200 protein-coding genes, 2 tRNA genes, 2 pseudogenes and 1 riboswitch (1 of these 205 running past the window's edge) are annotated in these 230,138 nt (G+C 64.6%); of the genes and pseudogenes, 103 read left to right on the top strand and 101 right to left on the bottom strand.

From position 1 onward, the window contains the following. Positions 1-363, top strand: partial view of a peptidoglycan DD-metalloendopeptidase family protein gene (locus tag MJ606_RS16140; protein ID WP_243050567.1) — the 3' end only. 837 nt of this gene lie to the left of the window's left edge; only the last 363 of its 1,200 coding nucleotides appear in the window; its start codon lies off the left edge, out of view; its stop codon occupies positions 361-363. 130 nt (positions 364-493) lie between these two features. Further along, positions 494-1,831: a S41 family peptidase gene (locus tag MJ606_RS16135; RefSeq protein ID WP_243050566.1), complete on the top strand. Its 1,338-nt coding sequence runs from the start codon at positions 494-496 to the stop codon at positions 1,829-1,831. Between the two features lie 35 nt (positions 1,832-1,866). Here the strand turns inward: MJ606_RS16135 and MJ606_RS16130 are convergent, their stop codons facing one another. The 5 genes from MJ606_RS16130 to MJ606_RS16110 all read right to left on the bottom strand — a co-directional run bounded on the left by MJ606_RS16130 (position 1,867) and on the right by MJ606_RS16110 (position 4,459). After that, positions 1,867-2,346, bottom strand: a complete 480-nt coding sequence (locus MJ606_RS16130) for a cupin domain-containing protein (protein WP_243050565.1) — start codon at positions 2,344-2,346, stop codon at positions 1,867-1,869. After that, entirely contained in the window at positions 2,343-3,110 is a 768-nt protein-coding gene (gene tatC / locus MJ606_RS16125) for a twin-arginine translocase subunit TatC (protein WP_243050564.1), read from the bottom strand. Before tatC ends, MJ606_RS16130 begins: the two co-directional genes overlap by 4 nt. Further along, positions 3,097-3,450 (bottom strand): Sec-independent protein translocase protein TatB, encoded by a 354-nt coding sequence (gene tatB, locus MJ606_RS16120; RefSeq protein WP_243050563.1) that lies wholly within the window; start codon positions 3,448-3,450, stop codon positions 3,097-3,099. Before tatB ends, tatC begins: the two co-directional genes overlap by 14 nt. A gap of 15 nt (positions 3,451-3,465) precedes the next feature. Beyond that, positions 3,466-3,702, bottom strand: coding sequence for a twin-arginine translocase TatA/TatE family subunit (tatA, locus tag MJ606_RS16115; RefSeq protein ID WP_243050562.1), 237 nt, complete (start codon positions 3,700-3,702; stop codon positions 3,466-3,468). Between the two features lie 67 nt (positions 3,703-3,769). Then, complete coding sequence (locus MJ606_RS16110; RefSeq protein ID WP_243050561.1) at positions 3,770-4,459, bottom strand: lipid-binding SYLF domain-containing protein; 690 nt, start codon at positions 4,457-4,459, stop codon at positions 3,770-3,772. Positions 4,460-4,568: 109 nt separating this feature from the next. On the opposite strand from MJ606_RS16110, the gene hemH reads away from it, so the two are divergent. Both hemH and MJ606_RS16100 read left to right on the top strand, forming a co-directional pair. Then, positions 4,569-5,624: a ferrochelatase gene (gene hemH / locus MJ606_RS16105; protein ID WP_243050589.1), complete on the top strand. Its 1,056-nt coding sequence runs from the start codon at positions 4,569-4,571 to the stop codon at positions 5,622-5,624. A gap of 18 nt (positions 5,625-5,642) precedes the next feature. Continuing rightward, positions 5,643-6,530, top strand: a complete 888-nt coding sequence (locus MJ606_RS16100; RefSeq protein ID WP_279236924.1) for an alpha/beta hydrolase — start codon at positions 5,643-5,645, stop codon at positions 6,528-6,530. A 43-nt stretch (positions 6,531-6,573) separates the two neighbouring features. On the opposite strand, the gene MJ606_RS16095 is transcribed toward MJ606_RS16100, so the two are convergent. From MJ606_RS16095 to MJ606_RS16070, 6 genes are all read right to left on the bottom strand, one after another. Continuing rightward, on the bottom strand, positions 6,574-8,280 hold the full coding sequence (locus MJ606_RS16095; RefSeq protein ID WP_243050559.1) for a lipoprotein: 1,707 nt from the start codon (positions 8,278-8,280) through the stop codon (positions 6,574-6,576). A gap of 195 nt (positions 8,281-8,475) precedes the next feature. Beyond that, entirely contained in the window at positions 8,476-9,681 is a 1,206-nt protein-coding gene (locus MJ606_RS16090) for an ABC transporter permease (RefSeq protein ID WP_243050558.1), read from the bottom strand. Next, positions 9,678-10,412 carry an ATP-binding cassette domain-containing protein gene (locus MJ606_RS16085; protein WP_243050557.1) on the bottom strand — a complete coding sequence of 245 codons (735 nt, stop codon included), beginning with the start codon at positions 10,410-10,412 and terminating at the stop codon, positions 9,678-9,680. The genes MJ606_RS16090 and MJ606_RS16085 overlap by 4 nt, the downstream gene beginning before the upstream one ends. Then, positions 10,409-11,995 (bottom strand): alpha/beta hydrolase, encoded by a 1,587-nt coding sequence (locus MJ606_RS16080; protein ID WP_243050556.1) that lies wholly within the window; start codon positions 11,993-11,995, stop codon positions 10,409-10,411. The genes MJ606_RS16085 and MJ606_RS16080 overlap by 4 nt, the downstream gene beginning before the upstream one ends. A gap of 55 nt (positions 11,996-12,050) precedes the next feature. Further along, positions 12,051-12,245 carry a helix-turn-helix transcriptional regulator gene (locus MJ606_RS16075; protein WP_243050555.1) on the bottom strand — a complete coding sequence of 65 codons (195 nt, stop codon included), beginning with the start codon at positions 12,243-12,245 and terminating at the stop codon, positions 12,051-12,053. Positions 12,246-12,275: 30 nt separating this feature from the next. Beyond that, a complete protein-coding gene (locus MJ606_RS16070; RefSeq protein WP_243050554.1) occupies positions 12,276-12,881 on the bottom strand; it encodes a hypothetical protein in 606 nt (201 codons plus the stop codon). Positions 12,882-13,318: 437 nt separating this feature from the next. Here MJ606_RS16070 and MJ606_RS16065 point away from each other — a divergent pair, with 437 nt between their 5' ends. From MJ606_RS16065 to MJ606_RS18425, 4 genes are all read left to right on the top strand, one after another. Beyond that, positions 13,319-13,882, top strand: a complete 564-nt coding sequence (locus MJ606_RS16065; RefSeq protein WP_243050553.1) for a fimbrial protein — start codon at positions 13,319-13,321, stop codon at positions 13,880-13,882. Between the two features lie 78 nt (positions 13,883-13,960). Continuing rightward, positions 13,961-14,710, top strand: coding sequence for a fimbria/pilus periplasmic chaperone (locus tag MJ606_RS16060; RefSeq protein WP_243050552.1), 750 nt, complete (start codon positions 13,961-13,963; stop codon positions 14,708-14,710). Continuing rightward, positions 14,707-17,481, top strand: a complete 2,775-nt coding sequence (locus MJ606_RS16055; protein ID WP_243050551.1) for a fimbria/pilus outer membrane usher protein — start codon at positions 14,707-14,709, stop codon at positions 17,479-17,481. The genes MJ606_RS16060 and MJ606_RS16055 overlap by 4 nt, the downstream gene beginning before the upstream one ends. After that, positions 17,478-18,521: a fimbrial protein gene (locus MJ606_RS18425; protein ID WP_243050550.1), complete on the top strand. Its 1,044-nt coding sequence runs from the start codon at positions 17,478-17,480 to the stop codon at positions 18,519-18,521. Before MJ606_RS16055 ends, MJ606_RS18425 begins: the two co-directional genes overlap by 4 nt. Positions 18,522-19,126: 605 nt before the next feature. Here MJ606_RS18425 and MJ606_RS16045 read toward each other — a convergent pair. Next, entirely contained in the window at positions 19,127-19,870 is a 744-nt protein-coding gene (locus tag MJ606_RS16045; RefSeq protein WP_243050549.1) for an FAD-binding oxidoreductase, read from the bottom strand. A gap of 95 nt (positions 19,871-19,965) precedes the next feature. On the opposite strand from MJ606_RS16045, the gene MJ606_RS16040 reads away from it, so the two are divergent. From MJ606_RS16040 to MJ606_RS16010, 7 genes are all read left to right on the top strand, one after another. After that, positions 19,966-20,925: an ABC transporter ATP-binding protein gene (locus tag MJ606_RS16040; protein ID WP_243050548.1), complete on the top strand. Its 960-nt coding sequence runs from the start codon at positions 19,966-19,968 to the stop codon at positions 20,923-20,925. Further along, positions 20,922-21,698 (top strand): ABC transporter permease, encoded by a 777-nt coding sequence (locus MJ606_RS16035; protein WP_243050547.1) that lies wholly within the window; start codon positions 20,922-20,924, stop codon positions 21,696-21,698. Before MJ606_RS16040 ends, MJ606_RS16035 begins: the two co-directional genes overlap by 4 nt. Positions 21,699-21,759: 61 nt before the next feature. Beyond that, positions 21,760-22,479 (top strand): 23S rRNA pseudouridine(2604) synthase RluF, encoded by a 720-nt coding sequence (rluF, locus tag MJ606_RS16030; protein WP_243050588.1) that lies wholly within the window; start codon positions 21,760-21,762, stop codon positions 22,477-22,479. 229 nt (positions 22,480-22,708) lie between these two features. Further along, positions 22,709-24,148, top strand: a complete 1,440-nt coding sequence (locus MJ606_RS16025) for a sugar porter family MFS transporter (RefSeq protein ID WP_243050546.1) — start codon at positions 22,709-22,711, stop codon at positions 24,146-24,148. Between the two features lie 75 nt (positions 24,149-24,223). Beyond that, positions 24,224-25,600 carry an ATP-dependent RNA helicase DbpA gene (gene dbpA / locus MJ606_RS16020; protein ID WP_243050545.1) on the top strand — a complete coding sequence of 459 codons (1,377 nt, stop codon included), beginning with the start codon at positions 24,224-24,226 and terminating at the stop codon, positions 25,598-25,600. A gap of 43 nt (positions 25,601-25,643) precedes the next feature. Beyond that, positions 25,644-26,420: a glutaminyl-peptide cyclotransferase gene (locus MJ606_RS16015; protein ID WP_243050544.1), complete on the top strand. Its 777-nt coding sequence runs from the start codon at positions 25,644-25,646 to the stop codon at positions 26,418-26,420. 81 nt (positions 26,421-26,501) lie between these two features. After that, on the top strand, positions 26,502-27,887 hold the full coding sequence (locus MJ606_RS16010; RefSeq protein ID WP_243050543.1) for a M28 family metallopeptidase: 1,386 nt from the start codon (positions 26,502-26,504) through the stop codon (positions 27,885-27,887). A 96-nt stretch (positions 27,888-27,983) separates the two neighbouring features. On the opposite strand, the gene MJ606_RS16005 is transcribed toward MJ606_RS16010, so the two are convergent. Further along, complete coding sequence (locus tag MJ606_RS16005) at positions 27,984-28,247, bottom strand: hypothetical protein (protein WP_243050542.1); 264 nt, start codon at positions 28,245-28,247, stop codon at positions 27,984-27,986. Between the two features lie 23 nt (positions 28,248-28,270). Here MJ606_RS16005 and MJ606_RS16000 point away from each other — a divergent pair, with 23 nt between their 5' ends. After that, entirely contained in the window at positions 28,271-29,899 is a 1,629-nt protein-coding gene (locus MJ606_RS16000; RefSeq protein ID WP_243050541.1) for a hypothetical protein, read from the top strand. 65 nt (positions 29,900-29,964) lie between these two features. Here the strand turns inward: MJ606_RS16000 and MJ606_RS15995 are convergent, their stop codons facing one another. Both MJ606_RS15995 and MJ606_RS15990 read right to left on the bottom strand, forming a co-directional pair. Further along, positions 29,965-31,335, bottom strand: coding sequence for an FAD/NAD(P)-binding protein (locus MJ606_RS15995; RefSeq protein WP_243050540.1), 1,371 nt, complete (start codon positions 31,333-31,335; stop codon positions 29,965-29,967). A gap of 50 nt (positions 31,336-31,385) precedes the next feature. Continuing rightward, positions 31,386-31,931 (bottom strand): cysteine dioxygenase family protein, encoded by a 546-nt coding sequence (locus MJ606_RS15990; RefSeq protein ID WP_243050539.1) that lies wholly within the window; start codon positions 31,929-31,931, stop codon positions 31,386-31,388. 259 nt (positions 31,932-32,190) lie between these two features. On the opposite strand from MJ606_RS15990, the gene MJ606_RS15985 reads away from it, so the two are divergent. The 4 genes from MJ606_RS15985 (at position 32,191) to MJ606_RS15970 (ending at position 39,372) form a co-directional block, all read left to right on the top strand. Next, positions 32,191-34,257: a M13 family metallopeptidase gene (locus tag MJ606_RS15985; protein ID WP_243050538.1), complete on the top strand. Its 2,067-nt coding sequence runs from the start codon at positions 32,191-32,193 to the stop codon at positions 34,255-34,257. Between the two features lie 111 nt (positions 34,258-34,368). Then, entirely contained in the window at positions 34,369-35,238 is an 870-nt protein-coding gene (locus tag MJ606_RS15980; protein ID WP_243050537.1) for a type 1 glutamine amidotransferase domain-containing protein, read from the top strand. Positions 35,239-35,354: 116 nt separating this feature from the next. Beyond that, positions 35,355-35,569: riboswitch (cobalamin riboswitch) on the top strand. Positions 35,570-35,814: 245 nt separating this feature from the next. Beyond that, on the top strand, positions 35,815-38,211 hold the full coding sequence (locus MJ606_RS15975) for a ribonucleoside-diphosphate reductase subunit alpha (RefSeq protein ID WP_243050587.1): 2,397 nt from the start codon (positions 35,815-35,817) through the stop codon (positions 38,209-38,211). Positions 38,212-38,352: 141 nt separating this feature from the next. Continuing rightward, the gene (locus MJ606_RS15970) at positions 38,353-39,372 is read left to right on the top strand and encodes a ribonucleotide-diphosphate reductase subunit beta (RefSeq protein WP_243050536.1); all 1,020 of its coding nucleotides are present in this window, start codon (positions 38,353-38,355) and stop codon (positions 39,370-39,372) included. Positions 39,373-39,405: 33 nt separating this feature from the next. On the opposite strand, the gene MJ606_RS15965 is transcribed toward MJ606_RS15970, so the two are convergent. From MJ606_RS15965 to MJ606_RS15955, 3 genes are all read right to left on the bottom strand, one after another. Further along, positions 39,406-39,876 carry a bacteriohemerythrin gene (locus MJ606_RS15965; RefSeq protein ID WP_243050535.1) on the bottom strand — a complete coding sequence of 157 codons (471 nt, stop codon included), beginning with the start codon at positions 39,874-39,876 and terminating at the stop codon, positions 39,406-39,408. Between the two features lie 171 nt (positions 39,877-40,047). Further along, on the bottom strand, positions 40,048-40,917 hold the full coding sequence (locus tag MJ606_RS15960; RefSeq protein ID WP_243050534.1) for a prohibitin family protein: 870 nt from the start codon (positions 40,915-40,917) through the stop codon (positions 40,048-40,050). 6 nt (positions 40,918-40,923) lie between these two features. Beyond that, entirely contained in the window at positions 40,924-41,121 is a 198-nt protein-coding gene (locus MJ606_RS15955) for a hypothetical protein (protein WP_243050533.1), read from the bottom strand. 366 nt (positions 41,122-41,487) lie between these two features. Between MJ606_RS15955 and MJ606_RS15950 the strand changes: the two genes are divergently transcribed. From MJ606_RS15950 to MJ606_RS15935, 4 genes are all read left to right on the top strand, one after another. Beyond that, entirely contained in the window at positions 41,488-41,874 is a 387-nt protein-coding gene (locus MJ606_RS15950; RefSeq protein WP_243050532.1) for a BlaI/MecI/CopY family transcriptional regulator, read from the top strand. Between the two features lies 1 nt (position 41,875). Then, a complete protein-coding gene (locus MJ606_RS15945) occupies positions 41,876-43,903 on the top strand; it encodes a M56 family metallopeptidase (RefSeq protein ID WP_243050531.1) in 2,028 nt (675 codons plus the stop codon). A gap of 118 nt (positions 43,904-44,021) precedes the next feature. Beyond that, positions 44,022-45,332: an ABC transporter permease gene (locus MJ606_RS15940; protein ID WP_243050530.1), complete on the top strand. Its 1,311-nt coding sequence runs from the start codon at positions 44,022-44,024 to the stop codon at positions 45,330-45,332. 8 nt (positions 45,333-45,340) lie between these two features. Then, positions 45,341-46,552: an FtsX-like permease family protein gene (locus MJ606_RS15935; protein ID WP_243050529.1), complete on the top strand. Its 1,212-nt coding sequence runs from the start codon at positions 45,341-45,343 to the stop codon at positions 46,550-46,552. Positions 46,553-46,705: 153 nt separating this feature from the next. Here the strand turns inward: MJ606_RS15935 and MJ606_RS15930 are convergent, their stop codons facing one another. The 3 genes from MJ606_RS15930 to MJ606_RS15920 form a co-directional block, all read right to left on the bottom strand. Next, on the bottom strand, positions 46,706-49,042 hold the full coding sequence (locus MJ606_RS15930) for a S9 family peptidase (RefSeq protein ID WP_243050528.1): 2,337 nt from the start codon (positions 49,040-49,042) through the stop codon (positions 46,706-46,708). Positions 49,043-49,149: 107 nt separating this feature from the next. Continuing rightward, positions 49,150-49,482: a multidrug/spermidine efflux SMR transporter subunit MdtI gene (gene mdtI, locus MJ606_RS15925; protein WP_243050527.1), complete on the bottom strand. Its 333-nt coding sequence runs from the start codon at positions 49,480-49,482 to the stop codon at positions 49,150-49,152. After that, positions 49,472-49,825: an SMR family transporter gene (locus MJ606_RS15920; protein WP_243050526.1), complete on the bottom strand. Its 354-nt coding sequence runs from the start codon at positions 49,823-49,825 to the stop codon at positions 49,472-49,474. The genes mdtI and MJ606_RS15920 overlap by 11 nt, the downstream gene beginning before the upstream one ends. A gap of 51 nt (positions 49,826-49,876) precedes the next feature. Here MJ606_RS15920 and MJ606_RS15915 point away from each other — a divergent pair, with 51 nt between their 5' ends. Then, positions 49,877-50,284, top strand: coding sequence for an acyl-CoA thioesterase (locus MJ606_RS15915; RefSeq protein WP_243050525.1), 408 nt, complete (start codon positions 49,877-49,879; stop codon positions 50,282-50,284). A 175-nt stretch (positions 50,285-50,459) separates the two neighbouring features. On the opposite strand, the gene MJ606_RS15910 is transcribed toward MJ606_RS15915, so the two are convergent. The 3 genes from MJ606_RS15910 to MJ606_RS15900 form a co-directional block, all read right to left on the bottom strand. Continuing rightward, positions 50,460-50,828 (bottom strand): hypothetical protein, encoded by a 369-nt coding sequence (locus MJ606_RS15910; RefSeq protein ID WP_243050524.1) that lies wholly within the window; start codon positions 50,826-50,828, stop codon positions 50,460-50,462. A gap of 97 nt (positions 50,829-50,925) precedes the next feature. Beyond that, positions 50,926-52,053, bottom strand: a complete 1,128-nt coding sequence (locus MJ606_RS15905) for an FAD-dependent monooxygenase (RefSeq protein WP_243050523.1) — start codon at positions 52,051-52,053, stop codon at positions 50,926-50,928. 100 nt (positions 52,054-52,153) lie between these two features. Further along, positions 52,154-53,053, bottom strand: coding sequence for a LysR family transcriptional regulator (locus tag MJ606_RS15900; protein WP_243050522.1), 900 nt, complete (start codon positions 53,051-53,053; stop codon positions 52,154-52,156). Positions 53,054-53,160: 107 nt separating this feature from the next. Here MJ606_RS15900 and MJ606_RS15895 point away from each other — a divergent pair, with 107 nt between their 5' ends. From MJ606_RS15895 to MJ606_RS15885, 3 genes are all read left to right on the top strand, one after another. Continuing rightward, complete coding sequence (locus tag MJ606_RS15895; protein ID WP_243050521.1) at positions 53,161-54,153, top strand: aldo/keto reductase; 993 nt, start codon at positions 53,161-53,163, stop codon at positions 54,151-54,153. Between the two features lie 315 nt (positions 54,154-54,468). Next, positions 54,469-55,005, top strand: coding sequence for a DUF2059 domain-containing protein (locus tag MJ606_RS15890; RefSeq protein ID WP_243050520.1), 537 nt, complete (start codon positions 54,469-54,471; stop codon positions 55,003-55,005). A gap of 87 nt (positions 55,006-55,092) precedes the next feature. After that, on the top strand, positions 55,093-55,512 hold the full coding sequence (locus MJ606_RS15885; RefSeq protein ID WP_243050519.1) for a cupin domain-containing protein: 420 nt from the start codon (positions 55,093-55,095) through the stop codon (positions 55,510-55,512). 18 nt (positions 55,513-55,530) lie between these two features. Here the strand turns inward: MJ606_RS15885 and MJ606_RS15880 are convergent, their stop codons facing one another. Further along, positions 55,531-57,717 carry a penicillin acylase family protein gene (locus MJ606_RS15880; protein ID WP_243050518.1) on the bottom strand — a complete coding sequence of 729 codons (2,187 nt, stop codon included), beginning with the start codon at positions 57,715-57,717 and terminating at the stop codon, positions 55,531-55,533. An 89-nt stretch (positions 57,718-57,806) separates the two neighbouring features. Then, positions 57,807-59,774, bottom strand: coding sequence for a M1 family metallopeptidase (locus MJ606_RS15875; protein ID WP_243050517.1), 1,968 nt, complete (start codon positions 59,772-59,774; stop codon positions 57,807-57,809). A gap of 147 nt (positions 59,775-59,921) precedes the next feature. Between MJ606_RS15875 and queF the strand changes: the two genes are divergently transcribed. Further along, a complete protein-coding gene (queF, locus tag MJ606_RS15870) occupies positions 59,922-60,746 on the top strand; it encodes an NADPH-dependent 7-cyano-7-deazaguanine reductase QueF (protein ID WP_243050516.1) in 825 nt (274 codons plus the stop codon). A 161-nt stretch (positions 60,747-60,907) separates the two neighbouring features. Beyond that, complete coding sequence (locus tag MJ606_RS15865; RefSeq protein WP_243050515.1) at positions 60,908-61,507, top strand: hypothetical protein; 600 nt, start codon at positions 60,908-60,910, stop codon at positions 61,505-61,507. 81 nt (positions 61,508-61,588) lie between these two features. Here MJ606_RS15865 and MJ606_RS15860 read toward each other — a convergent pair whose 3' ends face one another. Then, positions 61,589-62,140 carry an HdeD family acid-resistance protein gene (locus MJ606_RS15860; RefSeq protein ID WP_243050514.1) on the bottom strand — a complete coding sequence of 184 codons (552 nt, stop codon included), beginning with the start codon at positions 62,138-62,140 and terminating at the stop codon, positions 61,589-61,591. Between the two features lie 287 nt (positions 62,141-62,427). Here MJ606_RS15860 and MJ606_RS15855 point away from each other — a divergent pair, with 287 nt between their 5' ends. Next, positions 62,428-62,634, top strand: a complete 207-nt coding sequence (locus MJ606_RS15855) for a CsbD family protein (protein ID WP_243050513.1) — start codon at positions 62,428-62,430, stop codon at positions 62,632-62,634. 114 nt (positions 62,635-62,748) lie between these two features. On the opposite strand, the gene MJ606_RS15850 is transcribed toward MJ606_RS15855, so the two are convergent. The 3 genes from MJ606_RS15850 to MJ606_RS15840 all read right to left on the bottom strand — a co-directional run bounded on the left by MJ606_RS15850 (position 62,749) and on the right by MJ606_RS15840 (position 66,068). Continuing rightward, the gene (locus MJ606_RS15850) at positions 62,749-63,615 is read right to left on the bottom strand and encodes an MBL fold metallo-hydrolase (protein ID WP_243050512.1); all 867 of its coding nucleotides are present in this window, start codon (positions 63,613-63,615) and stop codon (positions 62,749-62,751) included. Positions 63,616-63,931: 316 nt separating this feature from the next. Continuing rightward, the gene (locus MJ606_RS15845) at positions 63,932-64,306 is read right to left on the bottom strand and encodes a hypothetical protein (protein WP_243050511.1); all 375 of its coding nucleotides are present in this window, start codon (positions 64,304-64,306) and stop codon (positions 63,932-63,934) included. A gap of 331 nt (positions 64,307-64,637) precedes the next feature. After that, a complete protein-coding gene (locus tag MJ606_RS15840; protein ID WP_243050510.1) occupies positions 64,638-66,068 on the bottom strand; it encodes a helix-turn-helix transcriptional regulator in 1,431 nt (476 codons plus the stop codon). A 229-nt stretch (positions 66,069-66,297) separates the two neighbouring features. Between MJ606_RS15840 and MJ606_RS15835 the strand changes: the two genes are divergently transcribed. From MJ606_RS15835 to MJ606_RS15815, 5 genes are all read left to right on the top strand, one after another. Then, entirely contained in the window at positions 66,298-66,459 is a 162-nt protein-coding gene (locus MJ606_RS15835) for a hypothetical protein (RefSeq protein WP_243050509.1), read from the top strand. A 47-nt stretch (positions 66,460-66,506) separates the two neighbouring features. Continuing rightward, positions 66,507-66,866 (top strand): BON domain-containing protein, encoded by a 360-nt coding sequence (locus MJ606_RS15830; protein WP_243050508.1) that lies wholly within the window; start codon positions 66,507-66,509, stop codon positions 66,864-66,866. 52 nt (positions 66,867-66,918) lie between these two features. After that, entirely contained in the window at positions 66,919-67,116 is a 198-nt protein-coding gene (locus tag MJ606_RS15825) for a CsbD family protein (protein ID WP_243050507.1), read from the top strand. A 218-nt stretch (positions 67,117-67,334) separates the two neighbouring features. Then, positions 67,335-67,700, top strand: a complete 366-nt coding sequence (locus MJ606_RS15820) for an HIT domain-containing protein (RefSeq protein WP_243050506.1) — start codon at positions 67,335-67,337, stop codon at positions 67,698-67,700. Then, a complete protein-coding gene (locus MJ606_RS15815) occupies positions 67,667-67,963 on the top strand; it encodes a hypothetical protein (RefSeq protein WP_243050505.1) in 297 nt (98 codons plus the stop codon). Before MJ606_RS15820 ends, MJ606_RS15815 begins: the two co-directional genes overlap by 34 nt. 229 nt (positions 67,964-68,192) lie before the next feature. Here MJ606_RS15815 and MJ606_RS15810 read toward each other — a convergent pair. Then, positions 68,193-68,269: transfer RNA gene (locus MJ606_RS15810), tRNA-Arg, on the bottom strand. Positions 68,270-68,463: 194 nt separating this feature from the next. Then, positions 68,464-70,335, bottom strand: coding sequence for a M61 family peptidase (locus tag MJ606_RS15805; RefSeq protein WP_243050586.1), 1,872 nt, complete (start codon positions 70,333-70,335; stop codon positions 68,464-68,466). Positions 70,336-70,619: 284 nt separating this feature from the next. On the opposite strand from MJ606_RS15805, the gene MJ606_RS15800 reads away from it, so the two are divergent. After that, entirely contained in the window at positions 70,620-71,204 is a 585-nt protein-coding gene (locus tag MJ606_RS15800; protein ID WP_243050504.1) for an outer membrane beta-barrel protein, read from the top strand. Between the two features lie 69 nt (positions 71,205-71,273). On the opposite strand, the gene MJ606_RS15795 is transcribed toward MJ606_RS15800, so the two are convergent. The 7 genes and pseudogenes from MJ606_RS15795 to MJ606_RS15765 all read right to left on the bottom strand — a co-directional run. Then, the gene (locus MJ606_RS15795; protein WP_243050503.1) at positions 71,274-72,713 is read right to left on the bottom strand and encodes an amino acid permease; all 1,440 of its coding nucleotides are present in this window, start codon (positions 72,711-72,713) and stop codon (positions 71,274-71,276) included. Between the two features lie 74 nt (positions 72,714-72,787). Then, positions 72,788-74,056 carry a sterol desaturase family protein gene (locus MJ606_RS15790; RefSeq protein ID WP_243050502.1) on the bottom strand — a complete coding sequence of 423 codons (1,269 nt, stop codon included), beginning with the start codon at positions 74,054-74,056 and terminating at the stop codon, positions 72,788-72,790. After that, entirely contained in the window at positions 74,053-74,772 is a 720-nt protein-coding gene (locus MJ606_RS15785; RefSeq protein WP_243050501.1) for a lysoplasmalogenase, read from the bottom strand. The genes MJ606_RS15790 and MJ606_RS15785 overlap by 4 nt, the downstream gene beginning before the upstream one ends. A 191-nt stretch (positions 74,773-74,963) precedes the next feature. Next, positions 74,964-77,267 carry a TonB-dependent receptor gene (locus MJ606_RS15780; protein WP_243050500.1) on the bottom strand — a complete coding sequence of 768 codons (2,304 nt, stop codon included), beginning with the start codon at positions 77,265-77,267 and terminating at the stop codon, positions 74,964-74,966. A 239-nt stretch (positions 77,268-77,506) separates the two neighbouring features. Further along, positions 77,507-78,835: an ectonucleotide pyrophosphatase/phosphodiesterase gene (locus tag MJ606_RS15775; protein WP_243050499.1), complete on the bottom strand. Its 1,329-nt coding sequence runs from the start codon at positions 78,833-78,835 to the stop codon at positions 77,507-77,509. A gap of 95 nt (positions 78,836-78,930) precedes the next feature. Then, on the bottom strand, positions 78,931-79,989 hold the full coding sequence (locus MJ606_RS15770) for a glycerophosphodiester phosphodiesterase (protein WP_243050585.1): 1,059 nt from the start codon (positions 79,987-79,989) through the stop codon (positions 78,931-78,933). Between the two features lie 190 nt (positions 79,990-80,179). Further along, a pseudogene (locus MJ606_RS15765) lies at positions 80,180-80,683 on the bottom strand (TonB-dependent receptor); the annotation flags it as partial. Positions 80,684-80,811: 128 nt separating this feature from the next. On the opposite strand from MJ606_RS15765, the gene MJ606_RS18420 reads away from it, so the two are divergent. Together MJ606_RS18420 and MJ606_RS15755 are read left to right on the top strand one after the other, a co-directional pair. After that, positions 80,812-81,501: a 3D domain-containing protein gene (locus tag MJ606_RS18420; protein ID WP_243050498.1), complete on the top strand. Its 690-nt coding sequence runs from the start codon at positions 80,812-80,814 to the stop codon at positions 81,499-81,501. A 3-nt stretch (positions 81,502-81,504) separates the two neighbouring features. Further along, positions 81,505-81,942 (top strand): hypothetical protein, encoded by a 438-nt coding sequence (locus MJ606_RS15755; RefSeq protein WP_243050497.1) that lies wholly within the window; start codon positions 81,505-81,507, stop codon positions 81,940-81,942. A 79-nt stretch (positions 81,943-82,021) separates the two neighbouring features. Here the strand turns inward: MJ606_RS15755 and MJ606_RS15750 are convergent. Then, a pseudogene (locus MJ606_RS15750) lies at positions 82,022-83,854 on the bottom strand (TonB-dependent receptor); the annotation flags it as partial. A gap of 312 nt (positions 83,855-84,166) precedes the next feature. On the opposite strand from MJ606_RS15750, the gene MJ606_RS15745 reads away from it, so the two are divergent. Continuing rightward, a complete protein-coding gene (locus MJ606_RS15745) occupies positions 84,167-85,483 on the top strand; it encodes a hypothetical protein (protein WP_243050496.1) in 1,317 nt (438 codons plus the stop codon). An 85-nt stretch (positions 85,484-85,568) separates the two neighbouring features. Here the strand turns inward: MJ606_RS15745 and MJ606_RS15740 are convergent, their stop codons facing one another. After that, positions 85,569-86,021, bottom strand: coding sequence for a MarR family transcriptional regulator (locus tag MJ606_RS15740; RefSeq protein ID WP_243050495.1), 453 nt, complete (start codon positions 86,019-86,021; stop codon positions 85,569-85,571). An 81-nt stretch (positions 86,022-86,102) separates the two neighbouring features. On the opposite strand from MJ606_RS15740, the gene MJ606_RS15735 reads away from it, so the two are divergent. Continuing rightward, positions 86,103-86,675 carry an NADPH-dependent FMN reductase gene (locus MJ606_RS15735; RefSeq protein WP_243050494.1) on the top strand — a complete coding sequence of 191 codons (573 nt, stop codon included), beginning with the start codon at positions 86,103-86,105 and terminating at the stop codon, positions 86,673-86,675. Between the two features lie 77 nt (positions 86,676-86,752). Here MJ606_RS15735 and MJ606_RS15730 read toward each other — a convergent pair whose 3' ends face one another. Next, positions 86,753-87,241: a hypothetical protein gene (locus tag MJ606_RS15730; protein WP_243050493.1), complete on the bottom strand. Its 489-nt coding sequence runs from the start codon at positions 87,239-87,241 to the stop codon at positions 86,753-86,755. Positions 87,242-87,608: 367 nt separating this feature from the next. Here MJ606_RS15730 and MJ606_RS15725 point away from each other — a divergent pair, with 367 nt between their 5' ends. The 7 genes from MJ606_RS15725 (at position 87,609) to MJ606_RS15700 (ending at position 93,483) form a co-directional block, all read left to right on the top strand. Next, on the top strand, positions 87,609-87,767 hold the full coding sequence (locus MJ606_RS15725; protein WP_243050492.1) for a hypothetical protein: 159 nt from the start codon (positions 87,609-87,611) through the stop codon (positions 87,765-87,767). Beyond that, positions 87,764-87,886, top strand: a complete 123-nt coding sequence (locus MJ606_RS18340) for a hypothetical protein (protein ID WP_279236922.1) — start codon at positions 87,764-87,766, stop codon at positions 87,884-87,886. The genes MJ606_RS15725 and MJ606_RS18340 overlap by 4 nt, the downstream gene beginning before the upstream one ends. A 57-nt stretch (positions 87,887-87,943) precedes the next feature. Next, the gene (locus tag MJ606_RS15720) at positions 87,944-89,164 is read left to right on the top strand and encodes a TonB-dependent receptor (RefSeq protein ID WP_243050491.1); all 1,221 of its coding nucleotides are present in this window, start codon (positions 87,944-87,946) and stop codon (positions 89,162-89,164) included. Further along, positions 89,062-90,132, top strand: a complete 1,071-nt coding sequence (locus MJ606_RS15715) for an LLM class flavin-dependent oxidoreductase (protein WP_243050490.1) — start codon at positions 89,062-89,064, stop codon at positions 90,130-90,132. The genes MJ606_RS15720 and MJ606_RS15715 overlap by 103 nt, the downstream gene beginning before the upstream one ends. Before the next feature lie 136 nt (positions 90,133-90,268). After that, positions 90,269-91,522 (top strand): TlpA disulfide reductase family protein, encoded by a 1,254-nt coding sequence (locus MJ606_RS15710; RefSeq protein ID WP_243050489.1) that lies wholly within the window; start codon positions 90,269-90,271, stop codon positions 91,520-91,522. 81 nt (positions 91,523-91,603) lie between these two features. Next, the gene (locus MJ606_RS15705; protein WP_243050488.1) at positions 91,604-93,046 is read left to right on the top strand and encodes an MFS transporter; all 1,443 of its coding nucleotides are present in this window, start codon (positions 91,604-91,606) and stop codon (positions 93,044-93,046) included. Then, positions 93,043-93,483 (top strand): MarR family transcriptional regulator, encoded by a 441-nt coding sequence (locus MJ606_RS15700; RefSeq protein ID WP_243050487.1) that lies wholly within the window; start codon positions 93,043-93,045, stop codon positions 93,481-93,483. Before MJ606_RS15705 ends, MJ606_RS15700 begins: the two co-directional genes overlap by 4 nt. Before the next feature lie 123 nt (positions 93,484-93,606). Here the strand turns inward: MJ606_RS15700 and MJ606_RS15695 are convergent, their stop codons facing one another. Beyond that, entirely contained in the window at positions 93,607-94,215 is a 609-nt protein-coding gene (locus MJ606_RS15695) for an FMN-dependent NADH-azoreductase (RefSeq protein ID WP_243050486.1), read from the bottom strand. Between the two features lie 25 nt (positions 94,216-94,240). After that, positions 94,241-94,675 carry a nuclear transport factor 2 family protein gene (locus tag MJ606_RS15690; protein ID WP_243050485.1) on the bottom strand — a complete coding sequence of 145 codons (435 nt, stop codon included), beginning with the start codon at positions 94,673-94,675 and terminating at the stop codon, positions 94,241-94,243. A gap of 117 nt (positions 94,676-94,792) precedes the next feature. Between MJ606_RS15690 and MJ606_RS15685 the strand changes: the two genes are divergently transcribed. Next, positions 94,793-95,188, top strand: coding sequence for a helix-turn-helix domain-containing protein (locus MJ606_RS15685; RefSeq protein WP_243050484.1), 396 nt, complete (start codon positions 94,793-94,795; stop codon positions 95,186-95,188). 221 nt (positions 95,189-95,409) lie between these two features. Next, positions 95,410-96,636 carry an MFS transporter gene (locus MJ606_RS15680; protein ID WP_243050483.1) on the top strand — a complete coding sequence of 409 codons (1,227 nt, stop codon included), beginning with the start codon at positions 95,410-95,412 and terminating at the stop codon, positions 96,634-96,636. Between the two features lie 47 nt (positions 96,637-96,683). Here MJ606_RS15680 and MJ606_RS15675 read toward each other — a convergent pair whose 3' ends face one another. From MJ606_RS15675 to MJ606_RS15660, 4 genes are all read right to left on the bottom strand, one after another. After that, positions 96,684-97,352 (bottom strand): TetR/AcrR family transcriptional regulator, encoded by a 669-nt coding sequence (locus MJ606_RS15675; protein ID WP_243050482.1) that lies wholly within the window; start codon positions 97,350-97,352, stop codon positions 96,684-96,686. Between the two features lie 138 nt (positions 97,353-97,490). Continuing rightward, positions 97,491-99,854, bottom strand: coding sequence for a TonB-dependent receptor (locus tag MJ606_RS15670; RefSeq protein WP_243050481.1), 2,364 nt, complete (start codon positions 99,852-99,854; stop codon positions 97,491-97,493). 174 nt (positions 99,855-100,028) lie between these two features. After that, complete coding sequence (locus MJ606_RS15665) at positions 100,029-101,501, bottom strand: M20 family peptidase (RefSeq protein WP_243050480.1); 1,473 nt, start codon at positions 101,499-101,501, stop codon at positions 100,029-100,031. Positions 101,502-103,568: 2,067 nt separating this feature from the next. After that, entirely contained in the window at positions 103,569-104,441 is an 873-nt protein-coding gene (locus MJ606_RS15660) for a hypothetical protein (RefSeq protein ID WP_243050479.1), read from the bottom strand. 381 nt (positions 104,442-104,822) lie between these two features. Between MJ606_RS15660 and MJ606_RS15655 the strand changes: the two genes are divergently transcribed. Continuing rightward, positions 104,823-105,446 (top strand): hypothetical protein, encoded by a 624-nt coding sequence (locus MJ606_RS15655; protein ID WP_243050478.1) that lies wholly within the window; start codon positions 104,823-104,825, stop codon positions 105,444-105,446. 740 nt (positions 105,447-106,186) lie between these two features. Here MJ606_RS15655 and MJ606_RS15650 read toward each other — a convergent pair. From MJ606_RS15650 to MJ606_RS15595, 12 genes are all read right to left on the bottom strand, one after another. Next, positions 106,187-108,001 (bottom strand): S41 family peptidase, encoded by a 1,815-nt coding sequence (locus MJ606_RS15650; protein ID WP_243050477.1) that lies wholly within the window; start codon positions 107,999-108,001, stop codon positions 106,187-106,189. Between the two features lie 189 nt (positions 108,002-108,190). Further along, on the bottom strand, positions 108,191-109,615 hold the full coding sequence (locus MJ606_RS15645) for a hypothetical protein (RefSeq protein ID WP_243050476.1): 1,425 nt from the start codon (positions 109,613-109,615) through the stop codon (positions 108,191-108,193). A 135-nt stretch (positions 109,616-109,750) separates the two neighbouring features. Then, positions 109,751-111,514: an aspartyl protease family protein gene (locus MJ606_RS15640; RefSeq protein ID WP_243050475.1), complete on the bottom strand. Its 1,764-nt coding sequence runs from the start codon at positions 111,512-111,514 to the stop codon at positions 109,751-109,753. Positions 111,515-111,668: 154 nt separating this feature from the next. Next, positions 111,669-112,298, bottom strand: coding sequence for an HAD-IA family hydrolase (locus MJ606_RS15635; RefSeq protein WP_243050474.1), 630 nt, complete (start codon positions 112,296-112,298; stop codon positions 111,669-111,671). Positions 112,299-112,370: 72 nt separating this feature from the next. Then, positions 112,371-112,634 carry a hypothetical protein gene (locus MJ606_RS15630; protein ID WP_243050473.1) on the bottom strand — a complete coding sequence of 88 codons (264 nt, stop codon included), beginning with the start codon at positions 112,632-112,634 and terminating at the stop codon, positions 112,371-112,373. Positions 112,635-112,944: 310 nt separating this feature from the next. Then, on the bottom strand, positions 112,945-114,081 hold the full coding sequence (locus MJ606_RS15625) for a hypothetical protein (RefSeq protein WP_243050472.1): 1,137 nt from the start codon (positions 114,079-114,081) through the stop codon (positions 112,945-112,947). A 350-nt stretch (positions 114,082-114,431) separates the two neighbouring features. Then, positions 114,432-115,514 (bottom strand): GGDEF domain-containing protein, encoded by a 1,083-nt coding sequence (locus MJ606_RS15620; protein WP_243050471.1) that lies wholly within the window; start codon positions 115,512-115,514, stop codon positions 114,432-114,434. 90 nt (positions 115,515-115,604) lie between these two features. Next, entirely contained in the window at positions 115,605-115,982 is a 378-nt protein-coding gene (locus MJ606_RS15615) for a hypothetical protein (RefSeq protein ID WP_243050470.1), read from the bottom strand. A 161-nt stretch (positions 115,983-116,143) separates the two neighbouring features. Beyond that, a complete protein-coding gene (locus MJ606_RS15610) occupies positions 116,144-116,755 on the bottom strand; it encodes a hypothetical protein (RefSeq protein WP_243050469.1) in 612 nt (203 codons plus the stop codon). Between the two features lie 300 nt (positions 116,756-117,055). Beyond that, on the bottom strand, positions 117,056-117,796 hold the full coding sequence (locus MJ606_RS15605; RefSeq protein WP_243050468.1) for a sulfite exporter TauE/SafE family protein: 741 nt from the start codon (positions 117,794-117,796) through the stop codon (positions 117,056-117,058). Positions 117,797-117,945: 149 nt separating this feature from the next. Next, entirely contained in the window at positions 117,946-118,614 is a 669-nt protein-coding gene (locus tag MJ606_RS15600) for a dihydrofolate reductase family protein (RefSeq protein WP_243050467.1), read from the bottom strand. Between the two features lie 453 nt (positions 118,615-119,067). Further along, positions 119,068-119,547: a helix-turn-helix domain-containing protein gene (locus MJ606_RS15595; RefSeq protein WP_243050466.1), complete on the bottom strand. Its 480-nt coding sequence runs from the start codon at positions 119,545-119,547 to the stop codon at positions 119,068-119,070. A 144-nt stretch (positions 119,548-119,691) separates the two neighbouring features. Between MJ606_RS15595 and MJ606_RS15590 the strand changes: the two genes are divergently transcribed. After that, positions 119,692-120,684, top strand: coding sequence for a zinc-binding dehydrogenase (locus MJ606_RS15590; RefSeq protein ID WP_243050465.1), 993 nt, complete (start codon positions 119,692-119,694; stop codon positions 120,682-120,684). 88 nt (positions 120,685-120,772) lie between these two features. Here the strand turns inward: MJ606_RS15590 and MJ606_RS15585 are convergent, their stop codons facing one another. From MJ606_RS15585 to MJ606_RS15575, 3 genes are all read right to left on the bottom strand, one after another. Then, positions 120,773-121,069 carry a hypothetical protein gene (locus tag MJ606_RS15585; RefSeq protein WP_243050464.1) on the bottom strand — a complete coding sequence of 99 codons (297 nt, stop codon included), beginning with the start codon at positions 121,067-121,069 and terminating at the stop codon, positions 120,773-120,775. A 2-nt stretch (positions 121,070-121,071) separates the two neighbouring features. Beyond that, on the bottom strand, positions 121,072-121,524 hold the full coding sequence (locus MJ606_RS15580; protein ID WP_243050463.1) for a VOC family protein: 453 nt from the start codon (positions 121,522-121,524) through the stop codon (positions 121,072-121,074). Positions 121,525-121,788: 264 nt separating this feature from the next. Then, positions 121,789-123,018, bottom strand: coding sequence for an MFS transporter (locus MJ606_RS15575; RefSeq protein ID WP_243050462.1), 1,230 nt, complete (start codon positions 123,016-123,018; stop codon positions 121,789-121,791). Between the two features lie 82 nt (positions 123,019-123,100). Here MJ606_RS15575 and MJ606_RS15570 point away from each other — a divergent pair, with 82 nt between their 5' ends. Together MJ606_RS15570 and MJ606_RS15565 are read left to right on the top strand one after the other, a co-directional pair. Continuing rightward, the gene (locus MJ606_RS15570; RefSeq protein WP_243050461.1) at positions 123,101-123,751 is read left to right on the top strand and encodes a TetR/AcrR family transcriptional regulator; all 651 of its coding nucleotides are present in this window, start codon (positions 123,101-123,103) and stop codon (positions 123,749-123,751) included. A 168-nt stretch (positions 123,752-123,919) separates the two neighbouring features. Beyond that, positions 123,920-124,600: a hypothetical protein gene (locus MJ606_RS15565; RefSeq protein WP_243050460.1), complete on the top strand. Its 681-nt coding sequence runs from the start codon at positions 123,920-123,922 to the stop codon at positions 124,598-124,600. On the opposite strand, the gene MJ606_RS15560 is transcribed toward MJ606_RS15565, so the two are convergent. Next, positions 124,584-125,072, bottom strand: a complete 489-nt coding sequence (locus MJ606_RS15560; RefSeq protein ID WP_243050459.1) for a hypothetical protein — start codon at positions 125,070-125,072, stop codon at positions 124,584-124,586. The two genes, MJ606_RS15565 and MJ606_RS15560, sit on opposite strands and share 17 nt — an antisense overlap. Before the next feature lie 98 nt (positions 125,073-125,170). Between MJ606_RS15560 and MJ606_RS15555 the strand changes: the two genes are divergently transcribed. Further along, on the top strand, positions 125,171-126,331 hold the full coding sequence (locus tag MJ606_RS15555; protein ID WP_243050458.1) for an IS30 family transposase: 1,161 nt from the start codon (positions 125,171-125,173) through the stop codon (positions 126,329-126,331). 96 nt (positions 126,332-126,427) lie between these two features. On the opposite strand, the gene MJ606_RS15550 is transcribed toward MJ606_RS15555, so the two are convergent. The 3 genes from MJ606_RS15550 to MJ606_RS15540 form a co-directional block, all read right to left on the bottom strand. After that, a complete protein-coding gene (locus tag MJ606_RS15550) occupies positions 126,428-126,799 on the bottom strand; it encodes a hypothetical protein (RefSeq protein ID WP_243050457.1) in 372 nt (123 codons plus the stop codon). Between the two features lie 31 nt (positions 126,800-126,830). Continuing rightward, on the bottom strand, positions 126,831-127,229 hold the full coding sequence (locus MJ606_RS15545) for a hypothetical protein (RefSeq protein ID WP_243050456.1): 399 nt from the start codon (positions 127,227-127,229) through the stop codon (positions 126,831-126,833). 542 nt (positions 127,230-127,771) lie between these two features. Continuing rightward, on the bottom strand, positions 127,772-129,472 hold the full coding sequence (locus tag MJ606_RS15540) for a M28 family metallopeptidase (protein ID WP_243050455.1): 1,701 nt from the start codon (positions 129,470-129,472) through the stop codon (positions 127,772-127,774). 223 nt (positions 129,473-129,695) lie between these two features. On the opposite strand from MJ606_RS15540, the gene selD reads away from it, so the two are divergent. Beyond that, on the top strand, positions 129,696-130,736 hold the full coding sequence (gene selD, locus MJ606_RS15535; protein ID WP_243050454.1) for a selenide, water dikinase SelD: 1,041 nt from the start codon (positions 129,696-129,698) through the stop codon (positions 130,734-130,736). A 17-nt stretch (positions 130,737-130,753) separates the two neighbouring features. Here the strand turns inward: selD and MJ606_RS15530 are convergent. The 3 genes from MJ606_RS15530 to selA all read right to left on the bottom strand — a co-directional run bounded on the left by MJ606_RS15530 (position 130,754) and on the right by selA (position 134,226). Further along, a tRNA-Sec gene (locus MJ606_RS15530) sits at positions 130,754-130,850 on the bottom strand. A gap of 11 nt (positions 130,851-130,861) precedes the next feature. Continuing rightward, positions 130,862-132,796, bottom strand: a complete 1,935-nt coding sequence (gene selB, locus MJ606_RS15525; protein WP_243050453.1) for a selenocysteine-specific translation elongation factor — start codon at positions 132,794-132,796, stop codon at positions 130,862-130,864. After that, positions 132,793-134,226, bottom strand: coding sequence for an L-seryl-tRNA(Sec) selenium transferase (selA, locus tag MJ606_RS15520; protein ID WP_243050452.1), 1,434 nt, complete (start codon positions 134,224-134,226; stop codon positions 132,793-132,795). The genes selB and selA overlap by 4 nt, the downstream gene beginning before the upstream one ends. Positions 134,227-134,527: 301 nt before the next feature. Here selA and MJ606_RS15515 point away from each other — a divergent pair, with 301 nt between their 5' ends. After that, entirely contained in the window at positions 134,528-135,580 is a 1,053-nt protein-coding gene (locus tag MJ606_RS15515; protein ID WP_243050451.1) for a permease, read from the top strand. Between the two features lie 82 nt (positions 135,581-135,662). Here the strand turns inward: MJ606_RS15515 and fdhE are convergent, their stop codons facing one another. The 5 genes from fdhE to MJ606_RS15485 form a co-directional block, all read right to left on the bottom strand. Further along, positions 135,663-136,613: a formate dehydrogenase accessory protein FdhE gene (gene fdhE, locus MJ606_RS15510; protein WP_243050450.1), complete on the bottom strand. Its 951-nt coding sequence runs from the start codon at positions 136,611-136,613 to the stop codon at positions 135,663-135,665. After that, the gene (locus MJ606_RS15505) at positions 136,610-137,269 is read right to left on the bottom strand and encodes a formate dehydrogenase subunit gamma (RefSeq protein WP_243050449.1); all 660 of its coding nucleotides are present in this window, start codon (positions 137,267-137,269) and stop codon (positions 136,610-136,612) included. The genes fdhE and MJ606_RS15505 overlap by 4 nt, the downstream gene beginning before the upstream one ends. Next, the gene (gene fdxH / locus MJ606_RS15500) at positions 137,266-138,183 is read right to left on the bottom strand and encodes a formate dehydrogenase subunit beta (RefSeq protein WP_243050448.1); all 918 of its coding nucleotides are present in this window, start codon (positions 138,181-138,183) and stop codon (positions 137,266-137,268) included. Before fdxH ends, MJ606_RS15505 begins: the two co-directional genes overlap by 4 nt. A 10-nt stretch (positions 138,184-138,193) precedes the next feature. Next, entirely contained in the window at positions 138,194-141,268 is a 3,075-nt protein-coding gene (gene fdnG, locus MJ606_RS15495) for a formate dehydrogenase-N subunit alpha (protein ID WP_279236920.1), read from the bottom strand. Positions 141,269-141,425: 157 nt separating this feature from the next. Further along, entirely contained in the window at positions 141,426-143,150 is a 1,725-nt protein-coding gene (locus MJ606_RS15485; protein ID WP_243050445.1) for a GGDEF domain-containing protein, read from the bottom strand. A 354-nt stretch (positions 143,151-143,504) separates the two neighbouring features. On the opposite strand from MJ606_RS15485, the gene MJ606_RS15480 reads away from it, so the two are divergent. Beyond that, complete coding sequence (locus MJ606_RS15480; RefSeq protein ID WP_243050444.1) at positions 143,505-144,044, top strand: DUF2058 domain-containing protein; 540 nt, start codon at positions 143,505-143,507, stop codon at positions 144,042-144,044. Between the two features lie 201 nt (positions 144,045-144,245). Continuing rightward, positions 144,246-145,640: a GGDEF domain-containing protein gene (locus MJ606_RS15475; protein WP_243050443.1), complete on the top strand. Its 1,395-nt coding sequence runs from the start codon at positions 144,246-144,248 to the stop codon at positions 145,638-145,640. An 8-nt stretch (positions 145,641-145,648) separates the two neighbouring features. On the opposite strand, the gene MJ606_RS15470 is transcribed toward MJ606_RS15475, so the two are convergent. The 5 genes from MJ606_RS15470 to glk all read right to left on the bottom strand — a co-directional run bounded on the left by MJ606_RS15470 (position 145,649) and on the right by glk (position 154,390). Next, complete coding sequence (locus tag MJ606_RS15470; RefSeq protein WP_243050584.1) at positions 145,649-146,710, bottom strand: heparan-alpha-glucosaminide N-acetyltransferase domain-containing protein; 1,062 nt, start codon at positions 146,708-146,710, stop codon at positions 145,649-145,651. Between the two features lie 8 nt (positions 146,711-146,718). Next, positions 146,719-149,004: a family 20 glycosylhydrolase gene (locus MJ606_RS15465; protein ID WP_243050442.1), complete on the bottom strand. Its 2,286-nt coding sequence runs from the start codon at positions 149,002-149,004 to the stop codon at positions 146,719-146,721. A gap of 76 nt (positions 149,005-149,080) precedes the next feature. Continuing rightward, on the bottom strand, positions 149,081-150,115 hold the full coding sequence (locus tag MJ606_RS15460) for a cupin-like domain-containing protein (RefSeq protein ID WP_243050441.1): 1,035 nt from the start codon (positions 150,113-150,115) through the stop codon (positions 149,081-149,083). 199 nt (positions 150,116-150,314) lie between these two features. After that, positions 150,315-153,272 carry a TonB-dependent receptor gene (locus MJ606_RS15455; RefSeq protein WP_243050440.1) on the bottom strand — a complete coding sequence of 986 codons (2,958 nt, stop codon included), beginning with the start codon at positions 153,270-153,272 and terminating at the stop codon, positions 150,315-150,317. Positions 153,273-153,355: 83 nt separating this feature from the next. Beyond that, positions 153,356-154,390, bottom strand: coding sequence for a glucokinase (gene glk, locus MJ606_RS15450; protein ID WP_243050439.1), 1,035 nt, complete (start codon positions 154,388-154,390; stop codon positions 153,356-153,358). A gap of 693 nt (positions 154,391-155,083) precedes the next feature. Here glk and MJ606_RS15445 point away from each other — a divergent pair. Beyond that, entirely contained in the window at positions 155,084-155,566 is a 483-nt protein-coding gene (locus MJ606_RS15445; protein ID WP_243050438.1) for a hypothetical protein, read from the top strand. Between the two features lie 60 nt (positions 155,567-155,626). Here MJ606_RS15445 and MJ606_RS15440 read toward each other — a convergent pair whose 3' ends face one another. Further along, positions 155,627-156,271 (bottom strand): hypothetical protein, encoded by a 645-nt coding sequence (locus tag MJ606_RS15440; protein WP_243050437.1) that lies wholly within the window; start codon positions 156,269-156,271, stop codon positions 155,627-155,629. A 119-nt stretch (positions 156,272-156,390) separates the two neighbouring features. On the opposite strand from MJ606_RS15440, the gene MJ606_RS15435 reads away from it, so the two are divergent. Then, positions 156,391-156,720: a hypothetical protein gene (locus tag MJ606_RS15435; protein WP_243050436.1), complete on the top strand. Its 330-nt coding sequence runs from the start codon at positions 156,391-156,393 to the stop codon at positions 156,718-156,720. A 23-nt stretch (positions 156,721-156,743) separates the two neighbouring features. On the opposite strand, the gene MJ606_RS15430 is transcribed toward MJ606_RS15435, so the two are convergent. Continuing rightward, the gene (locus MJ606_RS15430) at positions 156,744-157,331 is read right to left on the bottom strand and encodes an ester cyclase (protein ID WP_243050435.1); all 588 of its coding nucleotides are present in this window, start codon (positions 157,329-157,331) and stop codon (positions 156,744-156,746) included. A gap of 433 nt (positions 157,332-157,764) precedes the next feature. Here MJ606_RS15430 and MJ606_RS15425 point away from each other — a divergent pair, with 433 nt between their 5' ends. The 5 genes from MJ606_RS15425 (at position 157,765) to MJ606_RS15405 (ending at position 164,626) form a co-directional block, all read left to right on the top strand. Next, positions 157,765-159,051, top strand: a complete 1,287-nt coding sequence (locus MJ606_RS15425) for a sugar MFS transporter (RefSeq protein ID WP_243050434.1) — start codon at positions 157,765-157,767, stop codon at positions 159,049-159,051. Between the two features lie 79 nt (positions 159,052-159,130). After that, the gene (locus MJ606_RS15420; protein ID WP_243050433.1) at positions 159,131-160,183 is read left to right on the top strand and encodes a LacI family DNA-binding transcriptional regulator; all 1,053 of its coding nucleotides are present in this window, start codon (positions 159,131-159,133) and stop codon (positions 160,181-160,183) included. Between the two features lie 46 nt (positions 160,184-160,229). After that, entirely contained in the window at positions 160,230-161,270 is a 1,041-nt protein-coding gene (locus MJ606_RS15415; RefSeq protein ID WP_243050583.1) for an SIS domain-containing protein, read from the top strand. Then, positions 161,270-162,430, top strand: a complete 1,161-nt coding sequence (gene nagA, locus MJ606_RS15410) for an N-acetylglucosamine-6-phosphate deacetylase (RefSeq protein WP_243050432.1) — start codon at positions 161,270-161,272, stop codon at positions 162,428-162,430. Before MJ606_RS15415 ends, nagA begins: the two co-directional genes overlap by 1 nt. 213 nt (positions 162,431-162,643) lie before the next feature. Then, the gene (locus MJ606_RS15405; protein ID WP_243050431.1) at positions 162,644-164,626 is read left to right on the top strand and encodes an alkaline phosphatase family protein; all 1,983 of its coding nucleotides are present in this window, start codon (positions 162,644-162,646) and stop codon (positions 164,624-164,626) included. A gap of 58 nt (positions 164,627-164,684) precedes the next feature. Here the strand turns inward: MJ606_RS15405 and MJ606_RS15400 are convergent, their stop codons facing one another. Further along, positions 164,685-166,328 (bottom strand): alkaline phosphatase family protein, encoded by a 1,644-nt coding sequence (locus MJ606_RS15400; protein ID WP_243050430.1) that lies wholly within the window; start codon positions 166,326-166,328, stop codon positions 164,685-164,687. A 271-nt stretch (positions 166,329-166,599) separates the two neighbouring features. On the opposite strand from MJ606_RS15400, the gene MJ606_RS15395 reads away from it, so the two are divergent. The 4 genes from MJ606_RS15395 to thrC all read left to right on the top strand — a co-directional run bounded on the left by MJ606_RS15395 (position 166,600) and on the right by thrC (position 172,425). Then, the gene (locus MJ606_RS15395; RefSeq protein WP_243050429.1) at positions 166,600-168,585 is read left to right on the top strand and encodes a bifunctional 2',3'-cyclic-nucleotide 2'-phosphodiesterase/3'-nucleotidase; all 1,986 of its coding nucleotides are present in this window, start codon (positions 166,600-166,602) and stop codon (positions 168,583-168,585) included. A 464-nt stretch (positions 168,586-169,049) separates the two neighbouring features. Continuing rightward, on the top strand, positions 169,050-170,144 hold the full coding sequence (locus MJ606_RS15390; RefSeq protein WP_243050582.1) for a homoserine dehydrogenase: 1,095 nt from the start codon (positions 169,050-169,052) through the stop codon (positions 170,142-170,144). Then, positions 170,144-171,118, top strand: a complete 975-nt coding sequence (locus tag MJ606_RS15385) for a homoserine kinase (RefSeq protein WP_243050428.1) — start codon at positions 170,144-170,146, stop codon at positions 171,116-171,118. Before MJ606_RS15390 ends, MJ606_RS15385 begins: the two co-directional genes overlap by 1 nt. After that, positions 171,115-172,425: a threonine synthase gene (thrC, locus tag MJ606_RS15380; protein ID WP_243050427.1), complete on the top strand. Its 1,311-nt coding sequence runs from the start codon at positions 171,115-171,117 to the stop codon at positions 172,423-172,425. Before MJ606_RS15385 ends, thrC begins: the two co-directional genes overlap by 4 nt. A gap of 28 nt (positions 172,426-172,453) precedes the next feature. Here thrC and MJ606_RS15375 read toward each other — a convergent pair whose 3' ends face one another. After that, positions 172,454-173,026, bottom strand: a complete 573-nt coding sequence (locus tag MJ606_RS15375) for a hydrolase (RefSeq protein WP_243050426.1) — start codon at positions 173,024-173,026, stop codon at positions 172,454-172,456. 114 nt (positions 173,027-173,140) lie between these two features. On the opposite strand from MJ606_RS15375, the gene MJ606_RS15370 reads away from it, so the two are divergent. The 11 genes from MJ606_RS15370 (at position 173,141) to ilvA (ending at position 186,758) form a co-directional block, all read left to right on the top strand. Continuing rightward, positions 173,141-173,818: a TetR/AcrR family transcriptional regulator gene (locus MJ606_RS15370; protein ID WP_243050425.1), complete on the top strand. Its 678-nt coding sequence runs from the start codon at positions 173,141-173,143 to the stop codon at positions 173,816-173,818. 388 nt (positions 173,819-174,206) lie between these two features. Beyond that, positions 174,207-175,865 carry a 2-isopropylmalate synthase gene (locus MJ606_RS15365; RefSeq protein ID WP_243050424.1) on the top strand — a complete coding sequence of 553 codons (1,659 nt, stop codon included), beginning with the start codon at positions 174,207-174,209 and terminating at the stop codon, positions 175,863-175,865. Continuing rightward, the gene (locus tag MJ606_RS15360; protein ID WP_243050423.1) at positions 175,862-176,866 is read left to right on the top strand and encodes a branched-chain amino acid transaminase; all 1,005 of its coding nucleotides are present in this window, start codon (positions 175,862-175,864) and stop codon (positions 176,864-176,866) included. Before MJ606_RS15365 ends, MJ606_RS15360 begins: the two co-directional genes overlap by 4 nt. Beyond that, positions 176,863-178,275, top strand: coding sequence for a 3-isopropylmalate dehydratase large subunit (gene leuC / locus MJ606_RS15355; RefSeq protein WP_243050422.1), 1,413 nt, complete (start codon positions 176,863-176,865; stop codon positions 178,273-178,275). The genes MJ606_RS15360 and leuC overlap by 4 nt, the downstream gene beginning before the upstream one ends. Further along, a complete protein-coding gene (gene leuD / locus MJ606_RS15350) occupies positions 178,272-178,856 on the top strand; it encodes a 3-isopropylmalate dehydratase small subunit (RefSeq protein WP_243050421.1) in 585 nt (194 codons plus the stop codon). Before leuC ends, leuD begins: the two co-directional genes overlap by 4 nt. Beyond that, the gene (gene leuB, locus MJ606_RS15345; RefSeq protein WP_243050420.1) at positions 178,853-179,950 is read left to right on the top strand and encodes a 3-isopropylmalate dehydrogenase; all 1,098 of its coding nucleotides are present in this window, start codon (positions 178,853-178,855) and stop codon (positions 179,948-179,950) included. Before leuD ends, leuB begins: the two co-directional genes overlap by 4 nt. A gap of 90 nt (positions 179,951-180,040) precedes the next feature. Further along, the gene (gene ilvD / locus MJ606_RS15340; RefSeq protein WP_243050419.1) at positions 180,041-181,750 is read left to right on the top strand and encodes a dihydroxy-acid dehydratase; all 1,710 of its coding nucleotides are present in this window, start codon (positions 180,041-180,043) and stop codon (positions 181,748-181,750) included. Continuing rightward, positions 181,747-182,766, top strand: coding sequence for a ketol-acid reductoisomerase (ilvC, locus tag MJ606_RS15335; RefSeq protein ID WP_243050418.1), 1,020 nt, complete (start codon positions 181,747-181,749; stop codon positions 182,764-182,766). Before ilvD ends, ilvC begins: the two co-directional genes overlap by 4 nt. 320 nt (positions 182,767-183,086) lie before the next feature. Beyond that, positions 183,087-184,892 carry a biosynthetic-type acetolactate synthase large subunit gene (gene ilvB, locus MJ606_RS15330; protein ID WP_243050581.1) on the top strand — a complete coding sequence of 602 codons (1,806 nt, stop codon included), beginning with the start codon at positions 183,087-183,089 and terminating at the stop codon, positions 184,890-184,892. 58 nt (positions 184,893-184,950) lie between these two features. Further along, complete coding sequence (gene ilvN / locus MJ606_RS15325) at positions 184,951-185,196, top strand: acetolactate synthase small subunit (RefSeq protein WP_243050417.1); 246 nt, start codon at positions 184,951-184,953, stop codon at positions 185,194-185,196. Beyond that, positions 185,193-186,758, top strand: coding sequence for a threonine ammonia-lyase, biosynthetic (ilvA, locus tag MJ606_RS15320; RefSeq protein ID WP_243050416.1), 1,566 nt, complete (start codon positions 185,193-185,195; stop codon positions 186,756-186,758). Before ilvN ends, ilvA begins: the two co-directional genes overlap by 4 nt. A 71-nt stretch (positions 186,759-186,829) precedes the next feature. On the opposite strand, the gene MJ606_RS15315 is transcribed toward ilvA, so the two are convergent. After that, positions 186,830-187,207: a hypothetical protein gene (locus MJ606_RS15315; protein WP_243050415.1), complete on the bottom strand. Its 378-nt coding sequence runs from the start codon at positions 187,205-187,207 to the stop codon at positions 186,830-186,832. A gap of 132 nt (positions 187,208-187,339) precedes the next feature. Here MJ606_RS15315 and ubiA point away from each other — a divergent pair, with 132 nt between their 5' ends. From ubiA to MJ606_RS15295, 4 genes are all read left to right on the top strand, one after another. Then, the gene (gene ubiA / locus MJ606_RS15310; protein WP_243050414.1) at positions 187,340-188,365 is read left to right on the top strand and encodes a 4-hydroxybenzoate octaprenyltransferase; all 1,026 of its coding nucleotides are present in this window, start codon (positions 187,340-187,342) and stop codon (positions 188,363-188,365) included. 62 nt (positions 188,366-188,427) lie between these two features. Then, positions 188,428-189,270 (top strand): MnmC family methyltransferase, encoded by an 843-nt coding sequence (locus tag MJ606_RS15305; protein WP_243050413.1) that lies wholly within the window; start codon positions 188,428-188,430, stop codon positions 189,268-189,270. Positions 189,271-189,897: 627 nt separating this feature from the next. Then, a complete protein-coding gene (locus MJ606_RS15300) occupies positions 189,898-190,446 on the top strand; it encodes an SUKH-4 family immunity protein (protein WP_243050412.1) in 549 nt (182 codons plus the stop codon). 627 nt (positions 190,447-191,073) lie between these two features. Beyond that, positions 191,074-191,415, top strand: a complete 342-nt coding sequence (locus tag MJ606_RS15295; RefSeq protein WP_243050411.1) for an antibiotic biosynthesis monooxygenase — start codon at positions 191,074-191,076, stop codon at positions 191,413-191,415. A 485-nt stretch (positions 191,416-191,900) separates the two neighbouring features. Here the strand turns inward: MJ606_RS15295 and MJ606_RS15290 are convergent, their stop codons facing one another. Then, complete coding sequence (locus tag MJ606_RS15290) at positions 191,901-192,431, bottom strand: dihydrofolate reductase family protein (RefSeq protein WP_243050410.1); 531 nt, start codon at positions 192,429-192,431, stop codon at positions 191,901-191,903. Between the two features lie 305 nt (positions 192,432-192,736). Between MJ606_RS15290 and MJ606_RS15285 the strand changes: the two genes are divergently transcribed. Beyond that, on the top strand, positions 192,737-194,167 hold the full coding sequence (locus MJ606_RS15285) for a serine hydrolase (protein WP_243050409.1): 1,431 nt from the start codon (positions 192,737-192,739) through the stop codon (positions 194,165-194,167). Between the two features lie 42 nt (positions 194,168-194,209). Here the strand turns inward: MJ606_RS15285 and MJ606_RS15280 are convergent, their stop codons facing one another. Beyond that, complete coding sequence (locus tag MJ606_RS15280; protein ID WP_243050408.1) at positions 194,210-194,515, bottom strand: barstar family protein; 306 nt, start codon at positions 194,513-194,515, stop codon at positions 194,210-194,212. A gap of 302 nt (positions 194,516-194,817) precedes the next feature. Here MJ606_RS15280 and MJ606_RS15275 point away from each other — a divergent pair, with 302 nt between their 5' ends. After that, the gene (locus tag MJ606_RS15275; protein ID WP_243050407.1) at positions 194,818-194,973 is read left to right on the top strand and encodes a hypothetical protein; all 156 of its coding nucleotides are present in this window, start codon (positions 194,818-194,820) and stop codon (positions 194,971-194,973) included. Between the two features lie 267 nt (positions 194,974-195,240). Here the strand turns inward: MJ606_RS15275 and MJ606_RS15270 are convergent, their stop codons facing one another. The 3 genes from MJ606_RS15270 to MJ606_RS15260 all read right to left on the bottom strand — a co-directional run bounded on the left by MJ606_RS15270 (position 195,241) and on the right by MJ606_RS15260 (position 198,328). Next, positions 195,241-196,419, bottom strand: coding sequence for an alpha/beta hydrolase (locus MJ606_RS15270; protein WP_243050406.1), 1,179 nt, complete (start codon positions 196,417-196,419; stop codon positions 195,241-195,243). Between the two features lie 207 nt (positions 196,420-196,626). After that, positions 196,627-198,015: a DUF2252 family protein gene (locus tag MJ606_RS15265; RefSeq protein WP_279236917.1), complete on the bottom strand. Its 1,389-nt coding sequence runs from the start codon at positions 198,013-198,015 to the stop codon at positions 196,627-196,629. Next, entirely contained in the window at positions 197,978-198,328 is a 351-nt protein-coding gene (locus tag MJ606_RS15260; RefSeq protein ID WP_243050404.1) for a carboxymuconolactone decarboxylase family protein, read from the bottom strand. The genes MJ606_RS15265 and MJ606_RS15260 overlap by 38 nt, the downstream gene beginning before the upstream one ends. Before the next feature lie 250 nt (positions 198,329-198,578). On the opposite strand from MJ606_RS15260, the gene MJ606_RS15255 reads away from it, so the two are divergent. Beyond that, on the top strand, positions 198,579-199,130 hold the full coding sequence (locus MJ606_RS15255; RefSeq protein ID WP_243050403.1) for a DUF5615 family PIN-like protein: 552 nt from the start codon (positions 198,579-198,581) through the stop codon (positions 199,128-199,130). A gap of 4 nt (positions 199,131-199,134) precedes the next feature. Here MJ606_RS15255 and MJ606_RS15250 read toward each other — a convergent pair whose 3' ends face one another. Both MJ606_RS15250 and MJ606_RS15245 read right to left on the bottom strand, forming a co-directional pair. Beyond that, a complete protein-coding gene (locus MJ606_RS15250) occupies positions 199,135-199,854 on the bottom strand; it encodes a ComF family protein (RefSeq protein ID WP_243050402.1) in 720 nt (239 codons plus the stop codon). A gap of 16 nt (positions 199,855-199,870) precedes the next feature. Then, on the bottom strand, positions 199,871-200,077 hold the full coding sequence (locus MJ606_RS15245; RefSeq protein WP_243050401.1) for a hypothetical protein: 207 nt from the start codon (positions 200,075-200,077) through the stop codon (positions 199,871-199,873). A 144-nt stretch (positions 200,078-200,221) separates the two neighbouring features. Between MJ606_RS15245 and bioB the strand changes: the two genes are divergently transcribed. The 5 genes from bioB (at position 200,222) to bioC (ending at position 204,955) form a co-directional block, all read left to right on the top strand. Then, positions 200,222-201,262 (top strand): biotin synthase BioB, encoded by a 1,041-nt coding sequence (gene bioB / locus MJ606_RS15240; protein WP_243050400.1) that lies wholly within the window; start codon positions 200,222-200,224, stop codon positions 201,260-201,262. Between the two features lie 80 nt (positions 201,263-201,342). Beyond that, entirely contained in the window at positions 201,343-202,524 is a 1,182-nt protein-coding gene (gene bioF / locus MJ606_RS15235) for an 8-amino-7-oxononanoate synthase (RefSeq protein ID WP_243050399.1), read from the top strand. A 27-nt stretch (positions 202,525-202,551) separates the two neighbouring features. After that, positions 202,552-203,310 carry a sulfurtransferase gene (locus MJ606_RS15230; protein WP_243050398.1) on the top strand — a complete coding sequence of 253 codons (759 nt, stop codon included), beginning with the start codon at positions 202,552-202,554 and terminating at the stop codon, positions 203,308-203,310. Beyond that, positions 203,307-204,077: a pimeloyl-ACP methyl ester esterase BioH gene (gene bioH / locus MJ606_RS15225; protein ID WP_243050397.1), complete on the top strand. Its 771-nt coding sequence runs from the start codon at positions 203,307-203,309 to the stop codon at positions 204,075-204,077. The genes MJ606_RS15230 and bioH overlap by 4 nt, the downstream gene beginning before the upstream one ends. After that, positions 204,074-204,955: a malonyl-ACP O-methyltransferase BioC gene (gene bioC / locus MJ606_RS15220; protein WP_243050396.1), complete on the top strand. Its 882-nt coding sequence runs from the start codon at positions 204,074-204,076 to the stop codon at positions 204,953-204,955. Before bioH ends, bioC begins: the two co-directional genes overlap by 4 nt. Positions 204,956-205,032: 77 nt before the next feature. On the opposite strand, the gene MJ606_RS15215 is transcribed toward bioC, so the two are convergent. From MJ606_RS15215 to MJ606_RS15205, 3 genes are all read right to left on the bottom strand, one after another. Continuing rightward, positions 205,033-205,605, bottom strand: a complete 573-nt coding sequence (locus tag MJ606_RS15215) for a DNA-3-methyladenine glycosylase I (RefSeq protein WP_243050395.1) — start codon at positions 205,603-205,605, stop codon at positions 205,033-205,035. 98 nt (positions 205,606-205,703) lie between these two features. Continuing rightward, positions 205,704-206,669, bottom strand: coding sequence for a pyridoxal-phosphate dependent enzyme (locus tag MJ606_RS15210; protein ID WP_243050394.1), 966 nt, complete (start codon positions 206,667-206,669; stop codon positions 205,704-205,706). Continuing rightward, positions 206,666-207,670, bottom strand: coding sequence for an aldose epimerase (locus MJ606_RS15205; protein ID WP_243050393.1), 1,005 nt, complete (start codon positions 207,668-207,670; stop codon positions 206,666-206,668). The genes MJ606_RS15210 and MJ606_RS15205 overlap by 4 nt, the downstream gene beginning before the upstream one ends. A gap of 66 nt (positions 207,671-207,736) precedes the next feature. On the opposite strand from MJ606_RS15205, the gene pepN reads away from it, so the two are divergent. Further along, on the top strand, positions 207,737-210,394 hold the full coding sequence (pepN, locus tag MJ606_RS15200) for an aminopeptidase N (RefSeq protein ID WP_243050392.1): 2,658 nt from the start codon (positions 207,737-207,739) through the stop codon (positions 210,392-210,394). 218 nt (positions 210,395-210,612) lie between these two features. Here the strand turns inward: pepN and MJ606_RS15195 are convergent, their stop codons facing one another. Then, complete coding sequence (locus MJ606_RS15195; protein WP_243050391.1) at positions 210,613-210,876, bottom strand: hypothetical protein; 264 nt, start codon at positions 210,874-210,876, stop codon at positions 210,613-210,615. A 487-nt stretch (positions 210,877-211,363) separates the two neighbouring features. Here MJ606_RS15195 and mnmG point away from each other — a divergent pair, with 487 nt between their 5' ends. From mnmG to MJ606_RS15170, 5 genes are all read left to right on the top strand, one after another. Further along, the gene (gene mnmG, locus MJ606_RS15190; RefSeq protein ID WP_243050390.1) at positions 211,364-213,241 is read left to right on the top strand and encodes a tRNA uridine-5-carboxymethylaminomethyl(34) synthesis enzyme MnmG; all 1,878 of its coding nucleotides are present in this window, start codon (positions 211,364-211,366) and stop codon (positions 213,239-213,241) included. A gap of 69 nt (positions 213,242-213,310) precedes the next feature. Next, positions 213,311-214,069 carry an RDD family protein gene (locus MJ606_RS15185; protein WP_243050389.1) on the top strand — a complete coding sequence of 253 codons (759 nt, stop codon included), beginning with the start codon at positions 213,311-213,313 and terminating at the stop codon, positions 214,067-214,069. A 390-nt stretch (positions 214,070-214,459) separates the two neighbouring features. Further along, complete coding sequence (locus MJ606_RS15180; protein ID WP_243050388.1) at positions 214,460-215,188, top strand: transcriptional regulator; 729 nt, start codon at positions 214,460-214,462, stop codon at positions 215,186-215,188. A gap of 90 nt (positions 215,189-215,278) precedes the next feature. Further along, complete coding sequence (locus tag MJ606_RS15175; RefSeq protein ID WP_243050387.1) at positions 215,279-217,609, top strand: Tex family protein; 2,331 nt, start codon at positions 215,279-215,281, stop codon at positions 217,607-217,609. 181 nt (positions 217,610-217,790) lie between these two features. After that, complete coding sequence (locus MJ606_RS15170; RefSeq protein ID WP_243050386.1) at positions 217,791-219,653, top strand: autotransporter domain-containing protein; 1,863 nt, start codon at positions 217,791-217,793, stop codon at positions 219,651-219,653. Positions 219,654-219,735: 82 nt separating this feature from the next. Here the strand turns inward: MJ606_RS15170 and MJ606_RS15165 are convergent, their stop codons facing one another. After that, a complete protein-coding gene (locus MJ606_RS15165; RefSeq protein WP_243050385.1) occupies positions 219,736-220,602 on the bottom strand; it encodes a YbaY family lipoprotein in 867 nt (288 codons plus the stop codon). 773 nt (positions 220,603-221,375) lie between these two features. Between MJ606_RS15165 and MJ606_RS15160 the strand changes: the two genes are divergently transcribed. Further along, positions 221,376-221,942, top strand: a complete 567-nt coding sequence (locus MJ606_RS15160) for a helix-turn-helix transcriptional regulator (protein ID WP_243050384.1) — start codon at positions 221,376-221,378, stop codon at positions 221,940-221,942. A 71-nt stretch (positions 221,943-222,013) separates the two neighbouring features. Here the strand turns inward: MJ606_RS15160 and glyS are convergent, their stop codons facing one another. Together glyS and glyQ are read right to left on the bottom strand one after the other, a co-directional pair. Then, a complete protein-coding gene (glyS, locus tag MJ606_RS15155; protein WP_243050383.1) occupies positions 222,014-224,164 on the bottom strand; it encodes a glycine--tRNA ligase subunit beta in 2,151 nt (716 codons plus the stop codon). Next, a complete protein-coding gene (gene glyQ, locus MJ606_RS15150) occupies positions 224,161-225,072 on the bottom strand; it encodes a glycine--tRNA ligase subunit alpha (RefSeq protein ID WP_243050382.1) in 912 nt (303 codons plus the stop codon). The genes glyS and glyQ overlap by 4 nt, the downstream gene beginning before the upstream one ends. Positions 225,073-225,170: 98 nt before the next feature. On the opposite strand from glyQ, the gene MJ606_RS15145 reads away from it, so the two are divergent. The 3 genes from MJ606_RS15145 (at position 225,171) to MJ606_RS15135 (ending at position 228,964) form a co-directional block, all read left to right on the top strand. Further along, positions 225,171-226,982 (top strand): GspE/PulE family protein, encoded by a 1,812-nt coding sequence (locus MJ606_RS15145; RefSeq protein WP_243050381.1) that lies wholly within the window; start codon positions 225,171-225,173, stop codon positions 226,980-226,982. Between the two features lie 45 nt (positions 226,983-227,027). Continuing rightward, positions 227,028-227,750: a glutamine amidotransferase gene (locus MJ606_RS15140; protein ID WP_243050380.1), complete on the top strand. Its 723-nt coding sequence runs from the start codon at positions 227,028-227,030 to the stop codon at positions 227,748-227,750. 89 nt (positions 227,751-227,839) lie between these two features. Further along, complete coding sequence (locus MJ606_RS15135; RefSeq protein WP_243050379.1) at positions 227,840-228,964, top strand: hypothetical protein; 1,125 nt, start codon at positions 227,840-227,842, stop codon at positions 228,962-228,964. A gap of 14 nt (positions 228,965-228,978) precedes the next feature. Here MJ606_RS15135 and MJ606_RS15130 read toward each other — a convergent pair whose 3' ends face one another. Together MJ606_RS15130 and MJ606_RS15125 are read right to left on the bottom strand one after the other, a co-directional pair. Next, positions 228,979-229,305 (bottom strand): DUF1820 family protein, encoded by a 327-nt coding sequence (locus tag MJ606_RS15130; RefSeq protein ID WP_243050378.1) that lies wholly within the window; start codon positions 229,303-229,305, stop codon positions 228,979-228,981. Positions 229,306-229,314: 9 nt separating this feature from the next. Next, positions 229,315-229,998, bottom strand: coding sequence for a rhomboid family intramembrane serine protease (locus MJ606_RS15125; protein WP_243050377.1), 684 nt, complete (start codon positions 229,996-229,998; stop codon positions 229,315-229,317). Positions 229,999-230,138: the final 140 nt, after the last annotated feature.

The raw sequence follows: 230,138 nt of genomic DNA, 5'->3' as shown, positions 1-230,138 counted from the left end.
CTGGTCAACATCCGTGGCAACCTGCCCTGGCCCGCCAACGGCGTGGTCAACACCTATGGCAACGGTGTGCTGATCAAGGCTGCCGGCGGCAGCGAAGTGCGTGCGGTGGCGGCCGGACGGGTGGTGTATGCCGCCTTCCTGCGCGGCTACGGCATGCTGGTCATCGTCAGCCATGGCAACGGCTGGATGAGCATGTACGGCAATAATGAAACCCTGATGCACGGGGTCGGCGACCAAGTGGCCACCGGCGAGGTGGTCGGCACCGCCAGCGCGCCCACCGGGATCAATACCGGCGTGTACTTCGAACTGCGCCAGAACAACTCGCCGGTCGATCCACGTACCTGGCTGGGCAAACAACATTGACGCCAGCCATGCGTCGTCGCAGGCTAATCTGCGTCCCATGACATTGAATTTCGGCGATATCCGGCGGTCCAAGCAGCAGTATTGGCACCGCCGGCCCGCACCCCCACTGGTTCCCCGGAGTCTCCCACCCATGCGGTTTTCCACCTTGAGCCTGGCCGTCCTGCTACTGGCGGCACCGCTGGCGCAGGCCCAGACCACGTCAGCGCAGGCCAAACAGCCGGCCGCCCCCGCCGCAGCCGCTTCGGTGCCGGACCGCTTGGACCTGGACGACATCCGCAACTTCAGCCGCGTCTACGAGATCGTGCGCCAGGCCTATGTGGAGCCGGTGGACAACAAGACGCTGATGAAGGCCGCCATCAGCGGCATGCTCAGCGGGCTGGACCCGCACAGCGAGTACCTGGACAAGGACGGCCTGAACGAACTCAACGAGGACACCACCGGCCAGTACGGCGGCCTGGGCATCGAGGTGCTGCAGGTGGACGGCACCCTGCGCATCATCGCCCCCATCGACGACACCCCCGCCGCCCGTGCCGGCATCAAGCCGGGCGACACCATCGTGAAGGTCAACGGCAAGGTGGTGGAACCGGAGAACATCGACGAGATGTTCAAGGAGCTGCGCGGCGACCCGGGCAGCAAGGTCACCCTTACCATCCTGCACGAGAAAAGCGACAAGCCGATCGACATGCCGCTGGTGCGCGAGAAGATCTCGGTCACCAGCGTGAAGGTGCGCGAGATCGAACCGGGCTTCGCCTATATCCGCATCAGCCAGTTCCAGGACGACACCGCCCCGGACCTGGAAAAGAAACTGGGTGACCTGATCAAGAAGAACGGGCCGCAAAAGGGCGCGATCCTCGACCTGCGCTCCAACCCCGGCGGCCTGCTCACGGCGGCGGTGGGCGTCAGCGACGACTTCCTCGACAGCGGCACCATCGTCACCACGCGCGGTCGCCTGCAGGATTCCAACCTGAGTTTCGAGGCGCATCCGGGCGACCTGCTCAACGGCGCCCCGATGGTGGTGCTGGTGGACAACGGCACCGCCTCCGCCGCCGAGATCGTGTCCGGCGCCCTCAAGGACAACCATCGCGCGCTGATCATCGGCCGCCGCACCTTCGGCAAGGGCGTGGTGCAGACCGTGCTGCCGCTGGACGCGGACCATGCCGTGAAGATCACCACGGCCCGCTACTACACGCCCAGCGGCACCTCGATCCAGGCCGAAGGCATCAAGCCCGACATCGCCCTGGCCGACCTGGCGGTGAACAAGGCCGACAGCGCGCCGGTGCTGGTCAGTTCCGAAGCGGACCTGCCCAACCACCTCGCCAACGAGGATTCCAAGACCGGCCAGGACATCGACAACGACGGCAGCGCCGAGAACGCCAAGCTGGCGACGCAGGATTACGCCCTGTCGCAGGCGCTGAACGTGTTGAAGGGCCTGGCGCTCAATCGCACGCTGCCGGCAGCATCGCGCTAAGCCGCTTTGGTTCCCTCTCCTTTGGGGAGAGAACGTTAGAGAGCGATCTCCGGTGCCAGCCCGGCGAGGTGTCCCGCCAGCGGCGCGTCCTCCGCCAGCATCTCGAAGCCCTCGTATTCGAAAGCCGGCGCCACCAGGCAGGTCACCAGGGCGTAGCGGCCGAGCGGCCGCGCCGCCTGCCAGGCACCGGCAGGCACTACCACCATCGGCGCCACGCCCGGCGCCAGCGGCCCCAGGCAGCAACGCTCCAGGCTCTTGCTCGCCGCATGGTAGATCAGCAGCTCCAGTGGCTCGCCTTCGACGAAGTGCCAGGCTTCCTCCGCATCCACCCGATGCCAAAAGCCGACTTCGCCGGCCTCAAGCAGATAGTGGATGGCGCTCAGTGCATGCCGTGCGCCGGTACCGTCGCATGTTCCTTTGGGCGGATAGATGCGGCGATAGTGGCCGCCCTCGACGTGCGGCTGCAGCTGCAGCGTCTCTTTCAGTTCACGGGCGCGAGCAACGGCATCGCTCATGTGGCTTGCGCCTTGGCCGGCTTGAGCAGCCAGCGCACGGCCAGCATGCCCAGCTCATAGAGCAGGCACATCGGAATGGCCAGCATGATCATCGAGGTGATGTCGGGCGGCGTGATGAACGCAGCGATGGCAAATGCGCCCACGATCGCGTAGCGGCGGCCGTTGCGCAGCTGTTCGAGATTGACGATGCCGATGGCCGCAAGAATCACCACCGCCACCGGCACCTCGAAGCACAGGCCGAAGGCGAAGAACATCAGCATCACGAAGTCGAGGTAATGCGTGATGTCGGTCATCATCTCCACCCCCTGCGGCGTCACCGCCGTCAGGAAGCGGAACGCCGCCGGCAGCACCAGGAAGTAGGCGAACGCACAGCCCATGTAGAACAGCGCCAGCGACGCCACCAGCAGCGGGCGCGCCAGGCGCTTCTCGTTGCGGTACAGGCCCGGGCTGACGAACGCCCACAACTGGTAGACGATCATCGGCATGCTGATGAACAGCGCCACGTAGAACGCCAGCTTGAGCGGCGTCACGAACGGGCTGGCCACTTCGGTGGCGATCAGGTGTGCGCCTTGCGGCAGGCGCGACACCAGCGGCGCGGCCAGCTCCGTATACAGCCGGTTGGCGAACGGGATCAGCGCGATCAGCACCACCCCCACGGTGAGCAGCGCGCGCAACAGGCGGGTACGCAATTCGATCAGGTGCGAGAACAGGCCCTCTTCCTTCAGGCTCTCGCCTTCGGGGCTTTCGTGCTCAGGCGCCGCCATGCGGGATTTCCTTGGGTGACGTCTCGTCCGTGACGGCGGCGACGGTTTCCGTCGCCGGGGCGGGCGCAGGCGCGCCGCCGGTGGGTTGCATCTTGCGCAGGGTGGCGTCCAGCTCGGCCTGGGCCGCTTGCGCACGCTCGGCAGCCTCGCGGGCCTGGCGGCGGATCTCCTCGACCTGCAGCTCGCGCTCCACCTCGGCCCGCACGCTGTCCCAGCCGGTACGCACGCGACGCATCAGCGCGCCCGCCGTACGCGCCGCGCCCGGCAGCTTCTCCGGGCCCAGCACGATCAGCGCGATGAGCGCGAGCAATACCAGCTTGCCGAAGCTGATCTCGATCATGAGATGTAACCGAAGTTACTTCTGTTCGGTGGTGTCGTGCGGGCTCTGGGCCTGGGTGGTGCTGGCCGGGGGCGGGTCGGCGCGCAGGCGATCTTCCGACGAGCCGGTCGGCTTGGTGGCTTCGTCGCCATCCAGACCCTTTTTGAAGTCACGCACGGCGCCGCCCAGATCGCCGCCGATATTGCGCAGCTTCTTGGTGCCAAACAGCAGGACGACGATGACGAGAAGAATGAGTAGATGGGTAATGCTCATGAATCAGGCCTCAAGGACGTCAAAGTGACGGAACGAAGCTGTCACGCTCCCGCGCCGCCGCTCCACATCAACGCTGAGTGTACTCCTCCAGACGATCCCTGAAGTCGACCACCGGGCCCGGCACGTTGCTGACGCCGCCCTCGAAGATGCGCCGCGGGGTCACCCCGGCGCCGTAGATGGCCTCGTTGGCGTCGTAGTCGATGCGCAGCACCGAACCGTCCAGCGCCACGCCGGCAAACAGGCCGCGCGAACGCGAGTAGGAGTAGATCTCGGCCTTGAACTGGCTGTCGGTCGAGGCGGTGGCGGTGCGTCCCACCGGACCGGCGGCAGCGGCGGCATCGGCACCCAGGGTGAATTTGCCATTGACGATGCTGTCCACGCCGCGCTGGGTGCGGAACACCAGGATCACGTCGGTGGACGAGGCACCGGCCTGGAAGCCCACGCTGCCGCCGGTCATGGTGATGAAGCTGGGGTTGGACCAGGTGCCGTCCGGAGCCTTCACCGAGATCAGCCCTTCGCCGCGGCGACCGCCGAAGATGAAGCCCACCTTGAGCAGGTCGGGAATCACCGCGATGGCCTTGGCCTCCTTGAGCAGATCCTGCGGGATCGACTTGTCCGGCGCCTCCATGATCTCCCGCAGCACGCGCACGGAGTTCTGCGCACGCACCAGCGGCGGATCCTCGGCATGCGCGGCCATGGCCGGCAGCAGCAGGACCAACATAGCGAGCATCAGATGGCGTAGCGGTGCTTTGATCATGGAGGACTCCTGGACTGGATACGGTTCGGGCGGCCTGCGGCAACCCTGCACGCGGCGCCACGAGTGGCTTGTGGCAGACTCTGCGGCGGTCTTCCCCGCCAGCGCCACCATGCCACGCAGCCATGACTATACCGGCCCCGCCGGCGAATCCGATGACCCAGCCGTTCAGGCTGCAGTGCTGTTGGTGAACCTCGGCACCCCCGAAGCCCCCACGGCCAAGGCGGTGCGTCCGTATCTGGCCGAATTCCTCGGCGACCAGCGCGTGATCGACTACCCGCGCTGGCTGTGGTGGCTGATCCTGCATGGCGTCATCCTGCGCGTGCGGCCGGCACGCTCGGCTCATGCGTATCAGCGCATCTGGACGCCGCAGGGTTCGCCGCTGCGCGTGGGCAGCGAGGCGCTGGCAGCAGGACTGCAGAGTGAGCTATCGCGCCTGCAGCCCACTCGCCCGATCCGCGTGGCGCTGGCCATGCGCTACGGCAAGCCTTCGGTCCGGCACCAGATCGAACAGCTGCAACGTGAAGGCGTGCGTCGCCTGCTGGTGCTGCCGCTGTATCCGCAGTACTCGGCCACCTCCACCGGCTCGGTCATCGATGCCGTGGCCGATACGCTCAAGGCGCTGCGCTGGCCGCCGGAGCTGCGCATCGTCAACGACTATCACGACGATCCTGGTCATATCGAGGCACTGGCCGCCAGCATCGAGCGCTGGTGGGCCGCCCATGGCCGGGGCGAGCGATTGCTGCTGTCGTTCCACGGCATTCCCGAGCGCTACGTGCGCGCAGGCGATCCTTATCTGGACCAGTGCCAGGCCACGGCCCGCGCACTGCGCCAACGGCTGGGGTTGGACGAGACGCAGCTGATGGTGAGCTTCCAGTCGCGCGTGGGACGCGAACAATGGCTGCGGCCGTATACCGACGCCACCGTGCGCGAACTGGCCGCGGCCGGGGTGAAGCAGCTGGACGTGGCCTGCCCCGGCTTCGCGGTCGACTGCCTGGAAACGCTGGAGGAAATCGCCATGCAGAACAGCGACTTCTTCCGCGCGGCCGGCGGCAGCGAGCTGCGCTATATCCCCGCCTTGAACGACACGCCCGGCCAAGTGCGAAGCCTGGCCCAACTGGTGCTGCGCCACACCGGGGGCTGGGAGGCATGCGCCGCCGTGCCCTGAGCCGCCCGTGATCACAGGATGAGCACCGTGCCCAAGCCCATCGAACGCGTTATCGCCCTGCCGCATCTGCGCCTGAGCGTGCAGCTATGGGGGGCACCCGATGCACCGCCGCTGCTGGCCCTGCACGGCTGGCTGGACAACGCCGGCAGCTTTGCGAAATTGGCGCCGTTGCTGGCCGACCGCTGGCAGGTGATGGCGCTCGACCTGCCCGGCCACGGTCATTCGGATCATCTGCCGCCGGGCGCGCACTATCACTTCATCGAATACGTGCGCAGCGTGCTCGGCGTGACCGATGCGCTGGGGCTGTCGCGCTATCAGCTGCTGGGCCACTCGCTGGGTGCGGGCATCGCGGCGCTGGTGGCCGCCGCCGTGCCCGATCGGGTCGAGCGATTGCTGCTGATCGAAGGCATCGGCCCCATCGGCGATGACGGTCGACAAACCCTGCACCGTTTTCGCGAAGCCTTGGCCGCGCCCGCCACGCCAAGCCGCCCGCTGCGTGTGTTCACCTCGATCGAGCAGGCCGTCAGCGCGCGCACGCTGGCCAGCGGACTGCCCGCCGTGCAGGCCCGCCCCATCGTTGAACGCGGCCTGCGCGACACCGGCGACGGCTGGCAATGGCGCAGCGATCCGCGCCTCAACCAGCCGACCGCGCTGCGCCTGGCGGAAGCACAGATCCACGCCCTGCTGCGCGGCATCGAGGCCCCCACGGCCCTGCTGCTGGCGCAACCGGAAACGCCTTACCTCCCGGCCGCGAAAATGCAGGCACGGGCGGCTTGCGTGGACGAGATCACGGTGAGCCAGATGAGCGGCGGCCATCACCTGCACCTGGAACATCCCGAAGCGGTCGCCGCCTGGGCGCGCGCGCATTTGGAAAGGGAGTTCGATACGCGACCGCTGCCCCAATGACTTCATGGTCGGGGCGCACGCCATGCGCCCCGACCAGCGACGATCAGGGTTTGGAGAGACCCAGCACGTCGAGGCCCTGGTCGAAGGTGATGTCGACCGGGATCCCGGCCTGGTCCAGTCGCTTGAGGTCACCCGCCAGCGTGGCGTCGACCTTGCCCATGCTGTCGGTGAGCTGCCTGGCGGCGGCGTAGTCGCCATTGCCCTGGATGGTGAGCAGCTTGGCCGACAGGGCGTTCATGGCGGCGGTCATCTTGTCGAAGTCGACGCGGTAACGGCCACTGGCGGCATCGCGCGAGAACGCGCCCTGCTGCTGGAAGAAGTTGAAGCGCACCATGTTGGCCTTGGCGTGCGCATCGCTGGCGCCGAAACGCACCGAGCGCAGGATGCCGGCGAGGAAGGTGACGTAGTTGTCCATCAGCCTGGCCTTGTCCAGCTCGCCCTTGTCGGCCAGCTTGGTGACCATGTACAGGCCCAGGATATCGGCCTTGCCCTCCTCGAAGCTGGAGGCCTGGTCCTTCAGCGCGGTGCGCACCATGCCCTTGCCGGTCAGCGTCTGCTTGATCCCCAGGCCGTGCGCCACTTCGTGGAACATGGTGTTCTCGAAGAAGGCGTCGAAGGTGAGGTGCGACTGCTGGTCGTCGGCGATCAGCGCCTTGGCGATCGGCAGCATGATCGTGTCGAACTTCGCCTGCATCACGTTCTCCAGCTGCAGGCGTCGCGTGCCCTTCTTCAGCTGAACTTCCTCGTCGTTGGGCAGGTTGATGGCGATGGTCTTGGCGCCCACGTTGGCGTCGCCCGCGTAGTACACGGCGAAGTAGGCGTTGAGGTCGGCATCGGAGCCGGGTTTCTCGGCCTTGTACTTGTCGTCCACCGGCAGCTCGCGCTGCAGTTCCGGCAGGTACTTGGCGAAGCGCGCCAGCTTGGCGCTCCAGGCCTGGTCCTTCACCAGCACGTAGCTTTCGTAGCTGGCCTTGTAGCCGAAGAGCTGGTCTTCGTAGGTTTCGATGGGACCGATCACGATGTCGACCGGGTTGTTCTTCATCGACATCCAGGCGAAATCGCTGGGCCGGTAGTCATCGCTGAGCAGCGCGTCGGCACGCTGCTTGAGATAGCCGGCGAAGTCCTTGTCCGCCGACAACGCAGCGGCCTGGCGCAGCAACCCGGCGGCGCGCTCCAGCTCGGCCTGGTAGGCCTGGTGATAGGGCACAGTCACCAGCTTGCCCTGCGCATCGCGGCGCAGCAGGGTGTAGAGGCCGGCCTTGTCCTTGAGGTCGGCCTGGTCGAACTCGTCCTTGGTCATGTCGGCCGGGTAGAACTGCGCACCAGGCGGGCGCGGGCCGACGCCGGCGACGAAGGGCTGGTCGTTGTCCAGCCGATCCCACGGGCCGTAGTTGATCTCGGCGAAGCGGCGGGTGACCTCGTCGGGAATGCGCGCCATCAGCGCGGCCTTGTCACCCCAGGACTGCTGCCAGTAGATGTCGTTGGTGACATCGGCCGCCTCGACCAGCAGCGCGATCATCTGCTTCTGCTTGTCGTCGAAGCCGGAGAGATCGGCGGTGAGCTTGACCGTGGCGTAGTTGGCCAGGCGCTGCTGGGCATTTTCCGCATCGGTCGACGGCGGCGGCGGTGTCGCCGGCGCGGTGCTGGCGGGCGCCGGCGTCGGAGCTTGCGCCGCCGGCGCGTTGTCATGGGACGAGCTGCAACCGGCCAGGGCGGCAACGAGACTCAGGGCAAGCAGATGGCGACGCATGGGCTTTCTCGGTGAAGGGAAAGCGTCATGGTAGCGCGAGCGCTTCGCTACTCTGAGGGGCCTGATGAGCGTTGAATCTCCATCACGAACCCCTTGAGCCCGCCGTCATTCCCGCGAAAGCGGGAATGACGGGCAAAAAACGGCCTGGTTGAGATTCGACGCTCATCAGGCCCGCGGCGAGAGGAAGCTAAAAGCTCAGCCCGAAATGGCCAGCCGCTCGGACTGATACAGGTGCGCCGTCACCAGCACGCCAAGCGCGGCGGCCACCAGGCTGCCGGCCAGGCACAAGCCCAGCTGCTGCGTGCCGATGCCATCACCGCGCAGCAGCTGCATGATGCCCAGGTGCTGGCCCAGCAGCGGCACCGCGTACATCCAGTCCTGCGACTTGATCGGCATGGTGGAGAGCAGGATGCTCGGAATCACCGGCACGAACATCAGCAGCGACAGATAGGTCTGCGCCTCGCGGTAGCTCTTGGCGAAGGCGGCCACCATCGACTGCAGCGCGGCCAGCAATACGATCAGCGGCACCATCAGCAAGAGCACATGGCTGCTGAAGTGCAGGCCCAGGTCCAGTTCCATGCCCAGCTTTTCGGTGGGAATGAAGCGCCCCACCACGCCGAACGCGGCAAGGCTGATCAGCAGGCTCGCCGCCGAAAACGTGCAGATGGCCGCGAGCTTGCCGGCCAGGATCTTCCAGCGCGGCACCGGGTTGGCGAACAGCGGCTCCAGCGATTGGCGCTCGCGTTCGCCCGCGGTGAGGTCGATTGCCAGGTACATGCCGCCCATGAAGATGGTGAGCACGAAGAAGTACGGCAGGATGGAGAACATCAGCGCGCCACGTGCCTGCGCCGTGGCCTGGTCACGCCGCGCCGCCGCCACCGGCCATGCCGTGCCGGGCGACAGGCCGCGCGCCACCAGCCGCATCGCGCCTTGCTGCCTGGCGTAGCTTTCCACCAGCTGGGAGACGCGCTCCACCGCGGTGTTCGCATCGCGCTGCGAGGAGTCGTAGATCAGCTCCACCTGCACCGGCTCGCCCTTGCGCCAGGCGCTGGCATAGTCCGGCGCGATGCGCAGCACCACGTCGGCGTCCTGCTTGCGCACGGCGACTTCGGGATTGGCGATGGGCGCCGTGGGCACGATGCCGTTGGCCTTCAGCGCGCCGATGAGATTGGGCGCGTAGTCGGCGCCGATCACCGGCACTGGCAGCGGTTTCTCGGCCTTGTCGAACTCGCGGTTGAGCGTGATGTTGAGCAGCATCACCAACATGATCGGCCCCAGCAGCGGGCCGGTGAGGAACGCGCTGGTGAGCGTGCGACGATCGCGCAGGTTCTCTTTCACTTCCTTGAGAAACACCGTGAGGAACGCACGCGTACGCATGATGGGAGTCGTCACGGCGCTCATGCGGCGAGCCCTTCTTCACTGCCAATGATCTTCACGAAGGCGTCCTCAAGGTTGCTTTCCCCGGTCTGCTCGCGCAGTGCGGCGGGCGATTCGTCGGCCACCACGCGGCCGTTGGCGATCACCACGATGCGGTCACACAGCGCGGCCACCTCCTGCATGATGTGGCTGGAAAACAGCACGCAACGCCCCTCCGCCTTGAGCTTCTGCATGAATTGCCGCAGCGCGCGGGTGGCCATCACGTCGAGGCCGTTGGTAGGCTCGTCGAGGATCACGTTGCGGGGATCGTGGATCAGCGCCCGGGCAATGGCGGTCTTCACGCGCTGGCCCTGGGAAAACCCTTCGGTGCGGCGATCGGCGATGTCTTCCATCTCCAGCGCATGCACCAGAGCCTCGCGACGACGGGCCAGTACGTCCTCCGGCAAGCCGTGCAGGCGGGCGAAGTAGTCGATGTTCTCGCGCGCGGTCAGGCGCTTGTACAAGCCGCGCGCGTCCGGCAGCACGCCGAGTTGGCGACGCACGGCCAGCGCGTCCTCGGCGGCATCGACGCCATCGACCACCACCTGGCCACGGTCGGGCTTCATCAGCGTGTAGAGCATGCGCAGCGTGGTGGTCTTGCCGGCGCCATTGGGACCGAGCAGGCCGGTGATCTCGCCGTCGCGCGCGGTGAAGCTGACGCCATCGACGGCCTTCACCTTGCCGAACGCCTTGTGCAGGTCTCTTACCTCGATCATGGCGCGGCTCCGTTGAAGTCGATGAACATCGGCGTGGCCTGCAGGCGATCCAGGCATTTCACATCCAGCGCCTTGGGATTCAGGTCTTCGATGAAGTGCTTGACGATCTGCGGGGCGCAGCCGGCGTTGATCACGTTATGCCCCTGCCCCGTCAGCACGAGGTGGCGCGACTGTGGCAGGTTCTTCGCCACCTGCTCGCCATAGCGCGGCGGCGTCACCGGATCGTATTGGCCCGACAGCAGCAGCACCGGCTTGTCGGTTTTCAGCGGCTGGTGGAAATCGGCCGGGCGCGTACCCCTGGGCCACACCGCACACACCGCCTGCAGGGTATCGATCATCCGCGTGCCGAGGATGGTGTGCGCGTCCTCGGGACGCGGCGTGAGCAGGTCGGCATCCTCGCTGCAGATCACCGAGGACTGCATGCCGCCATTCATGGTGTCGGACAGGTCGCCCGAGAGCAGCTTGGCCTGCCCCAGCAACGGCCCGACATCGCCGTGCGCGGCAGCATCGATGGACAGCGGCAGCAGGGCCGCGGTGAGCGGCGAGTAGGCGAACATGCGCACCACGCTGGCCAGCGAATTCTCGCTCAGCACGCGCTGCACGCTCTGGTAGGTCTGCGGATCGCGGAAGCTCACCTTGTGCGGGTTCGCACGCAGCGCATCGCGCAGCTGGTACAGCGTCTGGTACGGGTCATTGAAGCGCTGGCGGCAGGCGGTGTCGGCGCTGCAACGGGCGAACTGCGCCTTCAGCGCGTCATCGAGGTTGCGCGCGAAATCCTCGCCCAGCGCCAGCTCGTTCGGCACCACGCCATCGAGCACCATGCTGCGCACGCCTGCCGGGTAGCGCATGGCGTACTGCTGCGCCATGCGCGTGCCGTAGGACACGCCCACCAGGTCGAAGGTCGGCGAGCCGAGCGCCTGGCGCACGTCTTCCAGATCCTGCGCGGCGATGGTGGTGGTGTAGTAGCGCGGGTCGGCCCTGCCTTCGAGCTGCTTGAGGCATTGCGCCACTTCCGCGCGCTGCTGGTCCGGGCTGGCGTCGTTGTCGTCGACCACGCCTTCTTCGCCCTCGTTCTCCTCCTTGCAGGTGAGCGGATGGGAGCCACCGGTGCCGCGCTGGTCCAGCAGCAGCACATGGCGATGCGCGGTCAGCGGCTGCAATGCCGTCGCCACGCCGGGCCATGACTCGGTAGCCGCCTGGCCGGGGCCGCCCGCCAGCATCACCAGCATGTCCTTGCTGGCCACCTGCGCGCTGCTGCGGATCACCGCGAGCTTGAGGCTGATCTTGCGGCTATGGGGATCGTCGCGATTCTCGGGCACCTCGAACGGCGCGCACCACGCGGCCGTGGAGAGCCCGCTATTGGGCTGGCCCAGTTCGCAAGGCGTCAGCGTGAGCGAGCCCAATCGCCAGGTCTGCGGCTTGGCCGGTGCAGCGGGCCTGGTGGCCTGCATGGCCACGGTGGCCGTCGCGGCATCGTCGTCCGGCGGGGTTGCCGCGCGCCGATGAAACTGGTTCCAGGCCAGCGCGCCGAGGCCGATGGCCACGATGCCCACGCGCAAAACCGTCCGTCCATTGATTGCCATGTGCTCTTATCCCTCACTCCGTTTGGGTTGCATTCGCCCGCACCCGCGCCAGCACTTACGGGTCCGGCTCGAAAATCGTTTCGATGGAAAGACCGAACAGGCGTGCGATGCGGAAAGCCAGCGGCAGGCTCGGATCGTACTTGCCCGTTTCAATCGCATTGACCGTCTGGCGCGACACCTCCAGCCGCTCGGCCAGGTCGGCCTGCGACCAGCCGTGGTCGTTGCGAAGCTCGCGGACGCGGTTTTTCATGGCGCCAAAACCGACCTGCGATGCGCCGAATCATTCATCGGCTTGCTGCCAAGAGCGCTTGCGCAACACGCCCTTCACCACGCCGCCCAGCAGGAGGCCGCAGGCCACGCCAGCGAGCAGGCCCACCCTGAAATCGTCCCAGTGGTGCCGCCAGCCGTACACGGCGGCCACCGCCATGATGACGCCCAGCCAGACGAAATGCAGTGCGCTCGTCGTCCGGTCGCCGTCATCGCAGCTTGTGTCGAGGCCATAGGCGCGCCCCACGTACCAGCGCGTGGTGCCGTAGCAGATCATCATCAGCGGAAACACCCAGATCAGCACCGAACCGTCCAGCGGTACCAGGTGTGCGATGCACAGGAAGCCCCCCAGCAGGCTGAGCGCCGCAGTGACTCCGGTGGAGACGCCCAGGGCGATCAGATGCGTGCGCTGTTCCAGTTCGTCGCTGTCGCGGATGCGTCGGGCCAGCAGTGCCAGCACGTAGAACATGGGCGCCAGCGGCGCCAACGCCAGCAATACCTTGAGCGGCAGGTTGGCGATCGTCGGCACGGCGGGCCAGACCAGCAGCATGAAACCCGTATACAACGCCATCGCCACCAGCAGGCGCCGCTGGTACTGCCCGTAGTTGAGACGCGCCATCCGGAACCCCCCATGCCATGTCAAGCAACCTTGACATCAGATTGGGGTACACCTGAGCAAATGTCAAGCTTACTTTACATTCCTAATGGGTATCGGCCGTAGTTCTTGCAACTTGATCCATGAGCAATAGGAAATTTCCCAAAATGTGACACAATTTGCACATTGAGCCGTTCCTCGGGCCCGATGTGACCCGGCACGACTCACAAAAATCGTCACACCGCCCACCAAATACCTCCAGAGAAAGCCCGCTGCATGGCCACGGGAGAGGGGCCTTGCACGTTGGCATGGGGATTGCTTTTGGCCCGGTGAGCGATCTGGAAACCGGCCGAAGGGGGCGCGGAACCAGGGGCCGTACAGCGCAACGGGGGCACCCGCCTGTTTGTCCGGAAGCGCATCAAACATCTGCACCATCCAACAAAACGTTAAAGGACATCCGTATGAACAAGCTTCTTCTTTCTGCTGCTCTGGCTACCATCTTCGGCGTGGCAGCGCTGGCTCCACAGGCAGCCGCGGCCACCGACGGCACCATCACCTTCAATGGCAAGATCAGCTCGGCCACCTGCTCCATCGGCTCGACGGGCACGCCCAGCACCGGCGGCTCGTTCACCGTCACCCTGCCGACCGTTGCCACGAGCGCCCTGGGCTCCTCGGGGACGGTTGCCGGTATCACGCCGTTCTCGATCAAGCTGACCTCGTGCAGCAACCTGACCGCCGGCAACATCAAGACCTACTTTGAGCCGGGCTCGACCATCAACACCAATGGCCGCCTAAGCATCGCCACTGGCACCGGCCAGGCTACTGGCGTCGACCTGGCCCTGCTGAACTTCGACCAGAGCGCGATCAACCTGAACAACGCCAGCACCAATACCACCACGGCCGCCGTGACCGCCTCGTCCACCTCCGCCACGCTGAACTACTTCGTGGAGTACTACAACAACGGTGGCACGCTGGCCGCCGGTGCGGTGAGCAGCACGGTGAACTATTCGATCGTTTACCCGTAATACCGCTGCGTCCCATGGCCGGCATAGCCGGCCATGGGCATCGCCCGCCCTTTCTTTCCGCCGAACGGGACTCCAACGATGAAACGCTTCTTCCGCGCCCTTGGCACGGGGCTGGTGATGTATTGCCTCGCATCCGCCGGCGCCAGCGCTAACGTCATTATCGCCGGCACCCGCGTGGTCTTCCCTGCGAAGGATGGCGAAGTCACCGTCCGGTTGACCAACGACAACACGACGCCCGCCCTGGTCGAATCGTGGATCGACAATGGCGATGAGCACTCCACCCCCGACAAGGTGGACACGCCGTTCCTGATCACGCCGCCGCTGTTCCGCATGGATCCGCACAAGGAACAGAGCCTGCGCATCCTGTTCACCCAGGGCAAACAGCCGCTGCCGACCGACCGCGAGACGCTGTTCTGGCTGAACGTGCTGGAAGTGCCGCCGAAGCCGACCGGCCAGGAATTCCAGGACAAGAATTACCTGCAGCTGGCCATCCGCTCGCGGCTCAAGCTGTTCTATCGGCCCAGCGGCCTCGCGGGCGACCCCATCAAGGCGCCGGGCGAGATGACCTTCAAGGCTGTCGCCGAAGGCAACGGCACCACGCTGGTCGTGCACAACCCGACCCCCTACTTCGTCACCTTCGTCAAGATGACCGTCACCACAGGAGGGCAGGCACATGCCACCGATACCGGCGGCATGGTGGCGCCGATGTCCGATCTGCGCGTGACCGTGAGCGGACTCCAGCAGGCTCCGGCTGGCAGCGTGATCGCCTATGACTGCATCAACGACTACGGCGCCGCCCAGTCGTTCAAGGCCACGTTGTCGCCGTGAATGCCGTGCGCGCCAGCCAGCGCCACCCATCGCTGCCGGCCGTACGCCGCCGCGCACTGTTGTGCGCGATGCTGGCGGCCCTGGCCGGCTGGGCAGGCGCGGCCAGCGCGGACCCCGCGGCGGCAGCCGCCACGCCGACGACCGGAGCCGATCCGGCTTCGGGCGGCTATGCCGAATTCGACCGCAGCATGCTGTCTGGCGCCGGCCAGAACACCACTGATCTGTCACGCTTTGAGCACGGCAACCCGGTCATGCCGGGCAACTACTATGTCGACGTCTACCTCAACAACAGTTGGGTCGCCCGTCGCGATGTGCGTTTTGCTGCACGTACGCCAGAGGCCAGCGCCACGGCCTGCGTGGATGAGAAGCTGCTCAGCCAGTTGGATGTGCACCCCGCCAAGCGCGACGAGGTGCAGACCCAACTGGCCGACCCGGCCGGCTGCGTAGACATTGGCAGTCTGATCCCCGACGCCACCATGACGTTCGACATGAGCGAGCTGCGACTGGACGTGAGCGTGCCCCAGGCCTATATGAGCCAGGCTGCTCGCGGCTACGTGGATCCACAGTACTGGGACGCCGGCGTGCTGTCGGGCATGATGAACTACAACTTCACCGCCTACCGCTCCACCAATGGCGGCCTCAGCCAGACCAATGCCTACCTGGGCCTCAACACTGGCGTGAATCTGGGAGCCTGGCAGCTGCGCCAGAACTCCACCGTGACTTGGCAGTCGTCCAACGCCGCGCAACCTTCCCGCACGCACTGGCAGAACATCGCCACCTACGTGCAGCGCGCCCTGCCCGGCCTGCGCGCCGAATTGACGGTGGGCGACAGCTTTACCGATGGCCAGGTATTCGATAGCTACGCCGTCCGCGGCGTGCAGCTGAGCACCGATGACCGCATGCTGCCGGACTCATTGCGTGGATATGCCCCGGTCGTGCGTGGCGTGGCGGAAACCAATGCCCTGGTGACCATTCGCCAGAACGGCATGCAGATTTACCAGACCACGGTGTCGCCGGGTCCGTTCTCAATCAACGACCTGTACCCCACCGGTTACGGCGGCAGCCTCGACGTGACGGTCACCGAGGCCGACGGTCGCATCCGCACGTTCAGCGTGCCCTACGCCTCGGTGGCTCAATTGCTACGCCCCGGCACCACGCGCTTCAGCATCGTGGCCGGCGAACTGCGCGATGCCTCGCTGGTGCACAAGCCTGATGTCGTGCAGGCCACGCTGCAGCACGGCATCAACAACACGCTCACTGGTTATGCCGGCATCGTCGCCTCGCAAGGCTATGCCGCCGCGCTGATCGGCGGTGCCGTGAACACGCGCTTTGGCGCCATCGCAGCCGACCTGACCGACGCGCATACGGAAATCCCCGGCGAGGCATCGCGTACGGGCCAGAGCCTGCGCGTGAGCTACAGCAAGCTGCTACCGGAAACGCAGACCTCATTCACCGTGGCTGCCTACCGCTATTCCACCAGCGGCTACCTGAGCCTGACCGATGCCGCCCAGGCGCGTGATTTCGCGCGGCGCGGCCTGGATATCTTCGACACCACCATTCCCGTCCAGCAGCAGCTGATCGACGGCGTACCGGTGAGCAGCGCGCTGACCGCCGCGCAGGCTACCGCATTGGCTGCGCCGGGAGCCTTGAGCAACTCCTCGCTGATCGGCACCACCCTCGAGCGCCAGCGCAACCGCTTTGACCTGACGATGAACCAAGCGCTGGGTACACGCGGCGGCACCATTTATGTCACCGGTTCGGCGTATGACTACTGGGGCCACAACGGCACCGACACCCAATTCCAGCTTGGCTACAACAACCACATCGGGCGCGTTAGCTTTGGCATCAGCGCTACGCGCACGCGCGATGTTACGGGTCGCTACGACAACACTTACTACGTGAATATGATGGTGCCGCTCGGCACCAGCAGTCACTCGCCGACCTTGCTGTTCAACATGAATCACGATCCGGTGAACGGCAACCAGGAACAGGCGACGGTCAACGGTACGCTGGGCGCGGATAACCAGTTCAATTACGGCGTGAGCGCCTCGCACAACAGCGACGCCAGCAGTGCTGGCGCGGTGAATGTCGGCTATCGCAGTCCCTTTGCCATTCTCAATGCCAGCTACGGCAGCGGCTCGGGTTACTCCCAGGCTTCGGTGGGTGCCAGCGGCTCGATCGTGCTGCATCCGGGTGGCATCACGTTTGGCCAATCCGCCGGCGATACCGTCGGCATCGTCTACGCACCCGGCGCCACCGGCGCCAGCGTGACGAACTCCGCCGGCGTCAAGATCGATGGCTCCGGCTACGCGCTGGTGCCGTACCTGTCGCCGTATATGCTCAACACCGTGCAGATCGACCCGAAAGGCCTGCCGCTGGACGTGCAGATGGAATCCACCAGCGCGCAGGTGGCTCCGTATGCCGGTGCGGTGGTCATGCTCAAGTTCAAGACCGTCACTGGCCGCTCGGTGATCGTGCAGGCGCGCCTACCCAACGGCGACGCGATACCGTTCGGTGCCGAGGTGTTCAATGCCAACGGCATGACGCTGGGTGTGGTCGGGCAGGCCGGCAAGATCCTGGCGCGCGGCGTGGATCGGGAGGGCCAGATGATCGCCCGCTGGACCAATAGCGACGGGGAAACCCACTCCTGCTCGATCGCCTACCAGCTGCCGCCGACTGGAAAGGGCAAGAACAAGCAGGCTTATGAACACGTCGAGGCAACTTGTACGCCGACGGCCAATCCGACAATCGCCGAGAGGACCGCGCCGTGAGTCATTTCCGCCCATTGCTTGCACGTAGCCACCGACTGCTGACGTCGGCTGCAGTGCTACTGGCCGCCTGCCTGGGACTGGGCCACAGTCCTACGGCTCAAGCTGGCGCCCCCCTTGCCTGCACGTCGCCGACCAATGGCACGGTCTCCACCATCACGTTACCCAGCAGCGTCACGGCGGCATCCAACCTGGCGGTCGGCTCCACCCTCGGTAGCGCCGGCTCGGTCACGGTGACGTTCAATTGCTCCAACGTTATCAATCAATACGGCATCGTCACGCCGCAGGCCGCGGTAGTGGCGACACTGGATACCACTAACAAGGTAGGCGCGGGGTACGTGGTGCTGGCCACCAACCTGCCCGGCGTTGCCATCAAGCTCACCGGCAGCCCCACCACGGCCGACAGTGGCGCAAATGGTCCGGCTGGCGTGCCCGGCTGGGAACTGGCCTCCAAGAGCAATACGAACTCGTCGATCAGCGAGAAATTTACCGCGCAATTGATCAAGACCGGTCCGATCGGGCCCGGCACCGTGAACGCGCTTACCCTGGTGCAGCTGACCGATTACAGCTATGGCGTCTCCAATAGCTCGCCATACTACGCGTCGGTGGCGACTACGTCGGTCGCAGTGAATACGCCTTCGTGCACGCTCACCATGGCTAACGCGAATTTTGCGGTGTCGCTGCCCACGGTGGGCGCCAATGCGCTCAAGGCCGCGGGCGCCACGGCGGGCGCCACGCCGTTCAACATCACCTACAACTGCGGTACGGCGCTGACCGTGTCGATGTACATGACCACGCCGAAACCGGGCTCGAGTTCCGGCCTGATGCTTCCGGACGGCGTCACCTGCACCGGCGCCGCCACGAATGTGGCGCTGCAACTCTTGATGAACTCGCAGGCGGTCACGTTCAACACGTCGCAGAAGGTCGGTACGGCCAATGGCCCCCTGACCATTCCCTTCGTCGTGCAGTACTACGCGACGGCGACGCCGGTAAGCTCCGGATCCGTCTGCACCACTGCGACCTACACGCTGACCTACCAATAGCACCACGCGGCCACCCGGCCACGCGTTACTCGTATGTCCGCGTCAGTAGGCGAGCATCGGTGCCGCCCGTGTAGCCGGCGAAGTAACTGAGCAATCGATCATCGACCACACTTCCCTCAAGTGCGACCAACTCCTGTCGATATACAGAGGTATGGGCGGCAGCCTGGCCGGCGGTTTCTCCGCAGCCACTTCGGGACATCCCCGGAGTCGATGCCCCAACATCCGCAGTCGTGCACGTGGGCGCAACGATCGCCCCGGCGAACGTAATCGTTCCGCCCTCCGCATGCGCCAACGGCCCGCCCAGCGCCAAGGCGACTACGCAACCCACACAGGTCCTGCGAATCCAACCCTTCATAAACGCCCCTTCCGTACCCCACTACGAAAGAGGGGGTACTTGTCGGGTCTATCGGCGTGGTTGGCCGGGGCTTGATATCGGAAACCCGGGCACGTGTCAGCAACGTGAAGCGCGTCACGTTTTTGACGCTCACGGCGGCGGGCTGCATCAATGAAAGGGGCTGGCGGGTCTGCCGGGCACCCGCCTTAGCGGCCGATGTCGACGCAACTTGAATAAGAAGTTGGGGTGGCGTTAAGCCTGGGGCGCCGCCTCAGCGCGAGGAGACATACTTCTCGCGGCGGATATGGGCGACGGGCAGCCCGCCTTCCTTCAGGGCCGCAAAGGCGGCATCGACCATGTTGGGGTTGCCGCACAGGTAGGCGATGTCGCGCCCGTCGCTGGGCGCCAGCTCGGCCAGCACGTTCTGCACGTGGCCGGCGCGATCGTTCGGACGCGGCGTGGCGCGTGGCTGGCGGCTGAGGCAACCGTGGAAGCTGAAGCCGGGGTGGGCCTGGGCGAAGGCTTCGAATTCCTCGCCGTAGAGCAATTCCACTTCATTGCGGGCGCCATACAGCAGCACCACTTCGCGGCCCTGCTTCACCAGCTCGGCGATCTGCGGCAGCATGGCGCGATACGGCGTGACGCCGGTGCCGGTGGCCAGCAACAGGTAGCGGCCGTTGGTGTCGCCCGCCTGCAAGGTGAAGCGACCATAGGGGCCGCTGGCGTCGATCACCCCACCAAGCGGCAGCTCGCTGAGCAGCCTGGTGGCGGCGCCGCCTTCGACGTAGCTCACCGCGATCTCGATGCGCTGCACCGGCGAGGAACCATCGCCCACGGTGCCCACCGAGTAGCTGCGCTTGGTGGCCGTGCCATCTTCGTAGTGGAAGTGGATCTGCAGGAACTGCCCCGGCACGAACGCCAAAGGCTGGCCATCGACGCGCTCGAACGCCAGGTGGCGCACGGTGGGCGCCAGCATGGTGCTGTCGACGAGACGGAGCTGGAAATGGTCTGCCATGGGGTTTTCCGGGGGAAACAGTGCGTGTGCCCAGCGTGGCCGGGCAAAAAGGGCAAGCCACGTATAATAAGGGGCTAATCCCCTCGGTGCAGCCCATGACCACCTCTTCCGTCCCCGCGCTGGTCGTTGACAACCTGCGCAAGACCTACAGCAACGGCGTTGAAGCCCTCAAGGGCATCAGCCTGACGGTGCAGCCGGGCGACTTTTTCGCCCTGCTCGGCCCCAACGGCGCCGGCAAGTCCACCCTCATCGGCATCCTGTCCTCGCTGGTGAACGCCAGCGGCGGCGATGCGCAGGTGTTTGGCGTTTCGGTCAACAAGCAGCGCGGCAAGGCCATGCAGCTGATCGGCCTGGTGCCGCAGGAAATCAACTTCAACCAGTTCGAGAAGCCGTTCGACATCTGCGTGAACGAGGCCGGCTTCTACGGCATCCCGCGCAAGATCGCCATCGAGCGCGCCGAGAAGTACCTCAAGGAGCTGCGCCTGTGGGACAAGGCCCACCACCAGGCACGCATGCTCTCCGGCGGCATGAAGCGTCGCCTGATGATCGCCCGCGCGATGATGAACGAGCCCAGGCTGCTGATCCTCGATGAGCCCACCGCCGGCGTGGACATCGAGATCCGCCGCTCGATGTGGCAATTCGTCAGCGGCATCAATGCCGCCGGCACCACGGTGATCCTCACCACGCACTACCTGGAGGAAGCCGAGCAGCTGTGCCGCAACATCGCCATCATCGACCACGGCACCATCGTGGAAAACACCTCGATGAAGCGCCTGCTGGCCTCGCTCGACGTGGAAACCTTCGTGCTGGACGTCAACCAGGTGCCCACCGACCTGCCCGCCATTGACGGCGTCACGCTGCGCCGCATGGACGAGCACACGCTGGAAGCGGAAATGTCACGCTCGCACGACCTCAACTCGCTGTTCGCCGCGCTGTCCGCGCGCGGCATGACGGTAACCTCGATGCGCAACAAGACCAACCGGCTGGAAGAACTCTTCGTGCGACTGGTGGAGAACGGCAGGGCAAACAAAGAAGGCCAGGAGAAAGCAGCATGAACGGCGCCGGCAACCTGGTTGCGCTCAACACCATCGTCCGGCGCGAGATCGCGCGCATCCTGCGCATCTGGACGCAGACGCTGATTCCGCCCGCCATCACCATGACGCTGTACTTCGTGATCTTCGGCAAGCTGATCGGCAGCCGCATCGGCACCATCGAGGGCGGCTTCACCTATATGCAGTACATCGTGCCCGGCCTGGTGATGATGAGCATCATCACCAACAGCTACGGCAATATCTCCAGCTCGTTCTTCGGCGCCAAGTTCAGCCGCGCGGTGGAAGAAATGCTGGTGTCGCCCATGCCCAACTGGGTGATCCTGCTGGGCTACGTCACCGGCGCGGTGGCGCGTGGCGTCATCGTGGGTGCGCTGGTGCTGGTCATCGCGTTGTTCTTCACGCATTTGCACGTGGTGCATCCGCTGGTCACGCTCGCCTCGGTGATCCTGGGCGCCACGATCTTTTCGCTGGCCGGTTTCGTCAACGCGGTATACGCCAAGAAGTTCGACGACATCGCGCTGGTGCCGACCTTCGTGCTTACCCCGCTCACCTACCTGGGCGGCGTGTTCTATTCGGTGAACATGCTGGGCGAACCGTGGCGCAGCATCTCGATGGTCAACCCCATCCTGTACATGGTCAATGCGTTCCGCTTCGGCGTGCTGGGCGCCAGCGACGTGCAGATCGGCGTGGCGTTCGCGGTGATGCTGGCGTTCGTGATCGGCCTGTCCATCGTGGCGCTGCAGCTGCTCAAGCGCGGCGTGGGCCTGCGTTCGTAATGTTTTGATCGTCATCCCGGCGGAAGCCGGAATGACGCCTTGGGAAGGCCTGTTTGCATTCATGCGCGTCAACAAATACATCAGCGAAGCCGGCCTGTGCTCGCGCCGCGAGGCGGACGAGCTGCTGCTGGCCGGGCGCGTCACCATCAACGGTGAAGTGGTCACCACCGGCGCCAAGGCGCTGGAGGGCGACGAGGTGCGCGTGGACGGCGAGATCGTCAAGGCACGCATCCTCGCCCCGTCGCCGGCGGCCAAGCGCGGCGTCTATATCGCACTGAACAAGCCGGTGGGCATCACCTGCACCACCGACCAGACGGTGAAGGACAACATCGTCGATTTCGTCGACCACAAGGAACGCATCTTTCCGATCGGCCGGCTGGACAAGGATTCGGAAGGGCTGATCCTGCTGACCAGCAACGGCGACATCGTCAACGAGATCCTGCGTACGGAAAACAATCACGAGAAGGAATATCTGGTGGCGGTGAACAAGCCGGTCACCGATGAGTTCCTCAAGGGCATGGCGCGCGGCGTGCGCATCCACGGCCAGATGACCAAGCCGTGCAAGGTGCGCAAGATCGCCAAGTTCGGCTTTGGCATCATCCTCACCCAGGGCCTGAACCGGCAGATCCGCCTGATGGCGGCCGAGTTCGGTTACCGCGTCACCCAGCTGCGCCGCGTGCGCATCATCAATGTGAAGCTGGGCCGCTTGAAGGTGGGACAATGGCGCAACCTTACCGAGGCGGAGCTGAAGGGGCTGTTGCCCCATCGCACGCAGTGGTGAGTGGTTCCATAGCCCGGATATTGGTGCGACGCAGCATCCTCGAGCGTCCGAAATCGCTGGATCCCCGAGTTCGCGGGGATGACGGGTCGGGAAGCCCATAACGCAGTTGCACCATCGATGATCGAGACCGAAACACTCGACATCGCCTGCGCTCTAGTGCATACGTATTCACTTCAAAGAACCGGGACTGCCAGCGCAGAATCCCCGGACTCTGACTCGGGGAGAGGCAATGAATTTGAATACACCATCGACGTCGACCAACGCCGTCGACGATCTTGGACAGCGCGCCACCGCACGCGTGGTGTTGATCGCGGCAGCGGCGGCACTCGGCGGTTTCCTGTTCGGCTTCGATACGGCGGTGATCAACGGCGCGGTCGATGCCGTGCGCGGCAACTTCGGCCTGGGCGCGGGGCAGATCGGCTTTGCGGTGTCGTGCGCGCTGCTCGGTTCGGCCCTGGGTGCGTGGTACGCCGGCCCGCTGGCCGATCGCTTCGGTCGCGTGCGCAGCATGCAGGTGGCGGCGCTGTTGCTGGCGCTGAGCGCCCTGGGCGCCGGCCTGGTGACCGGCGTGGCCAGCCTGGTGTTCTGGCGCGTGATCGGCGGCATCGGCGTCGGCATGGCTTCGGTGATCGCACCGACCTATATCGCCGAGGTATCGCCCGCCCAGGTGCGCGGGCGCCTGGGTTCGTTGCAGCAGCTGGCCATCGTGCTGGGCATCTTCGCTGCGCTGCTCAGCGACGCCTGGCTCGCGGGTACCGCCGGTGGCGCATCGCAGCCGCTGTGGTTCGGCCTGGCGGCATGGCGCTGGATGTTCCTCGTCGCGGTGGTGCCGGCGCTGATCTATGGCTCGCTGGTGCTGGGCGTGCCGGAGTCGCCGCGCTATCTGGTGGCCAAGGGCCGCTTGTCCGAAGCGCGCGAGGTGCTGCGCAAGGTGCTCGACATGCATAACGAGCAGGCGCTGGACACCAAGCTGCACGACATCGAGCACAGCCTGCGATCCGAGTACCGCCCGCGCCTGCGCGACCTGCGTGGCCCGCGCTTGGGCCTGCTGCCGGTAGTGTGGATCGGCATCCTGCTGTCGGTGTTCCAGCAGTTCGTCGGCATCAACGTGATCTTCTATTACTCGTCCACGCTGTGGCATTCGGTGGGCTTCAGCGAGGCCGATTCGTTCTCCATCACCGTAGCCACCTCGGTAGTGAACGTGCTGGTGACGCTGATCGCCATCGCCCTGGTCGACCGCATCGGCCGCAAGCCGCTGCTGGTGATCGGTTCGACCGGCATGGCCCTCACCCTGGGCATGATGGCCTGGTGCTTCTCCGAGGCCACCGGCAGCGGCGCCAGCCTGAGCCTGCCGGCGCCGTGGAACATCGTGGCGCTGGTCGCCGCCAATGCCTACGTGGTGTTCTTCGGCATGAGCTGGGGCCCGATGGTGTGGGTGCTGCTGGGCGAGATGTTCCCCAACCGCATTCGCGCCATCGCGCTGGCGGTGGCGGCCTCGGCCCAGTGGCTGGCCAATTTCGCCATCACCAGCAGCTTCCCGGCGCTGGCCGAGGTGGGCCTGAGCTTCGCCTACGGCCTGTATGCGCTGTTCGCCCTGCTGTCGCTGGTGTTCGTGCTGGTGTCCGTGCGCGAGACCAAGGGCATCGAGCTGGAAGACATGCAGGGATAATGCCCCCGGGAGACGAGGGCGCCGAAACCGGCCACCCTCGTCTCTGGCTTCAGCCAGGTCATGCGATCATGGCGCATGACCGATTTCCGTACGCTCCCGCTCAAACCCGCGCTGCTGGCCAGCGTGGAAACCCTCGGCTATACCGAGATGACCCCGGTGCAGGCGCTCAGCCTGCCACCGATGCTGGAGGGCCGCGACGTGATCGCGCAGGCCCGCACCGGCAGCGGCAAGACCGCCGCCTTCGGCCTGAGCCTGCTGCAGAGCCTCGACGTGGACACCATCCGCCTGCAGGCACTGGTGCTGTGCCCCACGCGGGAACTGGCCGACCAGGTCAGCAAGGCCATCCGCAAGCTGGCTGCCACTATCCCCAACGTGAAGCTGCTGACGCTGTGCGGCGGCATGCCATTGGGGCCGCAGCTGGCCTCGCTGACGCATGATCCGCATATCGTGGTGGGTACACCCGGCCGCGTGCAGGAGCATTTGAAGCGCGGCAGCCTGCACGGTGGCGGCATCAAGGTGCTGGTGCTGGACGAAGCCGATCGCATGCTGGACATGGGCTTCTCCGAAGCCATCGACGATATCGTCGGGCGCATCGCCAAGCATCACCAGACGCTGCTGTTCTCGGCCACCTATGCCGAGGAAATCCGCCAGGTGAGCAAGCGCGTGCAGCGCGATCCGGTGGAAGTGACGGTGGAGACGCCGCATCACGAAACCACCATCGAGCAGCGCTTCCATGAAGTGGAGCCGGCGCAGAAGATCGACGCCCTCGCGCAACTGCTCGGCCAGGACAAATCCCAGCATGCGCTGGTGTTCTGCAACATGCGCAAGGACGTGGACGCCGTGGCGATCGAGCTGGACCGCCGCGGCTTCTCCGCGCTGGCCCTGCACGGCGACATGGAGCAGCGCGACCGCGACGAAGTGCTGGTGCAGTTCGCCAACCGCAGCTGCTCCATCCTGGTCGCCACCGACGTGGCCGCACGTGGCCTGGATATCGCCGCGCTGCCATTGGTGGTGAGCTACGACATCGCGCACGACCCCGACACCCACACGCACCGCATCGGCCGCACCGGTCGCGCGGGCGAGGCGGGCGTGGCCATCACGCTGGTCACGCCGCGCGAGCGGCCCAAGGCGCTCAACATCGAGGAACAACTGGGCCAGCCGCTGCCGTGGCAGCCGCTCAGGCTCGCCCCGCCCAAGGGCAAGCAGCTCAACCTGGCGCCGATGAAAACCATCGTGATCGACGCCGGCCGGCAGGACAAGCTGCGCCCCGGCGACATCCTCGGCGCGCTGACCGGCGATGCCGGGCTCGATGCCAAGGACATCGGCAAGATCGACGTGTTCGCCACCCGCGCCTACGTGGCCATTCGCCGGGATCTTGCGAACAAGGCGCTGGAGCGCCTGCGCGCGGGCAAGATCAAGGGCTGCAATTTCCGCGTGCGCTCGCTGCACTGACGACTCGCCACCCATCCACCGTCCGCAAGGGTTTCACGCCTCCATGATTCGTCGCCTCGCTTCCGCGCTCGCCCTGGCTGTGCTCGTCTGCGCCACGCCCGCCCGAGCCGCGACACCCGTCTACGGCTACCGGGTCGTGCATGTCTATCCGCACGATACCTCCGCCTACACCGAGGGCCTGTTCTACAAGGACGGCTATCTGTACGAGAGCACCGGCGAGGCGGGCGAGTCGACCGTGCGCAAGGTGGACCTGCCGACCGGCAAGGTACTGCAGCGCCACGACGTGCCGGCCGCCTATTTCGGCGAAGGCATCGTCGACTGGAACGGGCAGCTGGTGCAGCTCACCTGGAAGGACCAGCTGGGTTTCGTCTACGACCTGGCCAGCTTCCGCCAGCTGCGCACCTTCAACTATCCCGGCGAGGGCTGGGCGCTGACCCGCGACGACAAGCGCATTTACATGAGCGACGGCTCGGCCGTGCTGCGTATCCTCGATCCGGCCACGCTCGCCGCCACCGGCAGCATCCTGGTCACCGACGATGGCCAGCCGGTGGTCAACCTCAACGAGCTGGAATGGGTGAAGGGCGAGATCTACGCCAACGTGTGGATGAGCAACCGCATCGCCCGCATCGATCCTGCCACCGGCCACGTCACCGGCTGGATCGACCTCGGCGGCCTGCTCGACGTGAGCCGCCTGCCCGATCCGACCAACGACGTGCTCAACGGCATCGCCTACGACGCGCAGCACGATCGCCTGTTCGTCACCGGCAAGCGCTGGCCGAAGCTGTTCGAGATCGTGCTGCTGCCACCGCGCCCGCACTGAGTCGGGCGGCATGGCGATCGGCACGGTTCCAAGGAGCTGGCCTGCCGCTAAAGTGGGGCGTTGATCACCGGGAGACTCCTGATGCGCCTTGCCCCTACGCTGCTGTCCGCCTCGCTGTGCCTTGCCGTCGCTGCAGCGCATGCCGACAACGCGCCGGCCCAACCGCTGGCGCAACCCGCCCTGCAAGCGCTGGCCACCGCGCCCAGCGAGGCGGAGCTGCATGCCACCATCGAAAAGCTGGTCGGCTTCGGCACGCGCCATACCTTGTCGGACACCAAGTCCGACACGCGCGGCATCGGCGCGGCGCGGCGCTGGGTGAAGTCGCGCTTCGAACAGGTCGCCAAGGATTGCGGCGGCTGCATCGAGGTGGTGACGCCGTCGCAGAGCTTCACCGGCAAGCGCGTACCGCAGCCGACCGAGGTGATGGACATCGTGGCGATCAAACGCGGCAAGGGTGATCCCCAGCGCGTGATCGTGATGACCGGCCACCTCGACTCGCGCGTCACCGACGTGATGAACGCCAGCAGCGATGCACCGGGCGCCAACGACGATGCTTCCGGCGTGGCCGCGCTGATGGAGGCGGCGCGGCTGCTGTCGAAGCAGGACAACGACGCCACCCTGGTGTTCGCCGCGCTGTCCGGCGAGGAGCAGGGCCTGTACGGCGGCAAGGTGCTGGCCGACTATGCGGTGGCGCAGGGCTGGCAGGTGCAGGCCGAGCTCAACAACGACATCGTCGGCAACAGCCACGGGCAGAACGGCGTGGTCGACAACACCACCGTGCGCATCTTTTCCGAAGGCACCAAGACCAACGAAACGCCCGAGCAGGCCAAGTACCGCGCCTACCATGGCGGCGAGGTGGATTCGCCCTCGCGCAACCTCGCGCGCTACATGGAACAGATCGCCAGCCAGTACCTGCCCGACCTGCGCGTGCACATGGTGTATCGCACCGACCGCTACAGCCGTGGCGGCGACCAGGTGCCATTCCTCGAAGCGGGCTATCCGGCGGTGCGCGTCACCGAGGGCCACGAGGACTACACCCGCCAGCACCAGGACCTGCGCACCGAGGGCGGCATCCACTACGGCGACACCATCGACGGGGTGGACTTCCGCTACCTCGCCCACGTCACCGCGCTCAACACGGTCACCATGGCCGCGCTCAGCCGCGCGCCCGCACCGCCGACCGGCGTGAGCATCGAGGGCGCGCTGGCCACCGACACCACCGTACATTGGAAGAAGGTCCCCGGCGCTGCCGGCTACGTGGTGCATTGGCGCGACACCACCGCGCCGCAGTGGCAGTACCGCCGGGCCGTGGGCAATGTCGAGCAGGCCGTGATCAAGGACGTGGTGATCGATGACTGGTTCTTCGGCGTCTCGGCGGTATCCGCCGATGGCTACGAAAGCCCGGTGGTGTTTCCGGGCGATGCCGGCAGCTTCGAACGCTCGCCGGCGGCGCCCAAGTCGCCCTGACCTGCCGGCAGGCGAGGCAAAGCGCCGCTGCAGGCGATAAGATCGACCTGCCGCTGCGCCAGGAAGGCGCAGCGGTCGCATTCGGGGGAATGCGTATCAACGGATGATGCCCAAGGGGAAACCTATGCTTCGCAAGTCGCCGGTGCCGGTATTTGGACTGCTGGCCGCCTTGGCCTTGACCACGCCCGCACGGGCCATGCCCGGCGAGGCAGCCGGTCGCCGCATGGCGGCGGAAGCGTTCGTCAGTTCCATGCCGCCAGTGGTGGCGTTGGCCGGGGGCGTGGCCGCCAGGCGGTCATGATCTCCAAGCTGTTCAATCGACGCCGCATCCGTCGCCCGCGCCAGCACCTGACGCCCCACCCAGCTCGCCGGCGAACTGTCCCATGACCGATCCCGTGCCGCCCTTTCGTCGCAACGAACGCATCCCCCCGACCTGGGACGGCACGCTGCCGTTCGAGCTGCCTCCACGCTTGCCACCGTCTCCACCGCCGCCATCCTCGGGCTATATCGCCGCGCACTGGAAGGGTGAATTGCCGTTGGGGCAGGCCTATTGGTTCAACGGCGTGCTGCTCGGCTTCGCCTTGGTATTTATCGAGTCGGTGCTGCTGGAATGGCTCAAAACCAGCCACCCCTCGCTGACACGCGTGCTGCTGGTAGCCGCCAGCTATGCCGTGCTGCGGCTGGTCATCTCGGTGTGGCAGGTGGTGGGCATCCTGCGCTCGGCGGCATTGAGCGGCAGCCGCTGGGCCATCGTGGTGAATATCCTCATGGTGCTGGCCATCGTCGGCACGCTCGGCCGCCTGCCCACCGAGATAAACCAACTGCGGCTATTGGCCCAGGGCGCGGCCGAACAGCGACGCTTCGACCACTTCGCCATCGCGCCGGATGCCGCCGGCCAGGCCATCGTGGCCAGCGGCACCGTGGGTACCGGCTACGCCGACGCCATCGCCGATGCGTTTTCCACGCACCCGTCCATCCATCGCCTGGTGCTCGACAGCGTGGGCGGCGATGTCGACAACGGCATGCAGCTGCACGACTTCCTGGTGGCCCGTCCGGACATTGCCGTCGAGGTCGATCACGTCTGCGTGAGCGCATGCACGCTCGCCTTCATCGGAGGCAACCAGCGCATCGTCTCGGCCAAGGCCACGCTGGGCTTTCATCAGATGCGCTCGATGATCGACTCGCGCGCGTCGGTGGATTACGCCGGCAGCGCGCAAGAGAAGTTCATGAGCTTGCTGTCTGCCCGTGGCGCCTCCCTGGACTTCATTCGCCTGGCTTTCGCCAAGCAGGGCAACGACTTCTACGCCCCCAATGCCGACGAGTTGTTCGCCAATCACGTCATCACGGGCCTGCGCATCGATGATCGCGTGCTTACCGCCGAGCAATGGCGCACGGAGCAGTTCCTCTACAGCTTCCGGCTCCATGCAGACTCCAGACGCATGGGCGATGCGCTGGCGCTGATCCGCCAGCAATGGCCGGCGATCTATGACGCCTGGATCGCGCACGACCTTCGCATCCATCAGGAACCCTCCCATCAACAGCGGCTGGTCGATTACAACAACGCGCTATGGCAAGCCCTGCATGCGGCGCGGCGTGCCGCCATGCGCACGGTGACCGCCGAGCACGTACGCCACTTTGCGACGGCGCAACGCGACATGCTCCAGAGCATCAGCACGCACCTCTCCGCCGACGCCTGCGGACGCTATGTGAGCGCGAACAACTTCAACCCGCGCGACCAGGCGGAAGCCATCTACATGGCCAACGGCGACAGCTACGCCAACCTGCTGACGGATAACGATCCGCGCCGCGCCATCACTGTCGACGAAGCGCTCGGCAACCGCTTGCTCGCGGAGGCTCGCAACCGCGTGGCGCAGTCGATACCGCTAAGTCCCGGCAACGAATTCCACGCGCAGCTATGCCGCCAGCAGATCGCCCTGCTCGATCAGCTGCTCGCCTTGCCCGGTGCCGGTGGCGACATGGCGCTGCGCAACCTGTTCGCATCGGGCCAGTGAACTGCTTCAAGGGCCCGCACCGGTTCGCGCGCCAGGCAACGCGGATACCTCCCCGCCGGCTGGCGTCAGGACGCCCGGCTTCCGGACAGCGTGGCCGCCAGCGTGTGAGCGGCCACGCGTATCTCCGGCATCGCGATGCACTCCCACAGGCTGCCGCACAGCATGGGGCCGATGGCATAAAGTCCGGGCTGCGCATCCCCTCGCGCATTGATCAGGCGACCATCGGGCCGGACAGACAGGCCCAGCTGCAACGGATCGGCCGTCGCCAGGCCATCCCTGAGAAGCTGCGCCAACAGGGGCTGGTCGGAGAGGGCGACTGCCAGGTTCAATCCAGTCGCCTGCACCACCATGTCCGCTTGCATGGCGATCCGTTCGCCGCCTGGACGCGTCCGCAGCGTGATATCCAATGGGCCATCGCCATCGACGCCGACGACCCGCGCCGCCATCAGCCTTAATCGCCCGCTATCCCGCAATTGCTGGATGGCTTCGGCCGACGGCGGCGGCGCGCGATGGCGCGAGGCATCCCATAGCCAGCGCAGGTGACGCAGGAATTGACGACGCCCTGCTTCCGTAAGCCCCTGCCAGAGCAGGGAGTTGATGGGGCGCATGCCATCGATGAGGCTGCGCCAGTCGAGATCGGGGTGGTCACGCAAGGTTTGCCGGATGATTCGAAACATCGCCAGACTGCCGCGACATGCCAATAGTGCCGCATTCACCTGCGCTTGCTGCGCGAAGGCGGGCAACGGCAAGAGCGGCTGCACGGATGACAGCAAACCGTGTCGCGACACGGCCGTGAATTCCGTGTCCGGCCAGCGGGCCGAAGCCGACAGCAGCGTATCGATCGCCGTGAGGCCGGTGCCGATGACGACCATGCGACGCGGCGCAGGCGACACGTATTGCGGCAGGCGCCACGGGTCCGGCACATAGGCTCCGCTGGCAAGCGCACGCGCGGAGACAGCGGAAAATGGGCGCGGCGGCAAAATGCCCAGGGCCAGCACGACGGCACGCACATGCAATGCAGTACCGTTCGCCAGCTGCACTTCATAGCCCTCGCCGCGCGGCGTCACGCTCACCGCCTCACTGGCATGCAAGGTGCGTGGCCTGCGCTTTGCCGACGCCTCCGCCATGCGTGAGCGAACCTGGGTCATGATGAAGTCGCCGAACAACCATCGCGGCGCGAAATCCGTCTCGCGCAATCCGGCACGGCGAGCGCTGTATTGGGCAAAGCTCTCGTCTTCATCCAGGTACAAGCCCATATGGCTTGCGCGGACATTCAACAGATGACGAAGGTCTTGCGTACCGTACGCCACCCCGCGACCTATCGACGGCGGAACGCCGGTAACCCAATGCACCGTACCGACGGAGTCATGCCGAAGCCATGCACCGAAAACGGCTGCTCCCGCAGCGCCACCGCCAATGATCGCGATATCCGACATACCCATCTCTCAAGCCAAGTGAACCATGCGTGCGGCGATGGGCCCTGCCATCAGCCGAACGATGGATCGCGCATCGAATGCTGCATCGTCGCGGCCCAATGCCCGTCCTCCTCATGGAAGCTGCGGTAGCTGTCGAGCCGCCCGCCATAGACGTGCAAGGACAAGGCAGTGCGTTCCAAGGAAGGATTACGACAGCGGTGCGCCTGATCCGCATCGGTGATCAGCAGGCAGCCGCCGGCGTTCGCGGTGATTTTCTGGCGGGCAGCGAGATGCAGCCGAGCATCTTTCGACAGGATGAAGGCCTCCTCTTCCAGACTGCCGTCCAGGACCAGCACCAGGCCCGCCAGTCCGGCATGATCATGGATGGGCGTGACATGGCCTGGAGGCCAGGCGATCAACAACGCCTCGTATCCCAGCGCCTGGTTGCACGCCAGGGGCATGCGGCGATAGGCGGCCTGCCCGCCGCTGAAAATGTCACCCGAAGCCGGGCACCCATCCCATGCAGATACCGGCGCCAGTGCCTGGGCCAGACGCGCCGCATCGAATGCCTGCGAGGCGCTGAGGGCATCATCCAGGCATGAGAGAACGCGCTGCATCCACGCAACGCGAGGTGTCATGGGCCTATCGTGCATGGATGAACCTTCATGGCGGCGCGCACGGCGATGGAGGAAGCATGGCCGAGATGGCGCGGCCTGCTCCTTGCGTTGACCGGCCATGGTTGTGGCGTTATGCCGCAAATGCCGCGTACCGCTGGCCGACCCGGCCAGCCCGGTCGCCCCGCCAGCACTTCCAGCACTGGCGGCGGGTGATGGGCATGCGACCATGCGCCAACCTCAAACATGGGCGGGAGGGCTTATGGTCAGCAGGATTCTTGCGGTGGCTGGTGCGGGTGCCTTGATGTTCGGGTTGGCGCATGCCGCCGACGCCGGCAAGCCGCAATACGGCAGCTGGGGTTTCGACCAGGCCGGCGCCGACATGGCGACCAAGCCGGGCGACAACTTCTTCCGTTACGCCAACGGCACCTGGCTGGACCACACGCCGATACCTGCCGACAAGCCCGCCGTGAGCCTGCGCCTGGCCATGACCGACCTCACCGAGCAACGCCTGCACGACATCATGGAGGCAGCCGCGCACAGCACGCAGCCCACCACCACGCTGGACGGCAAGGTGGGTGCGTTCTACCAGTCGTACATGGACGAGGCGCGCATCGATGCGCTGGGCGCCAAGCCCATCGCGCCGCAGCTCGATGCCGTGCGCAAGGCCACCACGCGCGATGCGCAGGCCGCGCTGATGGGGCGCACCAACGTCGACTTCGAGGGCGCGCTGTTTGATCTGTCCATCGACATCGACCTGAAGGACACCAAGCGCTACGCGGTATATGTCGGCCAGGCCGGGCTTGGCCTGCCCGACCGCGATTACTACCTCAAGCCGGCATTCGCCAAGCAGAAGACCGCTTATCAGGCCTATGTCACCCAATTGCTGACCTTGTCCGGATGGCCGCACCCCGAGGCCGCCGCCAGGGACGTGGTGGCCTTCGAAACCGCCATCGCCCAGGCGAGCTGGAGCAAGGTGCAACAGCGCGACCCCGTGGCAACCTACAACCCGATGAGCGTGGCCGAGCTGCAGCAGCTGGCACCGGGGTTTGCCTGGGCCGAGTACCTGACGTCGTCGCAGCTGGGCGAACTCAAGCGCATTGTGGTGGCAGAGAAAACCGCCTTTCCCAAGCTCGCCGCGCTCTACGCCCATACGCCCGTCGCCACCATCCAGGCGTGGCAGGCCACGCGCATTGCCGACAACGCGGCGTTCTATCTCTCGCAGCCGTTCCAGGATGCGTACTTCGACATGCATGGCAAGACGCTCACCGGCCAGCAGCAACAGACGGTGCGTTGGAAGCGCGGCGTGCAGGCGGTTTCCGGCGGTGATTGCGGCGTCGGCGACCGGCTGAACTGCTTCGGCAACCTGGGTTGGGGCGTGGGCCAGCTGTATACGGCGAAGTATTTCCCGGCCAGCTCGAAAACCCAGATCGAGGCCCTGGTGGCCAACCTGAAGGCGGCCTACCGGGAGCGCATCCAGAAGCTCGACTGGATGGGGCCGCAGACGCGACAGGAAGCGTTGCGCAAGCTCGATACCTACACCATCAAGGTCGGCTACCCCGATCATCCGCGCGACTACGCCAGCGTGGCCATCAGCCGCGATGATCTGGTGGGCAACGTGCTGCATGCCGCGGCGGCCGACTGGTCGTTCTACGTCAATCGCCTCGATGGCCCGGTGGATCGCAGCGACTGGTCGATGACGCCGCAGACCAACGACGCCTACAACGGCTCGCTGCGCGACATCGTGTTCCCGGCCGCCATCCTGCAGCCGCCGATCTTCGATCCCAACGCCGACCCGGCCATCAACTACGGCGCCATCGGCGGCGTGATCGGTCACGAGCTGACCCACGGCTTCGACGACGAGGGCCGCAAGATCGACGCCGACGGCGCCCTGCGCGACTGGTGGACCGCCGCCGACGCCAAGGCCTTCGACGAGCGTGCCAAAAAGCTGGGCGCGCAATACGACGCCTTCGAACCGCTGCCCGGCGTGCATATCAACGGCAACCTCACCATGGGCGAGAACATTGCCGATCTCGGTGGCCTCACGCTTGCCCTCGATGCGTACCACGCCTCGCTGCATGGCAAGCCCGCGCCGGTGGTCGACGGCTTCACCGGCGACCAGCGCGTCTTCCTGGGTTGGGCCCAGGCCTGGCGCGGCAAGCTTACCGACGATGCGATCCGCCGCCAGGTCGCCAGCGACCCGCATTCGCCGCGCGCGTTCCGCGTCAACGGGCCGGTGCGCAATATCGATGCGTGGTACCAGGTGTTTGGAGTACAGCCGGGTGACGCGCTTTATCTGCAACCTGCCGATCGCGTGCGTATCTGGTAACCGGCCACGCCAGCCTTCCACGGCTGCAAGCGGAAGGCTGGCAACTATCGTGGCGGGAAACCGCTCGCTAGACTGGGCCTTGAACGGGCTGCCCACAGGCAATGTCGGCGCATGGCCAAGGTACTGATCCCCCTGCCCCACCAGGACTTCGACCCCAGCGAAGTCGCGGTGCCGTGGCGCGTGCTGGTCGCGGCAGGCCATCGGGTGAGCTTCGCCACGCCGGGCGGACGACCCGCCAGCGCCGATCCCATCATGCTCAGCGGCGAAGGGCTCGATCCGTGGGGTTGGATACCGGGCCTGCGCAAGCTGACGCTGGTGGGTCGCCTGTTGCGGGCCAACGCCGTGGCACGGCGTGACTATGCGGCGTTGCTGAAAGACCCCGCCTTCAACGCGCCGATCCGTTGGGATGCGATCAACCCGGCCTCGTTCGACGGCCTGCTGCTGCCCGGCGGGCACTGCGCACGCGGCATGCGGGAATATCTGGAAAGCCCGTTGCTGCAAGCCACCGTCGCTGCCTTCTTCGCCGCCGACAAGCCGGTGGCCGCGATCTGCCATGGCGTGGTGCTGGCCGCGCGCAGCAAGGCGGCCGACGGCCGCTCGGTACTGCATGGCCGGCGCACCACGGCGCTGACCTGGGCGCTGGAGAAATCCGCCTGGTCGCTGACGCGTATCACCCGCTTCTGGGACCCGGACTACTACCGCACCTATCCGGACGCTCCCGGCCAGCCGGCGGGCTATATGTCGGTGCAGCAGGAAGTGACCCGCGCGCTGGCCCGGCCGGAGGACTTCCTCGACGTGCCCACCGACGCCCCTGACTACCGCCGCAAGACCTCCGGCCTGGTGCGCGACAGCGACACCGACGCCAGCCCGGCTTTCGTGGTGCGCGACGGCCACTACCTGTCCGCCCGCTGGCCCGGCGATGTGCACCGCTTCGCCAGGGAGTTCGCCGAACTGCTTACTTCTTCGACAGCACCGGCCTGAGCGGGCCCGCCTGCGAAATTTTCCTAGCTTGCCGGCAAGCCGCGTCGTGGCTGGGTTCGTCCGGGTTATCCACCGACCTATCCACAATCTATTGGGTTGACCGCCCCCGGCCAGCCCGATATGTTGTGCCGGTCGGTGCCACTCTCAGACTTAAGGTCGGACTGGCTCAATAGGGAATCCGGTGAAAATCCGGGACTGCCCCGCAGCGGTAAGCGGAAACGAAAGCCATCAACGCACTGGCCCTCAGCGGCTGGGAAGCGGGAGCGAGTAGGCCGGGTCTTCGGACCCACGTCCGCGAGTCCGAAGACCTGCCGACACATTGCGGCGCGAACGCTGCAATGAAGGGTGACGGCTTCCGCGGGGAGGCGCGTCGACGCGCGGGGCGACTGCCCTGCCGCTCGACCGTCCGTGGCATCCGCACCGTTTCAGCCCTGCGCGCGGGAGCAGGCGGTTGATGACCACGCTTGGAGCGAAGCCGCCATGCAACCTATCGATACCACCTCGCGCGAACGTGATGACGATCGCGCGGACGCTACCGCTTTCCCCGCCGAGACTGCCGTGACCGAAGCACCCCGTATGGATACGCCATTCGCGCTCACCCCGCCGCACAACCCCGGCCAGATGCGCGTGACCAAGCGCAACGGCCGCCAGGAAGTGGTGGACGTCAACAAGATCGTTCGCGCGGTGACCCGCAGCAGCGAAGGCCTGCACGGCGTGGACCCGCTGCGCGTGGCGCTGAAGACCATCGGCGGCCTGTACGACGGCGCCACCACGCAGGAGCTGGACGAACTGTCCATCCGTACTGCCGCCGCGCTCACCGCGGAAGAGCCCGAGTACGGCCAGCTCGCCGCGCGCCTGCTCAGCGCCTATATCGACAAGGAAGTGAGCGGCCAGGAAATCCAGAGCTTCTCGCAGTCGATCGCACGTGGCGCGGAGCTGGGCATCCTCAACGATCGCCTGCGCGACTTCGTGGCCACCAACGCGCGCAAGCTCAACGACGCGATCGATCCGCACGCCTCGCGCCGCTTCGAATACTTCGGCCTGCGCACGGTGTACGACCGCTACCTGCTGCGCCATCCGCAGCTGCGCAAGGTGATCGAGACGCCGCAGCACTTCTTCATGCGCATCGCCTGCGCGCTGGGCGGCAACGAGATCGGCGAGACGCTGGAGCTGTACCGCCTGTTGTCCTCGCTGGAATACATCGCCAGCTCGCCCACGCTGTTCAACGCCGGCACCGCGCACGAACAGCTCAGCTCGTGCTTCCTGCTCGACTCGCCGTCCGATTCGCTGGAGTCGATCTACGAGAAGTACGGCGACGTGGCCAAGCTCAGCAAGTTCGCCGGCGGCATCGGCCTGGCCTACTCGCGCGTGCGTTCGCGCGGTTCGCTGATCAAGGGCACCAACGGCCATTCCAACGGCCTGGTGCCGTGGCTGAAGACGCTGGACGCCTCGGTCGCCGCGGTGAACCAGGGCGGCAAGCGCAAGGGCGCCGCCTGCGTGTACCTGGAGCCGTGGCACGCCGACATCGAGGAATTCCTCGAACTGCGCGACAACACCGGCGACGACGCCCGCCGCACGCACAACCTCAACCTGGCCAACTGGATTCCCGACGAATTCATGCGCCGGGTGGAGAGCGACGGCGACTGGTCGCTGTTCGATCCCAAGATCGTGCCGCACTTCGTCGACAGCTGGGGCGAGACGTTCGAGCGCGCCTATCGCGAGGCGGAAGCCAACGGCCTGGCGGTGAAGAAGGTGAAGGCGCGCGAGCTGTATGCGCGCATGCTGCGCACGCTGGCGCAGACCGGCAACGGCTGGATGACCTTCAAGGACCGCAGCAACGCCACCAGCAACCAGACCGCCCGGGCCGAGAACGTCATCCACCTGTCCAACCTGTGCACCGAGATCCTCGAGGTGACCAATGCGGACGAGACGGCGGTGTGCAACCTCGGCTCGGTGAACCTGTCGCGCCACGTGGTGGACGGCGTGTTCGATTTCGACAAGCTCGCCTCCACCGTGCGTACCGCGGTGCGCCAGCTCGACCGCGTGATCGATCTCAACTTCTACCCGATCGACACCGCCAAGACCGCCAACAGCAAGTGGCGTCCGGTGGGCCTGGGCGTGATGGGCCTGCAGGACGTGTTCTTCAAGCTGCGCCTGCCGTTCGACTCGGCCGAGGCGCTGGCGCTGTCCACGCGCATCGCCGAGGAGATATATTTCAACGCGCTGTCGCAGTCGAACGAACTGGCCGCGCAGTTCGGCGCCCATCCGGGCTTCGGCGAAAGCCGCGCCGCCAACGGCGAGCTGCAGTTCGACTACTGGCCGAACGCACAGCCGCACGACATTGCGCGCTGGAACGCCCTGCGCGAGTCGATCAAGGCCAAGGGCCTGCGCAACTCGCTGCTGATCGCCATCGCCCCGACCGCCACTATCGCCTCGATCGCCGGTTGCTATGAATGCATCGAGCCGCAGGTGAGCAACCTGTTCAAGCGCGAGACGCTGTCCGGCGACTTCCTGGTGGTGAACCGCTACCTGGTCGACGAGCTGAAGACGCTGGGCCTGTGGACGTCCGAAGTACGCGACGCGATCAAGCTGGCGGAAGGCTCGATCCAGGGCATCACGGCAATTCCGGAGCGGCTGCGCAGCATCTACCGCACCGTGTGGGAGCTGCCGCAGAAGGCGCTGATCGACCTGGGCGCGGCGCGTGGCGCGTATATCGACCAGAGCCAGTCGCTCAACCTGTTCATGGAAAACCCGAACATCGGCCAGCTGAGTTCCATGTACATGTACGCGTGGAAGGCGGGCATCAAGACCACCTACTACCTGCGCTCGCGTCCCGCCACCAAGATCACCAAGACCACGGTGTCGGCGGCACCAGCGGCGAAGGCAGCCCCGGTGGCGGCGGACCAGGAGCAGGCGACGGCCGCGGTGTTCTGCTCACTGGAGAATCCGGAGTATTGCGAGGCTTGCCAGTAACACCACAAACCCCTTCCCCCTGCGTCGCAGGGGAGGCTGGAAGGGGGGCTCTCAGGCAGGGCTTCACCCCTCCCCAGCCCTCCCCTGCTGCCCGCAGGGGGAGAGCGATGCAGCACTGCTATTTTCCTTCTGAGAAATCCCATGTCCACTGAGCGCAACCAGCACATCCTCGATCCCGGCTTCGAACTCACCCTGCGCCCGATGCGCTATCCCGAGTTCTACGAGATGTATCGCAACGCGATCAAGAACACCTGGACGGTCGAGGAGGTGGATTTCTCGCTGGATGTCACCGACCTCAAGTCCAAGATGTCCGATGCGGATCGTCACCTGATCCATCGCCTGGTCGCGTTCTTCGCCACCGGCGACACCATCGTGTCGAACAACCTGGTGCTCAACCTGTACCAGCACATCAACGCGCCCGAGGCGCGCATGTACCTGTCGCGCCAGTTGTATGAGGAAGCGCTGCACGTGCAGTTCTATCTCACCCTGCTCGACACCTATATCCCGGACCCGACGGAGCGCAACAAGGCGTTCGCGGCGATCGAGAACATCCCCTCGATCCGCCAGAAGGGCGAGTTCTGCTTCAAGTGGATCGACTCCATCCAGGGCCTGCAGCGATTGGAGACGCGCGAGCACCGCCGCCAATTCCTGCTCAACCTGATCTGCTTCGCGGCGTGCATCGAGGGGCTGTTCTTCTACGCGGCCTTCGCCTATGTGTACTTCCTGCGCTCGCGCGGCCTGCTGCATGGTCTGGCCTCGGGCACCAACTGGGTGTTCCGCGACGAGTCGGGCCATATGGCGTTCGCGTTCGAGGTGGTGCGCACGGTACGCTCCGAAGAGCCGGATCTGTTCGACGATGAAATGCGCGCGCAGGTCGAGGCGATGCTGGAAGACGCCATTGCCTGCGAGACGCAGTTCGCCGAGGACGTGCTTTCCGGTGGCGTGGCCGGGCTTTCGGCCAAGGAGATGCGCCAGTACCTCGAATACTGCGCCGACCAGCGCCTGGTGCAGCTGGACATGCCCAAGAAGTACGGCGCCAAGAATCCGTTCGACTTCATGGACCTGCAGGACGTGCAGGAAGTGACCAACTTCTTCGAGCGTCGCGTATCGGCCTACCAGGTGGGCGTGCAGGGCGACGTGTCGTTCGACATGGCGTTCTGAGTTGCCTGGCGCGGCCGGCGCATTGCAGGCCCGCTAGTGATGACTGCCGAAGAAGCGCTTCAGCGAGCGTGACAGCCAGCCACCCTCGGCGGCCTCGCCGCCGACATCGCGCATGTGACGCCGTACCGAGTCGACGATGGCCTTGTCGTCGTTGCGGATATGGTTGAACAGCCAGTGCGACAGCGTGTGCAGCAGTTCACCGCCAATGTCCTCGCCGGCACGGAAGCGCAGGCGGTATTCGGAGACGCGCTTGACGAACACTTCGTGCACGCGCTTGTGGGCGCGAGTGAACTCGTAGCCCGCATCCTCCATCAGCGACTCTTCGAAGGTGAAGTGCGACAGCGTGTAGTCGACCAGCTCATCGAGAATATCGCTCAGCTCGTGACGGTCCTGATGATCCATCGCATCGTGGAGATGGTTGATCATCTCCACGATGCGACGGTGCTGATTGTCGATCACCTTGATGCCGGTGTTGAGATCGTCTTGCCAAACCATGTAGGGCACGTCGCATTCCTTATGCGTGAGTCCGTCGCATTGGCGGGCATATGGACGTGCACCAGGCTGATCTGAGTCAAAGCCGGCGGACCAACGATGCGCATCGCGACACTAAGCCGCATACTTCGCGCGGGCGACGCGTGGGCGGTACCGCAGTCCACCCACGCGCGCAACGGCTTACTACTTGGCCGACATCGGCCCGCCCAGGTTGACGAACGGTAAGGCGCCACCGCCGGTGTAGGTAGGCAAATGGCCATCCCATTTCTCGATCGCCGACATCTGCACCACGTTGGGGTTCTGCCGCAGCGCTTCGCCCTTGAGCGAAATGGCCTTGGCTTCGGCTTCCGCAATGGTGAGCTGCGCCTGTGCGCGGCCCTGCGCTTCCGCTTCCACTTTCTGTGCCTCGGCCTGGGCCTGCGCCACTTCGTTCTGGCGCTGTTCGGCCATCTGCGTGGCCTGGATCTTGGCGTTGATCGACTGCACCACGTTCTCCGGCAGGCGCAGTTCGCCGATCCAGTAGATTTTCTCCACGTCGATGCCCACCGCGCCGACTTCCTCGCTGACGTCGCGCTGCACCGCTTCGATCAGGTTGGCCTTGCCCTTGCCGTAGACCGATTCGATATCCAGGCTGGAGGCTTCCTTCACCAGCGCGTCGCGAATCATGTTGCGCAGGTACACATCGGTGATTTCGTCGATGCCCTTGCGGTATTTCTGGAAGATCAGCGTCACCTTGGCCGGATCGATGTGATAAGTGATGCCGACATCGGCATTCACGGTCAGCCCCTGCGCGGTCTGGAAGCTGATCGACTCGTCCAGCGGACGGCCTTCCGCGGCCGAGCGCGTGAAGGTGTAGGTCTGGGTGAAAGTGGGGAAGGTGTACATCTCATAACCCCAGCCCACCCAGTAGCGGCCCGGGGGCAATTCCTGCAGCGCGCCTTTGTCATCGCCATACATCTGGAACTTCACGCCGACATTGCCAGCCGGCACCTTGGAGCACGCAGCAAGCAACATCACGGAAAGCGACAGCGACATCGTCATTACGCGTTTCATGGCTGATCATTCCTTGTGGATGAAACCGCGGCGCAGCAGCACGACGCCCCACGCCACCAGCAGCGCCAGAAGTGCCAGGCCAGCGAGCACGGCAAGCGTGCTGGCGGCCGAGATCAGTTCCGGGCCGATAAAACCGACGTACAGCAGCAGGCAGACGATGAACGGCCATAGCCGATGCGCCAGCCAGCCAACAAGCGTTCGCATGATGTTTCCCCTTGGACCCGACTCAATGACTCATTCGCTTTGGACGTCCATTTGGCAAAGCCGCATCCGCGGCGCGAAGTACGCACCGGACGATGTCATTGCATGGATGGACGGTTTGGAAACGCTAACCCGCGAACAGGCGCGGCAGCCGTGGATGGCTGGGCAGGTCAGCGACTCGAACGGAGACGGCCTTCATATAAGCGCACTCCAATGCGCGCTGCAGGATGAGGACGGCGCGCAGTCTACTCCGCTTTTTGTGCGACGCAACATCCACGCCATGGACCACCGCCCTGCCCGCCGACCTATTGACTACACCTGTAGTCAGGGGTAGCGTGCCTACACGTGTAGTCACAGCGGATTGCAGACATGGCCAAGCCTTCCATCGGCGACCAGGAGCTGGCGCTCCTGCAATACATCGCCGAACACAACCACGCCTCGGTCGGCGAGGTAGCTGCCGGTTTCGGCGAGCCTCGCGGACTGGCGCGCTCCACCGTGCTCACCATGATGGAGCGCCTGCGCAGCAAGTCGTATCTGCGTCGCCGCCAGGTGGACGGCATGTACCGCTACAGCCCCGCGGCGCGGCCTGGCGAAGTGATGCGCACGGCGGTCGGCCAGTTCGTGGAGAAAACCCTCAGCGGCTCGGTGTCGCCCTTCGTGGCCTGGATGTCCGAGCGTGCCAACGTCAGCGAATCGGAGCTTGCCGAACTGGAAGCCCTGGTCGCGCAGCTGCAGTCGCGGCGCAAGGAGACCTGAGATGAATTCCGTCGCATCCATCGCCCAGGAAATGATCAGCCGACTCGCATGGACCTCGGTGCAGGCCGCGCTGTTGATTGGCGCCCTGTGGCTTATCACCCGGCAACTGCCGCGCCTGCCCGCGGCCACCCGTTCGCTGCTGTGGTGGCTGCTCGGCGTGCAGTTGCTGCTGGGGCTGGCCTTGCCCACCCCCGTAGCATTGCCCTTGTTGTCACCTGCGCCCGCCGCAGTCCCGGCCGCCACCGCGGCGGCCAGCTTCGTGGCGCCAAGCGAGCACCGCATCACCGCCCTCAACTCGTCCGCCAACGCGGCGCCTAGCAGCATGGCCGATGCATCGCCCGCGCCGACAATCGCTACGGCAACGCCGGTGACTCATGATGCAGCGACCGGCCTGCGCTGGCAGCTCATGGTGCTGTCCCTGTGGCTGGCGGGCGTGCTGGTGCAACTGGTGATCGCCACGCGGCAGTGGCGCCAGGCGCGGGCCGTGGTGCGCGCATCGCAGCCGCTGGACGATCCGGCGCTGCAGACGGCATGTGCCGACCAGGCGCAAATCATGGGGCTACGCCGCTGCCCTTCGCTGCGCGTGTCCGATGCCATCCATTCGCCGCAGGTCAGTGGACTGTTGCGCCCCACGGTGCTGTTGCCCGCGCGGCAAAACCTCACCGCGGAAGAGTCCGCACTCGCGCTGGCCCACGAGCTGACGCACCTGCGTCGTGGCGACCTGTGGATGGGCTGGATTCCTGCCGTCGCGCAGCGCCTGTTCTTCTTCCACCCGCTGGTGTCCTGGGCCATGCGCGAATACGCGCTGCAGCGCGAAGCGGCCTGCGATGCGCAGGTGGTGCACCAGCATGATGCACCACCCCAGGCCTATGGCCGGCTGCTGCTGCGGCTTGGCGTTGCCCATCCGCTGCATGCCGGGCTGGCCGGCGCCTCGCCGACATTCCGCAATCTCAAGCGGCGGCTGGCCATGCTGCAGCACGAGGCCCAGGCATCGAGTTCGCGTGCGCCCGGCTGGTTGCTGGTGGCCCTGGTCGCAATGGCAGGCGTGCTGCCGTACCGGGTGACCGAGGCTGCCGCCGACACTGGCGCCTTGGCCTCGACACCGGCCCCCGCAGCGGCCACGTCGGCGCCCTCCGCGGTGTTCGCGCCGGTCGCCGCCACGCCGGCCACACCCGTGACGCCAGTGACACCCTCCACGCCATCGACGCCGGCCACGCCAGTGACTCGCCCCGCCTCGAAGCAAGGTGGACTGACGCCGCCCCCGGTTCCCGCTGTGCCGCCGGTACCTGCGGTGCCAACGCCGCCGGCGCCACCGGCAGTCGGCGAAACGCATGCTCACCACGTCGATATCGATACCGAGAACGGTGCCAGGAACGGCTTTGCGCTGTTCGCCGACAACGGCGACACCATCATCATGAATGGCACCGACCGGGACATCCAGGCCGCCAGTCGCCAGCGCAAGGGCAACGAATCGCTGTTGTGGTTGCGTCGCGGTGAGCAGGCCTATGTGATCCGCGACAACGCTACCATCGCGCGGGCACGTGCCGTGTACGCGCCGATGACGGAACTGTCCCGCCAGCAGGGCCAGTTGTCCGGCGAACAGGGTCGCCTTGCCGGCGAGCAAGGCGGCATCGCCGCCCGCCAGGGCGCCGCTGCCTCGCGCATGGGCGACATGGCGTCGCGCCAGGCTCAGCTGGAATCCCAGCGAGCGGAGCTGGAATCCCAACGGGCCGTACTGCAAAGCGCACCGGGAACAACGGACGCGCAGCTGCGCCAGCTCGACAACCAGATGCGTTCGCTCGATGGCCAGATTCGCTCGCTCGCCGAGCGTCAGAAAACGGTCGACGACGATCGCGAGTTCGCGCGCCAGCAAGCCGAACTGGAACGCCAGCAGGCCGAACTCGAGCGCCGGCAGCACGCCTTGGAAGAACGCCAGCGCGCAGTCGGCGCGCAGACCGATCAGCAGATGGAAAGCCTGCTCAACGAGGCCATCGCCAAGGGCGTGGCGCAGCGCATCGGCCAGCGCTGAGCCAGCGTCGCGCCTTCACCGGGTTACGCCGCCCATCATGGCGTAACCCGGAAGCCCGCCACGACGGGCCACGCAGCAACACGTGATTCCCCTTCCTGCGGCTTCGGGAGATACCGCCGTGCTCGACTACTACGTGTCACTGGCGCTGCGCAGCTTCACCCGCAGCCGTGCGCTCAGCACGCTGATGGTGCTGGTGATCGGGCTGGGCATCGGCGCCAGCATGACCATGATCACCGTGTTCCACGTGATGTCCGGCGACCCGCTGCCCGGACGCAGCGCGCAACTGTACGTGCCGGTGATCGACCCGCGACCGCTCGCCCGCGACCGTTCGGAGGCGCCCCTCCAGGACGGCAACTTCAGCTGGCCCGACGCCATGAACCTGCTGCATGCCGCCCGCGCCGACCGGCAGGCCGCGATGTCGGGCGGCGCCGTGCCGGTGCAGCCCACGCAGGCGCATGTCCTGCCGTTCTACGAAGCCGGGCATTACGTCACCACCGATTTCTTCGCCATGTTCGGCGTGCCGTTCCGCGCCGGCCGTGGCTGGACCGCGCAGGATGACGATGACCGCGCACGCGTGGTGGTGCTCAGCAGCGCGCTCAGCCGCAAGCTGTTCGGCGATGCCTCGGGCGTGGGCCAAACGGTGCGCCTGAAGAACACCGACTTCCGCGTAATTGGCGTGGTCGACGACTGGCATCCGCAGCCCTTGTTCTATGCGCAGATCGACAAGCGCGTGTTCGGCCGCAGCGATGAATTCTTCCTGCCATTGCAAACCGCGCTGGAGCTGCAGCTGGATTTCACCGGACGCTTCTCCTGCTGGGGCAACGATGACGATGCCGGCGACGGCCGCACCAGCGACCACTGCAGCTGGCTGCAGTTCTGGGTGCAGCTCGACAGCGCGACCAAGGCTCACGCGTACCGCGACTTCCTCGCCAGCTACTGGCGTGAGCAGCAGGCACACGGCCGGCTGCCGCGACCGGAGCACGCGCGCCTGTACGGCCTGCTGGACTGGCTGACGTACCAGCACGCGATACCCGACGACCTGCGCCTGCAGCTGTCGCTGTCGCTGGGTTTCCTCGCCGTATGCGTGCTCAACGTGGTGGGTTTGCTGCTGGCGACGTTTCTGCGCCGTGGCGGCGAGATCAGCGTGCGCCGCGCACTGGGTGCACGGCGACGCGACATCTTCCTGCAACTGGGCATCGAATCCTCGGTGATCGGGTTGGCCGGCGGCGTGCTGGGGCTGGCCGTGGCCGGCCTGGGCCTGTGGAGCGTGCGGCTGCGGCCGGACGGCTATGCACAGCTGGCCCGGATGGACGCCACCATGTTGATCGGCACCTTCGTGCTGGCGGTGGTGGCCAGCGTACTCGCGGGCCTGCTGCCAGCCTGGCGTGCCTGCCATATCGCCCCCGCCCTGCAGCTCAAGACCCAGTGAGGTTGGCCATGTCGCGTTCACCCATGCTCGCCAGCCTGACCCGCCACAAGCTCACCGTGCTGTTGCTGGTGCTGCAGGTGGGGCTGACCTGCGCGATTGTCTGCAATGTCGCCGCGATGATCGGCCATCGCACCACCCAGATGCGCCTGCCCAGCGGCGTCGCCGAAAACGAACTGGTGTTGCTGGAGAGCATCAGTGTGGCCGCGGGCGAGGACCCGCTGGTTCGCCACGACGCCGACCTCGCTGCATTGCGCGCGATGCCCGGCGTACGTTCGGTCGCCGCGGTGGATGCCCTGCCCTTCAACGGCACCAACTGGAGCAATGGCATCGCCACCACGCCCAATGGCAGCACGCCACTCGCCGCCACTGCCTTCAACGGCACGCCGGGCGAACTGGCCACGCTGGGCCTGCGCCTGGTCGCCGGCCGCGACTTTCTGGCGGACGAGTACCTGCCCGTCGACAGCGCGCACGACTGGGCCGGCATCAACCGGGTGCCGTCCACCATCGTGACGCACGCGCTGGCCGAACAGCTGTTTCCGGGCCAGGACCCGCTGGGCAAGCTCATCTATCCCGGCAACGGGCCGATCCGCATCGTCGGCGTGGTCGAGCACCTGTTGCGCCCGGGGCTGGATGAAACCGCCGGCAACGAATACGCCACGCTGTTCCCCATGCTGCCCGACAGCGCCAACGTCACCTATGTGCTGCGCACCGCACCGCAGGATCGCGAACGCGTGCTGAAACGGGCCGCCGACGTGCTTACCGCGCTCAGCAGCCAGCGCGTGCTGCGACATGCCCAGACGTTCGCCGAACTGCGCGATGACTATTTCCGCCGCGACCGCACCATGATCGTGTTGCTGCTGGCGGCGGCTACCGGCCTGCTGCTGGTCACCGCGGCGGGCATCGCGGGACTGGCCAGCTTCTGGGTACAGCAGCGGGGACGCTCGATCGGCATACGCCGCGCGGTGGGCGCCACGCGCCAGGACATCCTGCGCTATTTCCAGATCGAGAATTTCCTGATCGTCAGCGCCGGCATCGCGCTGGGCGTAGTGCTGGCCTATGCCATGAACCTGTTGCTGATGGAGCGCTACGCACTGCAGCGGTTGCCGTGGTTCTACCTGCCGCTGGGCGCGGTGTCGCTGTGGCTGCTGGGACAACTCGCGGTGCTGGGGCCGGCGTTGCGCGCGGCCGCCGTGCCGCCGGTGGCGGCGACACGAGGTTGAGCACCTTGCTCCCTCTCCCCTTTGGGGAGAGGGTTGGGGTGAGGGGCCAATCTTGCGGGGCCGCTCGTTCGAAGCAGGCTCTGTTGAGGCCTTACCGCAAGCACCCACCCCTCACCTCGGTCCTCTCCCCGGAGGAGAGAGGACGAAGCGCGTTCAATCCTTCGGCGGCTTCATCGCGTATTCCTTCGGCGGCGTGTCGCCGGCGAGGTTGCGCACGAAGTAGTCCCAGCGCTTGCGCATCATGTAGTTGGCGGCGCTGGCGTAACCATGGTGGGCATTGGGGATCATCAGCAGGTCGAAGTCCTTGTTGGCCTTGATCAGCGCATCGACCACCAGCAGCGTCTCGTACGGCGGCACGTTGTCGTCCATGGTGCCGTGGGCCAGCAGCAGGTGGCCCTTGAGGCCGTCGGCGTGGCTCTGGTTGGCCTGGTCGTCGTAGTTGCTCTTGCCGTCCTTGCCGGTCACCAGCAGGCCTTGCCACTTCTCGGCCCAGTCGTCCTCGTAGTTGCGGTTGTCGTGGTTGCCGCTTTCGGCAATGCCAACCTTGAACAGGTCCGCATGGCGGAACATCGCCGTTACCGTGGCATTGCCGCCGCCGGAGTGGCCCCAGATGCCCACGCGATCCATATCGATCCACGGGTAGCGCCTGCCCAGCTCCTTCAGGCCGGCCACCTGATCGGGCAGGGTGTTGTCGCCGATGTTGCCGTAGTACGCATCGTGGAATGCCTTGGAGCGCCACGGCGTGCCCATGCCGTCGATGGCCACCACGATGAAGCCCAGCTCGGCCAGCGCCTGATGGTCGACGCGGGCGGGATTGAAGCTGCGCGAGCCCACCGAGCCGGTCTGCGGGCCCGGATAGACGTAGTCGATGATCGGGTACTTCCTGTTCGGATCGACATGCGTGGGCTTGAACATCAGGCCGTACAGATCAGTCTTGCCGTCGCGCGCCTTCACGGTGAACGGCTCCGGCGCCTTCCAGCCGGTGGCCAGCAGGCGCGAGATATCCGCCTTGGCGATGGTGCCCACCACGTGCCCGTCATCGGCGCTGCGCAGCACCGTCACCGGGGGCGTGGTCGGCGTGGAGTAGGCATCGGCAAACAGACGTCCATCCGGCGGCAGCGTGATGGTGTGGTCGGCCGGTTCCGGCGCCAGCAAGGTCGGCGTGCCGCCATCCAGGCTCACCTTGTAGAACTGCTGGTAGTAGGGGTTCACGCCCTTCTCGCGCCCCACGCCGCGAAACCACAGCGTGCGCGACTTGGCGTCGACCTTCAGCACTTCGGTGACATTGCCTTCGCCGGTGGTGACGGCGCGCTTGAGCTTGCCGCTGTCGAGGTCGTAGAGGTACAGGTTGCCCCAGTTGTTGCGCTCGCTGAACCACACGACTTCATGGCTCTCGGGCAGGTATTGCCAGTTGACCTTGCCGCTGCCGCTCTCGTAGTAGGTCGGCACGCTTTCGTCGAACACAGTGCGCACCTCGCCGGTGTGCACGTCGGCCACGCGGAACCAGGCCTGCTTGTGGTCGCGCGAGGAGGACACGAAGGCCAGCGAGCTGGCATCCGGCGCCCACTGCACATCGTCCCAGCCGCCATCGCGGCCGCAGCTGACGTCGTCGCACAGGGTGGAGCGATGCTGGTCGGGCGCCATCTTCAGGCGCAGCACCTGGTGGCTGCCTACGTCGACGATGACGCGCTCGATCATCGTCACATCCTGGTCGCCGGCCAGCGGGTACTTCCACTTCTCCACCTTGGGATGACCGACGTTGGTGCCGACGATCACCATGTCGCCGGTCTTGCGCTGGTCCTGCTGGAAGGTGGCGAGCTGCTTCGAATCGGGCGACCACACCAGGATGGCGTGATTGGAGTGCTTCCAGCCGGCGTTGTCGGTGGCGTAGCCGTAGTTCTCCACGCCATCGCGGGTGAGCTGGGTTTCCTTGCCGGTGGCGACGTCGCGCAGCCACAGGTTCCAGTCGCGCACGAAGGCTTCGCTGTGCTTGTCCGGCGAAAGCACGCCCGGCTCGTTGCCGATGCCCTCGGCGTTGTCGTCCTTGCCCACGCTGCAGACGTTGTTGCCGCTCTGCGTGCACAGGTAATGCTTGCCGTGCAGGTTGACGTCGAGGCGACCGTCGGCGGCCACGCTAAAGCTGGTGAGGCCAAGCTTGCCGGCCGTCAGCGGCTTGCCGAGCAGCTTGCCCAGCGCGACGGCGAGACGCGCCTGGTCGAACGCCGGCGCGGTCTTGCCGGTGGCGACATCGAAACGCAGGTAGTGGTCGCCGCTGGCGTCGTGGTCGCGATACCAGAAGTGATCGTTATCCAGCCAGGTCACGCCCTGCACCGCGTGGTCGACCAGCGGCGTGGTGTTGTAGCCCATGAAACGCTCGGCCCTGGCATAGTCGTCGTTGGTGAGGGTCTTGCCCTGGGCGGCGACGCCTGTCGAAAGTGCGCCCATCATCAGCGCGCCCAGCAGGCGCGCGTTGCGTATCGTCGAAACCATGCGTTCTCCCCGGATCAACTGCCCATAGCGGGCGCCGGCAGTGGGCGCCGCTGTCCAACCCTTCATCCTAATATCGCCGCAGGGACATCCACCCCTGCCATTGGTCCCTAGGCGAACTTCATCAGGCCCACGCCCAATGTGATCAGCGCCAGCCCCAGCCAGCCGGTGCGCCGCAGGCGTTCGCCGAACATGGTGATGCCCAGCGCCGCAGTCGCGATCAGGCCCACGCCACCCCATACACCATAGGCTACCGATAGCTGGATGCCCTCGATCGCGTAGCTCAACGCGGTGAACGCGGCCAGCGCGCAGGCGATGGCTGCCACGGCGGGGCGCTTGTAGGTGAAGCCATGCGAGCGCTTCATCAGCACGTTGGCGGCGATTTCCAGCACGATGGCGATGGCCAGGTAGAGCCCGTGGATGGGCGCGAAGTCAGGCAGCATGGTCGCCTCCCGCCGGTGCTTCCTCGGTACCGCGTTCGAGCAGCACGATGCCCGCGATGATCAGCGCGATGGCGGCCAGCTTGGCTGGCTTGAGGTCCTCGGCGAACAGCCAGGCGCTGCACAGCGTGATCAGCACCAGGCCCAGGCTTTCCCACGCCCCGTAGGCCACCGCCAGCGGAATACGCTTAACCGCCAGCGCCAGACTGGTATAGGAAAGCACCAGCATCACGTACATCACCGCCAGGCCAGTGGCGTGGGACGCGTGATGGGTGCCGTACTTCATCGCCAAAGTACCGATGACTTCGGTGACAATAGCGGCCGCCATGAACAGCCAGTAGCGCATGTTGATCTCCTTGCATCGTGCCTCCCACCATCGTAACCGCGTGCCACGACCATGAACCCATCCGCCGACACGTCCGCCACCCAGCCGCTGCCCGAAGCACGCCTGCTGGAAATGGTATTTCCCGACCACACCAACCACATGGGCACCTTGTTCGGAGGCCAGGCCTTGGCCTGGATGGACAAGGCCGCGTTTATCGTGGCCTCCCGCCATGCGCGCCGCACCGTGGTGACCGCGCGTTCCGAAGAGGTCAATTTCCGCGTGCCGGTGCGCAAGGGCCAGCTGGCCGAGCTGGTGGCGCGCATCGTGCGCGTGGGTCGCAGCTCGATGACGGTGGAAGTGGAAATGACTGCCGAAGATCCGCTCACCGGCGACCGCCGGATCTGCACCACCGGGCGTTTCGTGATGGTGGCGCTCGATTCCAATGGCGTGCCGGCCTCGATACCGGCATTGCCAGCCTGAGATGTTCTTCCCATGGGAGCGGCTGCCGCCGCTTCCACGGTGAGCCCCTTATTGCCACCGGCGCACCCTTGACCACCTGGACGATGGCAGCGCCGATGCCGCGCAAGGGCGTGGCGCGGATGGAATGAGGTTGATTGCCCTCTTCCTCCCGGAAGGGAGCGGGGCAAAAAGTGCGTCAGCGCAGATGCAGCCAGTGCAGATGCACGCCGTTGGCGCGGTCCTCTGCGCGAAAACCTTCACGGCCCTCGGCCACGATGCCCCACACGCTGCGCAGGCTTTCGCCCTGTGCCTCATCCACCCGCACCTGCTCCCCCAGCGGAATGGGGAAGCGTGTCTCCAGCATCATCACCTGATCGCGCTCCCACACCAGGATCGCCGGCCGCCCGGTCGAGGCGCCCCAGCCGAGGTGGACCTGCACGTTCTTGGGCACATAGGTGCCGCGATTATCGAGCTTCCAGTTCTCCGTGCGACGCAGCAGCGACTGCAGACGGGGATCGCTCCAGTCCACGCTATTTCCCTTGGAGTGAGGCTTGTTACCGGTCATGCAGATGGTGGTATTCCATAGGACGGATGAAGTGCTTTCCCGCTTATCGGCCCGATGCGGGCAGACTTAAGGGGCACGCAACGGCAATTTCATGCGCCTACGGACGGGTCTTCAACGGATGGTCAAGACCGCCGACGGTACGCAGCATCAGCTGCCGCGCGAACGCCAGATGGCCGGCCAGGGGCACGACCTCGTCGCGCATCCAGCGCAACCAGGGCGGACGTCCATGCACCAACTGGGTGATGGCGCCGATGCGTCGCACCACCGCCTTGTGCACCTGATGGCGCAATACCGCGTAGTCATGCAGCCGCGCCGGGTCGCCCGCCAGCGCGTCCGCCGCGCAATCGGCATAGACGTAGGCGTCCTCGATACCCAGGTTCATGCCGCGGGCGCCAAGGGGAGAGTGGATATGCGCGGCATCGCCACCCAGTGCGACGCGCCCCACGCCGGCCTGCGCGGCCACCCGGTGTCCGATATGAAACTGCGACTGCCAGGACACCACGCCCAGCGAGCCGATGCGGCGCAACGCGGCAAGTGGATCATTGCCGTTGCCGATCACGCGCCACTGATCGTCCTGCAGGCGCAACACGAACACGAAGCCATCCGGCTCGAACAGGATATGCGCCCGCCAGGGATCGAGCGACGTGTGCAACTGCAGATCCCACAGCGACCAGGGCTCCGCCAGGTTGCTGCCGGCGAAGTCGAGGCCCAGCGCTTCGCGAACGGCACTGTGTGCACCATCGGCGCCAAACAGCAACGCACTTTGCGCCTGCTCCTCGCGGCCATCCAGATGCTGCAGCGTGGCGGTCACCTGTGCATCGTCCTGGGTCAGCGTCTTGAGCGTGACGCCACGCTCCACGCTGACGCCCTGCGCCTGTAGCGCCTCGGCCAGCATGGCCTCGGTGCGCGCCTGCGGCAGCACCGTCATGGCATGGCGCACACCCAGCGTGGTCGGCAGGTCGAACTGCAGCACCACGCGATCGTGCTGGTGCAGGCTGGCCCCTTGCACGGCCCAGCCTGCGGCCACGATGCAATCGGATACGCCAGTGTCCTGCAACACCTCGAGCGTGCGGCTGTTGACCGCCAGCGCCTTGGAATACATCGATGGTTGCAGCGCCGTATCGATGATGCGCACGGACACGCCGCGACGTGCAAGCAACAGCGCCGCTGCCAAGCCGGTGGGGCCGGCGCCGGCGATCAAGACGGCAGGACGGGTCGACACCATGGTCATCCACTCCAAAGCTTGGAAGACCCACAGTCTGCCGTCGGTAGGCGTTGCCCCGGCGTCAACGCTGCGCATGGCCGTCTCCCGGTCCGGCAGCCCCCTAGGGCAGATCGCGCAACAACTCCGCCACCCAATCGATAAACACGCGCAGTCGCAGCGGCAATTGCCGTTGCGACTGGTACAGCACGGTCACCGGCAGCGCGGGCGGCGGCAGGTTCGGCAACAACTCCACCAGGCGACCGCTGGCCAGCTCGTCGACAATGCGATAGCGCGGAAACTGGGCGATGCCCAGGCCCGCTTCGCAGCAACTGAGATAGGCCTCGGTACCGCTCACCGTTACCTGGGCCGGTAACATCAGTTCGCGCATGCGGCGCCCCAGCATGAATTCCAGCGCCGTCGTGCGGCGCGTCGTGGGTGACGCCCAGTTCACCGCCATGTGGCCGTTTTGCAGGTCGGCCAAGCTCTGCGGTACGCCGTGCCGGCGCACATAGTCCGCACTGGCCACGGTGGCCTGCGACATGCTGGCGACGCGACGCCCGACCATGGTGGAGTCCGACAACTCGCCGGCACGCAGCACGCAGTCGACGCCTTCCTGCACCAGGTCGATAAAGCGGTCGCTGGTGCCGATGTCCAGTTCGATCTGCGGATACCGCGCGAAGAAACCCGGCAGCGCCGGAATCAACACATTGCGCGCCAGCGACGAAGCGAGATCGATGCGCAGCTTGCCCTTGGGCACCACGGCGGCCTCGCGGAAATCCGCCTCCACCGCATCGAGGTCGGCCAGCAGTCGCACGCAATGGTTGTAGTAGACCTCGCCATCCCGGGTGGGCCGCACGCGGCGCGTGGTCCGTTGCAGCAGGTGCGCGCCCACATGTTCCTCCAGCCGCTTGATGGTATGGGTCAGCGTGGCGCGCGGCAGGCTGAGGTCGTCGGCGGCGCGGGTGAAACTGCCCAGCTCGACGATGCGCGTGAACACCCGCATGGCGTGCAGACGGTCCATGGCAATTGTTGGCCAAATTGATAACGGATATGGCGATTATTGAGCATTTATCACCAGGTCGTCATGCCGGACAATGCACTACTACCTTCGCCACCCGGGACATCCCCATGCAAATGCGTCAGCTCGGCAAGAATGGCCCTTCCGTTTCCGCCCTCGGCCTTGGCTGCATGGGCATGAGCGACTTCTACGGCGCCCGTGACGATGCCGAATCCATCGCCACCATCCACCATGCGCTGGAACGCGGCGTCAACCTGCTCGACACGGCCGACATGTACGGCCCCCACATCAACGAGGAACTGGTCGGCAAGGCCCTTCGCGGCCGTCGCGAGCAGGCCTTCATCGCCACCAAGTTCGGCATCGTGCGCGACCCCAACGACCCGTCCAAGCGCGGCGTGAACGGCAGCCCCGAGTACGTGCGCGCCTCATGCGAGGGCAGCCTCAAGCGCCTTGGCGTCGATCATCTGGACCTGTACTACCAGCACCGGGTGGACACGAGCGTGCCAATCGAGGAAACCGTGGGCGCCATGGCCGAGCTGGTGAAGGCCGGCAAGGTGCGTTACCTGGGCCTGTCCGAAGCCTCCGGCGCCACCCTGGAGCGCGCCAGCAAGGTGCACCCCATCGCCGCGTTGCAGGTGGAGTTTTCCCTCTGGACGCGCGACCCGCAGGAAAACGGCATGCTCGATGCGTGCCGCCGCCTGGGCACCAGCCTGGTGGCGTACTCGCCGCTGGGCCGCGGGTTCCTCACCGGCGCCTTCACCAGCCCGGATGATTTCGACACCGATGACTATCGCCGCCAGTCACCGCGTTTCCAGGGCGAAAACTTCTACCGCAACCTGCAGCTGGTCGACCAGGTGAAGGCCATGGCGGCCGACAAGGGTTGCACGCCGGCGCAGCTGGCCCTGGCCTGGGTGCTGGCGCAGGGCCAGGACGTGGTGGCCATTCCCGGCACCAAGCGTCGCGACCGCCTGGACGAAAACCTCGCCGCGCTCGACATCCGCTTGAGCGCGGACGAGCTGAAGGCCATCGACGCGGTGTTCCCACCCGACGTCGCCGCGGGCACCCGCTACGCCGGCGCCATGATGCATATGGTCAATATCTAACCGGCCCGGATGGCGCCTCAGGTGACCCTGCGGCTGACAAACAGCACTCCGCCGACCTACCCAAATGTAGGAAGACGCCGACATCAAGCATGTGGAGCCTAAGGCAATCTAGCGGAGTCGGTCGTTCCCACGGATGTCCGACGCCCCCGGGCTGGTACCCCCCTTAATTCCGGCCCACTGGCCCCCGCAAGGGGGCCTTTTTATTTCCAGTACCGGCGCGCTTGAGATCGACATGGGCCATGCCTTAGTGTCCGGCGAACCCGCCTTCACCATCACCCTTGATGGCGGCCACCGCTCAACCAAAGGAATTGGAACATGCGCTCACGCTTGGCCGGCATCCTGCTCTTCACGTGTTTGATTAGCCCGGCGTTTGCCGCCGACACCCCTCCCAGCGATGCATCACTGCATGAACTCATGGAGGTGATGCACATGCATAGCACGCTCGACAGCACCCTGAAGCAGGTGGAGGGCATGATGCGGTCGTCGGTGGAGTCTGGCCTGGCAGGCAAATCGCTGGATGACGGGCAGCGCAAGATCGTCGAATCCGGTGAGGTCAAAATGCGCGACCTGATCGTGAGCGCGATGACATGGGACAAGATGGAACCGATGTACCTGGACATCTATCGCCGCTCGTTCTCCCAGAAGGAGATCGATGACACGCTGACCTTCTACAAATCCCCTTCGGGCCAGGCGGTAGTCGCCAAGCTACCGGTGGTCATGCAGGAGACCATGAAGTCCGTGCAGGCCGAGATGAACACACTGACCCCGGAAATCCAGCGGATCGCGCGCGAGACGACCAGCGAGCTGCAGGCCTACGACGCGAGCAAAACCAAGCCCGCCTCGTCTCCCTGAGCGGCCGGCAGGCCCGGCTTCGCGCCGGGGTCACGCCCGGCCGGGCACTATTCCTCCGCTGCCGCAAGGTGAGCGGAGGAAAGTGCCATGCCCTATCGACTTCGTGTGGTCCTGGTCGCGGCGGTCCTTGTCGTGATTGCCCCGGTCTTTGTGGCGCATGGGCAGGATGCGCCGCCAACCGCGCAACCCAAGCGGACCATCCTCGACCAGCACGACCAGAGCGGCGTGCCCGGCAAGCAAATCGTGATCGGCACCGCCGAACTACCGGCTGGCACGGCGATCGGCTGGCATACGCATCCGGGTGACGAATCGGGCTACGTGCTCTCCGGCCATTTGGTGCTCAAGACGCGCGGCCAGCCCGACCAGGTGCTCAAGGCGGGCGACCACTTTTTCAATCCGCGCGGCGCCGTGCACAGCCTGGCCGCCGCGCCGGGCAGCGACGGCGGAGTGGCCGTGTCGACCTGGGTGGTCGACAAGGGCAAGCCGTTGGCCGAAATGGTGAAGTAACCCCCCAGCAGTCAAGCATCAGCTATCCGGGTGATAGCTGCGCTCGATATGGCCCTGCAGGTCCTGCGGCCAGAAATACACCGCGCGCAGATGACCGGTGGTGTAGCGTTCGGCCTGGTCATGGAAGTGCGGGCTATCCGCATGACCGCTCTCGCCGCCGGCGCTGATGGCGCGGGCACTCACCTTGTCACCGAATTCCACCACGGCCACGAAGCTGTTGCCGCTGGTGCCGTAGTAGCGCTTGGTGCCGGGCCAGCAATGCGCGCCGAACGAGGCCAGCGAACCCCAGCGTGACGACGTGAACGGCACCGGGATGCTGGGCTTGCCGTCGTCGAACGGCTGCACGATGTCGCCATCGAGGCGCTGGTAGCGATTCACCTCGCCCCACGGCACGCCCCAGCTGCCGAAGTCTTGCTCCAGACGATCGGAGGCTTCGACCAGCGCATCCAGGCGCGCCTTGGAACCCGCCTTCTGCGCCATGATGTCGTACACCGAAAGACCTTCGGCGACATCGGACTTGTCGACCTTGTCCCACAGGATGTCACCCCAGAACACCGCCAACGTCGTGGGCATCGAGGCGATGCCCCAGCGGTAGTCCCAGCCGCGCAGCAGGGCGACCTGGCCCGCGAGTTTCTTCTTCAGCGGATCGTTGGCGGGCAAGGCGTCGTAGTCGGCGAGCAGGATCGGAATCTGCCGCGCGAACGCCGGCAGGTACGAGTCGAATGCCGCCGTGATCAGCGATGCCTTGGTGAAATCCTTCTTGTCGCTCAGCACCATCGTTGCGTGTATGCCGCGCGGGTTCTCGCCCACGCTGTCCATGTAGCGCGGATAGTCCTCGCGCCTGGGGCTGTACGCACCGGCAGCCGAATAGGGCCAGTCGTTGGTGTTCATGATCCAGCCGTTGGGCGGATTGAGCAGGTGCGGCGCCGCATCGAGCGGCAACAGGCCCTGCCAGTCAGTGGCTGGGTCGCTGCCGTCCACCGGCTTGGTGTAGTCGAAGCGATCGTCGCGCCTGGGAATGAATTGCGGATGCAGATACGCGATCTCGCCCTTGTCATCGGCGAAGAGGGTGTTGTTGGACGAATTGGCCTTCAGCTCCGCCACCTTCATGAAGCTGGCGAAGTCGCTGGCCTTGGTGCGCAGCCAGCTCTGCTCCAGCGCCTCCAGCGGCTTGTTCATCAGCGCCGTGGCGATCCACCGGCCGTCTTTCTCGCGCACCACCGGACCGTGATGAGTGGCGTAGACGGTGAAGCTGCGCTCGGCCATCGCTCCATCCTTGCCACGGTAAGGAATGCTGACTTGCCGCGTGCTCACCCGGCGCAACGCCTTGCCGTAGCGGTAGAACAAACCGCCGTCCTTGCGCTCGATGGTCTCGGCAAACTCGTCGACGACATCGGCAGTGGTCGAGGTATGCATCCAGCCGATGTGGTGATTGAAGCCCTGGTAGATGAAGAACTGGCCCCAGGTCACCGCGCCGTAGGCATCGAGACCGGCATCGCTGGTCATCTGCAGTTCGGAGCGGAAGAAGAACGACGTATGCGGATTGATCAGCAACAAGGCATGACCCGCCGCCGTGAGTTTCGGCGCGATGGCGATGCCGTTGGAACCGGTGGGCTCCGCCCAGCTCGACGGCGTGTCGACGAACGCCACCGGCTCGCCGGCTCGCCCGTAGAATGCCTGCAGATCCTTGAGCGAGACACGCTCGATATCGCCGCCGATGCTGCCCTCGCTGAAGCTCAGCGCCATCCACGGCTCGAAGTGCGTGATCACGCGCGGATGCACCTGCGGATGCGTGGCGAGGTAATTGTTGAGGCCATCGGCCCAGGCGTTCATCAGCGCTTGCAGCCAGCCGGGGCTGTTGGCATAGAGCCGCTTCAACTCGACCGTGTCGACAAACAGCCGCTGCCGCAGGTCGGACCATAGCGCCGACTCGCCTTCCGCCTGCGCCCGCCACCCCAACGCATTGAGATAGTTGGTCTCGACGCGATTGAAATCGTCCTCGGCCTGCGCATAGGCCATGCCGAACACCGCATCGGCATCGCTCCTGCCGTGCACATGGGCGATGCCCCAATCGTCACGAGTGATGGTGACGGCCTTGGCTTCGGCCTGCCAGCGCATCTCGTCGGAGGTGCCCGCCTGCGCGGCGGCAACGAAGCCCAGTGCGAGCAGGGCGGCGAGTGACAGCGTACGAGGGCGTGGGTGCATCTTGATCATCGCGTCGTTAGGTTTCGGGCAGGCATCCCCTGCAGGGCGAGGCCTTCTTGCTCCCCCTGCAAGCAAGGGGAGCAGCCAAATCACGGCATCTTGAAGCTGTTGTTGCCGCGATCCGCATCCGGCAGCTTGTGATCCGGATCGAGCGTGAGCCTGACGACGCGCTGGATGGTCGGCACCACCAGCTTGGGCGTCGCGCTCAGGCTCCAGCTTTCCACCGGTACGCGCAGATCCTGGTGGCTGCCGTCGGCAAAGTCGATGCGCAACGTCGCCGGCATCACCAGCTTCTGCTTGCTGATGAGCGTCACCGCCATGCCTTTGGCAGGGTCGTTGTCCACGTACGATGCCGCGCTTATGCCCATGTCCAGTTGCCAGTTGTTGAGGTACCAGCCGCGCCACCACCAGGAAAGGTCCTCGCCCGCTTCGCTGCTCATGAAGCGGAAGAAATCCGACGGCGTGGGATGGTGGTAGGCCCAGGTGGCAATGTACTTGCGGAAAGCCGGGTCGAAGCGCTCGGGACCGAGGATCTGCTCGCGCAGCAGCACCAGGCCCAACGCGCCCTTGAAGTAGCTCACCGAATGACGGTATGTCTCGGATACCGAATCAGCCGGCGCCATCAACGTGGGTGCCTGCGCATCGGCCAGCACCGGCAGGATTTCGTCCACCGGGTTGCCGCCCTTGGGCGCGTATTCGCTGTCGCGCTTGGGCGCGAACTCACCGTGGTTGAACGCATCGGAGGCGTACACGTCGATGAAGGTGTTGAAGCCTTCGTCCATGAACGCGTTGCGCCGCTCGTTGGAGCCCACCACCATCGGGAACCAGGTGTGGCCGATTTCATGCGCGCTGATCCAGAACAGCATCGGCCCCTGGTCGTCATAGCCATCGAACACGATGCCGGGATACTCCATGCCCGCGCCATAGCCGCCCAGGTTCACCGCCACCGGCCAGGGATACGGATACCACGTCGAGGAGAAGTGCTCGATCGCGCCCTTGACGTATTCGGTGGAGCGGTTCCACTTGTCCTTGCCCACGCCCTCGACCGGATACACCGACATGGCCAGCGCATGCTTGCCTTCCGGCAGGTTGATGCGCGCGGCGTCCCATACGAACGCGGGCGAGGCGGCGAACGCCACGTCGCGGGTGTGTTCCATGTGGAAGCGCCAGGTCTGCGTGCCGCTCTGCCGTGGGTGACTGGTCGGATCGTTCACTTCCTGCGGCGAGCGGATCGTCACCGTGGCGTCGCTCTGCGCAGCCTGCGCCAATCGCTTCTGCTGAGTAGCGGTGAGCACCTCGCCGGGATTGGTCAGCTCGCCCGAACCGGCCACGATGTAGTTCCACGGCACGGTGACGGCATAGTCGATGTCGCCGTACTCCAGATAGAACTCCTGGCCCAGGTACGGCAGCGTGTCCCAGCCGCGCAGGTCGTCGTACACGGCCATGCGCGGAAACCATTGTGCGATCTCGTAGATGTCGCCGTTCCTGGTCGGCGTCACCGCGGTGCGACCACCCCAGGTGCCGGGCACCGTGTAGTGATAGCGGATGCGCAGCTTCAGCTGCTTGCCGCCGCCAGCCAGCGCTTGCGGCAGGTCCACGCGCATGCGGGTGTCGTCGACAAGGAAATGCACGGGCTTGCCGTCCACTTCCACCGCGTCCAGCTGGTAGCCGTCGGTGAATTCCGTGCGCGCATGCCGCTCGGATAGCGCACCGCGCGAATCGTGGCGGTAGATGTTCTGGTCCAGCTGCACCCACAACACGTCGAGCGCGTCGGGGCTATGGTTGGTATAGGTGATGGTTTCGTCGCCTCGCAGCGTATGCGTGGCGGGGTCGATGTTGGCCTGGATGGCGTAGTCCACGCGGTTCTGCCAGAACTGCGGGCCGGGCTTGCCGGCACCATCGCGGAAGGCATTGGCGGCGTCGGGCAGCGAAAGCGGCGCAAACAGCGCCTGCGGATCGAAACCGGCCTCCGTGCCGTTGGCGAAAGCCGGCGCACACAAGGTGCCGGCCACTAGCAGGCCCGCTGCAACACGGCGGGCCACGACGTGGTTCTTCATCAATCGACTTCCTTCAGGTCCCCAGGATCTCAACAGACACTATAGGGAGTGCGCGGCCGGGACAAACCGGGCCAGTCGTCATGGTCGCGTCACGGGCCCGCGCAAGTTCGTTCGAAGCCGGCAAGGCGCGGGCGCTACAATGCCGGCATGAGCACTCCCGAACATTCCCCTCTCGGCAAGACCACGGCCTACGCCGACCGCTACGACCCTGGCCTGCTGTTTCCCATTCCCCGTGCGGCCAAGCGCGGGGAAATCGGTGTATCCGAGCCCCTGCCCTTCCATGGCGTGGACGTCTGGAATGCTTACGAGCTGTCCTGGCTGGACAGCCGCGGCAAGCCGGTGGTGGCACTGGCCGAGTTCCGCGTGCCGGCCGCATCGCCCAACATCATCGAGTCCAAGTCGTTCAAGCTTTACCTCAACGGCTTTTCGCAGGAGCGCATGGCGGATGCGTCAGCCCTGACCGCCACGCTGGCGCGTGACCTGTCCGCCGCCGCAGGCGCCCCCGTCGAAGTCGCATTGAGCGATGCACAGGCGCGCGGCCACGCCGTAACCGACCTGGAAGGCCAACTGATCGACCTGCAGGTGCTGGATATCGATGACTACGGCCCGCCGCGGGCGGACTATCTGCGGGCAGATGCCGACGTGCCGGTGATCGAGGAAGCGCTGGTCTCGAACCTGCTGCGCTCCAACTGCCCGGTCACCGGCCAGCCGGACTGGGGCAGCGTGCAGATCCGTTATCGCGGCGCGCCCATCGATCAGGCGGGCCTGCTGCGTTACCTGGTGTCGTTCCGCAACCACAACGAATTCCACGAGCAGTGCGTGGAGCGCATCTTCGTGGATGTCATGCAGCGCTGCCGGCCCGAGCAGTTGAGCGTCTACGCCCGCTACACCCGCCGCGGCGGCCTGGACATCAATCCCTATCGCAGCACGACGATGGAGACTCCGCCCAATCCGCGCGGCGCACGGCAGTAGGCGCTATGCCGTGGGCCAGGGCGCGAAGAGGGTGTACCGCCAGAAAGACCCGGTAATCGAGGCTTCAGTCCCGGGGGACTAGTGTCCCCGTTATCCGGGCACCCGGCGTTTCGGCTCAGCCGGTCGGGTGTGTGTGTATGCCACCAGCCACGGAGTCAGTCATGAAAGTCCAGCTACGCCATACCGCCTTGGCCTGCGCGACCCTTGCCGGCATGCTGATGCTCAGCGCATGCGGCAAGAACGAGCAGGAATCCAACACCACGCCCACCGCACCCGCCACCAGCGCGCCAGGGCAGCCAATGGCGCCCGCGCCAGCGGCCACCACCGCGCCGATGTCGCCTGCCAGCACGCCAGCACCGGCAACCACGCCGCCGGCGCCAGCCGCCTCGTCCGGCAAATCGGCCAGTGTCCCGCCGCCGGCGGACATCACCGTCGCCGCCGTCACCATCGGCAACGAGCTGGACGGTTCGCACGCCATCAGCAAGGAACAGCGGCACTTCGCACCGGACGACAAGGCCATCTACGCCAGTGTCGCCACCACCGGCCGCACCGACAACGCCACGCTCAACGCGAAGTGGAGCTATGAGGACGGCAAGGACCAGCCATTCAGCAGCACCACCGAATCCATCGCCACGGATGGACCTGCCGTGACCACGTTCAAGGTGTCCAACCCGAATGCCTGGCCGATTGGCAGGTACAAGGTGGTGATCTCGCTCAACGGCAAGACCGTCGCCAGTGAGAACTTCGAAGTGCGTGGCTGAGTCACCGCGCTATGTCACGTGGTCAAGGAAAAGACGCCTATGGGCGCCTTTTCCTTGTGCCACATCCGCTGGGACGTGCTGTCAGAGCGACGCCTTCCAGCGATGCATCCTTATGCCGGCGACAAGCTGCAGCACGCCGTAGACGAGGGCCGCCGCGCCGATCCAGATGGCCAGGGTAAGCAGGCCAGCAACGGGATAGGCCACCAGCAATACCCCGAGCACGATGGCCAGCACGCCACTGAGCGCGATCATCCACTCGCCCTGGATCTCCTTGCGCACGCGAATGGCGAACACGACGCGGTAGATGCCCGCCACGATCAGCCATGCGGCGAGGAACAGCAGCAACACATCGGCTACCGCCAGCGGATGCGCGATCGCCACCAGGCCAAAGACGATCGACGCCAGCGCGTACAACACCAGCCAGCCGCGCGAGATCGCCACGTGACGCTGGAGCAGGGCGAACACGCTGGCGATGCCCTCCGCCAGCGCCATGATGCCGAAGGCCCAGGCCAGCGCCACCACCGTGCTGCCTGGCCATATCAGCGCACTGAGTCCGAACAACACCGAGATCACACCGTAGATCACCAGCAGCCAGCCTGTGCGGCCAACCCCCTGCTGCAGAATGGAACTCATATTGCGACCCTCCGTGATGTTGAGCGTCCGGCCATGTGCCGGACGTTGCCAGTAGACACCATTGGTGCGAGGGCCGCCACGCGACCCTGTGACGCGCAGCCCCGCCGTCCTTCATCCACGCATCATCCATGTCGACGCAACGCGAACGCCGTATCAGGCCTCCCTCATACGCCGATGAACCGAACCGACGACCCGCAACGCGCAGGGCACGGACTCTTAACTCCATCATTGCTCGAATCGACCCCGCAATGCGCATTGCGTCCATCCAACCCCAACGAGGTATCGCCATGAATCAAGACACCATCCAGGGCCAGTGGAAGCAGCTCAGCGGCCAGATCAAACAGCATTGGGGCAAGCTCACCGATGACGACCTGAAAGTGGCCGAGGGCAACTCGGAATACCTTTCGGGCAAGCTGCAGGAACGCTATGGCATGGCCCGCGACGAAGCCGACAAGCAGGTCAAGGCCTTCGAAAAACAGATTCGTCATCACTGATTCCCTTCGAAGCCCGCTCCCTGCGGGGGGCGGGTCCGGAAGGCTCATGCCATGCAGGAGCGCGCGACACTTGTGTTGCCACACACGTAACGGCTCAAACCACGGGCAATGGGATCACAAGGCGTTGAGTGGAATCTTGAGATAGCTCACGCCGTTGTCCTCCGCCGGTGGCAGCTGTCCCGCACGCATGTTCACCTGCACCGAGGGCAGCAACAGGCGTGGCATGGCCAGCGTGGCATCGCGTGCCCGCCGCAGGGTGACAAAGGCTTCCTCACTGACACCCTCGTGCACATGGATATTGGCGCGCCGCTGCTCGCCCACCGTGGTTTCGTGCGCGTACACCTCGCGTCCCGGCGCCTTGTAGTCATGGCACAGGAACATGCGCGTAGCATCGGGCAAGGCGAAGATACGGCGGATGGAATGGTAGAGCTGGTGAGCGTCGCCGCCGGGAAAATCGCAGCGCGCGGTGCCATAGTCCGGCATGAACAAGGTGTCACCGACAAACGCCGCATCACCGATCACATGCGTCATGCAGGCTGGTGTGTGCCCCGGCGTATGCCAGGCCACGGCATCGATCTCACCCAGGCGATAGCTCTCGCCATCCTTGAACAGGTGATCGAACTGACTGCCATCGTGCGCAAAACCGTCCTCGGCGTTGAACAGCTTGCCGAAGGTCTGCTGCACGCTGCGGATATGCTCGCCAATGCCCAGCCGGCCACCGAGGCGCGACCGCACGTACGGCGAAGCGGACAGGTGATCGGCATGCACATGGGTGTCGATCACCCATGCCACTTCCAGCGCTTGCGCCACGACAAAGGCGATGATGGCATCGGCAGCATCATGGCGGGTGCGCCCGGACGCCGCGTCGTAATCCAGCACGCTGTCGATCACGGCCGCCTGTCGCGATGCGGGGTCCCACACCACATAGCTGAAAGTGTTGGTCGACTCGTCGAAAAAGGCCTTCACATCAGGTCGTTTCATCAGCTCACTTCGTATCGTTTGTGTCCATGCACACCGCTAGCCGTTACGAGGACCACGATCAGGTCGCCGTCGAAAATGGAACGCATCCAGGGGGCATGGAGCGCGTCACATCGCGCTCGCATGTTCAGCCGTTTCTAATATAGGTGGGCCATGCCAGCGCGTGCAACGACAGGCGCCTGGGTCGGGCCGCGCGCGGCGGCGGGAGGAGCGATCGGCAAGGATCACCGCGCCGCGAAAACAACTCGCTCGCGGACCAGTCCGTCCCTTGGAATCGATCAAAAAAGCTTGGCGTAAGCTGTCTATGGCCGACGCGCTTTCAGTTACCGCCGCATACCAGCTGCAGGGTCGTTCGACGTACCGTTGCATGAGACGGCGTATCAACGGTGCCACGCGCTTCGACTCTATACGTCGGGCAATCCAGATCCTCTTCCGCGGGGTTGCGAACATCACAATCCGCGGTGAAGGAAAACCACATGGGACTGCCTTTCCGCGATCGCGAAATCTTGGCATTCGAACATGCACTGACCACCCGCGATAGCACCACGTCATCATGCGTCAAATAATCAATCAGACGCTCATCCGAGCTAAACAGATTGGCATCGCTTTTAGCGTCCATGGATAACGTCAGCCCAGGAGCCGACATTAAGGCCATAGCTGCCACAAGCCAGCATAATTTTGATGGATTCTTCATATGCCCTCCGTTGCCCGTTGAAGAAGAGGTGCGGTACCGGTCCCTTTGGCCGGCACTACGCGCAAAACCGGCCAAGTGACGCCCCTCACTAGTAACCCTGCTGCCAAGCGTCAACCTTTTGCCTGGCGTCCTCAAGGGTTTCGAACTCACGAAGGTTCAAGTACGCATCACGCGGTGAGCCGTTGAACATCCCCAAGAGCGTGTTTTCCGACGGCCTGCAGGCAAGATTGCAGTCACACCCGAATCAGGTCTCTATCGAAAACCCGCGGCATGCAACGAAGTGGATCGGAAATTCGACCGCTTCAAGGCGGTAGTTTGGGCGGCTCTACCCTCAGTAGCTGATCACGCCGCGCTCGCGCCCCCAGACAACCGCCGCACTGCGTCGATTGACGCCGATCTTGCCGTACAAGGTGGAAACGTGATTGCGCACGGTGTTGCGCGAAAGCTTGAGTATGGCCGCGATGTCGGCATCGCTATGGCCCTTGCATATCAGGCCCAGCACTTCCTTTTCGCGCGGCGTCAGGCTGCCGAGTTCGCCCTGGGACTTGCCTCCGTCGTGGGGATGCCGGATCTGTGCAAGTTTTTCCATCACGGTGCGGCCGAACCAGGAGGTGTCCTGCATGACCGCCTCGATGGCGGCGATCAGATCCAGTTCCGAGCGCTTGCGTTCGGTGATGTCCTGAATGACGCACAGGGCGCAGGTTTCGTCCTGGATCTTGACGGCCTCGGTCGAGAGCAGGCAGTCGATGATGGCTCCCTCACGGGTACGCAGGGGAATGTCGAAGTTGCGTATATCCTGCTGCGTATCCAACCTGCTCCGAAATTCGCGATAGGCCTTCGCGTCCTTCCACAAGCCGATGTCCGAGGTGGTTTTTCCGAGGATGTCCTCGGCCGCGTAGCCCGTCGCCGCCACAAACGCCGCGTTGACCTCGATCAGGCGCAGCTCGGGCAGCGCGCATACCATCATCGGCATCGGAGCCAATCGGAATGCCTTGGAAAAGCGCTCCTCGCTCTGCCCCAGCGAGACCTCGGCTTTCTTGCGGGCCTCCAGGTCGATGAAGGTAAACAGCATGCAATCCTCTTCGCTGACCTCGATAGGCTGGCCAGCCACGATGACAAACTTGCCGTCACCGCTGGGCAAGCGGAGTACGGCTTCCCTCTGCCCGATGGTGCGCCCCTCCTTGAGATTCTGTATTGCCTCGTCGCGATTCTCCGCCTTCTCCAGCACGTCCACCTCGTAGGTCGAACGCTCGATGATCGCATCGCGCTCATAGCCGGTCATCTCCAGGAAGCCCTGGTTGACCTTGATGTAGCGCAGGTCCGACAGTCGACAGATCAAGGCCGGTGCGGGATTCGCGCTGAAGGCCTTCTCGAAGCGCTCTTCGGCGCTGAACCGCTTGGTGACATCCTGGATGACCAGCACCAGGGATTCGACGGCGCCCGCCGCGTCGGTCAGGATCAGGCTGCGGACCTGGTGCACTCGGTGGAAATCCTCATCGTCCACCCGGCGCACTTCAACGACTACATCGCGAAGCTGCTCGCCAGCAAGAACCCGCTCGATCGGATATTGCTTCGCCGCCAGCCGGTGGTTGTTGCGGTATGTCAGCACGAACTTCTTCCGGTATTGCGCGGCATTGGCGCCCAGCTCGTCCAACTGCGCACATCCGTGTATGGCCAGCGCGGTGTCGTTCGCCCAGGCGATCGAGCGGTCCGGATCGATGAGCAGGATGCCTTCGGTGAGGCCCGCGATGATCTGCTGCAATTGCCGGCGATCCACGGGAGGCTTGGCAGTTGTTGCGTTCATATCCCCTCCGGGTAGATGCACCGCCCTATTTGCCACCTTCGACAAAGGCCTCGTCAAGCCATTCCTGACGGCCACCTAAAAATACCAGTTCGACTAGTACAACGTTCTCTGTGCGGCCTTCACCCTGCTTCGTAGCCTGCATCCACCACCGCGATGCGGTGGGATTACCCCCTATTGGAGATCGCAGATGAACACGACGCAGAAACCCACTCCGCAGCGTTCGCCTGAGCGTCAGCCGAACGATCCGCAACATGGCGACAACAAGCACGCGCCCGACAAGCACTCGCCGGCCCAGCCGGGGCGTGAAGGCCAGCGCGACACGGAAAAGCATTCTCCACACAAAGGCTGAGGCCGTGGCACGCGGCCCATTCCCAGGCCAAACATAAGGAGATTGACGTGAAATCACCGATCACCCTGCCCACACTTGCCCTTGCCGCATTCCTCTCGCTGGGAAGCACGGTCGCAAGTTCGGGAGTAGCGCAAGCAGCAACCGCTCAGGACACACCTGTCGACAGCCATGCCACTGATTCCAGCAAGCCCGTCGCCGACACATGGATCACTGCCAAGGTAAAGAGCGAACTGGCCGCCACCAAAGGGATCAGCAGCACCGATGTTTCGGTCACCACGGTCAACGGCGTAGTCACGTTGACTGGCGTGCTCGACGATGACATCGCAGTCAGGAAGGCAGTCGCCGCGGCGCAGAGCGTAAAGGGCGTGAAGAGGGTCGATTCGTCCGGCCTCAAAGCGAAGGGCTAGCGGCGGACCATTCACCAGACGTTTTTTCGATCAACCAAAGCGGAGGCCAACCATGAACGATGACAAGATCAAGGGCCAGTGGAAGCAGATCACCGGCAAGCTCAAGGAAAAGTGGGGCAAGTTGACCGACGACGACCTCAAGGTGGCCGACGGCAACCGCGAGTACCTCGCCGGCAAGCTACAGGAGCACTACGGCATCGCCAAGGACGAAGCGGAAAAGCAGATCAAGGAATTCGACCGCAGCCTGTAATCGACACGGCGGAAGGCGGCCGCCGTGCCGCCTTCCCCGACTCCAAGGAGACACCAATGCGCAAGTATTTCCTCGCGTGGTTGCTGGGCGTACCCGCCGGACTGTTGATCCTGATTTATCTGTTCGGCCATGTGTTCTGAAAGCCTTCGGCATGCCCTGCCCATGCGGACTCGAAAGCATGCGTGGCATGGTCCCTTAGCCAGGAAAACGGGCTGGCCATGAATCGCACATGCACGTTCTGCATGATCGGAGCGGATGCATCGAACCGGAATGTCGTGGCGATGGACGATCGGACGATGACGCTCATCGACCCGGGGTCGCCGCATCATGGCCATTTCCTGGTCATGCCGCGAAACCACTTTCGTCGGATTCGTGACATGGACGAGGCCACTATCGATGCTCTGGTATTCACCGTCGGGCGAGTCGTGCGATCCATCGAGATGGCGTTTCCCGACGAAGAGATCAGCGTGTGGAAAAGCGCGGATCATGCGCAACATCACATGCATTTCCACGTGCATCTGGGCCATCGCATGCACGACAAGGAGACATCATGCTGCAACTCAATCCACCACTGCCGATGCTGACGCCAAAAGGGGAAGGCTTTGCCCAGTTCCTGATCGACTATGGCCCCGAATCCGACCTGTACTGGACGGTGTTCATCACGTCGACCGGCGAGATATGGACGTTTTCCAACCGGGAGGTCCGCGCCAGCAAGAACATTACGCTGGGACGCACCCACGTCGAACAGGTGTCACGGCGCCTTGCTGATGATGGGCGCAACGAAAGTCGCGGGCATGGCGCCAACGGGCGTGCCATTGAGCCTTCGCTGCTGAAGGATCGTCGATAGACGCGCCAATCCATGTCCTGGCCATCGCGCGCCGTGGCGCGTCGCAGGAAGCCATCGCAGCCCGGAGCGGAAGCCGCTCCGCCGCCAATGCCAAACTCCGCGCCGTCCGAAGCCCCCGAAGAGGCTGGATTTCAATAGACCATCGCGAACGGTCCTGGATAAAAGGCCACAAAAAACCCCGGAAAAGCCGGGGTTTCTGGATGCACCAAGATTACGATGGGCTATCAATTGGCGCGCCCGGAGGGATTCGAACCCCCGACCAATGGCTTCGGAAGCCACTACTCTATCCGGCTGAGCTACGGGCGCATGAGCGTCGGCACGCGGGTCAGGGACAAAGCCCGTGACACACGGCGGAGGCGCAGTATAGCGGAGTTGGGGGCGGGAGAGGGATGGGGCTTGCGGGAAGCCGTCCATAGAACCATGCATGATCTGGTCTTGCCGCAAGCCGGCCACTCTCACCCCGCCCGCTCCCCCAAGGGGAGCGGGAAACCCGATGAAGATCAACGCGCCTTGAGCAGCTCCGACAAGCGGTCCGGCTTGCCTTCGATGCGCTCCAGGTGCGGGTATTTCAAGCCATCGTGGTAATCGATGCGCAGCGTCTTGTACTCGTCGAAGTTCTTCACCAGCAGCTCGATCGGCTGGTTCTTGTCCTTCGCCGAGGCGGTCACGGCGTCCTTGATGGTATCGCTGGAGTATTCGATGCCGTTCACCGCGATGATCTTCATGCCCGGCGACAACCCGGCCTTGAACGCGGGACCGTCCCACAGCACGTCGGCGATATCGCCGCCCTTGCCCAGCGACACACCCAGCGAATAGGTGAGGTTGGCGCCGCCCAGGCGGGCTTCCACGGCCTTGGCCGCTGCCGAGGGCTTGTCGTCGTACACCAGCTTCCAGCCATTGGCCTCGAAGCCGCCGATCAGCGGACCATGGCCATCCAGGCGCTCGCGCAGGTAGCTGGCCCAGTCAAACGGCGCGACGTCGTTGAGCGTCTTGACCACATCCTCGAAGGTATAGGTGTTGACGTCCCACTTGCCGTTCTCCACGCCGAAGAAGGCCTTGGCGAAATCGTCGATGGAGCGCTTGTTGCCGGTGAGGTCGCGCAGCTTGCCGTCGACATCCAGCCAGATCATCTGGCCGCCGGAATAATAGTCCTCGCTCATCTGGTAGTTGCGATACGGCAACGGGCGACGCATGGCGATGATCGGGTCGTTGGTGGTGTCCTGGATGTTGCGCCACTGCTGCAGGCCCGGCCGGCCCTTGTCGTAGGTGGCGGCCACCAGCGCCAGCATGTCGCGTGCCTCGTCCGGCTTCCACAGGCCCGAGCGGGCGGCCATCACGTAGCCCCAGAACTGCGTCTGGCCTTCGTACACCCACAGCAGGCTGTCCTGCATCGGCACATTGAAGTTGGGCGTGGACAGGTCCGCGCCGCGACGATACTTGCCGTCCCACGAATGGTTGAATTCGTGCGGCAACAGGTCGCGCATGACCAGGCTCTTGTCCCACTCGGTGAAGTAGCCGGGGCTCACGCCGTTTTCGCTGGAACGATGATGCTCCAGGCCATTGCCCGACATCTTGTCGCTGAGCGAGAACAGGAAATCGTAGTGGTCGTAGTGATGCGCGCCGTACAGCTTGTACATCTGCTGCACCAGGTTCTGATGCAGCTTCAGCTGCTCGGGCTTGATCTCCAGGTACTTCGGATCATCGGCGACGATGTTGAGGAATACCGGCGTCTTCGCCCCCGGATCAAGGTCCACGCGCTTGAAGTACTTGCCCGCATAGATCGGCGAATCGACCAGGTCGTCATAGTCGATCGGCTTGAAATGCACGGTGTCGCCGTCGCGCGAGGCCAGCTCCAGCGCGCTGCCGAACTGCCAGCCGGCGGGGAACGTCACCGTGGTTTCGGCCTTGATGCGGCTGGCGAAGTAGCCCGCCGGGTACAGCGACACCGAGTTCCACTGCAGGTTGAGCATCTCCGGCGTCATCACCACGCGACCCTGGCGCGTGTCCTGCGCGGAAAGGAACTGGAACTCCACCTCCACGCTGCTGGCGCCCTCGGGCACGTCGACATGGAAGGCATATACGTTGAGCGGATCGCGCTTCCACGCCAGCGTCTTGCCGTTCGCCTTCACCACCAGGCCCGCCAGCTTGTCGATCGAGCCGGTCGGCGAATGATTGCCCGGCAACCACTGCGGATACAGCAGCGTCAGCGGACCCGGCTGCGCCGGCACCGACTCGTGCACGCGAAACACGCGATGGGCCAGATCGGTGGCGTCGACGTTGATCTTCAGCGTGCCGTTGAACGGAACGTCCTGCGGCGTAGCCACATCGGCGAGCACGGCGAAGCTGCCAAACCCAAGGGCGGAAGCGAGGATGGCGGAGGCGAGACGCGTAGCTTTCAAGAGGTTCTCCTATGAAAAATCCGCGCCGGAACAGCATGCCTGCACGGAAACTGAACCTCCGATCCTAGTCTGCGTCGACGCACCGCACCCCCTGCCAGAGGTCATGGCGATGGCTGAACCTCGCCCATCCGCAGAACCCCGAAGGGGGTGTCATCTAGCAAAAAAACATTATCCTTTTGTTACCGCGATCCCCACGCGGGCCGCCACGCCACTCCCCAAATGCCGTGGCGGTACCACAAAAAAAGATGGAGCATTCCATGAACAAGACTCTGATTGCGGCCGCTTTGGCCGTCGCTGCTGTTTCGCCGTTCGCCGCCAAGGCCGACGAGAGCAACCAGCTCGACAACTTCTTCGTCGCCGGCAATCTCGGCCAGAGCAACTACCGCGTCGGTGGCATCTCGGACAAGTCCGACGTGTTCCAGAACGTGCGCTTCGGCTGGCGCTGGAACGGCATCGTCGGTGCCGAAATCGGCTACGCCTACCTGGGCAAGGCCAAGGACGACTATGACTTCGCCAGCGCCTATGCCAAGCCGCGCGTCGGCCAGATCGGCGTCACCGCCAAGTACAACTTCTACAACAACTGGTACGTCACCGGTCACGGCGGCTACCTGCGTTCGCGCACCAAGGCCGGCCTGACCGTGGGCGACGTGAGCGTGTCGCAGAACAGCTGGAACAACGGCTGGTACGCCGGTGCCGGCGTGGGCTACGACGTGACCAAGAACGTCAGCCTGGCGCTGAACTACGACAACTACCACGTGAAGTACGGCCGCGCCGGCTCCAGCGAGTCGCAGGCCAACACCAACATCGCCGCCTACTCGGCCTCGGTGGAAGTGCGCTTCTAAGCAACGCTTGGACGGCAGACAGAAAAACGGCCGCGAAAGCGGCCGTTTTTTGTGCGCCGTCGCCAGGCATCAGCCCGGCAACTTCTCCAGCTTGCTGTGGTGCATGCCATAGCTGAAGTAGATCAGCAGGCCCAGGCTCACCCAGATCAGGAACACTTCCCAGGTGATCGCCGGCAGCTCGGAGAGCAGCCACAGCGAGAACGCGATGCCGACCAGCGGGATCAGCGGCACCAGCGGCGTGCGGAAGTTGCGATGCAGGTCGGGCTTGCGCTTGCGCAGGATGATCACCGACGTGCAGATCACGATGAAGGCCGACAGCACGCCGATATTCACCAGCTTGGCCACTTCCTCGATGGGCAGCAGGCCCGCCACCAGCGCGGTGAATGCGCCCAGCGCGATGGTGGGCCGGTGCGGCGTACCGTAGCGCGGATGCACCTTGGCGAACCAGCCCGGCAGCAGGCCATCACGCGAGAGCGCGAACCAGATGCGGGTGGCGCCCAGCATGAACGCAAACAGCACGCTGATCAGGCCAAACACCGCCGAGACCGAAACCGTCAGCGCCACCCAGTGCAGCCCCAACCCCTTGAAGGCATCGGCCACCGGCGCATCGGTCTTGAGCGTGGTGTAGTGGGCAATGCCGGTGAGCACCAGCGACACGGCCAGATACATCGCCATGGAAATGCCCAGCGACAGCAGCACGGCGCGCGGCAGATCGCGCTGCGGATTCTTCGACTCCTCCGCGGCCGTGGTCAGCGTGTCGTAGCCGAACACCGCGAAGAACACCACGGCAGCCGCGGAAGCCACGCCCTGGAAACCGAAATGGCCCACGCCGTCGGGGCCGATCACGCGCGCGGGAATAAACGGCACCCAGTTGGCCGGATTGACGTAGAACACGCCGACGCCGATCACCAGCGCCACCGCCGCCACCTTGATCGCCACCACCAGCGTGTTGAAGCGCGCGCCCCATTCGGTGCGGAAGATCAGCAGCGCCGACACGCCCAGCGTCACCAGCGCAGCGACCACGTTGAACACATGGCCTTCGCCGGTGCCAATGGCCCCTCGCGCCCACACCGGCAGCTCCAGGCCCATGCTGGCCAGGGCCGATTGCACATAGCCGGACCAGCCAATCGCCACCACCGCCACGATCAGCGCGTATTCGAGCAGCAAATCCCAGCCGATCAGCCACGCGGCCAGTTCGCCAAGCACGGCATAGCCGTAGGTGTAGGCGCTGCCGGTGACCGGAATGAGGCCGGCGAACTCGGCGTAGCAAAGCGCCGCCGCCGCGCTGGCGATACCTGCAATCAGAAACGACAAGGCCACGGCCGGGCCGGCATTGAGCGCCGCCTGCTGGCCCGCCAGCACAAACACACCCACGCCGATAATGCCGCCGATGCCGATCGCGGTGAGCTGCCACAACCCCAGCACACGCCGGAAATCCCCACGCTTGCCGGCTTCCGCCTGCAACAGCTCCACCGGCTTGTGGCGCACCAACTTGTTCAAGAAACCCATCGGCTCATTCCCGAGAAACGAGCCGCGATCATAGCGAATGCATCCGCCGCTGCCATGCTGCAGCTGCGCGGCCCCTAGCCGGGGATGGCTTTGCCGTTGCCCGCCTCACTGTGCGCGGAGAGGGCCAGCCAGCCCAGCACTAGCGCGCTCACCACCGCTATCGCCAGGAACAGGCCGATCACGACGATGTCCAGGTGCGCCACGCCGAACCAGCCGCCGCTCAGCAACGGGATGGCGGCGGTCACCAGCAGTCGCGCCAGTTCGAGGGCGAAGCCGCTACGGCGGCCTTCGGTTAGCGCACCGAGTACGGTGAGGCTAAGCACCAGGAATACGGCGTAGCCGACCAGCGAAAGGGCCGGCAGGTGCTTGGCCAGATCCAGGAAATGCACACCCATCGCCAGCAACAGGGCGAACTGCACCAGGCTGTAGGCGGTGAGTCCACGCGAAAGCGTGGGCAGGAAACGTTCGCGGCGGATGTCGAACTCGGGCTTGGGGAAGCGTGCCGCCACATCGGCCGGCCGCCAGCCGGGCGGCTTCACCCAGATCAGCAGCTTGTCGCGCCAGCGCCGCGCATGCCAGGCGTCCTTGAGCGTGGCCCAGTACACCTCGGCATTGGCCCATAGCGGATTCCAGCTGCGCAACGGCGAGCGCGTGCCGAACACCGGCGGATCGCTGTCGTCCTCCTCGATGAAGGTGCCGAACAGGCGATCCCACAGGATGAGGATGCCGCCGTAGTTGCGGTCCAGGTACTTGTCGTTCACCGCGTGATGCGCGCGATGGTTGGACGGCGAGCAGAACACACGGTCGAACCAGCCCAGCCGGCCGACCAGTTCGGTGTGCACCCAGAACTGGTACAGCAGGTCGATCAACGCCACCACCACGAACACTTCCAGCGGATAGCCCAGGATGGCCATCGGCAGGTAGAACAGCCAGCCCAGCAGCACGCCGCTGCCGGTCTGGCGCAGCGCGGTGGTGAGGTTGTAGTCCTCGCTCTGGTGATGCACCACGTGCGCGGCCCACAGCACATTTACTTCATGCCCGCAGCGATGCAGCCAGTAGTAGCAGAAGTCGTAGACCAGCAGCGCACTGACCCACACCCACACGCTGCTGGTCGGCAGCGAGAACAGGGCGAAATGCTGCACGCACCAGGCGTAGATGCCCAGGGTAAGCAGCTTGCTGAATACCGCCACGATCTGCGAGATCACGCCCAGCGCGAGGCTGTTGATGGCATCGCTGCTGTGATACACGGCGCGCCCGCGCAGCTTGGCCACCAGCAGTTCCAGTGCGATCAGCACGAAGAACACCGGCGTCGCCCAGGTAATGATGATTTCCTGCATGTTCACGTGTGTTTTTCCGCCCGTTGGACCGAACGCGCCAGGCACCACAGCGCCGCATAGTAGGTTGCCAGTATCCACAGCGCCGACAGCGGAATGGCAACGTGGAACCGGTTCCAGGCCAACAGTGTATCGCTGAGCATGAACAACAGCGCACCTGCCGCCGCCCATTGCGCAGGGCCGGCCAGCTCGTCGCGTGCATGCCACCAGGCGCGGGCCGTCGCCTGCCCGCCCATGGTCGCCAGCACCGCCACATAGACCACCACCGGCACATGCAGCGCCACCGGCAGCGAGGGCCATAGCGCCCACAGGTTCAAGCCGCCATAGGCCAGGCAAGCCAGCAGCGCCAGCGGACGCGCCGCGAAGCGGGTGTCGTCCAGCAGCGCCCGTATGAAACAGGCGTGCCCGAACAGGAACGCCACCAGGCCAGGCACAAACGCGTCCATGGGCAGCATCAGGAAGATGTCGCCGGCCAGCGAGAAAAGCATGCCGATGGCGATCCAGCGCCGGTAGCGTGTGGATATCGCCGGCTCGCTGCGCCAGGCCACGCACAGGATCAGCACCGTGGCCAGCGGCTTGCAGACCCAGTGCAGCCCATGCCAGCCATCGATGGCCTGTGGGGCTCCCAACGCGGAGCCAAGGATGGCGCCGAGCGCCGCCAGGGCGATGGCGAGATCCCCAAGGCGAAGCGATCGTCGTTCGACGATGGTGTTTGAAACAGGCATGGCTGGACGTCCCCTGTCGTGCGAAGCGGAGTCCATCTTAGAGCCAGTTCCGGGCGGGCTGTTCGGGAGTGAATGCATGCGACGCACAAAAAAACCCTCCCCATGACGGGGAGGGCCAAAAAGGGTGAGGCGCATTGGCGGGGTAGCACCCCTCCCAGCCTCCCCCGTGAACCGGGAGAGGCGCGGAGCGATCAGAGCTTCACGTTGATGTTGAAGAACACCTGGCGCGGCGCACCGGCCATCAGCGTCTGGTTGTAACCGTTCGGATCGGACACGACGTAGCCATTGGTGCCGGTGGTGGAGAAGTAGCGCTTGTTGAACAGGTTGGTGACATTGAGGCCCAGGCTCACGTCCTTCAGCAACGAGACCTTGCCCAGGTCGTAGTTCACGCCGGCATTGAACAGCCAGTAGCTGGGCACCTGCGAGTCGTTGAGATAGGTGATGTAGCGGCGGCCGGTGTACTTGCCGTCCAGCGTGGCGCTCCACGGACCGAAGGTGTAGTTCAGGTCGCTGCTGAACATCCAGGTGGGAATACCCACCACGTACTTGCCCGCGGTGTCGACGATGCCGCCGTCCACATAGTTGTCCGCGTACTTGGAGTTGTCGTAGGACAGCGAGTTGAGCCAGCGCAGGTGATCGATCGGGCGCCAGATGAAGGCCAGGTCCACGCCCTTGCTCTTGACCGAGCCGACGTTGTTGAGGATCGAGGCGCAGGTCAGCACCGCCGCGCACGGCGTCACCTGCAACAGGCGATTGGTGAAGTGCGTGTAATAGGCATCGGCCGACGCTTCGAAGGTTTCGCCATGCACGCGATAACCCAGCTCCAAGGTCTGCGACTCTTCCGGCTTCAGCGAGCTCTTGCTGTCGTCGAACGACTGCTGCGCCTGCGCGAACGGCAGGAACCCATAGGCGTTGAGGTTCTTGCTGTAGTTGGCATAGACCTCCTGGTAGGCGTCGATCTTGTAGTTGGCGCCGACCTGCGGCAGGAAGCCGTCGCTGGCACGCACGCGGCCCTGGGCGAAGGCCGTGGTGGGCACCAGCGAAGCGGACGTATCGGTGACGCCCAGCGCCTTGGCGCCGAAGTTCAGCGTGAAGCGGTCATCCAGCAGATGGATGGTGTCCTGCGCATACGCCATGCTCGTCTTGGTGACGTAATGCTGGAAGAAGCCGCGCAGGAACGGCTCTTCATTCTCGTAGAAGTTGCTCAGGTAGTCGTACGCGCCATTCAGATAGAAATAGTTGCGCTCGATGTTGGTCTTGGCGTTTTCGGCCCAGAAGCCCACGTCGATATCGTTGTTGCCCACGGTGACATTGAACGAGCCGGTTCCGCCGTAGCGATCCAGGCCGTAGTCGGTGGTGCGCATCGACAGCGGCACGTCCGGCGACGACGCCTGGTACGGCGTGGTCCACTGACCTTCGCCGCGGTCGTCGTGGTAATAGGTGCCCAGATTGAGCGTGGCGTTGTTGGTGATGTTGAACTGGCCGTTCAGGCCGACCAGGTTGTCCTTGCGGATACCGCCGCCCGCATAGTAAGACGCGTCGCCCAGGTCATAGCCCTTCGGCAGCGCGGACAGCGAGGCCGGATAGCTGCCCTTGCCGTAGATGGCGTTGGCGATCTGCACCGCCTCGCCCCAGTTCGGCTGCAGGTAGTCCCAGTTCCAGCCCAGCGCCTTCTGGCTGGCCAGGGACAGGTCCATGTAGTCGTATTCCTTGCGACGCGAACCATCGTAGAACAGGCTGATGCGGCCGCCATCCCACTGGAATACCGACTTCAGGTTGATCTGGTCGGACCTCTGGTCGCCATAACCCTTCCACTTGTCGGTGTCGGCATGGTCGTAGGACAGGTAGCTGGACCAGCCGTGGTAATCACCCGAGTCCAGGCGCACAAAGGTACGGTAGGTGGAATCGGAACCGATCACCTGGTTGATGCGTGCGCCGGCCACGGTGTCCGGATCGGCGGAATAGAACTGGATGGTGCCGCCCAGGTTGGTGTTCGACGCCGTGCCCAGCGCGCCGGCGCCCTGCGCCAGCTCCACCGAGCTGATGTTGTCGCTGCTGATCGCACGCGTGATCTGCAGGCCGGTGGTGGTCGCATACGACATGTTGCCCAGCGGGATGCCGTCCAGCGTGAAGCCGAGGCGGCTCTGGTCGAAGCCATGCAAGGTGATCTGCGTGGACCACTCGTAGGCGCCCCACGGATCGGCGGACTGGAAGTTCACGCCCGGCAGTTCATTGAGCACCTTCAGCGCACTGGTGCCCGGCGCCTGCGTCTTGATGTCCTCGGCAGTCACCGTCTGCACCTGGCGCGTTTCGCCGGTGGCCACCACCGACACGGCTTCCATGGTCTTGGCCTTGTCGCGGCTATTGTTGGCCGAAGCATCGGTGGCGGGCGCCGGGGTGACGTCGTCGGCCGGGGCGGCATGGAGAACACCGCCATAGAGAACAGCCACGGTGGCCAGCGCGATCGCGGTCCTGCGAAGAGAATGCATGGGCATGACAAATCCTCACGCGCGGATTCGCCATGAATCCGCACGACTCAAGTGAAAACAAAGAGGGAGTAAATACCGCCCGAGCCACTCGGTCGGTAGAAGAACAGCGTGACGCCGAAGTGTGAATTCAAAGTTACATACGTATTTAAAACACTTTCGAATGTGCGCCGGTAAACGGACGTCCAGGCAGAAACAACAGGGCGCACTCCCTGGGGAACGCACCCTTTGCGTGATCAACCAGGTGCTTAGGGCAGCAAAGCCTTGCCCTGCGCTTGCGGCAGGCTGACATTCAACAGATGGGCGATCGTCGGCGCGATATCGCGCATGTCGATGTCACCCAGGTCCTTGCCCGCCGGCACGCCCTTGCCTTCGATCAGGAAGGTGGAGCGCATCTGCGGCAACGCCGGATCGTAGCCGTGCATGCCACGGTAGTGGCCCGGCGACGGCATCGGCGTATCGGGCTTGATGGCCATTTCATAGCCCGGCTTGAACAGCACGAACCAGGTCGCCTGGTCGGTGCCGCCGCCATGCTGGATCTGCGCCTTGTCCAACACCTTGTCGAAGCCGAAGGCCGGGTCCTTCTGCAGCTGCGCCAGCAGCGCGCCCACCTTGGCGCGCAATGCCGCGTCATTGGCGTCGCGCAACACGATGGCCGCGCTGCCGCCGTCGTTCCACGGCATCGCCTGCCAGTCGCTCACCTCGCCGTCCTTGAGCGTGATCAGGCCGGCGCGGATGAATGGCGCATAGAGATTCACATCCTGCTGCACCGGAGCAAAGCCGTGATCGGATACCACCGCGATGACGCCATCCGGATGCACGCGGCGCGCCGCGCTCACCAGCTCGCCCACCAGCACGTCGATCTGCTCCAGCACCGCGCGCGACTGCGGCGTATCCGGCCCGCTGGCATGCTGCTCGTGATCGAGCGCGGTGAGGTAGGCGGTCATGAAGTCGGGCTTGTGCGTTTCCAGCAGCGCGACGCCGAAGCGTGCCCGCGTCTGGTCGCCCGCGATGCTTTCGTCGATGCCATCGGCGTACGGCCCCAACTGCTGTTCCAGCGCCGGCAACAGGCCCGGCGTGGCGAGCGCCGCCAGCAGCTTGCGGTCATCGGGCGTGCCGGCGCGCCAGATCTGCGGCAGGTTCCAGTCCACCGTCGCGCCCACGCTCACCGGCCAGTGCACATTCGCCGTGCGCAGGCCCGCCGCGTGCGCCGCATCCCACAGCGTGGGTACCTTGATGTCGCTGGCGTACCAGTCCCAACCCTGCGCGTTCTTATTGTAGGGGTCGAACGTGAGGTTGCCGGCAATGCCGTGGCGATCCGGCGAGACACCGGTGATCAGCGTGGTATGGCTGGGATAAGTGAGCGTGGGCAGCACGCCGCGCACGGTGTCGGCATAGGCGCCCTGCTGCATGAAAGCCTGCAGGTTGGGCAGCTTCAGGCCACGCTGTTGCGCCTGCAGCACATCGGCAGGACGCAAGCCGTCGATGGAGATGAGCAGGACGGGCGAGGCCGCCACCGGTGCGGCAAGGCCAAGGGCTAGCAGGCTGGCAAGGAGACGGCGAACATCGCGGCGCATAGAGAGCTCATGGAGTGTGGTGGCCGGCGCAAAGGCCGGCGTTGCTTCAACGTCACCCCAGCCGAGGCCGGGATGACGGTCGTGGATGGCACACGTCAGCGCGCGTCGAGCGCCTTGCGCCCGATGGCCGGGTCATCGGTAAAGAACGCATCGATGCCCGCATCGAGATAAGCGCGGATCTCGGCGATCGAGCCGGCCTCATTGAAGGTCTTCGGGTCGCTGCCCTGCCAGAAGTTCTTGGCCTGGAAGAAGTTCTCCGGGCGGAACGTATACGGGTGCAGCTCCAGCCTCGCCGCATGGGCGTCATGCACCAGCGGCGTCGGCTTGCCCAGCGTGCCGTCGGCGGCAAGCGGGATGATCGCGCGGATGTTCGGCCCGATGGCGTCGGCGTAGGTGGCGATCTCGCGCAGCCCCGCCGGCGTCATCATGTCGCCGTAACTGAGCTTGCCCCCCGCGGCGACCACGTCATACGGATGCTCGCCGGCATCGTCGATCAGCTGCAACAGGCGGATGTTGGGGTGATTCTTGCCGAGCTTGCCGTGCAGGTAACGCAGGTTGGCGATCTCGAACGACTGGATTTCCACCGGCGCGGTACGCGTATAGGCATGCGCCGCGAGCATGGCCAGCACGCGGTCTTCCATCGGCAGGCCCGCCTTCTGGAAATAGGTGCCATGCTTGATCTCGGGAATGATGCCGATCACGCGGCCGCGCGTGGCCGATTCGGCCGCGACGAAATCGATGATCTCGTCCAACGTGGGTATCTGGAACTGGCCGTCATAGGCCGTGCTGCGCAGCTGCGGCAGGCGCTCGCGCGCGCGCAGGGTCTTGAGTTCGTCCAGCGTGAAATCTTCGGTGAACCAGCCGGTGACGGCATGGCCGTCGACCGTCTTGGTGGTCTTGCGCGAGGCGAATTCCGGATGCGCGGCAACGTCGGTGGTGCCGCTGATCTCGTTCTCATGGCGTGCCACGGGCACGCCGTCGCGCGTCATCACCAGATCCGGCTCGATGAAATCCGCACCATCGGCGATCGCCTGGCCGTAGGAGGCCAGCGTGTGCTCGGGACGCAGCGCACTGGCGCCACGGTGGCCGATGACCAGCACCTTGGCGGCGATCGGCGCTTCGTTGGCCTGGCCGTCGGTGACCATGAACAGCATGCCTGCGGTAAGTGCGAGCGCCCAGCTTAAACGAATCATGGCAAGCCCCTGTGATTCCTTACGTTGTGCCCGATGGGCGCAAGTGATCCGCCCATCGTGACGCATTCGCATGTCCGTTCTTTGACATCCGTGTGTCCAAAACGTCCCACCCTTTCCAGGTCCCCGCTCCCGTGGGGAGCGGGGACCACCATTAGAACTTCACGTCCAGCGTCAGGAAGCTCTGCCGGGGCGCACTGGCATGGAAGGCCAGCGCACGGCCATTCGGATCGCTGTTGGTGAACGCCGTGAGGTTGGAGGCGTAGCGCTTGTCCGTCAGGTTGGTGATATTCAACGACAGCCGCACATCCTGCAGCCCCGCCAGCGCGCCGAAGTCATAACCGGCGCCCAGATCGAACGCGGTGTAGCCGCCAAAGCCCTGGTCATTGGTGTAGGTGTAGTAGCGCGTGCCGGTGTACTTGCCACGCAGGCCGATGTTCCAGCGCCCATGGGTCCAGCTGATTTCGCTGGCGAACAGCTTGTTGGGCGTATCCACCGTGATCTTGCCCCTGGTGGGCACCGTCACGCCGTTCTGCTGGTAGTTGTTGTCGTAGGTGGAGCGGTTGAACGACGCCGAGTTGTACCACTCGAAGTGGGCGAACGGCTTCCAGATGAAGGTGAACTCCGCACCATGGCTGCTCACCGAGCCCACGTTGTAATGGTGATAATTTACCGATAATTCCGAAATCATCCAGTGTGCAGGGTGGGAATATTCTGTATTATTTGGAAATTAAGATATCGCTCACGCAAGTCTCTGGGGGGCACTCAGTTTCTGGGAAGGCGGTTGTGATAAAAAGCAATCGGAGTCGTGATGTTATCAGCCCGAGCGCCATATCAAGTGGTGCGGACGGGACAGCATTGATTACACTTGAAAGTAGAAATTCTGGTGATCTCCAACTCTCAGTTGAGAGTTCGGATATTACTGCTGAGCCTCTCTCTATTAATTTGAAGGATGCTTGGTACGAAAGTACTTTTTTAATTACTGGATATAACGTTTGCGACGAGACAGATTTTGGCGGGCAGATGACGGCGGCAAATGGGTTGGGGGACCAGCATCGTTATGATTTTCTTTATAGCGCCTCGGGAGTCATCATGCAAGGGACGGGGAAGGCATTGAATGGTCGTTATGTGCGATATGTGAGTATGACGACTACATGGCATTTGAATGAGCATACTCATCATCGCGATCATATTCAGGACCCGACGCATGTAACTTTTGCGTATACAGATAGTGTCCAAGGTTCCTTTGGCCCAGTTTCGGAGAACCACTCGATAGCGGTAGATAGGAATGTAATTCCACCTCATGCGCACGTTAGTATTGGCGGTGTGGGGGCCAGGTATGCAGACGATAGAGGTAGCGCAATTGTTGGAAATCATATCGATAACTTCTTAGGGTCTGGAGCCGCAGTGGTTCAGGCATGGCTGCATGGGGGAGTGAACGGAAAGCAGCAACGTGTGAAGTACATTGGGGGTTAAGTTATGAAAATTATGAAGATGGCTTTCGTCGGATTTATTTTATCACTTACCTGTGCGGGCAATTGTTTTGCCGATGGTACGGTGGATTTTCAGAAGCAAGTTCTTCCAATTATTAACCAGCGTCCGTTTTTTTCTGAATTTTTGCTCAAGACTTTCGAATTTGATAATAGTGCGATTGGTGTAACGATCGGCTCCAATGTAAGTGAGAAGTTGGGGTTGGAGCGAATTGGACCTTATCGCGTGTGCGCAAGGCTTCGAGGTAGTGACCAAAGTAAATCTTGCGGGATGCAGATTGTGATAGACACTGACCCACATTTTTTTGATAAAAGCGGAAAGGAAATCGATGGGCCGGAGGGGGCGCAATCTGTAAAGGAGGATTTCTTCGCGATTGAGGTAAATCCTCCGCCGAATATGGATGATCTAGGGGGTAAGCATGATTGATTTAATTCGACTCGGCGACAGCACTGATCACGGGGGCGAGGTCGTCACGGCGTCAAAATGGATGAAGTTTCGGGGGATACCAGAAGCGCGTGGTGCAGGCCAGCGAGGTGCCCTGCTGGATGCTCGGGCACGGGTTGAGCGAGAGCAGGCGATGGTCGAACTTGACGTCATACAGCGCCGCCGAGGCTTCGAACTGGCGCCGCACCACACGGTAACCGCCCTCGATGATGCGCGACTGCTCCGGCTTGAGCTGGCCCTGCGTGGCGTCAAAGGCCGACTGCGTCACCAATAGCGGACCGCTGGCGCCGCCGCCCTGGAAGGCCGCGATGTTCTTGGCATAGGAGAGGAACAGCTCCTGGCCGTTGCCCAGCTAGCTGGTAGCCGATGCCGGCCTCGGGCAGCAGCGCCTTGCTGGCGCGCAGCTGGCCATTGGCCACGGGCGATTCCACCTGCACGCCCGGCACTTCGTGCGCATCCATGGTGGTATGCGGGCTCTTGATGCCGACATCGAGGCTGAGGCGGTCGTCCAGCAGCTTGAAGCTGTCCTGCAGGTAGGCCTGGCGCGTGGTGATCTCGTACTTTTAATAGAACAGCCGACGGTTTGGATCGCTCAGGTAGGTATCGTCGTTGATCGGCCCGCTGATCCAGTAGAAGTTGCGCTGCACCGAGTGGTGGTTGTCCTCGTACCACACGCCACCTTCCAGATGATGGCCGCCCAGCTCCCATGCCACCGAGGCGAGCGCACCGTCGCGGTTGATGGTGTAGTTGGTGCTGCGGATGGAGATCGGCACTTCCTGCGGCGTGCCCGGATACGACGGCTGGCCTGGCGCCCACCAGTGGCCCTGGCCGGCATTCTCATGGTGATAGACCTGCGTATGCACGGTCACCGTATCGCTCGGGTAGAAGTCACCGGCGAGGTAGTACAGGTCGTCGCGACGCAGCGCGCGGCTCTGGTAGTAGGCGTCGTCGATATTGTCCACGCCGCCGGAGAAGGCGCAGCGCGGATCGACCTTGCCGCCCTTGGCGTAGATCGGCGCGCAATAGGCGGCGGCGACGGCGCGTTGCCAGTCCGGTGCATAGAGGTTCCAGTCCCAGCCCAGCCCAGCCCGCGCGCCATGCCGCTCTTGGACAGGTAGGCGTAATCGGCCTGCGAGGTGCGCGACGTGTCGGCAAACGCCGTCAGCTTGCCACCGTCGAACTGATACACCGCCTTGCCGTTGAACTGCTTGGTGGTGGTCGGCGATGCGGGCGGCGCCCACATGTCGGCGGTGGCGCGGATGCCCGACAGGTACATCGAGAAGCCGCGGTAGTCGCCCGTGTCCAGTCGCAGGTAGGTGCGACGGTTCTGGTCGCTGCCGATGGTCTGGCCGAAGCGGCCGCCGAAGGTGGTGGACGGATCGTCCGAGTAGTACTGCACGGTGCCGCCCAGATTGCTGGTGGAGGCGGTGCCCAGGCTGCCGATGCCGGAAGCCAGTTCCACGCCGCCGAAGTTCTCGGCAATCAATGCGCGACTGATGTTGAGACCGTTGTAGTTGCCGTAGGCATTGTCGCCCAGCGGCAGGCCATCCAGCGTATAGCCCAGGCGCGTACCGTTGAAGCCGCGCAAGCTGATGGTCTGCGACTCCTCGTTGGCGCCAAAGGCGTCGTTGGACTGCATGTTGACGCCGGGGATGCGGTTGAGCAGCTTCTCGATGCTGGTACCCGGCGGTAGCACCTGGGTGTCCTTCACGGTGATGCGCTGCACCTGGCGGGTTTCGCCCTGGCCGATCACCGAGATGCTTTCGAGATTCTTTGCGGTGTCGGCCGTGCTGCCCGGCGCGGCCGCTGCGGCGCCGTTATCGGTTGCGAGTACCTCAGGGACAAACACCACCCAGGCCGCCGCGAGCGCGGCAGCGAGCACATGTTTCTTCATCGAACGGGAACTCCAGGGAAGGGGAAGCACCTGCGCATGGCAGGCCGTTTTCATGGTGAAGACGGCGTATGTAATTACGCTTACAGCCCAATGACATCGCGTAAGTTGTTGCGCTTTCCCAATGTAGGCGTTGGCCAGCCAATGACCGTCACGCCCCAGCCGCAAGCCGACACCACTCGCCCACCCGCCTTCGCTGGTCCGCTCGATGCGTGACCGTTGCAACAGCAAACGGCCGACGGAAATAGCTGCGCACCATGACGGCTTCGCCGCGCCACGTGGTATCCCACTGGCCATGCCACTGGATGGCCAGCGATGAATCGCGAATTGTCTCGACGTCTCATCAGCGGTGACATCCCTGCGTCCTGCAGTGACCGGGCCACATTCACTTGCACGACATGCGAAACAAGCGAAACTGCACGACCGTCATGGCAGGACTCGTCGGTGCGCGTCATTCACCCGGAGACAAGCGCTTTTCGCAACACACGCTGGCGTCGGCGACGATGGTCGTGCGCGATGTTGCTGGCCGCTTGTGTGGGCGCAGCACATGACGCCCGCGCACAAGATGCGGCATCGCACGCTGTCCATGTCACGCCGCAGGCCTCGGCCGACGAACCGCTAGCCATCCAGGTCAACGATGACCGGATGACGCTGGCGGTAGCCAAGGCGCCGCAGATTTATCTCTATGGCGTCATCGATGCCGAAGCGCCTCGTCGTTTCGACGCATTGATGAAATCGAGGAAGATCCCACCCGGCTCCGACGTCTACCTGAACTCGGCGGGCGGCGACATGGAGGCAGGCCTGGCCCTGGGCAGGCTCATTCGATCCGGCTCCATGGTGACCCACGTAGGTTCGCCCAGGCGTTCAGGACGCCAGGTGCTGGCTCCCAAGTCGGCCCTTTGCGTGAATGCGTGCACCTATGCCTTCGTCGGCGGGCTGTATCGATGGGCACCCGCCGGTAGCGATCGATTCGGCGTGCAGCCGCTCAACATGGCGAACCCGAACCAGCCGGTCTCCGACAGGGCGTGGCCGACCTCGGGCGACATCATGGCCTACCTGAAAGACATGGGCATCAATCCGGCGACGTTCACGCTGTCGTCCGCCGCATCGCATGGCGATGCCCTGTGGCTCAACGCCGATCAGATGCTCGCCACCGGACTGGCCAACAACGGGCGACTGCCGCCCACGGCAACGTTTCACCTGGCTTCCGGCACGCCATCCCTCACGCTCAGCCAGGTGGCCCGCGATGGCGAACATCGCATCACCCTGCTGTGCCGGCCCGACGGGCTGAGGCTGACGGCGTACTACACCATTGGCGACGAACGCGCCAAGCGCGTGGTGGCGCGCGCGGCGCGCTCGTATTTCGAGGTCGATCAGCAGCAAACGCTGCAGGACAACCGCGAAGGCGTCAGCGTCACCGATCAATCGGTGGTGATCACGCGCCCTGTTCCGCTGGCGCAGTTGAGCTACCTGCTATCGGGCCGTTCCATGGGCGCCTGGCTTGCCGACCGCGGTGGCGCCGTACGTTACGGCTTCACCATCTTCCTCGATTCCCTGAGAAGCAATCTCAAGGACTACGGTGCCAATTGCGCCCAGATGGCCAAGCTTCCCACCGAGCAAAAAGCCCGATAGCGAGCGAAACGGGCACGCCTGGTAGCCAGGCATGTTCATCGCGATGGGAGGCGTCACGCGGCCTCGTGCCCTCCATGCAGCCATTTCACGCGTCGCTATTCCCGGTGCGTTGCTTTTCCTTCATGGCATCGGCGAGTCGCTGCAGCAGTTCGGGGAAAAGTCGCAGCTCGGACTCCGTCCAATCCTGGAGCAGCTGTCCCAGCAGTTTTCGCCGCGCCCTGGCGATGGCGTTTACCGCGGCCAAACCGGCCTTGGTGATGGCCGCCTCGCGCACGCGCATATCGTCCTTCGCGGTTGGTCGCTTGACCAACCCGAGCGACTCGAGCCTGGCCAGTTGGCGACTCACGGTCGAGGGATCCCGGCCCACCTGGCCGGCAAGTTCAGTCACGCTCGTGGTGCCCATCGCATTGAGGCGCACCAGCAAGGGGAAAAGGGCGCGATCCAAAGCTACGCCCGCCTCCCCCAGCAAGACCTCGTCCTGGCGCGGGCTATTGAGGCATCCCGTAAGGTCGATCAGCGCCGACGCGATATCGTCCAATATACGTGTACTATACATGCTTTACTTCGCTCCGCGATCCTCGCATGATGCATGTATCATACATGCGAATTGGGCGACGGGATGAAACGGAAGAAGACGGTCCAGCTCATCATGGGCAGCACGAGGGCTGGAAGGATCTGCCCCCTAGTCACGGAATGGATCGCCACCATCGGGCGAAACCATACCGACTTCGCCTATGAGATCGTCGACCTAGCGGACTGGCCGCTGCCCATGGACGACGAGCCGGGCATTCCTGCCCTGGGGCATTACAGCCAGCCGCACACGCGGGCCTGGAGCGAAAAGGTAAAGCTGTCGGACGCCGTGATCTTCGTTACGCCCCAATACAACTGGGGCTATCCGGCGGTCCTCAAGAACGCTATCGACCACCTCTATGCGGAGTGGCGCGACAAGCCCACCGTCATCGTGACCTACGGCGGTCATGGCGGCGGCAAGTGCGCGGAACAACTCCGGCAGGTAGCAGGCGCCGTGAAGATGCGTGTCGTTGAGACGATGCCCGGTATCAGGCTACCCGAGGCGGTGATTCGCCAGGGCGCGCCATTCGACCCCCATACCGACTTCGCCGAGCATGTGGCATCGATCCAGGACGCACTGAACGAAATGGCCGGGCACGTAAACGCAGCGAACGCCCACTGACACTATCGGTCGCATGAGCACGGGTGCCCTGGTCCATGGCGTCGCCCCGCCACCGCTCGGTGCGGTGATCGCTTGCCTCAGGCGACAGCGCGTGTCCTGAAAGATCGAGCCGCGCGCACGGCGATCACCACGAAAGCCACCAGCACGACAAGCTGCGTTGCGCCAAACAGCCCCTGCTTGATGTTGGGCGCCAACCCGCTCAAGGCGGGCACCTTGGCAAACAGCTGTGCGACCAGGACAAAGACCAGGAAATACTCGCTGACGACGATGGCAACGGCATATGGGATTGCCCGGCCGGCGGAACGCGCCATGGCGCGGCGCGCGACAAAAGCCCAGACCAGCACGAGCGTCGCCACGATGCCCACGCCGATGGCCGGCGTGAATCCGTGGAACGGAAACATAAAACCCGTCACGCTCGTGATGACTGCCGTGACCAGAAACGTTGTAGTCGCCGGCGACTGGACGCGGCCGGCGGCCAAGTCACGAATGGCAAATATCCCGGCCAGGATCGCCAGCAAACTGATCACGGTGTGGAACGCTGTGAACAAACCCAATGCGGAATTCATGACGCGCTCCGAGGCAACGATTCACCCAACGATCTCATACGGTGGCATGGCTTTCGCGTAGACGGCCAGCGCCTCGCAATATGGACTTCGGAACGAGGCCGGTTCAATACACCATTGGGTAATTTTCGGCGCCAGCCCGACCTGGAATGGGAACTGTCGCGAAGCTGTTACAGGCTGATCGGCAACTGCGTTCGCGCGGCCACGTCTCCCGGCGTTCACCCCGATACTGCGTTTCTCAGGGATGAATACCCTGCATGGATCAGAGAAAACCGATCCACCTTCCACTCAACCCCATGGTGATCCACAACAGGAAGGCGAGCAGCGCTTGTGCCCGTTGCGCAGTGGATGATTTAGGACATATCACGGTATGCCACAGCTCGGCACCGCCACCACCGCCAGCGAGGGCGTGGTGGTCAATGACGAGCTGGCGTTCACTCCGGCCTATCGACCCGGACAGTTGCTGGAGACGGTGCCGGGCCTGACCGTGACATCTCATAGCGGCGGGGCAAGGCCAACCAGTACATGATGCGCGGCTACAAGCTCGATCACGGCACGGATCTGGCAGTCTTCGTCGATGCAATGCCCGTCAACGAGCCTACGCATACCCACGGCCAAGGCTACGCGGATGTCGGCGATGTCGGCTGAAGAGCGCGCGTTCGCAGCAGGCTCCGTGCGGCAGCAAGCAGCGAACTGCTGGGTGCCGTGGAAACGCAGCATTATGACGGGCCGTGGAACTCGCCCGACGACCAGCGCAAGGCCAATGCCGTGCTGCGTTACAGCCAGGGCAACAGGGAGAACGGATTTTCGGTCACGGCGATGTTCTGCCACGGGTGGTGGAACAGCACGACGGACCAACCCCAGCGCGCCGGCCTGTCCAGCCAATACCACGCCACCCTTGGCGGCGGCCTGCTCACCGTCAGTAGTTATGTAATCAGCAATCGGCTGGCCTTGTGGAACCATTTCACGCACGACCGGTTCGATCCGATCCATGGCGACCAGGAAGAGCAGCGCGAAAAGCGCACTACCGCCGGGCTCGATGCGGGCTACCTGCACACCATTGAATTTTCCGGCATCAGCTCGGATGTGCTGGCAGGTGCGCACTGGCGCAACGACAGCAACGACGTGCTGCGCAGACCCACCGAGGATCGCGAGCCGCTCACGCCGGGACAACTGGCGGAAGTCGACTATCCGGGTACCTTTTCCGAAAAGGACCGGGTTCACTTGAGCAGCATGGCGGCCTGCTTCCAGGCTACGACTTATTGGGCGCCTTGGTTTCGCTCGGTGCTTGGCATCCGCGAGGATGTCTTGCACGATACCGACACCGGCGCCTACTACGGCAGCGCCCATAGCCACCTCGCGGAGCCGAAAGTCAGCCTGATCGCCACGCCGTATGACGACGGCACCGGCCATGTCGGCACCTACTTGCCCAACGCTCCGTTCGCTGCCGGATCCCTAAGCATCTACGTGAAGTGCCTGGGTCACTGGGACGGCGGACTCGAGTACCGGCATGTGGATAGCCATCCCCTATCATCGGACGATCAGATCCAGGGGCATGGTTACGGCGAGTGGAACGGCGACATTCACTATAGCTTTCAGGATGGCTGGAAAATCGGCCTCGGCCTGTACAACGTTCTCAATGTACGCGCCAATGCGGCCGGGTTCTGGTATGTGGATCGCCTGCCCGGCGAACCCGTAGCGGGCGTGGCGGGGTGCACATCCATCCGCTGGAGCCGCTTTCTTTTCGCTTTACCGTGGAGAAGACGTTCTAAGCACCACGCAAGAAAAGCCGACGCACCCTATAGAGGACCGCACTCCATCCCATGGCCAACCACGCAGAATTTTTCTGGTACATCCCCAATCAGATCGACCCGGGTCACCGTGGCGATGCCGCTGTCGAAAGCCACAACAGCCTGGAGACACTGACCCGTCACGTGCTGGCACTGGAGCAGCACGGCTGGAAGGGGGCCCTGATCGGCGCCGGCTGGGGACGGCCCGATACGTTCACCGTCGCGTCCGCACTGGCGGCACGGACCACGCGATTCGAGCCGCTCATCGCGATCCGCCCCGGCTATTGGCGACCGGCGAACTTCGCTTCCGCCGCGGCCACGCTGGACCACCTGACCGACGGCCGGGTACGCATCAATATCGTGTCAGGCCAGGATAACCTCGGCGCTTATGGCGATAGCGAAGGCGATCAGGCACATCGCTATGCCCGCACCAAGGAGTTCATGCGCCTGGTGCGCAGGCTATGGCTCGAGGAGCGTGTGACCCATCAGGGCGAGCACTTCCAGGTCAGCGAGTCCACGGTGCAGCCGCGCATCCATATTCGCGATGGGCGCCCGCATCCCAAACTGTATTTTGGCGGCGCGTCGGAAGCCGCCGAGCGCGTGGCCGCCACCGAAGCCGACGTGCAGCTGTTCTGGGGCGAAACGCTTGATGGCGTGGGCGAGCGCATCGATCGGCTAAAGACGCTGAGCCAGTCGCTGGATCGCGACCTGCCGCCGCTGGAATTCGGTCTGCGCATAACCACGCTGGTGCGTGACACCACCGACCAGGCCTGGGCCGATGCGCAGGCCAAGGTTGCCGAGATGGCCAAGGCCCAAGGGGCCGGCTGGCAGGATCATCACGGGCCGGTGGCGGTCGGTCAACAACGCCTGCTCGATCTGCACGCGCGCGGCGAAGTGCTCGACGACAACCTCTACACGGCGCCGGGCAAGTATGGCGGCGGCGGTGCCAGCACGACCTGGCTGGTGGGATCCGCGCAGGAGGTGGCCCGTTCGTTGCGCAAGTACCAGGCGCTGGGCATTACGCACTTCATATTGTCCGACACGCCGTACCTGACGGAGGTCATTCGACAGGGCGACCAGTTGCTGCCGTTGTTGCGAGGCTAAGTAGCCACTACAGATTGCCGAGTCCTTGCGCCCGGCGCCACGGTGCATACAGATATGACGTCATAACCGCTTTTCATTTGCCACATCAAAATGGCCATCGATAGGCTCGACCGATCCCTGATCGGTGGAGCAGTCGATGCGCATCATTTCTCTAGCCCTGCTGGCCATGGCGCTACCGATCTGCGCGCTTGCCGCCGCCCCCAAGACAACCCCCTGGCTGGGACAGTGGGAAGCCACCGCCACCCATGACCGGATCACCGTACCGTTCCACTTCGAAGTCGTGCAGGGAGCCCACGGTATAGAGGGTCGCTTCTTCAACGGCGACGAGCCGATTGCATCCAACGCGGCCATAGTGGATGGCGATCATCTGGTGTTGCGCTACGACGCCTTCGACCGCGTGCTGGACCTGCAGCGCAGGCCCGACGGCAGCGTCGATGGTTCCTACGCTTCGGCGTCGGCAAACGCCAAGGCCACGCCGTGGAGAATCGCGGCCCATCCAGGCAATGCGCCGTCCGTGGCCGATGAAGGTGCTCCAAACATCGACGGCCTCTGGATTCTTCCCGCCCATAGCAAGAAGAAGAACGAGTATGCATGGCGCTTTATTGCGCATCAGGACTTTGGACGACTGAGTGCATCGGTACTGCGCGTGGGCGGCGATACCGGCGCGCTCACTGGCCTGTGGAAGGACGGCCAGTGGAATCTTTCCAACTTCTCCGGTTCACGGGCAGAGGTGGCCACCGTCAAACCTTCGCGTACCGCAGCGGGAGACGTCATTCTTGAGGTGACGCTTTCCGACCCGCATAGCGACGAAGCGCACTACACCGCCTATCGCCCCGAGACGGCTCGCAAACTTGGCTTGCCCGACGCTCCCGATTTGAGTGAGCACACCGGGGTGCGCGATCGCGATGAGGTATTCGCTTTCAGCTTCAAAGATCTGGATGGCCACCTCGTCTCGAACACCGACGCACGCTTCCGCAACAAGGTGGTGCTGGTGGACGTGTCCGGCAGCTGGTGTCCCAATTGCCACGATGAAGCACCGTTCCTGGATGCGCTCTATCGCAAGTACCACGCACGCGGACTTGAGATCGTCACGCTGGATTTCGAAGATGCGGATGAGTATGCCGACCCTGCCCGCCTCCGCGCCTTCGTCCAAAGATACAAGCCGCCATTCCCGGTGCTGCTTGCCGGCGTCACCGACCAGGCTCAGGAAAAACTGCCCCAGGCGGTGAACCTCGACTCGTGGCCCACGACCTTCTTCATAGCACGGGATGGCCGCGTCAAGCACGTCCACGCGGGCTTCTCGGCGGCGGCCACGGGCGACTTTCATAGCGCCATCGAAAAGGAGTTCGAGGGCCAGATCGAAACCCTGCTGTCGCAGAAAGGGAGCTAGCGCCCTCGCCCGGCGGGCTTCGCTGCCGCCGGGCGAGCGAAGCCGATTGACGCGTGACTATTGTTAATCAACAATAGTTGCATGAATACAACTATTGGCGACACCGGGCGGGCCAAGACCCATCCCAACCTTATCCTCGGCATCTGCTGCCTGAGCCTGCTGATGGTCGCGATGGACGCCACCATCGTCAACGTCGCGCTGCCCTCGATCCGGCACGATCTGGTCGCGTCGATATCCGGGCTGCAGTGGGTGATCGATGCCTACACCATGGTGGTGGCAAGCCTGCTGATGCTGGCCGGCTCGATGGCCGATCGCTTCGGGCGGCGTCGCGTGTTCCAGTCGGGCATGGCGCTGTTCATGCTGGGCTCGCTGCTGTGCAGCGTTGCTCCCACTATTCAGGGCCTGGTCGCGTTTCGCGTCCTGCAGGCGCTGGGCGCGACGATGCTCAACCCGGTCGCCATGTCGATCATCGCCAACACCTTCCACGAACCAAAGGCACGCGCACGCGCCATCGGCATCTGGGGTGCGGTCGCCGGCGTATCGATGGCACTGGGTCCGGTGATTGGTGGCGCGCTCACCCAAAGCATCGGCTGGCGCTCCATCTTCTGGGTGAACCTGCCCATTGGCGCCGCGGCGATGCTGCTGGCCGCACGCTATATTCCGGAATCCAAGGCGCCGCATCCGCGGCGTGTCGATCCGATCGGACAACTGTTGGTGTTCGTCATCCTGGCCACGGTGACGTATGCGGTCATTGAGGGCCCCCATGCCGGCTGGGGCTCGACGACGATCGTCGGCCTGTTTACCGCGGCCGCACTGGCGCTGATCGCGTTGCTTGCCTATGAACCTCGGCGCCACGAACCGTTGATAGACGTGCGGTTCTTTCGCAGCGCGCCCTTCAGCAGCGCAACGTTGATTGCCGTATGCAGCTTCTCGGCATTCTCCGGCTTCCTTTTCCTCAATGCGCTGTACTTGCAGGAAGTGCGTGGCTTATCGGCCTTCCATACTGGTTTGTGTACCTTGCCGCTCGCACTGGCGACGATTCTCTGCTCGCCGTTCTCCGGGCGACTGGTGGGCACGCATGGCACGCGCCCGTCGTTGCTGGCCTCCGGCACGGCCACGGTCGTCAGCGCGCTGATGATGACGCAGTTGACGGCCACGACGCCGCTGCCGCTATTGTTGTTGACGTACGTGGTGTTTGGGATCGGTTTCGGCATGGTGAATGCGCCCATTACCAACACCGCCGTGTCCGGCATGCCCAAGGCGCAGGCGGGCCTTGCGGCGGCGGTGGCCTCAACCAGCAGGCAAATCGGCGCGTCGCTCGGCGTGGCCCTTGCGGGCACCATCCTGGGCACGCACATGCATCACGGGTTCGCCGAAGCCTCGCATCCATTCTGGTGGCTGATCACGGGTGGCGGCGTTACCGTGTTGTTGCTCGGGTGGCTGTCCAACACGCGCTGGGCGCGGGATACCACCCGCCACGCGGCACACTTGCTGGAAGAGGCGCCTACCGGAGCGACCGCATGATGGGGCATGCCAACAGCGGCAGCGAAGCCGATCGCATCTGGCAGCGGCTGGTCGGCCTGGTATGGGAAACCCGCGGCGAATGGCGCCGGAAAGTCAGCGACGCCACGGGCCTTTCCTTCAGCCGCCTGCGCATATTGCGACGGCTGCTCGATGCGCCGATGACCTTGAAACAGATAGCCGATGAGACCGGCAGCGATGCGCCGGCCACCACCGTAGCCGTGAATGATCTTGAGAATCGCGGCCTGGTCGAACGCCATCCTCACCCGGAAAATCGGCGCGCGAAACTGGTGTCGCTCACGCGCGCGGGCCGGCAGATCGTCGAACTGGTACACCGCACCGTGCGCGACGATGCACCGCCAGGCTTTCAGCATCTGTCCAAGACCGACCTTGCGCACCTTCGCCGGATTCTGGATCGGGTCATGGGCAGCGAGCGTTAGGAATCCGGGCAACGCGGCCAACCGCTGACGCAACGGCTTGTCGAGCGTTGCGCCCTGTCGGCCACAGGCAAAACCTCATCGATCCCCGTGTCCCCGCCATGCTTCGCAGGCGGATGCCCTCCTTTACAGAACAAGCGCCTCGACAGCCTTGTTTGCCACCGGCACGGCATCGTTCGCCAACGCCGGGATGTTCATTCCTTCGACCCTGACGGTCTGCACGTCCACGATACCGATGAAGCCCAGGATTTGACGCAGGTAGGGCTCGACGAAATCCCAGGATTTCCAAGGGCCTGCGGTGAAGACGCCGCCTGAAGCCAGCACCAGGATCGCCTGCTTCCCCTGCATCAAGCCGACCACGCCGCCCTCGCCATATCGGAAGGTTTTGCCCGGCCGAACGACCAGGTCGATCCAGGCCTTGAGGGCGGAAGGAATCCCGAAATTCCACATCGGCGTTGCTATCACCAGGAGATCGGATGCCACCAGCTCGTCAGTCAGTTGATCGGCCAGGCGTGCCGCATCCTTCCATCTTTCCTCCTCTGCCGGATCCCTGGTGGAAATAGCCCGCAGTGTGGATTCGTCCAGATGAGGCGGATGCGCGGCAGCCAGGTCGCGATGCGTGATTTCCGCCAGCGGATAAAGATCGCTGAGCCGCGCGGCGAGCGTGCTGGCCACCGATCGACTCGCCGAGTCATTCCCCCTTGGGCTCACATCAATCAACAGGATTCTTTTCATCCGCAAATTCCCCATGCCCGGCGACTCAATGAGACCGCGCCGACAACGCGTTCCAGGCCGCGAGGGAGTCCATATAGTCCCTCCAGTGCGTGATCTTCCGGTTCTCGATCTTGATGATCGAGCAGAACCGGTTGTTGTACTTCACGCCCGTCGCGACGATGGTCCCATGGACCTGGTATTCGATGATGACGACCTGACCGCTGTCTGCCTTGTGGACGGTCAACTGGTCGGCCGAGTGAAGCACGATGTTGTCGACATAACCCCTGAACGCTCCCATCAGGCCGGCTCGCCCTTCTATGACGTGAGGCCAGCCCGGGATGTCGTAGAGGACTTCATAGGCGATGTCGTCACTGACGATATCGAAGAAGTGCTGGCCATCGACGAGGTCGCCCAGCGCGCCGCGAACCAGATCGAAATAAGGAGCAGCGGGCTTGTATGCAGCGTATGTCGGACTCGGCATTCGGAACTCTCCACGCGCGTCGCAGGGTTGCTTACGGATTGAGAGCTACCTATAAATCGTAAGCCTGCCCTTGAGAAGAAGGCACGTTGACGTCAGTCGCTTACACCGAGGTAAGTTATGAAAAGCCGGACCAAGGCCCATCCATTGGATCCCGCCGCCATCTGCAGAAGCTCGGACCCCATGGCGGTGCGGGAACTGCTGACCAAGATCGGCGACAAGTGGACCATCTTCGTTGTGCTTTCGCTCGATCTCCTGGGCGGACGCGCGCGATTTTCCGAACTTGAACGCGCGGTTCCGGGGATTTCACAGCGGATGCTTTCTTCGACGCTGAAGCATCTCGAACGCGATGGGCTGGTCATCCGGGAGCTGTTCCCCGAAGTGCCGCCGCGGGTGGAGTATGAAATGACGGTTCTTGGAAAAAGCCTGTTGCGTCCCACGCAAGGATTGGTCGATTGGGCCAAGGCAAACTGGGAGCAGGTCAGGCTGGCGCAATCCAGTTACGATGCGAGATAAGTTCAGGTATTGCGGGTGAGTTGGCGGCGATCACTTTGCTCTCCGGCGTGTCCCGCGAACGGTGCCGGAACCGGGACATCGCCCCGCCTCGGATCGACAGCCGCAAAAGTCCCTTGGCTACGTCGCCGCCAGCCACCAGCTGGCAACGGGCGGGCCCTGCCGGTATTCTTGACGCATGCTGCGGCGCACCACTGCGCCCACTCCACGACTTGAGCGCCTCCATGTCCGCCCCCTCCGCCGTCTTCGATCCGGGCACGCCGCCTGTCCGCGTGCCCCATGTCGGGCTTGTCATCCTCGCGCTCGCTGTCGGTGGCTTCGCCATCGGCACCACGGAGTTCGCCTCGATGAGCATGCTGCCGCTGTTCGCGCAGGGGCTGGGCATCGATGCTCCGACCGCCGGTCATGCGATCAGCGCCTATGCGCTGGGCGTGGTGGTGGGCGCCCCGGTCATCACGGTGTTGGGCGCGCGTTTGCCGCGTCGTCGGCTGCTACTGATGTTGATGGCGATGTTCACCGTGTTCAACGGACTGACCGGTCTCTCGCCGAGCTATCACTGGATGCTGGTGTTCCGCTTTCTAAGCGGCCTGCCGCATGGCGCCTACTTTGGCGTCGCCGCCCTGGTGGCCAGCTCGCTGGTGCCGTTGAGTCGGCGCACGCGCGCGGTGGGCCTGATGTTCCTTGGCCTCACCTGCGCCACCATCGTGGGCGTGCCGCTGGCCAGCTGGCTTGGGCAGGCGGTGGGTTGGCGCTGGAGTTTTGCGTTGGTGGCCCTGCTGGGCATGGCGACGATGAGCGCGGTGCTCGCCTTTGCACCCAACATCCCCGCCGATGCCGGGGCCAGCCCATTGCGTGAGCTTGGCGCGCTGAAGCGTTCGCAGGTGTGGCTTACGCTGGGCATCGGCGCGATCGGCTTCGGCGGCATGTTTGCCGTGTATACCTATCTGGCCGACATTCTTCTGCACGAGACGCATATGTCGCTGGATGCCGTGCCCTGGGTGATGGGCGTGTTCGGCATAGGCCTGACGCTGGGCAACATGCTTGTTCCAGTCTTTGCCGATCGCGCACTGATGCGCACGGCCGGCGGCTTGTTGTTGTGGAGCATGGTGATGCTCGCGGTCTTCCCTTATACCGCTGGCAACGTGTGGACGCTCAGTGCCTGCGTGTTCCTGATCGGCATCGGCGGCGCGCTTGGTACCGTGCTGCAAACGCGCCTGATGGATGTTGCCGGCGACGCCCAGGGCCTCGCCGCTTCGCTCAACCATTCGGCCTTCAACACCGCCAACGCGCTTGGCCCCTTTCTCGGCGGCCTCGCCATTGCACACGGCTATGGCTGGACATCGCCCGGCTGGGTGGGCAGCGGCCTTGCGTTGGGCGGCTTGTTGCTATGGATCGTCTCGATGACCATGGAACGCCGCGCCGAACCGGTCACGGCCATCGAGCCCTGTTGAGACCGGGCACCGCCCCGGGGTGGGCGGTGCTTTGCGCTGACGAAGCGTCAGCCGTTCGTTGCGCCGCGTCGCCGCGACTCCACGAAGCCCGCAACGAGTTCGACCACGGCATCTTCGAATTCGGGCGCTATGAGCATGTTTTCGTCACGCTCCAATGCCGCTCGAACGATGCCTGCGGCCGCCTGCGTAAGCACGAACGCGTCGATGGGCGAGAGTTGCACCAGACCACCATCGCCATCGGCTACCTCCCCCGCCGCCAACATGGCGGCAAGTGCCATGACCGGACGATCCATATCGCGGTGCTGGTTCGCGCGCCAGGCCAAGTCGAACAAAATTTTCCTTACCCGCTGGCGCCCGTTGAAGGCCTGTAGTTCGGTGCGCACCACGATGCGGATGCGATCGCGCAAACTGAGCTTTTCCGCCCCCGCCTCCTGATGGCGGTGCGTGAGCACCTCGGTCATGCGGGCGAGCCGCCGATCGCGCTCGTGGCGCGCCAGTGCGAGCAGGATTTCCTGCTTGTTTTCGAAGTATTGGTAGATCGTGCCGACACTGAAGCCCGAGGCCGCCGCCAGGCCGTTGGTGCTGAATGCGCGTAGCCCACGCTTTTCCAGCAACTGGCTGGCCGCCTCCAGAATCAGCTCGCGCGTTTGCCGGGCGCGCGCCTGGGCAGGTGCGCGCCGCTTGCTTGCGGGCTTGGTGCCGTTGGGGTTGACCATGCGAAACAGGCGAGTGGCCAGGTAACCCCGCTAGGCTCACCCATCGCCCACGGCAAGTCCAGTCCCAGGTGGACCAGACAGCGGGCCCCCGCGCCCCGGTGGTGGTGCACCGGGGCGTGGGCTGCTATTCGGGCCGCTTCAGAAGTTGTACTTCAGATCGACGCCGATGGTGCGGGGCGGAATGGTGTATGCCTCGCCAAACGGCGCGTAATACGTTTGCAGGCCGGTGGAGACCAGGGCGAGTTTGTTGAACATGTTCTTGACGTACAGGTACGCGCTCCACTTGCCATTGCCGTCCTCCAGCCCGATGCGTCCATCCACCATGGTGTAGTTGCCCATGCTGGTACGGGTGGGATCATTGGGGCGGAAGGTGGAATAGGACGTGCCTACGTAGTTGGCATCCAACCGTGCCATGCCGGTGAGGTTGTCGCCCATGGGCCAGCGGTAGTCGGCGGCCAGCATGCCGGTGTACTTGGGCGTATACGGCACGCGATCGCCGGTGCGGCCGAGCACGCCCTGCTCTTCGTAGCTGTTGCTGATCTGGTCCTGCGTCAGCACGGCGTCGATGTAGTTGAAGTTGGCGGTCAGGTCCAGCCCATGGATGGGGCGATACAGCAGCTCCCATTCCAGGCCGCGCATGCGTGCGGCACCGGCATTGGTGATGAACTGCGATGTGCCGTCGAGCGTGATGGCGCTGACCTGCATGTTGTGCCAGTTGATCTGGTAGATGTCCGCGGTGGCGTACAGCGTGCGATCGAACCAGTTCGACTTGATGCCCAACTCGTAATTCCACAGCCAATCGGGCTTGTAGGTGGTCAGGTTCACCGGCAGGTTGATGAGCTGGTTGGCGCCGCCCGGCCGCATGCCATCGGCGGCGAGACCGTAGACCATCACGTTGGGCGCCAGGTCATAGGAAATATTGAGCTTCTTCAGCCAGCCGCTCTGGCCGGCGCTGACCGTGGTGGGCGGAAGGGTGCCGCCGCCGATCAGCGGGAAATTGAAGTTCAGGTCGGTGTAGCCGGTGATGTCTTTGGAGTAGTCGTAGTAGCGCAGGCCGCCGGTGATGTTCAGATCGGACGTGACATGCCAGGTGGCTTCGCCATAGGCGGCCTTCTGTTGCAGGTCGTCGGAAATATGGCGTCGGAAGAAAAGCGCCGAGGGCGACAATGGGCCGCCGGTTTGGGCATCGGCGTAGGTCTGTTCGCTGAAGAGGCGGCTCTTGCGCTGTTCTTCGTAAAGGCCTGCCGTCCAGTCGAGCGTGTCGTTGCTCTTGGAACTCAGGCGCAGCTCGTTGGACCAGTTGGTGGTATGCCCGGGGTAATACAGGTAAGAGGGAATGTATTGATCAGCGTTGTAGACGTGGCCCAGGCCCACCGAGTTCAGCAGGGCCTTGGCGTACTGGAACAGCGGCGTGGAATCCTGGCTGTAGTCGCTCTTGCGATCGAAATACGAGGTCACCGCCGTGAGCGTGGCCCAGTCCAGATCCCAGTTGAGGGTCACGTTGGATATCTTGGTATGGTCGCGATACGGCACCAGCGTCGCCACCTCCGAGCCATAGCGCGAGGGAAGGTCTACCGGATACAGCGGCGCCAGCGCCCAGCGCTCGGGATAGGGCGACCAGAAGTTGGGCTCGGCGTTGGTCGCCTGGGTGGAGAAGCTCGCGTCCAGCGTCACCTTGTCGGTCGGCTGGTAGCGCACCATCACGCGGCCACCGCCCTGATGCGACTCGCCGACATGGTTGCGATCCAGCACCACGTTGTCGATATAGCCGCCGGTGTCCTGCTTGTTGGCCACCACGCGCACGGCCAGCTTGTCCTGGATCAGCGGCAGGTTGAACATGGCGTTGCTGAGCCACGATGGACCACCGCCCTTGGTCACCGCATAACCCGCCTCCACGCTGCCGTCGACCTGATCGAGTTCGGGCTTGTTGCTGATCAGCCGGATCGCGCCACCCATCGAGCTGGCCCCGTACAACGTGCCCTGCGGTCCGCGCAGCACTTCCACGCGATCGATGTCGAACAGGTTGAGGTCGGGTCGGTGACCGCCCGCGTCGTTGGTGGTGCCCACCGAACCGGGGATGGAGGTTTCGTCGTAATAGATGCCCGTGGTCGGCTCACCCGCCGCATAGATGCCGCGGATGGAGATGCGCGACTGGCCGGCGCCGGCGTCCTGCACGCTGACGCCGGGCACCATCTTCACCACGTCGTTGATGCTCTGCGCGCCGCTGTCGGCCAGCACTTCGGCGGGCACGGCGCTGATGGCGATGGGCGTCTTGTCGATCGCCGTGGCGTGCTTGGTAGCCGTCACCGTGATGGCGCCCAGCGACGTCGCATCGTCCTTGGAAGGCGCCTTGGTCTTGGTACTGCCCGCGTCGGCCTGCGGCGCGGTGGCCGCGTCTTGTGCGTGCAACCCGGCGGATGCCACAGCACCCGCCAGCAGACACGCAACCCACAGCGGATGCCTGGCCAGGGTGGCGCGGCGATGCTTCACAAAACCAACCATATCCTTCTCCCTTTCTGGATAACCACCATCGGCACGATGCGTATCGGCCCGGTGGTGAAGACAAGACGACCCAGCATGGCCCGCCGATAGATAGCTGCCGCGTTGCTCTGTCCACGTGGACGCCCGCCACGCCATCGGCGCGTCACAAGCGCACCCATGCACCACGGCAATGTTTTAGCCCGCGGCGTTACGCATGAATTGCGCGGCGAACTGCACGCAGTTGAGGTAATCGATCACCGGAATGCCCTCGTTGATACCGTGGAAGCGTTCAATCGTGGTGGGCGTGAGGTGATACGGCACGAAACGCAGCTGTTCGGCGGAAACCGGCACATAGTGCGAGGCATCCGTCGCCGCCGTGACCAGGTAAGGCACCACGGGCACGCCCGGCGAAACTTGTCCGATCGTCTTGCGGACAAGTTGCAGGCCTTCGCCATTCACCGGCGATGTCGGGCTCGGCTCGTTCTGCTCGCCGCCAGGCGTCACGGTGACACGCGGGTCGGCGATCACGTTGCGCACGTGTTCGAGCACGCTGGCTACGCTATCCCCGGGCAGAATGCGGAAATTGACGGTCGCCTTGGCCACGGTGGGCAGCACGTTGTCCTTGACGCCCGCATTGAAGGTCGTCTCGGCGGTAGTGGTTCGTACCATCGCGTTGCCAGATGGCGTCTTGGACAGTTGACCGATCAGTACACCGCCCAGCAACCAGCGATTGCGAACCGCCATGCGCGCGGAAAATGGCAACAGCGGCGCCAGTGCATCGAACATGGCGGTGGCCGTCGGCGCCAGGCGCGCCGGCATCTGCTTGGCTTCCAGGCGTACCAGCGCCTGGCTCAGGATGCCGATGGCCGATTGCGGCGGCGGCTGCGAGGAGTGGCCACCATTGGCCTGCACCGACAGCGTGACCGATACATAGCCCTTCTCGGCAATGCCCACCATGGCGAGGTCACCTGCCACGCCCGGCATCAACCCGTTCGTGTAGGCACCGCCTTCATCCAGCACGAGCTGCGCATGAACCCCACGCTGCTTGAGCAACGCGACGATGGCGATGGCGCCCTGCTCGCCGCCGCGCTCCTCATCACTACCGAAGGCGAAATAAAGCGTGCGCTTCGGCTGAAACCCTTGCTGCAGCAGCTGCTCGGCGGCCTCAAGAATGGAAACCAGGCTCGCCTTGTCATCCAACGCGCCCCGGCCCCACACCACGCCATCGGCCACCTCGCCGGACCACGGATCGCGCGACCAGCGGCTGCGTGTATCGACATCCACCGGCACGGTGTCCTGATGAGCCATCAGGACGATGGGCGCGGCCGCGGCATCCTGACCCTTCCAGGTGAACAGCAACGCACCATGCCCCACCTGCTCCACCTGCAGCTCGTGATGCACGCGGGGGAACTGCTGCGCCAGGTAAGCATGAAACGCATCCAGGTCTTCCGCGGAAGGCGGCGCCTCGCCTGTCGACACCGTGTGCAGCTTCACCGCACCCGCGAAACGCTGCACCACGTCCGCCTCATCGAGCTTGAGCGGCGCGTAGCCCGTCGCCGGTCCGCTCGAGGCCAGCCCCGGTGTCGACCACGTACGCCACAAAACCACCCCCACTACTACGCCGGCGAGCAGCACGGCGCCGCCCGCGATCAAGAACCGTTTCTTCATGTGTACGCCCCTCCCCAGGGCAACCCCGCACCGCCGAGGACGAAAGCCAGGACGGTTGCGGCCCGACGTTACGAAGCCCGCGCCAGGCGCCGCAACGCGAAAATCTGAGCACTTCGTTCTTCTCGCCCGTCCTTGGCCGCAGCGCCCCGTACATTTGCCGCGCCATTCGCCGCCAAGGGCGGGGATCAGGGCCGTCTTTATCCGCCTGGAAAATCTGAGCGCATTGCAACGCTTGCCCATATGAGCGCCGCGGAACGGCGGCACGCGATGGATGCGACAGCCGCTTCCCTTGTATGGCTTCCCTTACACCATGCGCGACCTCGCGGATGGCGACCGAGACGATAAAGCCAGCCGCCCTCGAAGTTGTGGCGACGTGTCAACTTCGGATGGATTCCGCTTCCGGTAGAAAAGCCGCCGCAAACAATCTGTGGCTTTGCCGCTCGTGCTGCGCTTGTTTGCACCGCCGCATGCATCAGCCATGTGCGCTTCGGCTCGCAAAAGACATTTCCGTCGACCGGTTTAGCCATCGCACGCCGTTGAATGCTCCAAAATTGACGGAACCTTGACGCCAGGCGTTCTGGATAAATCTTTCTTCATGGAGATTACGAGCAAAAGCACTTCACAAGCGGGGTGTTCCGTCGAATGATTTACCTATCATCCTCGGTATTAGAGGTAGCGACTCACCGACCGCTTGGCGTCCGCCCGCAACTTTTGTCCAACTGTTGGCACAGGGTGGTGCGTATGACTCGGTTCTTTTCGCATACCGCTACTGAGCGGGCCCGTTGCATGTGCGATCACGACACATCAACCTCAAGCCGCCGCCGAAAGGCACTCCAACATTTGCGTGCCCATATTGGCGCGGCTTATTCCAGGCGAATATCACTACTGCGTTGCCCTGCATGACTGACAACGTGGACGCAACCGTAGTGGTTTCGAGGAAGCGGAGTACTCCGCCGAGTGGGGCGAAAAGCGTGTGCAATACGGACTCGGTGTCGACTACTTCGACGACCGCCGTGGTGCCAAAGTGGATCACGCATCGGGCCTGGCATGGCTGACCTTGGCTGACGAACGCAAAGATCCACCGTTCCTTTCCATCCTGGCTTCGGCACGCTCTCAGACAACACCGGAAGAACAACAACGAGCAGCGACGCAGTAGCGCAGATGCAGGAGCGCTACGGGGATGCCTATGCCTTGAACCGCACAGAAAGACACAATTGCACTGAGCTATGGGGCATTCACGATCACATATGGGATATGTTGCTAAGCAACCCCGTCGATCCCTGGGACAGCAAGATCACCATCAAAATTGATGGGCCGGGCCAAGTGCAGCCGATGGTGGCACTGAGGACACTTCAGCACGTAGGTGATACCTACGTTCAAAGCTGGGGCGGTCACGTCACCGTGGGTCCACTGGTTCCTGTCAACGATCCACCAGGAGTGCACCTGTCTGGTTCACCCTGGCCTTCGCCGATTCCTTGATTGGCATGGTGGCCTACTGATTTGCGCTTCGGGGTCGAAGCGGCAACTACATCGTCGATCATTCAAGATTTTTCTTGGCCTCGGGTACGAGCACCCTCGCGCCTTCTCAAGACGGGGCGGTATTACCGTAGCAAGAAACCTAGAAAAGCAGCGACCGTAAGGCCCACGCCAACGCTTGCCAAAAGATTCGAAGCGAGCGGCATATGCCATCGGCCCGCACGCCTATCTCCGTAGATTTCTCCAATCGTCTGCGTCGAGGAGGGACTTCGCCCCTGGGAGCGCCGTTGGATGACGATCGAGACCAGGCACAGAATGCCGGCCATATATAGAGGTCTAAAAATAGCCTCGCTCGGCCAAATGGCACCGACACCTGTTCCAATGATCAAGCCCGGCACGATAACAAGGAGCGGATTTACGGTCACACCGAACGTTCTCTTCGTCGAATTCATCTCGAGTGCCCCCCCGGATAAGGCGCATGGCATTCGCTTCGGGTCGAAAGCGCTTATTCCCATGTCATGGATCGCACCGATATCAGGCCCCCGGGCGGCACTCATGACTACTACCGTTTATGAGGATCTTTCCGCAACGTCACTTGGGCCCCGAATTTGCTGCCAAATAAGCATCGACAAGCGGTCCCCATATCCGCGAGCCATCGCGGCCAAAGAAGAGCTTGTGGCCATCGGTGCCATAGCTGTCAGGTCGATAGGCTTGCAGTTTGCCTCCCGCTCCAACGAAAGCCTTTGCCATGTCATCCACGAGATGCGGATTGAAGTAGCTGTCGTTGCCGGCGTAGATCCACAACATGGGTGTGGGCGAGGTCTTGGCAAATTTGGCGGTAGCGTCTACCAACTGCTCGCTCTTGCAGTTGCTGTCGGGCTGATCGTGGTAGTGACCGCCCCGCCCACCAGCCATGTTGATGAGTGCCGCGACATGCGGATGCGGCACGCTGTTGTAGGCAATGGTGCCCCAGCCACCCGCTGATTGGCCGACCACGATCACGCCATTGGGATCGACATGGGGTAGCGTCACCGCGTAATCAACAATGACGCCGATCTGCCGCGCGGTCTCCAGGCCAGCCTTGTAGTAGTCGGCATCGTTGCAGCCAGCGTAACTCTCCGTCCAGGGGCCGCCGGTGGCGCCGTAGCCCAACCTCAGTACAAGCACGACGGCGTAGTGACGTGCCGTGAACCAGCTGACCACCTCGCTGTCGCATCCAGCCAAGGTCATACCAGGGCGGTCGGAGGCTTTGGGAGGAGAGCCGTGATTGATGATCACCAATTTGGGTGCATCCACATCCGCTGGGCGGCAAATGCGCCCCTGCATCTGCCAATGCTGCCCAGAGGCATCATCGATGGGCACCTGCAGACGTTGCTCGACGACATGCGGCGTGGCACCACGCGCGTCGTAACTTGCCGAGACTAAAACTCCAAGACCCAGGATCGCCGCCAAGAAACCGCGCATCACCATGCTCCTTATGGTTTGACCAGAAAGGCCTTAGGGCACATCTGTCCCTGATGGCCAAAGCATAGGGTTTTCGCCGGTCACGTTCTTGCGACTACATTGGTAATTGGAGCAGGGCATGGTTTGGACCCAATACCCCAACACATATAGCCCCTGCGGCATCGGATGGGCACGGGCGACCGACCCGGCCCGTATTTGTTTGCGATTTGGAAAAAACGCAAACGTCCGTACATTATCTTGCTGGATATGTCTGCGTAGGGTCGGAAGCGAACACCTCATTACCACTCAAAAGTAGCCCCCCTTTTGAATGCCCTGACGCTGACCCAGAATAGGTCGAAAGTCCAAAATGTTGACTGGGATGTAAATCATAAGGAGCGTGCAATGTCCGGCAGCTTGCTGAAGTTTTTGGGTCCGGTGGTTTTTCTTTTAGGGTTGAATGTTCACGCCGAACCGCTATCGGATGCAAAAATAGTTATGTTCAAAAATGGCGTGAATGATGTCCTGTTGGAAGGTCATCGCTTCACGATCGTCTCGGCATGGCGAGAAAATTACAACGCACATGGTTTCAACGTCACCACGATATATGCACAACTTCCAACGCCTGGGGGCAAAACGCTGCTTCAAGTAGTGCCCGTATTTCTTCGAAATGTCTCTATTCCGAACGATCCACGCGAAACGAATGAACTCGTTACGTCAGGTGGTGCAGACTGCACGCTGCATAGCTTTCGCTTATTTGTTCCCAAATCGGCTACTGCAATCATGCTCGTAGTAGCCGATCGCGACTACGGCGATTCATACGTCGATACCCAGCCGGTGCATTTTGATTTTTATCGCCTTGCCCAAAATACGGAGGGTCTTTTTGGACGCCCTCGGCTGTACTTCACTTTCGATCATCGACTTGAGGCATCGAAACGCTATTGTGATGTGGAAAAAGCTCTGAAGGATGAATTGGCTCTTCCATGGGTAGGAGGAGCGAGCTTACCTTGGTCGGATAGTGGTAAATAGAAAATAGCGAGCGACAAACTTATAGCGCGTGTAAGAGCTGTTATCATTAGTTTCTCCTTATGTCCGCTCCGGGTCGAATCGGACCTTATGGCGACATGGCGACTCTCACCCTGGGCACTTAGTGCTTGATCTTGGAACCGTCTACTCAGCCATCCCATGGCACGCCCGAATGGACTTGGTGGCAGCATCTGCTGACAGTTTCACATCGCGCTTCCTGGGTGCTAGCCCCATCTTGCAGCATGCCAATACGGTTCAGCGTTACGTGAGAGTAGATCTGGTCATGTGGGTCTGTCGTCCCAGCAAGAAGCTCGAGAACGTGATCTTCGGCACTCGGGTGACGACCCACCACACAGGGAGCCAATCGCGGCGTATTGAACTAGCCACCGAGGGTCATTAAGTCGTTGATGGATCGACTCCAGTGAAAGTCCCGGCGGCAAGTTCAGCTTGACGGGGCATCTCAGCAGTTGATGCATTACGTACTTGTCGCATTCCATGGCCGCGCGCTCAACAAAAAAAGCGGCGGTTTCCGGTGTACCGGCGTTGTGGCCAATACATCCCAGTATGAAATAGGCAGCCCCTCTCTCACTTTTCGGCTTGCTGGTCCGCGCAAGGGACTCATCTCATCAATCATGCTTTCGTCCACAAGGTGCTCTGCCTCGCGATGAGCATGCCGGGTGACGGAATGATCAGAATTGGTAACGTCCTCCTTGTACAGGTCCAAGTACATCCAGATACCCTCGTCATTGGCAGAGTTTCAAGGCCTGTTCGAGCACCACGTCGCGGCCAGCGCGGATGTCCTCCAGCGAAGGGTTTACGGCGATGTCGGGGGTAACGCCGTGCAGGTGGAATGGCGTGACACCATCGTGACGTGTCACGCGCAGGCCAGTGAAGCTGATGCGGTAGCCGGAGGGCGTGTAGAAGTTCTGCACGTCGCCGTTGGTCCCGGCGCTGGGCGATCCCACGATGGTGGCGAGATGCAGGTCGGCGACATAACCGAGGATGGATTCGGCCTGGCTGATGGCGCGGCCATTGGTCAACACCACCATCTTGCCCGGGATATGTGGCGCTGCAGGCGTCAGGTTCCAGCCGAGTCCGGTGTAACTCACGGGCTGGTCGAACGGTGCTTCGTCATTAGGCACGTGCATCCATTGCGCATGCTCAGGTTCTGCCAGCAGATGGCGCAGCAATTGCATGCCGGTCATCGGGGTTGGGTAGCCACGCAGATCGACGATCAGCGCACGCGCCTGACTGAACGGGCCAAGATGGTCACTCAGATCCTGCTGGGAGGCCCGCGTGATATCCAGGTACCACACGCCGTCCTTGAGCTGGGCGACGGGCTCGGGTCGGGATGGCACCGGCTTGGGTGCCTGTTTCTGGTAGGTCAGCGTGGCGTCGAGCATACGGTCTTCGCGTTCAAGACCAAGCGTTACCGGCGTGCCGGCTGGTCCTGCGTTAAGTGCACTCGCCAGTTGCCAGCGTCGCCATTGGGGAGAGCCTGAAACCAGCGATGCCTGTTTTGCCGCCCAGATACCGAACTCGACACCATTGATAGACACAATACGGTCGCCTGTTCGTATCGCCGGGTCCGCACTGGCGGCGACGACCAGCGCATCGCCTATTGGCTCCAGCAGCAAAGGCAGTGCGCCCGTCGGGCGGCGAGGGTCGTAGACGAAGCCATGGCCATCTTGTACCAGGGCAACCAGGTGGCGAAGGTTGTCGCGTTGCACTTCCCGAGTGGCCGGGGCATCGATGGTAGCCAGCAGCGGCTCCAGCTGGCTATCCCAATCACCGCCCACCTCCTGCCAGTACGGATAGAAGTGCCGGTAGACGTTCCAGCTCACCACGATATCGGCCAGGCGCTGGTCGGCGGAGATCGGGTTGTCGGCGAAGCTCGCGGGCTTGGCCACAAGCGTGGCCATCGCCTCCTGTTGCTTGGGCGTGGCCTTGGCTTCCTCATCCGACAGTTCAATCGGCACGCGCGCCTTGAGGCCTGCACCCAGCGGAAACTCCGCATAGCGCTCGCCGGGCGGCGGCGCAGCGAAAAGCGTGGCTTCCGCCGGCAAGAGTTGGGCACTGGCGGTGCGCTGTTGTTCGATGTCGATGTTTGGCGCATGGTTTGTCGTAGCAAACACACCGGCGCGTGCGGTGCGCTTGGCTTGGTAGGCAGCGTAGCGATTGACACCTTCCGCATAGCCCAATCGCTGCCAATAGACCTGCCGCTGGTCGGCAGCCAAGGGTTTCGCAGCAGGGAACGGCTGTCTCTCCGGCAGGATCACGACCCCGGTGGTGACGGGATCGAACAGGCCACGCAGGCTCGCTGCCAAGGCCTGGCTGTCATGTGCGCCGCGTACCTGCGAAACGCCATATACCGCAAAGCGGTTCCAGTTCAGCCCCTGCACGGCGTCACCCGGATAGTAGTAACGCACTACGCCGTACAGGCGTGCAAAGGCGGCGACATCGGTGGTGGCCGTGGTGGGTTGCGAGGTTTGCGCGGCGACAGGACCACACAGCCATCCCATGGCAACGATGAGGAGAAGACGACGAAGACCATCCATTGCATTCCTTCCTGTCCAGGTAGCGGCCCACAGTTTTACACCAGCGTAAGCACGGGTCATGACGGTCTCTCGGCACGGTCGCCACGGGCGTCAGGCGATGCTGCTCCAAAGCGTACATGGCCGGCCGCCCTCGGGCGTTGTCACTCTCCAGCCCACTCACCGGCAGGAAATCAACCTGCCGTCAGCGCATCACCCCGAGATCGGGCGCACCACATAGTGCTTCAACTGGTACGAGCACACTTCGCTAGGGCCTTTGGCGTCGATGGTCCACACCGAACTCGACGGCCCATGCAGCTTCGGTGACAGCTCCAGATATGTTTTCCCTGCATACGTCACCAGCCGGCCATCTTCCATGCCGTGCGGCAATGCACTGGCAAGCCCCTGGTTGGCGACGTTGGAAGGATCAGCGCGGCCCTGTTCATCCAGATAGACGGGCACGACCTGGGTGTCGCTGTAGTCGCCGCAGCCAGCGCTGGAGTCTCCCTCGAAGAAGGACACCAGGCCTATCTGGCGCGGCTTGCCGCTATTGTCGAGGTCGGCATCGCCTGTCGCATTGAGCGTGTACTCAACCTCCGCAGCGCGGGCGTTATCATGAAAGCGGAGCTGCGTTGCGGCATGGCTGGAATCATGCACCGCCGCTGCCACGAAGCTGTCCGGTTGCTGCTTGAGCGACAGCGATTGCCCCGGCGTGGGCGACTGCAGCGCAACCGGTGTTTGCTGACCGGCAAGCATGGCATGACAAACATCGTCGTCATGGCTGGCAATGATCCGTCTCTGCTGGAGATCCACAAGGTCACCTTGGCAGGTCGGAACGATGTCGCCATTCTTGTCGATAACTGACAGATGGAAGGTTGACGAGCCGACGTCCGAGCTCATCACCATCGGCTGGCCAAGCACGTTGACAAGATCTTCGCTGACACCGAATGCCCAGGAATCACTGCCCTGGTTCTCGACATCGCGATCGTCGCGGTCGGCTGGCGACAGCTTCGACTTGAGATCTCCGCTGAGGACGTACACCGTCGTCGAATGGCAGGTTCCTCCGGAGTCGATCGAGGTAGCCGCAAGGGAACGCCCCTCTACGGTCATGTGCGCAACCTGCGCAGGCGATGCGTTCCAGCCTGGATCCAGATGCAGCGCTTCCAGCACCTTGGGGTCCATCGCTGTAGCACCAAGGTGCTGGAGCTGCTCGCCCCGATTGAGCGTTTCCTCAGCCGCATGGCAGAGCGCTGCAGCATGGGCAGGCATGGGCAGATAGGCAGGCCCGGTGGTCTGCAGGCGGGAGGCATCGACCCATCCCGTCGACACGCGCTTGGCCCCATGAAAGCGCACGTAAGCGTAACCCTCGCAGGTCGTCACCAGGTCAACCTTGTCGCCGGTGAGCACGTATCCGTTATCGGGTAGCGAATTCCCATAGTTGTTGCCGTCCTTCGGATGATGGCCTAGCAGGACGAGCTTTTCCTGCGATGTGCCGGTGACTTCCGCTGGCGTTACGGTCCGCTGCCCTGGAGCAATCCAGGTCGAGAGGCATTGCGGCACCGAATGGCCGGCGGCAGGCCAAAGACCGGCACAGAGGGTGGAAAAGGCTATAACCAGCCACGCTGCCTGATGCTTCATGCAACTCCCCTGTTCTGGTTCCGGATGATCCCTCCACCTCCACGATCACCCAGTCTGGATTGGTGTTTCAGTGCTCTTTCGCGTTGAAAGACCCAACTCCGCTGTTTGAGCATTCGGGCGCGAGTGGCATTCGCCCTATGGCCCTGCTGCAACCAAGCCATATTTGGCGGCGCGCGTTTCGATTTTCGAATCAAGTGCACGCGCGGCCACCAGGTCGGCATTGCCTGCATCTGTCTGGCCACTGCGGATTTTCGCCAAGCCAAGGCCATAGCGCGACCAGGCGGAACGCGGATTTTGCGCAACGGCCTTCCCGTATGCCTTGATCGACTCCGGATAATGTCCCAGCCGCAACTCGACCAAACCCAAGCTGTCGAGGTAGGACGCGTTTTCGCCATCGCGCTTGATCGCCTTGAGGCAATCCTTCAAGGCCTCGTCGAGCATCTGATTGCTCAGGCTGCGCGCCCAGCAGCGCTGGTTGAGCACGTAACCAAGCATGGCATCATCACTGTGCAGGCGAATCCAATCGTCGAGCAGGGGCAACGCCGCAGCAGGCTGATCGAGCCGGATGTAAAGGGCGGCGAGCAAACGCGCCTGTGCTGATCCTGCGGGCGCGACAGTGCTTGCTGCCGCCACATCGGATGCGGCACCCGTGCGGTCCTTGTGCGCGAGATGAAGTTCGGCGCGCATCAGCAATGCGTCGACGTTCTTCGGATCCAGGCTCAAGGACTTGTCCAGATCGGTAAGCGCGGCGTCGGACTGTTTGTCCGCCTCATAGGCCCCTGCACGGGCGACATAGTAGGCCGCCTGATCAGGCGCTATACGGATCGCCTCGTTCAGATCGGCTATGGCTGCCTTGGGTTCGCCGCGCGACAAATGCGCCTGGCCTGATAAAGCATAGTCGCCGGCGGTCTTGGGTCCAGGGCCATTCTCGTCTGCAGCGGCGGCAGCGGATTTGTCGCTATCGCCCGGTGCTGCCGCGAAGGTAAACACGCGCCCGCCGTTATAGGTGAAATAGGCTTTCTTCTTGCTGTTGGCAATGAACATACGATGGGCAAGGAGAAAATCCACGCCGAGCAGCATGTCGGTGTTGTCGCCTATTCTTCCGTCAATCACCTGCATCTGGCTGTGCTGGATCGTTTCCGTGCCGACCGAGAACGAATCAATGTTCACCGTCCAGGTCTTGACCGGCTTTGCGCCAATGCCGATGCTGCTACTACCGGCTTTGACATCGGGCGCATTGAGGTCGATGCCGGCTCGCTCGGCGGCGTCACGGCTCAGCACGGTGGCGGATGCTCCCGAATCGAGTACCGCTCGCACCTTCTTGCCGTTGATCGTCACATTGAAAAACGTGCGCCGGTCGAACCGGTTGCCGGACGGTTCAATATCGGCGACGTTGTACTTGTCATCCTTTACCCAATACGCCAGCGACGTTTTATCGCAGTGATCCGCTTTGAACAGGGTCATTTTGCCGTGCGCCAGATCGATTTCCAGATCCACCAGATCGAGCAGGTTGGCGCCAAGCAGTCCAGCGCCGGTATCGGTGCCGCCGACGATGAAATCAACATTATCGAGCGTCGCCCCGAGGATGCCGAACGCCTTGACGTGCGCCTGTTGCACATTCGCGACACCGCCAACACCGCTGATGCGAAAACCAAAGGGCGCGGGCTCCAGCTTGAGGCCGAGTGACGATGCATTGGCGCTCGACATGGTATTGAAAAAGGCGCCGGTATCGATAATGAAGCGCGTATCGTTGCCGTTGATCTTTACCATGGTGGTGGCTTGGCTACCGATCATTTCCACAGGCAACGTGCCGTAATCCTTCAGATGGCAGTCATCGGCCCAGGCCTGGCCTGCGAGCAAAACGCCGATTCCCATGAAGAAAAACCGCAGTATCCCCATCACCATCCTCCCTGTATGCCGTGGCCGCAAAGTGCGTTTACTGTAATAACGCAATGGATCATATCCACCTGGCAAATATCCCGCACATTGCTGTTTGCATGGCGTCCGTCCGGGGGCAAAAGCGAGCATTCGACGCCCACAGACTCATGGTCTATCAGCCATCGATGCATGCACCTAGCAACTCCAGCCGCTCCTTCAGCGAGCCGACGTCATTCTTTTCATCATCGTGAAAGATGACATGCATGCCTAAAGCGCGTGCCACCACGAGGTTGGCCTCGCTGTTGTCGATGAAGATGCTTTCATCAGGCTCGACACCTGCACAGGATGTCGCGTGCAGAAATATTTCCTGGCCACGCTTCCCGCTACCCACTTCCGCGGAGACCACGATGGGGCTGAACAGGGAATCCAATCCCTGGTGCTTTCTGAGGTGGTCCATCCGGTCTTTCTTGTTATCCGTGATGATCCCGACCGAATAATGGGTTCTCAGCCTTCCGGCCAATGAAAACATGCTTGTGTTCAACGGCGTGCTTTCGAACGCCGCGGCAAGCAAGCTGATGTCCAATGCCTTGCCCAGGGGCTCACAAGCCTTGCGCCAGACTTGGGCATGACTCGACCTGCCCATGAGCAGGTCGTCTTCGTAAGGGCTAATGGCCGCGCTGATTGCCGATAGTGCGATCCCGCTCGCCTTGCTCAAATATCGGTACGTTGTCAGCGAGCCGCTCTTGTCGGTCGTAAGTACACCGTCGTAGTCGAAGAAGATCGCCCTGATCACCTTGTTCTCCATCCAATCATGCAAAGCGGCGGCTGGCCCGCATGGCAGACCATGGTCGCCGTGTTTCAAAAGCGGACATCAAGATTATTCCACCCAGGTGTGAATCCGGCCGACCAGACACCACCCTCGAAGCACCACGAAACCGCCGCCATGGCCGGCGAAGTCGGTGACGCCTGGCGGCGGGTGGATCATGTTGTCGTATGCGTAGATATCGTCGCTGGGCCTCATGCGATCGCTGATGACCGACCAGTCCGAGTAGCCACGGAAACGGCGATCCAACTGCTCCTTGCTTGTGGCCTGAGAAGCCACGCGTATGCCGGCGGGCAAGGTGATGCAATGATCGACCATCGTCGGTACAGGTGATGTCCTGGGTGATCACCTGGTGCCTTGGCGCCAAGGGTGGGCCATCCAACGTAATGATGACCGGCTTGTCTGCCTGGCCTGCGTCACAGGCGCAGGCCAGGCTCAGGAATACGAAACCAGCCAAAGCAACCCCGCAAGCCATACCTGTCCCTGTATTCCATGCGAAAAGGTGAAGCGGCCAGTCCGACGCGACGGATGCTGACTCAAGCCCGCAGACCTTGGATCGAAAGCGGACGCGGCTGCTTCAGACCCGAAGCCGGCCTTTCGCTTCAGCCTCTTGAATCAATCACGTCCTTCAGTCCGGCGTACGAACGATGGCCACCCGATTCGCATCGAACAATGTAACGGCCAGCGTGCGGTTGTCGTGAAAGAACGCGACCTCCCTCGGATACTCAAGGTTATCCGTTTTCATGAGCTTGACCTCATGGTTGCTCACATCCCCGGGTTGATACGCAAGCCCGGCCAAGACGCCTCGCCCCCTCTTTCCGAACCGATCCGAAACCGCCACCCAGACCTGGGAGTCGTCTCCACGCACAGCGATGCCTATGGGGTTTGGCCCAACCGGGTAGACCTTGAGTTTGAGATGAGCGCCATCGGCCGTCCAATCCGCCGGCTGAAGCCGGAGCAGCGAGTCGTCGCCTCGGGCCGATACCCATAGATCCTTGCCTGATGGACTGACCGCAACCCTGACGGGATTGCACCCTACCGGTAGTACACCCGTGATCGCATGGGCCGGGTCGGATACCGCCATCTCCACGTTGACGCGCAACAAGAGCCCCTCCGGATGAGACCGCCCATCCTTTCCCTCCGGCTTGCACGATTTGCCACCCGGCACCGGCGGGCCCACTTCGCTCGTCACGTACAACCACTTGCCATCGGGCGACGTTGCAAGCCCGACAGGCGCGATGCCGGCGGGAATCCGGCCAACCAGGGACGAACCATCCCCTGGCCCCTCCCGCACTTTGGCCAAGTCAAAGATGCTCACCCGCTTGGCGTATTCATCGCTTACAAACAATAGCTTGCCGTCTGGACTCATGCTCGCGTAGATAGCGCCGGCATCGCGTCCCTCCTGGAGCCTCGCCGTGACAGGATGCGACTCATGGCGAACCAGTTTCCCAACCTCAAACACTTCGACCGTCGCCCCTTCGGTGACAGCCAAGATATCCCCGCCTGGCGATATGGATTCGCCGAAGGCCGGGCCGGCCAGCGGAACAACATAGTCGAGCGCAAAGCCGTCACCCGTGTTCTTGAGTACGCCCAACGCTCCCTTCTCGTTGCCGACACTCAGGGAGACAAACAGCCAGCAGTCGTCCGGACTGGAAACAGCGGCAAAAGGGTGTCCCGGTACCTCGATGGTCGCGCTGCTGGCGGGGAGCCCACAGCCTATGGCAAACGAGCATTTTGCGACCAGCAGGATCAACGCGATAAACATCCGCCATGGCACTCGCACGCCGCCTCCATCAAAGATGAGCCCGATGCGGGAGATGATCGCCCGTTCCGCTTCGGATTGCGACGCCAGCCGCCCACCTGGACACTCGATGTGGGTCGGTCGTGCCCCAGAAACAGGACAACAGGCGCATGCCGCGCCTGATGTATTCAACGTGGGTGTTTATGGCCAGAAGAAATCCGACCTTCGCCGCGATACCACCCGCGAAGACACTGTTCGATCCGGCATGGGCGCCAAGCACAGATGCCACCGGGCCAGCGTGGGGCGACACCGCTATTGGAACTTCAAGGCGCCTGCATGTACCGCGACCGATCTGGATGGATTACCCCGTGCAGCTATGCCATGGAATCATCGATCACCACCTGGTTGCGACCGTTGATCTTGGCCTGGCGCATCGCCTTATCGGCGCGCGACATCAGGCTCTCAATCGATTCGCCGTGCCGGTTGCATGGGGCGATGCCTATGCTGATGGTCAAGGACCGATCCGGTCGGTGAACCGTGCGCATGGCCTGGCGTAGCTGCTCTGCCCGGGCGTGCGCCAGCGCAAGGTTGAGGCCAGGCAGCAGCACGGCGAATTCTTCGCCGCCGACCCGGCCGATCAGGTCCGACTCGCGCATGTGCTTGCGCAGGCCATCGGCCAGTTTGGTCAGTACGTCATCGCCCGCGGCGTGACCGAACTCATCGTTGAGCTGCTTGAAGTGGTCGGCATCCAGATAGAGCATGGCCGCCGGCATCCGCTGGAGGTAGATGTCACTCAACGCGTAACGCGCCAGTTCAAGAAAGCGGTTGCGCTGCAACAGCCCGGTCAACCCATCGGTATGGGCTTGCGCCCGCAATTGCTTTTCCAGCCGGAATTGTTCGAACAGCGTGCGTGTCATGAAAGCGCGCAACACCGCGGCCACGGAAATGGCGATGGTCATGTAGACGGCATACTGGAACACCGGCAAGCCGTTGGCCGCGCCCAACAGCAGCATCGGCAATGGACCGAGTGCGCACAGCACCATCGCGGCGATGAAATCCCAGCGCCCCAACCAGATGACGGATGACGCCACGGGCAACAACAGGCCAGGCAGTACCAGCCGCTGACCCGGCACTTGTCCAATGCCGTTCAAATTGACGCCAATCTCCAACAGCAGCACGCACGACAACGCCAACAGGCTGAGCGGTACAGGCCGCTTTTCGTGGCGGGCAACCAGGGCCAACAGGGCCAGCGGTACGGTGGGGGCCAGGCGTAGCAGCAGGGGCACCGGCGAAGGACTGACAAGCGCGCGTCCTCCGGCCGCCAGCAGATAGGCGAACACCGCCAGCCACGTCAGCGCATGGATCGCCGGAGCCATGCGCTGGGCCAGATAGTGCATGTACTCACGTCGATGACTCGCATCGTCGGCTCGCTGCTGCTTGGCGAACGGTATAGGCATGCAGGCCCCAGGGCGCGGAAATCGGACGGCTATCGCTCAAGTTACAGCAAGATGGGTGCCATGGGCTTCGAAGCAAAGCCTGCCGCCGGTTCAGGGAAAGTCTTGCTTTCGAGCAGGGGTTTGCGCCTTACGCTGCGGGGCAGGCAGCGACGCCATGGGTCGGTATCTGCGCCGGATCGTTGACGGATGGTCGTAGGCCAGCCGATAGCGGCCGATCAGATCGGCGCCGAGAATCATGGCCGGCTTGCCGCCGAAATCCTGCGCCAGCGGGGGGAAGATCGACCAGTCGCTGCCCAACACGCTCGCCTGGCGTCCGGCATCATGCCAGTTTGGAAGTCCAGACGCCTCGACAACGCGGGTGGGCGAGCCACCCGGGGACAGACTGTCGACACGATGCATGGACATCCCGGCCGAGCCTGCATGGTGGCAACAGTGACGGCAAATGGCCTCCGGCGTTTTGAAACGCATGCCCTTCACCGATGACATACAGAGCAACGGACTCTCGGCCGATGCACCGGCCGGCGCACACCTGCCGATGTTCATCTACCTCGGCGTTTGCTTCAGGTCGAAGGCAGAGACTTCAGCCTAGACAAGCGGGCGATCCACATAGGTCCATGCAGCACCGCGATCTACTTGCAGCCAAACTCGGTAAAAGCCTGATCCAGCTCTTGCTTGGTGATGCGTCGTCTATCCATCTCGCTGGCCGATAGAAACCGGGCGATCCTGACCTGGCTGCAGTTCATGTAGTGGCCCGTTCCCGCGATAACCTGCGCGACGCTCGGCGGCTCCTTGAGCGCGATGGTGCCGACACGTGCTTCGTCGGGACCGCCAGGAATACGTGAAACATTCTCGGTGAGGTTTCCTGTTTGCGTTCCCCTGAGCAAGGGGTTCCCGTAAGGCGTCGCAGGACCCTCGTATCTCGGCGCCAAGACCTCGGTATCCACGTGCCGTTCTTCCGGCGCCACTGCCAAAGGCTCGGCAGAGGCTGGGACTTTTGTGGCGACAACTGCAGATCGCGTTGTTGGAACGCCTATCGACATCGTGGCCGTTGCGCGCGCGGCAGGGTGGGGATGGCTGGCAGCTTTTGGCATGGCGGTGCTTGGGAGTGTTTCGACGAAGCGCACCTTCAGTGCATCCGCGTCGTCCTCGGTGAACAGCGCGCGCGCTCCAGCGATCGGTGCTGGCGGTATCGTCCAATAGACCATGAGTGACAGATGCAGGACGGTTACAACACCCAGCACCACCCCGCCCCTTAGGATCTGGGCCGCTGGGGACTCCCTCGCCCGGGAATCTTGGAAGCGCGCGTTGCCCGGCCTCCCGCGCTTGTAGCCTAGGACGCCGTCACCATGCATGCCCGCGACCTCCGTGTGTAAACGTCAGGTCGGCCGGCAAACCGTGTCTGCCACCGCGCCCCTTCAGCACCCCGCGCCAAACCAGTCGACGATGACTGGCTCAACTGAGGTGGGTCCAACGCCCATCGGGCGCTTAACAACGGGGATGTGACCGTACCGGTTCGGCAAAGTTCTAGCGAAGGTGCAAGTTCAATTCGTCACGAACAAACCCACCGTCAGCGCCACACCGATACAGACGATGGCGATGCGCAGCACCTTCTCGTTGACCCGGTGCAATAAGTGGGCACCTATCTGACCGCCGACGATCGCGGGAATGGCGACGCAGGCGATCAACGACCAGGGAAGGATGCGAGCCTGCACCAGGAAGATCACCACTGCCGAGGCATTCATCACTGCCGCCAGGACATTCTTGGTGGCACCGGCCACGCGCACGCCAAGGCCCGCCGCCGTGAGCGCCGCCAACATAAGGATGCCGATGCCGCCGCCGAAATAACCACCATAGATGGCGATGAAGAACTGCACGACCGCGGCAGCGCGTCGATCCAGCGCCGGTTTGGCGCCATGGCTAGGCGGCTTTCTGAAAAAGCTGCCCCAGGCGAATACGACAGTAGCGAACAACACCAGATATGGCACGAGCCTGGTAAACACGCTGACCGGCGTGACAAGCAATAACACCGCCCCAAGCGCGCCACCGACCAGGCTGATCCAAAGCAGCGTGCGGAAGGACAAGCCCTCGGCCCCCGAAACCTGCGCGCGGCCCGCCAGGCCCGTCGTCACCTGGCCTGGGAACAGTGCGATGGTGGATGCGATATTCGCCGCGCGGGGATCAAGGCCAGCAAACAGCAGCGCGGGAAACGTAAGGAAAGACCCGCCCCCGGCCAACGCGTTCTGCACGCCGGCGGCGAATGATGCAAGGATCAATACCAGCACGGACCATGTCGGATGCATAAGCGGCTCACCCCGGTGATGGATCTAGCGCATCCATGCGGGATCGGACGCGGCATTCAACGCTAGAGCTAAGCCTATCCGCGAAGCGTCGCCGGCTTCAATGAATGGATGGCAGGCACTTTTCCTTCACATCACCACATCTCATCGGCCATCTTCTTGCGCCTGGCCAGCTCCTTCCCGCTCGGCTCGGCATTGGAGAACGAACCGGGATGGATATCGCCGCTTGGCACATAGGTGCTCATCACAACGCCTGCGGTCGAAACCCGGGAGCCAACGAGCCGAAGCGCCGATGGCTTGGCGGTCTCGCCGAAGAGGCGCTTGCCCCGTCCAAGCACCACGGGAAAGGTCCACACGTTGTACTCGTCGATCAGCGAGGAAGCCTGGAGCGCTTGAATCAAGTTGCCGCTGCCGATTATCTGCAGGTCGGGACCCGGTTGGTCCTTGAGGGTGACGATGGCCGAGACGACATCGCCGTGGAGAGGGATCGAGTTGTTCCAATGGAGCATCGTCAACGTGCGCGAAGCAACGTACTTCTTCGCCGCATTGAGCGTCTTCGCAATCGGATGGTCAACCGGCTGATAAGGCCAGTACGCTTCGAATATCTGATATGTCCTGCGCCCGAGCACCAGCTCGCGATCCTTTCCGTCGAAACCTGCTGCTGAAATGTCCATGCTTTCGTCGGCGTAGCCGAACATCCAGCCGCCAAGGGCAAAACCGCCGGTAGGGTCTTCTTCCGGTCCGCCGGGTGCTTGCATGATTCCGTCAAGCGAGGCAAACGTAGACACGATGAGTTTTCTCATGGAAACACCTCTGTCGTCAGGCGGATAGGTGTCATGTGCACCAGCCGCCTCGTAGCTAGACGGACGTGCACGATGAGTCATGCAACTGTGCGCATTTCCTGGGCAAAACCCCTAAAGCACCGGCTTCCAGGAACCTTGCGTGCCCCATGCCCGGCCAACAACCCCGCGCAAAGCCAGACGCCGATCACTGCTTCCCAACGATAAGCCATGGATGGAAAGCGGACGTCACGGGGCCCTACCTTTTTACGGGCCGCCGCTCGTCCAAACCCATCGATCGTCGTGATACTCGAACGTTACGCCTTGCCGACGGCATTCCGTCCACCCAGAAATCAAGCGCGACAGCACGGTGCCGTGGGTCGCGAATCACTTTGATGCAGCCCGTAGAGCCGCCTGGGTAGAAGAGCGTGTCGCCGATGGCGGAAGCAAGCGCGCGTCCCTGGCGCCATACGATCATCAGAAGTCGCTTGCCTCTCCTTGGGGCTGCTGGTCGCAGGACAGGCGTCCGAGTAGCAGGTCGGCGGCGCGTAATGGGCGGCCATCTTGCGAAGTCACTTGAAGGCGCGCCACTGGGCGTCCCGTCTTGGCTTCAAGCAGCGACTTGTGGCTTTCGCCCCGCGCGAAACACGTCTCCTCGCCCCATTGGCGCAAAGCCACGATCACGGTCAGCAACCCTTCCCCCTTGGGCGTGAGAGCGTACTCGCGATAGGCGCTGCCGTCGGACGCAGGAACCGTTTCCATGATGCCCAACTCCACCAGACGCCTGAGGCGCTGCGTGAGGATGTTTTTGGCCAGGCCGAGGCTCTTCTGAAAATCGCCAAAGCGTCGGACCCCAGCCAGGGCGTCCCGAACAATCAACAGCGACCACCAGTCCCCCACCGCATCCAGGCTGCGGGCTATAGGACACGCGGATTTATCGAAGCTTATGCGGCGCATGAGAAGTCCTACCAAAAATCTAGTTGCATTATGCAACCGAGCAGGGGCATACTTCAAATGTGGTTGCATTATTGAACTAGTTTTGGGGCCTCGTCCTTACCTTAGGGCTGGCCCTTACCCCTGAACCCGTCTTCGAGATCCCCAATGAAAGCCATTCAATATCAGTCCTACGGAAGCTATGAGGAAAACCGCCTGGTCGACCTGGAACGCCCTGTTCCCAAGGCGGGCGAGGTCCTGGTGGCCATGCGCGCGGTCGGCGTGAATCCACTGGACAACACCTTCCGTTCCGGCCACATCTATTTCGCCACGCCCCAGAATCTGCCTCGCATTGGCGGCCAGACCGGCGTAGGCGTCGTTGTCGAATCAGGCGGTTCCCAGTTCCATGCCGGCGATCGCGTTTTCGTTACGGGCCAGGGCTTGGGTTTGACGGTGGACGGCACTTGGCGAGAGTTCGTCGCCGTTCCGGCAGGCGGCCTCATACCCGTGCCGGCTCAACTGGATGACGCGCACGCCGCGGCGTTTCTGGCGGGCGCCGGTTACTTGACCGGTTACTTGGCGCTTACCGAACTGGCCAAGTTCAAAGAAGGCCAGACCGTGCTCGCTCCAGCGATTGGCAGCGCCGTGGGCATGGAAACCATCCAGATTGCACGCCGACTGGGCGCGTCCAAAGTGATCTCCACGGCGAGCACCACCGAAAAGGTCGAGCTCGCGCGTGCGGATGGCTACGAGCATGTCATCGACCTTTCCAAGGAGACCCTCAAGGACGGCGTCATGCGCATCACCGAAGGCAAAGGTGTTGACGCTGTCGTGGATGGTGTCAGCGGCAAGCTTACGAGTCAGGCCCTTGCCTCACTGGCATTTGGCGGCAGCCTCGTGATCGCTGGCTACGCGGGCGGCCGCGAGGTCGACGTTGATGTCACCGACATCATCTGGAAGGCCTCGTCCGTGCACGGTTTCAGCTTCCGTGCCTTCGCGCCGGAAACCATTGGTGCCGCCATGCGTACGATCTTCGGTTACCTGGGTGAAGGCGCGCTCAAGCCCAAGATCAGCAAGACCTTCCCGTTGGAACACGCCCCCGAAGCCTTGCGCTACCTGATCGAAAGCCGCCCTTATGGCCGGGTGGTCATGGAAGTGTAAGCACGGTTCCGGAGCGAAAGCGAGGCAGTGGTGAACGGATGCCACGCGGTATCGTTTCGGCCTAGGACGAAGCTGTTCAATTATCGGATCACGGTGCGAAACCGCGTGCGCCGCAGCTGGCGCATGCGGTTTCGAACTTTGGTTCGGCGATGTCAATCGCAGCCTTGAACAAATTTCGCGTTGGGTCGGAAGCAGGCCGGAGCATCAAACTTTCATGGGTTACCATCGAGCAAGATATCGGCACCACGATAGTCATCCGGCGTGGCTTCGGCAGCATGACCGCCTCGGCGCAGTCCAGCCAATCAGGGAACGCGGCCCCATCCATCGGTTCCTTGCTGCCGCTTTTCGTATCCCAAAGCGAAAGATCGCTTGGAATGCCGATCATGCCTAGCGCTTGGGCTCCCAAAGTTCGATCTTGTTTCCCTCCGGATCCAAAATCCAAGCAAAGCGTCCGTTGGGGTCGTTGTCGTCGCGCTTGAGAACAGCAACGCCCTTGCCATGCAACCGCGCAAGCAAGGCATCCATATCGTCAACGGCGTAGTCGATCATGAATTCGCCGGTCGATGGCGCGAAATACTTCGTTGAAGCCGGAAACGCATTCCAGGCCAGTACTGAAGGATGCCCTGGCGCATCGTAGCGGAGGGCTGCACCGCCCCATACTTCTACCGGCATTCCAAGGACCTCGCGATACCACGCTGCGAGCGCCTTGGGATCCTTCGCCTTAAAAAATATCCCGCCGACACCGGTGACGTGTCCGACTGGCGGTGCTGACGCAGCCTTCCCGGCGTCGGCGATTAGCAGAAGGGATAGAGACAACAAGAGAATCGACCGTACTTCCATCTGCTCGCTCCCAGTTGACGTGGTCCAAGTACGCTTCTCGACCGCTGTCCAAACAGCCTGAGATCGGCCGCAAGTCACGGCCGGCATGGTGTAGCTGATCGCAGCAACGGATTCAAATTCCGCTCAATTTGCCTAATTTACGCCATAACGAGGTCCGGCCATGGAGGCATGTGGCCAGCCAATGGGCGATGTCCGCTCCAGGTCGGAAGCAAACTTTACGGAACACCAGCAAGGATATCGCCAGCACCAAGTTAATTCGGGTACTCAGGAGATATTCCTTATCGAAGGGCCTTGTGCTGCGACCGCGCTGATACAAATCAGGATGCCACCAGCCAGCAGGAACAGCGCCGAGACATTCACCAACAAGGCAAGGCCTGCCAGACCCATCGAAAGTGGCGCCATGCCCAGCGAACCCAGGATAAGCACGCTGGATACGCGCCCCCGCACTGCCGGGTCGATACGCTGCATCACCCAGGCGCCGATATGCACGTTGACGAACCCCGCCACGCATCCGATCAACGCAAGCACGCCTGCCAGCCAGTAACCGCCCGTGGGCCACAGGCCGATTCCAGCAAGGCATACGCCCAATACCGCACTGCCAGCGAGTATCAGCAAGCCCCGCCGCTGAACTTTCCACACGCCTGCCAGCAGGGCGCCGGCGAGTGCGCCCACAGCAGCAGCCGACAGCAACACGCCATAGGCGCTCGCCGAGCCAAGCTGGGTTTTCACCAGATCCGCCATGCCTACTGACAAAGGTCCGGTCACGCACAGGTTCACCACCATCGCGAGCAGCATCATGGTGCGCAGCGGTGCGTCAGCAAGCACATAGGAAATGCCCTGCTTCATGGCCTCGAGGGGATGAGTGGGTGAAACCGTCCTCGGTGGATCCGGCAATCGCAGCAAGGCGGCGATCACGAAAATAAAGCTCACTGCATCGATGTAGAACGCAGAGGCAATGCCCAGCTTTGCAATGACCAAACCGGCAAGGATCGGCCCAAGGATGGAGGTGAGTTGCGCGGCCCCCTGGCTCAGCCCCGTGCCGGCGACCAATTGATTGCCGCGCAATAGCCAGGGCAGGTAGGCCGATTGCGCTGGCATGGCGAAGGCATCGGCGATGCCAAACACCACCACCAGCAGGTATAGCTGTGCCAGATGCAGGTGGCCTTGTGCTGCAAGGACACCGCTCAGCGCCACACAAAGCGTGCGAATGGCGGCGGTCGTCAGCATGATCCATCGCGCGGAAAACCGGTCAGCAATCACTCCGCCGACTAGCAGCAGCGCGGCGCGGGGAATCGCACCGGCCATCATCAAGCTGCCTAGCGTGGCCGCCGAACCCAGCTTGTCCAGCACCAGCCAGGGCAAGGCGACGAGGTAGAACTGATCTCCCAACAGTGAAACGGTGCTGCCCATTAGCCAGCGGCGAAAAGCGGTGTTCCGCAGCGGATGCGCGCTGTTCGCGGGAATCCCAACGGCTTCGGCGTGCTCAAGATCCATGGCCCACCCCTCTTTGATGTAAATGCAAATTTACATTTACATCATTACCATGTCCACTACCCGGGCCGACCAGGAATGACCGATGGCCAAGACACCTCTTGCGCCGCGCCAGGCGCGCAGTCGCGAATCCGAAACGAAGTTGATCAAAGCGACCGTGGAGGTGCTTGGGCAATACGGCCTGGAAGGCGCGACCGTTCCGCGCGTCGCCGAATATGCGGGCCTTACGCCGGGAGCAATCTACCGGCGTTTCCCCGACAAGAACGCGCTAATGGAGCGATGCATTCTTCGTATCCTCGAAGATCAGCTGGTGCACCTGAAAAAAGTGTTCACCACGGAGGTGGCACAGCAAAGCAGCATCCAGGCGCTGATTGAGGGCATCACGCGCACCATGCTCGCGAGCTATCGAAAGAACGCCAAGCTGATCCGGGCGCTACGCCAATTTGTGCGGGCCAGCGACCACCTGGCGTTCAAACGAAAAGCTGTGCAACTGGAAAACGGCGCCGTGGAACACTTATCGGATGTGCTGATGACCCATCAAAAGCATATGCGCCACCCGCACCCCAAGTCAGCGTTGACCATGGCCTTCCTCATGGTCTCGGCGACGCTTGCAGAGCTCGTGCTGGCCGGCGATACCGCGGAAAAATTGCAGCCGCCAGTCCCCACCGACGATCAGTTTCTGGAGCGCGAACTGGCCCGGATGTTTCTCAGCTACATCGGGGCGACCGAGTCTTAGGTCCACTCCAGGTCGGAAGCGGACCTCGCGAGACTGTCTTGACCGCACTCCTACGACAAGACGCTGCCCCGACCGGGAATGAATGACAAACCTGAACCGAGGGGACTGGGTTTTGATGCAGGATGCGGATACCTTGCCTTCGCATAGCCAGTCAAACAGGGAATGTCCGTGAGTCGGAAAGATCGAGAGCCTCGATGGTCGTATTCACGCTGGATATTGTGGTCGGTACTCGCATTCTTTGCTTCGCCCCCTACCTTTGCTGCCGTCGACCATATCGAGGTCATCGACCGAAAGCCCTATCAGGAGGGCAGGGTATTCCCCGGAGCGGGCACCTATGAGGTCATTCACGGGCGCGCATGGTTCCGGCTGGATCCGCATAACAAAGCGAACCTTCGAATCGTTGATCTGAATCTGGCGCCGCGTGACGCTAGCGGCCTGGTCGAATTCTCGACGGACTTCGTGCTTGTCAGGCCAGTCAACGCGATCGATTCCACGCTGCTCTACGACGTCGTCAATCGAGGTGGTGGCGTCACTGGCATGTTGAACTATGTGATCGATCCCACCCAAAAGCCGCCTTTCATCGATACCGGTTTTCTGCAGCGTAACGGTTTCAGCGTACTTACTTCCGCTTGGGAGTGGGATGTCACGCCGGAGGAAGGCGACAACCAAGCGCTGGTGTTCAAGCCGCCCGTGGCCTCGGATCACGGACATCGAATAACGGGCAAAGTGGCGAATGAATTCACTGTAGACAAGCCTGCCGATATCGCGTCCTTCGTGGGTATCGATTACCGCCGGTCAGGAAAGGCTCGCTCTATGTCGACAGCGAACATTGTCATCCCTTCATCTTAAGAGTCTCGTCGACATCAACGTAGCCAACATATTCAGCGAAGCGGGGCATCAGTTGTGTCCCTTCAAGCCCGATAGATGCGAGCACATCGTTGTGTATCGCGCGCAACTCGTTCTTCTCGAGCGAATTACTCGAAATCTGTATGAATCGCTTCGTGCCGTAGTGGATAGTCAATATCAGTCCGCCACGAGCACCACCCCAAGCGAGACGATGAATTTCCTTGATGGGGACAACTGCGCTGCCGAACTGCCAGGATCGAGTTATTGATTGAGCATCCATCACGACTCGCAACGTCAAGTCAAACAGAACTTTTACGGCAAGAACAACTCCTAGCGCCACGAAGGCGAAGGCAATGATGACGGGTGCCTGACCAACGGCTTTTGTTCCAGCCCAGAAGCACAACGCAATCCCGGGAATGCCGACCAACAGCGTTACAAATCGCGATGTCGAAGTAGTACGGTAGCTCTTGATCACATAATCTCCTATTTGACGTCCCAGCTGGTCCGCTATGGGCTGCGACTTCAGTCGGTCAACGCAACACACTATAGCCGCGCAAGCGGAAGGAGTGTTGCATGGCACGCAGACCTCGCAGGCCTATCACCGAAGGCCAGATGTCCTTGTTGTGGGACCTCTGGCAGAAGGGCGAGTCGCTTCATCAGATCGCCCGGTTGCTGGACCGGAGGCATTCTTCGATCCGGCGGGTGCTGGCGCAAACCGGTGGCATTCGACCGGTTCCGCGCCATCGTTCCACCCGCGCCTTGACGCTGGCCGAGCGCGAAGAGATCTCGCGGTCGGTGGCACTGGGACATTCGCTCAGGACCATGGCCTCGCAGCTTCATCGGTCGCCATCGACGATCAGCCGTGAGCTGCAGCGGAACGGCGGACGGGACAGCTACCGGGCCAACCAGGCCGATCAACAGGCCTGGGAGCGCGCCCGTCGGCCAAAGGTCTGCAAACTCAAGAAGCACCGCGTGCTGTCCAAGGTGGTCGCAGCCAAGTTTCAGCGACGATGGTCACCGGTGCAGATTGCGGGCTGGCTCAAACAGCGTGCCGACGACGACGAGGAGCACTGGGTGTCGCACGAGACGATCTATCGCACCCTTTTCATTCAGGCCCGCGGTGCCCTGAAAAAGGAGCTGCAAGCCCATTTGCGCCGTACACGCACGATGCGCCACTCGCGCCATCACACACAGAAGACGCCCAACCACGGTCAGCTCACCGGCATGGTGTCGATCCGCGAACGGCCGGCCGAAGTCGAGGACCGGGCCGTGCCTGGCCACTGGGAAGGCGACCTACTGATGGGGAGCCACAACAGCCAGATCGCCACGCTGGTTGAGCGCTATACGCGTTTGGTCATGCTGGTGAGGGTGGAAAGTCGAGACACCCAAACGGTGATCGATGGGCTGATCAAGCACGCACACAAGCTGCCCCGCGAACTCTACAAGTCGCTGACGTGGGATCGCGGCAAGGAGATGGCCGACCACCAACGCTTTACGTTGGCGACCGACATCCAGGTCTACTTCTGCGATCCGCAACATCCGTGGCAGCGGGGTTCGAACGAGAACACCAATGGACTGCTACGCCAGTACTTCCCGAAAGGCACGGACCTCTCGGTCTACTCTCAGGCTAAACTCGATGCCGTGGCGCGGGAGTTGAATGAGCGACCCAGGCAGACGCTCAACTTTGAAACACCGGCCGAACGATTCCAGCGATGTGTTGCGTTGACCGACTGAAGTCGCAGTCGAGAGCGGATATAAGGCCATCTCCACCAGAACCATGCTCCCGGCTTGCCCGATCTCTCGCGGAAAAAATTTCGTTGAGAATGACTTTCATTGCACAGAGGTCCTATCGATGAACCTTATTCCTGTTGCGGACAGGTTGTAGATGCGCGTCTCGAGGAAACTGGACTTCTTCTCCTCGATGTCGATAACACCATCGGCACCGGATAGGCACGCCTGCCTTCTGAGCTCGCCGCTTGCGGACGAAAAATCGGAAGGCGTGAAGAAGGTTTTTTCCAGATGAACGTTCAGTCGCGAAATAGCGACATATGGCTTGGCTGGTAGCTGGTCCTTGAAGATCGCGACATCACAATCGGGCGGCCGAGCGGCATTATGCTCGTTCAACGATCGATAGTTTCCCGTCGTCGCCATGCAGGCGTTTAGGCTAGATGCGAGGAAAACCACCCACAGCAATCTTTTCATGATCTCCCCCGCATCGTTGGGCTGAATCGGGCTATTGATGAGATCCGATGTTCTTATCCATCTCTGCAATAATCTCCTTGTCCCAGCTCTTCTGGCCGGCTATGCCTGCGAACGACTTGGCCGTGCTGACCTTGACCGCGGTCTTGTCGTCACCCAGCGGCGACAGCCAGACACCCGCGGACTCGCCACCAGAACCGACCACAAGGCCCATCTTGTGAGGCCGCGCACCTTCGACATACTCAGCATCGGATTTGCTAACCACGAAGCCGTTGGCCACCAAGGCGTCAACCGCTGCCTTCTGTACCGTCGCTTCTGGCTTGTTGTATACGATGCTCGGTGCAGCGTCTCCTGGCTTGGTTGGCGTGGCCGAACAACCAACGAGAACAAGCATGCAAAGCGCAGTTACAAATTTCCCAGGTGTCTTCTTCATCACGAACGACTCCTCCTGTTGAGTTGACGAGATAATTCCTGGCATTCCACCTGCCACGCACGCGGACAGGCCGTCACATAGGTGATGCCCGAACAGCTAGCTGGTGAATCCCCTTTTAGCGGTGCCATCCTCGATGGGCCCGCTCTTCTGCATCTTATCGAAGTCCGACGGGAAGCAAATAGTCCACGCTGAGGGCAATATCTTGGACTTCGGTCAGCCAGACCTGGACTTCTGCATGCAGGAGCTTTGTCCGCTATGGGTTGCGGATTCAGACATGTCCAGCATGCCGGTAACATCCGTTCGACGGCAACTCGGGCCTTCGCTGGAATGCTGATTGACGCCAGCGATCGGCGTCAGCCCTTTTCTGAAACGGGATTAGGCCCGGCCGGCATTGGCAGTCGAATACATGCGCTGGGAAGAGCACAGCCGGCAGCTGATCTCGCAATTCGGCGGAAAGAAGAAGCGCATCGGCAAGGCGCTACTCACCTTGCCAAGCCGACCGGACAGCCCCGCTCACGCGAAGCTGCCCAGCAACACTGTCATCACTTCGCCGTGTCGGCCTGCGGTTTTCCCGTCGGCATCATCGCCTCGCGCTTGGCCCGGAACGGACTGTCGGGGTACCACTGCGGCCATACGCCGGGCTGGCTCAGGCGCTGTCCCAGCTCATACAGCGCCTGGGTGTCTTCGAGGATGCCGGAGAAGTCCCAGTTTGGATCGAACACGTCGTTGGGCGTGTGATAGCGGTGCGCCGTATAGTCATCGGCCCCTTTCTGTCCCGCCGCCTTGCCGCCATCGAGCAGGTCGAGGCCCGAGCTGGGCAACATCGCCGGCACACCGGCCTTGGCGAAGCTGAAATGATCGGAGCGGAAGTAGAAGCCGTTCTCCGGGGTGGTTTCCGGCGACGTCACCCGGCCCTGCGTCTTGAGCACGTCGGCCAGCATGTCCTCCAGTTGCGACTGGCCCTTGCCGATCACCGTCATGTCATGGGCGCGGCCGATGATCGGCAACGCATCGACCGCGATGTCGGCCACGGTCTTGTCCAGCGGGAATATTGGCTTGGCCGCGTAATACTGCGAACCGAGCAGGCCCGATTCCTCCATCGTGGGCATGAAGAACAGCACGCTGCGCGGCGGCGGCGTGGGTTGATGGGCGAACGCATCGGCCAGCTCCAGCAGCATGCTCAGGCCGGTGCCGTTGTCGATCGCGCCACTGAACACCTGATGCCCCTTGCGCGTGGGATCGGTGCCCAGGTGGTCCCAGTGCGCGGTAAAGATCACCGCTTCGTCGGGCTTGATGCTGCCCTTGACCATCGCCACCACATTCTTCGATTCGAGATGGCCGATCTTGTTGCGCAGGCTGATCGAGGCGGTGGCATCCAGCGGCACGGGCTGGAAGCCCGGCTTCGCCGCCGCCTTTTCCAGCTGAGCGAAGTCGAGCCCGGCATCGGCGAACAATCGCGTGGCGGCATCGCGGGTCAGCCAGCCGGCCACCGGCAGGCGCGGGGACGGATCGACGCTGGCGGGCAGGCTCAACTGCGGCCCGCTGCCGCTGTTCTGCAGCACGCTGAACGGATAGCCGGCGGCGGCATCGCTGGTATGCACGATGAAGCACGCAGCGGCGCCCTGCAGCGCCGCCTCCGCATACTTGTAGGTCCAGCGGCCGTAGTAAGTCATCGCGCGACCGTTGAACAGTTTCGGGTCGCCCGTGGCAAAGCCGGGATCGTTGACCAGCACGATCACCGTCTTGCCCTTCACGTCGACGCCCTGGTAATCGTTCCAGTGCCAGTTCGGCGCATCGATGCCGTAACCCATGAACACCACCGGCGAGTTGCTCAGGTCGACTTGTGCCTTCGCCTGCAGTGTCTCGGCCATCATGTCGGTGCGATAGGCAAACTTGGCCTGCTTGCCGTGCGCCGAGATATCCAACGTCACATCGGTATTCAACAACTGGGTGGAATCGGCCGGCACCGACTGATACCAGGAACCATGATTGCCCGGTTGCAGGCCCATGCGCTTGAACTGCTCGACCAGCCAGTCCGTGGTGCGCTGCGCACCGATCGTGCCCGGCTTGCGGCCGCCGAAGGCATCCGAGCTGAGCGTCTGGTCGAAGCGTGCGAAATCCGCAGCATTGATCTGCGGCGCCAGCGTCACCGTGGGCTCGGTGGATGCCGCTGGCGTCGTCGCCATCAGCGAGCCCGCACCGGCAGCCAGGGCAAGCAGGAGAACGTGGGTCTTGTTGCGCATGGGTAAGTCCAACGGCCGAGGTCGAACTGTTGTTTTAGCGCGACCCACCGCCGCTGTCCACGCAAGCCGCTGGCGCCGCCGGAAACCCCGCTCGCACCGTCTCCCATCCATCCTTGGATGGACCCAGGCACGAACGCATCGAACAGGCGCTAAGACCCCACACTTTTTTGGTTATGCTGCGGTAGCTGGCTGCCGCGCTATCGAGACTTTCGCAGGATCGCCTATGACTTCCGTTCGTTTGACCGACCTCGCCCACGGCGGTGGCTGTGGCTGCAAGCTCGCTCCCTCCGTGCTTCAGCAATTGCTCGCCGACAAGGCGGCGGCGATGCCGTTCGCGTCGCTGCTGGTGGGCACCGAGTCGAGCGACGACGCGGCGGTGTGGCAGGTGGATGAGCATACCTGCGTAATCGCCACCACCGATTTCTTCATGCCGGTGGTCGACGATCCTTACGATTTCGGCCGCATTGCCGCCGCCAATGCGCTGTCCGATGTGTACGCGATGGGCGGCAAGCCGATCATGGCCTTGGCCATCCTGGGCATGCCGCTGGACAAACTGGACGTGGAGACTGTGCGTGCGATTCTTGCGGGCGGCGAAGCGGTGTGCGCGCAGGCCGGCATCCCCGTGGCCGGCGGCCATTCGATCGATTCGGCCGAACCGATCTATGGGCTCGCCGCGATCGGACTGTGCGCACCGGCCAACATCCGTCGCAACGCCACCGCGCAAGCGGGCGATGCGCTGATCCTGACCAAGGGCATTGGCGTGGGCATCTACTCGGCCGCGTTCAAGAAGCAGGCGCTGCCGGCAGACGCGTATGCGGAGATGCTCGCCTCGACCACGCTGCTCAACCGCATCGGCTACGAGCTGGCCAAGGATGAGGACGTGCACGCGATCACCGATGTCACCGGCTTCGGCCTGCTGGGGCACGGCCTGGAAATGGCTCGCGGCAGTGGCCTGCGCATCAGGATGGAACAGGCGCGCATACCCTTGTTTACCCAGGCGGAAGCGTTGGCCCAGGCGGGCTACATCACCGGCGCCTCGCAGCGAAACTGGAACAGCTACAGCGATGGCGTCACCCTGCCTGCCGACCTGCCAGCGTGGCGCCGCGCCCTGTTGACCGATCCGCAGACCTCTGGCGGCCTGCTGGTCGCCTGCAAGGCAGGGCGGGCCGAGGCGATCCGGGCGATGATCGAGGCGGCAGGTTATCCGTATGCCCGCATCATCGGTGCGATGACGGCAGGCGCACCGGGCATCGAGGTCGTCTGACCAGGCCGCCAGCAAAATGGCGGAAGAGAATGGGAGTCGAACCCACCCGAGACAGTCTTGTCTGCCTCACCCGGATTTGAAGTCCGGACGCCCCACCGGAGACGATTCTCTTCCATACAGCGCGTTCAACGCGAGGCGGATTCGAACAAGTCGAGATACCGCGCCTGGACTCTGCGCAAGGTGCCGTGGTTGATCGTAACGCCTTGCCGGTCGAAGAATTCTAGTATCTGGATGGCGACTTTTCGACCGTTGTCGAGGCGGTCGCGAAACTGCGCGGCGGTAAACCGTCCGTCCGCCGCCTGCGCGGCGAGCTCGGCGGCGATCAGCACCATCTCGTGCAGGGTGGCGCGCAGGAAGAAATGATCGTGCGCCACTTCGTCGACCAGTCCCAGCCGCGCCGCGAATTTCAACAGCTGCCTGATGTCCTGCTCCGGACGCGCCAGCGTTCCCGCGATATCGCGCACGCGCGGCGGGCGAAAACGCTCATCGCCGCCTAATAGCGGGGCGATGGCCTGCCATAAGGCTTCACGTTCCGGGTTCAATTGCAGGGAATGGCTGGCCAGCCGCACGAAGGCGCCGTCGCGCACCACGCGGCCGGCGAAGTCCGCGTGCTGCAGCGCCAATGCAAAGACAGCGGCAGGCAGCCTGGGTTGCAAGGCCAACCGCAGCTTTTCGCGGCCGATGCCTTGCACGTCCGGGTTGGCCGCATGGAAGGTCTGCAGTCGCTCGATGAGATGGACAACGAAGTGTTGCCAATGCGCATGGCTGATCGCGATGCGTTGCTCGCCAACGTCGAAGATGACCGGCGAGAGCGCGGCGGCGATGTCGTCGAGCTTGGCGGCGGACAGCGCGCGATCGCGCCCGAAAGCCAGCAGATCCCGCGCGAACGGAGAAGCTCCAAGCAACGCGGCGAAGGCTGGCCGTGGATCGGCCATGGCCAGCGCGGCGCGTTGGGCCACGCGTTCTGCCGTGCGGCGCTGGCGTGACGGCGCGTGCAGATCGATAAACTGGCCGCCGCCCAGCGTGCGCTGCGCGGAAACGTCGCGCAGCACGTAGCGATCGAGCGCAGCGGCGGCGATCGGCCGGTCCAGCACCAGTTGGACGTCCGCCGCGTGGCCGGGCAACAGCTGCTCGCCTTCGAGCAACACGACACGCGCGCCAACCTCGACCGCACCATGGTGCAGGCGCGCCGGAAACCATTGGCCGATCGGCTTGGGCTCGCCGGGCAGAAGGTGCAGGCGTGCATCGATGCGATCGGTCGGCTGGTGCAGGAAGGGATCGACCACCATGTCGCCGCGATGGATCGCATCCTTGCTGATGCCCTCGCCGGCGAGGTTGAGTGCACAGCGATCACCGGCACGCCCACTCTCCACCGGCCGGTTCTGCGCATGCAGCGAGCGCACGCGCGCGCTCAACCCGGAAGGACTGAGCAAGACCTGATCCTTGACGCGCACCACACCGGACAGCACGGTGCCGGTCACCACCACGCCGATGCCGGACAGCGTGAACACGCGATCGACGGCAAGGCGGAAGCGGCCATCGGCGGCACGCGCACCCCGCGTGTGCGCCTCCCTGGCAAGCCGGTCGCGCAACGCATCGATGCCAAGCCCCGTGGTCGAGGAAACCGGCAGGATGTCGGCGCCTTCCAGCACGGTGCCCTGGGTGGCCTCGCGAATCTGCGCGCCGACTTCGGCCAGCCGTTCGGGCGTCGCCAGGTCGGCCTTGGTGATCGCAATCAGGCCATGCCCGATATGCAGCAGATCCAGGATCGCCAAATGCTCCAGGGTCTGCGGCATCACCCCGTCGTCGGCCGCCACCACCAGCAGGGCGACATCGATGCCACTGGCGCCTGCCACCATGGTGTGCACGAAGCGCTCGTGACCGGGCACGTCGATAAAGCCGAGCACGGAGCCGTCTTCCAGCGGCAGGTAGGCAAAGCCCAGGTCGATGGTGATGCCGCGTTCTTTTTCTTCTTTCAGGCGATCGGCATCGACGCCGGTCAGGGCTTTGACCAGCGCCGTCTTGCCGTGATCGATATGGCCCGCGGTGCCGACGATCATGGGGCGTGCGCGGTGAGGCCGTCGACGTTGAGCCGGGCCAGCGACTCCAGCAACGGCGCTTCGTCCGCCTCGGCCAGGCAGCGCAGATCCAGGCGCAGGGCACCATCGGCGATGCGGCCGATGATGGGCCGTGGCAGCACGCGCAACGCAGCGGCCAAGGGTTCCAGCGCGCCCTGGCTGCCGCGCGCACGGATCATCAGTGCAGCGCTGGCGAGGGTATCCAGCGGCAGCGCGCCGGAACCGACCTGGCTGAGGCAATCGCCCACCTCAACCACGAAGGCTCCACCGAATCGCTCGGCCACGGCCGGCTGCAGACGACGTGCCTGCGCTTCGATATTCGCCTTGCCGCGAGCCAGGAAGCGCAGCGTGGGCAGCCGCTCGGCGAGACGATCCGGATCGCGGTACAGATTCAGCGTGGCCTCGATCGCCGCCAGGCGAAGCTTGTCCACGCGCAACGCACGCTTGAGCGGATTGCGGTTGATCTGTTCGATCAACGCGCGATCGCCGACGATGAAACCCGCCTGCGGGCCGCCCAGCAGCTTGTCGCCGGAAAAGGTGACCAGCCGCGCGCCCTCGGCCACGGCTTCGCGCACGGTGGGCTCCTTGGCCAGCCCGTAGCGGGACAGATCGACCAGGCTGCCGGAGCCCAGGTCGTTGAGCAGCGGCACGCCGGCGGCAGCGGCGATCACGGCCAGCTCGCGCGCGCCGACTTCGGCGGTGAAGCCCTGGATGCGGTAGTTTGAGGTATGCACCTTGAGCACGAGACCGGTGCGTTCGTTGAGCGCGTCCTGGTAATCGGCAGGATGGGTACGGTTGGTGGTGCCCACTTCGACCATGCGTGCGCCGGCCCGCGCCATGATGTCGGGCAGGCGGAAGGCGCCGCCGATCTCGATCAGCTCGCCGCGCGACACCACCGCCTCCCGCCCCAGCGCGAACGTGTTGAGGCAAAGCAGCACGGCCGCCGCGTTGTTGTTGACCACGGTGGCGTCTTCCGCACCGGTCAACGCGCACAGCAGGCTGCGCAGGTGATCGTCGCGCTCACCGCGTGAGCCATCGGCCAGGTCGTATTCCAGCGCCACCGCGTGGCGCATCGCCGCCACCGCCGCCTCGATCGCCGCCTCGGCCAGCACTGCGCGACCGAGATTGGTGTGCAACACGGTGCCGGTGAGATTGAACAGCGGGCGCAGGCCCGGTGCATGCGCTTCCAGCAACTCGCCGGCCCGTTGCGCTATTTCAATGGCGCCGGGCACCGCGGCGGGCGTGGCGCGCAAGGCCTCGCGCGCGCTGTCGATGGCCTGGCGAATGGCGTCGGTGGTGGCGACACGCCCGTGGCGTTCCAGCAGCGCCGCCGCCTCGGCCGTCGCCAGCACAGTGGCCACCGCGGGAAGCTGGCGCAGGGAGTTGAGCTCGGGTTCGGCCATGACGCTCATCCAGTGACATCGCCGGACACCCAGGCGTTGATTCGGGAGCGTGGCGGCGAAAGTTCGGGGGGTGGCCCCTATGCTGCGGTGCGGACTGACCAGGGTCAAGGCAACACGCACACCGCAGGCTGGCTTGCGATTACGGGCCATAGTGACTTTGGCCTAGGCCCGTAGCATGCTGCGCCACGCGGCTGCACGCGCGGCCGTTGGATCGTTTGCCCCCTCCGCAGCGCATCCGGCCTGCGGCATCCGGTGGGCAATGGCGTGCCCTGTAGGGCCTTGATGTCCCGGATTGTTCGCAGGGGGAGTCATGCCCGTCGCATCGCAGACAGCGCGCACCGTGCGCTTATCCGTGTTCCTGTTGCTGGCGGTCGCCGGCCTGTTCTACGTGAAGTGGCATCCGTACTACGGACGCGCTTTCGTGGCCGCGAGCCAGCATGCCATCGGCCATTCGATCCTGATGGGCGACGCGGCGAGCCCGCCGGCGCCGTCGTGGAATGCGGCGCTCGGTTACGCGCTCGCCTACGGCAAGGCGATCTGGCAGGCCATGCTGCTGGGCTTGCTGCTGGGCTCGGGCATCCAGGCCTTGCTGCCGGTGAACTGGGTGCAGCGCGTGCTGGGCGGTCGCGGTTTCGGCAGTGTGCTGGCCGGTGGCCTGCTGGCCGTGCCGGGCATGATGTGCACGTGTTGCGCGGCGCCGGTGGTGGTGGGCTTGCGCAAACACCAGGCATCGCCCGGCGCGGCGGTCGCGTTCTGGCTGGGCAATACGGTGTTGAATCCGGCGACCCTGATATTTACCGGCTTCGTGCTTGGCTGGCACTGGACCTTGCTGCGCCTGTTGCTGGGCGTGCCGATGGTGTTCGGACTGGGCCATCTGGCCAACCGCATGGCCGGCCCGGGCTCGCCACCGGTGACCGTGTCGTCGCCGGCAGAACCCGAGCCGCACTCGCTGGCTGAGGTGGGCAAGCGCTGGGCACGGATTTTCCTGCGCATGACGGTGCGGCTGATTCCCGAATACGTGGTGATCGTGCTGCTGCTGGGCGCGGTGCGCGCGTGGATGTTTCCCTACATCGGGCCGGCCATCGGCGATCAATGGTTCTGGATCGTGGCCCTGGCGCTGGCCGGGATGCTGTTCGTGATTCCCACCGCCGGCGAGGTGCCGATCGTGCAGGCGATGCTGGCCCTGGGCCTGGGGGGCGGGCCGGCCGCCGCCTTGCTGATCACCCTGCCCCCGGTGAGCCTGCCGTCGCTGGCGATGCTTGGGGGTTCTTTCCCCGTGCGGCTGCTGGTGGCGATCGCCGTGGCGGTGGTCGGCTTCGGGATAGTCGGCGGTGCGATCGCGTCGCTGCTGGGCATGCACTGAAGACGCATCTGGTGCAAACAGCTTGGCCTGCTACGAGTTCCGCTTTTGATCGTCATCCCCGCTTTCGCGGGGATGACGATCTTTAGTCGACCACCACCTCGCCATCGCCCACCAGCAGCAGCGGGTTGGGCGCGTGCCGGGCGTAGCCCGCCTCGGTGACCAGGATGTCCAGGCCCAGCGAGGCGAGATCGTCCGCATACGGATCGACCTGCATGTCCTTCAACTGGTAGAGCAGCTTGGCATAGGTATGGCATTCGCCGCAGGTCTCGGCCTTGACCACGCCGGGATCGCCTTCGATGCCTTGCAGCGATAGTTCGCGCGTACCACCGCAGGTGATGCACACGGCGCGCACGTGGTTCCACGCGGTGGAGCACAGCGAGCAATACAAGTAGCGCGTGCCGGGCGTGATGCCGCTGGCGGTGATCAAGCCGCTTACCGAAGGCGAACCGCAGCAGGGGCAGAGTGCGCGCTCTTCGAGCAGCCGCAAGTCCTCAGTCGTGAGGCGCGCCGCCGAGTCGGTGAAGTAAACCTGCAGGGCGGCGGCGACAAACACGGCGGCGCCCGCCTCGGAGGCAGCCAGGACGCCGCGCAGGAAATGATCCGCCAGCCGCTCCAGCGCAACGGCGTCGCTGCGCCGCAATTGCTCCATCGCCTCCACCGCGGCCGGCGGCAACCCACGGTGGTCGATACGGTCGAGCAGCAGAGCGAGCCCGTCGCGCCAGGACGCGTCGCGACGATGGCCATCCGCCGCCAGCGGCGGCAGCCGCGCTTCCGCAGCCTGCGCCACGATGGCCGGGCTCAGCGCCGCGTGCGGTGCAAGCGTCGTTGCCACGGCATGCTGGGCCCGGGCCAGCGTGGCCATGAAGCGCAGCCAGGCCTCCATTGGATGCCCATGGGCGAGCTGTTCCAGCCGCTGCGCGGTGGCGGCGAAACGCTTGGCCGGATCGGCCAGCAGAATCGGATCGGGCGCCTTGACGCCGGCATGGGACGGCCCGGTCCATTTGCCGCTTGGGGGTGTGCCAGCCTGCTTCACGGATGCTTCCTGATCGTGCGCTTGTCATGCTGGCCCGCCGCCAGTTCCCGCAGCCATTTGCGGTGGTGGCGCCAGGCCCAGCCTGGGGTCACGTAGCCCTGGGTCATGGCCCGCACCGAGTTGCGGATCCAGATCGCCGCGTACACATGGACGACCCACACGATGATGGCGGCGATGGCCGCCATGCTGTGGATCAGCACCGCCACGCGCTGCACGGGAATCGAAGTGGCCGCGCCGAAATACACTTCCCAGATCACCAGCCCGCTGAAGAACAGCACCGGGATCAACAGCGTCATCGACCAGAACACCATCTTCTGGCCGGCGTTGTTGCGGCCCACCTCCGGCACGTGTTCCTCGTCGTTGGTCACGACGTACCCGATCGACTTCATCCAGGCGATGTCGTCCTTGTGCACGAGGTTCTCGCGCCAGAACTGGATGATCAGGCCCGAGTAACTGACCAGCAGCATGATGCCGATCCATGGATGCACCGCCCGCGTCCATTGCCCGCCACCGAACAGGTCGGACAGGAAGAACAGTATCGGGTGGAACATCGACAGGCCCGACAGCGTGAGCAGCACGAAGCAGATGGCGGTGATCCAGTGGTTGACCCGGTTCACCACGGTATAGCGGGTAATCGCGTTGGCCGGCCGGGTCATGGCGACTTCTCCGATTCCGCTTCGTGCAGGACGCGCTCGCCCTCCACCTCGTCCTCGTCGGTCACCTCGTTCGGGCCAATGGTGATCGCGTGGAAGAAACCGGCAAGGGCGGCGAACGCAATGCCTATCACGGCCAACGGCTTGATGATGCCCTTCCATGCCCCGACCACCGGGCTGATGCGCGGCTTGTCGGGCAGGCCCGAGTACAGCGAGGGCTTGTCCGCGTGGTGCAGCACATACATCACGTGGGTGCCGCCGACTTCCGGCGGGTCGTACAGGCCGGCCTTGTCGAAGCCGCGGGATTTCAGTTCCTCGATGCGCTCGCCCGCCCAGTCCTTCATGTCGGTCTTGGAGCCGAACATGATCGCGCCGGTGGGGCACGCCTTGACGCAGGCCGGCTCCAGCCCGACCGCCACGCGATCGGAACACAGCGTGCATTTGTACGACTTGTGGTCCTGCTTGCTGATGCGCGGGATATCGAACGGGCAGCCCTTCACGCAGTAGCCGCAGCCGATGCATTTGTCGCTGATGAAGTCGACGATGCCGTTGGCGTACTGCACGATCGCGCCGGGCGCCGGGCAGGCCTTCAGGCAGCCCGGGTCCTCGCAGTGCATGCAGCCGTCCTTGCGGATCAGCCATTCGAGGTTGCCCTGCTCGTTTTCGTACTCGGCGAATTTCATCAGGGTCCATACGCTGGGACCCAGGTCCGCCGGATTCTCGTAGGACCCCTCGAAGTAGCCGATCTCCGGCCGCAGGTTGTTCCACTCCATGCACGCCGACTGGCAGGCCTTGCAGCCGATGCAGCGGCTCACGTCGATCAGCTTGGCGACCTGGTCCTCGTGGCTGCGGGCCGCGGGAGGCGTCATGGTCGACGCGGAGCGCCGGACATAGTCTTGCGATTGCAGATCTGACATGTCTATCGCCTCAGGCTGCCGGTGCTTTGGTCTTTTCTACATTGACGAGGAATGCCTTGAACTCGGGTGTCTGGGTGTTGGCATCGCCCACGGACGGCGTCAGCGTGTTGGCGCCATAGCCCTTCCTGGCCTGGCCGGTGAAGCCCCAGTGGATGGGCACGCCGATCACATGGGTCGGCCGGCCATCGACCGTGAGCGGCTTGATGCGCTTGGTCACATAGGCCTTGCACACCACTTCGCCACGCTTGGAAGACACCTTCACCCAACCGCCCTGCTCGATGCCCTTCTCCTTGGCCAGCACCTCGCCGATCTCGATGAATTCCTCCGGCTGCAGGATCGCGTTGATCAGCGCATGCTTGGTCCAGTAGTGGAAGTGCTCGGTGAGGCGGTAGGTGGTCGCCACGTACGGGAAGTTCTTTGGACTGCCAAACGCGGCGCGGTCATCCGCAAACACACGCGCGGCCGGATTGCTCTTCACCTTGGGGTGCAGCACGTTCTCCACCGGCGATTCCAGCGGCTCGTAATGCTCCGGGAAGGGGCCTTCCGCCATCAGGTCGCGGGCGAACAGGCGGCCCATGCCTTCGGCGTTCATGATGAACGGGCCGACGCCGTCGGAGGGTTTCACGGTGGGGCCGTAGTCGGGCACGTCGATGCCCACCCAGCGGCTGCCGTTCCACGAAATGACCGGCTTGGCCGGGTTCCACGGCTTGCCGTCCGGGTCGGCGCTGGCGCGGTTGTACAGAATGCGTCGGTTGGCCGGCCAGGCCCAGGCCCAGTTGGGAGCGATGCCCTGTTCGCGCGGGTCGGTGGCGTCGCGGCGGGCCATCTGGTTGCCCTTCTCGGTGAAGCAGCCGGAGAAGATCCAGCAGCCCGAGGCGGTGGTGCCGTCGTCGCGCAGCTGGGCGAAACCGTCCAGCAAGGTGCCCGCCTTGGTGGCCACGGCGCCGGTGGCCGGATCGGTGAGATCGGCCAGCGCGCGGCCGTTCATTTCCTTGGCCAGTTCTTCCGGGTCCGGGCTGACCGGATCGGTGTATTTCCAGGTCAGGTTGAGCAGGGGATCGGGGAAGGCGCCGCCTTCCTTGCGATACAGCTCGCGCATGCGATGGAAGATGCCGCTCATGATCCAGATGTCGGACATGGCCTGGCCGGGACCCTCGGCCGCCTTCCAGTGCCATTGCAGCCAGCGCGCCGAATTGACCAGCGAACCGTTTTCCTCCGCGAAGCAGGTAGTGGGCAGCTGGAACACCTCGGTCTGGATCTCGGCGGACTTGGCCGGGTTCTGCGGGCCGAAGTCCTGCCAGAAACGCGAGGTCTCGGTGTCCAGCGGGTCCATGGTGACCAGGAACTTCAGCTTGCTCAGGCCGCGGCGGATCTTGCCGCGATCCGGAAACGCCTGCAGCGGGTTGAAACCCTGGCAGATGTAGCCGGTCATCTGGCCGTTGTTCATCATCTCGAAGGCCCGGATGATGTCGTACAGCGGCACGTCGAGCTTGGGCAGCCAGTCATAGGCCCAGTTGTTTTCCTGCGTGGCGGCATCGCCGTACAGCGCCTTCTGCAGGCTGACCACGAACTTGCGGTAGTTCTGCCAGTAGCTGGTCTGGCCCGGACGCAGCGGTTTGAACAGCTTCGTCTTCATGTACTCGTCGAAGCTGGTTTCCTTGTCGGTGGGCAAGTTGAGGTAGCCCGGCATCTGGTTGGAGAGCAGGCCGATGTCGGTCAATCCCTGGATGTTGGAGTGCCCGCGCAAGGCGTTCATGCCGCCGCCGGCCACGCCGATGTTGCCCAGCAGCAGCTGGACCATGGCCATCGTGCGGATGTTCTGCGCGCCCACCGAGTGCTGCGTCCAACCCAGCGCAAACAGGCTGGTCATGGCCTTGTCCGGCGCGGCGGTGCTGGCGATCAGCCCGCAGATATGCAGGAACTTGTCCTGCGGCGTGCCGCAGATGCGCGAAACCATCTCCGGCGTATAGCGGGCGACGTGCTGCTTGAGCAGGTTGATCACGCAGCGCGGGTTTTGCCAGGTATCGTCGGATATGGCAAAGCCCTGCTCGTCCAGCTGGTAGTCCCAGCTCGACTTGTCGTAGCTATGGGTTTCCTCGTTGTAGCCACTGAACAGGCCATCCTCGAAGGCAAAGCCGTCCTTCACGATCAGGCTGGCGTTGGTGTACGCGCGCACGTACTCGTGCTGGATGGCGTCCTTCTCCAGCAGATAGCGGATCACGCCGCTCAGGAACGCGATGTCCGTGCCCGGGCGAATGGGCGCGTAGTAGTCGGCTACCGAGGCCGTGCGGGTAAAGCGCGGATCGACCACGACCAGCTTGGCGCCGTTTTCGATCTTCGCCTCGATCACCCATTTGAAGCCGCATGGATGCGCCTCGGCGGCGTTGCCACCCATGACAATGACGACGTTGGCGTTCTTGATGTCCTGCCAGGTGTTGGTCATCGCACCGCGACCGAATGATGGGGCCAGACTGGCCACCGTCGGTCCGTGTCAGACGCGCGCCTGGTTGTCGAACACCACCATGCCGAGGGAACGGGTCACCTTCCAGGTGAGGTAGGCGGTTTCGCTGGACGCCGCCGAGGCCGCCAGCATGCCGGTGCTGGTCCAGCGGTTGACGGTGGTGCCGGCCGCGTTGGTGGCGATGAAGTGCTTGTCGCGGTCGTCCTTCATCAGCCTGGCGATGCGGTCCAGCGCGAAGTCCCAGGACACTTCCTTGAACTCCGTGCCGCCCGGCTCACGGTAGCGCGGCGCCTTCAGTCGGGTGGGCGCATGCACGATGTCGAGCAGGGCCGAGCCCTTCGGGCACAGCGTGCCGCGGTTCACCGGATGGTCCGGGTCACCCTCGATATGGATGATGTTGGAAAGCGCATTCTTGGCACGGTCACCCATGCTGTAGATAAGGATGCCGCAGGCGACCGAACAGTAGGTGCAGGTGTTGCGCGTCTCGGTCGCGTGGGCGAGCTTGAAGGGACGTACCGCGGCAGCTTGTGCCTCCCCTGATGCCCCGAAACCGAGCATGCCGAGGCTCGATGCTGCCAGCCCCAGGCCTGTGAACTTGATGAACTCGCGGCGGGTGAGTGCCATGACGCTTGCGCTCCCGGAAATCTGGCTAGACATGCCGCCCCAGGAATGGGGCGCGGACGTGGCTTGAAAATCACGGTCAAGACAGCGGGAATGATCCCGTTGTTTGCTCAAAAATGTAGCATAGATTCAGGGTCGGCGCCGGTCACGTTCTTGCGGTTTACGTCCTCTCAGGGGCGGACACCAGCTGGTTTCTCCCCATGGCCTTGGCGCGGTACAGGGCGAAATCCGCCTCTCTCAGCAGGTCGCCCCAGGTGATGATCGACTCACTTCGCACAGCGACGCCGAAGCTGGCGGTGACCTGCAGCTCGATATCGGGTGGCACGCTTATCGTGCCGCGTGCCAGGGCGTACCGGATGTCTTCCGCCACCGCACACAGTTCCTCCACGGACCGGCCCGTCGAAAGCACCGCGAACTCTTCCCCGCCATAGCGGAACACCTGATGAGATTCGGCGACGACGTCCCTGATGCAGCCGGCAACCTCTTTCAGTACCGCATCGCCGACGACGTGGCCGTAGTTATCGTTGATCGACTTGAAATAGTCCACGTCGATAAGGATCAGGCCGCACTGTTCCTTCAATGGCGTAGAGCCGCCCGCCGGGTCTCCCGCCATGTCGTCGAGCGCACGCCTGTTCGACAGGCCCGTCAATGCGTCGGTATAGGCCAGCCGGCGCAGTTCCTTGCTGAGCTCATCGCGCTCGGTCGCCACGCGTTCACTCTGACGATGATGTGCCCTGAGCGCGTCGATGGCTGCATACAGCGAAATGATTTCCGCGCTGCGGCCATGGCCATGCCGTGGCGGAATGGGTTTGCCCTGCGCGAGGTCGATGATCTCCTGGCTCGCATGGAACAGCGGCTGCACGATCAGCCTGTCGGCAGCACGCAATGCAACGGCGAGCAGGCACAGGAATCCAAGCAGGATGACGCCGAGCAGGATCATCTGGTCGCGCGCATGCTTTCGCGTCTGGATCACATGCCCGATAGCCTCCTGCACAAACAGGTCGCCGAGCACCTCGATGCTATGCAGCTCGGGAATCACCTGATCGGTAAAGGAAGACGCGGTCAGTCCATAGCCGTGGCCGGAGCGGGCGATAAGCCCATCCATAAGCGGCATGGCCTGGCCAAAATAACCCTGCTCCACGCGCGCCCAGGCAAGAGTGATGTCATGCGAGGCACCCACGTCGCGAGTCATCAGGCGATGCAGCTGATCGATGCGCCCACGCAGGTCATCGATGGTGGATTGCCTGGCGGGCGAAATCGGTTCTTGCGTCAATAACGGAACGACCAGCATCGACCCCAGGCGCCCGCCGTACTCGCGCAAATCGCTGATGATGCGCGCCATCACGATGGCACCGGCTTGCGAGGATGCCTCGCTGGCAGCCTGGCGGGAGAAATATTCGATGGGCGCATCGAGCCCGGCTCTCGCCTCGACCATCTGGTCGATGACCCTTTGCAGATCTTCCGCCGAACGATCGGCCAGTGCCTTGCCGATCAGCGCATCGATGCGCTGGCGCCCTTGCATGAGCATGACCCGCGCCCGGTGGACGTCATCCACCATCGCCTGGGTGGGCGTGGCGTCATCGTGTCGCACGCGCTCGAAGCGATCGAACGCCTGGTCGGTACGCGCGCGCGCTTCACGAAGCCAGGCATAGGCAGGATCGGCCGGGTCAAGCCTTTCACGGCTGAGCAGCCGGTTGGAAGGGCCGCGTTCCGCGGACAACGCATTGCCGGCCTGCAGCACCAAGCCGTAGCCGACCATGGCCTGGAGGTCGCGCGTGCACTGTCGATAAGTCTCTACATAGCCGAGGAAGACATAAGCCGATGCGCCCAGCACCAGCAGCAGCCATACGAGTGCTCCGAGCCTGAGTTGCGCCAGAAGCTTCATCGATAAACTTCTCTTGCCATGACAATCAATGGCGTTGGCCATGGGGCCGCGTGCTTGATTGAGGCAGCCGACGGGTGGCGTACCGCCAGATCATTGGCATCCCTCTTGTCGATGCTTGCCTCATTAGTACCACGCCCGCAGGCAACGTCCAGTGTCCGCAAAAAGCGGGTAACGCCATGGGCGGTCCAGCGAGCCCCAAAAAGTGAGGCATCCCGTGGCGGCCGTTGTCCGACGCCGGACAGCGGCCGCATGCCATTCGACACCCTGCCGGCATGCCCGTATTCGCCATGTGACAGCGGCATCCCGAGTACAATCGACGCCAGCAATCATGCAAAGCCACCGCCCGTTCTCCGTATGCGCAATCCACTGCAGGAACAGTTGCTCAAGGCCGGCCTGGTCAAGAAGGGCAAGGTGGACCAGGTGGCCCGCGAACAGGCCAAGCAGCGCCAGGGCAAGGCGACGACGACGCCGGCCGAGGAGGCGGTGAATGCGCAGCGCCTGCAGGCCGAGCGCGCCGAACGCGACCGCGCACTCGCCGCCGAACGCAATGCCCAGCTCCGTGCGAATGAACTGCGCGCGCAGATTCGCCAGATCATCGACGTCAACAGAATCAAGCGCGAGGGTGAGATCGCCTACCGCTTCACTGTCGGCGAGACGATCCAGAGCGTGCCGGTGAACGAAACCCAGCGCAGCCAACTGGCCAAGGGCACGCTGGTGATCGCCCGCCATGACAACGGCTATGAACTGCTGCCGCGCGATGCGGCCGAGAAAATCTACGCCAGGGATGCCTCGGCGATCGTGCTGGACCATGGCAAGGCCGCAGCCAGCGCCGAAGCCAGCGACGATGACGAGTACTACAAGCAGTTCCAGGTGCCCGACGACCTGATCTGGTAAGTCGAGGGTTGCCTTGGGCGGACCACTCGCCGCCAGCCATCTTCCTGTTATAGGGTGCTCGCGAGTATCAGGAACTCGCTGCGATGACCTGTTCGACAGGCCGCGGGAGCACGGATGCCACGCCTGGCGGTGGCACGCATCTTGCGCCATCCACCGGTGATAGCACGGTATGTGTCACATGCTCACGGTTGATGACAGCAGATGGAAACCAAGGCAATCACACCGCTCGACAAGATCCTGGATCTGCTGTGGGACGCCATTTGCGTGGTCGATACCGAAGGGCGATACGTCTTCGTCAGCGCCGCCTACGAACGCATTTTTGGCTACGCGCCCGACGAGGTCATCGGCCGGCGGATGATCGAGCTGGTGCATCCGGACGATCGCGAGCTGACTTTGCAGACGGTCGCGGCGATCATGGGCGGGCAACCCCAACCGCATTTCCAGAATCGCTATGTCCGCAAGGACGGCAAGGTCGTGCACATCATGTGGTCGGCGCGCTGGTCGGCACTGGACGGCGTGCGCATCGCCGTGGCTCGCGACATCACCGAGCTCAAGCGCGCCGAGTCGATGACGACCGCGCTGCACGCCATTTCCGAGGCGGCCCACGCGTCGGATGACCTGCCCGCGTTGTTCGCGCAGATCCACCAGATCATCGGCAGCCTGTTGCCCGCGCCCAACTTCTTCGTCGCGCTGTACGACGCCGAGTGCAGGCAGGTGAGCTTTCCTTATTTCGTGGACGAGCGCGGCGGGACGCCCGCGCCGCAAGGCATCGATTCGGGCACGCTGACGGCCGAGCTGATCCGCACGGGCCAGGCCATCTTGTTGACGCCCGACCTGTCGTCGGATGGTTCACTGGCTGGCCACGGCGGCGATGCGCTGCATTGGCTGGGCGTGCCTTTGATATCCAGGGGCAGCACCATCGGCGCGCTGGCGGTGCAGAGCTACTCTGACGCCACGCGCTACACGGCGGCCGACAAGGAGCTGCTGCAGTTCGTCTCCACCCAGGTCGCGGCAGTCATCGAACGCAAGCAGGCCGAGGCGAGGCTGCATCACATCGCGCGGCATGATCCACTGACCGACCTGGCCAATCGTGATCTGTTCTATCAGCAGTTCGATGCCGCGCTGGACAAGGCCCGGCGCTTTGGCGGCCATGTCGCCCTGCTCTATATCGACCTGGACAAGTTCAAGCAGGTGAATGACCGGTTTGGCCACCACACGGGTGACCTGCTGCTGTGCGAGGTGGCCCAGCGGATCAGGCAAGGGCTGCGGGAAACCGATGTGGTGGGGCGCGTGGGCGGCGATGAATTCGTCGTGCTGCTCAACGATCTGCATGCGCCCGGCGATAGCCTGGCGGTCGCCGAGAAATTGCGGGCGGCGCTCAACGAGCCGTTCCTGCTGGCCGGCCGGCAGCTGCAGATATCGACCAGCATCGGTATCGCCACCTTCCCCCACCATGGCGGCGAGGCGCGGCAACTCACGCGAGCCGCCGACTACGCCATGTACCACGTCAAGAAGAATGGCGGAAACCGCATACGCCTTGCCAACGCCCTGGATACGCCGGATGACGTGGCCTCTGTTGGTGACCGCGTTTCCTGAGACAACGCTTAAAGCTTGAGGTAAAGGCGGCGCCGATCCATCGCGTAGACGATCACCCACCACACCGCGACAAACACCACGGCGAAAGCGAGCGACGCCGCATAGGGACCGGCCAACGGCGTGATCCAGCTGGCGAAGCCATGTTGGTAGAGCGGGTCCTGCATATGCAGCCCCGGCAGCAGGATCTGCATCAACTCCGAGCCGGCATAGGCAGCCACCGCATTCACACCAAAGCGGCGGCCCACGGCCGGCCAGCCGCGCCGGTCGATCGCCAGATGGAACAACGCCAGGGCCAGCATCGCCCAACCAGCGCACCACAACACGAACGAGGAGGTCCACAGGTTCTTGTTGAACGGCAACACCAGCGACCACGCGAAACCCAGCAGCAGCGACGCCGCGCCGGCGATCAGCAGCGGCCTGATCTTCTCCTCGCGCAAGCACTGCCCGGCGCGCAGGCCCAGCAGGCTGGTGGCCAGCGAAGGCAAGCAACCGGGCAGGCCTTCCGGGTCATGGCCACGGCCGCTCACCGGATCGATCAGATAGACGAAGCGGCCAAAGATCGCAAAGTCGGTACGGCTGACGATGTTGACGAAGGGCTCCAGCGTGCCACCGAGGCTGAGCAACCCCCAGTAACCCAGCAGTATCGCCACGATGGCGGCCCACTGCGCGCGCGGCTTGGTATAGATGGCGAACGCCGCCGCGCCGGCAAAGCACACGCCGATACGTTGCAGCACGCCGGGGAAGCGTAGATGGGCGCCCGGCATGATCAGCCACGCCAGCACGTTGATCGCCACGCCCAGCAGCACGATGCGCAAGGCGCGCTTCAGCGCTGTACGCATAAGCCGGCCCTTGTCGGCACCCTGCTCCACGCGCGGACCGATCGCCAACGCGATGGACACGCCGACCACGAACAGGAAGAACGGAAACACCAGGTCGGTAGGTGTGCAACCATTCCATGCCGCGTGTTCCAGCGGCCAGTACACGTGGCCCCAGTCACCCGGGTCGTTGACCAGCAGCATCAGCGCGACGGTACAGCCGCGCAGCGCATCGACGGAAGCGAGACGACGCACAAGCTGGTTCACGGCGCGAGCTTGGCGGAAAGCAGGGACACAGCACCAACGCCGTAGATCGGACCGCTGATCGGTGAGGTGAACACCAGGCAGAGATCGTGCACACCCGCCTGCCTGGCCAGCGCGCCTTGCAACGTAAAGCGGGCCGGGCCGTCCTTGGGCAACGGCAACGTGGCCAGCGTCCTGCCCTGGCAGTTGTCCAGGCGCACCACCAGTTCGCCCTGGGGCGTGGCGGCCTGGTGCTCCTTCACCAGCTTGGCCTCATGCGCCAACTGATAGTTGCGCGGCAGGCGTGCCGCGTCCACGCGGATCGCCTCGATGCCATCGAGTTTGGCCGCGCGATACAGGCGGCAGTTGTCGAATACATTGATGAGGTAGCTGGGCGCCAGCGTGGTCGCATCGGGCGTGGGCTGCACGCGCAGGCGGAAATCGCTGCCCGGGCAGTTCTCCAGCTCGCCCGTGCTGCGGGTGCGCAGTGATGCCACATCCAATACGCGTTCGCGCGGTGCGGCCAACAGCGATCCATCGGCGGCGGTCGCCACCGCCTTGATCGTCACCGGCAAGCTCACACGCAAAGGCGTCACGTAGAGCGGCGAGCTGGCGTCGGGCGTGCTGCCATCGGTGGTGTAGTGCAGGCTTCCATAGTTGGCCTGATTGTCCAGCGTCACCGTGGCCTGGCCGCTGCTGATCGCCGCATTGCGATCCACCACGATGTTCGCCGCGAAGGCGCTGTCGGCATAAGCAATATCCTGCGCTCGATAGCGTGCCAGCTGGGCCGGCAACCGATCGAGGAAGCCATGCCAGTCATGTGCGGATACCGGCGTCCACGCGGCCTCGGCCAGCGCGTCCATGCGTGGGAATACGGCGTGCTCGATATGGCGCAGGGTCGGCATGTGCTCGGTCCACATGTTGGCCTGCATGCCCAGCACGTGTTTGGCCTGCGCGGCATCCAACACCTTCGGCACGGCCTCGAACGTGTAGAAGCTTTCCAGCGACGTCGACGGCAGGCGGCCGGTGGTTTCGTCGGCGCGGTCGCTTTGCATCTGGTCGAGGTAAAGCTGCGGCGCGGGCGACAGCACCACATCGTGGCCCTGCCTGGCCGCATCGATGGCGCCTTGCGTGCCGCGCCACGACATCACCGTGGCGCTGGCCGGCAGGCCGCCCTCCAGGATTTCGTCCCAGCCGATCAGGCGGCGCCCATGCGCGGCGAGGTACTGGCCCATCTGGCCGATGAACCAGCTTTGCAGGGCGTTCTCGTCCTTCAACTTAAGCGCATGCATGCGCGCCTGCACGGCAGCCGATGCCTTCCACTGGTCTTTCACCGCCTCGTCGCCGCCCACATGGATGTAGGTCGATGGGAACAGCGCCATCACTTCGTCGAGCACGTTCTGCAGGAAGTGCAAGGTGTTGTCGTCGACGTTGTACAGGTAAGGATTCACGCCCCAGTCGGGCGATACCGGCGGTCGCTGGCCGGTGACGCCCAGTGCCGGATACGACGCCACCGCGGCCTGGGCGTGGCCGGGCATATCGAGCTCCGGCACTACGGTGATGTGGCGCTCGGCGGCATAGGCGACGATGGCGCGGATCTCGTCCTGCGTATAGAAGCCGCCGTAGCGCTGGGGCTCGCCATCCTCTCCCGCATCGGGCGGCGTGCGCCACGCGCCGATACGGGTCAGATCCGGATAGCGCTTGATTTCGATGCGCCAACCCTGGTCATCGGTGAGATGCCAGTGCAGCACGTTGAGCTTGTGCTGGGCCATCTGGTCGATGAGCGTGCGCACTTCATCGGGCGCCTGGAAATGACGGGCGGAGTCGAGCATGAAGCCACGCCACGCGAAGCGCGGCTCGTCGCGGATATGCACGGCGGGCACCTGCACGTCGCCCGTGCCGTGCGCGGGTGTCATCAACTGCCACGCCGTGATGGCGCCGTAGAAAAGGCCCGCCTCTTCCCGCGCCACCACGCGAATGCCCTGCGGCGTCACGTCGAGCGTATAGCCTTCCGCATGGATCACCGGCGCCTGCGGGTCGCGCGTGAGCACGATGGCGGCGCCAGCGACCGGCCCGTCCTTCACTTGCAGCGGCAGATGGCGCGTGCGCGCGGTCAAATCCGCCAGGTAATCGGCCGTGCGGCGCGCCGCCCCATCGCCGGCATCCACTACGATCGGCGTGTTGGCGGCCACGGTGAAGCCATCGCCGGCGACGGTGACCTGCGCCGGCATGGGAAGCAATGGCAGGGCGGCCGCATGAGCCGCCCCGGCCAGGGCAAGACAGAAGATGAAACCGATGGTTTTCACGAATCCAATTCCTCGTGGATGCTTTGGCGAGCGAGCTGACGAATCCTTCATCACCGCGTTCGCGCGACGCCGAGTTTCAAAGATGGGCGCGCGCGCCTTGCTTTAACAGCTCCACGCTTTCGGGCGTGAGCGGGCCCAGCACACCGCGATGGGACTCGGGAATATGCGCCGCGGCATCCCCGTCGGCGAAGACATAGTGGTCAAGCAGGTTTCGCCAGTTGGCCCGCTCGTTGGGCGGCAAGGCGCGGAAGGCGAGCAGACAATGGTACAGGGCAGCCCTTGCATGGCCGGGGTGATATCCGGCGACATCGACCGTGGCCCACCAGTAGTTCACCAAGGCATTGAGCTGTTCGAGCGATTCGACGTTGTGCCACCACAGCGGCGGCATGTAGATCGCATCACCCGGATGCAATTCGGCCACCTGCGCGGCGGCCAGTGCGATTTTCAGGCGCGGATAGCGCGGATCGTCCGGCCGGTCCAGGCGGGCCATGCTGATCGCGGCGCCGGTTGGCGCGTAGTCCAGCGGGCCAATGTAGAGATTGGGCAACTGCTCCGGCGGAAACAGCGTAAAGCGACGCACTCCGCACACCACGCAGGCGATGTTGTGCTGCGAATCGAAATGCGTGGGCGTGGTCACGCGGTTGCCCATCCACAGGCGCGGCTCTACACCAGGATCGAGGAACGGCAAGGAGTGTTCTGCCAGGAACCCCGGTAGGCAGTCGCGGATCACGGCACTCTGGATCACCAGGCCGGGCGCATTCGGACGCCTGCTGTACTTCGCCAGGCGTTGCAGCCCCAGCGTCACCGGCACCTTGAAGTGCTGGTAGCTGAAGCCGCTCATGTCGGGCGTGTAGCCGATCATGCCATCGGCCTCCGGAGCGATCATCAGCGTGCTGACATCGCCGCCGTTGTCCCATTGGGCCATGCCTTGCGCAAAGGCGGTGTCCGACTCCAGCGCCAGCTTCACCACGGGCCAGTCGCGCACCAGGCCACGGATCACCAGGGGGCGAGCGCGACCGATGAGATCTTCCAGGCCCAACGGGCGGCCGGGCACCGCATGGTATTCCTCGATGGCGGCAGGTGCGGGAACCGCATCGGCATATTCGCTCATGAACAACCCTCCGCAATGCGGTCCTCATGCTGCATCATTTCAACGCCATCGGACAAACCAGCAAGCCTGATATGAAAACTGCGATGCCGGCGGACCCGACATCGCAGCGGATGACATCTCAGCGCTTGCCTGTATTCCCCAATGTCCCGGGAAAAAGCGGACCTGGCAAGCGTGCCAGGTCCTTGGGGAGGAAGAAGGCTTAGAGCTTGAAGGTTGCCGTCAGGTAGTACTGGCGACCGTTCACGTAAAACGCTTCAGGTACCTTGCCGAAGCCCAGACCGGCCTGGTAGCCATAGTCGTAGTAGCGCAGCTTCGGATTGTTGAGGTTCATCGCATCGAAGGCAAAACTCACGTGATCGTTGAGCTTGTAGCCTGCCGAGAACGAAAGGTAACCCTGGCCCGCCTGGAAGTACGGCTCCAGTGGCACGTTGCCCGTGGCTACCACTTCCATGCCGTCGTAGAACGCCGAGCGATAGGTGTAGTTGATGCGCGCATTCCAGTGGGCGTCCTCGAAGAAGGCCGAGAAGTTTGCCGTGTTCTTGGAGTTGCCGATCAGTGGACGACTACCTGCGGCCAAGTTGTTTGCTGGCGTGCCATCCGAGTTGTACAGCAGCGAACCACCTTCCTCATGGCCATTGGTATAGGTGTAGTTCGCCTGGATGCCAAAGTTCTCGCCAATCGGCTGGATGTAGTTCAGCTCCACACCCTTGATGGTGCCGTTTACGTTGACCGGGATGCTAACCAGGTAGTTGCTGTAGATCGGCGCCGAGGTTGGGTTGGTCGTCGGGTTATACGTCAGGTAGTTGTTGAGGTACGTCCGCGAGACCGTACCGTAGTCGTAGTAGTTATGCAGGTCCATGCCAAACACGCTGGCCGACAACAGGCCACGCGGGGCGAAGTACCACTCCAACGCTGCGTCGAAGTTGGTGGAGATAAGCGGCTTCAGCTCGGGATTGCTGCCGCTGCCGCCACCAAGCGTACCCACATCATGCGGGTCGGCGAGGTTCACCGGGCCGGCCAGCTGGCTGTAGTCCTGGCGGGTCAGGGTCTGCGAGGCCGCGAAGCGGGCAAGCAGGTCGCCGGCATCATCGAGATTGAACTTCAGGTTGAAGCTCGGCAGCAACTTGCCGTAGATCTTGTGGTAGGTGTTCCAGTAGTACGGCCCCCACGCCGAACCTTCGATCGGGCCGCTGTAATCGGATTCCAGCGCCGAGGGACTAGTGTAGGAGATGTTTTCACGCGTGGTGACGTAGCGGAAGCCAGCATTGCCGCTCCAGCGATCGGACGAGAAATTCACCTGCAGATAGGCAGCCGTGTTGTGTTCGTTCACCGCATACAGCTGGTTCCAGTCATTGCGCACGACAGGATCGCGATAGGCATAGAGCGAGTTCAGGTAGGCCAGCTGGCCCGGCGTCCAAGTCCAAATATTGCTCGGCACCTGGCCTACACCAAGGTCACTGGCGAAGCTGCTGGGGTAACTGCCGCCGGCCGGAGTGCCATATACCGCCGGATCATACGCCGAGGTAGCCGGCGCCGTGCAGTAATACGGTGTGGCGCCCCAATTGAGGTTGGTCCCGTCGCTGCATCCGGGCGACTGGCCGATCGCGGTCAAGCTTTCGCGAGTATGGTTGGAGTAACGGGCGCCAAACATCAGCGAAGACAGCGGGCCTGCATTGTCGAAGTCGAATTCGCCATCGGCCTGGAACCACTGTTCCTTGTCGACCACGTGGATATCCTGGTCGCCGAAAATCCAGCTGAAATTGTTGGCCGCAGTGTTTGCGTTGTTCACGCCGCCGAGCATCCAGTTGGCAGGCGAGCCGGTGCCGTTGAGGCCGTAACTGGCGGCCTGGCCGCTACCGGTGTTGAGCTCCATCACGTCCTGCTCGGGCGTGTTGCCGGTGCCGCGCGTGGTACCACCCTGGAACTTGAAGCTCAGGTCCGGATTGACCTTCCAGTCCGCATCGAGGGTGACGTAATAGCTCGACTCGGACTCGCCCGGACGTGAGATCTGGTCATAGACGCCCGGAGTGGAGCCGGCCACACCGGGGATCGCCGCGCTGGTGAGCACGTTGTTCTGCACCGTGTAGGAGGAAAGCGACGTCGCAGCCGGCAGGTGGCTGTAGTTGTACAACATGTAGTTGTAGTTGACGTCGGTCGCATTCAACTTCGAATAGAAGCCATTGAGGTTAAACGACAGGTTATCGAGCGGCTTCCACTCCAGGTCGACGTTGCCGCCCTTGCGCTTGCGTGTCTGCTCAAACAGTGCGGCGCCCGGCAGGTTCGGAAAGTACTTGCCGGCCAGGTTCGGATAGGCCGTGGCCAGCGCCGAAGTCGCCGGGATATACGAATAGCCCAGCATTTCCTGGCCATCGCGCTGCAGGGCACGCTCTTCATAGAAGCCCTGCAGCATCACGCCAAAGGTGTTGTCGCTGTTTTTCCAGTTGACTAGGCCATTGAACTGCGGCTTGGTGGTTCCAGGAAGGTCGGCATACACGCCACCAACCGAAGCTTCGGCAGAGAGCGGCTTGTCGAACTCCAGCGGCTTGCGCGTGACGATGTTGACCGTACCTGCGGCGCCACCCTCCTGCAAACGGGCTTCGGAGGACTTGTACACCTCCACCTGACTCACCACTTCGGCAGGCAACATGCTATAGCTGACACTGCGGCCGCTGTTATCGTTGAGCACGAACCAGTCGCCCGAACTGATTGAGTGGCCGTTCACCGTAGTCAGGGTTAGGGAGGGCGCGCTGCCGCGAAGGCTGACGCGATCGGCTTCGTCGAAGCCCCCCTCAGAGCCGGCGGCATCGGATATGTTCACACCAGGCAGCTGGGCCAGCGTGTCGGCGACGTTCTTGGCTGGCAGCTTGCCCACATCCTCGGAGGTGATCACTTCAATATGCGAGTCGGCGGCCTTTTTGAGATTCAGTGACGCGGCCTGCGAGTCACGGATGCCGACGACGGTGACCGTCCCCAGTTGTTTCGCCTTGGTCTTGTCGGCAGTAGCTGAGTTCTGGCCTGTCGTATCCTGGGCATTGTCCTGCCCGTTGGTGGCCGGACCCGACTGCGGGGCTTGGGCATTGTCTGCGGCGTACACGGCGCCGGAAAGACACAAGCCCGCGATGATGCTTGCTGCTAGCAGAGTCTTGCGATGTGACATGGTTTCCTCCCCTCGAAGGCGTTTCTGCAGCCAATGGATGTGGGTCGACGGGCTGCGGCGTGGCTGGTGGGCTTGCGCCCGGTTCAATGCGACGGTGTTACGACGTTCTCCCCCGGTCTTGCGTACTGCTTGTCCAGGTACAGGCCGGCCGCGCCGATCACGCCAAGCTGGCCGTGCTCCATCAACCGGACGGGTACCTGATTCAGAAAGGCGCGCATGACGCCCTTGTTGAAAAAGCGCTGGCGGAAACTGCTGGCCAGCAGCGTGTCGCGGATCTGCGGCAGGATGCCTCCCGCCAGGAACACGCCCCCGCGCGCGCCATAGAGCAACACCAGGTCACCCACGAAGCTGCCGAGCAGGCCGCAAAACACATCCAGCGCCTCTACCGCCGCCGCGTCGCTGCGTGACAACGCGGCCTGCGTGACCTGGCTGGGCAGTTCCAGCACGGCCGACTGCGCATTGAGCGCGCAGATCGCGCGATACAGGTTGAGCAGGCCAGGCCCCGATAAGGCGTGCTCGAACGACACATAGGCGCGGTCGCGCGACAGGTGGCGAAGGATCTCGATCTCGCGATCGTTGCCCGGCGCCAACGCGATCTGTCCGGCCTCGGTGGCCAGCACGGTGGCATGCGGATGGCCCGGCAGCAGCACTGCCGAGCCCAGCCCGGTCCCCGGCCCCATCACCAGCACCGGGCCTTCCGCGGGTGGTGCGCCGGTCTCGATCACTGGCGTGGTGTCGGCCTGGCCGAGGAACTGCGTGGCATAAGCCACCGCCTCGAAGTCGTTCACCACGGCCAGTTGCGCGATACCCAGGCTGTCGCGAATGTCGCGGATGGACACCGGCCAGGGCAGGTTGTCATTGACGATGGCATCGCCCAGTACGTAACCGGCACTGGCCACGGCACAACGATCGACCTGCACCGAGCGCCCGAGTTGATCGACGAAATCCTTCAGTACAGCCGTGAGGCTGGGCCAGTCGGCGCAGGCATAACGGTGGTACTGCAATACCGTTACCGGCCGCGCACCATCCGGCTGCTGGCTTACCAGGCCGATACGCGCATGCGTGCCCCCGACATCCGCCGCAAGAAACAGGGTTTCTTGCGGCGAGGACTCACGCATGCCGTGGCTCATCCCTTCCCCCACAGCCATCCCCTCGTCGCTTTTACGTTACGGTCATGTGACGTTTGACTGAATTTGGCCGGAGTCTGGTAATGACTGACAACGTTGTCAATATCCCGCGCCAGCGCAGCGCCCAAGCGGGATGCGGCGGAGCAACAACGGCATCCGGAAGGGCTTGGGCAGAACACCCATATGTGATTGATATACATGTATTTACATGCTTAACGTCGCCCGCCTGGAAACGCCTTTTAAGGTGCCGCGGTGCGCCACGAGCGGCGGCCGGCCGAAGGCCATTGGTGGTCACGGACAGGCTAGGCATGGGTGGTTTTTCGGCCAGTTTTGGCCTTGGATCACCCCTTCATCGATAGAAATTGACAACGTTGCTAAACCGCGAAGCGGCGTGGCCCTGAGCGCAACCGGCCGATCAGCGGGCGCAACCCCAAGCGCGCGACCACGTCCGCCGGACCGCCTGGATACCGACTGCATTTTCCGCAACGGCCTGGTCACGCACGATGCCGATCACTGGCCGGCGCAAGCCGCGCCAGCCATCGCAAATGACCACACGCTCATCCACGGGCTACGGGAAATGCTTCGACTCGTTGGCTATGCTCGACCATGGGGTGTCCACTTCAATGCCTGGAATGGACTTGGCATGTAGACGCCAGGGCGAATCATCTGATCCTTGGGAGGACGATGACTACCGTGATCCATGTTGCGCCTGTCTTTCTCGCACTCGCGCTGGCTGCTTCCACAGCAGGCGCCACGTGTTGGCAGCCTGGTGTCGGTGCACCAGCCGTCACCCGGCATCCCTCCGTTGCCGAGGAATACCAGCAGGCCCAGTTCGTCGTCATCGGGCGGGCCGTGCGCGAACGGAATGTTTTCAGCGTGGCGGATACCGACGACTACGACTGGACGGTCTACGACGTGGAGGTGATGAAAGCATTCAAGGGAAATCCGCCCCATATCATCCACTTGTTGTCGGAAAACTCGTCGGCTCGATTCCCCATGGATACCGGCAAGAGCTACCTGCTCTTCATCACCCACATGCCCATGGTGGAGCGCGAAGGTGACGAGACGCTTCCCGCGGATTTTGTCGACAACTGCGGCCATTCGAGCGCGATGGAAGCCGCCGGGGAAAACCTCACCACCGTTTCGCGGCTATCGGAAGGACACTAGGGAAAGCAAGCAGGGGCGCGCGAGTGTGATGGGTGACGGGATAACCGACCGCTCCGACGCTCAGGTGCACCTACCCGGAATCGCCGTGCTTGCCAGCGCGGCGGGCCGGTCCGCATAGAGCAAGACCCACCGACGAAGGATGCGGCGCATCCCACATCGCCCGACCGCCACATCGTCGAGCTCAATGGCCAGATTGGGCGGTTCAAATCCGCTGGCCAGCAGGACATCCTTTCGATCCAGTCCATGCGCACGCATCCATGCATGCCGGGATCCCTGGATCGGCACGATGCAACGGATCGCCTCCCTGGGAATCACGCCGGCATGACGGGCGCCACCTCCCATCCACAGCGCATCGTCGGCCAGCACATGCGGGATGGAACGGGCCACGCTGCGGGCGGCGACGGCCCAGCCCAGGGTCAGCAGGCCCAATGCCAGAACCACCGCGTGAACCAGGGTCGGATGAGCCGCATGGCTTATGGCCACCACGGCAAACGACAATGGAATGTCACCCAACAGGCTGACAAGCACGATAGGCACCAGGATGCCCGATACGGGACCGCTGGCCGTGAAGTAACGCTCGCCGGCAGGATAGGACGCCGCAATGAGCGCGCTCGGGCGAGGGCGTCGAAGCAGGATGGCAGCACATTCTCGCCAGAGATTGGGAACTTGTGGCATCGGAAATGGACTGAGTGATGGCCCGGCCATCTTATCCGGCCAGTCCCTTCATTCCCCACCCCGCGTCGCTGATCGTGTTGACGAACAGCCACCCGCGGACCACTCTCTCGCCCTAGCCGGCTTTGCCCGGCGTTGCCCCTGGAACTGTCATGAATCGTCGTGTGCTGGTCGCCTGCCTGCTGCTTGCATCCGCTGGCTCGGCCCTTGGGCAGGCCGCGTCCACCAGTGCGCCAACCGCGCCGCCTTCACCGGCTCAACAATGCGAGCGGTCGGCCGGGATGGTGAAGTCCATCGCCAGCAGCCGCGACAGCGGCATCAGCGAAGAGCAATACATCACCAAGCTGCGTGCCTCGGGTTTCGACATCGACTCCAATGGCCCCATGCGTACGCTGATCCATGCGATCTACGGCAATGGCCGTACGCCGGACGAGTCCGCGCAGGACTACCTGGCGCAGTGCAAGGCCCACGCAGCGGGTTGAACTTAGACAGCGAGATTGCCCGATCAGGCCTTCGGCGTGATGCCGAGCTGGCGATCCACGGTGAGCTGGTCCCAATAAATGGAAACGTGTGTGATCCGGTGGTCAGGCGCGTACTGGATCAGCATGACGCCGGGATGGTCAAAGGCGCGCCCGTTGCCCGGAGTGATCTTGCCCGTCGCAGGGTCGATGAACGGGCCTGACCAGGTGCCCGTGACCCGCTCGACCGAAACGGCGGCGAGCCCTTCGACCACGGCCTGTTTCACTTCGATATGGAAATCCGGATAAGCGCGAAAGATCATGCTGAAGAATGCCCGCGTGCCGTTGTAATCGAGCGGCTTGGGGTTCTCCGGCTGGTCGATCTGGATGTCGGGCGCGAACAGCGACATCACCTGATCGATGTCGTGGCTGTTCCACGCCTTCGCCCAATGGTCGACATCGGCATGCGTGATCGGCGAGTCCGACGCCGCCACGGAAACGACACAGATCATCGAGAGCAAGGCTGCGGCTGTTCGTTTCATCATAAAGTCAGTCCCTGGGAGACGGTGAAACCGATAGGTCCATGCCGGCAAATCGACACCGGTATCCACTGGCGGCGCATGCGGATCAGGCATGGTCCAATCTAGGCGCCGCCGCGCCGCTCCGTCCATCCTCTTATGGGTAATCGCGACCCCGTTTTGGCCGGATTCCAGCAGTCAATGATAACGTTGTCATTCAAGCGGTTCTTTATCCGGAACATGTGTTTGGCGCATCACCAGAAACACAGGTGACGGTATCCAGGCCGCACCCCTTGTGCGACGCAACATATTGCCACGGATGATTTTTTACTTTCATTACGGCCCTTGCCAAGCGCTTCCGGAGGCACTCCTCGCTACACCAACGGTCCCTTTTTCATGGGTTTTCCGCACGTCGTTCCGTTGCCGTTCGATGGCCTCACTATGGCAAAATTTGACAACGTTGCTAGTTAGCGTCGATAAAAGGTCATTCGGGGAATCGGGCTGCATCGGCCCATCAGTCAGCGGCCAGCCGCGGGGAGCTCCAACATCCATGTCGTCCACAACGCTTGCCGCCGGCGAGACACGCGCTTCCAGCGTGGTGCCGATGCTGATCATCGGTGTCCTGTTCTTCATCTTTGGCTTCGTGACATGGCTCAACGGGCCGCTGATCACGTTCGTGAAACTGGCCTTCAACGTGGATGATGTTTCCGCGTTCCTGGTGCCATTGGTGTTCTACTTCTCGTACTTCTTCCTGGCGATCCCGTCGTCGAGCGTGCTCCGCCGCACGGGCATGAAGAAAGGCATGGGCCTGGGCCTGTTCGTGATGGCTATCGGCGCCGTGCTGTTCGGCCAGTTCGTCAGCATGCGCATCTTCTATCCCGCGCTGGTCGGCCTGTTCGTGATCGGCGCGGGGCTGGCCTTGCTGCAGACGGCGTCCAATCCGTACATCAGCATTCTCGGCCCCATCGACAGCGCCGCGCAGCGCATCGCTTTCATGGGCATCTGCAACAAGGTGGCCGGCGCGCTGGCACCGTTCGTGTTCGGCGCGCTGGTGCTTTCGGGCATCGACACCTTCGACCAGCAGGTCAAGGCCGCGCCATCGGCGGAGGCGCGCGAGGCGCTGCTCAATGCGTTTGCCGCCAAGATCCATCTGCCGTACATGATCATGGCCGGCCTGCTGGTGCTGCTGGCGATCTGGGTGGTTCGCTCGCCGCTGCCGGAGATCAGGCCGTCGGGCGCCAATAGCGAGTCCGGCATCGGTCATGCCAAGGGCGGCATCTTCAGCTTTCCGCACCTGTGGCTGGGCGTGCTGTGCCTGTTTCTTTACGTGGGCGTGGAAGTGATGGCCGGGGATGCCATCGGCACCTATGGCCAGGGTTTCGGCCTGCCGCTGGAGGAGACCAAGCACTTCACCTCCTACACCTTGATAGCCATGCTCGCGGGCTATCTCGCCGGCCTGGTGCTGATTCCCCGCTTTATCTCGCAGCAGAGCTACCTGGCGGTATCGGCGGTGCTGGGCGTGTTGTTCACACTGGGCGCGTACTTCACCCAGGGCCATGTCTCGGTCGGCTTTGTCGCTGCCCTGGGCTTTGCCAACGCCATGATGTGGCCGGCGATCTTCCCGCTGGCCATCCACGGCCTGGGCCGCCTGACCGAACGCGGCTCGGCGCTGCTGATCATGGCCATCGTGGGCGGCGCCCTGGTACCCCAGCTGTTCGTGCACCTGAAACAGCATTTCAACTTCCAGCTGGTATTCATGGCGCTGATGGTGCCCTGCTACCTGTACATCCTGTACTACGGCGTGAAGGGCCACCGCGTGGGCCAGCGCGCGTCCTGACCGGGCGGCGCGAGGTTTCGCGCCGCCTGTCGCGTTCCACTGGGCTACGATGCCCATCCCGTCCTGCCGGAGTCTCCCGTTGCGCAACCCCACCATCAAGGATGTCGCCAAACGTTCGGGCGTTTCGCTCAAGACCGTCTCGCGCGTCATCAACCGGGAAGCCTCGGTCCGATCCGATACGCGCGAAAAGGTCGAGCGCGCCATCGAAGCGCTGGGCTACCAGCCCAACCCGTCCGCGCGTGGCCTGCGCAGCACGCATGCCTATGCGATCGGCCTGGTCTACGACAATCCCAACGCGCACTACGTCATCAGCATGCAGGACGGCGTACTGTCGGCCTGCCGCGAGCGCGGCTTCGGCCTGCTGATCCACCCCTGCGACTCCTCCTCGCCCGACCTGGCCGACGAACTGTGCGCGCTGGTCGAGCGCAATCGCCTCGCCGGCCTGGTGCTGGCGCCGCCGATGTCCGAGCAGGACGACTTGATCGCCAAGCTGAGCGCCAATGACATCAGCTTCGTGCGCATCATTTCCTCGCGCGAGGATCCTCACGACGGCGCGCCCTGCGTCTACATCGACGACCGCAGCGCGGCGTATGCCATCACCGAGCACCTGATCCAGCTGGGCCACCAGCGCATCGGCTTCCTGTGGGGCGAACCGCATCACCGTTCCAGCCCGGAGCGCTACCAGGGCTATGCCGACGCGCTGAAGGATTACGGCCTGCCGCTGGACAAGAAACTGGTGCTGCCCGGCCGCTACGCGTTCGACGATGGTTTCCGCGGCGCACGCAAGCTGCTGGCGCTGAAGGACCCGCCGACCGCGATCTTCGGCAGCAACGACGAGATCGCCGCCGGCGTGCTGGCCGCCGCCCGTTCCAGCGGACTGGACGTGCCGTGGAACCTGTCCATCGCCGGTTTCGAGGACAGTCCGTTCTCCAAGCAGGCCTGGCCGGCGCTGACCACGGCGCGCCAGTCCACCAGCGACATCGCCCGCCACGCCGCCCTGCAGCTGATGGCCGAACTGCAACGCAAGGCCGGCGTCGCCGTGGAGATGCCGCACAGCGAATGTTTTGTTCCCGAACTGGTCGTGCGCGGCTCCACCGCGCCGCCACCAACCCCGGCGCCCCGCAAAAGCTGAGGTCGCGCACCTTGGCCCTGCGGTGCGCCCACGCATGCCACCGAGAGTGACGATGAAAGAAGCCAGCTCCACCCTGATGTACCGCGAAGCCCACGAGTCGGCCGCCGTGGTCGAGCGCCAGCTGCGCGAGAACGCGCCGATCCTGAAGTCGCTCGGCGAGTTCCTGCGCGCGAATCCTCCGCGCTTCATCGTCACCTGTGCGCGCGGCAGTTCCGACCATGCAGCCGCCTACGCCAAGTACGTGTTCGAGACGCGGCTGGGGCTGATCACCGCGTCGGCGTCGCCGTCGATCTCGTCCATCTACGACGCCGACCTGCACCTCGATGGCGCGCTGTTCGTGGCCATTTCGCAATCGGGCAAGAGCCCCGACCTGCTGCGCAGCGCGCAGGCCGCCAAGGATGCCGGCGCCCATGTGGTCGCGCTGGTCAACGTCGAGGATTCGCCGCTGGCCAGGCTGGCCGACACCTTCGTGCCGCTGCGCGCCGGCCCCGAGCTGAGCGTCGCCGCCACCAAGAGCTACCTCGCCACGCTGGCGGCGATCCTGCAGCTCACCGCGCACTGGAGCAACGATGAAACGCTGCATGCCGCCGTGGCCCGCCTGCCCGACGACCTGCGACGCGGCTGGGACTCGGACTGGCGCGCGCTCACCGATGGCCTGCGCGGCGCCACCAACCTGTTCGTCGTGGGGCGTGGCTACGGCTTCGGCGCGGCGCTGGAAGCGGCACTCAAGCTCAAGGAAACCTGCGGCTTGCACGCCGAAGCGTTCAGCGCGGCCGAAGTGAAGCACGGCCCGATGGCGCTGGTAGGCGATGGTTTCCCGGTGCTGTTCTTCGCCCAGGACGACGGCACGCTCGACAGCACGCTGGCGGTGGCGCGCGAGTTCCGCGCCCGCGGCGCCCGCGTGTTCATCGCCGCGCCGGACAGCAACGAGCCGGGCACGCTGCCACTGCCCGCCAACATCGCGCCGATCGTGGCACCGCTGCTCGCCGTGCAGAGCTTCTATCGCGCGGCCAGCGCGCTGTCGCTGGCGCGCGGCTTCGACCCCGATGTACCGCCGCATCTGCGCAAGGTGACGGAGACGATGTAATGACCACCCCGCAAGCACTTATCGCGCTGACCAACGGCCGCGTGCTCACCGACCACGGCCCGCAGGACGGGCTGGTGGTGCTGGTGCGCGGCGAACGCATCGAAGCCATCACGCACGCGGACGATCCGCGCGTGGCTCACGCACAAGCGCACGACCTCAAGGGGCGCCTGCTGCTGCCCGGCTTCATCGATGTGCAGGTCAACGGCGGCGGCGGCGTGCTGTTCAACGCCGAGCCCACCGTGGAGGCGCTCGCCACCATCAGCGCCGCGCACCGCAAGTTCGGCACTACCGGCTTCCTGCCCACGCTGATCACCGACACCGCCGGGGTGATGCGCAAGGCGCTCGACGCCGTGGATGCCGCCATCGAGCAAGGCGTGCCGGGCGTGCTCGGCATCCATCTGGAAGGTCCCTTCCTGGCCACCGCGCGCAAGGGCATCCACGATGCCAGCCTGTTCCGCCTGCCCGATGCCGACGACATCGCCGCCATCACGCGCCACCGCCGTGGCGTGGTGATGCTGACGCTGGCCGTCGAGGAAGTGCCGCTGGACACCATCCGCCAGCTCAGCGAGGCCGGCGTGCTGGTGGTGGCCGGCCACACTGCCGCCAACTACGCCGCCACGCGCGCGGCGCTCGATGCGGGCGTGTGCGGCTTCACCCATCTGTACAACGCGATGACCCCGCTGGGCAGTCGCGAGCCGGGCGTGGTCGGTGCGGCGCTGGACGATCCACACAGCTGGTGCGGCCTGATCGTCGATGGCCACCACGTGCACCCGGTGGCGCTGCGCGTGGCCATCGCCGCCAAGGCGCGCGGCAAGAGCGTGCTGGTGACCGACGCGATGCCGCCGGTGGGCGCCGCCAGCCCCGAATACGTGCTCAACGGCCAGACCATCGTCGCGCGCGACGGCATCTGCCAGAGCGACGCCGGCGTGCTGGCCGGCTCCGCGCTGGACATGGCCACCGGCGTGCGCAACCTGGTCAACCTGGTCGGCCTGCCGCTGGCCGAAGCCTCGCGCATGGCCAGCGCGTATCCCGCCGCCTGGCTGGGCCTGGATCGCACGCAGGGGCGCCTGGTGGCAGGGCAGCGCGCGGATTTCGCCGTGCTGGACGACGCCCTGGTGACGCATGAGACCTGGGTCGGCGGCGTGCGCTACGACGTTTGAGCTTGGCTTTCTCCCCCCCTAGGCGTCGAATCTCGGCCACGCATTCCCTAAGCCCATCGTCATTCCCGCGAAAGCGGGAATGACGAACAAAAAAAGCCTAGCTGAGATTTGACGCCCATCAGGCCCCAGGGAGAGAGGAAGCAGAGCCGACACCAGACTGCAACATCGGCGCCCCAGCATGCGCGGTTCGCTTGCGTCCATCGAGGTCCGTGCATGTCCCGTCCGTTTTCCCGCGCCCTGCGCCACGCCGCCAGCGCGGCCCTGCTCGCCGCCCTGTCGATACCCGGCGCGTTTGCCGCCACCGCGCCGCATCGGGTGATCCTGTTCGTATGGGATGGCATGCGCCCGGACGCGGTGAGCGCCGAGGACACGCCCAACCTGCTCGCGCTGGCCCAGCGCGGCAGCTGGTTCGACGACAACCACGCCACCTACCCGACCTTCACCATGGCGAATGCCTCCAGCTTTGCCACCGGCGCCTTCCCCGGCACCATCGGCTTCTACGGCAACCGCTTCTGGGCGCCGGGCGGCAGCGTGCACGACGCCAAGGGTCAGGCCGCCGATCTGCAGAACCCCATCTACACCGAAGACTACGCGGTGCTGCGCGGCCTCGACGCGCACTACGGCCACGCCTTGCTGGAACTGCCCACGCTGTTCGATGCCGCGCACAAGGCGGGGCTGAAAACCGCCATCGTGGGCAAGTCCGGCCCGGCCTTCCTGCAGGACTACAAGCTCGCCAATGACGCCAGCCAGGGCGTGATGCTGGACGAGAACACCGCGCTGCCGCTGAGCTTTGCCAGGGAATTGCAACAGGCCGGCTATCCGCTGCCGGCACACACGGCCAATACCTATGACGCCAGCCAGCTCAGCCTGCGCGAGGACAACGATTCGCCCACCGAACAGGGCAAGCTGCAGACGCTGAAGGATGGCGTCAGTTCCGATGCCACCGCCGGCACCGATACGCCGCCGGCCGCCGCCAACGCGTGGATGATGAAGGTGTACCTGGAGGAGATCCTGCCACGCCATCGCCCGGACCTGAGCGTGGTGTGGCTGCGCAACCCCGATACCACGCAGCACCTCTACGGCGTGGGCTCGCCCGAGTTCCATCTGGCGCTGAAGGCGCAGGACGCATTGCTCGGCGAGCTGGAGGCGAAGCTCAAGGCGCTGGGCATGGATCAGGACACCGACATCGTCATCGTGTCCGATCACGCGCACAGCAATGTCGCGGGGCCGCGCGAGCTGTTCCCGCTACGGCAGATCAACGACGGCCGCGTGGCCGGCGTCGACAGCGAATGGGGTTATTCGGTGTCCGGCGGCGTGCGCCTGGCCGATCAGCTCACCCGCGCCGGCTTCACCGCCTTCGACGGCTTCGGTTGCATCTACGCGCCGGTGATGAGCGGCGTGCGCGCCGATGGCACGCCGCTGCTGCCCACGCGCTATGACGATGACGGCCGCCTGTGCGGCAAACCCGGTCCGTACACCACGCCCAGCTACAAGGTGCCCGACGCATTGCCCAAGGGGGCGCTGGTGATCGCCCCGAACGGCGGCACCGAATACCTCTACCAACCCGAGCACAGTGCCGACGTGGTGAAGCGCACCGTGCGCTGGCTGCAGTCGCGCGACTACGTGGGCGCCATCTTCGTGGCCAAGCGCTACGGCAACATCCCCGGCACGCTGCCGGCGGAAAACGTGCACCTGGAAAACGCGCAACGCGGCCCGGACATCATCATCAGCTACGCCTGGGATGCCGAGGCGGTGGTGCAGGGTTTCCGCGGCACCGAATACAACAGCCTGTCCAACGAACGTGGCACCCATGGCAGCTTCAGCCCCATCGACGTGCACAACACCCTGCTGGCCGCTGGCCCGGATTTCCGCAGCGCCTTCCGCGACAGCCTGCCCAGCGGCAATGTGGACGTGGCGCCCACCATCGCCGCCCTGCTCGACCTGCCGCTGACGCGCGCGCAGGGTCGCGTGTTGCACGAGGCGCTGAATGGCACGCTGGCGAAACCGCTGGAGGCCTATCAGGTGAAGCCCGCCGCACTGCATCCGGCGACGCCGGCCACCGGCCTGGCGGTGCAGCGCGTCGACGGCAGCCGCACGCCGGCCACGCAGTACAGCTTCGTGGTGCAGCTCAAGCAGCTGCAGGCGGATGGCCAGACGTATACCTATTTCGACTTCGCCAAGCCCGAGCGCCAGTAGCCACTCCCCGCAATTCTCCCTCCCCTGCCCGCAGGGGAGGGCTGGGGAGGGGCAAGGATTATTCGTACACGTGCAACCGATCAAAGATCCACGCGTGGTACGACTTCACCAGCTCCGGCTGCGCGCAGTCCGTGTACAGCCCATGGCAGCGCGTGCGCAGCGCAATCGCCGCGGAGAAATATGGATCGGTCGGCAGGTCGGCCGCCTGCAGCACCATGCTCGGCAGCAGCGCGATGTCGAGCATCGGGTAGCGCGGCAGCGGCGCGCCCGTGAAGTTGCTCTTGATCATGTAGTAGGTGAGGTAGTCCTTGTAGGACTCCAGTTCCGACGACCAGGTACGCGGCATCTCGCGGATCAGGCCGCTGAAGGACGGCTGGTGGTCGCCAAAGTGCACCAGCACGGTGGGCTGGCCGCGATCGAGGAAATCGTGCTCAAGCCCACGCATCGCCGCATCGGAGTCATGCAGGCGCGCCAGGTAGGTATCGAAGTTGAGCGACTCGGCCGCCGGCAGGCCCTTGAGCAGCCCCTTGTTGAACGGCGCCTTCAGCGACGACAGCGGGTCGGTGTCGTGCGGGCCGTGCTGGGCCAGGGTAAGGATCATCACGAACACCGGCTGGCCCGGCTTCTTCACCTTGTCGTAGATGCGCTTGGCGGCGGCGAACATCTGCGCGTCGGTTTCCTCCCATTCGTCCAGGCCCAGCTGACCGGCGTCGTAGAACTGGTCGAAGCCATACGCGGTATAGGCGTTGCGGCCATTGAGGAAGCTGCCGTTGGTCGGGTAGATCGCCACCGTGAGATAACCCAGGCGCTGCAGCTGGCGGGGCAGGCTGTCCTGCACGTGCGGCGCCAGCACGTAGGGCGCGTACATGCCGCCCGGGCCGAAGATGTCCTGCGGCATGCCGGTGAGCGTGGCGAATTCGCTTACCCAGGTGCCTCCGCCGAAGGTATGCACGCGCATCGGGCCGGTGGCGCGGGTGCGCGCATCGGTCCTGAACATGCCCACGCGGCACTCGGGAATGGTGCACTGGGTGAAGTTGGACGGGTTGAAGGTGCTTTCCTCCAGCACCTGCACGATATCGGGATATGAATCCGGCGCACGCGGCGTGGCGGCGGGCTCGCCGGCCGCCGTGGCGCCCCACTCCTGCTCGGCCACGGCGTCGTCGCTCATCTCCGGCAGGCGGATGTCCGAGTCGCTGAAGTTGACGAAGAAGTTGGTGATCTGGGCATCGTCGGAGAGTTTCTCCCACACGTTGCGCGCATGCACTTCCGCGAACGGACCATTCGGCAGCAGGCACACCCAGAACGCCAGCGCCCACAGCGCCACGCCGCCGATGCGCGTCACCAGCGCGCGGCTCGGGCTCAGGTGCGCCAGCACGCGACGATCCCAGCGCCAGATGGCCCACAACGCCAAGGGCGTCACCACGCCCACCACCAGGCCCAGCCCGTAAAGGTGCGGATAGTGGCCAAGCGTTTCCAGCAGGCTGCTGCGTGCGTAGTACACGAAGTCCGCCGGCATCAGCGGCGAATCGAGATAGCGCAGCTTGAGCACCGACAGGAAGTTCAGCCCGAGGAACAGTCCCCCGCTCACCACCAGCGCCGTGGCCGGTCGGGCAAAGGCAAACAGCAGCACGCCGAAGGCGCACACCATCAGGGCGATCACGAAAGCCTGTTGCAGCACATCGGGCTCGCGCAACGCGGTCATGCTTATGCAGAACAGGAAGAATCCTGCCGCGCATAGCCATGCCGCACTTTTCCGCACGAACCGTAGCGGTTGTCGTGGCATAAACGGAGAGGCCCCCTGTTTGGCCCGGATGTCATCGTGGCGCAATTCTACGGACTTGCCGGCGTCACAGACACAATGGCCGGCAACGGCCAAACGGCGGTGCCAAGCGGTTCAGCCGGGGTTTCGCCGGCAAGCCGACATGCCGATCTGCTAGCTTGCGTCCCTTGCACGCCAAACCATGGATCGACGCATGACCCCTCGCCTGCTTCCCCTTGCCGCCCTGGCCGCAGCCGTCCTGGCCGGCTGCGCCAGCCAGACGCCCAAGCACGCCACCTTGCCGGATGGCAGCCACGCCCAGGTAGCCATCCTGGAAACCACCGATGTCCACTCCAACGTGCTCAGCTACGACTACTACAAGCAGCGCGAGGACGATTCGGTGGGCTACGAGCGCACCGCCACGCTGATCCGCCGCGCCCGCCAGCAGTACGCCAACAGCTTCCTGTTCGACAGCGGCGACACCATCCAGGGCAGCGTGCTGGCCGACTACCAGGCCCAGGTGAAGCCGGTGGGCTGCGGCGAAGAACTGGGCATCTACCGCGCCATGGACGCACTGGGCTACGACGGCGGCACCGCCGGCAACCACGAGTTCAACTACGGCCTGGGTTTCCTCTCCCAGGTCACCGGCACGCCGATGAACGTGGACGGCGGCCATAGCGACCGTTGCGCCGGCCCGCACTTCCCGCTGGTGCTGTCCAATGTATTGAGCACCCGCGACGGGGCGCCGATCTTCAAGCCGTGGGCCGTGGTGCAAAAGGACATCAGCGTGACCGAGCCCGACGGCAGCACGCATAGCGTGCCGCTGAAGGTAGGCATCATCGGCTTCACCCCGCCGCCGATCCTGGAGTGGGACAAGCAGAACCTCGCCGGCAAGGTCACCGTCACCGGCGTGGTCGAGGCGGCGCAGAAATACCTGCCCGAACTGGAAGCCCAGCACCCCGACCTGATCGTCGCCGTGCTGCATGGCGGCCTCAATACCGACCCCTATACGCCGGCGATGGAAAACGGCGGCTGGTACCTGGCCGGCGTCCCCGGCATCGATGTGCTGCTGCTTGGCCACTCGCATACCGAATTCCCTGGCCCCCATTACAAGGGCATGCAGGACGTGGATGCCGAGCGCGGCTTCGTGCGCGGCAAGCCCGCCGTGATGGGCGGCTTCTTCGGCAAGGACCTGGGCGTGATCGATCTGGCCCTGCAGCGCAAGGACGGCCGCTGGGTGATCGACGACAGCCAGACGCACAGCGAAGTGCGTCCGATCTGCCCGAAGAAGAACGAATGCGTGCCGGCCGATCCGGCCATCGCCCCGCTGGTGGCGCAGGCGCATGAGGCGGCGGTGGCCTACGTGAACACGCCGATCGGCCAGACCCGCGTGCACATGAGCAGCTACTTCGCCGACGAAGGCAACATGAGCGCGCTGGCGCCGATCAATGCCGCCATGCGCGACTACGTGCAGAGCGAACTGCCCAAGCAGCATCCGGAACTGGCGAACCTGCCGGTGCTGTCGGCGGCCGCCGCGTTCCGCACCGGCTTTGGCGGCCCCGACGACTACACCGATGTGGTCCCCGGCCCGCTCACCCTGCGCAGCGCCGCCGACCTGTACTTCTATCCCAACACGCTCGCCGCGGTGAAGGTGGATGGCGCCGGCCTCAAGGCATGGCTGGAGAAATCCGCCGAACGCTTCAACCAGATCGACCCCGGCAAGGACGGCGAGCAGCCCCTGGTCAACGACCGCTACCCCGGCTTCAACTTCGACCAGATCCAGGGCGACCTCAGCTACGTCATCGACCTGTCCAAGCCGGTGGGCCAGCGCATCGCCAGGCTGGCCTACAAGGGCAAGCCGGTGACGCCGCAGCAGCAGTTCATCGTGGCCACCAATAACTACCGCGCCAGCGGCGGCGGCAACTTCCCCGGCCTGGACGGCAAGAACATCGTGCTGGCCGCGCCCGATGGCGCCCGCGAAATCCTTGCCAGGTGGCTGCAGCGCCAGCGGACCATCGAGGCGAAGGATCTGCCGAAAGCGTCCTGGCACTTCGCGCCGCTGAAGACCCATGGCGAGGTGGTGTTCAAGGGCGCCGCCGGCAAGCTGGACGTGGCGCGCGAGGCCGGCCTGAACGACATCCGCCAGCTCAAGGACAACGGCGACGGCACGGCCGTCTACGCCATCGACCTGTCGCACTAGGCAACCCCCTGTAGAAGCGCAGCCTGTGCGCGACCACGGAGTGATGTCGTTACCGCTCCGTCGGCTTGTCGCGCACAGGGTGCGCTCCTGCAGCCAGATGGCCGGGTCGTCGGATGGCCAAAGTTTCAAATGTACCTGTTGACTGCGGCGCAGCAATCGACCTATGGTCGGGCCATGTCGCCGTCATTCGCGCCAGCACGCATGTTGCATAACCCGGTCATTGCCGGGTGCGTGACGCTGCATGCCGGCTCCGTCGCCACCACCACCACGACCACTATTACCACCGGGTCGGGGTGGGTTTCCGTGCGCGAATAAGTTTCTCAACGCAAACGGCCCCGCCCTCGATGAGGCGGGCCGGTGCACACTCCGACGTCCGCCAGCGAGCACGGGCCCCGACCTAGGAGGCCACCGTGAACCTTGCTGCATCTCCACTCGCCGAACAACCGTCGCTGCCACCGCATGCCGTGGCGCTGCCGACGGTCACCGCACGCCAGCGCGTGCTCGCCGTGGGCCTGATCGGTCCCGGCCGTGTCGGCAGCGCCCTGCTCGACCAGTTGCGCACCGCGCAGCCCCGGCTGGCGCGTGCCGGACTGAACCTGAAACTCTGCGGTGTCGCCGCCAGCCGCCGCATGTGGCTGGATGCCGACGACCCGGAGCTCAACGGCCGCCACGACAGCGCGCAAACCTGGCGCCCCAGCAACCTCGACGAGTTCGCCGCTCACGTCCGCGGCAATGATGGCCGCCACGCCCTGTTGATCGACTGCAGCGCCAGCGACGTGGTGGCCTCGCGTTACGCCGAATGGCTGGTGGCCGGCCTGCACGTGGTGACGCCCAACAAGCTCGCCGGCAGCGGCCCGCTGTCGCGCCTGCAGGCCATTCGCGCCGCCTGCGGCGGCGGTTCGCGCTTCCGTTACGAGGCGACGGTGTGCGCCGGCCTGCCGGTGGTGCAGACGCTGCGCGACCTGCTCGATACCGGCGATCAACTGCTCACGGTCGAGGGTATGTTCTCCGGCACGCTGGCCTGGCTGTGCCATCGCCACGACGGCGGCCGGCCGTTCTCCGCGCTGGTGCGCGAGGCCCATGCGCTGGGCTACACCGAACCCGATCCGCGCGACGATCTTTCCGGCCTCGACGTGGCGCGCAAGCTGGTGATCCTGGCGCGCGAGGCTGGCTGGTCGCTGTCGCTGGAAGACGTGGAGGTGCAAAGCCTGGTGCCGCCGGAACTGGCCGCGCTGTCCGCCGAGGACGCCATGGCCCAGCTGCACCTGCTCGACGGACCGATGGCGCGCCACGTGGCCCGTGCCCAGACCCAGGGCAGCGTGCTGCGCCATGTCGCCAGCCTCGACGCGCACGGCCATGCCAGCGTGCGACTGGCCGTGCTGCCGGCGGCGCATCCGTTTGCGCATAGCCGCCTTACCGATAACATCGTGCAATTCACCACGCATCGCTACCGCGACAACCCCATGCTGGTGCAGGGCCCGGGTGCCGGGCCAGAGGTAACCGCTGCCGGCGTATTCTCCGATCTGCTGCGCATCGCCGAATCGCTGGAGGTACGCTGATGAATGCACGACTGGCCGATCCCATGACCGAACCGCAACGACTAGTGAGCGCCCAGGCCATGTCCTATGCCAGCGTGGGCAACGTGGCCGTGGGCTTCGACATTCTCGGCCACACCGTGGCCGGTGCCGGCGATCGCGCCTTGGTGCGGCGCATCGACGAGCCCACCGTGCGCATCGCCGCCATCCACGGCTGCGTCACCGACCTGCCGCTGGAGGCCAGCCGCAACACCGCCGGGGCGGCGCTGCTCTCGCTGCGTCGCGCGCTGGGCCTGCGGCATGGTTTCGAGCTGGAGCTGCACAAGGGCATCGCGCTGGGTTCGGGCATGGGTGGCTCGGCCGCATCCTGCGTGGCCGCCCTGGTAGCCGCCAATGCGCTGCTCGAACGCCCGCTGCCGCGCGAGGCACTGTATGGCTTCGCGCTCGACGGCGAGGCCGTTGCCAGCGGCAGCCGCCATGGCGACAACGTCGGGCCGATGCTGCTGGGCGGCCTGGTGCTGGCCACGCGCGACCGCCTGCTGCAACTGCCGGTGCCCGAAGCCTGGCACTGCGCGGTGGTGCATCCGCACGTGGTGCTGGAGACGCGCGAGTCGCGCGCGGTGTTGGCCGGCGGCTTCGCACTGCACGACGTGGTGGCGCAACACGCCAACCTCGCGCTGATGCTCACCGGGTGCCAGCGCGGCGACGCCACGCTGGTGCGCGAAGGCCTCAAGGACGTGCTGGTGGAACCCCGCCGCGCCCCGTTGATACCCGGCTTCGCCCGGGTCAAGCAGGCGGCGCTGGACCACCACGCGCTGGGCGCCAGCATTTCCGGAGGCGGCCCCAGCGTGTTCGGCTGGTACGAGCGACGCGAGCAAGCCCAGCAGGCCGCTGCCGCGATGGTGGCCGCCTTCGCCGCGGAAGGCCTGGCCAGCGACGCCCTGGTATCGCCCATCAACGGACCGGCCGCCACGCTGGTCGCGGAGGCGGCGGCATGAGTGAGCCGCTGCATTACCGCAGTACGCGCAGTGGCCAGCATGCCGCATCCATCGATCAAGTGATTGCCGCCGGCCTCGCCCCGGACGGCGGGCTCTACGTGCCCGAGGCCCTGCCCCGGCTCGATGCCGCCGCCTTCGATCCACGCGGCTCGCTGGCCGATACCGCCACCGCCCTGCTCACGCCGTTCTTCAAGGGCACCGCGCTGGCCGCCGAGCTGCCGGCGATCTGCCGCGAGGCGCTCGACTTCGAGGTGCCGCTGCGGCCGCTGGCGCACCACGCCGATGGCTCCGTGCTGGAGCTGTTCCACGGGCCGAGCGCCGCCTTCAAGGATGTCGGCGCGCGCTTCCTGGCAGCGTGTTTCCGGCGTATCCGGCCAGCCGATGCGCCCCCCGTGACCATCCTGGTGGCGACCTCGGGCGACACCGGCGCGGCGGTGGCGGCCGCGTTCCATCGCCAGCCCGGCGTGCGCGTGGTGATCCTGTATCCCGATGGCCGCGTATCGCCGCGCCAGGCGCATCAGCTGGGCTGTTTCGGCGACAACGTGCAGGCGCTGCGCGTGGCCGGCAGCTTCGACGATTGCCAGCGCATGGTGAAGTCGGCGCTCGGCGACGCCGCGTTGCAGGCGCGGCGGCCGCTGTCCTCGGCCAACAGCATCAGCCTGGGCCGCCTGCTGCCGCAGATGAGCTACTACGCGCACGCCGCGCTGGGCTGGTGGCGTCGGCATCGGACGCCGCTCAACTTCATCGTGCCCACCGGCAACCTGGGCAACGCGCTGGCCTGCGTGTGGGTACGCGAGATGGGCCTGCCGGTCGGCGATATCCGCCTGGCCTGCAACGCCAACGCGACGCTCAGCGATTACTTCGATGGCGACCCGTACACGCCGCGCCCGGCCATCCCCACCCTGGCCAATGCGATGGACGTAGGCGCGCCCAGCAATTTCGAACGCCTGCGCTGGACCTTTCCGCACGACCACGAGCTACGCCTGCAACTGCAGGCCAGCAGCGTGGACGACGACACCATCCGCGACACCATCGTGCGTCATGCCAGCGAACATGGCGAACTGTTCTGCCCGCACACGGCCACCGCCGTACACGTGCTCGACACCATGGGTGCCACCGGCCTGCCCTGGGCGGTGGTGGCGACCGCCCATCCGGCCAAGTTCGACAGCGTGGTGGAACCGCTGATTGGCCGACGCGTCGAAGTGCCTGCTGCGTTGCAGGCCATGCTTCAGCGTCCGGCGAACGCCGAACCGCTGGCCGCCGAGAACGACGCACTGAAACGCTGGTTGCTGCACCCGATGGCGTGATGCCATCGGGTCGGAGGGCCATCGCCGCTCAAGCGAGCATTTGCAGCACCTGCCCGGTCGAGCGCACGCGGCCCAGGCGCGGGAAGATGTTTTCGACCGCGAAGCGGTGATGGGCGGCATCCGACGAGCTCATCGCATCTTCCACCAGCACCTGGTTGAAGCCCAGCTCGAATGCGTTGCGCGCGGTGGACTCGACGCCGATGTTGGTGGAGATGCCGCCCAGCACGATCTGGGTGATGCCGCGGCGGCGCAGCTGCAGCTCCAGCTCGGTGCCGTAGAAGGCACCCCACTGGTGCTTGATGATGTGGATGTCTCCCTCGGCCACGTTCAGCTGGTCGGCATATTCCAGCCAGTTGGCCGGGAGGCTGCCGCCGCTGGGCGGCATGTTGTCCGCCAGCGGGTGCAACATGTCGCGGCCATCGGCGGACCAGCCCACGCGCACCAGCACTACCGGCGCGCCGAGCTCGCGGAAACGGGCGGCCAGGCGACCCGCGCGCTCATAAACCTCGTCGGCGCTGTGCGGGCCGGCGGCATAGGGGCCAATACCCTTCTGCAGGTCGATCAACACCAGGGCCGTGCTACGGGGGTCCAGCTTTTCCATGGTCGTGCTCCGCAAGGAAAGGCGCCGAGCGAGCCACCACCGGGCTTGCCCGCACGCCAGCGTGAAAGTAAAAGCGTCGTGGCTGCGCCGGCCAGGCTGGCGATATGTCCTACCATGGCGGCAACCCGACAGCATCATTTATGTGAGGCCATCCTCACATTGGAGTTTATGAGGATGTCCTCACGTATTTCAAGCCGTGGCGGTCGCTCGCCCCAGCGCCAGCGCGGCCACGAACGCGTGGCGGCACTGCTTGCGGCAGCCTCGGCGTGCTTCGTCGAAAAAGGCTACGACGCCACCACCATGACCGAGGTGGCAGCCAGGGCCGGGGCTTCGATCGGCTCGCTGTATCAGTTCTTCCCGACCAAGGAGGCGCTCGCCGGAGCGCTGATCGCCGACCATGCCGAAGCACTCTACGCGCGCATGGAGCGCCTGGTCGCGCAGACACCGGGCTGGAACACGGAAGAACTTTCGGCGCGGCTCATCCGTGCCTTCGCCGACTATCGCAAGCAGCACCCGTCGTTCGTGGTATTGGTCGAGGCCGGTGGCTCCGTGCCATCCATGCTGGGTCGCACCATACGTCAGCGAATGCGCGATTACCTTTGCCAGATCCTCGCCATCCATGCTCCGGGGCTGGCGGCGGGTGACCTGCGGCCCGCCGCGATGGTGGTGCAGCAGTTGATGAAAGCCGCCGTGGCGCTGCAAAACGAGCAACCCGCAGCCCTTCGGCAGGCCGCGCAAACCCAGCTGCGGCGCGCCCTTGCGCTCTATCTGAAGGAGCTTGAGACCGACTAGCCGTTCGCGTGTGCGCGGCGCGTCAGGAGGCATCTGGCCATCTGGACGTCCGAATGTGCGCCGCCACGCGCGATCTTAAAAATTTCAAAAGAAACTGTTGACAAGCCCTTGCAACCCCCGTTACGGTCCGTTGCATGTCGCAGCGCAACAGCCACGATCGCATTGCCGAACCGATCCGTCTCACGACGGTCGCCGGCGCGCTGCGACTCCGCAACAACCTCCTTCTTGCCCTTGTACTCGTACTCCTTATTACCAACGGAGGTGCGGGCTGAGGGCGTGTGTCCAGGTAAAGCAAAACCAACCTGATACCACCTAAAGAACCCCGCACCCGGACACGGATGCGGGGTTTTTTTATTGCCTTCGGCGACGCACACAGCGGAGCTAAGTGATGAAACCCCAGGACCACCCGACAGACGAGAACAGCGACGTAGGCTTTGTCGCCGCCGAACGCCTGCGCATTTTCGATACCACCCTGCGCGACGGCGAGCAGGCGCCCGGCTTTTCGATGGATCGCCGCGCCAAGCTGCGCATGGCCCATGCGCTCGAGGCGCTTGGGGTGGACATCATCGAAGCGGGCTTTCCCAGCGCGTCGCCGGATGATTTCGCCTCGGTGGCCGAAATTGCCCGCGTGCTGCGCGAACTTACCGTATGCGGCCTGGCGCGCTGCCACGACAACGACATCGACGCCTGCGGCCGCGCGCTGGCATCGGCTCGCCACTCGCGCATCCACCTGTTCCTGTCCACCAGCCCGCTGCACCGCGAACACAAGCTCAACATGAGCAAGCAGCAGGTGATCGACACCGCCTGCGCGGCGATCGAGCGCGCCAAGGCGCTGTGCCACGAGGTGGAATTTTCCGCCGAGGACGCCATGCGCACCGAGCCCGAATACCTGGTCGAGGTATTCAGCGCAGCGGTGGCCGCCGGCGCCACCACCCTGAATGCGCCGGACACGGTGGGCTACACCACGCCGGCCGAGATCGCCGAACGCTTCGCCTACCTGCGCCAGCACGTGCGCGGCGCCGAGCACGTGGTCTTTTCCAGCCACTGCCACGACGACCTGGGCATGGCGGTGGCCAACAGCCTGGCCGCGGTGTCGGCCGGCGCGCGCCAGGTGGAGTGCACCATCAACGGCATCGGCGAGCGCGCCGGCAATGCTTCGCTGGAAGAGATCGTGATGGCGCTGCGCGTGCGCCCCGCCTACTACGGCGCCGATACCGGCATCGACGCGCGCAAGCTCTATCCCACCTCGCGCCTGTTGACCCAGCTGACCGGCCAGGCGGTACCGCGCAACAAGGCGGTGGTGGGCGAGAACGCGTTCGCGCACGAGTCGGGCATCCACCAGCACGGCATGATCAAGCACCGCGGCACCTACGAAATCATGCGGCCCCAGGATGTCGGCATGGGCGAAACGCGCCTGGTGCTGGGCAAGCACTCCGGTCGCCATGCGCTGCGCCAGCGCCTGCAATCGATGGGGCACGAGATCGACGAGGCCGAGATGGACAGCGTCTTCGCACGCTTCAAGGCGCTGGCCGACAAGAAGCGTGAGATCCACGACGAAGACCTGGAAGCCATCGCGCTGGGCCTGGACCCGGAAGCGATTGGTCCCTGGCGCCTGGTACAGCTCAATACCAACTCGCACATGGGCGGCAGCGCCTCCGCCTCGGTGAAGCTGACCCACGACAACGGCCACGAGATCGGCGAAGCGGCCATCGGCGATGGCCCGGTGGACGCCGTACTGCGCGCGATCGAACGGGCCACCGGCACCACCCTCGACGTCACCCAGTTCCAGGTGCGCGCCGTGAGCGAAGGCGGCGACGCGCAGGGCCAGGCCCAGCTCACCGCCCGCCATGCCGAACGCGACTGGCGCGGCAATGGCGTCAGCACCGACATCATCGAGGCGACCGCCCATGCGGCGCTCGCCATCGTCAACCGCATCGAGCGACAGGGCGCCTCGCGCCCCGATGCCGTTACTGAAGAGTGCGGCCACGGAAGGCCGCTTTTTGACCTTCGCGCGAATGGACGCGCGCAAAAGGAGATCACGCAATGACCACGCCATTCCTCTGGCACAACGGCCAGATCAAACCCTGGACCGAGGCCACGGTCCACGTCAGCACCCACGCCCTGCACTACGGCTCCTCGGTATTCGAGGGCGAGCGTGTCTACGCCACCCCGCAGGGCCCGGCCTATTTCCGCCTCGCCGACCACACGCGCCGCCTGTTCGAATCGGCTCGCGTGTACGAGATCGACATCGGCTACAGCGAGGAAGAGATCAACGCGGCCTGCCACGAAGTCATTCGCGCCAACCGCATGAAGTCGGCTTACGTGCGCCCGATCGTGTTCCGCGGCGCGGGCGGCCTGGGCGTGCTGCCCAAGGGCGACTCGCCGGTGGACGTGGCGATCATGGCGCTGGAGTGGGGTGCGTACCTGGGCGATGCGATCGAGCATGGCGCGGATGTGTGCGTGTCCTCGTGGCATCGGCCGGCACCCAATACCATTCCCAGCTGGGCCAAGGCCGGCGGCAATTATCTTTCCAGCCAGCTGATCGCGCTGGAAGCGCGCCGCGGCGGCTACGCCGAAGGCATCGCGCTGGGCCACAACGGCCTGCTCAGCGAAGGCGCGGGTGAAAACCTGTTCCTGGTGAAGAACGGCAAGCTGCTCACGCCGCCCACCAGCGCGGGCATCCTGGCCGGCATCACACGCGAATCGGTGATCACCCTGGCCGGCGAGCTGGGTATCGCGGTGGAGGAACGCGACCTGCCGCGCGAAGCGCTGTACAGCGCCGACGAGATCTTCATGACCGGCACCGCCGCCGAGATCACGCCGGTGCGTTCGGTGGATCGCAAGCAGGTGGGCGCGGGTCGTCCTGGCGATGTCACGCGTGCGCTGCAGAAGGCGTTCTTCGGCCTGTTCGATGGCACCACCGCCGACCGGTGGGGCTGGCTCACGCCGGTATCCGATGCGGTCGCCCCCGACCACGAAGATCACAAGGCGGCCACCCATGGCCGCACGTCTCACCAGCAGTCCGCCACGGTGGGGGCCACCGCATGAGCGCCAAGACGCTATTCGAGAAGGTATGGGACGCGCACGTGGTGGCGCCCGAGAGCACCGACACGCCGGCGATTCTCTATGTCGACCTGCACCTGGTACACGAAGTCACCTCGCCGCAGGCCTTCAGCGAACTGCGCGAGCGCGGCCTGAAGCTGCGCCGCCCCGATCGCATGCTGGCCACGCTGGACCATTCCACGCCCACCCTGCCGGCCGGCGCCGATGGCGAACGCCCCTACGCCAACGCCGAGGCGAAGGCGCAGGTGGCGCAGCTGGAAACCAACTGCCGCGAGTTCGGCGTGGAGCTACACGGCTGGGACAGCGACGACCGCGGCATCGTGCACGTGATCGGCCCGGAGCTCGGCGCCACCCAGCCCGGCATGACCATCGTGTGCGGCGACAGCCACACCTCCACGCACGGTGCCTTCGGCGCGCTGGCGTTCGGCATCGGCACCACCGAGGTGGGCCACGTGATGGCCACGCAATGCCTGCTGCAACGCAAGCCCAGGACGCTGGCGATCCATGTGGATGGCCAGCTGCCGGCGGGCGTCGGCGCCAAGGACCTGATCCTGCACATCATCGGCGAGATCGGCGTGGATGGCGGCACCGGCTACGTCATCGAGTACCGCGGCGACGCCATCGAGGCGATGTCGATGGATGAGCGCATGACGGTGTGCAACATGTCGATCGAGGCGGGCGCCCGCGCCGGCCTGATCGCCCCCGACGACACCACCTTCGCCTGGCTCAAGGGCCGCCCGCGCGTGCCGCAGGGCGCCGCATGGGACGCTGCCGTGCAGCGCTGGCGGTCGCTGCGCACCGATGCAGGCGCCAGCTACGACCGCGAAGTGCGCATCGACGCCGGCAAGGTGCGCCCCACGGTGACCTACGGCACCCATCCGGGCATGGCCATCGCCATGGATACGCCGGTGCCCGCCGCACGCAACGCACAGGAGAAGCGAGCGCTCGACTACATGCGCGCCGAAGCGGGCAAGCCGATGCAGGGCACCCCGGTGGACGTGGTGTTTGTCGGCAGCTGCACCAACTCGCGCCTGTCGGATCTGCGCGAAGCGGCGCGCGTGCTGCGCGGACGCCGCGTGGCCAACGGCGTGCGCATGCTGGTGGTGCCGGGTTCCGAAGCGGTGCGCCGCGACGCGGAGCGCGAAGGCCTGCATCACGTGTTCACCGCGGCCGGCGCCGAGTGGCGCGTGCCGGGCTGCTCCATGTGCATTGCCATGAACGGCGACCTGGCACAGCCCGGGCAGCTGGTGGTGAGCACATCCAACCGCAATTTCGAAGGCCGCCAGGGCAAGGGCGCGCGCACCGTGCTGGCCAGCCCGGCCACGGCCGCCGCATCGGCCTTGGCCGGTCGCATCGCCGATCCGCGCGAGTACATGACGGAGGTCGCCGCATGAAGCCCATCACCCGCCTGCACTCCCGCACGGCCGTGCTGCCGGACGAGAATATCGACACCGACCGCATCATCCCGGCGCGCTTCCTCACCACCACCCAGCGCGCCGGCCTGGGCAAGCTGTGCTTCAACGACTGGCGCTACCAGGCCGACGGCGGCGACAACCCGGCGTTTCCGCTCAACCAGCCGCAGGCGCAGGGTTGCGCCATCCTGGTCGCCGGGCGCAACTTCGGTTGCGGCTCGTCGCGCGAGCACGCGCCGTGGGCGCTGCTCGACTACGGCATCCAGGCGGTGCTGTGCAGCGAGATCGCCGACATCTTCCGCAACAACGCGCTGAAGAACGGCCTGCTCGCCATCGTGCTGGATGCCGCCGAACACCGCTGGCTGCTGGAACACCCGGGCATCGAACTGACCATCGACGTGCGCGAGCAGTACATCGCGCTGCCCGATGGCGGCCGCATCCACTTCCAGCTGGAACCCTTCGCACGCCATTGCCTGCTGCATGGCGTCGATCAGCTCGGCTACCTGCTGCAGCACGCCGAGGCCATCACCGCTTACGAACACCGCACGGAGAAAGCCGCATGAGAGCGCATATCGTCACCCTGCCCGGCGATGGCGTCGGCCCCGAGGTCACCGCGGCGGCCGTCGCCGTGCTCGACGCGGTCGCCGCGCACTTCGACCACAGTTTCCATTTCGAGGAACACCTGATCGGCGGCTGCGCCATCGACGCCACCGGCGAGCCGCTGCCGGCGGCATCGCTGGGCGCCTGCAAGGCCGCCGATGCCGTGCTGCTCGGCGCGGTGGGCGGGCCGAAATGGTCCGATCCGAATGCGCCGGTGCGCCCGGAACAGGGCCTGCTGGCGCTGCGCGCCGCGCTGGGCGTGTACGCCAACCTGCGCCCGCTGCAGGTGCATCCCGCGCTGGCCTCGCTGTCGCCGCTGAAGAACGAGAAGCTGAAGAACGTCGACGTGCTGTTCGTGCGCGAACTCACCGGCGGCGCCTACTTCGGCGCCAAGACGCGCACCCTCGACACCGCCACCGACGAGTGCAAGTACACCGTGGCCGAGGTGGAACGGGTCACGCGCCGCGCGTTTGACCTGGCGCGCGAGCGCCGCCGCCACGTCACCTCGGTGGACAAGGCCAACGTGCTGGAAACCTCGCGCCTGTGGCGCAGCACGGTGCAGCGCATTGCCGCCGAGTACCCGGACGTGAAGCTGGAGCACCAGCTGGTCGATTCGATGGCGATGCTGCTGCTCACCCAGCCCTCGCGCTACGACGTGGTGGTGACCGAGAACCTGTTCGGCGACATCCTCACCGACGAAGCCGCCGCGCTGGCGGGCTCGCTGGGCCTGTTGCCCTCGGCCTCGCTGGGCCAGGGCAAGGCGGGCCTGTACGAACCGATCCATGGTTCGGCGCCGGACATCGCCGGCCAGGGCGCGGCCAATCCGACCGGGGCGATCCTGTCGGCTGCGCTGTTGCTGCGTCATTCGCTGGGGCTGGAACAGGAAGCGACGGCGGTGGAAGCGGCCGTGGCCGAGGTGATCGAGCACGGCCCTCGCACCCGCGATATCGGTGGCCAGGCCGGCACGCGCGAGGTGCTGGACGCCGTACTCGCTTCGCTCGACGAGCATGCCTGCAATGCGGCGGCGTTCCTGCGCTGGGGACGGGCCTGCGGATGAACCCCAGCGTCAACGACCACTCGCCCCTGGCCCCTCCCCTGCATACAGGGGAGGAAGCCACGGCAATTACCCATTCACGACGGAAACACCATGCGCAGTGACCTGATCAAGACCGGCCCCGACCGCGCGCCCGCGCGCTCGATGCTTCGTGCCACCGGCATGGACGACGACGCCATCGCCAAGCCGCTGGTGGCCGTGGTGCACACCTGGTCGAACGTGAGCCCGTGCAACCTCAACCTGCGCGAGCTGGCCGAGCACGTGGCCGAAGGCATTCGCGCGGCGGGCGGCACGCCGGTGGAGTTCAACACCATCGCCGTTACCGATGGCATCGCCATGGGCACGCCGGGCATGCGCGCCTCGCTGATCAGCCGCGAGGTGATCACCGACTCGATCGAGCTGGCCGTCGACGGCCATTGCCTGGACGCGATGGTGGTGCTGTGCGGCTGCGACAAGACCATTCCCGCCGCCGCGATGGCCATGGCGCGCCTGGACATCCCCAGTGTCGCCCTATACGGCGGCACCATCGCGCATGGCATGCACGACAACCATCCCATCACCATCCAGCAGGTGTTCGAGGCCGTGGGTGCCTATGGCGCGGGCAAGATCGACAACGCCGAACTCACCTCGGTCGAGCGCGATGCCTGTCCCGGCGCCGGTGCCTGCGGCGGCCAGTTCACCGCCAACACCATGGCGATGGTGCTGTCCACGCTGGGCCTGTCGCCGCTGGGCTTCAACGATATTCCGGCCACGCATCCGGCCAAGGCCGCGGCGGCGCGTCGCTGCGGCGAGCTGGTGATGGAGTGCCTGAAGAACGAGCGCACGCCGCGCGCCATGCTCACCACCACCTCGTTCCGCAATGCCGCGCGCATGGTGGCGGCCACGGCCGGCTCCACCAATGCCGTGCTGCACCTGCTGGCCATTGCCCGCGAAGCGGGCGTGCCATGGACGCTGGAGGATTTCGAGCCGGCCTCCAAGCACACGCCGGTGATCGCCGACCTGTTGCCCGGCGGCCGCTATACCGCCGTCGAACTGTTCGGCGCCGGCGGCAGTGCGCGCGTCGCGCAAGAGCTGATCGCCGCGGGCATGCTCGACGATGCCCCTACCGTCACCGGCCGCAGCCTGTTCGAGGAAGCCGCCGCCGCACCGCGTGCCGGGCAGCAGGATGTGGTGCATCCGATCAGCGCGCCGCTGAAGCCGCGCGGCGGCTATTCCATCCTGTACGGCAACATCGCGCCGGAAGGCTGCATCCTCAAGCTCGCCAAGGGCGCCAACCATTTCGAGGGCCGCGCCCGCGTGTTCGAGAGCGAGGAGCAGGCCTTCGCCGCCGTGCAGGGCGGCAGCATCGAGAAGGGCGACGTCATCGTCATCCGCAACGAAGGCCCCGCCGGCGGTCCCGGCATGCGCGAAATGCTCGGCGTCACCGCCGCGCTGGTCGGTCGTGGCCTGGGCGACGACGTCGCGTTGATCACCGATGGCCGCTTCTCCGGCGCCACCCATGGCTACATGGTCGGCCATATCGCACCCGAGGCCGCGCGCGGCGGCCCCATCGCCTTGCTGCGCGATGGCGATCGCATCCGCATCGACGCCGACACCCGCCAGATCAGCACCGACGCCGACCTGGTCACCCGTCGCGCCAACTGGCAGCCGCCGGCACCCAAGGTCACGCGGGGTGCGCTGGCCAAGTACGCACGCCTGGTGGGTTCCGCCTCCGATGGCGCCACCACGCATCCCAACACCTCTCACCACGCTTCCGCTTCCCACCACGTCAGCGAAGACACAACCGCAGGAGTTACCGCATGAGCACCCAGACCTCGAACGACACCCTCGCCAAGGCCCGCATCGCCGTACTCGGCTATGGCAGCCAGGGCCGCGCCCACGCCCTCAACCTGCGCGACTCCGGTCTCGATGTCGTGGTGGGCCTGCGCAAGGGCGGCCCCTCGTGGGAGAAGGCACGCGCCGAAGGCTTCACCGTGGCCGAGCCGGGCGAGGCGGTGAAGGACGCCGACCTGGTCGCCGTGCTCACGCCCGACATGGTGCAGCCCAAGCTGTACAAGGAAAGCATCGAGCCCAACATCAAGCCCGGCGCCGCGCTGCTGTTCGCGCACGGCTTCAACGTGCACTTCAAGCAGATCGAGCCGCGCAAGGACATCGACGTGATCCTGGTGGCGCCGAAGGGCCCGGGCGCGCTGGTGCGTCGCGAATATGAAATCGGCCGCGGCGTGCCCTCCATCTGGGCGGTGCACCAGGACGTCAGCGGCCACGCCGAGGCCAAGGCCAGGGCCTATGCCGACGGCATCGGCGGCGGCCGCGCGCTGCTGATCAAGACCGACTTCAAGGAAGAGACCGAAACCGACCTGTTCGGCGAGCAGGCCGTGCTGTGCGGCGGCGCCAGCTCGCTGGTGCAGGCCGGCTTCGAAACGCTGGTGGAAGCCGGCTACCAGCCGGAAATCGCGTACTACGAAGTGCTGCACGAACTGAAGCTGATCGTGGACCTGTTCTACGAAGGCGGCATCGCGCGCATGCTGGAATTCGTCTCCGAAACCGCGCAGTACGGCGACTACGTGAGCGGCCCGCGCGTGATCGACGCCGGCACCAAGGCGCGCATGAAGGACGTGCTCAAGGACATCCAGGACGGCACCTTCGCGCGCAACTGGATCGCCGAGTACAACGCCGGCCTGCCGAACTACAAGAAGTTCAAGCAGGCCGACCTGGAGCATCCGGTGGAACAGGTGGGCGCCAAGCTGCGCGCACGCATGCCGTGGCTGCAGGCCAATGCGCCGAAGCCGGCGGCCGAGCCGTTGAAAAAGGTGGGCTGATTCGACACGGGATGTTCGGTCCGTCGTTGAACGTTCCGATACCCCCCAAAGGCACTGGGTCCCCGCTTTCGCGGGGATGACGAGTCCGGAGGGCAGCTTCACTCGCCGTGTTTGTTTCGCTTTACGAGGGGCGCTTATCCCGCCACACGCTTTCCCCCTCACCGGCCCTCTCTTGCCCAGGCAAGGGAGGGAGTTTTCCAACACGACTTTCGACCCGCCGCGCGTGCGGCGAATCCAAGGGAAATCCGAGAACCGTGAACGTGCCACTGCAAAGGGAGATATCCGCTCCGGCCGCCACTCACCCGCTCGCCGGCCAGGCCATGAGCGGCGCGGAAATCGTGGTGCAGGTACTTGCCGATGAAGGCGTCGACGTGCTGTTCGGTTATTCGGGCGGTGCCATCCTGCCGGTGTACGACGCGGTATTCCGTTTCAACGCCACGCATCTGTCACCGGTGGGCGGCGAACCGATGCCGCTGATCGTGCCGGCCAATGAACAGGGCGCGGGCTTCATGGCGGCAGGCTATGCGCGTGCCTCGGGCAAGGTGGGCGTGGCCATCGTCACCTCCGGCCCGGGCGCTACCAACATGGTCACGCCGGTACGCGATGCCATGGCCGATTCGGTGCCGATGGTGGTGATCTGCGGCCAGGTGCCCACGGCGGCGCTGGGCAGCGATGCCTTTCAGGAAGCCGCCGTCAGCAACATCATGAGCGCCTGCGCCAAGCATGTGTTCCTGCTTACCGATCCCACCCGACTGGAAGTGACCCTGCGCACCGCGTTCGAGATCGCGCGCAGCGGGCGGCCCGGCCCGGTGGTGGTGGATATTCCCAAGGACGTACAGAACACCTCGCTCACCTTCGCCGGTGAGGGGCGCCTGCCCATCCCGGGTTATCGCGCGCGCCAGCATGCCATCGAGCACGCGCGGCTGGACGACGCCCAATGCGCCGCCTTCTTCGACGCGCTGGCCAAGGCCAGGCGCCCGCTCATCTACGCCGGCGGCGGCGTCATCGCCGCCGAGGCGGCCACCACGCTGCGCGCCTTCGTGCAGCAGTTCGGCCTGCCGGTCACCACCACGCTGATGGGCATCGGCGCGGTCGACACCACCGAACCGCTGGCGCTGCACATGCTGGGCATGCACGGCACCGCCTACGCCAACTACGCCGTGGACGACTGCGACTTCCTGCTGGCGCTGGGCGCGCGCTTCGACGATCGCGTGGCCAGCGTGCCGGACCGCTTCGCGCCCAACGCGCGCTTCATCGCGCAGATCGATATCGATCCGGCCGAGATCGGCAAGGTGAAGTCGGTGCACTGGCATCACCACGGCGACCTCGATCGTACCTTGTCGCGCCTGCAGCAGTACGGCATGCGCCATGGCCTGCATGCCGGGGCCGGGCAGCGCTTTGCCGACTGGCATGCGCATATCGCCGCGCTCAAGAGCACGCACGCGCTGAACTACGACCGCGACAGCGCGTTGATCCAGCCGCAGGCGGTGATCGAGGCGATCAACCGCCACACGCAGGGCCGCGCGGTGATCAGCACCGGCGTCGGCCAGCACCAGATGTGGGCGGCGCAGTACTTCGATTTCCGCGAACCGCGCCATTGGCTCACTTCCGGCTCGATGGGCACCATGGGTTTCGGCCTGCCGGCCGCCATCGGCGCGCAGTTCGCGCGGCGCGACGCGGTGGTCATCGATATCGACGGCGACGCCAGTATCCGCATGAACCTGGGCGAGCTGGAAACCGTCACCACCTACAACCTGCCGGTGAAAGTGGTGGTGCTCAACAACATCGGCGACGGCATGGTGCGGCAGTGGCAGAAGCTGTTTTTCCGCGGCCGCTTCGCCTCGTCCGACAAGAGCCTGCACAAGAAGGATTTCATCAAGGCCGCGCAAGCCGATGGTTTCGAGTGGGCCAAGCGGCTGGAGCGCAAGGAGGATCTGGCGGACACCATCGCCGACTTCATCGCCTTCGAGGGTCCTGCCTTCCTTGAGGTGATGATCGATCCCGATGCCGGCGTGTATCCGATGGTGGGGCCCGGCGCGACGTATGCGCAGATGATCACCGGCGATTTCATTCCGTCGCGGGTGCTGCCGGCGGCGTCCGCGGATGCCGCGTCCGACATGTTCTAACCAACCGTCGTCCAGCGAAAGCTGGGATGACGCGTGCCCAGGGTTACGGAGTACCACCATGAAACACACGCTATCCATCCTGCTGCAGAACGAATCGGGCGCGTTGATGCGCGTGGCCGGCCTGTTCGCCGCGCGCCACTGCAACATCGATACGCTGACCGTCGCCGCCACGCAGGACCCGGATGTGTCGCAGCTGACCCTGGTGATGCATGGCGCCGATGAAACGGTGGAGCAGATCATCAAGCAGACACGCAAGCTGGTCGACGTCATCGAGGTCAGCCACCCCGCCAGCGCCACTCCATGAATGCACTGGCCGAACACGCCGATGCCGCCGCCGGCTTCAGTGCGCACGAGCTGCTGCGGCAAACGGTAGGCGCGCGGGTCTATGACGTAGCGCGCGAGACGGCGCTGGATGCCGCGGCGCTGCTCTCCGCGCGGCTGGGCCAGCAAGTGTTGCTGAAGCGCGAGGACCAGCAGCCGGTGTTCTCGTTCAAGTTGCGCGGCGCCTACAACCGCATGATCGGTCTCGATGCCGCGCAGCGTGCGCGCGGCGTTATCGCGGCCTCGGCCGGCAACCATGCGCAGGGCGTGGCGCTGGCCGCCGCCCGGCTGGGCATCCGCGCGATCATCGTGATGCCGGTGACGGCGCCGCAGGTGAAGGTGGATGCGGTGCGCCGCTTCGGTGGCGCGCAGGTGGAGGTGGTGCTGTCCGGCGATTCCTATAGCGATGCCCAGGCCGCGGCCGCCCAGCTGCAGGCCGAACATGGCTACACCTTCGTGCATCCGTTCGACGACCCGGCGGTGATCGCGGGCCAGGCCACGGTGGGCATGGAGATCCTGCGCCAGCACCCTGGCCCGTTGCATGCGGTGTTCGTGCCGGTGGGCGGCGGAGGCCTGCTCGCCGGCGTCGCCGGCTATATCAAGGCGCTGCGCCCCGAGGTGAAGGTGATCGGCGTGCAGACCTGCGACTCCGACGCCATGGCATGTTCGCTTGAGGCGGGGTCGCCCGTGACGCTTGCCGAAGTGGGCTTGTTCGCCGACGGCACGGCGGTGAAACGCGTGGGCGACCTTACCTTCGAGCTTTGCCGCCAGCATGTCGATGCGATGCTGAGGGTGGACACTGATGCGATTTGCGCAGCCATTCGCGATGTGTTCCAGGACACGCGCAGCGTGCCGGAGCCCGCGGGCGCGCTGGCGCTGGCGGGCCTGAAGCAATACGTGGCCGAGCACGGCGCAACCGCCGAACCGATGGTCGCCATCGTGTCCGGCGCCAACCTCAATTTCGACCGCCTGCGCTTCGTGGCCGAACGCGCCGAAGTGGGCGAGCAGCGCGAGGCGGTGTTCGCCGTCACCATTCCGGAAGAGCGCGGCAGCTTCCGCCGCTTCTGCGCCGCACTGGACCAACGCAGCATCACCGAATTCAACTACCGCATCGGCAACGCCGCCGAGGCGCATATCTTCGTGGGCGTGCAGACCACGCGGCGCGACGAGCGCGACACGCTTATCAACGCTTTCCGTACGCACGGCTTTGGCGTGCTCGATCTCACCGACGACGAACTGGCCAAGCAACACCTGCGCCATATGATCGGCGGCAGCTCGCCGCTGGCCCGCGATGAACTGCTGTACCGCTTCGAGTTTCCCGAACGCCCGGGTGCGCTCACCCGCTTCCTAGGGCACATGCATCCGGACTGGAACATCAGCCTGTTCCACTATCGCAACCAGGGCGCGGACTACGGCCGCATCCTGGTCGGCATCCAGGTACCGCATGACGAGCGCGCGCTGTTCCAGGCCTTTCTCGATACGCTGGGCTATCCGTTCCGCGACGAGAGCGAGAATTCGGCGTATCGGTTGTTGTTGCGGGGGTGATGTTTTTCCCTCCGTTCCCCCGCCCTCTCCGTCATCCCTGCGAACGCAGGGATGACGACGGTCCAGGTCGGCTATCCAAGCTCTCCCGCGTCACCCTCTTCGACCACCTCCAACTCGAACACATGGTTGTCGTAGTCGCTGAAATACAGCGCCGTGTCGTTGCGCGCCATCTGGTAGTCCAGCGCCAGCGCGTCCATGCGCCGGGCGCAGGCCAGCTGCTCGGCCTTGCTGACGGCGAAGGCGATGTGGTCGCCGTTGCGCATGGCCGGACCGTTGCCGCGTACCAGCACGAAGGTCGTCCCGCCTATCTGCACGCTGGCCTCGGGATGCGAATCGGTGGGGTTCTCGCCGTGCAACAGGCGCGCATCGTCGAATACACCGGTCAACAGGTCCGCGCTGCGCGTCGGGTTGGCAACGATCAGGGCGATATGGCTCAGTGCCTTGGGCATGGCTCGGTTCTCCGTGCGGCGTAACGGTTGTCCAGTTTAGGGCGCTTTATGACCGGGCTGCGACAGCGCCGGCAGCGTAAATCGGCGCCAGGTCACGCCACCGGCCATGGCGTGCCACGCTAAACTCGCACGATGGCTCCTTCCTCCCGCAAGCGCCAGAGGCGCACCCTGTCCCCGGCCACGGCGGCACGCCCGCGGCCGGCCGGTCCGGCCAAATCGCCCGCCGCCGCCCAGCCGGCGGACAGTTCCACCCGTGCCACGCGCGTGCTCGACTGGCTGCTGCAGAGGCTGCCGGCGCCTTATCGCGGCAAGGTGCGCGATTATCTCGTGCTGACGCGCATGGATCGCCCCATTGGCGCCCTGCTGCTGTTGTGGCCCACCTGGTGGGCGCTGTGGCTGGCCGCGGGGGATTTCCCGCCGGTAAAGCTGCTGGTGATCTTTACGCTGGGCGTGTTCTCGATGCGCGCCGCCGGCTGCGCCATCAACGACTACGCCGACCGCAAGCTCGACCCGCAGGTGGCACGCACCGCCGGCCGCCCCATTGCGGCCGGGCGCGTGAGCCCGCGCGAGGCGCTGATCGTATTCGCCAGCCTGCTGGTGTTTTCGTTCGTGCTGGTGCTGTTCACCAACAAGCTGACCATCTGGCTGTCCTTCGGCGGCGCCGCGCTGGCGGCGATCTACCCGTTCACCAAGCGCTACACGAACCTGCCGCAGGTGGTACTTGGCGCGGCGTTCGGCTGGTCGATTCCGATGGCGTTCGCCGCCGTATCCCATAGCGTGCCGCCGGTGGGCTGGCTGCTGTTTATCGCCAATATCCTGTGGTCGGTGGTCTACGACACCGAATACGCCATGGTGGACCGCGACGACGATCTCAAGGCCGGCGCCAAGTCCACCGCCATCCTGTTCGGCGATGCGGACCTGCCGATCATCGGCATTCTCATGGCCACCTTCCTGCTGGCCATGTTGTTCGTAGGCCAGCGCAGCGCGCTCGGCTGGCCCTACTGGCTGAGCCTGCTGGTGGCCGCCGGCCTGTTCGGCTGGCAGCTGTGGCGCATGCGCGCGCGTGCCCGCGATGCCTGCCTGTGGGCCTTCCGCAACAACAACTGGCTGGGCATGGCGCTGTGGATCGGCATCGTGCTGGCCCTGGCGATGCGCTGAGCCCTCACGGCCGGATCATCCTCACACTCGTTCTCGCCCGCCATTCCTGGAGATGATCCGCCGTGTCGCATTATTCCGGCCCCCTGCTCACACGCCCGGTCGCAGAGGCGCTACTGGCCGCGCACCAGGGCGGCGCTACCGCATGGACTGGCTCGCTGGATCTGGAGCGTTCAAGCGGCAGCGCCTCGTTGCAGGCGGACGACTGGCATTGGAAGGGCGAGCGCTATCCGTATCCGCACAAGCTGAAAGACCGCACCATCTATTACTGGGATGGCGATGAGTTTGCGCCGGCATCGCGCTTCTCCGGCTCGCTGATCAAGCTGGTGCCCACCGAGTGGGGCGCGCCCACCTTCGAGATCGACGGCATCAAGATGTTGCCCACGGCCAAGGCATCACCGTTCGAGGATGCGCGCCGCAAGGTGGCGCTGGTGGAGCCGCGCGGCAAGGTGTTGCTGGATACCTGCGGCGGGCTGGGCTATTTCGCGGCCTGCTGCCTGGAGGCCGGCGTGGCACGCATCCACTCGTTCGAGAAGAACCCGGACGTGTTGTGGTTGCGCACGCTCAACCCGTGGTCGCCCGATCCCGACGCGCCCGCCAGCGGCGATCGCCTGCAGCTCACCCATGCCGACGTGTCACAGGCAATCACGGAAGTCGCCGATGCCTCGGTCGACGCGCTGCTGCACGACCCACCACGTTTCGGCATCGCCGGCGAGCTGTACTCGCAGGCGTTCTATGACCAGCTGGCGCGCGTGCTTCGCCGTGGCGGCCGCATGTTCCATTACACCGGCAGCCCCAACAAGCTCACCAGCGACCGCGACGTCCCGCGCGAAGTGGCCAAGCGCCTGGAAAAGGCAGGCTTCAAGGCACAACTGGCGCTGGATGGCGTGCTGGCGACACGGCGTTAGTACCTGCTGTGGGGCAAGGACGATGCTGAGTTCTGCCTCCGCGTTTTCCTGGCGCTGGATCTCGGGTACCGGCTCTCCAGCGGCAACCTTCTACGGTGAACATGTGATGGTTGCGCAGGCGATACTCTGGCCGGCGGAAGACTGGCGGCTCGATGCCCGTTGCGGTGTCGGGGGTAGCATGGAGAGGGCTGCTTCCGACCCGTAGCGGACCTTAGAAGTGCTTGTTGCTAACGACCTAGGAGCTAAAGAATGGTGTGGCGCTTGCGCGGAGTCTTAAGGTTCCTAGGGTGGATAGAGTTCGTTGCGGCAGCTCCACTTCTTTGGGTGTTGGTGCGCTCGACCAAGGAGCTATTTTTGCCGGCAGACACCGATCAGACACACGGCGAGTGGCTTCCTTTAGTTGTTCCAGTGGTCGCCGTGATGTTTCTTTCGATGCTATTGCCAGGTATCGCTGCGGTTCGTTGCTGGGCGCGCGCTTGGTGGTGGCAAGTACTGGCCGCCCTCGGCGTAGCGATCGGGATATTGCTTGCCGTGACGTGATGAAGGGAAATGTCTGCTTCCGACCCATAGCGCACCTAAGGCGAACGTGGCACTTTGCTACGCAACTGGATGCAAGGGGTGAGGGGGATGGAGCCGTATCAACTTATGGATGCCTGGAGAGAAGCCGGGGAAAAGTTGGTGATCTTCTCTTCGGCGGTCTTTGAGGGTCTCCCTGTTCCCTCTGAGGCAAAGGCTTTTCTAGGTGAGGTCGGTCTTCCCGCATCCGCTGCCCCCTTCCTTGATTTCACCCCGCCAAAGAACGGAGTGCTCCCTACTGTCGCTCAAATCTGGCGATTGGATGACGCCGATCTCCTCTGCTATTACGTCATTGGCTCAAATGGCTCGGGGGATTCGATCGCCGTTAGCCCGGCGGGTGCGGTCTACTACTTGAACCATGATGCTGGATTCCGTCCTTGCTACATCAACAGGGACGTTTGGACGATGTCCGAAGTTCTTCTGTGCTATCGGCAGCTGGTCGAAGCTGCACTGGCAGCCGGTGGGCCAGATGGCTTTCTGGATGGAGCCGTAACCCCGGAGTCGACGGTCGCGCTACGGAGGCTCTTGGAGGCGCGTGATCCTCAAGCACTCGCCGAGGGATCGATGTGGGCTGAAGAGCTGGGAGCGTTGGGCGGTTAACAGAAGGCAAGCGTCCGCTTGCGACCCGTAGCGGACCAAATCGACGCGAACATCATGGTTGGCGAAGCATTGAGGACGGGACATGGATCAGGGGCTGAAGGAACGTCTTGATGCTATCAACTGGTTTGGCCAAGTCGGAGGCTCGGCCGTCGTGGACATCCCTTTCCAGGTTGTTCAAACCCCAGATTGGCAGCAAGCGCTAGCGCAGTGTCCATTGGAGACCTGGCAAGACATCCAATTGGCGGCAAGTAACCGCCTCACGGGCTTTCTTCACGGGAACTATTGCGACAGGTATCACGGTTGGAATGACGTTGCCCGAGAAGCCAAGGCCAGCGCGGTTTCGGTTCTGGCTGGCGGAAAATGGGCAAGCTTTGCGGAATCGAGGGGATTCCCGCGAGGCTTTGTTGATTCCGTAAGCTGGGACATTCTGTTCGCAATCATGGAATACGAGTACGGAGACTGCCAAGGGCGCCCGAGCTTCTTTCTGCATCTTCTTCGTGTGTACGAGGCTGGGAAGTTTCCATGTGGCTGGGACGGAAGATGGCCCATGGGCTCTCTAATCGTTTGGTAACGTAAGGTCCGCTACCGACCCGGAGCGGACCTAAGCAATGAAAGGGAATGCGGCCAATGAAAGAATCCCTCGCTGGCTTTGCTGCAATTTATCGGTGGCGATTGCATCCAGGAATGGAAGCTCAGTTCATCGAGGCCTGGACGCGTATCTCCGAGCTCTATCTGTATCGATACGGTTCGCTTGGTTCAAGGCTGCACCGAGGTCCGGACGATATCTGGTACAGCTACGCTCAGTGGCCGAATGAAGCCTCCCGGGAGAGCGCGTTCTTGGTGGATACGCTCGATACGGAGGCCGGGGAGCTTATGCGAGAGGCAATTGCCGAGACTTTCCCGGAAATAGTCCTTGAGCCGATAGTTGATTTGATAGTGCCGACCCGTCGTACGAAGACCGAAAGCTAGCCGTTTCAGTCGGCAGCAAATGTCTGCTTCCGACCCGGAGCGGACGACTGAAGCGTGAAGCAACGCCAGCAGGTATCGCCAATTTCAATCGGAGTGGGTATGCACGCAGTTCGTATGGTGGTGCTCGTTCTAATCGCGGTTACGGGTAGCTATAGCAACTCGGTGGTTTTTCGTTTCAGAAAGCTCTGGGGCGCCGATATGGGAGCGATAGCCATCAATAAGCGTCTCTGCAGGGAGCGGCCCGTCATTGGTTGGACCTTATTTACCTCCCAGGCGGCGACTCTTCTTGCGGGACTGGTACTTCTGGCCATCCTTTTCCACGGCTAGCAGTGATTGTGTCCGCTTCCGACTGAGGATTCAGCCTGCCGTTGCAACACTCTGCTGCTCGCTCAGCCTTTTGTGTTGCAACGACAGCCTGAATCCACAATCCAATCCGGACCTTATGCGTCGATGCGTCGGCGTCATCCGTCGAGCCCATCACGCAATCAAGCGGGAACGTACGTCAACCTAATCACGCCCTCGCCGATTAAATCGCTGGCCACAAGGCGAAGCGGTGGCCGAGGCCCGGCGAAGAATGGCTTGCCGTGGCCAAGCACAACGGGGTGCAGATAGAGACGATACTCATCGATGAGACCGAGATCGGTCAGGCTTCCCGCCAGCTCTGGTCCGGCGACTTCGATCTCTCCAGTGAGCTCGGCCTTCAGCCCCCGTATTACCGCCTCGATGTCATCGGCGACAAGGGTGGCATTCGGGCCGACTGACTTCAGCGAGTGCGATACGACCCATTTCGGCTGGCTCCGCCACGCCGCCGCGAAGTCGCGTTCCTCCGCGCCCCACTCAGGAGAGTCTTCGTCCCAATAACGCATGACCTCGTACATGCGGCGACCGTACACACTGCCCGCCAGGTCGCGCACTTGCTCTATGAAGTGGCGAAAGAGCGACGGATCAGGCGCGAACGCCAAGTGATCGACGTAGCCATCCAGAGACTGGTTCAATCCGAAGACAAGCTTGGCCATGGAAAGTCTCCACTCCGGAGTCATCAGGATAGCCCGAACAATCGCCGCGCAAGGATTGAGACTGGACACCACCTGCGAGCCGCTTTGTCGGTGCTGCCAATGACCAGAGGTCTGCCTTCGCCCCGAAACCGGCAAGCCTGGCCGAGATCTTCCGCGCCGTGAAGGAAGCGCTGCTGGTGAGTCCGTCGGCCCCCATGGGGCCACAACTCGTCACTGATCCGGTGCCATTCGTCACCTCTGGTTGGCGCGCCAGGCGACTCTGACGCAGAGTGCGGGCCATGCCAACGACTGCTTGAGGATCACCGATGGGGCGGGACACCAAGGACGTGCTGGAAAAAAGCCGCATGATTTCGCGAGTCAGCAAGGTCATCTGCGCGGTGCTGGCGCTGATAGCGATCGGGCTGGTGGTTTTCATAAAGCTGTCTGGTCGCGACCTGGTCCAGGTCGCCACGAACTCGGTCAGCCGCTCGCTTTGCGGCGCGGCATTCGTTTCGCATGTCGATCCGGTGCGGATCTTCCGGGAAGAACAGCTACCCAATATGCGCAGCCTGGGTTGGGCCATGCGCTTTCACGTCGACCCTGGCAACCGGGAAGTACGCACCACCGTGCTTGGCGCATTTGCCGCCCGCGCCGTGTACCGGGAAGGCCTGGGATGCGTGTTGGTGCACGACGATGCCAGCGTGCCCGATGCGGATGGTTTGCAGGCGGATGCGAATGCCGGCGCACTTCCCGAGCCCGGCGTGGTGGAACCCCAGGATCCGGCATTGCGCCGCGCCCTTGATCTCGCCTTCTCGGAACCGGACGCCACCACGCATCGGCTGACCAAGGCGGTCGTTATTCTGCACGACGGCAAGCTCATCGCCGAGCGTTACGCCGACGGTTACGGGCCGGAGACGCCGATCTGGGGTCATTCGCTATCGAAGTCGATCACCAACGCGTTGATCGGCGTGCTCGTTCGCCAAGGCAAACTGCGAATCGATCAGGTCGCGCCGATCGCGGCATGGAAGACGCCGAACGATCCGCGCCATGCCATCACCATCGATCAACTGCTGCGCATGGACAGCGGACTGCCGTTCGATGAAACCAATGGGCCCCTCAACCCGATGTCGCGCATGTTCTTCCTGAAGAACGACATGGCGCGTTACGCGACCACGATACCGCTCGTTCATTCCCCGGGCACCGCATGGGCCTATAGCAATCTCAGCTATGTACTGCTTGCCCGCATCGCCATGGATGCGGCGGGCGCCACCGACGCCGTGGCTTCAGAGCGTTTCATGCGCGACCAGCTATTCGCGCCGCTTGGAATGCACCACACCCTCATGGAAACCGATCTGGCCGGAACGCCGGTCGGCTCAAGCCACGTCTATGCCTCCGCGCGGGATTTCGCCCGGTTCGGACAGCTCTATCTCGATGATGGCGTGGCCAACGGCCAGCGCATGCTTCCCGAGGGATGGGTCGCCTACAGCCATTCCCAAACCCTGAAGACCGGCTATGGCGCGGGCTTCTGGACCAACCTGGTGAACGAGGGCGCCATACCTGTCTGGGATGCGCCGTGGGGCCTGCCGCAATTGCCGAGAGACATGTTCTATGCCCGCGGTGCGTTCGGTCAGTACATCATCATCGTACCGTCCGAGCGGCTGGTGGTTGTTCGCCTTGGCATCAGCGTCAACGGTGGTACCGGCATCGGCGACGTCGTCGCCCAGGCGGTCGCTGCGCTACATCAGGCACCGCGGTAACCGGAAACAACGGATGGCTTCATGCACACGAATAGCGCGGCACTACCGATAGACCACCTTGGCCGCGAGGGCAGGAAACTCCGCGGCCATGTCGTCCAGGGTCTGCTTCATGATCCGCGCGTCTTCCGGCAAGCGGGCCTGGAATGCGGCCCAACCGATCAGCAGTACGCGACGCGGCATGGCCACCAGGCCAGTGATGGCGTCCCAGAACGCATCCCAGTTATGCCCGTACCAGCCCGGAAAACCCAGTGAATCGGCGAGCAGAACCTGCAGCTGCGCTGACGTTTCCGCCTGGGAGAGATCGATGGAGACCAGTTCGAGCCGGTCGGCGGTTTTGGATTCGCTCATGGCTGCACTCCCGGTGCGTTGCGGCTGGACAGCAAACGTCCATTTCGAGCCAACAGTGGACCTACCGAGAGTGTCGTTTAACCGTGTCGGGCGCAAGCGCCGCTTCCGTCACATCGCGGACACCGCGCCGGCTGTCCGGGCTTGTCCGGATGACCGCAGGCGCCGTCCGCGGACAATCGGCGATCTTGTCGAGCATGCGAGGAAATGGCTTGGGAATGCGGCCTGCGAGGCATATGGGCGGTTGGCACGCGCCTTGCCACATATCCATCGAAAGCTACTCAACCTGCTTACGGAGAACGACCATGAAATTCGAAACCCTGATCCTGCAGAGCCTTTTCGCCGCCTGCCTGCTGGTTTGCCTGCTGACCTTTGGTGCGATGGTGACGTCGAATGTGAACGTGGCCGCTTCGGTGGCCAGCCATGCGCCGGTGGCGGCTTCGGTGAGTTCGGCTGGCTGACTGAACTGTTTTTTATGACGTTTGGACGTCCATATGGAGTTTACGCTCGTGGCCGGCATATGTGGGCCACGATGCCTGCTTGAGGCTTGCCACGCTGTGCAGTGCATCTGCGGGGATACCGTAGTGTGCTGGCCGGGATCGGTGGTTTTGACGCTGGTCTTTTTTCGCGTTGGGGGCGGCCCCTGTTCCTGAGCGTTATCGCCAGGTTGCCGCCTATGCGGCGGGCGGCAACCTGGCGACAACGCCACAACCAAAATCCCCGACAAACTACCGATCCCGCGTAACTTCCGCCGGCGCCGCATCCCCCACCTTCTGCGCCAGCGGCAACGCATCATCCACCAGATGCACCAGGAACCGTCCCGGCTGCTCCTGCATCATCATGTGCGCCGAATCGGCGAAGGACACCAGCCGCTTCGACGGGGCCTGGATATCGTCGAACCACTTCTCAGCCAACTCGTGCGCGGTGGTGTAATCGTGCTGCCCCACATACACGATCACCGGGCAATCGAAATGCGTGACCTTGTCGAAGTCGACCGCCAGCAAGGGTTGCAGCAGGTGCTCGAGCGAGAAGAGGCTGCCTTTGCCGATCGCCGCGAGGTCGGCCTTGCTGTAATCGGGTGACAGCGACTCGGCATCGTCTTCGAACTGATAGTCCTGGCGGCCATAGGCCAGGCCGCCGTAATACATCTCCCATTTGCTGCGCGTGCCGACGCGATCGAGCGTGAGCGAAGTCCCGGGATACGGCGCCATGGCCTTGAGTTCACGCACAGCCGCCTCGTTGCCCTGCGCCGTCGCCTCGCGCAGGGCGAAGGCATAGCCAAGCTCCTCATTGCGCCGGCCGTTCACCACCTGGCCGACCGAGATATAGGCGTAGAACCACTCCGGGTGCCGCTGCGCCAGTTGCACGCCCAGTACCGAGCCCCAGGAGTGTCCCAGCAGGAAGATCTTCTGCTTGGCGTAGTGTTGCCGCAGGTATTGCACGACCTCGGCCGCATCGTCGGTCATGCCCTGCACCGTCATGCCGGGCGCCATCGCCTGTTCGGTGTTGGCGGCATAGGTTTTGCCGGCGCCGCGCTGATCCCATTGCACCACGGTGAAATAATCCTCCCAGGGCGTCTGGAAGGTGTAGGCCTCGGGCATGGCCGGCGAGGCGGGGCCACCATGCAGGAACAACAGGATCGGGTTGCGCCGATCCTTGCCGCGGATGGACAGCCACTGGTCGATGCCGCCAATGCGCAGCTTGATCCTCTCGTCGACGCCTTGCGCGGTGACGATCTTGCGATTGCTGTCCAGTATGCGGGTGACATCCTCGCGCGACATCAACCCCGGCTTGCCCTGCACCGCCGGCGCCGCGGCACTCGATGCCACCGCGGGATCGGTGGCCGCATGGGCAGTGGTCACGCCGACGCCCAGCGTCAGCAGCAAAACAAGAGGGGTGCGAAACATGCTCAACGAAGTTCTCCTGGCTGGGTTGTCCTGCAAGGGCGGCACCCGGTGGACACGCGTGAACACCGGGCCGCGTCACCAGACGATGGCAAGCGGCGTGCCAGCCACGGCGGCGCGATCGAGCCGAATGATTTCAGCCACTTGCTCTCCGACCCTCCGCTCGTCCCCGTGTCCGCGGACAGGGACGCGGACGTCCGGCCAACGGCCTCAGGCGCTGCCGCCCACATAGAGCCTGCAATGGTCGAGATAGTCGCGCTCGTGCATCGACAGCAGGCCGGTGACGGCGCGCCACAGCCACGAAGGGGCGTCCAGCGTTCGCATGTGGTTGCGTTGAAGCTCGTTGCGCCAGCGCTGGCGCGTGGCGGCATCCATCTGCCGGGAGTGTGCCCTGCCCAGCACATGGGCGAGAAATGCCGCGGCCTTTGTGGCCTGCTTCCGGCTCAGCTTGACGATGTCGATCTTGAGATCCTGCGGCAGCAGCTCGCGGACGAATACCGGCTTGTCGAGCAGGCGCATGGCCAGCATGCGGTTTCCCAGCGCGGGCGACAACTGGCGCGCGGCAGCCACCACGCGTTGCGCATGATCGCGCGGCAAGCGCACGCCATCCGCACGCGGGGCCACGGAGGCGGCGGCCTCCTTGATGTCGATCAGGCAGAGATCGTCGCCTTCGACCATGTCGCCATCGACATCCAGCAGCACCGCATAGCGCAATCGCCCCAGCGAGCTGCAGCCTTTGCGCCAGTAGGCGGCATCCAGCACCTTGACCTCGCCGGTCGATTTGCGATGTCGAAGCTGCGTGGCCAGTTCGCGCAGCTGCTCATCGCGGAAAAGCGCGTCGATGGCCTTGTCCTCCTTGACGGTCAATGGCCAGAACTCGGCGCCCAGCGGAAGCGTCGGTTCGATATCGTGGATGCGTTCGCGCGCCAGGGCCTTCCAGCCGCGTCGCAAGGCGCGCTTCATCACCAGCTTGATGGCGCCGGGCATGGCCGGCTCGGGTTCATCCACCTCGGGAAACGCGTTTTCGTAACCGTCGAGCATGGCTTCCAGCATCTTGGCCGTGGTGATGCCCGGCAGATCCGACCCGCGTGCCGCCATGGCCAGCGAGAGGGCGAGTCGAATCAGGTCGTAGGCGGGGTTGCTGATGGTGGCCTGGTCGAAATCGCGTATCTGTATCTGCACGTGGCCCTGGTCATCGGCCACGGGCCCCATGTTGCCGACGTGGCAATCGCCGCAGATCCAGATGGCCGGGCCGCTGGGCAGTTGCGGCGCGTCCGGGCCGGCAAGCCAGGCATAGAACTGCCCGGTATTGCCACGCACGTAGGCGTGGGCCGAACGCGCCATCTTCCTGTTGCGGCGCTCGATCAATGCCTGTGCACGGTAGCGGGGCGAAATGGCGCGTTGCTTGTTTTTTGACATGCGGTATCCCTCATGCGGACCAGCCATCGTTGGCCATGCCCGATGAAGATTCCGTAGTGCAGGCCATGGCGAGTACTGAAAATGGCTTGCAGCCGTGACGCGCGGGGAAACGCTCCCAACGTTTCCCCCTTTCGTTTGATGCTCAGGCGGGCTTGCTGCCCTCGTAGGCACCGACGGCATCCATCACGCGGGCGGAATACACCAACGCCGCGCCCGCGTTGAGCGCCACGGCGACACCCAGGGCCTCGGCAATTTCATCGTGGGAGGCGCCATGCTTCAGCGCCTCGGCGGCATGCACGGTGATGCAGCCATCGCAACGCGTGGTCACTGCCACCGCCAATGCAATCAGCTCCCGCGTCTTGGCATCCAGGTGACCGGTTTTCTGGCCCGCCTTGGACAGGGTCTGGTGGCCAGCCACCGTGTCCGGACTCAGCTTGCCGATCTCGCCAATGCGACCAAGAAGTTCCTTGCGATAGTCAGGCCAGTTCAACATGGGAGGTCTCCTCGTGTGATGGACCGTTGCCGGGTCGGGAGCAACATGCTGCACCCAACCCTTGTGCCCCGTGAATACGCCACATGGACCAAAGGCTATATTGCGCCGCCCACCACGACGGCGGTAGAAGTCGCGGGGAGCGCCGCGCCGTGTCATCACCAGGCCACGCCTGTCTCATGGATGGTAGGGCCCATGCGCTCAAGGAATGAGCCCTGTCGTTCAACACGACCGAAGGGAGTCAAGCGGACCCATGTGGCGCGAATTTGAAGACCCCTTTGAAACTCCTGTGCAGGACGCCGCGGGCGGCTGCCCCACGGCAGTCCACGAGCACGCGCTGCCGGCGCCCCGCTTCTACGCCGACGAGAACTTCCCGATCCGCGCCGTGGAACTGTTGCGTTCGGCGGGCGCCGAGATCGAGTCCGCGGCCGATGCCGGCCTGCTGGGCCGACCCGGCGAGGTGCATGCCGACCACGCATTGGCCCACGGCTTCGTACTGCTGACCTGCGACCCCTGTTTCCTGGACGAGCAACGCTTTCCCCTGGCCCGTTGCCCGGCACTCTTCATTTTCCAGTTTGGCAGCGGAAGCGTGCGGGACATGCGCCGGGCGCTGCGATGCCTGGCGCCGGTGCTGGCCGGGCCGGGGGCTTCACGCAGCGGCTGCAAGGTCGAAGCCGAAAGCGATGCCTGGATCGAACACTATCGCCGGCCCGACGGCACCGTTGTACGTAGCTGCCGGCGGCTGTGGCGCGGCAAGATGCAGCAGTGGGTCGCCGCTGGCGTGGCGGCGCCATCACCGTGCTAGCTCGCTAAGCGCGCGACATCGGCGCGCGCGCCAGCGCCCACACATCGATGCGCCTTACCCCCGCACGCCGCAGCACGCGGGCGCATTCGGCCAGCGTGGCGCCCGTGGTCATCACATCGTCGAGCAAAGCCACGTGCCCGGGCCACGCCACGCCCGGCTTCGCCGCAAAGGCGCCGCGCACGTTGCGGCGGCGCGCGATGGCGCCCAGCTCGGTCTGCGCCTTGGTGGCCCGGGTGCGCAGCAGCAGGTCGTGGCGCACGGGCACCTGCAGCGTGCGCGCCACTGGCCGGGCCAGTTCCAGCGCCTGGTTGTAGCCACGCTGGCGCAGGCGCGCCGGGTGCAGGGGCAGGGGCACCAGCAGCTGCGGATGATCCGCCGCCAGCTCGCGCCGCCACAGCGCCGCCAGCACCCGCCCGGCGGCCAGGTCGGCGCCGAACTTGAAGCGGGATTCCAGCCGATCCAGCGGCCAGGCGTAGCGAAACGGCACCCAAGCCGCGTCCCACGGTGGCGGGTGGCGCTGGCACTGGCCGCAGAGCGCGGCCGGCACGGCCAGCGGCAAGGCGCAGCGCGCGCAGCAGCTGCGGTTGCGTGGCAATTCCGCGGCGCAGTCGCGGCAGAGGTCGAGTCCGTCGTCGCCGGGGCCGCCACACAGCAGGCAGTGCAGCGGCAGGACGAAGCGTTGCAGTGTGATAGCTGCCGCCGACCACCAGGCGAGCGCGTCCATGCGCGGCAACCTCGATTCAGGTCTTGGGCTTGAACAACGCGGCGTCGAGGATCGACCACAGATGGATGATCCAGCCCAGCCAGACGATCCACAGGATGGCGGCAAGCACGAACATCACCAGCGCAATCCAGAAGCGCCCCTGCACCAGCTGCCCCAGGCCGGGGATAAAGAAACTGCAGATGGCGGCGAGCACATTGCCGCCACTGCCCTGTCCCGTACTCATGCCAACGACTCCTCCGGAGTGGATGCCCCGATGGTAGCGGCAGCCATACGTTTGCGCATCGTCAACCACGGCGTAACGTTCAAAGTTGACAAGCAAAGAGGCCCTGCCACACTGTCGCGCTTTCCCCACCCCAGAGCTGTCGCCATGGCCCATCCGATCCGTCATGACTGGACCCGCGCCGAAGTTGCCGCGCTGTTCGCCCTGCCGTTCAACGAGCTGCTGCACCGCGCGCACTCGGCGCATCGCGAGCACCACGACCCGAATGCGGTGCAGGTATCCACCCTGCTGTCGATCAAGACCGGTGGCTGCCCCGAGGACTGCGCCTATTGCCCGCAGGCCGCGCGCTACGACACCGGCGTGGCGGCGCAGAAGCTGATGAGCGTGGAGGCGGTAGTAGCACGTGCGCAGGCGGCCAAGAACGCCGGCGCCAGCCGCTTCTGCATGGGCGCGGCGTGGCGCAGCCCGAAAGACCGCGACGTGGTCAAGGTGGCCGAGATCGTGCGCGCGGTGAAGGGCCTGGGCCTGGAAACCTGCGCCACCCTGGGCATGCTCAACGGCGAGCAGGCCACCACCCTCAAGCAGGCCGGCCTGGACTACTACAACCACAACCTGGATACGGCGCCGGAGTTCTACGGCGAGATCATCCACACCCGCCAGTACCAGGATCGCCTGGACACGCTGGGCCATGTGCGCGAGGCCGGCCTGAAAACCTGCTGCGGCGGCATCGTGGGCATGGGCGAAACGCGCGACCAGCGCGCCGGCCTGCTGCAGACGCTGGCCACGCTGCCCGAGCACCCCGAATCGGTGCCGATCAACCAGCTGGTGCAGGTGGAAGGCACCCCGCTCAACGGCGTGCAGGCACTGGACCCGTTCGAATTCGTGCGCACCATTGCGGTGGCGCGCATCCTGATGCCGGCCTCGATGGTGCGCCTGTCCGCCGGCCGCCAGCAGATGGACGACGCGGTGCAGGCGCTGTGTTTCTTCGCCGGCGCCAATTCGATCTTCTACGGCGAGAAGCTGCTGACCACCGGCAACCCGGACGTCGAGCACGACCGCCAGCTGTTCGCCCGGCTCGACCTGCATCCGCTGGAAGTGGTGGAAGAAGCCGGCACCGTGCACGCCGACATCCTGGAGGCCGAGGCCGCCAGTTGTGGCAACGGCTGCGGTTGCAGCGCGGCGGCTTGAACGCCTGAAATGACACTTCACCCCCGTCATTCCCGCGAAGCGGGAACGACGGACGATGAGGGACTTCGCGATAGCTATCCATGACACGCCCCTCACTCACTGAGCGACTCGCCAGGCACAATGCGGAACGAGCGCGGGCCGGCCTGTGGCGCCGCCTGCGCACGGTCGAGCGCGTCGACGGCCCCTGGGTGGAACGCGAGGCGCGTCGCCTGCTGGCGTTCTGCAGCAATGACTATCTCGGCCTCGCCCAGCATCCCCAGCTGGTCGCCGCGCTCAAGCAGGCGGCCGACAGCGACGGCGTGGGCAGCGGCTCGGCGCACCTGATCGGCGGCCACCGCACCGCCCATGCCGCGCTGGAAGAGGCGCTGGCCGCGTGGACCGGGCGCGAGCGCGCGCTGCTGTTCTCCACCGGCTACATGGCCAACCTCGGCGTGATGCAGGCGCTGCTGCAGCGCGACGACCTGTGCGTGCAGGACAAGCTCAACCACGCCTGCCTGATCGATGGCGCGCAACTGGCCGGCGCCGAACTCAAGCGCTACCCGCACGCCGACGTGGCCGCCGCCGCGCGCCAGCTCGCCAGCCGCCGCGAGGCCGCCGCGCTGCTGGCCACCGACGGCGTCTTCAGCATGGATGGCGATATCGCGCCCTTGCCCGAACTCGCCGCCCTATGCCGGCGCGAAAGCGCCACCTTCATGGTGGACGACGCCCACGGGCTGGGCGTGCTCGGGCAACACGGGGCCGGCAGCGTCAACGCCGCCGGCCTCGATCAGGACGACGTACCCGTGCTGATGGCCACGCTGGGCAAGGCGCTGGGCTGCAGCGGCGCCTTCGTGGCCGGCCCGGCCGAGCTGATCGACGGCCTGGTGCAATCGGCGCGCACCTATATCTACACCACCGCCATGCCCCCGGCGCTGGCCGCCGCCACGCTGGCGGCGGTGCGGCTGGCGCAGACGGAAGGCTGGCGCCGCGACAAGCTCAACGCGCTGATCGCCCGCTTCCGCCAGGGCGCCGCCCAGCTCGGCCTGCCGCTGATGCCCTCGCCCACCGCCATCCAGCCTGTGTTGCTGGGCGATGCGCAGGCCGCGCTCGATGCCTCGGCGGCGCTGGAACGGCAGGGCCTGCTGGTCACCGCGATCCGTCCACCCACCGTGCCGCAGGGCAAGGCACGGCTGCGCATCACGCTGTCCGCCGCCCATGAGGAAGCCCACGTGGACCGCCTGCTGGAGGCCCTCGCCGGGGCCCTCGCGGCACGCCCCGTATAATGGCGGCCTCGCCGTACCTGCCTTCCCATGTCGATCATCAATCTTTCCGCCTACCGCTTCGTCAGCCTGGACGACCTGCCCGCGCTGCGCGAACGCGTGCTCGAGCGCTGCCTGGCGCTGGCGCTGAAGGGCACCATCCTGCTCGCGCCCGAGGGCATCAACCTGTTCCTGGCCGGACCGCGCGAGCCCATCGAGACCTTCATGGACTGGCTGCGCACCGACCCGCGCTTCGCCGGGCTGGAGCCGAAGGTGTCGCTGTCCGAGCAGGTGCCGTTCGGGCGCATGCGGGTGCGCCTGAAGAAAGAGATCATCACCATGCGCATGCCGGCCGTTCGTCCGGAGGGCGCCCGCGCACCCGCGGTGGCGCCGCGCACGCTGCAGCGCTGGCTGGCGCAAGGCCACGATGACCATGGCCGCGACGTGGTGCTGCTGGATACGCGCAACGACTACGAAACCGACGTGGGCCTGTTCCACGATGCGGTGGACTATCGCTTGAGCAGCTTCACCGAGTTTCCCCAGGCGATTGCCGCCGACCGCGCGCGTTACGCAGGCAAGACGGTGGTGTCGTACTGCACCGGCGGCATTCGCTGCGAAAAGGCGGCGCTGCACATGCAGGACATCGGCATCGAGCACGTCTATCAGCTGGAAGGCGGCATCCTGAAGTATTTCGAGGAAACCGGCGGCGCGCACTGGCGCGGCGACTGCTTCGTGTTCGATGAGCGTGGTGCGGTCGACAAGAGCCTCGCACCCGCGCCGCTTCCCCCCGGCGGGGAGAAGGATCGGTGAGTCTCCACATCGAAACCCACGGCCACGGCCCGATTCCCATGGTGGTGCTGCATGGCTGGGCCATGCATGGCGGCATGATGGAACCACTGGTCAGCGCCCTGGCTGATCGTTGCACCCTGCACGTGGTAGACCTGCCCGGCCACGGCTATTCGCGCGACAGCACGCTGCCGCTGGAACCGTCGGCCTGCGCCGAAGCCATTGCGCGCATGACGCCGCCCGCACTGTGGCTGGGCTGGTCGCTGGGCGGATTGATCGCGCTCACCGCGGCATTGGAGCACCCCCAGCACGCGCGCGGCCTGGCCGTGCTGTGCGGCACGCCGAAGTTCGCTCGCGACGAGAGCTGGCCCCACGGCGCCGATCCCAAGCTGGTGCGCCAGCTCGCCACCGACCTGGAAACCGATTACCACGCCACGCTGGAGCGCTTCATGGCGCTTGAGGCGATGGGCAGCCCCGACCCGCGTGCCGAGCTTCGCCATCTGCGTGAGCTGGTGTTCACGCGCGGCGAGCCGGATCTGCGCGTGTTGCAGGAAGGCATCCGCATCCTGGAAAACACCGACCGGCGCGCCGACCTTCCTTCGCTTGCGGTGCCCAGCATGTGGCTCGCCGGTCATCGCGATCGGCTGGTGCCGCCGCCCGCCATGGCCTGGTCGGCCGAGCGCAGCGACGGCACCTACCACGAGATTGCGCACGCCGGTCATGCACCGTTCTTCGGCTATGCCGATGTGGTGGCCGATACGCTGGCGCCGCTGCTGGACACGTTTCGATGAGCGAATCGCATTTCGACCGGCGCCAGGTGCGCCGCAACTTCGGCCGCGCGGCGAACACCTACGAGCAACACGACGCCCTGCAGCAGGAAGTGCAATCGCTGCTGCTCGATCGCCTGGGTTTCTATCTCGACGCCCCGGCGCGCGTGATCGATGTGGGCGCCGGCACCGGCCGCGGCACCGCGCTGCTGCGCAAGCGCTACCCGAAGGCGCAGGTGATTGCGATGGATCTGGCGCTGCCGATGTTGCGCGCGGCCAGAAAGCACATCAGCTGGCTCAAGCCGTTCCAGCGCGTATGCGCCGATGCCACCGCCTTGCCGCTGCCCGATCACAGCGTCGACGTGCTGCACTCCAACCTCTGCTTCCAGTGGATCGACGACCTGCCCGCGCTGTTCGGCGAATGCGTGCGCGTGCTCAAGCCCGGCGGCCTGCTGGTGTTCTCCACTTTCGGGCCGGACACGCTGAAGGAACTTCGTGCGGCCTGGGCGGAAGCCGACCAACAGCCGCACGTGAGCCGCTTCCTGGACATGCACGACCTGGGCGACGCGATGATCAACGCCGGCCTGCGCGACCCCGTACTGGATGTGGACCGCTACACGCTCACCTATAGCGAGCCGCGCCTGCTGCTGAAGGAACTGCAAGGCCTGGGCGCCACCAACGCCGACAATGCGCGCGAGCGTCACCTGCTGGGCAAGCGTCACTACCAGCGCATGCTCGCCGCCTACGAAACCATGCGCGTGGACGGCCGTATTCCCGCCACCTGGGAAGTGGTGACCGCGCACGCCTGGGGTCCGCCGCACGGGCAGTCGCGCCGCGTGGCCGGCGGCGGCGAAATCGCCAGCTTTTCGGTCGATAGCCTGCGGGGTTCGCGGCGCCGTTGAATCCCGCGACGCGCTACACGTCATCCCCGCGAAAGCGGGAATGGCGACGCTCTATGGCCTGTTCCCGCGCCGTGCCATCAACCCACGGCCTTGTGCCTGAAACAACCCACCACATGGTCGTTGACCATGCCGGTCGCCTGCATGAAGGCGTAGCAGATGGTGGTGCCCACGAAGCGGAAGCCGCGCTTTTTCAGTTCCTTGCTCATGCGATCCGATAGCGGCGTGCTGGCAGGCACGTCGCCTTGCCCGCTCCAGCGGTTGCGGATGGGCTGGCCGTCGACGAACGACCACAGGTAGCGATCCAGGCTGTCGAATTCGTCGATGACCTTGAGGGCGGCGACGGCGTTGTCGCGCGTGGCGTACACCTTGAGCCGGTTGCGGATGATGCCCGGATCGAGCAGCAGCTGCTCCAGCTCGCGGTCCTTCATGGCCGCGACCTTGGCGATATCGAACTGATGGAACGCGCGCCGGTAGTTGTTGCGCTTGAGCAGCACGGTGCGCCACGAAAGACCGGCCTGTGCGCCTTCCAGGCAGAGGAACTCGAACAGCGCGCGATCGTCGTGCAGCGGCGTGCCCCACTCGGTGTCGTGGTAGTCGTGCATGTCGGGACTCTCGCCCCAGGGGCAGCGATTACGGCGGGCGGCGGTCATGGCATGGCTTCGCGATGTCGGGCGCCCATTGTGCCTTGCTGCCCGGCGGATGGCGCGCGATTACACGGACCGGTCTCGCCACCATCCGGCGGGACGGCTCACCATGGCAGCGCATCGATATCGACATTGCCGCCGGTCAGCACCAGCCCCACGCGCCGGCCCTTGAAGCGCTCCGGGCGCTTGAGCACCGCCGCCAGCACGGTGGCGCTGGATGGCTCCACCACCAGCTTCAGCTCGTTCCACAGCAGGCGCATCGCGGCGATGGTTTCCTCGTCGGTCACCGTGATCGCCTCGACGCGATGCATGCGCAACGCCTCGAAATTGGTTTCGCCGATCAGCGTGCGCAAGCCATCGCAGAGGGTATTGGCCACGAACGGCCCCACCCGATGACCTGCCGCCAGCGATCGCGCCGCGTCGTCGGCGCCGGTGGGCTCGGCGCCATACAGCGCCAGCTGCGGCGCCACGCCATGCGCGGCGATGGCGCAGCCCGAGGCCAGCCCGCCGCCGCCAATCGGCGTGATCAGCGCATCAAGCCCATCCGCTTGCTGCAGCAGTTCCAGCGCGGCGGTGCCCTGGCCGGCCATCACGCGCGTATCGGCGTAGGGATGCACCAGCTCCGCGCCGGTGGCGCGACGTACTTCCTCGGCCTTGGCTTCGCGCGCGGCCTGGGTCGCCTCGCAGCGGTGCAGGATGGCGCCGGCGCGCTCGATCGCCTCCAGCTTGGTGCGCACGGCGCCCTCGGGCACGATCACGTGCGCGGCAATGCCACGCGTGGCCGCCGCCAGCGCCAGCGCATTGCCATGGTTGCCGGACGAATGGGTGACCACGCCGCGCGCCGCCTGCTCATCGTCCATCGACCACACCGCGTTGCAGGCGCCACGAAACTTGAAGGCGCCGCCGCGTTGCAGGTTCTCGCACTTGAAGTGAAGGTCCGCGCCGCTCAATGCATTGAGCACGCCGCTGCGCAGCACCGGCGTCACCACGGCGTAGGGCGCGATGCGCGCCGCGGCGTCCTGGACCTGGCCGAAGCTGGGCAACGCGGCCGGATTCACGGGGGCATTCATGCGGCAGTGATCTCCACGCCGCACAGGAAGCGCCGCTCGGCACCCGGCTCCAGCCGGATCGCGGCGGCGCAGTCCGGCCGGTTGAAGGCATCGGCCCAGCTTTCCATCGGCTCCAGCGCCACGGCGCGGCGCACATCGCGCGTCACCGTGTCGGCGGTAAAGGCCAGCATCACACCGGAGCGCTGCCACACCGCGATGGCCAGCCCGCTGGCCGGATCGCGCAGGCGCGTACGCGCACGGCCATCGGCATCGCAACGCAGGTCGGCGTAGGCGTGATTGAGCTGGCGCACGCCGATGGGCTGGGCCTGGCGGAAATCCAGCGCCGGTTCGCGCGCCATCGGCACATGGGCCGCCGCGCCCGCCAATGGGATGAAGTCCGCATCGGTATGCACCAGCGTGGCGGCGGGAATTTGCAGTTCCCAGCTGTCGATGGGCGACTCGCCCAGGCGGAAATACGGGTGCCAGCCAAAGAAGCATGGCGCCGCATGCTCACCCACGTTGCGCATGCTCGCTTCCAGCGAAAGTCCATGGGCGTCCAGCGTATAGGTCACGGCCAGATCGATGGCGAAGGGGTAGCCCGGGTGGACGTCCGGACGAATCGCCTGGGTGACGAAGGTGACGCGCGCCGCCTCCCCGTCCGCCGCCAGGGCCGCGATGTCGAAATCCACGCCGCGCACAAAGCCGTGGCGGGCGGCGCGCTGGGCACCCTCCACCCCGGGCTGCAGGTCGTAGGTCTGGCCATCGAAGGCATAGCGGGCATCGGCAATGCGGTTGGCGAACGGCACCATCACGGCAAAGCGCGAGCTGGGCCGGCTGTCCAACTCGCCGGCATCGCGGTAGCCGTCGGCGATATCCCGCACGCCATCGCGCGCGGGCAGCTCGAAATTGAGCAGCGTGGCGCCGCGCCGGGCGATCCGCACGCGGCGGCCGCGCGCCAAGTCGGTCAGCACGGCCAGTTCGTGGCCGCCCAGCCGGGCCCGTTCCGCAAGGTAATCCGCCATCGACTTGTCCTGCCTGGAAAGGGCCGCATGTTAGCCTGACCGGTTCCACCACCCATAGCTGTCCCGATGACGACTCGTAGCGACGCCTCCCCTGCCCTGATCCGGCTCAGCGACTATCGCGCCCCCGCCTGGCGCGTGACCCAGGTCGAGCTGGCGTTCGATCTGGGTATCGACACCACCGACGTGACCTCACGCCTGCATCTGCGACGCGACCCCGCGCAGCAGGAGCCGCTGCGGCTCGATGGCGAGGGCCTGAAGCTGTTGTCGATCAGCCTGGACGGCCAGCCCCTGCCCGAAGGCGCCTGGCGTTATGCGGACAGCGTGCTGGAAGTGGATGGCGCGCGCGACGGCAGCGTGCTGGAGACGCGGGTGCGCGTGCAGCCGGCCGCCAACACCGCGCTGGAAGGCCTGTACCTGTCCGGCAAGCGGGAAAGCGGTTTCCTGCTGACCCAGTGCGAAGCCCAGGGCTTTCGCCACATCACCTTCTTCCCCGACCGCCCCGACGTACTGGCCAGCTACACCGTCACCCTCAATGCCGACCGCGAGCGTTTCCCGGTGCTGCTGGCCGGCGGCAACCCGGACGGCCACGGCGAGCTGGACCACGGCCGCCACTGGGCGCGCTTCGTCGACCCGCATCCCAAGCCCAGCTACCTGTTCGCGCTGGTCGCGGGCCGCTTGCAGAAGATCGAGCGCGACTACGTCACCAACACGGGCCGCGCGGTGAAGCTGGTGATCTGGGCCGAGCCCGATGCCATCGGCCGCTGCGGCTATGCGATGGATGCGCTGGAACGCTCCATGCGCTGGGACGAGGACACCTATGGCCGCGAGTACGACCTTGACGTGTTCCACGTGGTCGCCACGCATGACTTCAACATGGGCGCGATGGAGAACAAGGGCCTCAATATCTTCAACGCGAAGTACCTGCTGGCCGACGCCGACTCCACCACCGACGACGAATACCGCGCGGTCGAGGCGGTGGTGGCGCACGAGTATTTCCACAACTGGAGCGGCAACCGCGTCACCTGCCGCGACTGGTTTCAGCTCTCGTTGAAGGAAGGCCTCACCGTCTTCCGCGAGCAGCAGTTCTCGGCCGACATGAACTCGGCGCCGCTCAAGCGCATCGAGGACGTGGCCTTGCTGCGTCGCGCGCAATTCCCCGAGGATGCCGGTCCGCTCGCGCATCCGGTGCGCCCCGCGCAGTACAGCGAGATCAACAACTTCTACACCGCCACCGTCTACGAAAAAGGCTCGGAACTGGTGCGCATGGTGGCCGGCCGGCTGGGGCGCGAAGGTTTCCGCCGCGGCATGGACCTGTATTTCTCGCGACACGATGGCCACGCCGCCACGCTGGAGGATTTCCTGCGTGCACTGGGCGACGCCAACCGGGTCGACCTGATGCCTTATCTCGCCTGGTACGCCCAGGCGGGCACGCCGCGCTTGACCGCACACGGTCACTACGACGCCACGCACCGCACCTACACGCTCACGCTGTCGCAGCACACGCCACCCACCGCCAGCCAGCCGCACAAGCAGCCCCTGCCGATTCCGGTCAAGCTGGCGTTGTTCGACCGTGCCGGCCACATGATTCCGCTGCACCTCGCCGGTGAAGCCGGCACCGATGCCAGTGCGCTGGAACGCGTGGTGGTGCTGGACCGGGCCGAGCAGTCCTTCGTCTTCCAGCAGGTGGGCGATGCGCCCGTGCCTTCGCTGCTGCGCGGTTTTTCCGCACCGGTGATCCTCGAATGCGATTATGCGCCCGCCGACCTGGCCCTGCTGCTGCGTCACGACGTGGACGGCTTCAACCGCTGGGAAGCCGGCCAGCAGTTGGCCGCGCGTGCCTTCGACAACCTGCGCGACGGTGACGCCACCGATGCGCTGGATGCGTGGTGCAACGCGCTGGAAGCGCTGTTTGCCGAGACGACGCTGGATGCCGCGTTGCTCGCCGACCTGCTGACGCCGCCGGGCGAGATCGAATTGTCCGAGCGCGAACGCCTGGTCGATCCCTCGCTGGTGCACGCCCTGCGCCAGCAATTGCAGGAACACCTGGCGCTGCGCATCGGCCGCGAGGCGCTGTACCAGCGCTACGAAGCGCTCGCGGCGCATACCAGCCTGGAACTGGATGCCACCAGCCAGGCACGCCGCCGACTCAAGCGGCGGGTGCTGGAGCTGCTGGCGCGCATCGATCCGTGGGCCGCGCACTCGCTCGCCACGCTGCAATACGACAACGCCCCCAGCATGACCGATCGCCTGGCCGCGCTGGCCGTGCTGGTGCGCGAGAACGCGCCGCAGGCGGCCGCGGCATTGGTCCACTTCCGCCAGCGCTACGCGGACAACCCGTTGGCGATGGACAAGTGGTTCTCGGTGCAGACACAGCTGCCGGGCGAGCTGGTGCTCGACCGCGTGCATGCTTTGGAAGCCGATGCGGCCTTCACCCTCAAGAACCCCAACCGCGTGAACTCGCTGTTCGGCGCCTGGGCGCGCAACAACCCCGATGGCTTCCATCGCGCGGACGGCAGCGGCTACCGGCTGCTGGCCGAGCGCCTCGGCCAGCTCGACGCGATCAACCCGCAGGTTGCCGCGCGACTCGCCACCGCACTCAACGGCTGGCAGCGCCTTGAGCCCATGCGCCGCGCCGCCGCCAGGGCGGCCATCGCCACGCTGGCCGGCCAGGCCGGGTTGTCGCGCAATCTCACCGAAATCGTGCAGAGCATGCTGCACGACTGATCGCCGTCATCCAGAAAGACACCCGAGTGCATCCCGTCCTTGAGACGGGGCACCCGGGCGTAAGACGTGACCGGGAGGGAATGGCAGCTGGACGTACTGTCATTCCGCGGAAGACGAGATAACCCCTCGCGCCATCCGTGTGTGCTTATGGACGTTTGGCCGTCCATACGTCCTTGACTTGTGCCGCTGCTACTGCCAACGCGGCTGCGTGCACGAGCTCAGATCGCGAGGTGTTGCAGCTCGTCACGCAGCCGGCTCAGGCGCGAGAGCAGGCGTGGGCGCAAGGCCTGCCGCTCGTTCTCGCTGCGTTCTTCAAGATGCTCCATGGCCATCTCGACGCGACCAAGCTCGATCAGCAGATCGTGGTGCTGGTAAACCGGTTGGAAATCGAAACTGAGATCCATGACGTGAGTCCCCCAAACGATTGCCTTGGCTGGCACTGCAGACAGAAGCAATGCCCATGCCAGCAATGTGATCTGCATCACACTCGCCACTGGCATCGGTCACGGAATGACGCTGCGCGTCAGCAGGTGCCAAGACTCGGCACAAACGAGCGTTTTAGTCACTTCACGTTCACGCGCAAGGCGCAAATATCCCACTCGAACGCGCAGCAAAGTCTGCTGCCAGCGACACGTATTCACGGTTTCTGGCGCCCGGCAACACGGTCATCCTGGATTCCCCCTGTTCCTGAGACCGCCGGGCGCCAGATCTTATCCAGGCTCTGGTTTGCCCCTGGCACCTTACCCGGCCTAGAAAAAACGACGGCGCCCCAAGGGGCGCCGTCTCGCTTCCTCTCCCGGCACACGATCGAACCCCTGTCGTTCGACCTCGGCGCGCGTTATCGCGCTGCTTCTGCCCGTGGAAAGTGCGCCAGGTTTGAAGCAGGAAGCGTGCCACCGGCCTGGAGACCTGACAGGGGTTACCATAAGCGACCTATAGGGTCCATTCCTGCGCGTTCGGGGCAGTTCCATGTTCCATCCCACAACCTACGACGTCATCGTGATCGGCGGCGGCCATGCCGGCACCGAGGCCGCCCTGGCCTCGGCGCGCACGGGCGCTCGCACCCTGCTGCTGAGCCACAACATCGAGACGATCGGCCAGATGAGCTGCAACCCGGCCATCGGTGGCATCGGCAAGGGTCATCTGGTCAAGGAAATCGACGCCCTGGGCGGGGCCATGGCTCACGCCGCCGATCGGGCGGGCATCCAGTGGCGCACGCTCAACGCCTCCAAGGGGCCGGCCGTACGCGCCACTCGCTGCCAGGCCGATCGCTCGCTGTACAAGGCGGCCATTCGCCGGATGGTGGAAACCCAGCCGAACCTGGAGCTTTTCCAGCAGGCCGTGGACGACCTGATCCTGGAAGGGGGACGCGTGACCGGCGTGGTGACCCAGATGGGCCTGGCCTTCCATGCCCGCGCCGTGGTGCTGACCGCCGGCACCTTCCTGGCCGGCAAGATCCATATCGGCCCGGCGCAGTATGCGGGCGGCCGGGCCAGTGATCCGCCGGCAAGCACGCTCGCCCAGAAACTACGCGAACTGCCGGTGGCAGCTGACCGCCTGAAGACCGGCACGCCGCCACGCATCGACCTGCGCAGCATCGATTTCAGCGATCTGGAGGAACAGCCCGGCGACGATCCCGCCCCGGTGTTCTCCTACCTGGGCTCGCGCGATGAGCATCCGCGCCAGGTGAGCTGCTGGATCACCCATACCAGCGAGCACACCCATGAGCTGATTCGCGGCTCGCTCGACCGCTCGCCGCTGTACAGCGGGCAGATCGAAGGCATCGGCCCACGCTATTGCCCCTCGATCGAGGACAAGGTGGTGCGCTTCGCCGAAAAGAACTCGCACCAGATCTTCATCGAGCCCGAGGGTCTGGACACATTCGAGATCTACCCCAACGGCATCTCCACCTCGTTGCCGTATGACGTGCAACTGGCGCTGGTGCGCTCGATCAAGGGCTTCGAGCACGCGCACATCACGCGCCCGGGCTATGCCATCGAATACGACTATTTCGATCCGCGTGGACTGCATCCGTGGCTGGAGACCAAGAGCATTCCCGGCCTGTACTTCGCTGGCCAGATCAACGGCACCACCGGTTATGAGGAAGCTGGCGCGCAAGGCCTGATCGCCGGCCTCAACGCCGCGCTGGCGGTCAAGGGCGAGGCGCCATGGTATCCGCGCCGCGACGAGGCCTATATCGGCGTGCTGATCGACGACCTCACCAGCAACGGCACCATCGAGCCCTATCGCATGTTCACCTCGCGCGCCGAGTACCGCCTGCATCTGCGCGAAGACAACGCCGACCTGCGCCTCACCGAAACCGGCCATCGGCTGGGCGTGGTGCCGCAGTCGCGTTACGACGCGCTGCGCGCCAAGCGCGATGCGGTGGAGCGCGAGACGCAGCGTCTCGGCGCCCTGTGGGCCGCCCCGGCCAACGCACTGGGCGCCACCATCGAACGCCAGCTCGGCATCACCCTGAGCCGCGAGACCAATGCGCTCGACCTACTGCGTCGCCCGGAGCTGGATTACGCGATGCTGACCTCGGTGGACGGCATCGGCCCGGCGGTGGATGACGAGAACGTGGCCGCCCAGGTCGAGGTACAGACCAAGTACGCCGGCTACCTGGAGCGCCAGCGCGAGGAGATCGAGCGCCAGCGTCGGCATGAGCAGACCGCCATCCCCGGCAGCTTCGACTACGACAAGGTGCGCGGCCTTTCATCCGAGGTACTGCTCAAGCTCAAGCGCGTGCAACCGGAAACCATCGGCCAGGCGGCGCGCATCAGTGGGGTGACGCCGGCGGCCATCTCGCTGCTGCTGGTCCACCTCAAGCGCCGCGACGCGGCGTGAATCGCAGACGCCAAGACGTTGCAGCCGCATGGCATGATGCTCGCCTGAAAGAACACCTCGGAGCATACGATGGAAGTCTGGATCGGACGGGACGGCGAACGACATGGCCCTTACAAGGAAGAAGAAGTGCGCCAATGGCTGCGCAGCGGCCAGGTAAGCGCTGACGATCTGGGCTGGCACGAGGGCATGGCCGATTGGCAGCCGCTGTCGGCGCTGTTCCCGCAAGAACTCGAGCGGGGCCCGGCCTCCGCCGCGACGATTCCGCCACTGCCGCAAGCCGCCGCTGCCACGGTCGCCGTGGACTACGCCAGCTTCTGGCAGCGCTTCGGCGCGTGGGTGATCGACCTGGTCTTGTTGCTGGTGCCTTCTTCCATTGTGTTCTACGCCATGGGTGGCCTGGGCGCTTACGAGCATATGCTGGCGCAGCTGCAGACCGGCGCCGATGTGAGTAACGCCATCCGCGACTATGCCGAGTCCACCCAGGCCGCCAATATCGCGGTGACCGTGATCGGCTTTCTCTACTACACGCTGTTCGAGTGCTCCAAGTGGCAGGCGACGCCGGGCAAACTCGCGTTGCGCCTTCGCGTTACCGACCTGCAGGGCCATGGGCTGACCATCGGTCGCAGCGCCGCGCGCAATGCAGTGCGTCTCACCAATGTCATCACCGGCCTCATTCCATTCGTGTGCTACCTCGCCGTGGCATGGACGCAACGTAAACAGGGTCTTCACGACCTGCTCGCACATACCCTGGTGCTCAACGGTCGCGCCGACGAACTCAAGCCCATCAAGCCGCGCACCGATTCGGGCCACGGCTCGTTCAACGCTTGAGAAACATCCGCTGACGAAGCCGCGATGCAGCCATGCATCGCGGCTTTTTTTTGCGCGCACTCCGAAACTTTCGGCTTCGGTGATTAGGTGTAGGAGATACCTGATGATGAGACGCTGATGGCACACGTCTCGCCCATCGCTGGCACGCGCACAACATCCGTTTCACGGTCTGCTCGCGCCCACCTATCAATACACGTGCCGATCGACATGCCATCACCGCCATGATCGACCGGATGACTCATGAATTCGCCGCTGGCGGCGACATGCGGACTATGCACGCCACGCACCCGCGCCTGGCGCACACAGCGGACGTTATGACCTATGGCGGATGCGCGAGCATCGCGCAAAGCGCATGCTTGCGATCGCAGGGGGCCGCCACCAGGCAAGGTCATGGCTCAGTCCCAACCTGACAGCGGCTGGATTTATCAGTGCGATGACATCGTCATTGAGCCGCGAGCACATCGCCTCGCGCGCGCCGGGGTAGATATCTCGGTGGAGCCCAAGGCCTACGCAGTACTCGTCACGCTGATACAGCAGGCCGGAGATGTCGTCGGCAAAGATGATTTGCTCGATGCGGCCTGGGGCCATCGGCATGTCACGCCAGGCGTACTCACGCGTGCGATTTCGCAACTGCGCCATGCGCTGGGCGACTGCGCGGGCCATCCCCGCTATATCGCCACTGTCCACAGCCTGGGCTATCGCTTCATCGGCGATGTCCGCCGCGTGGCGGCACCCGATCCCCTCGGAAGCGAATCGCCCGCCGAGGACACGTTGGCTCCCGCCTTGCCGGTCGCACCGGGATCACGCGCCGCGATGCCGGCCACCCGATGGCTCGCGGCGGCAATCATGTTGGCCGTCGTCATCGTGGCCACGCTTGCCGCGGTGAGCCTCTGGCAGCCAGCGCACGACCAGAGCCCATCGCCACGCCTGTCGCCGCGGCCGGCGTTGGTGGTGCTGCCCTTTGCGCACACCGGCGATCCGCGCACCCTGCATGCCCGACACTGGCCGCGCAACCGCCGCCTTGCCACCACCTACAAGGGCCATCACGAGGAAGCGCCCGCGCAGGCCCCCGGCTATCTCACGCTTCGTCCTGAACAGGCGCCGGCCGCCCGCGACTAGGCCCTGGGAGCGACTTGCTATCATCCGGGGTTCGGCACACCGCCAGGCGAGGTGCCGCTTTGTCGAACGCACAGGAATCGTTTCAGCCTCATGCTCAGCATCGAACAACGTATTGCCCAGGACATCGCCGCCAAGCCGGAACAGGTGCACGCCGCGGTGGATCTGCTCGACGGCGGCGCTACCGTGCCGTTCATTGCGCGCTACCGCAAGGAAGCCACCGGCGGCCTCGACGACACCCAGCTGCGCCTGCTCGAGGAGCGCCTGCGCTACCTGCGCGAGCTGGAGGAACGCCGCAGCGCGATCCTCGCCAGCATCGAGGAACAGGGCAAGCTCAATGATGCGCTGAAGGGTGACATCCTCGCCGCCGACACCAAGGCGCGCCTGGAAGACCTGTATCTGCCGTATAAACCCAAGCGTCGCACCAAGGCGCAGATCGCCCGCGAGGCGGGGCTGGAGCCGCTGGCCGTGGGCCTGCGCGAAGATCCCACCCAGTCGCCCGAAGCCGCGGCCGAAGCCTTCGTGGACGCCGACAAGGGCGTGCCGGATGTGCGCGCCGCGCTCGATGGCGCACGCGCGATCCTGATGGAAAGCATCGCCGAAGACGCCGGCCTGCTCGGCGAACTGCGCGACTGGTTGTGGGACAAGGGCCAGATCCGCGCCAAGGTGGTCGAAGGCAAGGAGAACGAAGGCGCGAAGTTCCGCGACTACTTCGATCACATCGAACCGATCGGCAAGATTCCCTCGCATCGCCTGCTGGCGCTGATGCGCGCGCGCAACGAAGGCGTGATCGAACTGGAGCTTGTGCCGAACGTGGATGCCGAGCAGGGCCACCTGGAAGGCGAAGGCCGCGTCGCCGCGCATGCGGGCATCGTCAATCGCGGACGCCCCGCCGATGCGTGGCTGCGCGAGACCGTGCGCCTCACCTGGCGCGTGAAGCTGCACCTGCACCTCACGCTCGATCTGTTCGGGCGCGTGCGCGAAGGCGCGGAAGACGAAGCCATCCGCGTGTTCGGCGACAACCTCAAGGACCTGATGCTGGCCGCGCCCGCCGGCGCCAAGACGGTGATGGGCCTGGACCCGGGCATCCGCACCGGCGTGAAGGTGGCCGTGGTCGACGCCACCGGCAAGCTGCTCGCCACCGACACCATCTATCCGCATGAGCCGCGCAGGCAGTGGAACGAATCGCTGGTGCAGCTGGCCAAGCTGTGCGAGCAGCATGGCGTTGACCTGATCGCCATCGGCAACGGTACTGCCTCGCGCGAAACCGACAAGCTCGCGGGCGAACTGATCAAGAAGCTCGGCGACGCGAAGCTGTCCAAAGTGGTGGTGAGCGAGGCCGGCGCCTCGGTGTATTCGGCCTCGGAGACCGCCGCCAAGGAATTCCCCGATCTGGACGTGAGCCTGCGTGGCGCCGTGTCGATCGCACGCCGCCTGCAGGATCCGCTGGCCGAGCTGGTGAAGATCGAGCCCAAGGCCATCGGCGTGGGCCAGTACCAGCACGACGTCAACCAGGTGAAGCTGGCGCGCGCGCTCGATGCGAAGGTGGAAGACTGCGTGAACGCGGTCGGCGTGGACGTGAACACCGCCTCCGCCGCACTGCTGTCGCGCGTGGCCGGCCTTTCCGCCAGCGTCGCCGAGAACGTGGTGAAGCACCGCGACGCCAACGGCCCGTTCGCCAACCGCAAGGCACTGCTGAAAGTGCCGCGCCTGGGCGACAAGGCGTTCGAGCAGTGCGCCGGCTTCCTGCGCGTGCCCAACGGCGACAACCCGCTCGATGCCAGCGCGGTGCATCCGGAAGCCTATCCGGTGATCGAGCGCATCATCGCGCAGTGCGGCCGCGAGGTGCGCTCCATCATCGGCGACACCTCGTTCCTGCGCGGCCTCAAGGCCGAGCAGTTCACCGACGAGAAGTTCGGCGTGCCGACGGTGCGCGACATCCTCAAGGAACTGGAGAAACCCGGCCGCGATCCGCGTCCGGAATTCGTGGCCCCCAGCTTTGCCGAAGGCGTGGAAGACCTGAAGGACCTGCGCCCCGGCATGGTGCTGGAAGGCCGCGTGACGAACGTGGCGGCGTTCGGCGCCTTCGTGGACATCGGCGTGCACCAGGACGGGCTCGTCCACGTCTCGGCGTTGTCGCATACCTTCGTCAAGGATCCTCGCGACGCAGTGAAGGCCGGCGACATCGTCAAGGTCAAGGTGATGGAAGTCGACCTGCCGCGCCAGCGCATCGGCCTGTCCATGCGCCTGGACGACGAGCCGGGCCAACAGGCACGTGGCGGCCGGCCGGCCGGCGGCAACGACAACCGCGGCGGCCAGCGCGACAACCGCGGCCCGCGCCCGGGTGGCGGTGCGCCCAAGCCCACGGCACCGCCGGCCAACAGCGCCTTCGCCGACGCGCTGTCGCGCGCCATCAAGCGCTGAGCGCACACTCAGCGGCACGACGCACCGCCCCGCTGCCGGGGCGGTGCTTCCCTATCCATCGACGCTTTCCGCCGTAGCCCGAAGGGAAACGCGGTGCGGCGCAGCATGCGCTCACGTACGGGCTGCATTACCGTAACGCAGTAATAACAATTGGCCTCAAAGGCCCAGGAGCATTTTCACCATGCCACGTATTCGTCTGCTTGCCGGCGCCGTCGCCGCATCACTGCTGTTCGGCTCACATGCTTTCGCCGCCGACACCCAGTTCAACAACGTCGTGGTGTTTGGCGACAGCCTCAGCGACGCGGGCAACGTCTCGCTGATGCTTGGCCTGAAGCCGCAGCGCTTCACCACCAACCCGGGCTCGACCGCCGTTGAGAATGTCTCCAAGGCACTGGGCTTCAACATCCAGGCGTCGTTGCAGGGCGGTACCGACTACGCCTACGGTGGCGCCGGCTTCGTCAACAACGCCACCACGCTGCCCATCGAGAACATTCCGCAGCAGTTCCAGCAGTACTTCGCCGCCACCGGCGGCAAGGCTGACCCGCGCACGCTTTACCAGGTATGGGGCGGTGCGAACGATATTTTCTATCTCACCGGTGCCTACACCGACGCCAATACGATCGCTGCCGGCGCCGAGGCGGCCGCGCAGGTCGAGGTCAAGTTGCTGGGCAGCCTGCAGGCAGCGGGGGCGAAGTACGTGGTGGTATACAACCTGCCCGACATCGGCAAGACGCCCGACAGCATCGCCGGCGGCGCGGCCGCCGAGTCGGGTGGCACGCAGATCTCGATCATTTACAACAACGTGCTGCAGTCCGGCATCGCCCAGCTCAGCAACAACGGCCTCAACGTCATCCCGGTCAACACGTTTGCGCTGATCGACGAGGTGGCGGCCCATCCGGCTGCGTTCGGCTTCACCAATGTCACCCAACCGGCTTGCGGTGCAGGTTCCAACTCCTTGCTCTGCGGGCCGCAGGTCGGCAGCGGCAACGGGAATCTCTATACCTCTTCGTACGCCCCGGGCACCAACCAGACCTACCTGTTCGCCGACGGCGTGCATCCGACCACGGCTGCCGACGTGATGCTGGGCCAGTACGTCATGTCCATCATCAACGCACCGGGCTACGCCTCGCTGCTGGCCGAGGCGCCGCTGGCGTCGATCTCCGCGCAGAACCGCTCCATCCGTGACCAGATGCTGGCCGATGGCCAGGGCAGCGACACGCGCGTCTTCGCCAACGTCGACTACGGCGACCAGACCTTCGACGGCAGCAGCAGCTCGCCGCGCACCACCAGCAACAATGTCAACCTGACGATCGGCGCGGACGTGCGCGCCAACGACAATTTGTCGGGCGGCATCGCCATGAACATCGGCCAGCACAACGCCGACTACACCGGTGGCGGCGGCTACAAGCTGCAGGATATCTCGGGCCTGGGCTACCTCACCTATCACCAGGGCGGCGGCTACATCGGTGGCTACGTCGACTTCGGCCAGGACAACTTCTCCGATATCGAGCGCCGCATCCAGATCGGCGCCGACCTGCGCACCGAAAACGCCAAGGCCGACGGCAACCACGTGGGCGGCGGCTTCACCGGTGGCTGGTGGTTCGATGTCTCCACCCTGCGCGCCGGCCCGTTCGCCACGGTCGAGTGGCAGACGGTGAAGGTCGACGGCTACAGCGAAGGCGGCAGCGACAGCAGCTCGATGTGGTTCAGCCACCAGCAGCGTGATTCGCTGGTTTCCACCCTCGGCTGGCGCCTGCAGGGTCACTGGCAGGTCGGCAGCGTGATGCTCTCGCCGTACGCCGAGCTTGCCTGGAACCACGACAGCAAGGCGGATCCGCGCGAGATCACCGCTGGCCTCAATAGCATGCCCGGCAGCTTCAGCCTGGTTGGCTTCACGCCGGACAAGACCTGGGGCACCGGCGATGTGGGTGTGACGGCCCAGTTCAGCCCGGTGCTGTCCGGCTGGGTGGGTTATAGCGGCCGCTTCAGCGACGACAGCCAGAAGTACAACAGCGTCAACCTGGGCCTGAAGTACGCCTTCTAAGGCCACCCTGCCGCCAACAAAAAAGCCGTCCGCGTGAGCGGACGGCTTTTTTCATGCCCGGAGGCGCGATGAAAGCGGGGGCTTACTTGCCCTTGCCGCCCGTCGCCAGGCTGAGGATGGACTGCGCCTGCTTCTGCAGGCTGGCCGCATCGTCATCACTCAGCGTCGAGGTCTTGCCACCGGCTTCGTTCTTCTTGAGCACCAGCGTGCCGTCCTGCGCCCATGCCACGCGCTCGGTGGAGGTGGGCTTGGCGTCCTTGCTGGACTTCTTCTGCTGCACCACCACCCACGGCTTGCCATCCTTGTAGGCATAGTCGGTGCTGGTGAAGCCCTTGTCGCCGTAATCCACTTCTTCGCGGATGAACTTCACTTCACCCGCTTCGCGGAACACCTGCCAGCCACGCGACACCTTGTCTTCCAGCTTGGTGCCGTTGCTGATCTTCATGCCACCGATCTGCTTCTGGACGGCGGTAAAAGCAGCCAATTCCTTCTCGCCCGGAGTCTGCTCGGCCACCAGCTGGATGCTCACCTGGCTCGGCGCCCCCTTGGTCAGCACCGGCGCCTGGATCGGCATGGTGTACTTGCGATCACCGTCGGTCTCCACCGCCTTCACCACATAGATTGCCGCCGGATCGATATCGGTCGGATTGAAATCCAGCTCGAACGACTGCGGGAAGGTAGTGGCGGAGCTGATCGACTTGGTTGCCAGCGCCGGTGCATCCGGGGCCGACACGTCCACCAGGGTGATATCCAGCTTGGCATCGCCCGAAAGCTGGTTGGCGTCGCGCACGGTCACCGAACCGGTGACGGCATTGGCCTTGGCGGGAGCTCCTGCGGAAGCGGACGACTCGCCACCCTGCGAGGCATTCTGGGACGAATCGGAAGAATTGCCACAACCGGCAAGAGCCAGTGCAGCGACCGACATCAGCGACCAAACCAACCTGCGCATGGGGGAAACCTCTATCAACTGTCAGGGCTTAGCGCGAGAACCAACAGGCGCCCAACACGCCTCGACTCTACACGGGGGAAGCTCTGAGGATAGCCCAAAGGTAAGGGCTTGTAAAAGTTGGCGCCATGCGCTTGCGTATGCGACGGGATGCTTGGACGGCCAAATGCATGCGCTCGGAACAGCGCAGGCAGACGCATGATGACCATGGCGTGGCTTCCGCTCACGCCACGGATCGCCCCGGCCGCGGCCCCTGGGGCGATTTCATGACGTCCGCGCCGCACATTAACGGATCGTAATGTTCGGCAGCGCCAAGTCGCAGCACACTGCGCTCCATTGCCCCAGGCGAAAGTTCGGACCCATCCACCGGACAGCCGCGACTTCAGGCCGCAAAGATGCTGCGGAGGATCTGCCATGCGCGACCGTCGTAAGTTTATTGAATGGTATCTTGCGGCACAGTGGGCGCCATAGGGTCAGGGGACGTGCCCTGCGGCAGACGCGGGACGACTGTATGTGACTGGTTCCAAAGGAGGCACCAGCCCAATTTACCTGTCTGGCAGCTGAACAAGGCAGCGAAATACGGGTGACCAATCAAGGACAATTGCGTTCTTGGAAGTCGGCAGAAGTTGCTCCCCGGGGCCGCTACCGCCAAATCCTTGCGAATCCGATAGAAAGATGCTGCGGATGTAACTCGTTTTTAACGATTACTTGACGCTTAGAATTTGAATTTCGGTTCACGCTCACCACAACTTGTCGCCATCCGTCAGGAAACTGCGATGAATATTCAGAAAAATTCGACCATCGAGTCATCGGGTACTTTCGCTGATCGCATCAAAGTGCTGATCCAGCGCGTGGGCAGTGTTACCGAAATCGCCCGCATGTGCGGTTTCTCCGAGGGCGTCGTGCGCAGCTGGCGCGATGGCAACACCGATCCTTCGCGCGCGCGCTGCGTCACGCTGGCCAAGACGCTGGGGATTTCCCTGGTGTGGCTGGTTGCCGGCGAAGGCTCCATCCAGGCCGACGCCATCGCCTCGGGCGAAGAACTGCCGAACGCCGAAGCCGCCGCCAATCGCCACCGTTCCAAGCTGCGTACCGCGGCCGACACGCTGCACGCCAGCGGCATGGCCATGGACCCGCACCGCCTGAACACGGCGCTGCGCATCCTCCAGTCGGAACTGGACCTGGCCGAAAGCCGGCTCACCCTGGCCGACAATGCCGACATGCTGGCCGATCTCTACGAGATCCTCGGCCCGGGCGGCACGGATGTCGATGCGTCGGCCATGGTGACGTTCAACCAGCGCCTGCATGAGCGCGTGAAGCGCGGCCGCCAGGCCGTCGCCTGAGGCCTTGGCCTTTTCGCAAATAAAACGGCAGCCCGAGGGCTGCCGTTTTGCTGTGGGCTGGCGCCCGGACGTTACAGGCGGGCGATATCGGCGATGGCGCCGAACTGCGCCTTGAGCTGGCCCAGCAGGGCGAGGCGATTGGCGCGCACCGCCGGGTTCTCCGCATTGACCAGCACGCTGTCGAAGAATGCATCCACCGGCGCCTGCAGCTGGGCCAGGCGCGTGAGCACGGCGGCGTAGTCGCCCTGCCGCAACGGCGCGGCCGTATCGGCGCGTGCGCCATCCAGCGCGGAAGCGAGCGCCCGCTCGGCATCGGCCTCGAAGTGCGTCGGGTCGACCGTGGTGCCGACGACCGGTGCATCCGCTTCTTCCGCCTGCTTGCGCAGGATGTTCGCCACGCGCTTGTTGGCGGCGGCCAGGCTCAACGCTTCCGGACGACGGCCGAACTCGGCCACGGCACGCAGGCGGCGATCGAAATCGACCAGGCTGGCCGGCGAGACGGCCAGCACGGCCTCGAACTGCTCGCCGCTGAAGCCCTGCTCGGCGTAATAGCCGCGCAGGCGCTCGAGCACGAAGTCATACAGCTCATCGACCAGGGTGGCGCGACGCTTGCCGGCATCGAGCGCCGGCGCGTTGCCGTCCTTGCCCGGCTTGAGGCCCGCCGCCAACGCGGCTTCCGGCAGCAGCTCCAGCGCTTCGACGAAGCTGCCACGCAGGTCCAGTTCCAGGCCGCCCTCGACCAGGGTGCGCGCCAGGCCCAGAGCGGCGCGGCGCAACGCGAACGGGTCCTTGTTGCCGCTGGGCTTGAGGCCTACCGCGAAGATGCCGGCCAGCGTGTCCAGCCGATCGGCCACGGCGAGCACGCGGCCCACCTTGCCGGCCGCAATGGCATCGCCGGCGAAGCGCGGCTGGTAGTAGCTGTCCAGCGCAGCGGCCACCTCCGCCGTTTCGCCATGCTGCGCGGCGTAGTAGCGACCCATCACGCCCTGCAGCTCGGGGAATTCGCCGACCATGCGGGTGAGCAGGTCGCACTTGCTCAGTGCGGCGGCCCGGGTGGCTTCGCCGGCATCCACGCCCACGCGGTTGGCGATGATGCGGGCCAGTTCGGCCACGCGCACGCTCTTGTCCCACAGGCTGCCCAGCGCCTGCTGGTAGGTCACCTGCTTGAGCTGGTCCTGATAGCCGGCCAGCGGCGTCTTGAGGTCTTCGTCCCAGAAGAACTTGGCGTCGGCGAAACGCGGGCGGATCACACGCTCGTAGCCCTTGCGGATTTCCGACGGCTGCCTGCTCTCGATGTTGGCCACGCCGATGAAATGCTCGGTGAGCTTGCCCTGCGCATCGAACACCGGCACGAATTTCTGGTTGGTCTCCATGGTGGTGACCAGCGCCTCGGGCGGCACGGCGAGGAATTCGCGATCGAACTGGCAGGCGATCGCCACCGGCCATTCGGTGAGGTTGGCGATCTCGTCCAGCAGCGCATCATCGAGCTGCGGCACGCCACCGGTTTCCTTGGCCGCGCGCGCCACTTCATCGCGAATCTTCTGGCGGCGCTCGGCCGGGTCGGCCAGCACCTTGGCGGCGCGCATCGCGTCCAGCCAGCTGTCCGCATCGGCCACGTGCACCGGCTGCGGATGCATGAAGCGATGGCCGCGCGACTGGCGGCCGGAAGAGAGCCCCAGCACATGGCCGTCAATGATGTCCGCGCCATGCAGCATCACCAGCCAATGCACCGGGCGCACGAAGGTGTAGTCGTGGTCGCCCCAGCGCATCGGCTTGGGGATGGGCAGGCCCTTGAGCGCTTCGTCCACGATCTCCGGCAGCAGTGCCGCCACGGGCTGGCCCGGCTTCACCGCGCGGAACACGAACCACGAGCCCTTGTCGGTCTCGAGCTTTTCCAGCTGCTCCACGGTGACGCCGCACGACTGCGCGAAACCTTGCAGTGCCTTGCTCGGCTGGCCACTGGCATCGAGCGCGGCATTCACGGCGGGGCCGCGGCGCTCCACGCTCTGCTCCGGCTGGTTCACCGCGACGGCGGGGATATGGACGGCCAAACGACGCGGCGACGCATAGCGTGCCGCCTGATCCAGCGCCGCCTCCACGCCACGCTTGGCAAGGCCGTCGCACACGCCGCGCAGGAACGCGGCAGACAGTTCATCCAGCGCCTTGGGCGGCAGTTCTTCCGTGCCCAGTTCGATCAGCAACGGCTTGGTGGCGGCGCTCATGCAGCCTGCTCCTTCACGTTTTTCTTCAGGCCCGGGAACCCGAGCTTCTCGCGTTGTGCCACATAGGTTTCGGCCACGGCGCGCGCCAGCGTGCGCACGCGCAGGATGTAGCGCTGGCGTTCGGTGACACTGATGGCGCGGCGCGCATCGAGCAAATTGAAAGTGTGGCTGGCCTTCATCACCTGCTCATAGGCCGGCAGCGGCAGGTTCGCGGCGATCAGCTTGTTGGCCTCGCCCTCGCATACGTCGAACCAGCGCAACAGTTCCGGCACGTTGGCGTGCTCGAAGTTGTAGGTGCTCTGTTCCACTTCGTTCTGGTGGAACACGTCGCCGTAGGTGACCTTGCCGTGCGGGCCTTCGGTCCATATCAGGTCGTAGACGTTGTCCACGTTCTGCAGGTACATCGCCAGGCGCTCGAGACCGTAGGTGATCTCACCGGTGACGGGACGGCATTCCAGGCCGCCGGCCTGCTGGAAGTAGGTGAACTGGGTCACCTCCATGCCGTTGAGCCACACTTCCCAGCCCAGGCCCCAGGCGCCCAGCGTGGGCGATTCCCAGTTGTCCTCGACAAAGCGCAGGTCGTGCACCAGCGGGTCCAGGCCCAGCTCCTTCAGCGAGCCGATGTACAGGTCCAGGATGTTGTCCGGATTGGGCTTCATCACCACCTGATACTGGTAGTAATGCTGCAGGCGGTTCGGGTTCTCGCCATAGCGGCCGTCGGTGGGGCGACGCGAGGGCTGCACATAGGCCGCCGCCCACGGCTCGGGACCGAGTGAACGCAAAAACGTAGCGGGGTGAAAGGTGCCGGCGCCGACCTCGGTATCGAGGGGCTGCAGCAAGACACAACCCTGCGCCGCCCAGTAGCGGTTGAGGGTCTGGATCACATCCTGGAAGGTGCGCGCGGACATGGCTTCCCGTGGGCTTCGATAAAGCGGGTTAGTATAGCCGGGACCGCTTTCGCCGCTGGATTTTCAGGGCGATGAAGCCCCTCGGGAGAGATTGCCGTATGGCTGTATCACCGCAATCCGCGTCCCTGCTTGGCCGCCGTGGCCGGCTGGCCCTGGACGAACTGCTCGCCACCCTGGTGGTGGAGGGTTACCTGCTGGCGGAAGACGCCAAGCAGGTGCGCATGGGCTCGCGCAGCGGGCGCAGCACGGCGGAGCTGCATCCGCTGGTGCTGATCGCCAATGCCCAACTGCCCAACCAGCGCGATCCCGGGCGCGCGCTGAGCCTGGAAGGCCTCACCGCCTGGCTGGCCGGCCAGGCCGGGCTGCCGTACCTCAAGATCGACCCGATGAAGATCAACGCGGCCGTGGTCACCCAGGTGGTGAGCCGCGCCTACGCTGAGCGCCACCGCATTCTTCCCGTGGCCGCCGCGCCGGGCGAAGTGACCTTCGCCACCTGCGAGCCGTTCGACGGCGCCTGGGCCGCCGACCTGGCGCAGATGCTGCGCAGGGACGTCAAGCGCGTGGTGTCCAGCCCGCTGGACATCAACCGCTACCTGCTGGAGTTCTATGGCGTCCAGCGCTCGATCCAGCTGGCGCAGGACGCCAAGGGCTCGGGCTACGACTCCTCCGCCATTCTCAACTTCGAGCAATTGCTGGAGCTGGGCAAGAGCGGCGAAGTGGGGGCGGATGACCGCCATGTGGTGCACATCGTCGACTGGCTGCTGCAGTACGCCTTCGAGCAGCGTGCGTCGGATATCCACCTGGAGCCCCGCCGCGAAACCGGCCAGATGCGCTTTCGCATCGACGGCGTGATGCACAAGGTGTTCGAGCTGCCGCCGCCGGTGATGACGGCGGTGACCGCGCGCATCAAGATTCTTTCGCGCATGGACGTGTCCGAGAAGCGCCGCCCGCAGGATGGCCGCATCAAGACCCGTTCCACCTCGGGCCGCGAGGTGGAGCTGCGCATTTCCACCATGCCCACCGCCTTCGGCGAGAAGGTGGTGATGCGTATCTTCGACCCGGATATCGTCGCCAAGGATTTCTCGCAGCTGGGCTTCTCCCCCGACGAAGGCGAAGCCTGGCGCGCCATGGTGGAACGTCCGCACGGCATCGTGCTGGTCACCGGTCCTACCGGCTCGGGCAAGACCACCACGCTGTATTCCACGCTCAAGCACCTGGCCACGCCCGAGCTCAACGTGTGCACGGTGGAAGACCCGATCGAAATGGTCTCGACCGAGTTCAACCAGATGCAGGTGCAGCCGGCGATCGACCTGGACTTCGCGGCCGGCGTGCGCACCCTGCTGCGCCAGGATCCGGACATCATCATGGTCGGCGAGATCCGCGACCTGGAAACCGCGCAGATGGCGGTGCAGGCCTCGCTCACCGGCCACTTGGTGTTGTCGACGCTGCATACCAACGACGCGCCCAGCGCCGTCACCCGCCTGCTCGACCTGGGTGTGCCGCACTACCTGATCCAGTCCACGCTCACGGGAGTGGTGGCGCAGCGCCTGCTGCGCACGCTGTGTCCGTATTGCAAGCAGGAGACCGAACAGGATCCGCACGAATGGACGGCGCTGACCCATGGCTGGAGCGTGCCGCTGCCCGACAAGGTCTACAAGCCCCATGGGTGCCTGGAATGCCGCAACACCGGCTTCAAGGGCCGCACCGGCATCTACGAGATGATGCAGCTGTCGTCGCGCCTGCGCGGCCTGATTTCCGCGCAGCTGGACCTGAGCCACTTCGGCCACGCGGCGCTGGCCGAGGGCATGCGGCCGCTGCGCATTTCCGCGGCGGCGCAGGTCGCGCGCGGCGTCACCACGGTGCAGGAAGTGCTTACCGTGATACCGCCGATCGAGCACGGTTCAGCCTGACGTCGCATCATGGATTCCACCCGCACGAAGAAGTCGTCCCATCGCATGAAGCCTGTCCTGATCATCCGCACCGGCCGCGCACCCGCTCCCATCCGCGCGCGTCATGGCGACTTTCCGCACTGGTTCCGCCTTGGCGCCCAGCTGTCGCCGGAACGCGTGCGCATCGTGGACGTGGAATGGGGCGAGGCCTTGCCTCCGCCCGGCGAGGTCGCCGGCGCCCTGATCACTGGTTCCGCCGCGATGGTTACCGAGCACGCCGCGTGGAGCGAGCGCACGGCCGGCTGGATCCGCGATGCGATGGACCTGGAATTGCCGCTGTTCGGCATTTGCTATGGCCATCAGCTGATGGCGCATGCCCTGGGCGGACGCGTCGATTACCTGCCGGGCGGCCGTGAAATCGGCACGGTGCCGATCAGGCTGCTCGATGCGGCCAAGGCGGACCCGCTCACCGCCCGGCTGCCCCCGGAATTTCGCGCCCACACCACGCATGAGCAGAGCGTGCTGGAAGTGCCCAAGGGCGCCACCGTGCTGGCCAGTTCCGCGCGCGATCCGCACCACTTGCTGCGCTATGGGTCCAACGCGATGAGCGCGCAGTTCCATCCCGAATTCAATGCCGACGTGATGCGTGCCTATATCCATCGCAAGCATCACGACATGCGGCGCGAGGGCTTCGACCCGCACCACACCTTCCGGCAAGTGGCGCCGACACCACTGGCGCGGCGGCTGTTCCGGCAATTCTCCCGCCATCACGGACTGGCATCCGGCTGATCGATCGGCACCTGTCATGGCGCAGTCTTAGAATGGACACGCCGGGCGCAGCCACCGAGGCTTCGCGCTCTCCGGAAAGGACCGACAGGATGGAACGAAAGCAGCCTCACGTATACCGGGCCGCCGTGATCGCGATGCGCCTGGTCGACATCGCTGATGCCATCGATCTGGCTGCCGTCGAATCGCTATGGGCGCGTCATGCGCACACGGCCGCGGCACGCAGTCGCCTGATCAGCGCACCACCCAAGGCGATGACGTTCGGCGAACCCCCGGTGGAGCTGACGCTGGAACCCGTGCGGGTGGAGATTGGCGGGCGATCGCTGCAGGCCACCGTGATGGCGCGCCTGTACGAGTTCGGCGTGGCGGCCTTCTCCGTGCGCGTGCCCGCCAACGATCTTTCATGGGCGGACTTTACCGGACAGGTCAACGCGGTCGATGCGGCCCTGGGCATCGCGTCGGGTTCACCGGTGTGGGCGCAGCTGCTGGCCCAGATCATGGAGATCATGCGCCCAGCCTTGTCGCGGCCAAGTTCGGCACCACTGCACGAGGACTATCTACTGGGCCTGGTACACGCGCTTGACGGCGTGACCACCACCTCGTCACTGGCGGAGGAGGTCGACCTGGTGCCACTGCTGTCCGGCGAATCGCGACCGTTGTCCGAACAGGCTCGGCAGGATCTGCTGCGGCAACGTTTTTCCTACTATGCCGACGACCTGGTGGTGCTCACCTGGGACCGCGCGTTCATCTACGAGCCGCGTGATGATTCGGACGTCGTCGACATCCTTGAGGTCGCCAACGCCCAGCTATTGGAGCTGCGCTACTACGACGAACTGCTCGACGACGAATTGCCGCGCATGTACGACCTGGTCGAGGCCACCCACAACGTCGCCAGCCCCTTTGCGGCACGCCGCTATGCCGACCTCGCCCGGCGCCTGTACACGCTAGTGGCCGAAGTCACCGAGATCACCGAGAAAGTGGACAACGCACTGCAGGTGACGGAGGACGTCTATCTGGCCCGTGTGTATGCGTCGGCGCTGGAGCTGTTCCGCGTGCCGCATGTGAGCAAGGCGGTGGATCGCAAGCTGGCGATCATCCGCGACAGCTATGCCGCGCTGTACGAGGAGGCCTCGAGCAAGCGCGGCGAACTGATGGAACTGGCCATCATCCTGCTGATCGTGGTGGAGATCGTCATCGCCGTCATCCGCCACGTTTGAGGCTACATGGATCGCTACTGACGTCCACGCGGAGGCATCGGGAAGGGCGTGATCTTCTGCCCGTCCGCAGCATCGCGAATGACCAGCGCGCCCTTGCTCTCGACTTCCTCGACGCGCACCACCGATTGCATCGGCAGGTGCAGCACGCGGGTGTCCTTGAATTCCTCGCGCAAGCGTTCCTCGGTCGGATCGACCAGCAGGCCTTCACCCACCGGCTCGAACACCAGCTCGGCGACTTCGGTAAATCCCCACAGACTGCTGGATGCCACGTGCCGGGCATAGAGCTCGTAGCACTTGCCCAGGTGCAGGAAGGTTACCTTGTAGAGTTTCTTGGTTCGCATGCGCGTATTTTACCCGCGCAGGCGCCTGGCAATCGCATCGCGCGAGAACAAGGCGAACACCACGCCGAACAGGAAACCCGCGATATGCGTCCACCACACCACGGCGCCATAGCTCGGGCCTGCGTAGGTGAAGAGCAGCTGCAGCAACACCCAGATGCCGATGAGCAGAAACGCCGGCACTCGTACAAATTCGAGATAAAGACCGAGCGGCAATACCAGGCCCAGGCGTGCACGCGGGAATAGCGCGATATACGCGCCCAGCACGGCCGAGACCGCGCCGCTGCAACCGATGATCGGCGAGCGCACGCCCGCCAATGACAAGGCGCCGACCAGGTTCGCGATGATGCCGCCGAGCATAAACAGCAGCAAAAACCGCAGCGAACCCAAGGCGCGTTCAGCGGGAAGCCCGAAAATCACCAGGAACAGCAGATTGCCCAGCAAGTGCAGCCAGGCGAGATGGATGAACAACGCCGTGGCCAGACGCAACAGCGAAGGATCATGCAGCTGCGGAAGGATCGGCTGCTTCGCATCAAAGATATTCGCGGGCACCGTGCCCCATTCGAGCCACATCGACATGCGCTGCGGCGCCGGCATCAGGGCCACCCCGACGAAGCTGATCACGCACAGCACCACCAGCAACACGGTGGCCCATTGCACATGACTGCGACGACGGGTTTCGACATGGACAAACACGAGGGAGATGCTCCGCGGAACGCCGGGCCAGGACGCTTTGCATCATAGGCGATAACGCGCGTTGCGCAGGAGCGCGATTTTCAAAAGGAGCAAAGACAAACGCCTTCCCGGCTGGGAAGGCGTTTGAGGGATAAAGCCCC

It is taken from the genome of Dyella sp. RRB7, from assembly GCF_022761115.1.
Classification (GTDB): domain Bacteria; phylum Pseudomonadota; class Gammaproteobacteria; order Xanthomonadales; family Rhodanobacteraceae; genus Dyella.
This window is presented reverse-complemented; position numbering and strand designations above follow the sequence as displayed.

Coding starts and splice junctions, on each gene's coding strand:
- MJ606_RS16135 (WP_243050566.1), top strand. CDS start 494: ATGCGGTTTTCCACCTTGAGCCTGGCCGTCCTGCTACTGGCGGCACCG.
- MJ606_RS16130 (WP_243050565.1), bottom strand. CDS start 2,346: ATGAGCGATGCCGTTGCTCGCGCCCGTGAACTGAAAGAGACGCTGCAG.
- tatC (WP_243050564.1), bottom strand. CDS start 3,110: ATGGCGGCGCCTGAGCACGAAAGCCCCGAAGGCGAGAGCCTGAAGGAA.
- tatB (WP_243050563.1), bottom strand. CDS start 3,450: ATGATCGAGATCAGCTTCGGCAAGCTGGTATTGCTCGCGCTCATCGCG.
- tatA (WP_243050562.1), bottom strand. CDS start 3,702: ATGAGCATTACCCATCTACTCATTCTTCTCGTCATCGTCGTCCTGCTG.
- MJ606_RS16110 (WP_243050561.1), bottom strand. CDS start 4,459: ATGATCAAAGCACCGCTACGCCATCTGATGCTCGCTATGTTGGTCCTG.
- hemH (WP_243050589.1), top strand. CDS start 4,569: ATGCCACGCAGCCATGACTATACCGGCCCCGCCGGCGAATCCGATGAC.
- MJ606_RS16100 (WP_279236924.1), top strand. CDS start 5,643: ATGAGCACCGTGCCCAAGCCCATCGAACGCGTTATCGCCCTGCCGCAT.
- MJ606_RS16095 (WP_243050559.1), bottom strand. CDS start 8,280: ATGCGTCGCCATCTGCTTGCCCTGAGTCTCGTTGCCGCCCTGGCCGGT.
- MJ606_RS16090 (WP_243050558.1), bottom strand. CDS start 9,681: ATGAGCGCCGTGACGACTCCCATCATGCGTACGCGTGCGTTCCTCACG.
- MJ606_RS16085 (WP_243050557.1), bottom strand. CDS start 10,412: ATGATCGAGGTAAGAGACCTGCACAAGGCGTTCGGCAAGGTGAAGGCC.
- MJ606_RS16080 (WP_243050556.1), bottom strand. CDS start 11,995: ATGGCAATCAATGGACGGACGGTTTTGCGCGTGGGCATCGTGGCCATC.
- MJ606_RS16075 (WP_243050555.1), bottom strand. CDS start 12,245: ATGAAAAACCGCGTCCGCGAGCTTCGCAACGACCACGGCTGGTCGCAG.
- MJ606_RS16070 (WP_243050554.1), bottom strand. CDS start 12,881: ATGGCGCGTCTCAACTACGGGCAGTACCAGCGGCGCCTGCTGGTGGCG.
- MJ606_RS16065 (WP_243050553.1), top strand. CDS start 13,319: ATGAACAAGCTTCTTCTTTCTGCTGCTCTGGCTACCATCTTCGGCGTG.
- MJ606_RS16060 (WP_243050552.1), top strand. CDS start 13,961: ATGAAACGCTTCTTCCGCGCCCTTGGCACGGGGCTGGTGATGTATTGC.
- MJ606_RS16045 (WP_243050549.1), bottom strand. CDS start 19,870: ATGGCAGACCATTTCCAGCTCCGTCTCGTCGACAGCACCATGCTGGCG.
- MJ606_RS16040 (WP_243050548.1), top strand. CDS start 19,966: ATGACCACCTCTTCCGTCCCCGCGCTGGTCGTTGACAACCTGCGCAAG.
- MJ606_RS16035 (WP_243050547.1), top strand. CDS start 20,922: ATGAACGGCGCCGGCAACCTGGTTGCGCTCAACACCATCGTCCGGCGC.
- rluF (WP_243050588.1), top strand. CDS start 21,760: ATGCGCGTCAACAAATACATCAGCGAAGCCGGCCTGTGCTCGCGCCGC.
- MJ606_RS16025 (WP_243050546.1), top strand. CDS start 22,709: ATGAATTTGAATACACCATCGACGTCGACCAACGCCGTCGACGATCTT.
- dbpA (WP_243050545.1), top strand. CDS start 24,224: ATGACCGATTTCCGTACGCTCCCGCTCAAACCCGCGCTGCTGGCCAGC.
- MJ606_RS16015 (WP_243050544.1), top strand. CDS start 25,644: ATGATTCGTCGCCTCGCTTCCGCGCTCGCCCTGGCTGTGCTCGTCTGC.
- MJ606_RS16010 (WP_243050543.1), top strand. CDS start 26,502: ATGCGCCTTGCCCCTACGCTGCTGTCCGCCTCGCTGTGCCTTGCCGTC.
- MJ606_RS16000 (WP_243050541.1), top strand. CDS start 28,271: ATGACCGATCCCGTGCCGCCCTTTCGTCGCAACGAACGCATCCCCCCG.
- MJ606_RS15995 (WP_243050540.1), bottom strand. CDS start 31,335: ATGTCGGATATCGCGATCATTGGCGGTGGCGCTGCGGGAGCAGCCGTT.
- MJ606_RS15990 (WP_243050539.1), bottom strand. CDS start 31,931: ATGCAGCGCGTTCTCTCATGCCTGGATGATGCCCTCAGCGCCTCGCAG.
- MJ606_RS15985 (WP_243050538.1), top strand. CDS start 32,191: ATGGTCAGCAGGATTCTTGCGGTGGCTGGTGCGGGTGCCTTGATGTTC.
- MJ606_RS15980 (WP_243050537.1), top strand. CDS start 34,369: ATGGCCAAGGTACTGATCCCCCTGCCCCACCAGGACTTCGACCCCAGC.
- MJ606_RS15975 (WP_243050587.1), top strand. CDS start 35,815: ATGGATACGCCATTCGCGCTCACCCCGCCGCACAACCCCGGCCAGATG.
- MJ606_RS15970 (WP_243050536.1), top strand. CDS start 38,353: ATGTCCACTGAGCGCAACCAGCACATCCTCGATCCCGGCTTCGAACTC.
- MJ606_RS15960 (WP_243050534.1), bottom strand. CDS start 40,917: ATGAAACGCGTAATGACGATGTCGCTGTCGCTTTCCGTGATGTTGCTT.
- MJ606_RS15955 (WP_243050533.1), bottom strand. CDS start 41,121: ATGCGAACGCTTGTTGGCTGGCTGGCGCATCGGCTATGGCCGTTCATC.
- MJ606_RS15950 (WP_243050532.1), top strand. CDS start 41,488: ATGGCCAAGCCTTCCATCGGCGACCAGGAGCTGGCGCTCCTGCAATAC.
- MJ606_RS15945 (WP_243050531.1), top strand. CDS start 41,876: ATGAATTCCGTCGCATCCATCGCCCAGGAAATGATCAGCCGACTCGCA.
- MJ606_RS15935 (WP_243050529.1), top strand. CDS start 45,341: ATGTCGCGTTCACCCATGCTCGCCAGCCTGACCCGCCACAAGCTCACC.
- MJ606_RS15930 (WP_243050528.1), bottom strand. CDS start 49,042: ATGGTTTCGACGATACGCAACGCGCGCCTGCTGGGCGCGCTGATGATG.
- mdtI (WP_243050527.1), bottom strand. CDS start 49,482: ATGCTGCCTGACTTCGCGCCCATCCACGGGCTCTACCTGGCCATCGCC.
- MJ606_RS15920 (WP_243050526.1), bottom strand. CDS start 49,825: ATGCGCTACTGGCTGTTCATGGCGGCCGCTATTGTCACCGAAGTCATC.
- MJ606_RS15915 (WP_243050525.1), top strand. CDS start 49,877: ATGAACCCATCCGCCGACACGTCCGCCACCCAGCCGCTGCCCGAAGCA.
- MJ606_RS15910 (WP_243050524.1), bottom strand. CDS start 50,828: ATGACCGGTAACAAGCCTCACTCCAAGGGAAATAGCGTGGACTGGAGC.
- MJ606_RS15905 (WP_243050523.1), bottom strand. CDS start 52,053: ATGGTGTCGACCCGTCCTGCCGTCTTGATCGCCGGCGCCGGCCCCACC.
- MJ606_RS15900 (WP_243050522.1), bottom strand. CDS start 53,053: ATGGACCGTCTGCACGCCATGCGGGTGTTCACGCGCATCGTCGAGCTG.
- MJ606_RS15895 (WP_243050521.1), top strand. CDS start 53,161: ATGCAAATGCGTCAGCTCGGCAAGAATGGCCCTTCCGTTTCCGCCCTC.
- MJ606_RS15890 (WP_243050520.1), top strand. CDS start 54,469: ATGCGCTCACGCTTGGCCGGCATCCTGCTCTTCACGTGTTTGATTAGC.
- MJ606_RS15885 (WP_243050519.1), top strand. CDS start 55,093: ATGCCCTATCGACTTCGTGTGGTCCTGGTCGCGGCGGTCCTTGTCGTG.
- MJ606_RS15880 (WP_243050518.1), bottom strand. CDS start 57,717: ATGCACCCACGCCCTCGTACGCTGTCACTCGCCGCCCTGCTCGCACTG.
- MJ606_RS15875 (WP_243050517.1), bottom strand. CDS start 59,774: ATGAAGAACCACGTCGTGGCCCGCCGTGTTGCAGCGGGCCTGCTAGTG.
- queF (WP_243050516.1), top strand. CDS start 59,922: ATGAGCACTCCCGAACATTCCCCTCTCGGCAAGACCACGGCCTACGCC.
- MJ606_RS15865 (WP_243050515.1), top strand. CDS start 60,908: ATGAAAGTCCAGCTACGCCATACCGCCTTGGCCTGCGCGACCCTTGCC.
- MJ606_RS15860 (WP_243050514.1), bottom strand. CDS start 62,140: ATGAGTTCCATTCTGCAGCAGGGGGTTGGCCGCACAGGCTGGCTGCTG.
- MJ606_RS15855 (WP_243050513.1), top strand. CDS start 62,428: ATGAATCAAGACACCATCCAGGGCCAGTGGAAGCAGCTCAGCGGCCAG.
- MJ606_RS15850 (WP_243050512.1), bottom strand. CDS start 63,615: ATGAAACGACCTGATGTGAAGGCCTTTTTCGACGAGTCGACCAACACT.
- MJ606_RS15845 (WP_243050511.1), bottom strand. CDS start 64,306: ATGAAGAATCCATCAAAATTATGCTGGCTTGTGGCAGCTATGGCCTTA.
- MJ606_RS15835 (WP_243050509.1), top strand. CDS start 66,298: ATGAACACGACGCAGAAACCCACTCCGCAGCGTTCGCCTGAGCGTCAG.
- MJ606_RS15825 (WP_243050507.1), top strand. CDS start 66,919: ATGAACGATGACAAGATCAAGGGCCAGTGGAAGCAGATCACCGGCAAG.
- MJ606_RS15820 (WP_243050506.1), top strand. CDS start 67,335: ATGAATCGCACATGCACGTTCTGCATGATCGGAGCGGATGCATCGAAC.
- MJ606_RS15815 (WP_243050505.1), top strand. CDS start 67,667: ATGCTGCAACTCAATCCACCACTGCCGATGCTGACGCCAAAAGGGGAA.
- MJ606_RS15800 (WP_243050504.1), top strand. CDS start 70,620: ATGAACAAGACTCTGATTGCGGCCGCTTTGGCCGTCGCTGCTGTTTCG.
- MJ606_RS15795 (WP_243050503.1), bottom strand. CDS start 72,713: ATGGGTTTCTTGAACAAGTTGGTGCGCCACAAGCCGGTGGAGCTGTTG.
- MJ606_RS15785 (WP_243050501.1), bottom strand. CDS start 74,772: ATGCCTGTTTCAAACACCATCGTCGAACGACGATCGCTTCGCCTTGGG.
- MJ606_RS15780 (WP_243050500.1), bottom strand. CDS start 77,267: ATGCCCATGCATTCTCTTCGCAGGACCGCGATCGCGCTGGCCACCGTG.
- MJ606_RS15775 (WP_243050499.1), bottom strand. CDS start 78,835: ATGCGCCGCGATGTTCGCCGTCTCCTTGCCAGCCTGCTAGCCCTTGGC.
- MJ606_RS15770 (WP_243050585.1), bottom strand. CDS start 79,989: ATGCTGTTCATGGTCACCGACGGCCAGGCCAACGAAGCGCCGATCGCC.
- MJ606_RS15755 (WP_243050497.1), top strand. CDS start 81,505: ATGAAAATTATGAAGATGGCTTTCGTCGGATTTATTTTATCACTTACC.
- MJ606_RS15745 (WP_243050496.1), top strand. CDS start 84,167: ATGAATCGCGAATTGTCTCGACGTCTCATCAGCGGTGACATCCCTGCG.
- MJ606_RS15735 (WP_243050494.1), top strand. CDS start 86,103: ATGAAACGGAAGAAGACGGTCCAGCTCATCATGGGCAGCACGAGGGCT.
- MJ606_RS15730 (WP_243050493.1), bottom strand. CDS start 87,241: ATGAATTCCGCATTGGGTTTGTTCACAGCGTTCCACACCGTGATCAGT.
- MJ606_RS15725 (WP_243050492.1), top strand. CDS start 87,609: ATGCCACAGCTCGGCACCGCCACCACCGCCAGCGAGGGCGTGGTGGTC.
- MJ606_RS18340 (WP_279236922.1), top strand. CDS start 87,764: ATGATGCGCGGCTACAAGCTCGATCACGGCACGGATCTGGCAGTCTTC.
- MJ606_RS15715 (WP_243050490.1), top strand. CDS start 89,062: ATGGCCAACCACGCAGAATTTTTCTGGTACATCCCCAATCAGATCGAC.
- MJ606_RS15710 (WP_243050489.1), top strand. CDS start 90,269: ATGCGCATCATTTCTCTAGCCCTGCTGGCCATGGCGCTACCGATCTGC.
- MJ606_RS15705 (WP_243050488.1), top strand. CDS start 91,604: ATGAATACAACTATTGGCGACACCGGGCGGGCCAAGACCCATCCCAAC.
- MJ606_RS15700 (WP_243050487.1), top strand. CDS start 93,043: ATGATGGGGCATGCCAACAGCGGCAGCGAAGCCGATCGCATCTGGCAG.
- MJ606_RS15695 (WP_243050486.1), bottom strand. CDS start 94,215: ATGAAAAGAATCCTGTTGATTGATGTGAGCCCAAGGGGGAATGACTCG.
- MJ606_RS15690 (WP_243050485.1), bottom strand. CDS start 94,675: ATGCCGAGTCCGACATACGCTGCATACAAGCCCGCTGCTCCTTATTTC.
- MJ606_RS15685 (WP_243050484.1), top strand. CDS start 94,793: ATGAAAAGCCGGACCAAGGCCCATCCATTGGATCCCGCCGCCATCTGC.
- MJ606_RS15680 (WP_243050483.1), top strand. CDS start 95,410: ATGTCCGCCCCCTCCGCCGTCTTCGATCCGGGCACGCCGCCTGTCCGC.
- MJ606_RS15675 (WP_243050482.1), bottom strand. CDS start 97,352: ATGGTCAACCCCAACGGCACCAAGCCCGCAAGCAAGCGGCGCGCACCT.
- MJ606_RS15670 (WP_243050481.1), bottom strand. CDS start 99,854: ATGGTTGGTTTTGTGAAGCATCGCCGCGCCACCCTGGCCAGGCATCCG.
- MJ606_RS15665 (WP_243050480.1), bottom strand. CDS start 101,501: ATGAAGAAACGGTTCTTGATCGCGGGCGGCGCCGTGCTGCTCGCCGGC.
- MJ606_RS15660 (WP_243050479.1), bottom strand. CDS start 104,441: ATGCGCGGTTTCTTGGCGGCGATCCTGGGTCTTGGAGTTTTAGTCTCG.
- MJ606_RS15655 (WP_243050478.1), top strand. CDS start 104,823: ATGTCCGGCAGCTTGCTGAAGTTTTTGGGTCCGGTGGTTTTTCTTTTA.
- MJ606_RS15650 (WP_243050477.1), bottom strand. CDS start 108,001: ATGGATGGTCTTCGTCGTCTTCTCCTCATCGTTGCCATGGGATGGCTG.
- MJ606_RS15645 (WP_243050476.1), bottom strand. CDS start 109,615: ATGAAGCATCAGGCAGCGTGGCTGGTTATAGCCTTTTCCACCCTCTGT.
- MJ606_RS15640 (WP_243050475.1), bottom strand. CDS start 111,514: ATGGGGATACTGCGGTTTTTCTTCATGGGAATCGGCGTTTTGCTCGCA.
- MJ606_RS15635 (WP_243050474.1), bottom strand. CDS start 112,298: ATGGAGAACAAGGTGATCAGGGCGATCTTCTTCGACTACGACGGTGTA.
- MJ606_RS15630 (WP_243050473.1), bottom strand. CDS start 112,634: ATGGTCGATCATTGCATCACCTTGCCCGCCGGCATACGCGTGGCTTCT.
- MJ606_RS15625 (WP_243050472.1), bottom strand. CDS start 114,081: ATGTTTATCGCGTTGATCCTGCTGGTCGCAAAATGCTCGTTTGCCATA.
- MJ606_RS15620 (WP_243050471.1), bottom strand. CDS start 115,514: ATGCCTATACCGTTCGCCAAGCAGCAGCGAGCCGACGATGCGAGTCAT.
- MJ606_RS15615 (WP_243050470.1), bottom strand. CDS start 115,982: ATGCGTTTCAAAACGCCGGAGGCCATTTGCCGTCACTGTTGCCACCAT.
- MJ606_RS15600 (WP_243050467.1), bottom strand. CDS start 118,614: ATGAGAAAACTCATCGTGTCTACGTTTGCCTCGCTTGACGGAATCATG.
- MJ606_RS15595 (WP_243050466.1), bottom strand. CDS start 119,547: ATGCGCCGCATAAGCTTCGATAAATCCGCGTGTCCTATAGCCCGCAGC.
- MJ606_RS15590 (WP_243050465.1), top strand. CDS start 119,692: ATGAAAGCCATTCAATATCAGTCCTACGGAAGCTATGAGGAAAACCGC.
- MJ606_RS15585 (WP_243050464.1), bottom strand. CDS start 121,069: ATGATCGGCATTCCAAGCGATCTTTCGCTTTGGGATACGAAAAGCGGC.
- MJ606_RS15580 (WP_243050463.1), bottom strand. CDS start 121,524: ATGGAAGTACGGTCGATTCTCTTGTTGTCTCTATCCCTTCTGCTAATC.
- MJ606_RS15575 (WP_243050462.1), bottom strand. CDS start 123,018: ATGGATCTTGAGCACGCCGAAGCCGTTGGGATTCCCGCGAACAGCGCG.
- MJ606_RS15570 (WP_243050461.1), top strand. CDS start 123,101: ATGGCCAAGACACCTCTTGCGCCGCGCCAGGCGCGCAGTCGCGAATCC.
- MJ606_RS15555 (WP_243050458.1), top strand. CDS start 125,171: ATGGCACGCAGACCTCGCAGGCCTATCACCGAAGGCCAGATGTCCTTG.
- MJ606_RS15550 (WP_243050457.1), bottom strand. CDS start 126,799: ATGAAAAGATTGCTGTGGGTGGTTTTCCTCGCATCTAGCCTAAACGCC.
- MJ606_RS15545 (WP_243050456.1), bottom strand. CDS start 127,229: ATGAAGAAGACACCTGGGAAATTTGTAACTGCGCTTTGCATGCTTGTT.
- MJ606_RS15540 (WP_243050455.1), bottom strand. CDS start 129,472: ATGCGCAACAAGACCCACGTTCTCCTGCTTGCCCTGGCTGCCGGTGCG.
- selD (WP_243050454.1), top strand. CDS start 129,696: ATGACTTCCGTTCGTTTGACCGACCTCGCCCACGGCGGTGGCTGTGGC.
- selB (WP_243050453.1), bottom strand. CDS start 132,796: ATGATCGTCGGCACCGCGGGCCATATCGATCACGGCAAGACGGCGCTG.
- selA (WP_243050452.1), bottom strand. CDS start 134,226: ATGAGCGTCATGGCCGAACCCGAGCTCAACTCCCTGCGCCAGCTTCCC.
- MJ606_RS15515 (WP_243050451.1), top strand. CDS start 134,528: ATGCCCGTCGCATCGCAGACAGCGCGCACCGTGCGCTTATCCGTGTTC.
- MJ606_RS15505 (WP_243050449.1), bottom strand. CDS start 137,269: ATGACCCGGCCGGCCAACGCGATTACCCGCTATACCGTGGTGAACCGG.
- fdxH (WP_243050448.1), bottom strand. CDS start 138,183: ATGTCAGATCTGCAATCGCAAGACTATGTCCGGCGCTCCGCGTCGACC.
- MJ606_RS15485 (WP_243050445.1), bottom strand. CDS start 143,150: ATGAAGCTTCTGGCGCAACTCAGGCTCGGAGCACTCGTATGGCTGCTG.
- MJ606_RS15480 (WP_243050444.1), top strand. CDS start 143,505: ATGCGCAATCCACTGCAGGAACAGTTGCTCAAGGCCGGCCTGGTCAAG.
- MJ606_RS15475 (WP_243050443.1), top strand. CDS start 144,246: ATGGAAACCAAGGCAATCACACCGCTCGACAAGATCCTGGATCTGCTG.
- MJ606_RS15460 (WP_243050441.1), bottom strand. CDS start 150,115: ATGAGCGAATATGCCGATGCGGTTCCCGCACCTGCCGCCATCGAGGAA.
- MJ606_RS15455 (WP_243050440.1), bottom strand. CDS start 153,272: ATGTCACATCGCAAGACTCTGCTAGCAGCAAGCATCATCGCGGGCTTG.
- glk (WP_243050439.1), bottom strand. CDS start 154,390: ATGCGTGAGTCCTCGCCGCAAGAAACCCTGTTTCTTGCGGCGGATGTC.
- MJ606_RS15445 (WP_243050438.1), top strand. CDS start 155,084: ATGACTACCGTGATCCATGTTGCGCCTGTCTTTCTCGCACTCGCGCTG.
- MJ606_RS15440 (WP_243050437.1), bottom strand. CDS start 156,271: ATGGCCGGGCCATCACTCAGTCCATTTCCGATGCCACAAGTTCCCAAT.
- MJ606_RS15435 (WP_243050436.1), top strand. CDS start 156,391: ATGAATCGTCGTGTGCTGGTCGCCTGCCTGCTGCTTGCATCCGCTGGC.
- MJ606_RS15430 (WP_243050435.1), bottom strand. CDS start 157,331: ATGCCTGATCCGCATGCGCCGCCAGTGGATACCGGTGTCGATTTGCCG.
- MJ606_RS15425 (WP_243050434.1), top strand. CDS start 157,765: ATGTCGTCCACAACGCTTGCCGCCGGCGAGACACGCGCTTCCAGCGTG.
- nagA (WP_243050432.1), top strand. CDS start 161,270: ATGACCACCCCGCAAGCACTTATCGCGCTGACCAACGGCCGCGTGCTC.
- MJ606_RS15405 (WP_243050431.1), top strand. CDS start 162,644: ATGTCCCGTCCGTTTTCCCGCGCCCTGCGCCACGCCGCCAGCGCGGCC.
- MJ606_RS15400 (WP_243050430.1), bottom strand. CDS start 166,328: ATGACCGCGTTGCGCGAGCCCGATGTGCTGCAACAGGCTTTCGTGATC.
- MJ606_RS15395 (WP_243050429.1), top strand. CDS start 166,600: ATGACCCCTCGCCTGCTTCCCCTTGCCGCCCTGGCCGCAGCCGTCCTG.
- MJ606_RS15385 (WP_243050428.1), top strand. CDS start 170,144: ATGAATGCACGACTGGCCGATCCCATGACCGAACCGCAACGACTAGTG.
- thrC (WP_243050427.1), top strand. CDS start 171,115: ATGAGTGAGCCGCTGCATTACCGCAGTACGCGCAGTGGCCAGCATGCC.
- MJ606_RS15375 (WP_243050426.1), bottom strand. CDS start 173,026: ATGGAAAAGCTGGACCCCCGTAGCACGGCCCTGGTGTTGATCGACCTG.
- MJ606_RS15370 (WP_243050425.1), top strand. CDS start 173,141: ATGGCGGCAACCCGACAGCATCATTTATGTGAGGCCATCCTCACATTG.
- MJ606_RS15365 (WP_243050424.1), top strand. CDS start 174,207: ATGAAACCCCAGGACCACCCGACAGACGAGAACAGCGACGTAGGCTTT.
- MJ606_RS15360 (WP_243050423.1), top strand. CDS start 175,862: ATGACCACGCCATTCCTCTGGCACAACGGCCAGATCAAACCCTGGACC.
- leuC (WP_243050422.1), top strand. CDS start 176,863: ATGAGCGCCAAGACGCTATTCGAGAAGGTATGGGACGCGCACGTGGTG.
- leuD (WP_243050421.1), top strand. CDS start 178,272: ATGAAGCCCATCACCCGCCTGCACTCCCGCACGGCCGTGCTGCCGGAC.
- leuB (WP_243050420.1), top strand. CDS start 178,853: ATGAGAGCGCATATCGTCACCCTGCCCGGCGATGGCGTCGGCCCCGAG.
- ilvD (WP_243050419.1), top strand. CDS start 180,041: ATGCGCAGTGACCTGATCAAGACCGGCCCCGACCGCGCGCCCGCGCGC.
- ilvC (WP_243050418.1), top strand. CDS start 181,747: ATGAGCACCCAGACCTCGAACGACACCCTCGCCAAGGCCCGCATCGCC.
- ilvB (WP_243050581.1), top strand. CDS start 183,087: ATGAGCGGCGCGGAAATCGTGGTGCAGGTACTTGCCGATGAAGGCGTC.
- ilvN (WP_243050417.1), top strand. CDS start 184,951: ATGAAACACACGCTATCCATCCTGCTGCAGAACGAATCGGGCGCGTTG.
- ilvA (WP_243050416.1), top strand. CDS start 185,193: ATGAATGCACTGGCCGAACACGCCGATGCCGCCGCCGGCTTCAGTGCG.
- MJ606_RS15315 (WP_243050415.1), bottom strand. CDS start 187,207: ATGCCCAAGGCACTGAGCCATATCGCCCTGATCGTTGCCAACCCGACG.
- ubiA (WP_243050414.1), top strand. CDS start 187,340: ATGGCTCCTTCCTCCCGCAAGCGCCAGAGGCGCACCCTGTCCCCGGCC.
- MJ606_RS15300 (WP_243050412.1), top strand. CDS start 189,898: ATGGAGCCGTATCAACTTATGGATGCCTGGAGAGAAGCCGGGGAAAAG.
- MJ606_RS15295 (WP_243050411.1), top strand. CDS start 191,074: ATGAAAGAATCCCTCGCTGGCTTTGCTGCAATTTATCGGTGGCGATTG.
- MJ606_RS15290 (WP_243050410.1), bottom strand. CDS start 192,431: ATGGCCAAGCTTGTCTTCGGATTGAACCAGTCTCTGGATGGCTACGTC.
- MJ606_RS15285 (WP_243050409.1), top strand. CDS start 192,737: ATGGGGCGGGACACCAAGGACGTGCTGGAAAAAAGCCGCATGATTTCG.
- MJ606_RS15280 (WP_243050408.1), bottom strand. CDS start 194,515: ATGAGCGAATCCAAAACCGCCGACCGGCTCGAACTGGTCTCCATCGAT.
- MJ606_RS15275 (WP_243050407.1), top strand. CDS start 194,818: ATGAAATTCGAAACCCTGATCCTGCAGAGCCTTTTCGCCGCCTGCCTG.
- MJ606_RS15270 (WP_243050406.1), bottom strand. CDS start 196,419: ATGTTTCGCACCCCTCTTGTTTTGCTGCTGACGCTGGGCGTCGGCGTG.
- MJ606_RS15265 (WP_279236917.1), bottom strand. CDS start 198,015: ATGCCGTCGGTGCCTACGAGGGCAGCAAGCCCGCCTGAGCATCAAACG.
- MJ606_RS15260 (WP_243050404.1), bottom strand. CDS start 198,328: ATGTTGAACTGGCCTGACTATCGCAAGGAACTTCTTGGTCGCATTGGC.
- MJ606_RS15255 (WP_243050403.1), top strand. CDS start 198,579: ATGTGGCGCGAATTTGAAGACCCCTTTGAAACTCCTGTGCAGGACGCC.
- MJ606_RS15250 (WP_243050402.1), bottom strand. CDS start 199,854: ATGGACGCGCTCGCCTGGTGGTCGGCGGCAGCTATCACACTGCAACGC.
- MJ606_RS15245 (WP_243050401.1), bottom strand. CDS start 200,077: ATGAGTACGGGACAGGGCAGTGGCGGCAATGTGCTCGCCGCCATCTGC.
- bioB (WP_243050400.1), top strand. CDS start 200,222: ATGGCCCATCCGATCCGTCATGACTGGACCCGCGCCGAAGTTGCCGCG.
- bioF (WP_243050399.1), top strand. CDS start 201,343: ATGACACGCCCCTCACTCACTGAGCGACTCGCCAGGCACAATGCGGAA.
- MJ606_RS15230 (WP_243050398.1), top strand. CDS start 202,552: ATGTCGATCATCAATCTTTCCGCCTACCGCTTCGTCAGCCTGGACGAC.
- bioC (WP_243050396.1), top strand. CDS start 204,074: ATGAGCGAATCGCATTTCGACCGGCGCCAGGTGCGCCGCAACTTCGGC.
- MJ606_RS15215 (WP_243050395.1), bottom strand. CDS start 205,605: ATGACCGCCGCCCGCCGTAATCGCTGCCCCTGGGGCGAGAGTCCCGAC.
- MJ606_RS15210 (WP_243050394.1), bottom strand. CDS start 206,669: ATGAATGCCCCCGTGAATCCGGCCGCGTTGCCCAGCTTCGGCCAGGTC.
- MJ606_RS15205 (WP_243050393.1), bottom strand. CDS start 207,670: ATGGCGGATTACCTTGCGGAACGGGCCCGGCTGGGCGGCCACGAACTG.
- pepN (WP_243050392.1), top strand. CDS start 207,737: ATGACGACTCGTAGCGACGCCTCCCCTGCCCTGATCCGGCTCAGCGAC.
- MJ606_RS15195 (WP_243050391.1), bottom strand. CDS start 210,876: ATGCAGATCACATTGCTGGCATGGGCATTGCTTCTGTCTGCAGTGCCA.
- mnmG (WP_243050390.1), top strand. CDS start 211,364: ATGTTCCATCCCACAACCTACGACGTCATCGTGATCGGCGGCGGCCAT.
- MJ606_RS15185 (WP_243050389.1), top strand. CDS start 213,311: ATGGAAGTCTGGATCGGACGGGACGGCGAACGACATGGCCCTTACAAG.
- MJ606_RS15180 (WP_243050388.1), top strand. CDS start 214,460: ATGGCTCAGTCCCAACCTGACAGCGGCTGGATTTATCAGTGCGATGAC.
- MJ606_RS15175 (WP_243050387.1), top strand. CDS start 215,279: ATGCTCAGCATCGAACAACGTATTGCCCAGGACATCGCCGCCAAGCCG.
- MJ606_RS15170 (WP_243050386.1), top strand. CDS start 217,791: ATGCCACGTATTCGTCTGCTTGCCGGCGCCGTCGCCGCATCACTGCTG.
- MJ606_RS15165 (WP_243050385.1), bottom strand. CDS start 220,602: ATGCGCAGGTTGGTTTGGTCGCTGATGTCGGTCGCTGCACTGGCTCTT.
- MJ606_RS15160 (WP_243050384.1), top strand. CDS start 221,376: ATGAATATTCAGAAAAATTCGACCATCGAGTCATCGGGTACTTTCGCT.
- glyS (WP_243050383.1), bottom strand. CDS start 224,164: ATGAGCGCCGCCACCAAGCCGTTGCTGATCGAACTGGGCACGGAAGAA.
- glyQ (WP_243050382.1), bottom strand. CDS start 225,072: ATGTCCGCGCGCACCTTCCAGGATGTGATCCAGACCCTCAACCGCTAC.
- MJ606_RS15145 (WP_243050381.1), top strand. CDS start 225,171: ATGGCTGTATCACCGCAATCCGCGTCCCTGCTTGGCCGCCGTGGCCGG.
- MJ606_RS15140 (WP_243050380.1), top strand. CDS start 227,028: ATGAAGCCTGTCCTGATCATCCGCACCGGCCGCGCACCCGCTCCCATC.
- MJ606_RS15135 (WP_243050379.1), top strand. CDS start 227,840: ATGGAACGAAAGCAGCCTCACGTATACCGGGCCGCCGTGATCGCGATG.
- MJ606_RS15130 (WP_243050378.1), bottom strand. CDS start 229,305: ATGCGAACCAAGAAACTCTACAAGGTAACCTTCCTGCACCTGGGCAAG.